Source organism: Agromyces hippuratus, from assembly GCF_013410355.1.
Taxonomy (GTDB): Bacteria; Actinomycetota; Actinomycetes; order Actinomycetales; family Microbacteriaceae; genus Agromyces; species Agromyces hippuratus.
The window spans coordinates 3,519,709-3,746,701 of record NZ_JACCFI010000001.1 but is presented as its reverse complement, the minus strand read 5'-3'; the positions used below and the strand labels follow the sequence as shown (position 1 = coordinate 3,746,701).

Annotated in this window: 211 protein-coding genes, 3 tRNA genes, 6 rRNA genes and 1 riboswitch (2 of these 221 running past the window's edge); of the genes, 96 read left to right on the top strand and 124 right to left on the bottom strand. The window is 70.2% G+C overall.

Annotation, left to right across the window (positions count from 1 at the left end):
- From hisS to BJY17_RS17510, 4 genes are all read right to left on the bottom strand, one after another.
- Positions 1-653, bottom strand: partial view of a histidine--tRNA ligase gene (gene hisS / locus BJY17_RS17525; RefSeq protein ID WP_179552502.1) — the 5' portion only. 616 nt of this gene lie to the left of the window's left edge; 653 of the gene's 1,269 nt are visible here — the first part of the coding sequence; it begins with the start codon at positions 651-653; its stop codon lies off the left edge, out of view.
- 99 nt (positions 654-752) lie between these two features.
- Complete coding sequence (locus tag BJY17_RS17520; protein WP_218889946.1) at positions 753-1,193, bottom strand: DUF6841 family protein; 441 nt, start codon at positions 1,191-1,193, stop codon at positions 753-755.
- 87 nt (positions 1,194-1,280) lie between these two features.
- Positions 1,281-1,934, bottom strand: coding sequence for a MazG family protein (locus tag BJY17_RS17515; protein ID WP_179552501.1), 654 nt, complete (start codon positions 1,932-1,934; stop codon positions 1,281-1,283).
- 74 nt (positions 1,935-2,008) lie between these two features.
- Entirely contained in the window at positions 2,009-2,695 is a 687-nt protein-coding gene (locus BJY17_RS17510; RefSeq protein ID WP_179552500.1) for a LysE family transporter, read from the bottom strand.
- A 168-nt stretch (positions 2,696-2,863) separates the two neighbouring features.
- On the opposite strand from BJY17_RS17510, the gene BJY17_RS17505 reads away from it, so the two are divergent.
- On the top strand, positions 2,864-4,063 hold the full coding sequence (locus tag BJY17_RS17505) for a Na+/H+ antiporter NhaA (RefSeq protein WP_179552499.1): 1,200 nt from the start codon (positions 2,864-2,866) through the stop codon (positions 4,061-4,063).
- Between the two features lie 20 nt (positions 4,064-4,083).
- Positions 4,084-4,380: a hypothetical protein gene (locus tag BJY17_RS17500; protein WP_179552498.1), complete on the top strand. Its 297-nt coding sequence runs from the start codon at positions 4,084-4,086 to the stop codon at positions 4,378-4,380.
- Here BJY17_RS17500 and mfd read toward each other — a convergent pair.
- On the bottom strand, positions 4,377-8,090 hold the full coding sequence (mfd, locus tag BJY17_RS17495) for a transcription-repair coupling factor (protein ID WP_179552497.1): 3,714 nt from the start codon (positions 8,088-8,090) through the stop codon (positions 4,377-4,379). The two genes, BJY17_RS17500 and mfd, sit on opposite strands and share 4 nt — an antisense overlap.
- 129 nt (positions 8,091-8,219) lie before the next feature.
- Here mfd and BJY17_RS17490 point away from each other — a divergent pair, with 129 nt between their 5' ends.
- The gene (locus BJY17_RS17490; RefSeq protein WP_179552496.1) at positions 8,220-8,951 is read left to right on the top strand and encodes an RNase H family protein; all 732 of its coding nucleotides are present in this window, start codon (positions 8,220-8,222) and stop codon (positions 8,949-8,951) included.
- A gap of 17 nt (positions 8,952-8,968) precedes the next feature.
- On the opposite strand, the gene pth is transcribed toward BJY17_RS17490, so the two are convergent.
- Entirely contained in the window at positions 8,969-9,553 is a 585-nt protein-coding gene (gene pth, locus BJY17_RS17485) for an aminoacyl-tRNA hydrolase (protein WP_179552945.1), read from the bottom strand.
- A gap of 147 nt (positions 9,554-9,700) precedes the next feature.
- On the bottom strand, positions 9,701-10,333 hold the full coding sequence (locus BJY17_RS17480; protein ID WP_179552495.1) for a 50S ribosomal protein L25/general stress protein Ctc: 633 nt from the start codon (positions 10,331-10,333) through the stop codon (positions 9,701-9,703).
- A gap of 336 nt (positions 10,334-10,669) precedes the next feature.
- Between BJY17_RS17480 and gndA the strand changes: the two genes are divergently transcribed.
- The 5 genes from gndA (at position 10,670) to BJY17_RS17455 (ending at position 13,657) form a co-directional block, all read left to right on the top strand.
- Positions 10,670-12,130 (top strand): NADP-dependent phosphogluconate dehydrogenase, encoded by a 1,461-nt coding sequence (gndA, locus tag BJY17_RS17475; protein WP_322789885.1) that lies wholly within the window; start codon positions 10,670-10,672, stop codon positions 12,128-12,130.
- A gap of 11 nt (positions 12,131-12,141) precedes the next feature.
- Positions 12,142-12,495, top strand: a complete 354-nt coding sequence (locus BJY17_RS17470) for a YidH family protein (RefSeq protein WP_179552493.1) — start codon at positions 12,142-12,144, stop codon at positions 12,493-12,495.
- 18 nt (positions 12,496-12,513) lie between these two features.
- Positions 12,514-12,852, top strand: a complete 339-nt coding sequence (locus tag BJY17_RS17465; RefSeq protein ID WP_179552492.1) for a DUF202 domain-containing protein — start codon at positions 12,514-12,516, stop codon at positions 12,850-12,852.
- Positions 12,849-13,217: a hypothetical protein gene (locus BJY17_RS17460; protein WP_179552491.1), complete on the top strand. Its 369-nt coding sequence runs from the start codon at positions 12,849-12,851 to the stop codon at positions 13,215-13,217. Before BJY17_RS17465 ends, BJY17_RS17460 begins: the two co-directional genes overlap by 4 nt.
- 86 nt (positions 13,218-13,303) lie before the next feature.
- Entirely contained in the window at positions 13,304-13,657 is a 354-nt protein-coding gene (locus BJY17_RS17455; RefSeq protein WP_179552490.1) for a VOC family protein, read from the top strand.
- A gap of 22 nt (positions 13,658-13,679) precedes the next feature.
- On the opposite strand, the gene BJY17_RS17450 is transcribed toward BJY17_RS17455, so the two are convergent.
- The 5 genes from BJY17_RS17450 to BJY17_RS17430 form a co-directional block, all read right to left on the bottom strand.
- A complete protein-coding gene (locus BJY17_RS17450) occupies positions 13,680-14,174 on the bottom strand; it encodes a hypothetical protein (RefSeq protein ID WP_179552489.1) in 495 nt (164 codons plus the stop codon).
- A 10-nt stretch (positions 14,175-14,184) separates the two neighbouring features.
- A complete protein-coding gene (locus BJY17_RS17445; RefSeq protein ID WP_376866778.1) occupies positions 14,185-15,888 on the bottom strand; it encodes a long-chain-fatty-acid--CoA ligase in 1,704 nt (567 codons plus the stop codon).
- Positions 15,889-15,894: 6 nt separating this feature from the next.
- A complete protein-coding gene (locus BJY17_RS17440; protein WP_179552487.1) occupies positions 15,895-16,872 on the bottom strand; it encodes a ribose-phosphate diphosphokinase in 978 nt (325 codons plus the stop codon).
- Positions 16,873-16,910: 38 nt separating this feature from the next.
- Positions 16,911-18,353, bottom strand: a complete 1,443-nt coding sequence (gene glmU / locus BJY17_RS17435; protein ID WP_179552486.1) for a bifunctional UDP-N-acetylglucosamine diphosphorylase/glucosamine-1-phosphate N-acetyltransferase GlmU — start codon at positions 18,351-18,353, stop codon at positions 16,911-16,913.
- A gap of 54 nt (positions 18,354-18,407) precedes the next feature.
- Positions 18,408-18,479 (bottom strand) — tRNA-Gln (locus BJY17_RS17430).
- A gap of 130 nt (positions 18,480-18,609) precedes the next feature.
- Here BJY17_RS17430 and BJY17_RS17425 point away from each other — a divergent pair.
- Entirely contained in the window at positions 18,610-19,101 is a 492-nt protein-coding gene (locus BJY17_RS17425; protein WP_179552485.1) for a MarR family winged helix-turn-helix transcriptional regulator, read from the top strand.
- Positions 19,102-19,127: 26 nt separating this feature from the next.
- Here the strand turns inward: BJY17_RS17425 and BJY17_RS17420 are convergent, their stop codons facing one another.
- The 12 genes from BJY17_RS17420 to rsmI form a co-directional block, all read right to left on the bottom strand.
- On the bottom strand, positions 19,128-20,093 hold the full coding sequence (locus BJY17_RS17420; RefSeq protein WP_179551414.1) for an IS481 family transposase: 966 nt from the start codon (positions 20,091-20,093) through the stop codon (positions 19,128-19,130).
- Positions 20,094-20,197: 104 nt separating this feature from the next.
- Complete coding sequence (locus tag BJY17_RS17415; RefSeq protein WP_179552484.1) at positions 20,198-20,857, bottom strand: methionine ABC transporter permease; 660 nt, start codon at positions 20,855-20,857, stop codon at positions 20,198-20,200.
- Positions 20,857-21,885 carry a methionine ABC transporter ATP-binding protein gene (locus BJY17_RS17410; protein WP_179552483.1) on the bottom strand — a complete coding sequence of 343 codons (1,029 nt, stop codon included), beginning with the start codon at positions 21,883-21,885 and terminating at the stop codon, positions 20,857-20,859. The genes BJY17_RS17415 and BJY17_RS17410 overlap by 1 nt, the downstream gene beginning before the upstream one ends.
- A gap of 99 nt (positions 21,886-21,984) precedes the next feature.
- On the bottom strand, positions 21,985-22,881 hold the full coding sequence (locus BJY17_RS17405) for a MetQ/NlpA family ABC transporter substrate-binding protein (protein WP_179552482.1): 897 nt from the start codon (positions 22,879-22,881) through the stop codon (positions 21,985-21,987).
- 184 nt (positions 22,882-23,065) lie between these two features.
- Complete coding sequence (locus tag BJY17_RS17400) at positions 23,066-24,916, bottom strand: ABC-F family ATP-binding cassette domain-containing protein (protein ID WP_179552481.1); 1,851 nt, start codon at positions 24,914-24,916, stop codon at positions 23,066-23,068.
- A 26-nt stretch (positions 24,917-24,942) separates the two neighbouring features.
- Positions 24,943-25,872 carry a 4-(cytidine 5'-diphospho)-2-C-methyl-D-erythritol kinase gene (locus BJY17_RS17395; RefSeq protein ID WP_179552480.1) on the bottom strand — a complete coding sequence of 310 codons (930 nt, stop codon included), beginning with the start codon at positions 25,870-25,872 and terminating at the stop codon, positions 24,943-24,945.
- Positions 25,873-25,881: 9 nt separating this feature from the next.
- Positions 25,882-26,469 (bottom strand): DUF4287 domain-containing protein, encoded by a 588-nt coding sequence (locus tag BJY17_RS17390; protein WP_179552479.1) that lies wholly within the window; start codon positions 26,467-26,469, stop codon positions 25,882-25,884.
- 21 nt (positions 26,470-26,490) lie between these two features.
- Positions 26,491-27,363, bottom strand: coding sequence for a 16S rRNA (adenine(1518)-N(6)/adenine(1519)-N(6))-dimethyltransferase RsmA (gene rsmA, locus BJY17_RS17385; RefSeq protein ID WP_179552478.1), 873 nt, complete (start codon positions 27,361-27,363; stop codon positions 26,491-26,493).
- On the bottom strand, positions 27,360-28,268 hold the full coding sequence (locus BJY17_RS17380) for a TatD family hydrolase (RefSeq protein WP_179552477.1): 909 nt from the start codon (positions 28,266-28,268) through the stop codon (positions 27,360-27,362). The genes rsmA and BJY17_RS17380 overlap by 4 nt, the downstream gene beginning before the upstream one ends.
- Before the next feature lie 22 nt (positions 28,269-28,290).
- Positions 28,291-29,850, bottom strand: coding sequence for a methionine--tRNA ligase (gene metG, locus BJY17_RS17375; protein ID WP_179552476.1), 1,560 nt, complete (start codon positions 29,848-29,850; stop codon positions 28,291-28,293).
- A gap of 9 nt (positions 29,851-29,859) precedes the next feature.
- The gene (locus tag BJY17_RS17370) at positions 29,860-30,972 is read right to left on the bottom strand and encodes an NADP-dependent oxidoreductase (RefSeq protein ID WP_179552475.1); all 1,113 of its coding nucleotides are present in this window, start codon (positions 30,970-30,972) and stop codon (positions 29,860-29,862) included.
- A 115-nt stretch (positions 30,973-31,087) separates the two neighbouring features.
- On the bottom strand, positions 31,088-31,912 hold the full coding sequence (rsmI, locus tag BJY17_RS17365) for a 16S rRNA (cytidine(1402)-2'-O)-methyltransferase (protein WP_179552944.1): 825 nt from the start codon (positions 31,910-31,912) through the stop codon (positions 31,088-31,090).
- 52 nt (positions 31,913-31,964) lie between these two features.
- Between rsmI and BJY17_RS17360 the strand changes: the two genes are divergently transcribed.
- Positions 31,965-33,557 (top strand): dolichyl-phosphate-mannose--protein mannosyltransferase, encoded by a 1,593-nt coding sequence (locus tag BJY17_RS17360; protein WP_179552474.1) that lies wholly within the window; start codon positions 31,965-31,967, stop codon positions 33,555-33,557.
- Between the two features lie 33 nt (positions 33,558-33,590).
- Here the strand turns inward: BJY17_RS17360 and BJY17_RS17355 are convergent, their stop codons facing one another.
- A complete protein-coding gene (locus BJY17_RS17355; RefSeq protein ID WP_179552473.1) occupies positions 33,591-34,727 on the bottom strand; it encodes an epoxide hydrolase family protein in 1,137 nt (378 codons plus the stop codon).
- 96 nt (positions 34,728-34,823) lie between these two features.
- Here BJY17_RS17355 and BJY17_RS17350 point away from each other — a divergent pair, with 96 nt between their 5' ends.
- Positions 34,824-35,804 carry a YeiH family protein gene (locus BJY17_RS17350; RefSeq protein ID WP_179552472.1) on the top strand — a complete coding sequence of 327 codons (981 nt, stop codon included), beginning with the start codon at positions 34,824-34,826 and terminating at the stop codon, positions 35,802-35,804.
- On the opposite strand, the gene BJY17_RS17345 is transcribed toward BJY17_RS17350, so the two are convergent.
- Genes BJY17_RS17345 through BJY17_RS17330 form a run of 4 tightly spaced genes read right to left on the bottom strand, consistent with a single transcriptional unit; the run spans position 35,780 to position 38,482 of the window.
- The gene (locus BJY17_RS17345; RefSeq protein WP_179552471.1) at positions 35,780-36,784 is read right to left on the bottom strand and encodes an NAD(P)-dependent alcohol dehydrogenase; all 1,005 of its coding nucleotides are present in this window, start codon (positions 36,782-36,784) and stop codon (positions 35,780-35,782) included. The genes BJY17_RS17350 and BJY17_RS17345 overlap by 25 nt on opposite strands.
- Positions 36,781-37,809, bottom strand: coding sequence for an NAD(P)-dependent alcohol dehydrogenase (locus BJY17_RS17340; protein ID WP_179552470.1), 1,029 nt, complete (start codon positions 37,807-37,809; stop codon positions 36,781-36,783). Before BJY17_RS17340 ends, BJY17_RS17345 begins: the two co-directional genes overlap by 4 nt.
- Positions 37,806-38,057: a helix-turn-helix transcriptional regulator gene (locus tag BJY17_RS18675; RefSeq protein ID WP_159441005.1), complete on the bottom strand. Its 252-nt coding sequence runs from the start codon at positions 38,055-38,057 to the stop codon at positions 37,806-37,808. Before BJY17_RS18675 ends, BJY17_RS17340 begins: the two co-directional genes overlap by 4 nt.
- Positions 38,051-38,482, bottom strand: a complete 432-nt coding sequence (locus tag BJY17_RS17330; protein WP_179552469.1) for a hypothetical protein — start codon at positions 38,480-38,482, stop codon at positions 38,051-38,053. Before BJY17_RS17330 ends, BJY17_RS18675 begins: the two co-directional genes overlap by 7 nt.
- Before the next feature lie 207 nt (positions 38,483-38,689).
- Here BJY17_RS17330 and BJY17_RS17325 point away from each other — a divergent pair, with 207 nt between their 5' ends.
- Genes BJY17_RS17325 through BJY17_RS17310 form a run of 4 tightly spaced genes read left to right on the top strand, consistent with a single transcriptional unit; the run spans position 38,690 to position 44,067 of the window.
- Positions 38,690-40,069 carry an MFS transporter gene (locus tag BJY17_RS17325; RefSeq protein ID WP_179552468.1) on the top strand — a complete coding sequence of 460 codons (1,380 nt, stop codon included), beginning with the start codon at positions 38,690-38,692 and terminating at the stop codon, positions 40,067-40,069.
- Entirely contained in the window at positions 40,066-41,988 is a 1,923-nt protein-coding gene (locus tag BJY17_RS17320) for a glycoside hydrolase family 2 protein (protein WP_179552467.1), read from the top strand. The genes BJY17_RS17325 and BJY17_RS17320 overlap by 4 nt, the downstream gene beginning before the upstream one ends.
- Complete coding sequence (locus BJY17_RS17315) at positions 41,963-42,988, top strand: DUF2804 domain-containing protein (RefSeq protein ID WP_179552466.1); 1,026 nt, start codon at positions 41,963-41,965, stop codon at positions 42,986-42,988. The genes BJY17_RS17320 and BJY17_RS17315 overlap by 26 nt, the downstream gene beginning before the upstream one ends.
- Positions 42,985-44,067 (top strand): LacI family DNA-binding transcriptional regulator, encoded by a 1,083-nt coding sequence (locus tag BJY17_RS17310; protein ID WP_204460482.1) that lies wholly within the window; start codon positions 42,985-42,987, stop codon positions 44,065-44,067. Before BJY17_RS17315 ends, BJY17_RS17310 begins: the two co-directional genes overlap by 4 nt.
- A gap of 51 nt (positions 44,068-44,118) precedes the next feature.
- On the opposite strand, the gene BJY17_RS17305 is transcribed toward BJY17_RS17310, so the two are convergent.
- On the bottom strand, positions 44,119-44,445 hold the full coding sequence (locus BJY17_RS17305; RefSeq protein ID WP_179552465.1) for a DMT family transporter: 327 nt from the start codon (positions 44,443-44,445) through the stop codon (positions 44,119-44,121).
- Between the two features lie 12 nt (positions 44,446-44,457).
- Positions 44,458-44,522: riboswitch (guanidine-III (ykkC-III) riboswitch) on the bottom strand.
- Positions 44,523-44,607: 85 nt separating this feature from the next.
- Positions 44,608-44,907, bottom strand: coding sequence for an antibiotic biosynthesis monooxygenase family protein (locus BJY17_RS17300; protein ID WP_179552464.1), 300 nt, complete (start codon positions 44,905-44,907; stop codon positions 44,608-44,610).
- Between the two features lie 102 nt (positions 44,908-45,009).
- On the opposite strand from BJY17_RS17300, the gene BJY17_RS17295 reads away from it, so the two are divergent.
- Positions 45,010-46,305 carry an O-acetylhomoserine aminocarboxypropyltransferase/cysteine synthase family protein gene (locus BJY17_RS17295; protein WP_179552463.1) on the top strand — a complete coding sequence of 432 codons (1,296 nt, stop codon included), beginning with the start codon at positions 45,010-45,012 and terminating at the stop codon, positions 46,303-46,305.
- A gap of 158 nt (positions 46,306-46,463) precedes the next feature.
- A complete protein-coding gene (locus BJY17_RS17290; protein WP_374191138.1) occupies positions 46,464-46,955 on the top strand; it encodes a CoA-binding protein in 492 nt (163 codons plus the stop codon).
- Positions 46,956-46,972: 17 nt separating this feature from the next.
- Here BJY17_RS17290 and BJY17_RS17285 read toward each other — a convergent pair whose 3' ends face one another.
- From BJY17_RS17285 to BJY17_RS17265, 5 genes are all read right to left on the bottom strand, one after another.
- Positions 46,973-47,818, bottom strand: a complete 846-nt coding sequence (locus BJY17_RS17285) for an ABC transporter permease (RefSeq protein ID WP_179552461.1) — start codon at positions 47,816-47,818, stop codon at positions 46,973-46,975.
- Entirely contained in the window at positions 47,815-48,747 is a 933-nt protein-coding gene (locus tag BJY17_RS17280; RefSeq protein WP_322789884.1) for an ABC transporter ATP-binding protein, read from the bottom strand. The genes BJY17_RS17285 and BJY17_RS17280 overlap by 4 nt, the downstream gene beginning before the upstream one ends.
- A gap of 49 nt (positions 48,748-48,796) precedes the next feature.
- Positions 48,797-49,288, bottom strand: a complete 492-nt coding sequence (locus BJY17_RS17275; protein WP_179552459.1) for a Clp protease N-terminal domain-containing protein — start codon at positions 49,286-49,288, stop codon at positions 48,797-48,799.
- The gene (locus BJY17_RS17270) at positions 49,281-49,517 is read right to left on the bottom strand and encodes a hypothetical protein (protein ID WP_179552458.1); all 237 of its coding nucleotides are present in this window, start codon (positions 49,515-49,517) and stop codon (positions 49,281-49,283) included. The genes BJY17_RS17275 and BJY17_RS17270 overlap by 8 nt, the downstream gene beginning before the upstream one ends.
- A 121-nt stretch (positions 49,518-49,638) precedes the next feature.
- Positions 49,639-50,406 (bottom strand): alpha/beta hydrolase, encoded by a 768-nt coding sequence (locus tag BJY17_RS17265; RefSeq protein WP_179552457.1) that lies wholly within the window; start codon positions 50,404-50,406, stop codon positions 49,639-49,641.
- A 101-nt stretch (positions 50,407-50,507) separates the two neighbouring features.
- Between BJY17_RS17265 and BJY17_RS17260 the strand changes: the two genes are divergently transcribed.
- Positions 50,508-50,948: a GNAT family N-acetyltransferase gene (locus BJY17_RS17260; protein ID WP_179552456.1), complete on the top strand. Its 441-nt coding sequence runs from the start codon at positions 50,508-50,510 to the stop codon at positions 50,946-50,948.
- Positions 50,949-50,974: 26 nt separating this feature from the next.
- Positions 50,975-54,181: an ATP-binding protein gene (locus BJY17_RS17255; protein ID WP_179552455.1), complete on the top strand. Its 3,207-nt coding sequence runs from the start codon at positions 50,975-50,977 to the stop codon at positions 54,179-54,181.
- A gap of 27 nt (positions 54,182-54,208) precedes the next feature.
- Here BJY17_RS17255 and BJY17_RS17250 read toward each other — a convergent pair whose 3' ends face one another.
- The 3 genes from BJY17_RS17250 to BJY17_RS17240 form a co-directional block, all read right to left on the bottom strand.
- Positions 54,209-55,069: an ABC transporter permease gene (locus BJY17_RS17250; protein WP_218889944.1), complete on the bottom strand. Its 861-nt coding sequence runs from the start codon at positions 55,067-55,069 to the stop codon at positions 54,209-54,211.
- Positions 55,066-56,097, bottom strand: a complete 1,032-nt coding sequence (locus BJY17_RS17245) for an ATP-binding cassette domain-containing protein (protein ID WP_179552454.1) — start codon at positions 56,095-56,097, stop codon at positions 55,066-55,068. Before BJY17_RS17245 ends, BJY17_RS17250 begins: the two co-directional genes overlap by 4 nt.
- A gap of 90 nt (positions 56,098-56,187) precedes the next feature.
- Entirely contained in the window at positions 56,188-57,240 is a 1,053-nt protein-coding gene (locus tag BJY17_RS17240) for a GNAT family N-acetyltransferase (protein ID WP_179552453.1), read from the bottom strand.
- 175 nt (positions 57,241-57,415) lie between these two features.
- On the opposite strand from BJY17_RS17240, the gene BJY17_RS17235 reads away from it, so the two are divergent.
- Positions 57,416-58,789 carry an L-serine ammonia-lyase gene (locus BJY17_RS17235; protein WP_179552452.1) on the top strand — a complete coding sequence of 458 codons (1,374 nt, stop codon included), beginning with the start codon at positions 57,416-57,418 and terminating at the stop codon, positions 58,787-58,789.
- 76 nt (positions 58,790-58,865) lie between these two features.
- Positions 58,866-59,063 (top strand): hypothetical protein, encoded by a 198-nt coding sequence (locus BJY17_RS17230; protein WP_179552451.1) that lies wholly within the window; start codon positions 58,866-58,868, stop codon positions 59,061-59,063.
- A gap of 83 nt (positions 59,064-59,146) precedes the next feature.
- On the opposite strand, the gene BJY17_RS17225 is transcribed toward BJY17_RS17230, so the two are convergent.
- The 3 genes from BJY17_RS17225 to BJY17_RS17215 all read right to left on the bottom strand — a co-directional run bounded on the left by BJY17_RS17225 (position 59,147) and on the right by BJY17_RS17215 (position 62,053).
- Positions 59,147-59,677, bottom strand: a complete 531-nt coding sequence (locus BJY17_RS17225) for a rhodanese-like domain-containing protein (protein WP_179552450.1) — start codon at positions 59,675-59,677, stop codon at positions 59,147-59,149.
- Between the two features lie 122 nt (positions 59,678-59,799).
- Positions 59,800-61,068 (bottom strand): M18 family aminopeptidase, encoded by a 1,269-nt coding sequence (locus tag BJY17_RS17220; RefSeq protein WP_179552449.1) that lies wholly within the window; start codon positions 61,066-61,068, stop codon positions 59,800-59,802.
- A 52-nt stretch (positions 61,069-61,120) separates the two neighbouring features.
- Positions 61,121-62,053, bottom strand: a complete 933-nt coding sequence (locus BJY17_RS17215) for a DnaJ domain-containing protein (RefSeq protein ID WP_179552448.1) — start codon at positions 62,051-62,053, stop codon at positions 61,121-61,123.
- Between the two features lie 162 nt (positions 62,054-62,215).
- Between BJY17_RS17215 and BJY17_RS17210 the strand changes: the two genes are divergently transcribed.
- Complete coding sequence (locus BJY17_RS17210) at positions 62,216-62,644, top strand: DUF1761 domain-containing protein (protein WP_179552447.1); 429 nt, start codon at positions 62,216-62,218, stop codon at positions 62,642-62,644.
- A gap of 21 nt (positions 62,645-62,665) precedes the next feature.
- Here BJY17_RS17210 and BJY17_RS17205 read toward each other — a convergent pair whose 3' ends face one another.
- Both BJY17_RS17205 and BJY17_RS17200 read right to left on the bottom strand, forming a co-directional pair.
- Entirely contained in the window at positions 62,666-64,324 is a 1,659-nt protein-coding gene (locus BJY17_RS17205; RefSeq protein WP_179552446.1) for a DUF7059 domain-containing protein, read from the bottom strand.
- Positions 64,325-64,361: 37 nt separating this feature from the next.
- Positions 64,362-64,922 carry an RBBP9/YdeN family alpha/beta hydrolase gene (locus tag BJY17_RS17200; protein ID WP_179552445.1) on the bottom strand — a complete coding sequence of 187 codons (561 nt, stop codon included), beginning with the start codon at positions 64,920-64,922 and terminating at the stop codon, positions 64,362-64,364.
- Between the two features lie 195 nt (positions 64,923-65,117).
- Here BJY17_RS17200 and BJY17_RS17195 point away from each other — a divergent pair, with 195 nt between their 5' ends.
- Positions 65,118-65,450, top strand: a complete 333-nt coding sequence (locus BJY17_RS17195; protein ID WP_179552444.1) for a hypothetical protein — start codon at positions 65,118-65,120, stop codon at positions 65,448-65,450.
- On the opposite strand, the gene pnuC is transcribed toward BJY17_RS17195, so the two are convergent.
- The 12 genes from pnuC to BJY17_RS17135 all read right to left on the bottom strand — a co-directional run bounded on the left by pnuC (position 65,401) and on the right by BJY17_RS17135 (position 83,572).
- Entirely contained in the window at positions 65,401-66,084 is a 684-nt protein-coding gene (pnuC, locus tag BJY17_RS17190; protein ID WP_179552443.1) for a nicotinamide riboside transporter PnuC, read from the bottom strand. The two genes, BJY17_RS17195 and pnuC, sit on opposite strands and share 50 nt — an antisense overlap.
- Positions 66,081-66,560: a DUF3054 domain-containing protein gene (locus BJY17_RS17185; RefSeq protein ID WP_179552442.1), complete on the bottom strand. Its 480-nt coding sequence runs from the start codon at positions 66,558-66,560 to the stop codon at positions 66,081-66,083. Before BJY17_RS17185 ends, pnuC begins: the two co-directional genes overlap by 4 nt.
- Positions 66,561-66,564: 4 nt before the next feature.
- A complete protein-coding gene (locus BJY17_RS17180; RefSeq protein WP_179552441.1) occupies positions 66,565-68,493 on the bottom strand; it encodes a thioredoxin domain-containing protein in 1,929 nt (642 codons plus the stop codon).
- A 173-nt stretch (positions 68,494-68,666) separates the two neighbouring features.
- Positions 68,667-68,783, bottom strand: a 5S ribosomal RNA gene (gene rrf / locus BJY17_RS17175).
- A gap of 222 nt (positions 68,784-69,005) precedes the next feature.
- A 23S ribosomal RNA gene (locus tag BJY17_RS17170) occupies positions 69,006-72,112 on the bottom strand.
- Positions 72,113-72,583: 471 nt separating this feature from the next.
- Positions 72,584-74,111: ribosomal RNA gene (locus tag BJY17_RS17165) — 16S ribosomal RNA — on the bottom strand.
- Between the two features lie 914 nt (positions 74,112-75,025).
- Positions 75,026-75,142: ribosomal RNA gene (gene rrf / locus BJY17_RS17160) — 5S ribosomal RNA — on the bottom strand.
- Positions 75,143-75,364: 222 nt separating this feature from the next.
- A 23S ribosomal RNA gene (locus BJY17_RS17155) occupies positions 75,365-78,471 on the bottom strand.
- 471 nt (positions 78,472-78,942) lie between these two features.
- Positions 78,943-80,470: ribosomal RNA gene (locus BJY17_RS17150) — 16S ribosomal RNA — on the bottom strand.
- Together the 16S, 23S and 5S rRNA genes form the textbook arrangement of a ribosomal RNA operon.
- Positions 80,471-81,042: 572 nt before the next feature.
- Positions 81,043-81,873: an aldo/keto reductase gene (locus tag BJY17_RS17145; RefSeq protein ID WP_179552440.1), complete on the bottom strand. Its 831-nt coding sequence runs from the start codon at positions 81,871-81,873 to the stop codon at positions 81,043-81,045.
- Positions 81,874-81,929: 56 nt separating this feature from the next.
- Positions 81,930-82,712, bottom strand: coding sequence for a DUF1684 domain-containing protein (locus BJY17_RS17140; RefSeq protein ID WP_179552439.1), 783 nt, complete (start codon positions 82,710-82,712; stop codon positions 81,930-81,932).
- Positions 82,713-82,759: 47 nt separating this feature from the next.
- Entirely contained in the window at positions 82,760-83,572 is an 813-nt protein-coding gene (locus BJY17_RS17135) for a CPBP family intramembrane glutamic endopeptidase (RefSeq protein ID WP_179552438.1), read from the bottom strand.
- A 283-nt stretch (positions 83,573-83,855) separates the two neighbouring features.
- On the opposite strand from BJY17_RS17135, the gene hrpA reads away from it, so the two are divergent.
- The gene (gene hrpA / locus BJY17_RS17130) at positions 83,856-87,839 is read left to right on the top strand and encodes an ATP-dependent RNA helicase HrpA (RefSeq protein ID WP_322789883.1); all 3,984 of its coding nucleotides are present in this window, start codon (positions 83,856-83,858) and stop codon (positions 87,837-87,839) included.
- 51 nt (positions 87,840-87,890) lie between these two features.
- On the opposite strand, the gene BJY17_RS17125 is transcribed toward hrpA, so the two are convergent.
- Genes BJY17_RS17125 through BJY17_RS17115 form a run of 3 tightly spaced genes read right to left on the bottom strand, consistent with a single transcriptional unit; the run spans position 87,891 to position 90,561 of the window.
- Positions 87,891-88,673: an amino acid ABC transporter ATP-binding protein gene (locus tag BJY17_RS17125; RefSeq protein ID WP_281371186.1), complete on the bottom strand. Its 783-nt coding sequence runs from the start codon at positions 88,671-88,673 to the stop codon at positions 87,891-87,893.
- Positions 88,670-89,665, bottom strand: a complete 996-nt coding sequence (locus BJY17_RS17120; RefSeq protein ID WP_179552436.1) for an amino acid ABC transporter permease — start codon at positions 89,663-89,665, stop codon at positions 88,670-88,672. Before BJY17_RS17120 ends, BJY17_RS17125 begins: the two co-directional genes overlap by 4 nt.
- Before the next feature lie 2 nt (positions 89,666-89,667).
- Positions 89,668-90,561 carry an ABC transporter substrate-binding protein gene (locus BJY17_RS17115; RefSeq protein WP_179552435.1) on the bottom strand — a complete coding sequence of 298 codons (894 nt, stop codon included), beginning with the start codon at positions 90,559-90,561 and terminating at the stop codon, positions 89,668-89,670.
- A gap of 143 nt (positions 90,562-90,704) precedes the next feature.
- Here BJY17_RS17115 and BJY17_RS17110 point away from each other — a divergent pair, with 143 nt between their 5' ends.
- The 8 genes from BJY17_RS17110 to BJY17_RS17075 all read left to right on the top strand — a co-directional run bounded on the left by BJY17_RS17110 (position 90,705) and on the right by BJY17_RS17075 (position 97,882).
- Complete coding sequence (locus BJY17_RS17110) at positions 90,705-91,913, top strand: MFS transporter (protein ID WP_179552434.1); 1,209 nt, start codon at positions 90,705-90,707, stop codon at positions 91,911-91,913.
- 37 nt (positions 91,914-91,950) lie between these two features.
- Positions 91,951-92,784, top strand: coding sequence for an aldo/keto reductase (locus tag BJY17_RS17105; RefSeq protein ID WP_179552433.1), 834 nt, complete (start codon positions 91,951-91,953; stop codon positions 92,782-92,784).
- A gap of 88 nt (positions 92,785-92,872) precedes the next feature.
- The gene (locus tag BJY17_RS17100) at positions 92,873-93,814 is read left to right on the top strand and encodes a DUF4349 domain-containing protein (protein ID WP_179552432.1); all 942 of its coding nucleotides are present in this window, start codon (positions 92,873-92,875) and stop codon (positions 93,812-93,814) included.
- 9 nt (positions 93,815-93,823) lie between these two features.
- Positions 93,824-94,987 (top strand): acyl-CoA dehydrogenase family protein, encoded by a 1,164-nt coding sequence (locus BJY17_RS17095; protein WP_179552431.1) that lies wholly within the window; start codon positions 93,824-93,826, stop codon positions 94,985-94,987.
- A gap of 75 nt (positions 94,988-95,062) precedes the next feature.
- The gene (locus tag BJY17_RS17090) at positions 95,063-95,239 is read left to right on the top strand and encodes a hypothetical protein (RefSeq protein ID WP_179552430.1); all 177 of its coding nucleotides are present in this window, start codon (positions 95,063-95,065) and stop codon (positions 95,237-95,239) included.
- Positions 95,240-95,247: 8 nt separating this feature from the next.
- Positions 95,248-96,126, top strand: coding sequence for a metal-dependent hydrolase (locus tag BJY17_RS17085; RefSeq protein ID WP_179552429.1), 879 nt, complete (start codon positions 95,248-95,250; stop codon positions 96,124-96,126).
- Between the two features lie 45 nt (positions 96,127-96,171).
- Positions 96,172-96,666 carry a cation:proton antiporter regulatory subunit gene (locus BJY17_RS19000; protein ID WP_022894277.1) on the top strand — a complete coding sequence of 165 codons (495 nt, stop codon included), beginning with the start codon at positions 96,172-96,174 and terminating at the stop codon, positions 96,664-96,666.
- A 10-nt stretch (positions 96,667-96,676) separates the two neighbouring features.
- Positions 96,677-97,882, top strand: a complete 1,206-nt coding sequence (locus BJY17_RS17075) for a cation:proton antiporter (RefSeq protein ID WP_179552428.1) — start codon at positions 96,677-96,679, stop codon at positions 97,880-97,882.
- A 16-nt stretch (positions 97,883-97,898) separates the two neighbouring features.
- Here BJY17_RS17075 and BJY17_RS17070 read toward each other — a convergent pair whose 3' ends face one another.
- Positions 97,899-99,059, bottom strand: coding sequence for an LLM class flavin-dependent oxidoreductase (locus BJY17_RS17070; RefSeq protein ID WP_179552427.1), 1,161 nt, complete (start codon positions 99,057-99,059; stop codon positions 97,899-97,901).
- Between the two features lie 189 nt (positions 99,060-99,248).
- On the opposite strand from BJY17_RS17070, the gene BJY17_RS17065 reads away from it, so the two are divergent.
- From BJY17_RS17065 to BJY17_RS17050, 4 genes are read left to right on the top strand one after another with little or no spacing between them, the layout of a single operon-like run.
- Entirely contained in the window at positions 99,249-99,902 is a 654-nt protein-coding gene (locus BJY17_RS17065) for an NADPH-dependent F420 reductase (RefSeq protein WP_179552426.1), read from the top strand.
- 42 nt (positions 99,903-99,944) lie between these two features.
- On the top strand, positions 99,945-101,285 hold the full coding sequence (locus BJY17_RS17060) for a M20/M25/M40 family metallo-hydrolase (RefSeq protein ID WP_179552425.1): 1,341 nt from the start codon (positions 99,945-99,947) through the stop codon (positions 101,283-101,285).
- A gap of 48 nt (positions 101,286-101,333) precedes the next feature.
- The gene (locus BJY17_RS17055) at positions 101,334-102,782 is read left to right on the top strand and encodes an MFS transporter (RefSeq protein ID WP_179552424.1); all 1,449 of its coding nucleotides are present in this window, start codon (positions 101,334-101,336) and stop codon (positions 102,780-102,782) included.
- A 23-nt stretch (positions 102,783-102,805) separates the two neighbouring features.
- On the top strand, positions 102,806-103,498 hold the full coding sequence (locus BJY17_RS17050; protein ID WP_179552423.1) for a DNA alkylation repair protein: 693 nt from the start codon (positions 102,806-102,808) through the stop codon (positions 103,496-103,498).
- Between the two features lie 55 nt (positions 103,499-103,553).
- Here BJY17_RS17050 and BJY17_RS17045 read toward each other — a convergent pair whose 3' ends face one another.
- The 6 genes from BJY17_RS17045 to galU form a co-directional block, all read right to left on the bottom strand.
- Positions 103,554-105,047, bottom strand: coding sequence for an MFS transporter (locus BJY17_RS17045; protein WP_179552422.1), 1,494 nt, complete (start codon positions 105,045-105,047; stop codon positions 103,554-103,556).
- A gap of 26 nt (positions 105,048-105,073) precedes the next feature.
- A complete protein-coding gene (locus BJY17_RS18830) occupies positions 105,074-105,208 on the bottom strand; it encodes a hypothetical protein (protein ID WP_281371185.1) in 135 nt (44 codons plus the stop codon).
- A gap of 91 nt (positions 105,209-105,299) precedes the next feature.
- A tRNA-Ala gene (locus BJY17_RS17040) sits at positions 105,300-105,372 on the bottom strand.
- Between the two features lie 63 nt (positions 105,373-105,435).
- Positions 105,436-106,482 carry a hypothetical protein gene (locus tag BJY17_RS17035; protein WP_179552421.1) on the bottom strand — a complete coding sequence of 349 codons (1,047 nt, stop codon included), beginning with the start codon at positions 106,480-106,482 and terminating at the stop codon, positions 105,436-105,438.
- A 52-nt stretch (positions 106,483-106,534) separates the two neighbouring features.
- The gene (locus BJY17_RS17030) at positions 106,535-107,197 is read right to left on the bottom strand and encodes a GNAT family N-acetyltransferase (RefSeq protein ID WP_179552420.1); all 663 of its coding nucleotides are present in this window, start codon (positions 107,195-107,197) and stop codon (positions 106,535-106,537) included.
- A gap of 2 nt (positions 107,198-107,199) precedes the next feature.
- Positions 107,200-108,099: a UTP--glucose-1-phosphate uridylyltransferase GalU gene (galU, locus tag BJY17_RS17025; RefSeq protein ID WP_179552419.1), complete on the bottom strand. Its 900-nt coding sequence runs from the start codon at positions 108,097-108,099 to the stop codon at positions 107,200-107,202.
- 63 nt (positions 108,100-108,162) lie between these two features.
- Here galU and BJY17_RS17020 point away from each other — a divergent pair, with 63 nt between their 5' ends.
- The 3 genes from BJY17_RS17020 to mscL all read left to right on the top strand — a co-directional run bounded on the left by BJY17_RS17020 (position 108,163) and on the right by mscL (position 109,588).
- On the top strand, positions 108,163-108,741 hold the full coding sequence (locus BJY17_RS17020; protein ID WP_179552418.1) for a 5-formyltetrahydrofolate cyclo-ligase: 579 nt from the start codon (positions 108,163-108,165) through the stop codon (positions 108,739-108,741).
- Between the two features lie 43 nt (positions 108,742-108,784).
- A complete protein-coding gene (locus BJY17_RS17015; RefSeq protein WP_179552417.1) occupies positions 108,785-109,090 on the top strand; it encodes an FmdB family zinc ribbon protein in 306 nt (101 codons plus the stop codon).
- Positions 109,091-109,174: 84 nt separating this feature from the next.
- Positions 109,175-109,588, top strand: coding sequence for a large conductance mechanosensitive channel protein MscL (gene mscL, locus BJY17_RS17010; protein WP_179552416.1), 414 nt, complete (start codon positions 109,175-109,177; stop codon positions 109,586-109,588).
- On the opposite strand, the gene BJY17_RS17005 is transcribed toward mscL, so the two are convergent.
- The gene (locus BJY17_RS17005) at positions 109,589-109,801 is read right to left on the bottom strand and encodes a hypothetical protein (protein ID WP_179552415.1); all 213 of its coding nucleotides are present in this window, start codon (positions 109,799-109,801) and stop codon (positions 109,589-109,591) included.
- Positions 109,798-113,571 carry an ATP-binding protein gene (locus BJY17_RS17000; RefSeq protein WP_179552414.1) on the bottom strand — a complete coding sequence of 1,258 codons (3,774 nt, stop codon included), beginning with the start codon at positions 113,569-113,571 and terminating at the stop codon, positions 109,798-109,800. The genes BJY17_RS17005 and BJY17_RS17000 overlap by 4 nt, the downstream gene beginning before the upstream one ends.
- Positions 113,572-113,751: 180 nt before the next feature.
- Here BJY17_RS17000 and BJY17_RS16995 point away from each other — a divergent pair, with 180 nt between their 5' ends.
- From BJY17_RS16995 to BJY17_RS16985, 3 genes are read left to right on the top strand one after another with little or no spacing between them, the layout of a single operon-like run.
- Positions 113,752-115,401 (top strand): FAD-dependent oxidoreductase, encoded by a 1,650-nt coding sequence (locus BJY17_RS16995; RefSeq protein ID WP_322789912.1) that lies wholly within the window; start codon positions 113,752-113,754, stop codon positions 115,399-115,401.
- Positions 115,402-115,457: 56 nt separating this feature from the next.
- Positions 115,458-115,766 (top strand): rhodanese-like domain-containing protein, encoded by a 309-nt coding sequence (locus BJY17_RS16990; RefSeq protein WP_179552413.1) that lies wholly within the window; start codon positions 115,458-115,460, stop codon positions 115,764-115,766.
- A complete protein-coding gene (locus BJY17_RS16985) occupies positions 115,763-116,056 on the top strand; it encodes a metal-sensitive transcriptional regulator (protein ID WP_179552412.1) in 294 nt (97 codons plus the stop codon). The genes BJY17_RS16990 and BJY17_RS16985 overlap by 4 nt, the downstream gene beginning before the upstream one ends.
- A 64-nt stretch (positions 116,057-116,120) precedes the next feature.
- Here the strand turns inward: BJY17_RS16985 and ald are convergent, their stop codons facing one another.
- Positions 116,121-117,218, bottom strand: a complete 1,098-nt coding sequence (gene ald, locus BJY17_RS16980; protein WP_179552411.1) for an alanine dehydrogenase — start codon at positions 117,216-117,218, stop codon at positions 116,121-116,123.
- A 144-nt stretch (positions 117,219-117,362) separates the two neighbouring features.
- Between ald and BJY17_RS16975 the strand changes: the two genes are divergently transcribed.
- From BJY17_RS16975 to BJY17_RS16960, 4 genes are all read left to right on the top strand, one after another.
- Entirely contained in the window at positions 117,363-117,878 is a 516-nt protein-coding gene (locus BJY17_RS16975; protein ID WP_179552410.1) for an Lrp/AsnC family transcriptional regulator, read from the top strand.
- A 97-nt stretch (positions 117,879-117,975) separates the two neighbouring features.
- Positions 117,976-119,022 carry an ATP-dependent DNA ligase gene (locus BJY17_RS16970; protein WP_246303762.1) on the top strand — a complete coding sequence of 349 codons (1,047 nt, stop codon included), beginning with the start codon at positions 117,976-117,978 and terminating at the stop codon, positions 119,020-119,022.
- A gap of 18 nt (positions 119,023-119,040) precedes the next feature.
- Entirely contained in the window at positions 119,041-119,736 is a 696-nt protein-coding gene (locus tag BJY17_RS16965) for a TMEM175 family protein (protein WP_179552409.1), read from the top strand.
- Positions 119,737-119,815: 79 nt separating this feature from the next.
- On the top strand, positions 119,816-123,247 hold the full coding sequence (locus BJY17_RS16960; RefSeq protein ID WP_179552408.1) for a DEAD/DEAH box helicase: 3,432 nt from the start codon (positions 119,816-119,818) through the stop codon (positions 123,245-123,247).
- Between the two features lie 7 nt (positions 123,248-123,254).
- On the opposite strand, the gene BJY17_RS16955 is transcribed toward BJY17_RS16960, so the two are convergent.
- Positions 123,255-123,329 (bottom strand) — tRNA-Arg (locus BJY17_RS16955).
- Between the two features lie 91 nt (positions 123,330-123,420).
- Between BJY17_RS16955 and BJY17_RS16950 the strand changes: the two genes are divergently transcribed.
- A complete protein-coding gene (locus BJY17_RS16950) occupies positions 123,421-124,461 on the top strand; it encodes a lactonase family protein (protein WP_179552407.1) in 1,041 nt (346 codons plus the stop codon).
- Between the two features lie 65 nt (positions 124,462-124,526).
- Here the strand turns inward: BJY17_RS16950 and BJY17_RS16945 are convergent, their stop codons facing one another.
- The 5 genes from BJY17_RS16945 to BJY17_RS16925 all read right to left on the bottom strand — a co-directional run bounded on the left by BJY17_RS16945 (position 124,527) and on the right by BJY17_RS16925 (position 129,414).
- On the bottom strand, positions 124,527-125,477 hold the full coding sequence (locus BJY17_RS16945; RefSeq protein WP_246303760.1) for a CHAP domain-containing protein: 951 nt from the start codon (positions 125,475-125,477) through the stop codon (positions 124,527-124,529).
- 102 nt (positions 125,478-125,579) lie between these two features.
- Positions 125,580-126,692, bottom strand: a complete 1,113-nt coding sequence (locus tag BJY17_RS16940) for a hypothetical protein (RefSeq protein ID WP_179552406.1) — start codon at positions 126,690-126,692, stop codon at positions 125,580-125,582.
- A 105-nt stretch (positions 126,693-126,797) separates the two neighbouring features.
- Positions 126,798-127,295: an HNH endonuclease gene (locus BJY17_RS16935; protein WP_179552405.1), complete on the bottom strand. Its 498-nt coding sequence runs from the start codon at positions 127,293-127,295 to the stop codon at positions 126,798-126,800.
- Positions 127,296-127,659: 364 nt separating this feature from the next.
- Positions 127,660-128,517 (bottom strand): C40 family peptidase, encoded by an 858-nt coding sequence (locus BJY17_RS18390; protein ID WP_246303758.1) that lies wholly within the window; start codon positions 128,515-128,517, stop codon positions 127,660-127,662.
- A gap of 204 nt (positions 128,518-128,721) precedes the next feature.
- On the bottom strand, positions 128,722-129,414 hold the full coding sequence (locus tag BJY17_RS16925; protein ID WP_179552404.1) for a metal-dependent transcriptional regulator: 693 nt from the start codon (positions 129,412-129,414) through the stop codon (positions 128,722-128,724).
- Between the two features lie 71 nt (positions 129,415-129,485).
- Between BJY17_RS16925 and serC the strand changes: the two genes are divergently transcribed.
- Positions 129,486-130,601, top strand: coding sequence for a phosphoserine transaminase (gene serC / locus BJY17_RS16920; RefSeq protein ID WP_179552403.1), 1,116 nt, complete (start codon positions 129,486-129,488; stop codon positions 130,599-130,601).
- Between the two features lie 5 nt (positions 130,602-130,606).
- Positions 130,607-130,873, top strand: coding sequence for a DUF2530 domain-containing protein (locus BJY17_RS16915; RefSeq protein ID WP_179552402.1), 267 nt, complete (start codon positions 130,607-130,609; stop codon positions 130,871-130,873).
- On the opposite strand, the gene BJY17_RS16910 is transcribed toward BJY17_RS16915, so the two are convergent.
- Together BJY17_RS16910 and BJY17_RS16905 are read right to left on the bottom strand one after the other, a co-directional pair.
- A complete protein-coding gene (locus BJY17_RS16910; RefSeq protein ID WP_179552401.1) occupies positions 130,846-131,595 on the bottom strand; it encodes a DUF3027 domain-containing protein in 750 nt (249 codons plus the stop codon). The genes BJY17_RS16915 and BJY17_RS16910 overlap by 28 nt on opposite strands.
- A complete protein-coding gene (locus tag BJY17_RS16905; RefSeq protein ID WP_056656630.1) occupies positions 131,588-131,968 on the bottom strand; it encodes a cold-shock protein in 381 nt (126 codons plus the stop codon). Before BJY17_RS16905 ends, BJY17_RS16910 begins: the two co-directional genes overlap by 8 nt.
- Positions 131,969-132,077: 109 nt before the next feature.
- On the opposite strand from BJY17_RS16905, the gene BJY17_RS16900 reads away from it, so the two are divergent.
- From BJY17_RS16900 to BJY17_RS16890, 3 genes are all read left to right on the top strand, one after another.
- Positions 132,078-132,350 (top strand): multidrug ABC transporter ATPase, encoded by a 273-nt coding sequence (locus BJY17_RS16900; RefSeq protein ID WP_179552400.1) that lies wholly within the window; start codon positions 132,078-132,080, stop codon positions 132,348-132,350.
- Positions 132,351-132,359: 9 nt separating this feature from the next.
- Positions 132,360-134,222 carry a helicase-associated domain-containing protein gene (locus BJY17_RS16895; protein WP_179552399.1) on the top strand — a complete coding sequence of 621 codons (1,863 nt, stop codon included), beginning with the start codon at positions 132,360-132,362 and terminating at the stop codon, positions 134,220-134,222.
- Between the two features lie 129 nt (positions 134,223-134,351).
- Complete coding sequence (locus BJY17_RS16890; protein WP_179552398.1) at positions 134,352-135,995, top strand: DNA repair helicase XPB; 1,644 nt, start codon at positions 134,352-134,354, stop codon at positions 135,993-135,995.
- A 24-nt stretch (positions 135,996-136,019) separates the two neighbouring features.
- Here BJY17_RS16890 and BJY17_RS16885 read toward each other — a convergent pair whose 3' ends face one another.
- Complete coding sequence (locus BJY17_RS16885; protein ID WP_322789882.1) at positions 136,020-136,742, bottom strand: pyrimidine reductase family protein; 723 nt, start codon at positions 136,740-136,742, stop codon at positions 136,020-136,022.
- Positions 136,739-137,611, bottom strand: a complete 873-nt coding sequence (folP, locus tag BJY17_RS16880; RefSeq protein WP_179552396.1) for a dihydropteroate synthase — start codon at positions 137,609-137,611, stop codon at positions 136,739-136,741. The genes BJY17_RS16885 and folP overlap by 4 nt, the downstream gene beginning before the upstream one ends.
- Before the next feature lie 119 nt (positions 137,612-137,730).
- Here folP and BJY17_RS16875 point away from each other — a divergent pair, with 119 nt between their 5' ends.
- The 4 genes from BJY17_RS16875 (at position 137,731) to BJY17_RS16860 (ending at position 141,194) form a co-directional block, all read left to right on the top strand.
- A complete protein-coding gene (locus BJY17_RS16875) occupies positions 137,731-138,423 on the top strand; it encodes a response regulator transcription factor (protein ID WP_022894322.1) in 693 nt (230 codons plus the stop codon).
- A 31-nt stretch (positions 138,424-138,454) separates the two neighbouring features.
- Positions 138,455-140,305: a sensor histidine kinase gene (locus tag BJY17_RS16870; RefSeq protein ID WP_246303756.1), complete on the top strand. Its 1,851-nt coding sequence runs from the start codon at positions 138,455-138,457 to the stop codon at positions 140,303-140,305.
- 184 nt (positions 140,306-140,489) lie between these two features.
- Positions 140,490-140,780 (top strand): WXG100 family type VII secretion target, encoded by a 291-nt coding sequence (locus tag BJY17_RS16865; RefSeq protein WP_074261717.1) that lies wholly within the window; start codon positions 140,490-140,492, stop codon positions 140,778-140,780.
- 111 nt (positions 140,781-140,891) lie between these two features.
- Entirely contained in the window at positions 140,892-141,194 is a 303-nt protein-coding gene (locus tag BJY17_RS16860) for a hypothetical protein (protein ID WP_179552395.1), read from the top strand.
- A gap of 18 nt (positions 141,195-141,212) precedes the next feature.
- Here the strand turns inward: BJY17_RS16860 and BJY17_RS16855 are convergent, their stop codons facing one another.
- From BJY17_RS16855 to BJY17_RS16845, 3 genes are all read right to left on the bottom strand, one after another.
- Positions 141,213-142,316 carry a glycerate kinase gene (locus BJY17_RS16855; protein ID WP_179552394.1) on the bottom strand — a complete coding sequence of 368 codons (1,104 nt, stop codon included), beginning with the start codon at positions 142,314-142,316 and terminating at the stop codon, positions 141,213-141,215.
- Complete coding sequence (locus BJY17_RS16850; protein WP_179552393.1) at positions 142,313-143,017, bottom strand: ThuA domain-containing protein; 705 nt, start codon at positions 143,015-143,017, stop codon at positions 142,313-142,315. The genes BJY17_RS16855 and BJY17_RS16850 overlap by 4 nt, the downstream gene beginning before the upstream one ends.
- Positions 143,018-143,081: 64 nt before the next feature.
- Positions 143,082-143,813, bottom strand: a complete 732-nt coding sequence (locus tag BJY17_RS16845) for a TetR/AcrR family transcriptional regulator (RefSeq protein WP_218889941.1) — start codon at positions 143,811-143,813, stop codon at positions 143,082-143,084.
- 87 nt (positions 143,814-143,900) lie between these two features.
- Between BJY17_RS16845 and BJY17_RS16840 the strand changes: the two genes are divergently transcribed.
- Both BJY17_RS16840 and BJY17_RS16835 read left to right on the top strand, forming a co-directional pair.
- Positions 143,901-145,082 carry an FAD-dependent monooxygenase gene (locus BJY17_RS16840; protein WP_179552391.1) on the top strand — a complete coding sequence of 394 codons (1,182 nt, stop codon included), beginning with the start codon at positions 143,901-143,903 and terminating at the stop codon, positions 145,080-145,082.
- A gap of 61 nt (positions 145,083-145,143) precedes the next feature.
- Positions 145,144-146,475, top strand: coding sequence for a GNAT family N-acetyltransferase (locus tag BJY17_RS16835; RefSeq protein ID WP_179552390.1), 1,332 nt, complete (start codon positions 145,144-145,146; stop codon positions 146,473-146,475).
- A gap of 13 nt (positions 146,476-146,488) precedes the next feature.
- Here BJY17_RS16835 and BJY17_RS16830 read toward each other — a convergent pair whose 3' ends face one another.
- Together BJY17_RS16830 and BJY17_RS16825 are read right to left on the bottom strand one after the other, a co-directional pair.
- Complete coding sequence (locus tag BJY17_RS16830) at positions 146,489-146,896, bottom strand: RidA family protein (RefSeq protein ID WP_179552389.1); 408 nt, start codon at positions 146,894-146,896, stop codon at positions 146,489-146,491.
- 58 nt (positions 146,897-146,954) lie between these two features.
- The gene (locus BJY17_RS16825; protein ID WP_179552388.1) at positions 146,955-148,085 is read right to left on the bottom strand and encodes an AI-2E family transporter; all 1,131 of its coding nucleotides are present in this window, start codon (positions 148,083-148,085) and stop codon (positions 146,955-146,957) included.
- A gap of 109 nt (positions 148,086-148,194) precedes the next feature.
- Between BJY17_RS16825 and BJY17_RS16820 the strand changes: the two genes are divergently transcribed.
- Both BJY17_RS16820 and BJY17_RS16815 read left to right on the top strand, forming a co-directional pair.
- Complete coding sequence (locus tag BJY17_RS16820; RefSeq protein WP_179552387.1) at positions 148,195-149,676, top strand: MDR family MFS transporter; 1,482 nt, start codon at positions 148,195-148,197, stop codon at positions 149,674-149,676.
- 49 nt (positions 149,677-149,725) lie between these two features.
- On the top strand, positions 149,726-151,690 hold the full coding sequence (locus tag BJY17_RS16815) for an ABC1 kinase family protein (protein ID WP_179552386.1): 1,965 nt from the start codon (positions 149,726-149,728) through the stop codon (positions 151,688-151,690).
- On the opposite strand, the gene BJY17_RS16810 is transcribed toward BJY17_RS16815, so the two are convergent.
- Genes BJY17_RS16810 through BJY17_RS16800 form a run of 3 tightly spaced genes read right to left on the bottom strand, consistent with a single transcriptional unit; the run spans position 151,687 to position 155,394 of the window.
- Complete coding sequence (locus BJY17_RS16810) at positions 151,687-153,159, bottom strand: lipase maturation factor family protein (RefSeq protein ID WP_179552385.1); 1,473 nt, start codon at positions 153,157-153,159, stop codon at positions 151,687-151,689. The two genes, BJY17_RS16815 and BJY17_RS16810, sit on opposite strands and share 4 nt — an antisense overlap.
- Before the next feature lie 53 nt (positions 153,160-153,212).
- On the bottom strand, positions 153,213-154,649 hold the full coding sequence (locus BJY17_RS16805; protein WP_179552384.1) for a phytoene desaturase family protein: 1,437 nt from the start codon (positions 154,647-154,649) through the stop codon (positions 153,213-153,215).
- Between the two features lie 4 nt (positions 154,650-154,653).
- The gene (locus tag BJY17_RS16800) at positions 154,654-155,394 is read right to left on the bottom strand and encodes an NUDIX hydrolase (protein WP_179552383.1); all 741 of its coding nucleotides are present in this window, start codon (positions 155,392-155,394) and stop codon (positions 154,654-154,656) included.
- Positions 155,395-155,450: 56 nt separating this feature from the next.
- On the opposite strand from BJY17_RS16800, the gene BJY17_RS16795 reads away from it, so the two are divergent.
- On the top strand, positions 155,451-156,272 hold the full coding sequence (locus BJY17_RS16795) for an MBL fold metallo-hydrolase (protein WP_179552382.1): 822 nt from the start codon (positions 155,451-155,453) through the stop codon (positions 156,270-156,272).
- A gap of 22 nt (positions 156,273-156,294) precedes the next feature.
- On the opposite strand, the gene BJY17_RS16790 is transcribed toward BJY17_RS16795, so the two are convergent.
- Positions 156,295-156,867 (bottom strand): NADPH-dependent F420 reductase, encoded by a 573-nt coding sequence (locus BJY17_RS16790; protein WP_179552381.1) that lies wholly within the window; start codon positions 156,865-156,867, stop codon positions 156,295-156,297.
- A gap of 101 nt (positions 156,868-156,968) precedes the next feature.
- Here BJY17_RS16790 and BJY17_RS16785 point away from each other — a divergent pair, with 101 nt between their 5' ends.
- Both BJY17_RS16785 and BJY17_RS16780 read left to right on the top strand, forming a co-directional pair.
- Positions 156,969-157,490, top strand: a complete 522-nt coding sequence (locus BJY17_RS16785) for a MarR family winged helix-turn-helix transcriptional regulator (protein ID WP_179552380.1) — start codon at positions 156,969-156,971, stop codon at positions 157,488-157,490.
- Between the two features lie 158 nt (positions 157,491-157,648).
- Entirely contained in the window at positions 157,649-158,386 is a 738-nt protein-coding gene (locus tag BJY17_RS16780) for an SDR family NAD(P)-dependent oxidoreductase (protein WP_179552379.1), read from the top strand.
- A 3-nt stretch (positions 158,387-158,389) separates the two neighbouring features.
- Here the strand turns inward: BJY17_RS16780 and BJY17_RS16775 are convergent, their stop codons facing one another.
- Positions 158,390-158,695 (bottom strand): DUF1540 domain-containing protein, encoded by a 306-nt coding sequence (locus BJY17_RS16775; protein WP_179552378.1) that lies wholly within the window; start codon positions 158,693-158,695, stop codon positions 158,390-158,392.
- A gap of 155 nt (positions 158,696-158,850) precedes the next feature.
- Positions 158,851-159,795, bottom strand: coding sequence for a cytochrome b/b6 domain-containing protein (locus tag BJY17_RS16770; protein WP_376866493.1), 945 nt, complete (start codon positions 159,793-159,795; stop codon positions 158,851-158,853).
- A gap of 113 nt (positions 159,796-159,908) precedes the next feature.
- Between BJY17_RS16770 and BJY17_RS16765 the strand changes: the two genes are divergently transcribed.
- The 3 genes from BJY17_RS16765 (at position 159,909) to BJY17_RS16755 (ending at position 161,924) form a co-directional block, all read left to right on the top strand.
- Entirely contained in the window at positions 159,909-160,580 is a 672-nt protein-coding gene (locus BJY17_RS16765; protein ID WP_179552376.1) for a hypothetical protein, read from the top strand.
- A gap of 73 nt (positions 160,581-160,653) precedes the next feature.
- Positions 160,654-161,295, top strand: a complete 642-nt coding sequence (locus tag BJY17_RS16760; RefSeq protein WP_179552375.1) for a ClpP family protease — start codon at positions 160,654-160,656, stop codon at positions 161,293-161,295.
- Entirely contained in the window at positions 161,292-161,924 is a 633-nt protein-coding gene (locus tag BJY17_RS16755; protein ID WP_179552374.1) for a ClpP family protease, read from the top strand. The genes BJY17_RS16760 and BJY17_RS16755 overlap by 4 nt, the downstream gene beginning before the upstream one ends.
- On the opposite strand, the gene BJY17_RS16750 is transcribed toward BJY17_RS16755, so the two are convergent.
- From BJY17_RS16750 to BJY17_RS16740, 3 genes are all read right to left on the bottom strand, one after another.
- On the bottom strand, positions 161,906-162,391 hold the full coding sequence (locus BJY17_RS16750) for a helix-turn-helix domain-containing protein (RefSeq protein WP_179552373.1): 486 nt from the start codon (positions 162,389-162,391) through the stop codon (positions 161,906-161,908). The genes BJY17_RS16755 and BJY17_RS16750 overlap by 19 nt on opposite strands.
- Before the next feature lie 67 nt (positions 162,392-162,458).
- Positions 162,459-162,650 (bottom strand): hypothetical protein, encoded by a 192-nt coding sequence (locus BJY17_RS16745; protein WP_179552372.1) that lies wholly within the window; start codon positions 162,648-162,650, stop codon positions 162,459-162,461.
- A gap of 292 nt (positions 162,651-162,942) precedes the next feature.
- A complete protein-coding gene (locus BJY17_RS16740) occupies positions 162,943-163,581 on the bottom strand; it encodes an NAD(P)H-binding protein (protein ID WP_179552371.1) in 639 nt (212 codons plus the stop codon).
- A 74-nt stretch (positions 163,582-163,655) separates the two neighbouring features.
- Between BJY17_RS16740 and BJY17_RS16735 the strand changes: the two genes are divergently transcribed.
- Together BJY17_RS16735 and BJY17_RS16730 are read left to right on the top strand one after the other, a co-directional pair.
- Entirely contained in the window at positions 163,656-164,135 is a 480-nt protein-coding gene (locus tag BJY17_RS16735; protein ID WP_179552370.1) for an NUDIX domain-containing protein, read from the top strand.
- 120 nt (positions 164,136-164,255) lie between these two features.
- On the top strand, positions 164,256-165,221 hold the full coding sequence (locus BJY17_RS16730; RefSeq protein WP_179551414.1) for an IS481 family transposase: 966 nt from the start codon (positions 164,256-164,258) through the stop codon (positions 165,219-165,221).
- Between the two features lie 13 nt (positions 165,222-165,234).
- On the opposite strand, the gene BJY17_RS16725 is transcribed toward BJY17_RS16730, so the two are convergent.
- Positions 165,235-166,734, bottom strand: coding sequence for a flavin monoamine oxidase family protein (locus BJY17_RS16725; RefSeq protein ID WP_179552369.1), 1,500 nt, complete (start codon positions 166,732-166,734; stop codon positions 165,235-165,237).
- A 334-nt stretch (positions 166,735-167,068) separates the two neighbouring features.
- Between BJY17_RS16725 and BJY17_RS16720 the strand changes: the two genes are divergently transcribed.
- Both BJY17_RS16720 and BJY17_RS16715 read left to right on the top strand, forming a co-directional pair.
- Entirely contained in the window at positions 167,069-167,566 is a 498-nt protein-coding gene (locus BJY17_RS16720) for an Lrp/AsnC family transcriptional regulator (protein ID WP_179552368.1), read from the top strand.
- 3 nt (positions 167,567-167,569) lie between these two features.
- Entirely contained in the window at positions 167,570-168,469 is a 900-nt protein-coding gene (locus tag BJY17_RS16715; protein ID WP_179552367.1) for a transposase, read from the top strand.
- A 28-nt stretch (positions 168,470-168,497) separates the two neighbouring features.
- Here the strand turns inward: BJY17_RS16715 and BJY17_RS16710 are convergent, their stop codons facing one another.
- A complete protein-coding gene (locus BJY17_RS16710; protein WP_179552366.1) occupies positions 168,498-169,331 on the bottom strand; it encodes an alpha/beta fold hydrolase in 834 nt (277 codons plus the stop codon).
- Positions 169,332-169,338: 7 nt separating this feature from the next.
- A complete protein-coding gene (locus tag BJY17_RS16705; RefSeq protein WP_179552365.1) occupies positions 169,339-169,920 on the bottom strand; it encodes a TetR/AcrR family transcriptional regulator in 582 nt (193 codons plus the stop codon).
- A 125-nt stretch (positions 169,921-170,045) separates the two neighbouring features.
- Between BJY17_RS16705 and BJY17_RS16700 the strand changes: the two genes are divergently transcribed.
- Positions 170,046-170,879 carry an alpha/beta hydrolase gene (locus BJY17_RS16700; protein ID WP_179552364.1) on the top strand — a complete coding sequence of 278 codons (834 nt, stop codon included), beginning with the start codon at positions 170,046-170,048 and terminating at the stop codon, positions 170,877-170,879.
- A 106-nt stretch (positions 170,880-170,985) separates the two neighbouring features.
- On the opposite strand, the gene BJY17_RS16695 is transcribed toward BJY17_RS16700, so the two are convergent.
- Positions 170,986-171,180 carry a hypothetical protein gene (locus BJY17_RS16695; RefSeq protein ID WP_179552363.1) on the bottom strand — a complete coding sequence of 65 codons (195 nt, stop codon included), beginning with the start codon at positions 171,178-171,180 and terminating at the stop codon, positions 170,986-170,988.
- Positions 171,181-171,240: 60 nt separating this feature from the next.
- Positions 171,241-171,843, bottom strand: coding sequence for a class I SAM-dependent methyltransferase (locus BJY17_RS16690; protein ID WP_179552362.1), 603 nt, complete (start codon positions 171,841-171,843; stop codon positions 171,241-171,243).
- Between the two features lie 80 nt (positions 171,844-171,923).
- Here BJY17_RS16690 and BJY17_RS16685 point away from each other — a divergent pair, with 80 nt between their 5' ends.
- Positions 171,924-172,694: an EI24 domain-containing protein gene (locus BJY17_RS16685; protein ID WP_179552361.1), complete on the top strand. Its 771-nt coding sequence runs from the start codon at positions 171,924-171,926 to the stop codon at positions 172,692-172,694.
- A gap of 173 nt (positions 172,695-172,867) precedes the next feature.
- A complete protein-coding gene (gene yiaA, locus BJY17_RS16680) occupies positions 172,868-173,347 on the top strand; it encodes an inner membrane protein YiaA (RefSeq protein WP_179552360.1) in 480 nt (159 codons plus the stop codon).
- Positions 173,348-173,522: 175 nt separating this feature from the next.
- Here yiaA and BJY17_RS16675 read toward each other — a convergent pair whose 3' ends face one another.
- Positions 173,523-174,659, bottom strand: coding sequence for an epoxide hydrolase family protein (locus BJY17_RS16675; RefSeq protein ID WP_179552359.1), 1,137 nt, complete (start codon positions 174,657-174,659; stop codon positions 173,523-173,525).
- Positions 174,660-174,721: 62 nt separating this feature from the next.
- Here BJY17_RS16675 and BJY17_RS16670 point away from each other — a divergent pair, with 62 nt between their 5' ends.
- Entirely contained in the window at positions 174,722-175,690 is a 969-nt protein-coding gene (locus BJY17_RS16670; RefSeq protein WP_179552358.1) for a helix-turn-helix transcriptional regulator, read from the top strand.
- A 91-nt stretch (positions 175,691-175,781) separates the two neighbouring features.
- The gene (locus tag BJY17_RS16665) at positions 175,782-179,027 is read left to right on the top strand and encodes a glycosyl hydrolase family 95 catalytic domain-containing protein (protein ID WP_179552357.1); all 3,246 of its coding nucleotides are present in this window, start codon (positions 175,782-175,784) and stop codon (positions 179,025-179,027) included.
- Between the two features lie 78 nt (positions 179,028-179,105).
- Here BJY17_RS16665 and BJY17_RS16660 read toward each other — a convergent pair whose 3' ends face one another.
- Positions 179,106-180,299: a hypothetical protein gene (locus BJY17_RS16660; protein ID WP_179552356.1), complete on the bottom strand. Its 1,194-nt coding sequence runs from the start codon at positions 180,297-180,299 to the stop codon at positions 179,106-179,108.
- 205 nt (positions 180,300-180,504) lie between these two features.
- Here BJY17_RS16660 and BJY17_RS16655 point away from each other — a divergent pair, with 205 nt between their 5' ends.
- A complete protein-coding gene (locus BJY17_RS16655) occupies positions 180,505-182,640 on the top strand; it encodes a galactose-binding domain-containing protein (protein WP_179552355.1) in 2,136 nt (711 codons plus the stop codon).
- Between the two features lie 70 nt (positions 182,641-182,710).
- Here the strand turns inward: BJY17_RS16655 and BJY17_RS16650 are convergent, their stop codons facing one another.
- Positions 182,711-183,691: an ArsR/SmtB family transcription factor gene (locus BJY17_RS16650; protein ID WP_179552935.1), complete on the bottom strand. Its 981-nt coding sequence runs from the start codon at positions 183,689-183,691 to the stop codon at positions 182,711-182,713.
- A 110-nt stretch (positions 183,692-183,801) separates the two neighbouring features.
- Between BJY17_RS16650 and BJY17_RS16645 the strand changes: the two genes are divergently transcribed.
- The 5 genes from BJY17_RS16645 (at position 183,802) to BJY17_RS16625 (ending at position 188,407) form a co-directional block, all read left to right on the top strand.
- The gene (locus BJY17_RS16645) at positions 183,802-184,158 is read left to right on the top strand and encodes a cupin domain-containing protein (RefSeq protein ID WP_179552354.1); all 357 of its coding nucleotides are present in this window, start codon (positions 183,802-183,804) and stop codon (positions 184,156-184,158) included.
- 407 nt (positions 184,159-184,565) lie between these two features.
- Positions 184,566-185,342 carry a class I SAM-dependent methyltransferase gene (locus BJY17_RS16640; RefSeq protein ID WP_246304110.1) on the top strand — a complete coding sequence of 259 codons (777 nt, stop codon included), beginning with the start codon at positions 184,566-184,568 and terminating at the stop codon, positions 185,340-185,342.
- A 31-nt stretch (positions 185,343-185,373) separates the two neighbouring features.
- Entirely contained in the window at positions 185,374-185,613 is a 240-nt protein-coding gene (locus tag BJY17_RS16635) for a hypothetical protein (RefSeq protein WP_179552352.1), read from the top strand.
- Between the two features lie 65 nt (positions 185,614-185,678).
- Positions 185,679-187,844 carry an ATP-binding protein gene (locus BJY17_RS16630; protein ID WP_179552351.1) on the top strand — a complete coding sequence of 722 codons (2,166 nt, stop codon included), beginning with the start codon at positions 185,679-185,681 and terminating at the stop codon, positions 187,842-187,844.
- 44 nt (positions 187,845-187,888) lie between these two features.
- A complete protein-coding gene (locus BJY17_RS16625) occupies positions 187,889-188,407 on the top strand; it encodes a gluconokinase (protein ID WP_179552350.1) in 519 nt (172 codons plus the stop codon).
- Here the strand turns inward: BJY17_RS16625 and BJY17_RS16620 are convergent.
- A complete protein-coding gene (locus BJY17_RS16620; protein ID WP_179552349.1) occupies positions 188,391-189,278 on the bottom strand; it encodes an intradiol ring-cleavage dioxygenase in 888 nt (295 codons plus the stop codon). The genes BJY17_RS16625 and BJY17_RS16620 overlap by 17 nt on opposite strands.
- Before the next feature lie 89 nt (positions 189,279-189,367).
- The gene (locus BJY17_RS16615; RefSeq protein WP_179552348.1) at positions 189,368-189,943 is read right to left on the bottom strand and encodes a helix-turn-helix domain-containing protein; all 576 of its coding nucleotides are present in this window, start codon (positions 189,941-189,943) and stop codon (positions 189,368-189,370) included.
- A gap of 65 nt (positions 189,944-190,008) precedes the next feature.
- On the opposite strand from BJY17_RS16615, the gene BJY17_RS16610 reads away from it, so the two are divergent.
- The 3 genes from BJY17_RS16610 (at position 190,009) to BJY17_RS16600 (ending at position 191,966) form a co-directional block, all read left to right on the top strand.
- The gene (locus BJY17_RS16610) at positions 190,009-190,959 is read left to right on the top strand and encodes an NAD(P)/FAD-dependent oxidoreductase (RefSeq protein ID WP_179552347.1); all 951 of its coding nucleotides are present in this window, start codon (positions 190,009-190,011) and stop codon (positions 190,957-190,959) included.
- A gap of 66 nt (positions 190,960-191,025) precedes the next feature.
- Complete coding sequence (locus tag BJY17_RS16605) at positions 191,026-191,649, top strand: dihydrofolate reductase family protein (RefSeq protein WP_179552346.1); 624 nt, start codon at positions 191,026-191,028, stop codon at positions 191,647-191,649.
- The gene (locus tag BJY17_RS16600; RefSeq protein WP_218889940.1) at positions 191,646-191,966 is read left to right on the top strand and encodes a TfoX/Sxy family protein; all 321 of its coding nucleotides are present in this window, start codon (positions 191,646-191,648) and stop codon (positions 191,964-191,966) included. The genes BJY17_RS16605 and BJY17_RS16600 overlap by 4 nt, the downstream gene beginning before the upstream one ends.
- Before the next feature lie 14 nt (positions 191,967-191,980).
- Here BJY17_RS16600 and BJY17_RS16595 read toward each other — a convergent pair whose 3' ends face one another.
- Positions 191,981-193,504, bottom strand: coding sequence for an ATP-dependent DNA ligase (locus BJY17_RS16595; RefSeq protein ID WP_179552345.1), 1,524 nt, complete (start codon positions 193,502-193,504; stop codon positions 191,981-191,983).
- Positions 193,505-193,555: 51 nt separating this feature from the next.
- Positions 193,556-194,194, bottom strand: a complete 639-nt coding sequence (locus BJY17_RS16590; protein ID WP_179552344.1) for a TetR/AcrR family transcriptional regulator — start codon at positions 194,192-194,194, stop codon at positions 193,556-193,558.
- 112 nt (positions 194,195-194,306) lie between these two features.
- Here BJY17_RS16590 and BJY17_RS16585 point away from each other — a divergent pair, with 112 nt between their 5' ends.
- Entirely contained in the window at positions 194,307-195,116 is an 810-nt protein-coding gene (locus tag BJY17_RS16585; protein ID WP_179552343.1) for an alpha/beta fold hydrolase, read from the top strand.
- Positions 195,117-195,177: 61 nt separating this feature from the next.
- On the opposite strand, the gene BJY17_RS16580 is transcribed toward BJY17_RS16585, so the two are convergent.
- Positions 195,178-197,778 carry a purple acid phosphatase family protein gene (locus tag BJY17_RS16580; RefSeq protein ID WP_179552342.1) on the bottom strand — a complete coding sequence of 867 codons (2,601 nt, stop codon included), beginning with the start codon at positions 197,776-197,778 and terminating at the stop codon, positions 195,178-195,180.
- A 197-nt stretch (positions 197,779-197,975) separates the two neighbouring features.
- On the opposite strand from BJY17_RS16580, the gene BJY17_RS16575 reads away from it, so the two are divergent.
- Positions 197,976-198,263, top strand: coding sequence for a DUF1905 domain-containing protein (locus BJY17_RS16575; protein ID WP_179552341.1), 288 nt, complete (start codon positions 197,976-197,978; stop codon positions 198,261-198,263).
- A gap of 3 nt (positions 198,264-198,266) precedes the next feature.
- Here the strand turns inward: BJY17_RS16575 and BJY17_RS16570 are convergent, their stop codons facing one another.
- Both BJY17_RS16570 and BJY17_RS16565 read right to left on the bottom strand, forming a co-directional pair.
- Positions 198,267-199,187 carry an alpha/beta fold hydrolase gene (locus tag BJY17_RS16570; protein ID WP_179552340.1) on the bottom strand — a complete coding sequence of 307 codons (921 nt, stop codon included), beginning with the start codon at positions 199,185-199,187 and terminating at the stop codon, positions 198,267-198,269.
- A 104-nt stretch (positions 199,188-199,291) separates the two neighbouring features.
- Positions 199,292-199,504 carry a hypothetical protein gene (locus tag BJY17_RS16565; RefSeq protein WP_179552339.1) on the bottom strand — a complete coding sequence of 71 codons (213 nt, stop codon included), beginning with the start codon at positions 199,502-199,504 and terminating at the stop codon, positions 199,292-199,294.
- Positions 199,505-199,635: 131 nt separating this feature from the next.
- Between BJY17_RS16565 and BJY17_RS16560 the strand changes: the two genes are divergently transcribed.
- Positions 199,636-201,498: a choice-of-anchor A family protein gene (locus BJY17_RS16560; RefSeq protein ID WP_179552338.1), complete on the top strand. Its 1,863-nt coding sequence runs from the start codon at positions 199,636-199,638 to the stop codon at positions 201,496-201,498.
- Positions 201,499-201,581: 83 nt separating this feature from the next.
- Here the strand turns inward: BJY17_RS16560 and BJY17_RS16555 are convergent, their stop codons facing one another.
- Complete coding sequence (locus BJY17_RS16555; RefSeq protein WP_179552337.1) at positions 201,582-202,457, bottom strand: LLM class flavin-dependent oxidoreductase; 876 nt, start codon at positions 202,455-202,457, stop codon at positions 201,582-201,584.
- A gap of 63 nt (positions 202,458-202,520) precedes the next feature.
- Here BJY17_RS16555 and BJY17_RS16550 point away from each other — a divergent pair, with 63 nt between their 5' ends.
- Positions 202,521-202,880 (top strand): hypothetical protein, encoded by a 360-nt coding sequence (locus BJY17_RS16550; RefSeq protein WP_179552336.1) that lies wholly within the window; start codon positions 202,521-202,523, stop codon positions 202,878-202,880.
- A 111-nt stretch (positions 202,881-202,991) separates the two neighbouring features.
- Positions 202,992-203,282, top strand: coding sequence for a DUF4287 domain-containing protein (locus BJY17_RS16545; protein ID WP_179552335.1), 291 nt, complete (start codon positions 202,992-202,994; stop codon positions 203,280-203,282).
- Positions 203,283-203,309: 27 nt separating this feature from the next.
- On the opposite strand, the gene BJY17_RS16540 is transcribed toward BJY17_RS16545, so the two are convergent.
- From BJY17_RS16540 to BJY17_RS16505, 8 genes are all read right to left on the bottom strand, one after another.
- A complete protein-coding gene (locus BJY17_RS16540; RefSeq protein ID WP_179552334.1) occupies positions 203,310-203,987 on the bottom strand; it encodes an NUDIX hydrolase in 678 nt (225 codons plus the stop codon).
- Between the two features lie 25 nt (positions 203,988-204,012).
- Positions 204,013-204,423, bottom strand: a complete 411-nt coding sequence (locus tag BJY17_RS16535; RefSeq protein ID WP_179552333.1) for a DoxX family protein — start codon at positions 204,421-204,423, stop codon at positions 204,013-204,015.
- Between the two features lie 62 nt (positions 204,424-204,485).
- The gene (locus tag BJY17_RS16530; RefSeq protein ID WP_179552332.1) at positions 204,486-205,292 is read right to left on the bottom strand and encodes a CPBP family intramembrane glutamic endopeptidase; all 807 of its coding nucleotides are present in this window, start codon (positions 205,290-205,292) and stop codon (positions 204,486-204,488) included.
- A 109-nt stretch (positions 205,293-205,401) separates the two neighbouring features.
- Positions 205,402-208,476 carry a sugar-binding protein gene (locus tag BJY17_RS16525; protein WP_179552331.1) on the bottom strand — a complete coding sequence of 1,025 codons (3,075 nt, stop codon included), beginning with the start codon at positions 208,474-208,476 and terminating at the stop codon, positions 205,402-205,404.
- A 135-nt stretch (positions 208,477-208,611) separates the two neighbouring features.
- Positions 208,612-209,430, bottom strand: a complete 819-nt coding sequence (locus BJY17_RS16520) for a carbohydrate ABC transporter permease (protein ID WP_179552330.1) — start codon at positions 209,428-209,430, stop codon at positions 208,612-208,614.
- The gene (locus BJY17_RS16515) at positions 209,427-210,332 is read right to left on the bottom strand and encodes a carbohydrate ABC transporter permease (protein ID WP_179552329.1); all 906 of its coding nucleotides are present in this window, start codon (positions 210,330-210,332) and stop codon (positions 209,427-209,429) included. Before BJY17_RS16515 ends, BJY17_RS16520 begins: the two co-directional genes overlap by 4 nt.
- Entirely contained in the window at positions 210,325-211,680 is a 1,356-nt protein-coding gene (locus BJY17_RS16510; RefSeq protein WP_179552328.1) for an ABC transporter substrate-binding protein, read from the bottom strand. Before BJY17_RS16510 ends, BJY17_RS16515 begins: the two co-directional genes overlap by 8 nt.
- Positions 211,677-212,777, bottom strand: coding sequence for a carbohydrate kinase family protein (locus BJY17_RS16505; RefSeq protein ID WP_179552327.1), 1,101 nt, complete (start codon positions 212,775-212,777; stop codon positions 211,677-211,679). The genes BJY17_RS16510 and BJY17_RS16505 overlap by 4 nt, the downstream gene beginning before the upstream one ends.
- A 117-nt stretch (positions 212,778-212,894) precedes the next feature.
- Between BJY17_RS16505 and BJY17_RS16500 the strand changes: the two genes are divergently transcribed.
- A complete protein-coding gene (locus tag BJY17_RS16500; protein ID WP_074261783.1) occupies positions 212,895-213,644 on the top strand; it encodes a DeoR/GlpR family DNA-binding transcription regulator in 750 nt (249 codons plus the stop codon).
- Positions 213,641-214,969: a 6-phospho-beta-glucosidase gene (locus tag BJY17_RS16495; protein ID WP_179552326.1), complete on the top strand. Its 1,329-nt coding sequence runs from the start codon at positions 213,641-213,643 to the stop codon at positions 214,967-214,969. Before BJY17_RS16500 ends, BJY17_RS16495 begins: the two co-directional genes overlap by 4 nt.
- Before the next feature lie 59 nt (positions 214,970-215,028).
- Here the strand turns inward: BJY17_RS16495 and BJY17_RS16490 are convergent, their stop codons facing one another.
- Positions 215,029-216,429, bottom strand: coding sequence for an amidase (locus BJY17_RS16490; RefSeq protein WP_179552325.1), 1,401 nt, complete (start codon positions 216,427-216,429; stop codon positions 215,029-215,031).
- Positions 216,430-216,482: 53 nt separating this feature from the next.
- Between BJY17_RS16490 and BJY17_RS16485 the strand changes: the two genes are divergently transcribed.
- The gene (locus tag BJY17_RS16485; protein ID WP_179552324.1) at positions 216,483-217,109 is read left to right on the top strand and encodes a TetR/AcrR family transcriptional regulator; all 627 of its coding nucleotides are present in this window, start codon (positions 216,483-216,485) and stop codon (positions 217,107-217,109) included.
- A gap of 63 nt (positions 217,110-217,172) precedes the next feature.
- On the opposite strand, the gene BJY17_RS16480 is transcribed toward BJY17_RS16485, so the two are convergent.
- From BJY17_RS16480 to BJY17_RS16470, 3 genes are all read right to left on the bottom strand, one after another.
- Positions 217,173-217,757, bottom strand: coding sequence for a zeta toxin family protein (locus BJY17_RS16480; RefSeq protein ID WP_179552323.1), 585 nt, complete (start codon positions 217,755-217,757; stop codon positions 217,173-217,175).
- Between the two features lie 49 nt (positions 217,758-217,806).
- Positions 217,807-218,439: a VOC family protein gene (locus tag BJY17_RS16475; RefSeq protein WP_179552322.1), complete on the bottom strand. Its 633-nt coding sequence runs from the start codon at positions 218,437-218,439 to the stop codon at positions 217,807-217,809.
- A gap of 85 nt (positions 218,440-218,524) precedes the next feature.
- Entirely contained in the window at positions 218,525-219,886 is a 1,362-nt protein-coding gene (locus BJY17_RS16470; protein WP_179552321.1) for a serine hydrolase domain-containing protein, read from the bottom strand.
- A 184-nt stretch (positions 219,887-220,070) separates the two neighbouring features.
- Between BJY17_RS16470 and BJY17_RS16465 the strand changes: the two genes are divergently transcribed.
- Both BJY17_RS16465 and BJY17_RS16460 read left to right on the top strand, forming a co-directional pair.
- On the top strand, positions 220,071-220,598 hold the full coding sequence (locus tag BJY17_RS16465; protein ID WP_179552320.1) for a DUF4190 domain-containing protein: 528 nt from the start codon (positions 220,071-220,073) through the stop codon (positions 220,596-220,598).
- A 150-nt stretch (positions 220,599-220,748) separates the two neighbouring features.
- On the top strand, positions 220,749-221,144 hold the full coding sequence (locus BJY17_RS16460; RefSeq protein WP_179552319.1) for a nuclear transport factor 2 family protein: 396 nt from the start codon (positions 220,749-220,751) through the stop codon (positions 221,142-221,144).
- Between the two features lie 4 nt (positions 221,145-221,148).
- Here BJY17_RS16460 and BJY17_RS16455 read toward each other — a convergent pair whose 3' ends face one another.
- On the bottom strand, positions 221,149-221,823 hold the full coding sequence (locus BJY17_RS16455) for a hypothetical protein (RefSeq protein WP_239560225.1): 675 nt from the start codon (positions 221,821-221,823) through the stop codon (positions 221,149-221,151).
- 167 nt (positions 221,824-221,990) lie between these two features.
- Between BJY17_RS16455 and BJY17_RS16450 the strand changes: the two genes are divergently transcribed.
- Complete coding sequence (locus BJY17_RS16450) at positions 221,991-222,560, top strand: hypothetical protein (protein ID WP_179552318.1); 570 nt, start codon at positions 221,991-221,993, stop codon at positions 222,558-222,560.
- Between the two features lie 170 nt (positions 222,561-222,730).
- Positions 222,731-223,279, top strand: a complete 549-nt coding sequence (locus BJY17_RS16445) for a hypothetical protein (protein ID WP_179552317.1) — start codon at positions 222,731-222,733, stop codon at positions 223,277-223,279.
- A gap of 12 nt (positions 223,280-223,291) precedes the next feature.
- Here the strand turns inward: BJY17_RS16445 and BJY17_RS16440 are convergent, their stop codons facing one another.
- Both BJY17_RS16440 and BJY17_RS16435 read right to left on the bottom strand, forming a co-directional pair.
- Positions 223,292-224,323 carry a hypothetical protein gene (locus tag BJY17_RS16440; protein WP_179552316.1) on the bottom strand — a complete coding sequence of 344 codons (1,032 nt, stop codon included), beginning with the start codon at positions 224,321-224,323 and terminating at the stop codon, positions 223,292-223,294.
- 113 nt (positions 224,324-224,436) lie between these two features.
- On the bottom strand, positions 224,437-226,993 hold the 3' portion of the coding sequence (locus BJY17_RS16435; RefSeq protein WP_179552315.1) for a beta strand repeat-containing protein. Its footprint extends 1,964 nt past the window's final position; the window shows 2,557 of its 4,521 coding nt (coding positions 1,965-4,521); its start codon lies off the right edge, out of view — the gene reads right to left on this strand; the stop codon is at positions 224,437-224,439.

Here is a 226,993-nt window from a genome sequence, read left to right as displayed (position 1 = left end):
GCCGCCACTCCCCCGGTACCGATCTTGTCGAGCTTGTCGATCGTGATGAGCGCGCGCTCGCGCAGCTCGTCGGGCACGCCCCACGAGCCGAGGATGCCCGCGAGGATGCGCCGGTCGTTCAGGCGGATCGTGCAGCCCGAGAGGCCGAGCGCGTCGAGCGTCGCGACCGTCGCCGTGAGCAGCTCGAGCTCGGCGAGCGCGCCCGCCTCGCCGATGATGTCGATGTCGCACTGCACGAACTGCCGGTAGCGGCCCTTCTGCGGGCGCTCGGCGCGCCACACCGGCGCGATCTGGATCGAGCGGAACACGGGGGGCAGCGCCGCCCGGTGCGTCGCGTAGAAGCGGGCGAGCGGCACCGTGAGGTCGTAGCGCAGTCCGAGGTCGGCGAGCGAGAGCGCGTCACCGGATGCCGCGGCGCGCGCGAGGTCGTCGGCCCCGAGTGCGCGCTTCATGACGGCGAAGGCGAGCTTCTCGTTGTCGCCGCCGAGCCCGGCGTGCAGGCGCGACGAGTCCTCCATCACGGGCGTCTCGATCTCGTCGAAGCCGTGCGCCGCGTACACCCCGCGGATCACGCCGAGTGCGTGCTCGCGACGGGCCTTCTCGGCCGGGAGGAAGTCGCGCATGCCGCGCGGAGGAGTGACGGATGCAGCCATGCCGACCATTCTTCCAGCACGCGGGCGCCGATCGTTGCGCTGTCCGGCCGGTGCGGCCCGTCCGAGGCAAGCGCAGGTGGCCGGTCCGAGGCGGCCGCCTCAGTCCGCGTCGAGCTCGATCCCCTTCGCCGCCGCGGCGCGCCGCAGCGCATCGGCTTCGTCGATGCCGACGGCGACGTAGATGCGCAGTCCGTCGGCGTCGTCCCGCACGAGGTACTCGACGTCGCTCGTCACGATCAGCTCATCGTTCGCGTCGAGGTAGCTCCAGCGCACGCGCACCAGTGAGAGGACGTCGGTGAGCGAGCTCACCGCCCGCAGCTCGGGCACGATCCCCGCGAAGCCGAGCCGGCGGTAGAGCGGGTACGACGACGAGAGACCGGTCGCCATGTCGGCGCGACTCTCGAGCGCGCCCGCGAAGTCGTCGGTGATCACCATGCCCGGCAATCCCCAGAGGCGCGCGGTGGCGTCGGCGTCGAAGTCGCGCTGCGCCTCGCCGTACACGTCGAAGAACTCCTCGAGCCGCCAGTCCTCGATGCCCATGCGTCCCCCTCCGGCGAGCCGTCTCGACCGACGGTACGCCCGCTCCGAGGCATCCGCGACCCCCGAGACGGCGCGTCAGCCGGCGCGTCAGCCGGCGCGCGACTCCTCGGCGCTGCGCACCTCGTCTTCGAGGGCGCGCACTGCGGAGCGCAGCGCCCGCTCGGCGTCGAGTCCCTGCGATCGAGCGGATGCCACGAGCCCGAGCAGCTGCCGGCCCAGCTCGTCCTCCGTTGCGGGCGAGGCTTCCGCCGAGGCATCCGTCACGCCCACCTTCTCGGCCTTGCCGAGCACCTTCTGCGCGAGCGAGAGCGCCGGCATGCCGCGCGGGATGCCGTCGAGCACGCTCGTGCGGTGCGGCTTCTCGTCGGCCTTCAGGTCGTCCCAGAAGGCGACGACGTCGGCTGCGGTCTCAGCCTCGCGATCGCCGAAGACATGCGGATGCCGCGACACCATCTTGGCCGTCATGTGGCGGGCGACATCGTCGATGTCGAAGCGCTCGCCGTCGGTGTGGGCCGCGAGATCGGCGTGGAAGAGCACCTGGTAGAGCACGTCGCCGAGCTCCTCGATCATCTCCTCGCGACTGCCGGACTCGATCGCGTCGATGAGCTCCCAGCTCTCCTCGACGAGGTACTGCACGAGGCTCTCGTGGGTCTGATCCGCGTCCCACGGGCAGCCGCCCGGAGCCCGGAGCAGGGCCACGGTGTCGATGAGTTCGTCGAGTCCGGGGTGCGCTGCGCTCATACCGGCAGCCTAGGTGCAGCCCGCCGCGGACGCGCCGCCCGCGCCCCTCGCCCGAGCGCCTCGCCCGAACGCGCTCAGTGCACGACGGCGAGCAGCACCCCAACGGCGATGAACAGCGTGCCGAAGACGACGTTCAGCACGCGCTGGCCGCGCACCGAACGGGTGAACCTCCGCAGGCTGTGCGCAGCCACCGCGAAGAAGCCCCACATCACGATCACGTCGACGACCACGACGGTCAGGCCGACGATCAGGTACTGCGGCAGGAGCGGCAGCTCGGGGCGGATGAACTGCGGCAGGAATGCGAGGAAGAAGACGATCGCCTTGGGGTTCAGGAGGTTCACCCAGAGTCCCCTGCGGAACATCGACCAGCGCGACTCGGCGCCCGCGTTCGGCGCCGGCCGCGCGTCATCCGTCTCGCCGTCGCCCTCGTCTGTGCTCGCCTCGGTGCCGTCGCCCCCGTCGGCCGCCGGTTGCTGCGGCTTCGCGAGCAGCTGCCGGATGCCGAGGTAGACGAGGTAGGCGGCGCCCGAGTAGCGGATGATCTCGAACGCGACGGGCGAACCTGCGACGAGCACCCCGAGGCCCGCGGCGACGACCAGGATGTGCACGATGAGCGCGGCCTGCTGGCCGAGGATGCCCCAGATCGAGCGGCGGAACCCCTCGTTGAGGGAGTTGCCCATCGTGTTGATCGCGCCGGCGCCCGGGGTGAAGCTGATGACGAAGCAGGCGGCGAGGAGCGTCACCCAGAGCGAGAGTTGCACCGCACCAGCGTAGGCGCGGCGACCGGCCCCGAACGTCCGTCGCCCGTAGACTGCCCTGAGGAGCGCCGGGAAGTCTGGTCGGCCGACGGGAGACCGTCGTGACCGTGCCGCCGACCTCGCACGCGCTTCTCACGCAGCTCGTGCACGCGACTTCCTGGAGTCCCACACATGAACTTCCTCCGTTCCGAGCGCTGGGCCGCCGCCCTCCTCCTGATCGCCGCCGTCCTCGGCCTCCTGGTCGCGAACCTCTCGTTCGGGCCGGCACTCATCGAGCTCAGGAACGCGCACATCGACCTGCCGTGGCTCGGCCTCGACCTGTCGGCCGGCCACTGGATCAGCGACGGCCTGCTCGCGATCTTCTTCTTCATCGTCGCGGTCGAGCTGAAGCGCGAGCTCGTCATCGGCGAGCTCAACAGCCTGTCGAAGGCGCTGCTGCCGGCGATCGCCGCGGTCGGCGGGGTCGTCGTGCCGGCCCTCATCTTCCTCGCGTTCACGGCGGGCACCGAGACGGTCGACGGATGGCCCATCCCCACGGCGACCGACATCGCCTTCGCCCTCGGGGTGCTCGCCATGTTCGGCACCTGGATCCCGACGCGCGTGCGAGTGTTCCTGCTCGCACTCGCGGTGCTCGACGACCTCATCGCGATCCTCATCATCGCGTTCTTCTTCACCGCCGACGCGAACCTCGCCTCGATCGGCTTCGCGGGCATCGCGATCGCGCTGTTCGGCGCGGTGAGCCGCGTGATGAAGCCGCGCTCGGCGTGGATCCTGTCGCGGAAGCCCCAGTGGCCGATCGTGCTCGTGCTGATCGTGCTCGGGGCGCTCGCGTGGTACTTCGTCTACCAGTCGGGAGTGCACGCGACGATCGCCGGCGTCGCCCTCGGCCTCGTCATGGCACGCCGCCCCGGCGGTCGCGCGGTGCACGCGCTCGAGCCGTGGTCGAACGGCGTGATCCTGCCGCTGTTCGCCTTCTCGGCGGCGATGGTCGCCGTGCCGCAGGTGCAGCCGAGCGAGCTCGACCCGGCGTTCTGGGGCATCCTCATCGGGCTGCCGGTCGGCAAGATCATCGGCATCATGGTGGTCGGCGGACTCGGCGCGCTCGTCGTGCGGCGCCGCGCCGGGATCCCCCTCACCCTCGGCGACCTCTTCGTCGTCGGCGCGCTCGGCGGCATCGGCTTCACCGTCTCGCTGCTCATGAACGAACTCGCGTTCGTCGGGCTGCCCGAGGTCGCCGACGAGGGCACCCTCGCGGTGCTGCTCGGCTCGGGCGTCGCGATCGTCGTCTCGGCGGTCGTCGTGACGCTGCGCTCGCGCCACTACAAGCGGCACGGCGGTCACGCCGGAGTCGGCGGCGCGTTCTCGCGCTGACCCCGTGCCAGACTCGGACGATGAGCGACAGCACGCCCGCCGCCCGGTTCCTTCGCGCCGAACTCCAGGAGACCCGCCGTCGGGGGCTCGGCAAGGCCTGGCACGCCGCGCTGCTCATCGCAGGAGAGGCGACGGGTCTCGGCGGGCCGTCGGTCGCCGATCTCGTCGTGCTGCGCACGAGCACCGAGGCGCCGGTGATCCGCACGCGCGCCGGTTCGCTCGATGAGGCCGATGCCCTGCTGCGTGCGATCAACGCCGATCTCGAGCGGATGTCGGTCGAGGAGTTCCTCGCCGAGTGGGGTCACCTGAAGGTCTAGCCGGCGGCCCCGTCGACGACCGAGGCGCTGGCGCCCGCGGCATCCGTCGCCGGCGCCTCGGGAATCGGGAAGATCGCCGTGATGAGTCGTGACACCCACTCGATGAGGTCGCCGTCGCTCGGCAGTTCGCCGTTCGTGACGGGGAACGGCACGAGGATCACGTCGTTCTGCGCGAAGTGCTTGGCGCCCGGGTACATGCGCTCGAGGCGCACGCGCCGCGAGTCGGGGATGTTCGCGGGCGCGATGCGCAGCTTCGAGCCGGTCGCGATGACGTCGGAGAGCCCGGCCCGCTGCGCCTCGCGGCGGAGCCTCGAGATCGCCACGAGGTGCTTGACCTGCTCGGGCGGCTCGCCGTAGCGGTCGACGAGCTCGTCGACGACCTGGTCGATCTGACCGTCTTTCGCGGCCGGCCCGCTCGCGGCCGAGAGCTTCTGGTACGCCTCGAGGCGCAGCCGCTCGGAGTCGACGTAGTCCTCGGGGATGTGTGCGTCGACGGGCAGTTCGAGACGCAGCTCGGTCTGGCCGGTCGCCACGTCGCCGCGGAACGCCGAGACGGCCTCGCCAATCATGCGCAGATACAGGTCGAAGCCGACGCCCGCGATGTGACCGGCCTGCTCGGCGCCGAGCAGGTTGCCCGCGCCACGGATCTCGAGGTCTTTCAGGGCGACCTGCATGCCGCTGCCGAGCTCGTTGTTCGCCGCGATCGTCGAGAGGCGGTCGTGCGCGGTCTCGGAGAGCGGCTTCGCCGGGTCGTAGAGGAAGTACGCGTAGGCCCGCTCGCGGCCACGGCCCACGCGACCGCGCAGCTGGTGCAGCTGCGAGAGGCCGTACTTGTCGGCCCGGTCGATGATGATCGTGTTGGCGTTGGAGATGTCGAGCCCGGTCTCGATGATCGTCGTCGAGACGAGCACGTCGAACTTGCGCTCCCAGAAGTCGACGACGATCTGCTCGAGCACGTGCTCGTTGAGCTGCCCGTGGGCGACCGCGATGCGCGCTTCGGGCACGAGCTCGGCGAGCTGCGCCGCGACCCGGTTGATCGACGACACCCGGTTGTGCACGAAGAAGACCTGCCCCTCACGGAGCATCTCGCGCCGGATCGCGGCGGCGACCTGCTGGTCGGAGTAGGGCCCCACGAACGTGAGGATCGGATGCCGGTCTTCGGGCGGTGTCGCGAGCGTCGACATCTCGCGGATGCCGGTGACCGCCATCTCGAGCGAGCGCGGGATCGGCGTGGCGCTCATCGCGAGGATGTCGACGTTGGTCTTCAGCTTCTTCAGCGCGTCCTTGTGCTCGACGCCGAATCGCTGCTCCTCATCGATGATGACGAGGCCGACGTCTTTGAACTTCACCTTCTCGGTGAGGATGCGGTGCGTGCCGATCACCATGTCGACGGTGCCGTCGGCGAGACCGGCGATCGTGTCGCGCGCCTCCTTGTCGGTCTGGAACCGGCTGAGGGCGCGCACGTGCACGGGGAAGCCCGCATACCGCTCGTTGAACGTCTCGAGGTGCTGCTTGACGAGGAGCGTCGTCGGCACGAGCATCGCGACCTGCTTGCCCTCTTGGATCGCCTTGAACGCGGCGCGCACGGCGACCTCGGTCTTGCCGAAGCCGACGTCGCCGGCGAGCAGCCGGTCCATGGGGATCGACCGCTCCATGTCGGCCTTGACCTCGTCGATCGTCTGCATCTGATCGGGGGTCTCGGTGAACGGGAACGCCTCTTCGAGCTCGTGCTGCCACGGGGTGTCGGGCCCGAACGCGTGCCCCTTCGACGCCATGCGCGCCGAGTAGAGCTTCACGAGCGAGACGGCGATGTCGCGCACGGCCTTGCGGGCCTTGCCCTTGGCCTGCGCCCAGTCGCTGCCGCCCATCTTCGAGAGCGACGGTGCCTCGCCGCCGACGTAGCGCGAGAGCAGGTCGAGCTGGTCGGTCGGCACGAAGAGCCGATCGCCCGCATGCCCGCGCTTCGAGGGCGCGTACTCGATGACGAGGTACTCGCGCACCGCCGTGGGCTGCTGCTGGATGCCCGCGGTGCGGCTCGGGCCGGTGGGTCGGGCACCGGTGGCGACCTCGCGCTGCACCATCTCGATGAACTTGCCGATGCCGTGCGTCTGGTGCACGACGAAGTCGCCGGCCTTCAGCTGCAGCGGGTCGACGACGTTGCGGCGACGGCTCGCGAGCTTCTTGCCCTGGCGGGCGTCGTAGCCTGCAGCGCGGCCGTAGAACTCGGACTCGGCGAGGAGGCCGAGCTTGACCTCGGGCACCTCGTAGCCGTGCGCGGCATCGGCCTGCACGAGGTAGGCGACACCCGCCTCGAGTTCTGCCGGCACGTCGTCGACGAGCCGGGCGGCGAGCCCGGCCTCTGCAAGCACGTCGCGTGCGCGCTCGACGAGACCGTGACCGGCGGATGCCACGACGAGCGCCCACCCGTCACGAAGGCGCTCTGCGGCGTGGTCGACGGCGCCGGCGACGTTGCCCTGGAAGCTCGGCATCGCGTTCGCCGCGAGGCGCACGGTCGCGGAGGAGCTGGCCAGGTGCGACTCGGCCGCTCCACCGGCCGCGGCGACGACCTCGGCGGCATCGCCCATGTCGAAGCCGGAGAAGTTCCACCACACGCGCTGGGGGTCGGGCTCGCCGGGGGCGCTGAACAGTGCGGCATCCCGCAGTTGGCGAACGGTGAGGAAATCGCCGGCAGCGAGGTCGATCGGCGCGGCGGCGCCGACCGTCGCGGCATTCCACGCCGCGGCGAGGAACTCGCGGTTCGTCTCGCCGAGGTTGACCGCGCGACCTGCCACGCGCTCGGGCTCGAGCACGGCGACCGCGGCACCGAGGGGCAGGTAGTGCGCGAGCGGAACGAGCCGTTCGAGGAGCGCCGGTGCGAGCGACTCCATGCCCTCGACCGGGATGCCCTCGGACACCTTCTCGAGCAGGCCGGCGAGGCTCGGGAACTCGTGCACCATCTCGCGGGCGCGCTGCCGCACCGGCTCGGTGAGCAGCAGCTCGCGGCTCGGCGGAAGCGACACGCGCTCGATGACGTCGGGCAGCGAGCGCTGGTCTGCGACCGAGAACGCGCGCAGTTCCTCGACCTCGTCGCCGAAGAACTCGACGCGCACGGGGTGGTCGGCCGTGGGCGGGAACACGTCGAGGATGCCGCCGCGCACCGCGAACTCGCCGCGGCGGGCGACCATGTCGACTCGCGCATACGCGAGGTCGACGAGTCGTAGGGCGAGCTCGGCGAGGTTGTATCCGCGCCCGCCGGCGACGAGCTCGACCGGGTCGAGCGACGCGAGGTTGTCAGCGAGCGGCTGCAGCGCGGCCCGCACCGAGGCGACGACGACGAGCGGATGCCGCGAGCGGGCCTCGGCCCAGTCGTGCATGCGCCGCAGGGCATGGAGCCGGCGGCCGACCGTCTCGGCAGAGGGGCTCAGCCGCTCGTGCGGCAGCGTCTCCCATGCCGGGAACTCGATGAGCTCGGCGTCGGGCAGGTAGGGGGCGAGCGAGGCGCGCAGCGACTCGCCCTCACGGCTGGTGGCGGTGATGGCGAGCAGCGCGGGCGGCAGGCCGGCGTCGGCTCGGCGCTGCAGCAGGCCGGCGAGCAGCGGGGCGTCGAGGCCTGCGGGTGCCGAGAAGTCTGCGTTCCGCTGGGCTTCGGCGAGCGCCGCTTCGATGGTTTCGGCGCGCGAGAGCGCCGTGAGAAAGCCCTGGAGGTTCACCCGTCGAGTCTACGCGGCGCATCCGACAGCGCCGCAGGAGCCGCCCGCCGGCTGATCCGCGGAGCGCCGTGCGTCGGTGCCGGCCGATACGATGGGCGCCGCACACGAAACGCCAGGAGGCCCTCCGCCATGATCACCGCCGCCGCCGACGGATCGGCCCTCGGAAACCCCGGCCCCGCGGGCTGGGCCTGGTACGTCGACGACTCGTGCTGGGCGGCCGGCGGCTGGAAGCACGCGACCAACAACCAGGGCGAGCTGAAGGCGGTGCTCGAGCTCTTCCGTGCCACGGCGCACCTCGACGACGAGCTGCTCGTGCAGTGCGACAGCCAGTACGTGATCAACTCGGTGACGAAGTGGATGCCCGGCTGGAAGCGCAAGGGCTGGCGCAAGGCCGACGGCAAGGCCGTCATGAACGTCGAACTGCTGCAGGAGATCGACGAGGCGATCTCCGGCCGCCGATACCGCTTCGAGTGGGTCAAGGGCCACATCGGCCACCCGCTCAACGAGGCGGCCGACACTCGTGCCCGCGCCGTCGCCGAGGCGTACCAGCGCGGCCGCGAGATTCCGACCGGCCCGGGGTGGAGCACCGATTGCGAAGACGGCGAGGCCACGACGGCTCCCGTCGCGCGCACCACGGACGCGGTCGAGCCCGAAGCCCTGCCCGACCCGATCGACCTCGGAGCACCCGAACTCGCACTCGGCGAGCCCGACCTCGACGACGCGCTGTTCAGCCTCGACGAAGCGCCCGAGGCCTGGCACAGCGTCACCCTCGAACTGTCCACCGAGGAGATCGATCGGCTGCGCGTCCGCGCTCAGGCCGAGGGCCTCTCGCCCGAGGAGTTCCTCCGCCGGCTGATCTGATCAGCACCGCGCCGAGCTCAGCTCGGCGCGTGGAACCTCTGCTGCGCCGCAACGAGACCGTCGCTCGCGACCGCCTCGACGGCGTCGGCGGCATCCGACAGCAGGTTCGGCAGGTTCTGGCGCTCGGCGCCCGAGAAGTCCTTGAGCACGAAATCGGCCGGGTCCTGGCGCCCGGGCGGGCGACCGATGCCCACGCGCACCCGCAGGAACGGCGCGGCATCCGTCGCCTTCTGGATGTCGCGGAGCCCGTTGTGCCCGCCGTGGCCGCCGCCCTGCTTCAACCGAACGGTGTCGAACGGCAGGTCGAGCTCGTCGTGCACGACGATGAGCTGCTCGGGGCCCAGCGAGTAGAACTTCAGGAGCGCCGCGACCGGCCCGCCCGAGGTGTTCATGTAGCTGTTGGGCTTGGCGATCACGAGCTTCGGGCCGCCGGGGCGCAGGAAGCCCTCGGCCACGCGCGACGGCGTCTTGTGGCTCTTGAAGGGCGCGCCGATGCGCTCGGCGAGCTCGTCGGCGACCATCTGGCCGACGTTGTGGCGATTGCCGGCGTACTGGGCGCCGGGGTTGCCGAGGCCGACCACCAGCCAGGTGTTCTGGGGCATGGCGTCGTCGTCCTTCCGGCGCGCGCGCAGCAGGTCGAGGATTCCCATCGGACCTCCATGCGTGAGTGGAACGGGCGAGGCCCCGCGCCCCGCATTCCGAGCGTACCCGGATGCGGGAGGCGGGGCCTCGTCGCGGTGGTTCGAGTGCTACTCGGCGGCCTCTTCGGCAGCGGCTTCGGCTGCTTCCTCGGTCGCTTCGCCCTCGGCTGCGGCCTCTGCGGCCTCCTCGCCGAGGTCGACCTTCTGCGGCGTGTGCACGTTGATGACGAGCGCCTCGGGGTCGGTCAGCAGCGTCGCGCCCTTGGGCAGGGTGACGGCGCCCGCGTGGATCTGGGTGCCCTCTTCGAGGCCCTCGACGCTCACGACGACGGTCTCGGGGATGTGCGTGGCCTCGACCTCGAGCGACAGCGTGTGCTGGTCGACATCGGCGATCGTGCCGGGGGCGGTCTCGCCCTCGACGTGCACGGGAACCTCGACCTGGACCTTCTCGCCCTTCTTGATGACGATGAGGTCGAGGTGCTCGATGACCTGGTGCACCGGGTCCTTCTGCACGTCCTTGACGAGGGCGAGCTGGCTCTTGCCCTCGATCTGCAGGTCGAGCACGGCGTTGGCCTTGCGCAGGATCAGGCCGATCTGGTGCGCGGGCAGCGCGATGTGGCGCGGCTCGGTGCCGTGGCCGTACACGACGGCGGGGATCTTGCCGGTGGCGCGCAGCTTGCGGGCAGCGCCCTTGCCGAACGACTCGCGGGTGTCTGCGACGACCTTGTTGTCTTCGTCCATGATGTCTCTCCTTGCAGGGCTCGCGGCCCAGATCGTGGTCTGTTGTTTTCGACTCGAACGCGCGCAGTCGGACTGCGCAGAAGCGTGAGGAAAAGCCGTGGAGCCTGCTCCTACCGCGTCGATCACGGACACCCGTCGCGCCCGCTCACGCGGACGAACCCGGGCCTCCCTCGCCGAAGTTCACGGCCAGTGCACCAGAGGCGCAGTTGACCGACCATGAAGTCTACCAGCCCTGCCGGCGCGCGTCGCCCGGACCTCTCAGCAACGTCGCGCAACGGTGAGCCTCGCTCACAGTACGCTGGAGTCGATCCCAGAAAACTCACGAGGAGAGTGTTCGTGCCCGCATCAGCATCAGCAAACATCGGCGTCGTCGGACTCGCGGTCATGGGGTCGAACCTCGCGCGCAATCTCGCGAGCCGTGAGGGAAACACCGTCGCGGTGTTCAACCGCTCCCCCGAGCGCACCCGCACGCTGACGACCGAGCACCCCGAGGCCGGATTCGTCGCCTCCGAGAGCTACGACGACTTCGTCGCCTCCCTCGCCAAGCCCCGCACGGCGATCATCATGGTGCAGGCGGGCAAGGGCACCGACGCGGTCATCTCCGAGCTCGTCGCCCGCTTCGAGCCGGGCGACATCATCGTCGACGGCGGCAACGCGAACTTCCACGACACGATCCGCCGCGAGGGCGAGATCGCCCCCACCGGCATCCACTTCGTCGGCACCGGCATCTCGGGCGGCGAGGAGGGCGCGCTCAACGGCCCCTCGATCATGCCCGGCGGCTCCGCCGAGTCCTACGAGACCCTCGGCCCGATCCTCGCGTCGATCGCGGCGGTCGCCGAGGGCGAGCCGTGCGTCACCCACGTCGGCACCGACGGCGCGGGCCACTTCGTCAAGATGGTGCACAACGGCATCGAGTACGCCGACATGCAGCTCATCGCCGAGGCCTACGACCTCATCCGCCAGGGCACGGGCAAGTCCCCCGCCGAGATCGCAGACATCTTCGCCGAGTGGAACACGGGCGAGCTCGAGAGCTACCTCATCGAGATCACCGCAGAGGTGCTGCGCCAGACGGATGCCGCGACCGGCCTGCCGCTCGTCGACGTCATCCTCGACGAGGCGGGCGCCAAGGGCACCGGCGCATGGACCGTGCAGAACGCCCTCGACCTCGGCGTGCCGACCTCGGGCATCGCCGAGGCGGTCTTCGCCCGCAGCCTCTCCTCGAAGCGCGCGCAGCGCGAAGCGGCTTCCGACCTGCCCGGCCCGGCCGAGGCGTGGACGGTCGCCGACGGCGATGCCGACGCATTCATCGAAGACGTGCGCCTCGCGCTCTACGCGTCGAAGATCATCGCCTACTCGCAGGGCTTCGACGAGATCATCGCCGGCGCCGAGCAGTACGGCTGGGATGTGAAGAAGGGCGACATCGCGAAGATCTGGCGCGCCGGATGCATCATCCGCGCCCGCTTCCTGAACCGCATCGCCGACGCCTACGCCGACGACCCCGCCCTCGTCGCGCTCGTCGTCGCCCCGTACTTCCGCGACGCCGTCGCGGGTGCGCAGGAGTCGTGGCGCCGGGTGGTCGCGATCGCGGCGCAGTCCGGCATCCCGACGCCCGCGTTCTCGTCGTCGCTCGCGTACTACGACGGCCTGCGCGCACAACGCCTGCCGGCTGCGCTCATCCAGGGCCAGCGCGACTTCTTCGGCGCGCACACCTACAAGCGCGTCGACAAGCCCGGCGTCTTCCACACGCTCTGGTCGGGCGACCGCTCCGAGATCGAGACCACGCCCTCCTCGCACTGAGGCGGCCGGCCATGCGCGACCCGAAATGGCGTGACGAGGGCGAGGAACCCGACTACCGGTTCACTCTCGCCAACGAACGCACCTTCCTCGCGTGGATCCGCACGGCGCTCGCGCTGCTCGCGGGCGGCGTGCTGCTGCACCAGTTCGCGACGGAGCTCGATCCGCGCCTCGTCGTGACGCTGCTCTCGACGGGCCTCGGCGTCGTCGCCGCGGTGCTCAGCGTCGTGTCGTACACGCGGTGGCGCGCCAATGAGATCGCCATCCGCAATGGCCGTCCGCTCCCGTTCAGCTGGGTGCTGCCCGCGCTCGCTGCGGTCTGCCTCATGACGAGCGCCGTGCTCGTGGTGCTGCTCCTCGTGGCCTGATGGCGGTGGACGACTGACATGGCCGCGTACAGCGTTCCCGCGACGGGTGACCCCGGGCTCCAGCCCGAGCGCACCGCGCTCGCGTGGAGTCGCACGGCGCTCGCCCTCGCGGTCAACGCGCTGCTCTCGATGCGCGCGGGGTTCGTGACCGGGCAGCCGGTGCTCGTCGCCGTCGGGGCACTGCTGTTCGCGGCATCCGGTGCCGCCGTCGCGATCGGCACGGTGCGACGCCGCCAGCTGGTCGGGAACCGGCTCGTGATCACTCCCCCGCGCGGCGCGCTCGTGGGCGTCGCGGCCGCGACGATGCTCGCGGCCATCGGCGGCATCGCCTCGATCTTCGCGGAGGGTGCCGCGTGAGCGAGCCGCATCCCGAACTGCAGGGCGCCGACGACGACGACTCGCGCGGCCCCGTGTTCGGTGAACGGCGGCGGCGAGCCATCCGCATCACGGTGCTCGTCGCGCTCTGCGCCATGCTGCTGCCGATCGTGCTCTCGGTCTTCGGCACCGCCCAGTCGGCCGCGCAGCGCTCCTGCGAGGTCTACGCCGCCCAGTTCGACACGGAGGCCGCGGGCGCCCGCGTCTCGTTCGACCTCTTCGCCAGCGGCGGACCGGGCTGGCAGTGCTTCGCGGTCGGCGAGAACGGCGCCGAGACGCTCATCGCCGAGCTGGGGCTGCTGCCCGGAGCTCCGCGCCCGATCGACCCCGACGAACGCGACGCCTGAGGTCCGGCGCACCGCGCCGACAGCGGCCGCGATGGCGCCGCTCCTGACATCGAGGTATCTTGATATCGAGATACTTTGGAGGCCGCATGCTGCATCACGTCCAACTCGCATGTCCCCCGGGCCGCGAGGCCGAGCTGCGCGACTTCTACGTCGGAGTGCTCGGGTTCGGCGAGCTCGAGAAGCCCCGGGTGCTCGCCGGTCGGGGCGGGTGCTGGTTCCGCGGCCACGGCATCGAGCTGCACCTGGGCGTCGACCCCGACTTCCGCCCGGCGACGAAGGCCCATCCCGGGCTCCTCGTCACCGACCTCGACGGCTGGGCCGGCCGGCTCCGCGGCGCGGGGTACCCCGTGCGGTTCGACGACGACTTCCCGGGGATGCGCCGCTTCTACAGCGAGGACTGCCACGGCAACCGGCTCGAGTTCCTCGAACCGATCGGCTGAGGTTCGCGGCGTCTCGCGCGGCTCACTCCTCGGGCAGGAACACCCGCTTGTACTTTCGGCCGTCGGCGAGTTCGACCGTCTCGGCGCGCAGCAGTCCGCGCGTGACCCGCTGGTAGATCGCCTGCGGCGTCACGCCGAGCTTCGCCGCGGCATCGGACACCGAGAGACCCGGCAGCTCGGTCGGCACGCTCGACGGGCGCTCGCGCTTCCGCTTGCGGCTCGCCTCGTGCCTCGCCGCGATCTCGTCGTCGTCGCCCGCCCAGCGGTACTTCGCCGCCGATGCGCTGAGGCCCGCGGCATCCGCGATCTCCTCCCACGTGCGCCCGGCTCCGAGCGCCTCGCGCACCGCGGCCAGCGACGCCGGGTCGGCCTCGAGGGCTGCGACGAGCGAGCGGATGCCCCGGAGCCGCTCGAGCGGCGAGGCATCCGTCTCATCGTCGGAGACGTCGCCGTGCAGCGCGTCGAGGCCCACGAGCTCGGCGAGCGCGCGGGCGGTCTCGGCGGAGAGGAACGACACGGCGGCCCGCTCAGCCGTTCAGCAGGCCGTTGCGCACCTCGCGGCGCAGCACCTTGCCGATGAGCGACTTCGGGAGCTCATCGGCCTGCACGACCCGCTTCGGCACCTTGTACGGCGTGAGACCGTCGCGGGCGAAGTCGCGCAGCGCCGCCTCGTCGAGGGTCGCTCCGTCGCGCAGCACCACCACCGCGACCACCTGCTCGCCCGAGTGCTCGTCGGGCAGGCCGACGACCGCGGCCTCCTCGATGTCGGGGTGGGCGCGCAGCGCCTCCTCGACCTCGCTCGGCGCGACGTTGAAGCCGCCCGTGATGATGAGCTCCTTGATGCGGTCGACGATGCGCACGAAGCCCTCGTCGTCGATCGCGACGATGTCTCCGGTGCGGTACCAGTCGGCGCCGCCGTCGGTCGCGGGCACGAAGACGGCCTCGGTCTCCTCGGGCTTCATCCAGTAGCCCGAGAACACCTGCGGGCCGCGCACGATGAGTTCGCCCTCTGCGCCCGTCGCCACGTCGGTGCCGGGCGACTCGGGGTCGACGACGCGCACCTCGGTCGAGGGCAGCGGCAGGCCGACCGTGCCGGCCTTGCGGTTCGGTGCGACCGGGTTCGCCATGAGCACGGGCGAGCACTCCGAGAGGCCGTAGCCCTCGACGAGGTACCCGCCGGTCTCGGCCTCCCACGGCTCGACGACCGCGGCCGAGAGCGGCATGGCGCCCGAGATCGCGATGCGGATGCCGTCGAGCGAGACGCCCTCGGCGACCGCCGCCTTGGTGAGCCGGTCGTAGATCGGCGGCACGGCGGGCAGGAACGTCGGCGGATGCCGCTTCACGACCTTCAGCACGAGATCGGGATCGAACTTCGGGAAGAGCACGAGACGGGCGCCCATGCTCATCGCGAACGTGAGGCAGAGCGTGAGCCCGTATGCGTGGAACATTGGCAGCACCGCGTAGACGACCGAGGTGCCGCGTTCGATCTCGGGCACCCACGCGCGCGCCTGCGCCGCGTTCGCGCCGAGGTTGCCGTGCGTGAGCGTCGCGCCCTTCGGGCTGCCGGTCGTGCCGCTCGTGTACTGGATGACCGCGACGTCGGAGACCTCGGGGCCGATGATGTGCCCGTCGATCGGCGCGGCGTCGACGATCTTCTCCCACGGCGTCGTGCCGCGCACGGCCGTGGTGAGGGCGGCGCGGGACTCGCGGGCCTTCGCGACCGGCAGGCGCAGCATCGCCCGCATCGTGAAGGGCATCGCCCGGGTCACGTCGACCGAGATGATCGTCTGCACCGCGACATCCGGCGGGAACGCCTGAATCGTCTCGACAACGTTGTTCCAGGCGATGACGACGCGTGCGCCGTGGTCTTCGAACTGGTGCCGGAGCTCGCGCGGGGTGTAGAGCGGGTTGTGCTCGACCACGATGGCGCCGAGCCGCAGCACCGCGTAGAACGCGACGATGTGCTGGGGGCAGTTCGGCAGCACGAGTGCGACCGGGTCGCCCTTCTGCACGCCGAGCAGCCGCAGCCCCTCGGCCGCGCGCTCGATCTGCTCGCCGAGCTCGGAGTAGCTCGTGGTGCGGCCGAAGAACTCGAGCGCGACGTTGTCGGGGTAGGTCTCGACCGACGTGCGGATCAGGTCGGCGAGCGAGCCCGTCTCGGCCGGGAGATCGGTCGGCACCCCCGCGGCGTAGCTCGAGAGCCAGGGGCGAGGCGTCGTGATCGCCACGATCGTGCCCTACGCCGCGCCGTCGAACATGCTCGTGACCGAGCCGTCTTCGAAGACCTCGTGGATGGCCCGGGCGAGCAGCGGTGCGATGTGCAGCACCGTCAGGCGGTCCCAGCGCTTCTCTTCGGGGATCGGGAGCGTGTCGGTGACGACGACGCGGTCGATGACGTCGGACTGGAGGATCTCGGTGGCCGGGTCGGAGAACACCGCGTGCGTCGCAGCGACGACGACGCCGGTGGCGCCGGCCGCCTTCAGCGCTTCTGCGGCCTTCACGATCGTGCGGCCGGTGTCGATGAGGTCGTCGACGAGCAGGCAGACGCGACCTTCGACGGCTCCGACGATCTCGTGCACCGAGACCTGGTTCGGCACGAGGGGGTCGCGGCGCTTGTGGATGATGGCGAGCGGCACGCCGAGCTTGTCGCTCCAGATGTCGGCGACGCGCACGCGGCCCATGTCGGGCGAGACGACGGTGAGCGTCGAGGGGTCGAGCGAGTTCTTGAACTCCTCGAGCAGCACGGGCATCGCGAACAGGTGGTCGACAGGGCCGTCGAAGAAGCCCTGGATCTGCGCGGCGTGCAGGTCGATCGACATGATGCGGTCGGCGCCGGCGGCCTTGAAGAGGTCGGCGACGAGGCGAGCCGAGATCGGCTCGCGGCCGCGGCCCTTCTTGTCTTGACGTGCGTAGGGGTAGAACGGCGCGACCACGGTGATGCGCTTGGCCGAGGCGCGCTTCAGCGCATCGATCATGATGAGCTGCTCCATGAGCCACTCGTTGATCGGCGAGGTGTGCGACTGGATCACGAACGCGTCGCACCCGCGCACGCTCTCGTCGTACCGGGCGTAGATCTCGCCGTTGGCGAAGGTGCGCGCGTCGGTCGGCACGAGGTCGGCGCCGAGTTCGGCGGCGATCTCGTTGGCCAGCGACGGGTGCGCCCGCCCCGACACGAGTACGAGGCGTTTCGAACCGGTGGTCTCGATTCCCGACATGTCTCGGTGTGTCCTCTCCACCCGCCTCAGCCGGTGCGTCAGTCGGCAGCGGGGCCCGTCGTCTCGGCGGCGGCGGCTGCCTCAGCAGCCGCGGAGCCGGCTCGATGCGTCTGGACCCATCCCTCGATATTGCGTTGCGGCGCCACGTTCACGGCGAGTGCGCCGGCGGGAACGTCTTTGCGGACGACCGTGCCGGCGCCCGTGTAGACGCCGTCACCAATCCTAACGGGCGCGACGAAGACGCCGTGCGAGCCGGTGCGCACGTGCGAGCCGATCTCGGTGCGGTGCTTGTTCACGCCGTCGTAGTTCGCGGTGATCGAGCCGGCGCCGACGTTCGAGTGCTCGCCGATCGTGGTGTCGCCGATGTAGCTGAGGTGGGGCACCTTGCTGCCCTCGCCGATGTTCGCGTTCTTCGTCTCGACGAAGGCGCCGATCTTGCCGTCGGCACCGAGCACGGTGCCGGGTCGCAGGAACGAGAAGGGCCCGACGGCGGCCCCGGCGCCGACGACCGCCAGAGTGGCGTCGGTGCGCTTGACCTCGGCGTTCTCGCCGATCTCGCAGTCGACGAGTGTCGTGTCGGGGCCGACGATCGCGCCGGTGGCGATGAGCGTCGCCCCCTTCAGCTGCGTGCCGGGGCGGATCGTGACGTCGGGCTCGATGCGCACGGCGAGGTCGATCCAGGTCGTCGCGGGGTCTTCGACCGTGACGCCGGCGAGCTGCCAGCCGCGCACGATGAGCGCGTTCAGGCGGGCCGCGGTCTCGGAGAGCTGCGCGCGGTCGTTGATGCCGGCGACGAGCCAGGGCTGGGACACCGGTACGGCCTCGACCTCGGAGCCGGCGGCGCGAAGCAGGCCGATCACGTCGGTGAGGTACTTCTCGCCCTGCGCGTTGTCGGTCGTGAGGTTCGCGAGCTGGTCGCGCAGCGCCGCCGCACCGAACGCGTAGATGCCCGCGTTGATCTCGGCGATGGCGCGCTCGTCGTCGCTCGCGTCCTTCTGCTCGACGATTCGGTCGAAGCGTCCGGCCGGGTCGCGCACGACGCGGCCGTAGCCGGTGGGGTCCTCGTAGAGGGCCGAGAGCACGGATGCCTCGGCGGCATCCGCCCGGTGCTGCTCGAGGAAGGCCGCGAGCGTATCGGCGTTCAGCAGCGGCACGTCGCCGTTCAGCACGAGCACCTCGCCGTCGAAGTCGGCGGGGAGGGCGGCGATCGCCTGCTCGACCGCACGGCCGGTGCCCGGGATGTCGTCTTGATCGACGATGATCGTGCCCGGCAGCTCGCGTTCGACCACCGTGGCGACGAGGTCGCGCTCGTGCCGCACGACGGCGACGATGTGCACGGCGTCGAGCGCCCGCGCGGTGGCGAGCACGTGTGCGACGATCGGCGCACCGGCGAGCGGGTGCAGCAGCTTGGGCACCACCGACTTCATGCGCGTGCCCTGGCCTGCGGCGAGGACGATGATGGCGAGCTTCTGGTCGGTCATTCGCGCGTATTCCTAACGGTGCGGTCTGTGGGATCGATCGGGCGGCCGTTCCGGCTCCGCCACCAGGATTCGAACCTGGACCGAACAGCTCCAAAGGCTGCCGTGCTGCCGTTACACTATGGCGGATCGCTCGGGCCGAGCCCGTGCGCGACAACCAGTCTGCCATGACCCGGCCGGCACCCATGAGCGGCCGGCACCCCGCGGCATCCGTCGACATCTGCGGTCTCGCCCCGTCCGCGCGCGGGATAATGACGTCATGACCGATGCTGACGAGGTCGACCGGATCGTCGACGACTGGGAACGCGAGCGCCCCGACCTCGATTTCGCACCCCTGCAGGTGCTCTCGCGCGTCGCGCGCCTCGCGAAGCACCTGGATCGTGCGCGGCGGCAGGCCTTCGCCCGGTCGGAGCTGGAGTCGTCGGAGTTCGACGTGCTCTCCGCCCTCCGCCGCGCAGGCGCGCCCTACCGGCTCTCGCCCAAGCAACTGCTGCAGCAGACGCTCGTCTCGAGCGGCACCATGACCAACCGCATCGACCGGCTCGTCGAACGCGGACTCGTGACGCGCCAGACCGACCCGAACGACGGCCGCGGCATCCTCGTCGAGATGAGCGGCGCCGGGCTCACCCGGGTCGATGCGGCGATCACGCGACTCGTCGACGCCGAGGCCGAGCTGCTGCGCAGCCTCCCGGCCGCGGAGCAGAAGCGGCTCGCCGGGCTGCTGCGGAAGCTGAGCCTCGGCTTCGACTGAGCGACGCGACTAGCTGTACCCGGCCATCAGGTTGGTAGCAGGCGGCTGATTGGCGGGTGGCCTCCGAGCGCGCTGTGGCGTCGTTCAGTGTTGTAGTGCTCGATCCACGGCGCAAGTGCCGCGGCGCGTTCTGCGTTGCTTGTGAAGGCCTGCCGGTAGGCCCACTCGGTCGCCAGGGTCCGGTTCAGTCGCTCAACTTTGCCGTTCTGCCAGGGGCAGTGGGGCTTGATGAACTTCTGCCGGATTCCGTGGGTCGCACAGACCTCGCGGAGCGAGTACCTGTAGGCCCACGCGTTGTCGGTGATCAACCGCTCGATGCGGGTGATGCCGCTGGCCGCGAAGTAGACGATCGCACGCTCGAGGAACGCAGCGCATGTCGACCCCTTCTCGTCGGTGAGGACCTCGCTGTAGGCCAGCCGGGAATGGTCATCGACGAGGGAGTGGACGTAGTCGAAGCCGACCTTGGTGTTGCGGTCGCGTTGGATCGACCCACTGGCTCGGCCGTGGGCCCGCCAGCCGCCACCGTCAGGGATCCGGCCGAGCTTCTTCACATCCATGTGCACCAGCTCGCCCGGCCGGTCGCGTTCGTAACGTACGGCGGTCTGCTTTGATGAACGGATCACCTCGCCGGTGATCGGGTCGCACTCACGCAGGTAGGGCACGTTGTGGCGGCGCAGGATCCGAGACACCGTCCGTGCGGGCACCCCGACCATCGGGCCGAGGACGTCGGGGCCGCATCGCTCGCTGGCCCGTGCAGCGAGGACCTGCTGTTCGATCTCGTCGCTGGTCCTCGTGGGCATCGTGTGAGGCCGTGAGGACCGCGTCGCGAGTCCGGCATCGCCTTCGGCGGTATGGCGGTCGATCCAGGTCTTCACGCACTTGCGGGAGACCCCCATCGCGGCGGCGATATGGGCTTGGGGCCAACCGGCTTGGTGGCGTTGGATGATCAGTCGGCGACCGTGAACGGTCAACCGCGCACTACCGTGGGACACGAGAACCTCCGGTGGGTCGTGGGCCTTAGACAAGCCACATCCCACTCGGAGGTTCTCGTTCGTTCAACCAGGCTCGCCGCTACCAACGTCCTGGCCGGGTACAACTAGCGCCGCATGACCTTTCGCGCGAGCCAGTTGCCGAAGAACTGCGCGCACTGCACGAACACGACGATGATGATGACCGCGGCCCAGGTGATCGCCGGCTCGAACTGGCGATACCCGTAGACGAGTGCGAAATTGCCGAGGCCGCCGCCGCCGATGAAGCCGGCCATCGCCGTCATGTCGACGATCGCGACGAGCACGAAGGTGTAGCCGAGGATGAGCGGGCCGAGCGCCTCGGGGATGACGACGGTGCGGAGGATTCGGAGTGGACCGGCTCCCATCGCGCGCGCCGCCTCGATCGCGCCGGGTGACACCGTGAGCAGGTTCTGCTCGACGATCCGGGCGATCGCGAACGACGCGGCGATCGAGAGCGCGAAGATGAGCGCGTCGTTGCCGATGCCCGTGCCGATCACGAGCCGCGAGAGCGGTTGCACGGCGGCGATGAAGATGATGAACGGGATCGGCCGGAAGAAGTTGATGACGACGTTCACGATGTTGAACACCGCACGATTCGAGAGCAGGCTCCCTGGTCGAGTCGTGTAGAGCACCGTGCCGAGCAGCAGTCCGCCGAGCCCGCCGATGAGGAGGGTGAGCGCCGCCATGTACAAGGTCTCGGCCGCGGCGACCCAGAACTCGGAGCCGAGTTCGAACAGGCGATCCATCACGACACCTCCGTCACGTCGACGCGGGAGGATATCTCGGCGAGCACCGCGTCGACCGCGGCATCCGCGCCCCTGATCGCGAGGGTGAGGTGGCCGAACGCGCGGCCCTGGATGTCGTTGATGCCGCCGTAGACGAGCTCGAACTCGACGCCGGCGGTCGCGAGGGCGACGAAGACCGCGGCCTGCGAGGCGTCGCCGTCGCGGAACGAGATCGTGACGATGCGTCCCTCGTGGCGCTCGCGCAGCACGGCGAGCTCGGCCGGCGACGGGATGCCCTTGACCACGGTGCCGACGAAGCGCTGCGACGACGGGTTCTGCGGGTTCGAGAACACGTCGAAGACGTCGCCGTGCTCGATCACGCGGCCGCCGTCCATGACCGCGACCTTCGTGGCGATCGACTGGATGACCTCCATCTCGTGGGTGATCACGATGATCGTGACCCCGAACTCGCGGTTCACCCGCTTCAGGAGCGCCAGTACCTCCTGCGTCGTCTCGGGGTCGAGCGCGCTCGTCGCCTCGTCGGCGAGCAGCAGCCGCGGCGAGGTCGCGAGCGCACGCGCGATGCCGACGCGCTGCTTCTGCCCGCCCGAGAGCTGGTCGGGGTAGTTCTTCGCCTTTCCGGCGAGGCCGACGAACTCGAGCAGCTCGGCGACGCGGGCAGCGATCTCGCTCTTCGACGCCCCTGCGACCTGCAGCGGGTAGGCGATGTTCGCCCAGACGGTCTTCGAGTTGAAGAGGTTGAACTGCTGGAAGATCATGCCGATGCCGAGGCGGATGCCGCGGAGCTCGCGTTCGGGCATGGTCGTGATCTCGCGGCCGTCGACCTCGATCGAGCCCGAGGTCGCGGGCTCGAGCGCGTTCACGAGCCGCACGAGCGTGGACTTGCCGGCGCCCGAGTAGCCGATGATGCCGTACACGTCACCGGGTTCGACCTCGAGGGTCACGCCGTCGATCGCGACGACGGGCGGGGCGCCCTTCTCGGGTGCCGGGTACGTCTTGGTGACGTTTCGCAGGGCGACGAGCGCCATGGTGTTCTCCTCTGCAACGCCGAACGGGGCGGCGAACACCGGTGTCGGTGCTCGCCGCCCGTCGGCGGGTGGTCGATCGCTGAGTCGGGACTCGGTCGATCAGCCGTTGAAGTCCTCGGTGTCTGCCTGGACCTTGGCGAGCGACTCCTCGAGATCGGGGACGGAGGTCTGCACCGGGACGCCGGTGCCGCCGGACGCCTCGAGGAGGCCGGCCTGCACCTCGGGGTCGGTCTGGAAGATCTCGACGAGCTTCAGGTAGGTCGCGTTGTCCTTGTCCTCGGCGCGGGTCGCGAAGATGTTGACGTAGGGCAGCGCGTTCGGGTCGGCCGGGTCGTCCTGGGCGATCGCGTCTTCGAAGCTGAGGCCCGCGTCGGCGACGTAGTCGTTGTTGATGACGGCCGCGGCCACGTCGGGGAGGGACGTGGGCGTGAGCGACGCCTCGAGCGCAGTGACCTTGACCTTCGACGCCGACTCGTCGATGTCGGCGAGGTCGGAGAAGATCGTGCCGCCGCTCTTCAGTTCGATGAGGCCGGCCGACTGCAGCACGAGCAGCGCCCGCGCCTGGTTCGAGGCGTCGTTCGGCACGGCGACGGTCTCGCCCTTGGCGATGTCCTTCACCGAGTCGTACTTCGTCGAGTAGAGGCCGAGCGGGTAGATCGCGGTCGACCCGATCGGCGCGAGGTCCTCACCGGCCGACACGTTGTAGTCGGCGAGGTAGACGATGTGCTGGAACTGGTTCAGGTCGAGCTCGCCCTCGGTGGTCGCCGGGTTCGGCTGGGTGTAGTCCGAGAAGTCGACGAGCTCGACCTCGATGCCCTCGTCGGCTGCGGCCTCTTCGAAGGCGGTCCACTGCGCGTCGCCCTTGCCGACGACGCCGATCTTGACGACCTCGTTCGCGCCGCCGCCCTCGCCCGCAGCCGGGGTGGCGCAGGAGGCGAGACCGAAGACGAGCGGCACTGCGGCGAGTGCGGCGATGAACTTGTGCTGACGTGACATGGAGGTTCCCTTTCGCGGTGATGCACGCGATCGGGTGCTGTTGGCGTGGAGCAGGCATGGCTCCGCCACACGTGGTTGACGGTGGGGGCTTCGATGCCGCGATCGCGGGTGCAGGAACAACGCTAGGCGAAGATTCTTTGCCTGCTTGACGCCACGGTCACAGTCCGTCACAGCATCTGCGAAGCTATGCCTCCAGCGACTCAGAAACTTCGAGCCAGCGAGTCTCGAGGTCGGCGACGGATGCCTCGAGCTCGCGCAGCGTGTCGCCGAGCGCCCCCAGACCGACGTAGTCGCCCTGGTCGTGCACCGCGAGCTTCTCGTGCTGTGCCGCGATCTGCGCCGACAGCTTCTCGAGCTTGCGGTCGATCGAGGCGAGCTCCTTCTCGGCGTTGCGCTTGTCGGCGCCCGCGAGCGAGCTCGCCGCTCCCCCGGTCGCCGCCGTCGCGGCTGCAGCGGCCTGGGGCGTCGTCGACGCGCCCGGAGACGCGGTGGCCGCGGCATCCGATGCCCTGCGCAGTTCGAGGTACTGCTCGACGCCGCGAGGCAGGTCGCGCAGGTGTCCGTCGAGGATCGCGAACTGGCGATCGGTGACGCGCTCGATCAGGTAGCGGTCGTGCGAGACGACGAGCAGCGTGCCGGGCCATGAGTCGAGGAGGTCTTCGATGGCGGCGAGCATGTCGGTGTCGAGGTCGTTGGTCGGCTCGTCGAGGATGAGCACGTTCGGCTCCTGCAGCAGGATGAGCAGCAGCTGCAGTCGACGCTTCTGCCCGCCCGACAGGTTCTTGACCGGCGTCGACAGCTGCGCCGTCGTGAAGCCGAGCCGCTCGAGCAACTGCCCGGGCGTCATCTCCTTGTCGCCGACCTGGTAGCTCGACCGCTGCTCGGCGACGACCGCGGAGACCCGCGAATCGGCCCACTCGGTGAGCTCGTTGAGCTCCTGGCTGAGGGTCGCGATGCGCACCGTCTTACCGCGCTTGACGCGCCCGCTCGTCGGTTCGACGGCGCCGGTCACGAGCCCGAGCAGCGTCGACTTGCCGGCGCCGTTGACGCCGAGGATGCCCGTGCGCTCACCGGGCGCGATGCGCCACTCGACGTCGTGCAGCACCGTGCGCGTCGCCGGCTCGCCGGTCACCGGGTCGACCATCGGGAACTGCACCGACACGTCGATGAGGTCGACGACGTCTTTACCGAGGCGCGAGACCGCGAGCCGGTCGAGCTCGACCTTGTTGCGGATGGGCGGCTCGTTCGCGATGAGCTCGTTCGCCGCGTCGATGCGGAACTTGGGCTTCGACGTACGTGCGGGCGCTCCGCGGCGCAGCCAGGCGAGCTCCTTGCGCATGAGGTTCTGGCGCTTCGCCTCGGATGCCGCGGCGGAGCGGTCGCGCTCGACGCGCTGCAGCACGTAGGCCGCGTAGCCGCCCTCGAAGGGCTCGACGATGCCGTCGTGCACCTCCCACGTGGCGGTGCAGACCTCGTCGAGGAACCAGCGGTCGTGGGTCACGACGACGAGCGCGCCGGAGTCGGCGGGCCAGCGGCGCTTGAGGTGTCCGGCGAGCCAGGCGATGCCCTCGACGTCGAGGTGGTTCGTGGGCTCGTCGAGGAAGACGACGTCCCAGTCGCCGACGAGCAGGGCCGCGAGGCCGACGCGGCGCCGCTGGCCACCCGAGAGACTCGCGATCTGGCCGTGCCACGGCACGTCGCCGAGGAGTCCGGCGATGACGTCGCGCACCTTCGCGTCCCCCGCCCAGACGTGCTCCTCGATGCCGCCCACGACGAACTCGGCCACCGTCTTGCCCGGGTCGACGACATCGGACTGGTCGAGCGTGCCGATGCGGATGCCGCGGCGATGCGTGACCCGCCCGCCATCGGCCGTGAGCCGACCGTCGAGGAGCTTCAGGAGCGTGGACTTGCCGTCGCCGTTGCGGCCGACGACGCCGATGCGGTCGCCCTCGTCGATGCCGAGGGTCACCTCGTCGAAGACGACGCGCGTCGGGAATTCGAGGTGCAGGCGCTCGGCGCCGAGAAGGTGTGCCATGTCCCTCCGAGCCTACTTGCAGTTGCTCAGCCCGAGACGATGCGCGCCCCGTGCACGGCACCATGCACGTGCACGGCGTGCAGGCGCGCCGCCGACAGGGCCACCTGCAGTTCGAGCGCCGAGTCGGTGTCGTCGACGAGGAACGCGACCGTCGGCCCCGACCCCGAGACGATGCCGGCGAGCGCGCCGTGCGAGGTGCCGAGTTCGAGGATGCCGCCGAGCCCGGGGGCGAGGCTGAGCGCCGCCGCCTCGAGGTCGTTGTGCAGCGACTCCGCGAGCCGACGGGCGTCGCCGGCCCGGAGCGCCTGCAGCACCGCGGCGTCGACGACCGGCGCCTCGTTGGAGACGAGTCCGAGTCGCGACGCCCGCTGCCGGTCGAGTTCCTGGTAGACGGCGGGCGTCGACAGCCCGAACTCCGCGACCGCGAGCACCCAGTGGAACGAACCGGTCGCGAGTGCCGCGCTGAGCTGGTCGCCGCGGCCCGTACCGATCGCCGTACCGCCCGAGAGCGCGAAGGGCACATCGGCGCCGAGCTGGGCGGCGAGGGCGTGCAGTTCCTCCTTCGCGAGGCCGGTGCCCCACAGGGCGTCGCACGCGACGAGCGTCGCCGCGGCATCGGCGGAGCCGCCGCCCATGCCGCCCGCGATCGGCACGTGCTTCTCGATCTCGAGGTGCACGCCGCCGGGCACGCCCGCGCTGCGCGCGAGCAGCTTCGCGGCCTTGATCGCGAGGTTCGAGCGGTCGGTCGGCAGCCCCGAGGTGTCGATGCTGCCGCCGAACGCCACGCTGAACTCGTCGGAGGGCCAGGCCCGAACGTCTTCGTAGAGCGAGACCGCCTGGTACGCCGTGGCGACGTCGTGATAGCCGTCGGCCTGCACGCCGCCGACCCGCATGAAGAGGTTGATCTTGCCGGGTGCCCGAACGTGCACTGCCTCTTCGGTCGCCGCGATCGTCATGGTTCCACGCTAACCGACCTCGTCGACGGTCACTGCGGCCAGCCAGCTGCGCAGCGTCTGCTTGGCATCCGCGAGGTCGTCGCCGTTCGCCATGCGCCCGTGCACCAGGCCGATCGAGGTCTTGCCTGCACCACGGACCGACGCCGAGGCGAGCAGGAACTCGCCGCCGCCGAGCGGGAAGCGGGCGGTCGGGTACTTCGCCGCGAGGTTCAGGGCGAGCGGCTCGACACCCGTCTGTGCGGTGACGACCGCGGCGAGTGCGCGCAGCGCCGGCTCCACATCGCCCGAGATGGTGCGCGTGACGCTCACCTCGAACGTGCCGTCCTGACGCTGGCCGGGCAGTCGGATGCCGCGTGCCTGCTCGAACCCGACGGTGACGGCCTGCGCCCACCACGAGTCGACCCCGTGCTCGGTCACGAGCCAGTTCGCGATCGCCTGGTGCTTCCACCCCGTGGCGCCGGCCTCGTCGAGCAGCGCGAACCACTCGTCGCGCGGCCTGCCGGTCGCGCCGAGCACCGCGTCGTCGCCGATGCCGGCGGCGTTGCCGCCGACACCTCGGTCGCCGTCGGCCCGGGCCCCCGTGTCCTGCTTCCCCACGGCACCCACGCTAGCGCGTGATCAGGCCGCGCGGGCGATGCGGAGGAAGTCGGCGACGGTGAGTTGCTCGCCGCGCTGCTGCGGGTCGACGCCCGCGGCCTCGAGCACGGCCGAGGCCTGCGCCGACCCGCCGCCGAGCACCGTCGAGAGCGACTGGCGCAGCATCTTGCGTCGCTGCTGGAATGCGGCGTCGACGAGCGCGAACGTCGCGATGCGCTCGGCCTCGGTGCCGGGGGGATCCGCTCGCTCGAAGCCGACGAGCACGGAGTCGACGTTCGGCACCGGCCAGAAGACCATGCGCGAGACCTGGCCGGCGGTGCGCCAGTCGCCGTACCAGGCGGCCTTGACGCTCGGGGCTCCGTAGACCTTCGAGCCGGGCTCGGCGGCGAGCCGGTAGCCGACCTCGGCCTGCACCATCACGATGCCCGACTGCAGGGAGCCGAAGTGCTCGAGCAGGTGCAGCAGCACCGGCACCGAGATGTTGTACGGCAGGTTCGCGACGAGCCGCACGGGTTCGCCGGGCAGTTCGGTGACGCGCAGCGCGTCTTCGGTGACCACCGTGAGCGAGGTGCCGGGCTGCATGATGCCGGCGGTGTGCGGCAGCTGGGCGGCGAGGCGCTTGTCGATCTCGACGGCGATGACGGATGCGCCGGCCTCGAGCAGCCCGAGGGTCAACGACCCGAGTCCCGGCCCGATCTCGAGCACCGTCTCGCCCGACTGCACGCCCGCCGTCTGCACGATACGGCGTACGGTGTTCGCGTCGTGCACGAAGTTCTGGCCGAGCTTCTTCGTCGGCGTGACGTCGAGGAGTTCGGCCAGATCGCGGATCTCGGCCGGCCCGAGCAGGCGCGGCGCCGTCTCGGCACCCTCGGCCGCATGCCGATGCGCGTTCACGCTCTCGCCCCCGTCACGGGCTCATCCTGCCACGAGCCGTACACCGCCACGGTGTTCGCCGCGAGCTGTTCGCAGAACTCGCCGAGGTCGGCGCCGAGCACCTCGGCCATGAATCGCACCGTGTGCGGCACGAGGTACGGCGCGTTCGGGCGGCCGCGGAGCGGCACGGGCGTGAGGTACGGGGCGTCCGTCTCGACGAGGATGCGGTCGCGCGGCGCGACCCGCAGCGCCTCGCGGAGGTTCTCGGCGTTCTTGAACGTCACGTTGCCGGCGAACGAGAGGTACCAGCCCTCGTCGGCGGCCAGCCGGGCGAGCTCCTCGCCGCCCGAGAAGCAGTGGAAGACGGTGCGGTCGGGCGCGCCGACCCGGCGCAGCGTCGACACGACGTCGTCGTGCGCGTCGCGGTCGTGGATCTGCAGGGCGAGCCCGTGCCGCTTCGCGATGTCGATGTGGGCCTCGAAGGAGCGGAACTGCGCGCCGCGTCCGTCTTCGCCGGTGCGGAAGAAATCGAGCCCGGTCTCGCCGATCGCACGCACGCGCGGGCGTGCGGCGAGCTCGTCGATCACGGCGAGGGCGTCGTCGAGCGCTCCGGATGCCTCGAGCTCGGGGGCCTCGTTCGGGTGCAGCGCCACTGCGGCGATGAGCCGCGGTTCGAGCGCGGCGACCTCGGCCGACCAGCGCGAGGTCGCGACATCCGTGCCGACCTGCACGGCCCCGGCGATGCCGACGGATGCCGCTCGCTCGAGGTGCTCGTGCACGTCGAGCGGCAGCGCGCCGTCGGCGATCTCGAGGTGCGTGTGGTTGTCGTAGACGGCGACGGGCAGCGGCTCGGGCGCCGGCGGATACTCGGCGGCGCGGCCGCCGTCGGAGCGGGTGCGGAGGTGCGCGGGCGAGGGGTCGCTCACGCCGCTGCTGCTCCGAGCCGCGTCATTCGGCCACCTCGACGCGCGGGAAGAGCCCTTCGAGCGGCGTGACCTGCGTGCCGGTCGTCCACTCGTGCGCGCGGTCGATGCGCTGCTCCTGCACGGTGCCGGGCGCGCCGAGCGCGGTCCAGAGCTTCGCCGTCGCGACCGGCAGCACCGGCGAGAGCAGCACGGCGAGCGTGCCGAGTCCGTGGTACGCCGTGGCGAGCACCGTCTCGAGCCGGTCGCGCTGCTCCGGGTCCTTCGCGAGGCTCCACGGCTCCTCGATCGTGAGGTAGCCGTTGAGTGCGTCGACGAGCTCCCACGCGGCGCCGATGGCCTCGTGGATCGCGAGGCGGTCGATGGCCTCCCATGAGGCATCCGTCGCCCTGCGCTCGATGGCCGCGATCTCGATGTCGGCCGCCGTCAGCGTGCCCGCGGCGGGCACGGTGCCGTCGCAGTAGCGGTTGATCATGGCCACGACGCGCGAGGCGAGGTTGCCGAAGCCGTTCGCGAGCTCGGCCTGGTAGCGCGCCGCGAGGTCCTCCCACGAGAACGAGCCGTCTTGGCCGAACGCGATCGCGCGCAGGAAGTAGTAGCGGAACGCGTCGGAGCCGAAGGTCTCGGTGATCTGCTCGGGGGCGATGCCCGTGAGCTTCGACTTCGACATCTTCTCGCCGCCGACGAGCAGCCAACCGTGGCCGAACACGCCCTTCGGCACCTCGAGTCCGGCGGCCATGAGCATGGCCGGCCAGATCACGGCGTGGAAGCGGAGGATGTCCTTTCCGATGACGTGCTGAGCAGGCCAGCGACGCGCGAACTCCTCGTCGTCCTGCCCGTAGCCGACCGCGGTGATGTAGTTCAGCAGCGCGTCGAACCACACGTAGACGACGTGCGACTCGTCCCACGGGACCTTCACGCCCCAGTCGAACGTCGACCGCGAGATCGAGAGGTCGGCGAGGCCCGACTTCACGAACGAGACGGCCTCGTTGCGCGCGGACTCGGGCTGCACGAAGTCGGGGCGCTCCTCGTAGAGCGCGAGCAGCTTGTCGGCGAACGCCGACATGCGGAAGAAGTAGTTCTTCTCGTGCAGCAGCTCGACGGGCTTCGAGTGGATCGCGCAGACCTGCTGGCCCTCGTACTCCCCCGTGCCCGCGACGAGGTCGGACGGCTGCTTGTACTCCTCGCAGCCGACGCAGTAGTAGCCCTCGTACTCGCCGGTGTAGATGTGGCCGTCGTCGTAGAGCTTCTGCAGGAACTTCTGCACGTTCTGCTCGTGCCGCTCCTCAGTGGTGCGGATGAAGTCGTCGTTGGCGATGTCGACCGTCTCGAGCAGCGGGATCCACGCCTCGGCGACGAGCTTGTCGGCCCACTGCTTCGGCGTCACGCCGTTGGCGGTTGCGGTGCGCAGGATCTTCTGGCCGTGCTCGTCGGTGCCGGTGAGCATCCAGGTGTCGTCGCCCGCCTGGCGGTGCCAGCGCGCCAGCACGTCGGCAGCGACCTCCGTGTAGGCGTGCCCGATGTGGGGCACGTCATTCACGTAGAAAATGGGCGTGGTGATATAGAACGAGGAGCCGTCGGCCATTCCCCAATCCTACGGGCGAGCGGATGTCCCGGAGTCCCGGTTACGCCGTCGGCGGCGAACGCTCCCGTCGAGGATGGCAGGCGGCACCGCCTCCTCCACCTCCATGTGCTGGTGCGGGGTCGGCACGCCGAGCGTCACGTCCTGCTCCTTGATCGCCGGCTCGTGCACCTTCTGCCCCGGGTAGTCGACGATCCGCATGCCGAGCACGATCTTGCCGGGCGCCTCGCGCCGGTCGAGCGCCCGATAGGCGTCGGCGACGGATTCGAGCGGGAAGACGTCGGCGATCGGCAGCCGTGCGCGTCGCGCGGCCACGAGCGCCGCCACGCGGCCGAGCGCCACGACGTCACCGGCGTAGAGCTTGACCGCCTCCTCCTCCTGCACGGCGTCCCAGTCGAGCACCGTGAGGATCCGCGATCGCGGCACTCCCAGCGCGATCGCCGCATCGGTCTCGCCGCCGAGGAAGTCGAGGAAGCCGGTGATGGGCCCGGGCGCGACCGGCCGCACCCGCTCGGCCAGGTCGGGTCCGTACTCGACGGGCAGCACGCCGAACTGGCGGAGGAAGTCGAACCGGGTCTCGATGCTCGTGCCGATCACGGTGGCGCCGCGCATGCGGGCGAACTGGGCGGCGAGGCATCCGACGCCGCCCGCTGCCGCCGTGATGACGACCGTGTCGGATGGCGTCAGCGCGAGCCCCTCGACGGCCGTCCACGCGGTGGTGCCCGCAACGTAGAGCGAGCCCGCAACCTCCCAGGTGAGCTCGGGCGGCTTCGTCAGCAACTGCGCCTCGGGCACGAGGACATGGGTCGCGTGTGCGCCCCGATCGACGAACCCCATGACCTCGTCGCCGTGCGAGAACGATGAGACACCGGGGCCCGTCGCGGCGACGACGCCCGCGAGGTCCCGGCCCTGCAGCGAGGGGAAGCTCACGGGCCAGCGTTCGGGGTGGTCACCGCGCCGGATCGCGCTCTCGACGGGGTTCAGCCCGGTCGCGAACACCTCGACGAGCACCTCGCCCTCCCCGGGCACCGGCATCGGCTCTGCGACGACCTCGAGCACCTCGGGTCCGCCGTGCTCGGAGAACCGGACGACGTGAGCCAGGTCGTGGGTCGGATCGTGAGTCATCTCTCGCACCTCCACCGCTCTACGGATAGTGCCATTCTCCGCCTGCCGGGAGGAATCCGACAGGGCTGGACAGGGGCGCCCGCTCCCGGTAGGCGCGGCCGCCGCACTGCCCGCGTCAGCCCCGCTTGCGCGCCTGCAGTGCCGCCTCGTAGAGGTCGCGCGTGCTCAGCCCGCTCTCCGCGGCGACGAGGGCCGCGGCATCCTTCAACCGGGTGCCGGATGCCGCGAGCTCGAGCACCCGCGCGAGCGCGTTCTCGGGATTCGCCTCCTGCTCGGCTGCGCCGCCGACCACGATCACGATCTCGCCCCGCACGCCGTTCTCCGCCCACGTCGCGAGTTCGCCGAGCGGGCCGCGGCGCACCTCTTCGTACATCTTGGTGAGTTCGCGGCAGACGGCTGCGGGCCGGTCGGCGCCGAACGCCTCGGCGAGCGCGGCGAGGCTCGCGGCGAGCCGTGACGGCCCCTCGAAGAACAGCAGCGTGCGGCGGTCGCCCGCGAGCTCGGAGAGGCGACGGCTGCGCTCCCCCGCCTTGCGCGGCAGGAACCCCTCGAAGGCGAACCGGTCGGTCGGCAGCCCTGACACGGCGAGCGCGGTGATCACGGCCGACGGCCCGGGAAGCGCGGTGACCTCGACACCCGCGTCGGCCGCCGCCGCCACGAGCGGGAATCCGGGATCGGACACGGTCGGCATGCCGGCGTCGCTGAGCACGAGCAGGTCGGTGTCGCGGGCGAGTTCGACGAGCTCGGCCGCCTTCTGCCGCTCGTTGTGCTCGTGCAGGGCGATGAGCTTCGGACGGTTCTCGATGCCGAGGCCGGCGAGGAGCCGCTGCGTCACCCGGGTGTCCTCCGAGGCGATGACGGTCGCCGTCTCGAGGGCGTCGCGAAGACGGGCGGAAGCGTCGCCGAGATTGCCGATGGGCGTCGCCGCGAGGATGATCATGGTCTCAAGCATGACACTCGCCCGTCGGCCGGACTCGTTTAGGGTTGGGCGCATGGGAGTGGAGCCGGATCCGGTCGAGGAACGCCGGGGCACCCGGCTCGACGACTGGTGGGCCCGGGTGCTGTCGACGCCGCGCCGGCGAACGCTCTGGTACTGGGGCGGCCCGATCCTCGTCACGCTCATCGCCGCGGTGCTGCGGTTCTGGAACCTCGGTCATCCGCAGGCGATCGTCTTCGACGAGACGTACTACGTGAAGGACGCGTGGACCCTCCTCCACAACGGCTACGAATCGACGTGGCCGAAGGACGCCGATGCCGACTTCGCGGCGGGCGACACCGACATCTTCAACGACGCCGCCTCGTACGTCGTGCACCCGCCGCTCGGCAAGTGGATGATCTCCCTCGGCATGGCCGCGTTCGGCGCCGGCGACGCGTGCTGGTGGCGCGCCTCGACCGCGCTCGCGGGCACGATCGCGGTCTTCCTGATCACGGTGATCGCCCGCCGCCTCTTCGCTTCGACGATCCTCGCGGTCATCGCCGGCCTGCTGTTCGCGGTCGACGGCAATGCGATCGTGATGTCGCGCGTCGCACTGCTCGACAACTGGGTGATGTTCTTCACCCTGCTCGGGTTCTGGTTCGTGCTGCTCGACCGGGCGCGGTCGACCCGCCTGCTCGAGGAACGGCTGGCGGCGGCGCGCGACTGGGGACTCGAACCGCACTACGGGCCGGCGCTCTGGGCCCGTCCGTGGGTGGTCGCCGCCGGCGTCGCCTTCGGCGCGGCGACCGCGGTGAAGTGGTCGGGCCTCTGGTTCCTCGCCGCGTTCGGCATCTACCTCGTCGTCGTCGACGCCGTCGCCCGCCGCCGCGCCGGGGTGCCGTTCTGGCTGTCGGCGTCGATCCTCAAGCAGGGCCCGGTCACCTTCCTCCTCCTCGTGCCCGTCGCCGCGGTCGTCTACCTCGCGTCGTGGACGGGATGGCTCGTGACCGACGGCGGGTACTACCGGCACTGGGCCGAAGAGGCGGGCAACGCCGCGACCGGCACGTTCTCGTGGGTTCCGCTCGCCCTGCAGAGTCTCTGGCACTACCACGAGGCGGCCTACGGCTACCACGTCGGCGTGCACAGCCCGCATCCGTGGCAGTCGAATCCGCTCACCTGGCTCTTCATGATCCGCCCGACGAACATGTACTTCTCCTCGAGCGAAGACGGATCGGCCGGATGCGGCGCCGACACCTGCTGGTCGTCGATCATCGAGATCGCCAATCCGCTCATCTGGTGGGCCGCAGCGGCGGCGTGCCTCTACCTGGTCTACCGGCTGGTGCGGTACCGCGAGTGGCAGGTCGGACTGATCCTCGTGGGGCTCGCGGCGGGCTACCTGCCGTGGCTCGGCTACCTGAACCGCACGGTGTTCCAGTTCTACTCGATCGCGTTCGAACCGTACATGCTGCTCGCGCTCGTCTTCGTGATCGGGCTCGTGCTCGGACGCCGCGACGATCCGCACTGGCGACGCGAACGCGGCATCGCCGTCGTGGTCATCTTCCTCGCCTTCGTGCTGGCCGTCTCGGCGTTCTTCTTCCCGATCTGGTCGGGCATGCCCGTCACGCCGACGTTCCGGCAGCTGCACTTCTGGCTGCCGAGCTGGGGCTGAGCGCCCGGACTCACCCGCGCGCGACGACCCGCCTCATTCGCGGAGCGGCCTGAAGAACTCCCGCATGGCCCCGGCCACGAGCTCGGGCGACTGCTTGACCGTGAAGTGCCCGCCGCTCGGCAGCTGCTGCCAGGCGCGGATGTCCCGGTACGTGCGTGCGGCCCAGCTCTGCGGGAACCCGCGTTCGCCGTACTGCACGGCCACACCCACCGGCACCTCGACGAGCGGCATCGGCACCGTGTCGAACCGGTCGTCGAAGTACGCGCGGAACGACGTGCCGATGCTCTGCGTCGCCCAGTACAGCGTGACTGTCGTCAGCACGTCGTCGTCGCTCCATGCCGCGCGGTACGCCTCGTCGCCGCCGCTCCACGTGCGGAACTTCTCGACGAGCCAGGCTGCGAGGCCGGCAGGCGAATCGTTCAGCGCCGCGGCGAGCGTGTCGGGCTTCGTCGACTGCAGTTCGCTGTAGGCCGACTCGCCGAGCCACTTCGCGTCGAGCCACGCGCGGAACCCGATCTCCTCCTCGGTGAGGTCGTCGCGCCGTTCGGCCGAGGGGAACGCGGCGTGGGTCGTGAAGAGGCCGAGCACCGACTCGGGGTGCAGCGCCGCCGTCCAGTCGCTGATCCAGGTGCCGACGTCTTCGCCGTAGCTCGCGTAGCGCTCGTAGCCGAGCACGTCGTGCATGAGCGCATGCCACCGCTCGGCGATCTCGTTCGCCACGAAGCGCGCCTCGCCCGGCGCATCGGAGAACCCGAAACCGGGCAATGACGGGATGACCACGTCGAAGGTGTCGCCGGGCCTGCCGCCGTGACGCGCCGGGTCGACGAGGTGGGGAACGATCGGCAGCATCTCGGCGAAGGTGTACGGCCAGCCGTGGGTGAGGATGATCGGCACCGGTGCGGGAACGCGCTGCTCCGCGCGGATCCAGGCGAAGTGCACGCGACCACCGCCGACGTCGGCGGTGAACTGCGGCACGGCGTTCAGCCGTCGCTCGATCGAGCGCCAGTCGAACGCACCGCCCCAGTAGGCGAGCAGGCGCTCGAGTTCGGCCGGATCGGTGCCGGCCGACCACGGGGCTCCCGGCGTCGGCGCCGGCAGGCGGCGCCGGGCGATGCGATCGCGCAGATCGACGAGCACATCGTCGGCGAGGTCGACCGTGAACGGCTCCATGCGGCGACGCTACCGCGGACCGCCGACGACGGACCGCCTCGAACGGCGGCCGACCGCCGCCGATGGAGACCGGCGACCGTCGGCTAGCGTTGTGAGGTGCGTCGTTTGCTGCCGGGACTCGTCGTCGCGGCATCCGCGGCCCTCATCGCATGGCTCTGCCACCTCGCGCTCCCCGCGGTGCCGCTGCTGACGGCCTCGGTCGCGCTCGGCATCGTCGTCGGCCAGGTCCCGGCGCTCCGCCCCGCGCTCACCGGCCCGCTCGCGCCCGGGCTGCGGATCTCCGCCCGCCGGCTGCTCCGCATCGGCATCGTGCTGCTCGGCCTCAAGCTCAGCCTCGTCGACATCGCATCGCTCGGCTGGGTCACGATCGCGACGACGGTCGCGGTCGTCGTGCTCACCTTCGTCGGCACGATCGGCCTCGGCCGGGCGTTCGGCCTGCCCGGTCACCAGCCGCTCCTCGTCGCGAGCGGGTTCTCGATCTGCGGCGCGTCGGCGATCGGCGCGATGGGCGCCGCCGTGCGCGCCCGCGATGAGGAGCAGGCCGTGCCGGTCGCCCTCGTGACCCTGTGCGGCACCCTCGCGATCGCGGTGCTGCCGGCGCTGTGGCATCCGCTCGGCCTCTCGAACGTGCAGTTCGGGCACTGGGTCGGGGCGGGCGTGCACGACGTCGGCCAGGTGGTCGCGACCGCGCAGATCGCCGGCACCGCCGCCCTGGCGGTCGCCGTCGTCGTCAAGCTCACCCGGGTGCTCATGCTCGCCCCCATGGTCGCGATCACCGCCGCCGTCGAGCGGCGACGGGCGGTCGAGGTCGAGGGCCCGCGCCCGGCGATCGTGCCGCTCTTCGTCGCCGGGTTCCTCGCCGCCGTGCTGCTGAACACCTTCGTGCCGCTGCCCGAGTGGCTGCTGTCGGGCGCCGACACCCTGCAGACCGCACTGCTGGCGATGGCGCTCTTCGCGCTCGGCGCCTCGATCCGGCTCGGCGAGCTCGCGAGCACCGGATGGCGGGCGCTCGTCGTCGGCCTCACCTCGTGGGTGCTCGTCGCGGGCCTCGCCTACGGCGCCGTGCTGCTCGGCTGAGCGCCTGCACCGGCGCTCACGGCGATGACGACCTTGCCGCGCACCCCGCCCGACTCGAGCATGGCGACCGCGGCGGCCGCCTGTTCGAGCGGGAACACCCGGTCGACGACGGGGCGCAGCTCGCCGGCGTCGATGCGCCGCGCCAGTTCGGCGAGGTCGTCGCCGCTGCGCACGGCTGCCAGCGGGCGGAGCCGCTGCGACACGAACGGCGAGGTGAGGGATGCCGCGGCCATCCGCAGCATCGGACCGAGCACCGTGCCACCCCGACCCGACGACAGCACGAGGGTGCCCCGAGGCGTGAGCGAACGGCGCACCCGGCCGAGCGGGTGGTCGGCGACGAGGTCGAAGACGACGTCGTAGCGACCGGCGTGCTCGGTGAAGTCCTCGCCCGTGTAGTCGATCACGTGGTCGGCGCCGATCGCCCGCACGTGCTCGGCCTTCGCACCGCGGCAGACTCCGGTCACCTCGGCGCCCTCGGCCTTCGCGAGCTGCACGGCGAACCCGCCGACGCCGCCGGAGGCGCCGTTGACGAGCACGTGCTGCCCGGCCGCCACGCCCGCGAGACGCAGGCCCTGCAGCGCCGTCGTGCCCGAGACGACGACCGCCGCGGCGTGCACCGCGTCGACGGAGGCCGGCCGTGCGGCGATGAACCGCTCGGGGACCGCGACGAACTCGGCGAAGCCACCTTGGTCGGACTCCGCGAAGACGGGGTCGCCGACCGTGAACCGCGTGACGGCGGAGCCGACCGCGACGACCTCGCCCGCGACATCCCGGCCGATGATCGGCCGCTTCGGTCGCCGGAGGCCGTACGCGAGGCGCACCGCTCTCGGCTCGCCGCGCATGAGCAGCACGTCGCCCATGCTGACGGCGACCGCCGCGACGCGGATGAGCACCTCGTCGGCGGCGGGCTCCGGCGCGTCGACCTCGGCGAGCGCGAGCTCGTCGGGGCCGCCGTAGCGGTGCTGCACGATCGCCCTCATGCCGCGACCGGCTTCGGAGACGGAGCGGGCGACGACGCAGACGCCGCGTGCGCCATCTCGACCACGACGCTGCCGGCCTTGCGTCCGGTGTCGACGCGGCGATGCGCATCGGCGATGTCGGCGAAGGCGACGACCCGATCGACGACCGGCACGAACGCACCCGCCTCGATGAGCTCGACCAGCAGGGCGAGTTCCGCCGACTTGAGCCGGATGTCTCGGAGCCCCGTGAAGGCGATCGCCGCCCGCCGCCCGTGGCTGAACCAGCGCGTGAGCGGCCACTGCACCATGATCGCGGCCGACGGCACCGTCGTGAGGTAGATGCCGTGCGGTGCGAGCGCGCGGCGGGCGGCGCCGAACGAGCGCTTGCCGACCGTGTCGAAGATCACGTCGTATGCCCCGCGGGCCTCGGTGAAGTCCTCGCGCGTGTAGTCGATCACCCGATCGGCCCCGAGCGAGGTGACGAGCGGTGCGTTCGCGGCGCTGCACACGCCGACGACCGTCGCACCGAAGTGCTTCGCGAGCTGCACCGCCGCCGAGCCCACCGTGCCGGACGCCCCGTTGACGAGCACGACCTGGCCGGGCGCCACCCCGGCGAGATCGCGGAGGAAGGGCAGTGCGGTGAGGAACCCGTCGACCGTCGCGACCGCCCCTGCGGCGTCGAGCCCTGCGGGGAGGTGCGCGATCGGTGCGTCCTCGGCGATCACGACCAGTTCGGCGTGCGCGCCCATCGACGGCGCCAACGTGCCGAAGACCCGGTCGCCCGGCGCGAACCGGGTCACGTCGTCGCCGACGCGTTCGACCACGCCGGCGAAGTCGGAGCCGAGCACCGGGTGCTTCGGCTTCGTGAGTCCGAAGAAGAGGCGGGCGAAGCGCGGGGTGCCGCTGCGCCCGGCGCTGTCGGAGGGGCCGACGGTGCTCGCCTCGACCCGCACGAGCACCTCGCTCGCATCGATCGTGGGTTCGGCTGCCTCCTGCAGGTGCAGCACCTCGGGCGGACCGTATCGTTCGTACACTGCGATTCTCATGATGCCGACTCCTCCGAGTCCGTCGCCGCGTCGTGATCGGGGTACTGGAAGACGTCGTCGAGCGGCACCCCGAAGATCCGCGCGAGTTGGAATGCCATCTCGAGCGACGGCGAGTAGCGCCCCTGTTCGATGGCGATGACGGTCTGCCGGGTCACGCCGAGACGCTTCGCGAGCTCGGCCTGGGTCATCTCGCCGGCCCGGAACCGCAGCGAGCGGATGTCGTTCGTGACCCTCGTCGGCTTCACCACGTCGGCACTCCCCTGCGGTAGGCGACGAGTTTCGTGATGCTCGAGACGACGGCGGAGAGCACGAAGCAGAGGTAGACGGTGTTCGCGATCCAGAAGCCGTCGACGTCGAACATCGCGAGCACGAGCGCGCCGAGGGCGCCGATCACCACGAACGAGCTGCCGACGCGCTCGCCCAGCCGGTCGATCTCCTTGTCGCGCACATCGCCGCGCGTGCTCTCGCTCGGCGAGAGGATCTCGACGAGGATGCGCCCGATGATCGAAGCCACGATCGCGCCGCCGATGACCCAGAGCATGGCCGGCACGTAGTCGATCTGCTCGGCCGCGGTGCCGTTCAGCAGCTGCGGCAGCATGAGCGAGAGGTACACGGTGCTGCCCACGACGGCGACCACGAGGTAGACCCACGTGCCCTTCTCCTCGTACGACATGTGGTCCTCCTCGAAATGTCAGAAATGTTTGACATTGCCAATGTAGAGAATTCTCGACATCGTGTCAAGCATTCTTGACACCTGAGGCATCGCGACGGCCTCCTTGCGTCGGCGACCTGGCCTCTCAGGACGACGGTCGTGGGGTCGTGCCGGTGCTATCGTGGTCGCGGTTTCAACGTTGAAACCGGCGAGGAGCAACCACCGCACATGCCCACCCCGGACACCATCGGCACTCGGCGCATCGACGCGCTCCGCGCCCCGCATCTCGGCGGCCGCACGTGGACGGCCATCCTCGCCGTCGGACTCGTCGGGCAGCTCGCCTGGGTCATCGAGAACATGTACCTCAACCTGTTCGTCTACGACACGATCTCGACCGACCCCGCCATCATCGCGATCATGGTCGCAGCGAGCGCCGTCGCCGCGACGGCGGCCACGCTGCTCTTCGGCGCCTGGTCGGACCGACTCGCCCGTCGACGCGAGTTCGTCGCCATCGGCTACATCGTCTGGGGTCTCGTCACGGCCGCATTCGGCCTCGTCGGCGGAGGCGCGTCCGGGGCGCTCTCGGACGGGGCATCCGGTGCATCGACGGCCGCCGCGGCGACCGCGACCGCCGTGATCGCCGTGATCGCGCTGGACTGCGTCATGAGCTTCATCGGCTCCGGCGCGAACGATGCGGCCTTCGCCGCGTGGGTCACCGATTCGACGGTGCCCGCCAACCGCGGGCGCGTCGACGGATGGCTCGCCATCATGCCGCTCATCGGCATGCTGCTCGTCTTCGTGCTCCTCGACCCGCTCACGCAGTCGGGTCAGTGGGGGCTGTTCTTCGGCATCGTCGGCGGGATCACCGTGATCACCGGCATCGCCGCCTGGTTCCTGGTCCGCGACCGCGGCGTGGCGAAGCACCCGCACGGCGTGCTGCGCGCGATCTTCGAGGGGCTTCGTCCGCAGACCGTCCGACGCGAACCCGCCCTGTTCCTGACGCTCGCGATCTGGACGGTCGTCGGGATCAGCTCGCAGGTCTTCCTGCCGTACGTGCTCATCTACCTGCGCTACTCGCTCGCGCTCGACGGATACGCGATCGTGCTCGGCGTCGTGCTGCTGCTCGCCTCGGCGCTGAGCGTGGCCGGCGGGCGCCTCATGGACCGGATCGGCAAGCCCCGGTTCCTCCCGTACGCCGTCGGAGCGTTCGCCGCCGGCCTCATCGCCATGACCTTCGTGCGCGAGATGACCGGCGTCATCGCCGCCGCGACGGTGATGATGGCCGGCATGATGGCCTCCGTGGCCGCGGTCTCCGCGATGACGCGCGACCGCACCCCCGAAGACCGGGCGGGTGGCGTGCAGGGCGCTCGCATGATCATGGCGATCCTGATTCCGATGCTGATCGGCCCGGCGATCGGCGCCGCCGTGATCTCGGGCGCGGACCACACCTACGTCGACCTCGGCGTCTCGCACCCGGTGCCCGGCCCCGAGATCTTCCTGGCGGCGGCCGTCGTGCTCGTCGTCGTGCCACCGCTCGCGATGCTGCGTGCACGGATGCTGCGGCGCGGCGAGAAGGCCCTGGCCGCAACCCCGGCGGACCGCGCATGAGCCGGCGCACGCCCTGGGCCGGCGACCTCGACCGCGAGCGCCCGCTGCCCGAATACCCCCGGCCGCAGCTCGTGCGGGAGCACTGGCTGAACCTGAACGGCGTGTGGTCGTACGCGTTCACCGCGGGCGCCGACATCGCGGCGCCGCCGATCCCCGAGACGTGGCAGGGCGGGATCGTCGTCCCGTTCTCCCCCGAGGCCGAGCTGTCCGGCGTGGGGCGTCAGCTGCAGCCCGACGAGCGTCTCTGGTACCGGCGGACGGTCCAGGTCCCGGGCGGGTCCGACGGAGGCCGGCTGCTGCTCCACTTCGGTGCCGTCGACCAGCGATGCCGGGTCATCGTGGACGGCGAGGTCGTCGGCGAGCACTCGGGCGGCTACCTCCCGTTCACGATCGACGTGACGGCCCCGCTCGGCGACGGCGCCGAGCACGAACTCGTCGTCGACGTGGTCGATCCGAGCGACACGTCCTACCACTCCCGCGGCAAGCAGGCGCTTCGCCGGGGCGGCATCTGGTACACCGCTCAATCCGGCATCTGGCAGACGGTGTGGCTCGAGCGGGTGCCGGTGGTGCACGTGCGGGAGCTCCGCGTTCGGCCGCTGCTCGACGAGGAGCAGGTCGAAGTGCTGGTCGAGGTCGGCGCGGGCGGGTCCGAGCCCGAGCCCGTGGCATCCGACCGCCCTCGCCCGGCCGACGCACCCCAGGCGACGGTGGTCGTCCTCGACGCCGGCCGGGAGGTCGCGCGAGCGACCGGGCCGGCCGGCCGGCCGATGCGCCTGCCGCTGCCCGGCCCCCACCGTTGGCACCCCGACGACCCGTTCCTCTACGACCTCGAAGTCAGGCTCGGCGAAGACCGCGTCGAGAGCTACTTCGGCATGCGCTCGGTCGGCGTCGCGGCCGACGCGCACGGCCGCCCCCGGCTGATGCTGAACGGCGAGCCGATCCTGCACGCGGCGGTGCTCGACCAGGGCTATTGGCCCGAAGGCCTGTACACGCCGCCATCCGACGCGGCGCTCGTGCACGACATCGAGCAGATGAAGTCGCTCGGCTTCAACGCCCTGCGCAAGCACATCAAGGTCGAGTCGCTGCGCTGGTACCACCACTGCGACCGTCTCGGCATGCTGGTCTGGCAGGATCTCGTGAACGGCGGCCGCCGATACCACCCCGCTGTCGTGACCGTGCCGGTGAAGCTGCCGCTGCGCCTGGACGACCGACGGCACCGACTGTTCGGCCGGCAGGACGCCGTGGGCCGGGCCGACTTCCGCACCGAGCTCGACGAGACCGTGCGCCTCCTCGGCAACGCGCCGAGCGTCGTCGTCTGGGTGCCGTTCAACGAAGGCTGGGGCCAGTTCGACGCGCTCGACGCGGTCGACCGGCTGCGCGCGCTCGACCCCGATCGGGTGATCGATCACGCGAGCGGATGGCACGACCAGGGCGGCGGCGACCTGCGGAGCCTCCACGTGTACTTCCGCCGGATCAGGCCCGAGCGGGCGTGGCGGACCGAGCGGCGGGCGATCGTCGTCTCGGAGTACGGCGGCTACAGCCTGCGACTGCCCGGCCACGAGTTCGGTCCGCGGGAGTTCGGCTACCGCCGCTACCGCACGATCGACGATCTCACCGACGCCTTCGTCGCGCTGCATCGCATCGAGGTCGGACCCGCCGTCGACGCCGGGCTGAGCGGTTACGTCTACACGCAGCTCAGCGACGTCGAGGACGAGCTCAACGGCCTCGTCACCGCCGACCGGACCGTGCTGAAGCTTCGCGCCGACCGGGTGCGCGAGGTGAACGCCGAGCTCGCGGCGCGCTTCGCCACCGCCGTCGCCCCCGCTTCCACCGCCTCACCGACCGCATCGCCCGTTGCCCCCACCGAGTCTCCATTCGAACCAGAGGTCCAGGATGCCCCGCACCATCGTCGAGCGTGAGCTCACCACCCCCGTCGCCCTGTGCCTGCCCGACGGCAGCCTGAACCCCGCCGCAGTCGGCTGGAGCCGCACGCCGCTGCACGACACCTCCGGCATCGACGGACGCCGGGTCTGGGGACGCAACAAGCGCTGGGAGTACTGGGCTGTGACCACGCCCACGCACCTCATCGCGCTCACGGTCTCGTCGATCGACTACGCCGCGGTGCACGCGGTCCTCGTGCACGACCGGCGAACCGGGGCGACACTCGATCGCTCGGCGATCGTGCCCTTCGGCGGCGGGGCGACGCTGCCCGCATCGCTCGGCGACGGACCTGCGCGGGCGCGGGCGAAGGGCATCTCGATCGATGTGGAGGAGGTCGAGGGCGGCACCCTGCTCCGCGCCGAGGTCGACGGCGCGCGCCTCGAGATCCTGGCCGAGCTGCCCGAGGGGCACGAGCGTCTCGGCGTCGTCGTTCCGTGGTCGACGAGGCGATTCCAGTACACGGTGAAGGACGTCGCTCGCCCCGCGACCGGCTGGCTCGAGCTGGACTCCGCCGAGGCCCGCCGTGAGCGAATCGAACTGCCTGCCGGCGAGAGCTGGGCAGTGCTCGACCACGGCAGAGGCCGCTGGCCCTATCGCATGGTGTGGAACTGGGGTGCCGCCTCGGGCACCGTCGACGGCCGCACGATCGGCCTGCAGCTCGGCGGAAAGTGGACCGACCGCACGGGTTCGACCGAGAACGCGGTCGTCGTCGACGGACGACTCTCGAAGATCGAGGAGGAGCTCGACTGGGAGTACGACGAGCGCGACTGGTTGGCGCCGTGGCGCATCCACGGGGTATCCGCCGACCTGCGCTTCGAGCCGTTCTGGGACCGCGTGAGCGCGACCGAGCTCATCGTCTTCGGCTCGCACGGGCATCAGTGCTTCGGGCACTACTCGGGGTGGGTGCTGGCCGACGGCGAACGCGTGGAGGTCTCCGGGCTCCTGGGCTGGGCCGAGGACGTGAGGAACCGCTGGTGAGCGGCGCAGAGGGGCGCGGGTCCGCGCGGCGTGCGGCGGCGCCGACGCTGAAGGATGTCGCGGCGATCGCCGGCGTCTCCTATCGCACCGTCTCGAACGTGATCAGCGGCAAGGTCCCGGTGAGCGAGGCGACGAAGTCCCGTGTCGAGGCCGCGATCGCGGAGCTCGGCTACCGGCCGCAGCTCGCGGCGCGGCAGCTGCGTGTCGGGCGCACCAACCTGCTCACGCTGTCGGTGCCGTTCCTGTCGTTGCCGTACTTCGCGCAGCTCGCGCACGCGGTGGTCGGCGCGGCCGAACAGGCAGGGTACGACGTCGTCGTCGACGAGACGCACGGCGATCCCGAGCGCGAACTCCGCGCGGTAGCGGGGTACCGCACGCTGCTCACGGACGGCGTCATCCTGAGCGCGATGTCGATCGGCGACGACCAGCTCGCCGCGGCGCGCGGCAGCACTCCGCTCGTCGTGCTGGGAGAGCGGATCCGAACGGCGCGCGTCGACCGGGTCGTCGTCGACAGCGTCACCAGCTCGCGCGATGCGACCGCGCACCTCATCGCGTCAGGTCGGCGCCGCCTCGGCTTCCTGGGCGCGGTGCCGGATGCCGCGAGCGGCGCCGCGGCCGCCGACCTCCGTCTCGAGGGGTTCCGCTGGGCGCTCCGGCGGGCAGGCCTCGAGCCCGACCCGGCTGACGTGCTGGAGATCTCGCCGTGGAACCGCGACTCCCCCGAAGGCGACTACTCGCGCGAGGAGGGCTACGCCCGCACCCGTGCTCTGCTCACCCGCCCACGAGGACTCGATGGGCTGGACGGACTGGTCTGCGCGAACGACCTGCTCGCGATCGGCGCGCTCCGCGCCCTCCGGGAGGCCGGGATCGACGTACCGTCCCAGCTGGCCGTCGCCGGCTGGGACGACGCACCCGAGTCGGCGTTCGCGACGCCACCGCTCACGACCATCGCGCCCGACCTCCGCGAACTCGCGCGTCTCGCGGTGGCGTCCGTGCTGCGCCTCGTCGACGACCCCGCCTCGCCGACGCGGGTGGAGCAGGCGCCGTACCGGCTGGTGCGTCGGGCGTCGGCGCCGTAGCAGGCGGCGTCCAGGTCGACCCGCTCGCCGCGTTGTCGGCGCCCTTCGCGCCTAGTGGCTGCCGCCGTCGACGAACTTGAGGCCGACGACGCAGCCGACGAGCCCGACCAGCAGGGCGATCTTGATCCACGAGACATCCGCCTCGCCCGTCACCATCGCCCAGACGACCGTGAGCGCCGCACCGATGCCGACCCAGACGGCGTAGGCGGTGCCGGTCGGGATGTCGCGCATGGCCCAGGCGAGTCCGCCCATCGAGAGGGCGAGTGCGCCGAAGAAGATGACCGACGGCCAGAGCTTCGTGAAGCCCTCGGACTTGCCGAGCGCGGTGGCCCAGACGGCTTCGAGCACGCCGGACACGATGAGGATGACCCAGGCCATTTTGTTCACTCCTGTGGCCAGTCTTGTCGCGTTCCGGGTACTGATCCCTCGTCCGGGGCCGCAGTCGGCGACCTGGTCACGATGCTAGCAACGCAGCCTGTGCAGGCCATGTGCAGCAGGTCGAGCGGAAGCCGCGGCTCACGACCGCTCGCACCAGCCCGCTCAGCCCGCGCGCGCGACCTCGGCGAAGTGCTCGACGACCGGGAACGGCTCGTAGAACCGATGCAGCAGCTCGCGCCAGCGACCGTACTCGGCCGACCCGCGGAACCCCACCTCGTGGGCCTCGACGCTCTCCCACTGCACGAGCAGCAGGTACTCGTTCGGCGTCTCGATCGAGCGCGAGAGGCGCAGGTCGATGAAGCCGGGCATGCCGGCGATGATCGACTTCGCCTCGGCGAATGCCGTCTCGAAGTCGTCCTCCCGGCCGGGGACGACGGGCAGCAGCGCGTGTTCGAGGATCACGAGCCCCACGGTATCGCGTGCGGCACGCGTCCTCCGCGACATCCGTTGCCCTGCGTTACGCCGTCGAACCGCGCCCGCAGCGGCCCGCAGTAGCGTTGCCGCATGGCAGACCGCGAATACGGCTTCAAGACCCGCGCCATCCACGCGGGCAACATCCCCGACCAGGTGACGGGCGCTCGCGCGCTGCCGATCTACCAGTCGAGCGCGTTCGTCTTCGACGACACCGCCGATGCTGCGGCGCGGTTCGCCCTGCAGAAGTACGGCAACATCTACTCGCGCCTCGCGAACCCGACCGTCGCGAGCTTCGAGGAGCGCGTCGCGAGCCTCGAGGGCGGCCTCGGCGCCGTCGCCACCGCCTCCGGACTCAGCGCGCAGTACATCACCTTCGCGAGCCTCGCGGGAACCGGTGACCACATCGTCGCCTCGGCGAACCTCTACGGCGGTTCGATCACCCAGCTCGACGTCACGCTCCGCCGCTTCGGCATCGAGACGACGTTCGTGCAATCGGCCGACGCCGCCGACTATGCCGCGGCGATCACCGACACGACGAAGGCGCTCTTCGTCGAGACGATCGCGAACCCCTCGGGTGAGATCGCCGACCTCGAGGCGCTCGCCGACGTCGCGCACGCCCACGGCATCCCGTTCATCGTGGACTCGACGATCGCGACCCCCTACCTGAACCGCCCGATCGAGTGGGGCGCCGACATCGTCACCCACTCCGCCACGAAGTTCCTCGGCGGGCACGGCACGACGCTCGGCGGCGTCGTCGTCGAGTCCGGTCGCTTCGACTGGCACTCCGAGAAGTTCCCGCTGTTCGGCCAGCCGGTGCCGAGCTACGGCGGCCTCCAGTGGTCGGGCAACTTCGGCGAGTACGCGTTCCTCACGCGGCTCCGCGCCGAGCAGCTCCGTGACATCGGCCCCGCCCTCGCACCGCACTCGGCGTTCCTGCTCGCGCAGGGCGTCGAGACGCTGCCGTACCGCATCCAGGCGCACATCGACAATGCCCGCGCCGTCGCCGAGTGGCTCGACGCCGACCCGCGCATCGAACGCGTGCTCTGGGCCGGCCTGCCCGGCCACCCGCACCACGACCGGGCACTGAAGTACCTGCCGAAGGGCCCGGGCTCGGTGTTCAGCTTCGAGGTGAAGGGCGGCCGAGCCGTCGGTCAGGCGCTCATCGAGAACGTCAACCTCGCCAGCCACCTCGCCAACATCGGCGACGCCAAGACGCTCATCATCCACCCCGCATCCACCACGCACGCGCAGCTCACCGAGCAGCAGCTCGTCGACGCCGGCGTCCTGCCCGGGGTTGTGCGACTGTCGGTGGGCATCGAGGATGTGGAGGACATCATCGACGACCTCGACCAGGCCCTCACGATCGCGACGGGAGCAGCACGATGACCGCAGAAGCCACGAGCACGGCGGTGCTGAGTCAGACGACGGCGCTGAACGAGACGGATGGCGCGGCATCCGCTGCCCTCGAAGGCGACGACCTCGAGACCGTTCGCCTCGTCAACGGGCTCTCGTGCGAGCTGCCGGCGAGCTCGCCGCTCGCGAAGCTGCTGAAGTCGCAGCGCACTTGGACCGGCCCCGATGCGAAGCAGCGGCTCAAGATCCTGAACGCGGCGAAGTCGGTCGCGATCGTGGGCGCCTCGCCGAAGCCGCAGCGCTCGAGCTTCTTCGTCGGCACGTACCTGCAGCAGTCGAGCGACTACCGGCTGTACTTCGTGAACCCGATGGAGACCGAGATCCTCGGCCAGCCCGCCTACGCGAGCCTCGCCGACCTGCCCGAGGTGCCCGACATCGTCGTGGTGTTCCGCCGCGGCTCCGACATCCCGCAGGTCGTCGACGAGGTGCTCGCCTCGGGCGCGAAGACCATCTGGGTGCAGCTCGGCATCTGGAACCAGGAGGCCGCCTATTACGGCGAAGAGCAGGGGCTCACCGTCGTCATGGACCGTTGCATCAAGGTCGAGCACGCCCGCTTCCACGGCGGCCTGCACCTGCTCGGCTTCGACACCGGCCAGATCACTGCGCGCAAGACCGTTCGCTGACGAGTGCGGGTCGAGCGCTAGCCGACCCGCCGCAGCGCCTGCTCGCGGCGCTCGGCCACGCGCGATCCCGACTCCCGACGTGTCATGCGCCGCAGCACCATCGGCGCGAGCACGAGCCCGACGATCGCCCAGGCGCCGAGCACGGCCGCGGTCTCGAGCTGCCGCCACGATTCGCCGATCTCGACGACCACCGCGTCGTCGGGCAGGAACGACGCGCGCATGCCGAGACCGAGCCAGTAGATCGGGAACACCTGCGCGATCCACTGCAACCACTCGGGCAGGCCGGTGATCGGGGCGAAGATGCCCGAGATCGCGATCAGCCCGAGGATCGGGAGCGAGAGGTACCCGGCGCCGCGCGGCGTCGCGATCATGGATCCGAGGAGCACCCCGATGGCCTGGGTCGCGACGAGACCGAGCGCCAGCACCCACGCGAAGGTGATCCACGAGCTCGGATCGGCGATCTCGAGGCCCTCGACGAGGAAGACACCGGGGATCAGGATGATCGCGAGATACGCGAGGATCGTCGCCGAGATCTGCACGAGCTTGCCCACGAGATAGGCGCGGATCCCGTTCGGGGTGGCCTTGGCGCGCAGGAGCGTGCCGTCTTCACGGTCGGCCGCGAGCTGTTGCACGACGAGCAGCATGCCCAGGGCGACGAACATGCCGAGCGCACCCGGCAGGATCATCGTGCCGAGCGTGGCGCCGGAGCCGCCGATGGCGACGTCGCGGAGGAAGGTCACCGCTGCCAGCGTGGCCACCGGCCAGAGCAACTGGCCGACGAGCTCCATGCCGGTGAACGCCTGCCGGAGCTCGATGAGGCCGCGCCCGACGCCGGCGCGGAGGGCAGGCACGACGGCGGTCATCGCGATGCCCCGTTCGGTTCCGGCATGACCGCGACCGATTCGACCGCGGCCGATTCGGAGTTCCGTACGAGCGCCAGATAGGCGTCTTCGAGTGTTGCCCGGCGGATCTCGAGTTCGCGGATCTCCGCCCCGCCGCGCGCGAACAGTTCACGCGCGAACGCGGTCGAGTCGGGAACCTCGCGCACGAGGTGCTCGTCTCCCTCGACCCACCGGACCTCGTCGTGCCCGGCGATCTGCCGTGTCAGGTCTGCGGACGCGCCGTCGGCGACGATGCGCCCGGCCGCGAGGATGACGATCCGGTCGGCGAGCTTCTCCGCCTCGTCGAGGTCGTGCGTCGTGATGAGCACCGTGGTCTCGTACTCGTCGCGAATGCGCCGCACCAGCTCGTGGAAGTCGCGTCGTGCCTTCGGATCGAGGCCCGTCGTCGGTTCGTCGAGGAAGATCAGCTCGGGGCGCCCCACGAGACCGATCGCGACATCGAGCCGGCGGCGCTGGCCGCCCGAGAGCACCTTGATCGGCCGGTCGGCCTGCTCGGTCAGGCCGACGGCGGCGAGGAGGTCGTCGACCTCCCACGGCCGGCGGATCGACTCCGTCGAATAGGGCTCGTAGAGCGAGCCCTGGAACGCGAGGAGTTCGCGCACGCGCCACTTGGGGTGGTCGCGCCACGACTGCAGCACGATGCCCATGCGGGCACGCCACTGCTCGGTGCCTCGCGCAGGGTCGGTTCCCAGCACGTCGACGCGACCGGCGGATCGCATGCGGAACCCCTCGAGGATCTCGATCGTCGACGTCTTGCCCGCTCCGTTCGGGCCGAGCAGGGCCAGCACCTCGCCTCGGTGCACCCGGAACGACACGTCGTGCAGCACGTCGGTCGCGCCGTACCGCAGTCGGAGTCCTTCGACCTCGATCGCGAGCTCATCGATGTTCACCGTCGTCTCCTCGTCTGCCATCAGCTCTGCCCCTGCCATCAGCGCGGCATCAGGCTCGACCGAGGGCGGCGATGAGCGCCACTCGATCGACGCCGGCGTAGGCGAGTGCACGGGGAACGGTGCCGAGATCGGCGCGCAGGATGCCGACGAGCGCGTCGGCGACCGCGAGTCGTTCGCGCTCGGCTCGTCCGCGGTTCCGATGGGCTCTGAAGTCGGCCCGCCGCAGCGCCTCGCGCACCGTCGCCCCCCAGGTCGGCCTCGACTTCCGCGTTGCGGCGAGTCGCCCCTCGGCGACGGGCTCGATGCCGGCGGCGCGCAACGACCGTTCGCGTTCACCGCGGAGCGCGGCGTCCACGCCGTCGTGGTCGAGACCGAACTCGGCGAGCGTGCGACCGGCGAAGTCGTGGCCGGCCGAGATCGCGAGCAGCAGGTGCTCGGCCTCGACGCTCGACGCGCCGCGGTCGATCGCCTCGTCGATGGCGTTGATGATGACCTGCTTCAGCGTCGGATCGAGTGCGTCGTCGTCCAGGCGGTCAGGCATTGCGCCTCCTCAGCTCGATGCCGGCCAGTTCGAGCCGGCGGTGGTGCTTCTTGTGCACGGCCTGACGGGTGACGCCGAGCGCCTCGGCGACCTGCGTCCAACTCCAACCGGAGCGCATCGCACGCTCGACGGCCGCGTCCTCGAGTCGGTCGGCGAGCTCGCGCAGGGCGACGACGGCGGCCAGGTCGTCGGCTTCGGCACCGGTCGGGTCCGGAATGTGCGGGGTCATGCAAGCAACTTAGGTTGCTTATCTCAGTTTGTCAACTGAAGTTGCTTGAATCGCCGAACGGAACGGCGTTGCACTCCCGCGTCGGCTGTAGCGACGCCCGGTTCGCCCGGCGCTCCTCCCCCTACTCGCCCCAGAATTCCGCGAGCGCACGCGTGATCTCGTCGCGCACCTCGCGGTCGGAGGCCGTCGCCACGCCGTCGCCGGGCTGCACTCCGTAGTCGCCGAAGCTCCCGTGATTGGCGCCGGCGATCTCGACGAAGGTCGCGTCGGCGGGCAGCAGGTGCGCCGCGCCCTCGATCTTGTCGGGAGTGCTGAGCCCGTCGTCGCTGCCGGAGATGCTGAGCACGGCGAGTCCGGATCCGCTCAGGTCGTTCGCACAGTACGAGCCGAAGAACACGACGCCGGCGACCTCCTCGTCGGCCGCCATCATGCACGCGCGCACTCCACCGAGCGAGTGGCCGCCCACGTACCACTCGGACACCTCGGGCGCGTGGCGGATGAACGTCTCGAGCGGCCGCTGGTCGAAGAACGCGAGGTTCAGGATCGGCTTGGTGATGACCACCGTCGTGCCGGTCTCGGCCACCGCGTCGACGAGTTTGGCCATGTACGCATAGGGATCGACCTTGGCGCCGGGAATGAAGACGAGCCCGCGATCGGATGCGTCGTCGACCGGCGTCATGACGATCGAGTCGTCGAACGATTCGATGCTCACGCGCTCATCGGTCCATGCCTCGAGCGAGGCCGGTCGCTCGCCCTGCATCACGGTCTTCGCCCAGACCAGGAACCCGACGACGACGAGGGTCAGCACGACGAGCACCGCGAGCAGCACGCGAACCGCGCGCCTGCCCCATGATGAGCGTTCGGGCCGGTGCGATGCAGTCGTCGACATCGCACCATTCTCCCAGAGCGGCGCAGGCTCCCGGAGCGGCGCGGGCCACCGACCGCGAATTGGCCGTTGCCCCACGTGCCCCGCTGCGATTGCATCGGGGAATGCACGACTCCGCCGACTTCGAATTCTCCGCCGACCCCGCACGAATCGACCTCGATCGGGTGCACACCTGGCTCGCCGACGAGTCGTACTGGGCTGCGGGCCGCTCGCGTGCGGCACTCGAGACGGCGGTCGCGGCTTCGCGCAACTACGGCATCTACGACGGTGCGAGCGGCGCGCAGCTCGCCTACGCGCGCGTCATCACCGACGGCGTCACCTTCGCCTGGCTGTGCGACGTGTTCGTCGACAGCGAGGCCCGCGGTCGAGGCATCGGCGTGGCGCTCATCGAGCAGGTCATGGCGACGCTCGAACCGCTCGGGCTCCGACGCATCGGCTTGACGACCGCCGACGCGCACGGCCTCTACGAACGGTTCGGGTTCCGTCCGCTCGACCAGCCCGAGCAGTGGATGGCGCGCACCGCCGCCCCGGCGCAGCCTTCGTGACCGGGAGTGGCGGCTAGGCTCGTGCCGTGTTCAACGCCCTCGCCGAACGGCCACGCGTCTGCGTGCTGGGGCCAGTGCGCATCGAAGGTCGCGACGGGACGCTCGTCGAACCCCCGGGCAGTCTCGCGAAGGCGCTCGTCGCAGTGCTCGCCGTCGGTCCGCGGGAGCCGGGCGGAACGGTCGGCGTCGAGACGATCATCGACGAACTCTGGGGCGAAGCACCGCCACGCAACGCGAAGGCGGCGCTCCAGACCCTCGTGAGCCGCCTGCGCGCGGTCGCGGCCGATGGACTCGTCCGCTTCCGGCCCGGGGGGTACGCCCTCGACGTCACGCCCGCCCGACTCGATCTCAGCGCAGCGGCGCAGCTCGCCGCCGAAGCCGGCAGCGACCCCGCTGACGCCGCCACGCTGGACGGGGCGCTCTCACTCTGGCGTGGAGAGCCCGGCACCGACCTCGGCGGCGCACCGATCGCGGAGCTGCTCGCCGAACGATCGGCGGCGGTGCGGTCGGCCCTCCTCGAGCGACGCGCCACGCTCCGATCGGCCGACGGCGACCACGACGGGGCCGCCGCTGACCTTCGCGTGCTGCTCGATGCGGCCCCTCTCGACGAGCACCTCGTCGCCGCACACCTGCGAGAGCTCGCGGCATCCGGTCGTCGAGCCGACGCCCTCGCCGGGTTCGCAGCCTTCCGCACGGCGCTCGCCGACGAGCTCGGCGCCTCGCCCTCGGCGGAGCTCGTCGCGCTCAACGCCGAGCTCCTGCGCACCGAGGGGCCGGCGAGCCGGACTCCCCGGCTGCGCATCGGGGTCCGCGCCGCGCCCAATGAGCTCATCGGGCGCGACGACGACCTCGACGCCATCGAACAGGCGCTCTCGGCTCACCGCCTCGTCACGATCCTCGGCCCCGGGGGGCTCGGCAAGACGCGGCTCGCGCACGAGATCGCGGCGCGCTCCGCGGCCCCGACGGTCGTCGTGGTGGAACTCGCGAGCGTGCGCACCGACGACGACGTGACCCTCGCACTTGCCTCCACGCTCGGCGTCCGCGAGGCGAGTTCCAGCCAGCGGATCGCCGACACGGCGATCCGACCCGACGTTCGCGCTCGCATCACGCAGCAGCTCGCCGAGCGGCCCGCACTCCTCGTGCTCGACAACTGCGAACAGGTCGTCGAGGGTGCCGCGACGTGGACCGCCGACCTCCTGGCGGCCGTTCCCGCGCTTCGCGTGCTGGCGACGAGTCGCAGCCCGCTCGCGATCGGCGCCGAGCAGGTGTACCCGCTCGCGACGCTCGCGGCAGGCGAACCGGATGCCGAGCCCGGCCCGGCCGCCCGCCTGTTCATCGAACGTGCGAGAGCCGCCCGCCCCGCGGCATCCCTCCCCCACGAGGTCGTGCAGCGTCTCTGCGACCGGCTCGATGGGCTGCCGCTCGCCATCGAACTCGCTGCAGCCCGCGTGCGTTCGATGAGCGTCGAGCAGATCGAGGCGCGGCTCGCCGATCGCTTCACGCTGCTCGCGGGCGGCGACCGTTCGGCGCCCGCACGCCAGCGCACGCTTGCCGCCGTGATCGAGTGGAGCTGGGCGCTGCTGACCCCGGCAGAGCAGGCCGCGTTGCCGCGACTCGCCTGGTTCGTCGACGGGTTCGGCACGGATGCCGCCGACACCGTGCTCGACACCGCCGACGCGGCGTGGGTGCTCGACGGACTCATCACCCAGTCGCTGCTCGCCGTCGCCGACGACGCGCTCGGCCTGCCGCGGTACCGCATGCTCGAGACCGTGCGCGAGTTCGGGCAGCTGCGGCTCGACGCCGACGAGCGCTCGGAGGTCGTCGCGGCGATGGCCGGCTGGGCCTCGGAGTTCTCGCGGCGTTCACTCGGCCACGTGCGCGGCCCTGCCCAGTTGCCGACCTTCGCCGCGATCGCGATCGAGCAGGACAACCTCGTCGCGGTGCTGCGAACGGCCATCGAGCAGCGCGACGCGCCGACGGTGACCTCGGTGTTCGCCGCGCTCGGCTACTTCTGGACCGTCAGGAGCGCCCACTCCGAGATCCTGGGCCTCAGCGATGCCGTGCTCGAGGCCACGCGGGGCACGCGACCGGATACCACCCACAACGGGGCGGCGATGCTCGGCCTCATCCTCATCGCCGGCACGAACTTCGCCGCGGACACGCCCGTCGGCCTGCGCGCCCTCGCCCGGCTGCGCGCCGTCGCGAAGCTCGGACTCCCGCGAGCGCCGTGGATCGACGCGATCACGCAGTTCCTGCTCGCCATGCCCGACCTCGAGCGGGCCGGCAGCCTGATCAGCTCGATGACCGAGTCCGACGACCCCGAGACCGCCCTGCTCGCGAACATCCTGCAGTCGCAGTTCACCGAGAACGAGGGCGAGACCGGGCTGGCCGCCGAGTACGCCCTGCGCACGCATCGCCTCGCCGAGCAGGTCGGCGACGCTTGGGCATCCGCGATGTCCGCGCTCATGCTCGCTGAGCTCGCCGGGCAGCGCGGAGCCTCCGACGAGGCCCTCGAGTGGGCGACCGAGGCGCGTGCGGGCATGGTGCGACTTGAGGCGACCCAGGACCTGCTCCAGATCGACTGGATGGTCACGAGCCACCTGATCTCGGCCGGACGCCTCGACGAGGCCGAGGAGCGACTCGTCCTCCAGGCCGCGGACGACCGTGTCACCGGCGACGGAATCCCCCAGGCGATGACGGCCATGCTCGGACTCGTGGAGGTCGCCCGGCTCCGAGGCGACACCGCGCTCGCCCTCGAGCGAGCGCCGGCGGTGCTCTCGAAGTTCACGCAGCCGCGCCAGCGATCGTCACCCTGGTACCAGATCGCGCTCGCCGCGCTCGTCTCGGGCGGCGTGCAGTCGGACTGGCCCGAGGCAAGGGTCGCCGAGTGGGCCGAGCTGATGCGCCGGCGCACGGTCGCGGCGTTGCGTGGTCGAGGCGACGTTTTCACGGATCGCCCGGTGCTCGGCACGGTCACCGCCGGGTGGAGCGCGTGGGCGGTGCGGCATCCGTCGCTGTCCGATCGGGCCGTCGAGTCCTTCGCGATCGCCGAGGTGCTGCACTCGCGCCAGGACCTGCCCGCACTGCGCCTCGAGAACATCGCCGCGGTCATCACCGACCATGCAGGCGCCGAGCCCCTCGCCGCCGCGCGCGCCGCGGCATCCGTGCTCTCGAACACCGAACGCACGGAACGGGCTCGCGCGCTGATCGCGGAGCCCGTTCCCCGGGTGTGACGGCGCCGACCGCGGCCGTCGCTCGCGTCATGCCTTGCGCATGTACGCCCTCACCGTGAGCGGTGCGAAGACCGCGACGATCACGGCGGCGCCGACGAGCGACCAGCCGAAGTCGGCGCCGATGCCCACGCCGTTCACGAGGTCCCGTACTGCGGTGACGAGGTGCGAGACGGGGTTGATATTCGCGAACCACTCGAGCGGCGCGGGCATCGTCTCGGGCTTCACGAAGGCGTTCGAGAGGAACGTCAACGGGAACAGCACGAGCATCGAGATGCCCTGAACGCTCGAGGCGCTGCGGGCGATGACTCCGAAGAACGCGAAGATCCACGAGAGGCTCCAGGCGCAGACGATGACGAGCAGGCCCGCCGCCACGACGCCGCCGACGCCAGCTTCCGGCCGGAGGCCCATGATGTAGCCCATCACGAAGGTCAGCGTCGTGGCGATGAGATAGCGCACGGTGTCGGCGAGCAATGCACCGGAGAGCGGTGCGATGCGCGCGATCGGCAGCGAGCGGAAGCGGTCGAACACGCCCTTGGCCATGTCCTCGCGCAACTGCACGCCGGTGACGACCGACGTCGAGATGACGGTCTGCACGAGGATGCCGGGGATGATGATCGGCAGGTAATTCTGCACGTCGCCCGCGATCGCTCCGCCGAAGATGTAGGTGAACATCAGCGTGAAGATGATCGGCTGCAGGGTGACGTCGATGAGCTGCTCGGGCGTGCGCTTGATCTTCAGGAGGCCCCGATGGGCCATGGTGAACGTGTGCGAGATGGTCTCGCGCAGGCTCACGCTGTTCGTCAGCGTCCGCTCGGCGCCGGGGGTGATGGTGGTCGCGCCGATGGTGCTCGGCGCGCCGACGGCCTGGTCGGGTGCGATGGTGGTCATGCGCGGCTCCCTTCGAGTTCGGCGTCGCTCTCGAAGCTCGCCTCGGTGGTCTCCTCTTCGACGCCGTGGCCGGTGAGGGTGAGGAACACCTCGTCGAGCGTCGGCTTCTGCACGCTCATCTCGGCCAGGTGGATGCCCTCGTCGCGGAGGGTGATGAGCAGATCGGCGACGAGGTCGGGGTCGTGCATCGGTGCCGTGATGCGGCCGGCCTCGGGCGACAGCGTGGGCGCGACGCCCAGCACCCGCTCGATGGCCACCCGCGCGTCATCGCGGTCGTTCTCGTTCACGAGGCGCAGTTCGAGGCTCGATTCGCCGACGGATGCCTTGAGCTCGTCGCCCGTGCCTTCTGCGACGACGCGGCCCTTGTCGATGACCGCGATGCGGTCGGCGAGCTGGTCGGCCTCGTCGAGGTACTGGGTCGTGAGCAGCACGGTCGAGCCGGTCGCGACGAGGCGACGGATCGTCTCCCACATCTGCGCGCGGGTGCGGGGGTCGAGGCCGGTCGTCGGCTCGTCGAGGAAGATGAGCGGCGGCTGCGCGATGAGGCTCGCAGCGAGGTCGAGGCGACGGCGCATGCCCCCCGAGAAGTTCTTCAGCGGGCGCTTCGCCGCTTCGGTGAGCCCGAACTCCTCGAGGAGTTCCGCGGTCTTCCGCTTGGCGGCGGAGTGGCCGAGCCCGAGCAACCGGGAGAAGAGGATGAGGTTCTCGTTTGCCGAGAGCGTCTCGTCGACCGAGGCGTACTGGCCGGTGACGCCGATGAGCTGGCGCACGGCCTGGCTCTCGCGCTGCACGTCGTGCCCGAAGATCCGTGCGCTGCCGCCGTCGGGCCGCAGGAGGGTCGCGAGCATGGAGATCGTCGTGGTCTTGCCGGCGCCGTTCGGGCCGAGCACGCCGTAGACGGTGCCCGTCGCGACGCGGAGGTCGACGCCGTCGACGGCGCGATTGGTGCCGAAGGTCTTCACGAGGCCCTCGGCCTCGACGGCCCAGCCGCGATCGGCGTGGGTGTCGTGCGATGTGAATGTGGTCATGACGACCATGCTCCGCGGGCGCGCTCACACGACGCTCACACGACGCTGACAGTCGCTGCGGTCCGACTGCAAGCGACTGCCAGCGACGGTTCAGGCCGCGGATGCCTCGAGGTCGCGCCCGTAGGCGATCATGAGGAAGCTCGTGCCGTCGGGGCGCTCGAACGTGAACTCGCGCTCGTGCATCCGCTGGAATCCGAGACGGTCGTAGAGCCGCTGCGCCGCGAGCATGTCGGGCCCGGTGTTCAGCACGACTCGCTCGAGGCCGCGGATTCGCGCGAGCCGGATCACGTGCGCCACGAGCACCTCGCCGACACCGCGGCGACGGGCGTCGGCGGCGACGCCGAGGAAGCGGAAGTCGAGCTCGCCGTCTCGCGCGAGCGGCGAGATCGCCGCGCCCGCCACGGGGGTGGATGCCGTGCCGAGCAGCGCGCCGGTCGCGGCATCCGTCGCCACCCAGACCTGGTGGTCGCGCGCGCGCTCGGCCACCGCGACGATGTCGGCGCGATACGCGTCATTCAGTTCGAAGTCGCTCGCGTACGCCGATTCGACGAGCTCGGTGACCGCCTCGACCTCGTCGGGACGCATGAGTCGTACGCGGATGTCGGCCCGGTCCTGCAGGGCGAAGCGGTAGGCGAACGCCAGGACGTCGCCGAAATGCTCGTCGCGATCGGGCTGCCGGTCGAAGCCGAGCCGCGCGTAGAGGGCCTGCGCGCGGAGGTTGCGCTCACCGGTGTCGAGCAGCAACGCATCGGCACCCCAGCCCAGGGCGGTCTCGATGCTCGCCCTCATGAGGGCCTCGCCCATGCCGGCGCCCTGCGCTGCGGGGTCGACGGCGACGAGCCGCACCTCGGCCTCCTCGCCGACTGCCACCCGCGAGTACGGCGTGCCCGCACGCAGCACGCTCGCCGTGCCGAGCAGTTGCGCGCCGTCGCCGCTTTCGTCGCCGCCGTCGGCGACGGCCACGAGCACGGCACCGGATGCCGCGCGCCCCGCCACGTCTCGTTGAAGCGCACGTCGCTCCTCGCTCACCGGCAGGTGCCCGTACGGACCCGCCCCGAAGGCCCGAGCGATGAGGGCGGGTTCGATCGTGGTTTCGGCGTCGCCGATCGGGCGGATGACGAAGGGAGGAGTGAGGTTCTGCATCGTCATCCAGCCTACGAGCCGCGCGCAGGCCGACGGGCAGCGCTGCGACGTCCGAAACGTGGGCCTGCGCGAACGTCCCCGATAGCGCGGCGAACGAGCGCGTCGGTCGCCGCATGCGCATGATTCTGCGAATTCCCGGCACAACGCTGCGCGGCGCCCGGCGTAGCCTTGAGGGGTGACAGCGTTCGTCTCAGCCCTCGATCTCTTCTCGATCGGGATCGGCCCCTCGAGTTCCCACACCGTCGGCCCGATGCGCGCCGCACGGGCCTTCGCCGAGCGACTCGCGGGCGACGGCGTGCTCGACCGGGTCACCCGCATCACGTGTTCGCTCTACGGCTCGCTCGGCGCCACCGGCCTCGGTCACGGCACCCCCGATGCGGTCATCGCCGGCCTGGCCGGCCTCGAACCGCACGACTGCGACCCCGACGCGGTGCGCGGCGCCTGGTCGGCGCTCGGCGACGACGGCGCCGAGGTGCGCATCGCCGGCACGCACCCGATCCGGATGCTCCGCAGCGACGTCGCGCTCGTCCCCCGCACCCGCCTGCCCGGCCATCCCAACGCGATGACGCTGCAGGCATGGGGCGACGACCCGCTGCCGCTCGCCGAAGACACCTACTACTCGGTCGGCGGCGGGTTCATCCGCAGCGAGGGCGAGACCGCCTCCGAGGCCGAGGCGCTGCGGCATCCGCTGCCCTACTCGACCGCCGACGAGCTGCTCGCGCTCTGCGAGGAGCACGGCGTCTCGTTCTGCGACGTGGCCCGCTTCAACGAGGTCGCCGTCCACGGCGAGCAGGGTATCGACGACGGCCTCGACGCGATCTGGGCGGCGATGGCCGAGTGCGTCGCGAACGGCCTGTCGGCAGACGGCACGCTGCCCGGCGGCCTCCGCGTGAGGCGGCGCGCATCGCAGGTGCGGCAGCGTCTCGAGGAGTACGACCGCGACGAGCACCTGCGCGACACCTCGACCGAGTGGCTGCAGGCGTTCGCGCTCGCGGTCAACGAGGAGAACGCCTCAGGCGGTCGGGTGGTCACCGCCCCGACGAACGGCGCGGCGGGCATCATCCCGGCGGTCGGTCACTACTACCTGAAGTTCGTCCCGGGCGCGGATGCCGCCGGCATCCGCCGCTACCTGCTGACCGCCGCGGCGATCGCCTCCCTCGTCAAGAAGAACGCGTCGATCTCGGGCGCTGAGGGAGGCTGCCAGGCCGAGGTCGGCTCCGCGTGTGCGATGGCCGCCGGCGCGCTGTGCGCCGTGCTCGGCGGCACTCCTCGGCAGATCGAGAACGCCGCCGAGATCGCGATGGAGCACCACCTCGGCCTCACCTGCGACCCCGTGGGCGGCCTCGTGCAGGTGCCCTGCATCGAACGGAACGCGATCGCCTCGTCGACCGCCGTCTCCGCCGCGCGGCTCTCGCTGCACGGCGACGGCACCCATGTGGTCTCCCTCGACACCGTCATCGAGACCATGCGGCAGACGGGCATCGACATGATGACGAAGTACAAGGAGACGAGCGAAGGCGGCCTCGCGGTCAACGTCATCGAGTGCTGACCGCCGCGCGGTTCGCACGTCGTGTCCCCCGATCGGGACTCTCGCGCGACTCGCGAGCGTCTGCCACGCTGTGCAGATGGACACCCCCGACCCGAATATGCCCGAACTGTTCTGGGGCGCCGGCCTCATCGGCCTCGTCATCGGCCTCCTGATCTATCTCGCCGTGCTCGGGCTCATGCTCTGGATCGGCTACCTGATCATCAAGGCGGCCGTGCGCAACGGCCTGCGCGAACACACGATGTGGCTCGAGAGCCGGCGCGGCCCGCTGCGGTGAGGCGAGCAGCCACGGCCGCATGATGACTGCCGGGTGGGCGCCGGTGTCCCGGCCGGCGCCCGCCCGTGCTCGATGCGCCCGCGTCAGCAGGCGCAGCTGATGGCGCCATCGACGACGGCGCGCCCGCCGAGCCCCGCCTCGGCGATGTTCGTGAGCGGGTCGGCGTCGAGCTGCGCCGGCCCGTCGACGGAGTCGTAGGCGAAGCCCTCGCGCACCCAGTACTCGAATCCGCCGAGCATCTCCTTGACGGGGTGGCCGAGCAGCGCGAACTCGAGTGCAGCACGCGTCGCCCCGTTGCAGCCCGGACCCCAGCAGTAGACGACGATCGGCGTGCCCGCGGGGATCAGCTCGGCCGCGTCGGCCGCGATGCGGCGCCCGGGCAGGTGCACGGCGCCGGGCACGTGACCCTGAGCCCAGGAGGCATCGTTGCGCGTGTCGACGAGCACGAAGCCTGGGTCGCCGCCGGCGAGCGCGGCGGCGACATCCGAGACGTCGGATTCGAACTCGAGGCGACCACGGAAGTGCGCGATCGCCGCGTCGCTCGTGGCGACGTGGGCGAAGAGGGCGGATGCGGTCGGTGCGGCGGGCGTTGCGGCCGTGATCGTCTCGGTCATGCTGTTCACCCTGTCATCCGTCGACGGTCGAGGGCAGGGGAAATCGCGCCGTCGTGGCGCGACTTCCCGCCACTCCCGGCCACCCGGCCCTGCGCAGGGGTGCGAGCCCGCGGAGCTCCGGTTCAGCCCGCGAAGAAGGCGGTCACCGCGGCGCCGAGGGCGACGAGGTCGTCGACGTGTGCGAGCTCGCGCGACGAGTGCATCGAGAGCAGCGGCACGCCGACGTCGACCGTGCGGATGCCGAGTCGGGTCGCCGAGAGCGGGCCGATGGTCGTGCCGCAGGGAATCGAGTTGTTCGAGACGAACGGCTGCGTCGCGACGCCCGCCTGCCGGCAGACCGATGCCCAGAAGCCGGTGCCCTCGGCGTCGCTCGCGTAGCGCTGGTTCGCGTTCAGCTTCAGCAGCGGTCCGCCGCCGAGCACCGGGCGATTCGCCGGGTCGTGCCGGTCGGGGTAGTTCGGGTGCACGGCATGGCCCGCGTCGGAGGAGACGATCCAGGATGCCGCGTAGGCCCGCCGCCGCTCGATGTCGCCGGCCCCGAGCCCGGCGCCGATGCGCACGAGCACGTCGTCGAGGAACGGGCCGCTCGCCCCCGAACGCGACTCGGAACCGAGCTCCTCGTGGTCGAACGCGGCGAGCACGCTGACGTGCGCGGCATCGCTCGGAGCGGCGAGCAAGGCGACGAGTCCGGCGTAGACGGAGCTCAGGTTGTCCATGCGGCCCGACGCGAACAGCGCGTCGTCGAGGCCGAACCGGGCGGGCGGCTGGGTGTCGGCGACGAGCACGTCGTGGCCGACGACCCGAACGGCCGCCACACCGGCGGAGGCCGCGAGCACGCCCATGATGTCGCCCTCGGCGCCGGCGCCCCAGATGGGCTGCATGTGCCGCTGCTTGTCGAGGGCGAGTCCCTTGTTGACCTCGCGGTCGAGGTGGATCGCGAGCTGCGGGATGCGCAGCATCGGCCCGGTGCGCACGAGGTGCGTGGCGCCGTCGTCGGTGACGACGCGCCCTGCGAGCTCGAGTTCGCGGTCGAGCCAGGAGTTCAGGAGCGGCCCCCCGTACACCTCGACGCCCGCCTGCAGCAGGCCTTCCGAGCTGGTCGTCGGGCGCGGCTTCAGCTTGAACGAGGGCGAATCGGTGTGGGCGCCGAGCACCCGGAACGGCGTCGCGGCCTCGGCGGATGCCGGTGCCACCCAGGCGATGACGGCGCCGTCGCGCACGACCACGTGGCGGCCGCCGCCGGCCGGCCACTCGTCGCGCTCGTCGAGTCGGTCGAAGCCGGCCGCCTCGAGTCGCCGGGCGACCTCGGCTGCGGCGTGGTACGACGACGGCGAGGCGCGGACGAACTCGGCGAAGTCGGCGATGTAGGCGTCGGTGCGTGATGCGGGCATCCCCCCATCCAACACCGCCTGCGCCCCGGGGTCGAGTTCGCCGCTCGGCAGGTCAGGCGAAGCGCACGACGACCTGCAGGCGCGAACGCACCTCCATGACCTCGGTGCCGCCGAGGTGGGCCGATCCCGGCAGGCCCTCGCGCACCGCGCTCGAGAGGCGCGAGCGGCGCACGAGCGCGACCACGGCACCGCGATTCGTGCCGCCGAGTTCGAGGGACTCCTCGGCGTGCTCGTCGGGCACGACGATGACGAGGGCGGTCGGCTTCACCTTGGCGGCCCGCCCGATGGCCTTCGCACGGGCGGCGAGCGCGCGCATCGGGCGTTCGCCGTCGAGCGCCGCACCGACGAGTTCGCCGCGCTTCATGGCAACCGGTCCACCCCAGTCCTCGGACTGGATCGCGAAGAGCCCCGTGGGGCCGAGCACGAGGTGATCGAGTTTCGGCGGCAGGCCGTGGCCGGCGGCATCCGTCGCGACGTCGTGCCAGACCGTGTAGGCGATGCCGAGCGTCGAGAGCGCGCGGGCGCTCGCCTCCTCGGCGAGGGCGTCGGCGAGCACGTGGCGGATGTCGCGGGGCGCGCTCCGCACGAGCGCGGGGTCGTAGGGGTCGGCGACGGTCACGCCGCGGCCTGCCCATTCCCGGATCAGGCCGAGGTAGCGCTCGCGCGACAGCCCGCCGGGGTGGCCGTAGGTTCGTGCGAGCGGACGCGAGTCGCGGCGCGGTTTCGGTGCGGCCGGGGCCCACGCCTCGCGGCTCGGAGCGGGGGCGCCGCCGCGGGCACCGCGATCGAAGAGCGCCCTCGCGTCGGGAGTGCCGACGAGCTCCCAGGCCAGTTGCACGGCATGGAAGCGCACGACATCGCCGCCCGTGTCGGGGTGGGCGCTTCGGAGCGCACGACGATAGGCGAGCCGCAGCGTCGCGTCGTCGGCATCGGACGCGACACCGAGCACCTCGTACGGTGAGGCGGAGAGCGGACTGTCGGGCATGGGCTCGCTTTCGGATGTGCGACCACGAGAATACCGCGGCGCGGCTGCACGCGGGTCTAGACTGCCGACCACAGGGGCCCGAGCGGGTCGCGGGAGAGGCTGAAATGCTGATCGACGTGAAGTTTGCAGTGACCGAGCCCGTGACTCGCAGGAGAAGCTGAGATGCTCGTCGACGTGAATTACTGGGCCGTGATCGTCGCCACGCTGTCGACGATGCTCGTGGGGTCGATCTGGTACACGCCGAAGGTCTTCGGCAACTACTGGATGCGGGTCGCGAAGGTCGACGACTCCGGCGAGCGCGGCGCGGTCGGGCCGATCCTCACGACGCTCATCGTGAGCTTCATCTCCGCATGGGTGCTCGCGATCGCGACCCAGGTCGCGTGGCAGACGCTCGGCGGCAACTACCTGCTGATGGCGATCACGACCGGCCTCATGCTGTGGGCGGGCTTCACCGCCGCACGATTCATCACGCACGACGTGTTCGAAGGCAGGCCGCCCGGCCTCACGATCCTGAACATCGGCCACGAGTTCGTGACCGTGGTCGTCATGGCCCTCATCATCGGCGGCTGGCCGCCCGCAGGCACCGTCTGACGCCGCGCAGCCCCGCTCGACTCAGTCGGCGAAACGCAGCATGCCGTCGTCGACGAGCGTGCGCACCGCCGGAAGCAGATCGGCCGCGAGCGCCGTCTCGTCGACCTCGAGCAATTGGGCGAGGGCGGCCACGATCGCACCGACCGAGAGATCCCCGTCGCTCGCCCCGACCAGGGCGGCGAGTCCCGTGTCGAGGCTGATCGCGCGCCCGAAGCCGCCGCCCTGCCGCAGCAGCATCGCGGTCGGGTCGTCATCGCCCGGCCAGTAGTGGCGCTCCTCGGTGACGTCGCCGGCGGTCGTGAACCGGGCTGCGGCGAGCGCGGCGTCGTCGAGGGCGGCCTGGCGGTCGTGTTCGACGAGGCAGTCGGCCAGATGCGCGCCGAGTCCGGCCTCGTTCGAGCCGAGGGGGCCGTGCAGCCGTTCGAGCCGCGCGAGCCGCGCGAGCCGGCCGGCACCGGCCGTCGAGTCAGCGGATGCCGCGGCATCCGCTCGTCGCAGCAGCACGTATCCGAAGCCGACGTGCGAGACCCCGCGCGCGGCGAAGTCGTCGAGCCAGGCGTCGTAGAGCCGGTCGAACTCGGCGGTGCCGGGCCTCGTTCCCCCGTCGCGGATCCACGTCTCGGCGTACTCGGTGACGTGCTGCACCTCGCGCTCGATGACCCAATGCTCGAGCGCGGCGGCCCAGTCGCCGACGCGCTCGAGTCCGTCGGAGGCGCCGCCCGCGTCGCCGTCTGGGGCCCCGCCGTCGCGATACTCCCAGTTGCCGAGCAACTGGGCGACGCCGCCGGGTTCGAGGTGGTCTTGGGCCCCGCGGATCACCGCTTCGACGAGGGCGTCACCCACCATGCCGCCGTCGCGGTAGTCGTACTCGGGCACGCCCTCGATGCGCGGGGTGATGACGAACGGCGGATTCGAGACGATGCGGTCGAACCGCTCGCCCGCAACGGGCTCGAAGAGGCTGCCGAGCCGGAGTTCGACGCCGTCGATGCCATTCAGCACGAGGTTCAGCCGCGCGATCTCGAGCGCCCGTTCGGAGATGTCGGTCGCGACGATGCGGTCGGCGAACCGGGAGGCGTGCATCGCCTGGATCCCGCAACCGGTGCCGAGGTCGAGCACGCGTCGGGCGGGCGTCGGCAGCATGAGGCCCGAGAGCGTCATCGACGCACCCCCGACACCGAGCACGTGGTGCTCGCCGAGCGCGTGCCCGAGGGCGAGTTCGCCGAGGTCGGAGATGACCCACCATTCGCCGCGTCCGTGCGCGTCGGTGAAGGCATACGGGCGCAGGTCGAGCCGGGCGCGAACGGATGCCTCGCCGCCCGGGCCGGCCGCTTCGCCGACCTCGCTCACGAGGCCGAGTTCGATGGCCCCGTCGACTCCGAGCCCGTCGAGCGCTTCGCCGAGCTCGCCGCGCGGCACGGCGACGCCCAGCACGAAGAGCTCGGCGAGCGTCGCGAGACCGGCGGATGCTCCGTGCTCCCGCCTGCGGGCGTCGAGCACCCGCCGCGCCGGCACGCGCTCGCCCCGGTGCAGGGCCGCTGCGGCATCGTCTCCCCAGAGCGCCTCGAGCGCCTCGACCGTGAAGTCCGCAGCGACGAGGTCGGCGCGGAGGAGGCCCAGGAGTTCGTCGACTCGAGCCGCATCGGCGAGGGTGAGGGGCGACGGTTTCGGCTCGGTGCTCATCCGACCATTCAAGCGCACCCGCGCCGCGGCGGTTCGGTCAGCGGGCCGCGAGCTCGAACACGAGCGGGAACGGGCCGAAGCCGTCGTCGATCGTGAGGTGCCCGCCGCCATGCACGGTGACGTGCTCGGCCCCGAGCGGCTCGGCGAACACCCGCCCCGCCCCCTCGGGGCAGTACGGGTCGGCGTCGCCCGCGACCACGATCACGTGGTCCGCGGCTGCGTGCGACGGGTCGCCGCCGAGGGCGAATCCTGCGACCTGGGGGATGCCCCGGAGCACCGGGTCCGAGACCGGGGCGACGAGCAGCAGACGATGCGCCGCGGCATCCGTTCGCCCCGCCGCCGCACGCCGGGCGGCGAAGACGAGCCAGGCCGCGCAGGCGAGACTGTGGCAGACGACGGTCAGCGAGGCGGGCTCCGTGCCGACCAGTTGGGCCTCGATCGCGGCGATCCAGTCGTCGAGCACCGGGTCGTCGGGCTCGGGCAGCTGCGGGTAGCGAACGGATGCCCCGCTCCCCTCGAGCTCGGCGGCGAGCCAGCGTTCCCAGTGCCCGTCGGGGCGCCGGTTCTCATAGCCGTGCAGGATCAGGTACTGCGTCAACTCGTGCCCCTCGGGTTCGGCCGGAACGGCAGCTCCCGGCAGTGCGCACCATTCAAGCAGGTGGATCGCGCGACGCCGCTGCCGACCGTCATCGATTCGTCATCTGGCGTACACGTCGGGTTGCGCTCTGTAACCCGCCCGTCACACGGTGCGTTTAGCGTTGATTACGATCAGTTGAGGCGAGGGGAGGCGCGCATGGCAGAGTCGACGACACTCGAGCGGCTGCGTCAAGATGCACGCGACGAGCTGTCGGCGCTCATCGAGCTCCGATGCCGACTCGGTGAAGACCCGTGGGTGTTCCTGCCCGACCTGCCTTCGGTCGACGAACAGGTCGTCGCGACCCTGCGCGAAGACCGACTCCATTCCGAGCGCTGGCGCAACGTGCGGGCCCGGGCATACCACCCCGCTGCTCGCGAGGGCGAAGTTCAGAGATTCGAGTACGAGCTGCTGCGCGAGATCGCCCTCGAGCATCCCGAACTCAGCTCGGCGGTGTGGTTGGTGCTCGACCGGGTGCCGTCGCGCTGGTGACCCGCTGCACGCGCATCCAGGTGATGAAGCCGAAGATCGTGAAGAGCCCGTAGAAGACGTAGAGCAGCGCCGACGCGTAGTAGCCGGCGCTGATGAGCAGCGGCACCCCGACGATGTCGACGGCGACCCAGATCAGCCAGAACTCGGTCCACCCCTTCGCCATGCCCCAGGTGGCGAGCAGGGAACCCATGAAGATCCAGGCATCGGCCCAGACCGGTTCGAAGGAGCCGAGGGCGCGGAAGATCGGAGTGAGCACCAGCGTGCCGCCGACGAGCGCGACCCCGAGCAGGATCCGCGCTCTCGCGCTCGCCCACCTCGGCTCGACCGCTGCGTCGCTCACCTGCCGGTGCTGCGACCAGCGCACCCAGCCGTAGATCGAGACGGCGATGAACATGAGCTGACGCCCGGCCTGGCCGAGCAGGTTCACGGGGTTCGGCGTCTCGAAGAGGGCGCCCATGAAGACCGTGAAGAGCAGCGCATTGCCGACGATGCCGACCGGCCACGCCCAGACCTTGCGCCGCAGCCCGCCGAGGGCGCTCGCGAGTCCGAACCCGTTGCCGACGATCTCGCGCCAGAGGATGACCTGGTCGCCGATCACGAGCTGGGCGTCGAAGAGCCACTCGATCGGGTTCATGCCGGATCGGCTCGTGGTGCGTCGATGGAGTCTGCGCCGGCCTCGGCGGGTGCGCCGGCAGCGGCAACCCCACCGGCATCGACGCCGGCATCGACCCCGCGCCGGCGGGTCGCGAGCATCGCGATCAGCCGCCAGCCCAGCAGGAACGCGGCGAGCGTCAGCGTCGCGACGATGATGAACGCGAGCTGCGTGCCCTGGCCGCTGACCGCCCGCAGCACCATGCCACCGGCGACGGTCACCGCCCAGACGATGACGCCCGTCGGCCAGACGGCGAGCGGATGCCGCCACGCTCTCGCCACGAGCCAGCCTGCGGCGAGTGCCACGATGAACGGCCACGCGGTGCCCGCGATGCCCGCGAGATCCAGCCCCTCGGCGTGGCTGCTCCGGCCGATCGAGACGAAGACGACGACGAGCACCGCGTCGAGCACCGCCGCGATCGCGATCGTGCCGGTGCGGTGATTCGAGGGCTGCGTCATGCTCTCATCGTACGGATCCCGGAGTTCCCGTGCGCGGCCCGAGCGAACCGAGCATCGACGGATCCTCGACCGGCAGCGCGCAGACGAACGCCTCGCAGCGGTAGGCGACCGGCGCACCGTTCCGTGCCGTGCGCTCCTCGAACAACGAGAATCCCGCCTCCGCGAACTCCCGCGCCTGGCTCTCGTCGACGATCACGGCGACGGATGCCTCGTGCGCCCGGGTCGCGGCGAGGAGTGCGGGTTCCTCGGATGCCTCGCCGTCGTCCGCGCTCACGCGCTCGGGCACGACCGTCACGAGCTGCACGACCGGGGCGGCGAGCCTCGCCATGAGCTCGAGCGACCCCCCGAACGCGAGCGGCCGCTCGAGCGCGATGCCCGCGACCGAGGCCATCGCGCGCTCGGCCGACGCGAGGTACGCATCCCCCGCTCCCAGCAGGTAGAGCCGCCATGCGGCATCCGCACATGCCGTGCGCCCCGACGGCGTGGCACCTTCTGCCGGGTCGTCGGGCAGCGCGAGTCCGCGTGCCAGCAGCACGGGGTCTCCCCCGCCGGGCGTCGCGAACGGAAGCCGAGCCTCCCCGTCGCCGTCGGCGCTCGCGGCGGCGACCGCCGCATCGACCAGCGCCCGCGCCGACACGGCGTAACCCGGTTCACCGGTCACCGCGGCGAGCTCGAGCAGCCCGCCGGCGAACATGCCCGTGTCCTCGAGGGTGGCGACGGCCGTCGAGGGCCGCCCGTCGAGGGAGGCTCGTACCAGGCTGCCGTCGGCCCGCACATGCGTGGCGAGCAGCAGCTCTGCGCTGCGCCTCGCCGCCGCCACCGACCGTTCGTCGCGGCGCACGAAGCCGTGACGAGCGAGCGCACCGATCGCGAGCCCGTTCCATCCGGTGAGCACCTTCTCGTCGAGCGGCGGTGGAGCGAGCCGCGTGCGGCCCTCGGCATCCTGGCGGTAGTACCCGCCCTCGCTCCGTTCGTCGTCGATCACGCTCTCGGAGTCCTGTGCGCTCGCGAAGCCGCCGCCGGGCAACTGCAACCGGTCGATCAGGAATCGCGCGACGCCGTCGGCGATCGACACCGTGTGCTCGTCGTTCGGCCATGCCCGCCCGAGGTCGGCCGCGACGCGGAGCAGCAGCGCGTTGTCGGTGAGCATCCGCTCGTAGTGCGGTTCGCTCCAGTCCCCCTGCGTCGAGTACCGGAAGAAGCCGCCATCGACCGGATCGTGCAGCGGCGACGCACCCATGAGCCGCACCGTTCGCTCCGCGAGCGCCCGCCCGGGTCCGCCTGCCGTGGTCAGGAACGCGAGCACCGGAGCGATCGGGAACTTCGGCGCGCTGCCGAACCCGCCGTGCACCCGATCCTCATCGGCTGCCAGCGCTGCGACGGCACCTGCGAGTTCGGCCGGGCCGGGCAGCGCACCTTCCGGACGAACAGCGGATGCCGCCGCCAACGCCTCGGCCACGGCGGACGCCGTCGCGTCGAGCTCGGCGCGGCGCTCACGCCAGGCGGCGCCGACCGCAGCGAGCACTGCGCTGAAGGAGGGCACCCCGCGGGTCTCGCGCGGCGGGAAGTAGGTGCCGGCGTAGAACGCGTGCCCTTCCGGGGAGGCGAAGACGGTGAGCGGCCAGCCCAACTCCCGGGTGAAGGCGGAGGCGGCGGCCAGATAGCTCGCGTCGACGTCGGGATGCTCCTCGCGATCGACCTTGATCGCGACGAATCCGTCGTTGAGCACCGCGGCGACCTCGGGGTCGCTGAAGCTCTCCCGTGCCATCACGTGGCACCAATGGCAGGTGGCGTAACCGATGGAGACCAGCACCGGCACATCCCGCTGTCTGGCGGCCTCGAAGGCTGCCTCTCCCCATGGATACCAGTCGACCGGGTTCGACGCGTGAGCGCGCAGATAAGGGCTCATCGCATCGCCGAGTCGGCTGCCCATGCCCTCAGGATACCGAGGCGCCTCGGCATCCCACCGAAACGAAGAAAGGCCGCCCGTTCGGGCGGCCTTTCGTGGTTCGTTCGTCCACGCGTGCGATGCAGTTCGGGTGTGCTGCTTGTGCGTGTTAAACCAAAGAGAGCCGCCCAACCTTGGGCGGCTCTCTTCGAAATAATGTCCGGCGGTGTCCTACTCTCCCACAGGGTCCCCCCTGCAGTACCATCGGCGCTGCGAGTCTTAGCTTCCGGGTTCGGAATGTGTCCGGGCGTTTCCCTCGCGCTATGGCCGCCGAAACTCTTGCCACACCTCGCCCGCCAACCAGGGTTGGGGTGGGTGTGTGGTCTCGGTGACCGCACCATCCTGCACCCGCGTGCGGGTGTGGTGGTGCGGGTTCAACAATGTTGAATTATGTGTTGGGTTTCCGTCTGAAGGGAACCACAGAGTGGACGCGAGCGTATCTTTGGCCACTCACACGGCCTTTTCATGAACATGTTCAAACGTGTGTGAGTGTAGTGATTATCAAGTTATCAGCTTATTAGTACCGGTCAGCTCCGACAGTCGTTAGTCCTGTCTTCCACATCCGGCCTATCAACCCAGTCGTCTGGCTGGGAGCCTCTCACCCCGAAGGGTATGGAAATCTCATCTCGAGGCCGGCTTCCCGCTTAGATGCTTTCAGCGGTTATCCATCCCGAACGTAGCTAACCAGCGGTGCTCCTGGCGGAACAACTGGCACACCAGAGGTTCGTCCAACCCGGTCCTCTCGTACTAGGGTCAGATCCTCTCAAATTTCCTACGCGCGCAGCGGATAGGGACCGAACTGTCTCACGACGTTCTAAACCCAGCTCGCGTACCGCTTTAATGGGCGAACAGCCCAACCCTTGGGACCTACTCCAGCCCCAGGATGCGACGAGCCGACATCGAGGTGCCAAACCATGCCGTCGATATGGACTCTTGGGCAAGATCAGCCTGTTATCCCCGAGGTACCTTTTATCCGTTGAGCGACAGCGCTTCCACAAGCCACTGCCGGATCACTAGTCCCGACTTTCGTCCCTGCTCGACCTGTCAGTCTCACAGTCAAGCTCCCTTGTGCACTTACACTCGCCACCTGATTGCCAACCAGGTTGAGGGAACCTTTGGGCGCCTCCGTTACTTTTTGGGAGGCAACCGCCCCAGTTAAACTACCCACCAGGCACTGTCCCTGAACCGGATCACGGTTCGAAGTTAGATATCCAGAGTGACCAGAGTGGTATTTCAACAATGACTCCACCGACACTAGCGTGCCAGCTTCAAAGTCTCCCACCTATCCTACACAAGCCACACCGAACACCAATACCAAGCTGTAGTAAAGGTCACGGGGTCTTTCCGTCCTGCTGCGCGTAACGAGCATCTTTACTCGTAATGCAATTTCGCCGAGTTCGCGGTTGAGACAGCTGGGAAGTCGTTACGCCATTCGTGCAGGTCGGAACTTACCCGACAAGGAATTTCGCTACCTTAGGATGGTTATAGTTACCACCGCCGTTTACTGGGGCTTAAATTCTCAGCTTCGCCTTGCGGCTAACCGGTCCTCTTAACCTTCCAGCACCGGGCAGGCGTCAGTCCGTATACATCGTCTTGCGACTTAGCACGGACCTGTGTTTTTAGTAAACAGTCGCTTCCCACTGGTCTCTGCGGCCCTGCAGCGCTTCCTGGAGCAAGTCCATTCACGCCTTAGGCCCCCCTTCTCCCGAAGTTACGGGGGCATTTTGCCGAGTTCCTTAACCACGATTCTCTCGATCTCCTTAGTATTCTCTACCTGACCACCTGAGTCGGTTTGGGGTACGGGCGGCTGGAACCTCGCGTCGATGCTTTTCTTGGCAGCATAGGATCACCCACTTTTTATCCGCATCGCGTCTCAGCCATCATGAGCGACGGATTTGCCTATCGCTCGGCCTACACGCTTGCCCCGGGTCAACCATCGCCCGGGTTGGGCTACCTTCCTGCGTCACACCTGTTAATACGCTCACTCCACCAGATGGGGTCGCATGCCGCCTCACGATCGTCCCCGAAGGGATCCACGCGTCTTGGGATGCTTAGCACTCCTGATTTCATGTGGGCGGTTCTTCGCCGGTACGGGAATATCAACCCGTTGTCCATCGACTACGCCTGTCGGCCTCGCCTTAGGTCCCGACTTACCCAGGGCAGATTAGCTTGACCCTGGAACCCTTGGTCTTCCGGAGGACGGGTTTCTCACCCGTCTTTCGCTACTCATGCCTGCATTCTCACTCGTGTGGCCTCCACGGCTGGTTCACACCGCCGCTTCACTGCCCACACGACGCTCTCCTACCCATCAACACGGCTGGACCACGAAGGCCTACCATTAATGTCAATGCCACAACTTCGGTGGCGTGCTTGAGCCCCGTTACATTGTCGGCGCGGAATCACTTGACCAGTGAGCTATTACGCACTCTTTCAAGGGTGGCTGCTTCTAAGCCAACCTCCTGGTTGTCTGTGCAACTCCACATCCTTTCCCACTTAGCACGCGCTTAGGGACCTTAGTTGGTGGTCTGGGTTGTTTCCCTCTCGACGATGAAGCTTATCCCCCACCGTCTCACTGCTGCGCTCTCACTTACCGGCATTCGGAGTTTGGCTGACGTCAGTAACCTTTTGGGGCCCATCGGCCATCCAGTAGCTCTACCTCCGGCAAGAAACACGCAACGCTGCACCTAAATGCATTTCGGAGAGAACCAGCTATCACGAAGTTTGATTGGCCTTTCACCCCTATCCACAGCTCATCCCCTCCATTTTCAACTGAAGTGGGTTCGGTCCTCCACGACGTCTTACCGTCGCTTCAACCTGGCCATGGATAGATCACTTCGCTTCGGGTCTAGGACATGCGACTGAATCGCCCTATTCAGACTCGCTTTCGCTACGGCTGCCCCTCACGGGTTAACCTCGCCACATATCACTAACTCGCAGGCTCATTCTTCAAAAGGCACGCTGTCACCCCTACAAGGAGGCTCCAACGGTTTGTAAGCAAACGGTTTCAGGTACTATTTCACTCCCCTCCCGGGGTACTTTTCACCTTTCCCTCACGGTACTTGTCCGCTATCGGTCATCTGGGAGTATTTAGGCTTATCAGGTGGTCCTGACAGATTCACGCGGGATTTCTCGGGCCCCGCGCTACTTGGGATACCTCTCCGGGCCGCCAGGCATTTCGACTACGGGACTCACACCCACTCCGGTCCGGCTTTCAATCCGGTTCGTCTATACCTGACGCGTCACCGTGACTGCACGGCAGTACAGTCCGAAAGGTCCCACAACCCCGACCATGCAACCCCTGCCGGGTATCACACATGGCTCGGTTTAGCCTCTTCCGCGTTCGCTCGCCACTACTAACGGAATCACGGTTGTTTTCTCTTCCTGTGGGTACTGAGATGTTTCACTTCCCCACGTTCCCTCTACCCGCCCTATATATTCAGGCGGGAGTCACCAGGTCACCCAAAGGGCCTGGCGGGGTTTCCCCATTCGGAAATCCTCGGATCACAGCTCGTTTATCAGCTCCCCGAGGCTTATCGCAGATTACGACGTCCTTCTTCGGCTCCAGATGCCAAGGCATCCACCGTTTGCTCTTAAAAACTTGAAAATCACATGAGATCGAATCGTGCGACACCACCCGAAGGCAATGCCGCGAAATTGACCAGTGAATACGCCAACAAGATCCCCCCGAAGGGCGACCTCTTGGCGACTCACCTATTGTGAAACAGGACCGAAGTCCCGTTTCTAAGATGCTCGCGTCCACTATGTAGTTCTCAACAGACGGCCAGAACCCCCACACCCACCGAATCAGAACCCATCGGCTTCGTGAAGGTCTGTAAGAAACCATCACCCCCACGCCGAAGCGCGGGAAGTTGTCCGGCCCCTCAGGACCCAACAGCGTGCATGCACCCGACCGGCCGGCCCCCACCGTTCCAACCACCCCCCGAAGGAAGCGGCGTACTAGGTCTGAACCATTCAGACGAGCACCTATGTCAATGTTCCACCCATGAGCTGCCAGCAGACACGTTCGGTCTGATCTGGCATGCCTGGACCACCAAAAGTGGCCAGTGCTCCTTAGAAAGGAGGTGATCCAGCCGCACCTTCCGGTACGGCTACCTTGTTACGACTTAGTCCTAATCACCGATCCCACCTTCGACGGCTCCCTCCACAAGGGTTAGGCCACCGGCTTCGGGTGTTACCGACTTTCATGACTTGACGGGCGGTGTGTACAAGGCCCGGGAACGTATTCACCGCAGCGTTGCTGATCTGCGATTACTAGCGACTCCGACTTCATGAGGTCGAGTTGCAGACCTCAATCCGAACTGAGACCGGCTTTTTGGGATTCGCTCCGCCTTACGACATCGCAGCCCTTTGTACCGGCCATTGTAGCATGCGTGAAGCCCAAGACATAAGGGGCATGATGATTTGACGTCATCCCCACCTTCCTCCGAGTTGACCCCGGCAGTCTCATATGAGTTCCCACCATTACGTGCTGGCAACATACGACGAGGGTTGCGCTCGTTGCGGGACTTAACCCAACATCTCACGACACGAGCTGACGACAACCATGCACCACCTGTATACGAGTGTCCAAAGAGTTCCACATTTCTGCGGCGTTCTCGTATATGTCAAGCCTTGGTAAGGTTCTTCGCGTTGCATCGAATTAATCCGCATGCTCCGCCGCTTGTGCGGGCCCCCGTCAATTCCTTTGAGTTTTAGCCTTGCGGCCGTACTCCCCAGGCGGGGCGCTTAATGCGTTAGCTACGACACGGAAACCGTGGAATGGTCCCCACATCTAGCGCCCAACGTTTACGGCGTGGACTACCAGGGTATCTAATCCTGTTCGCTCCCCACGCTTTCGCTCCTCAGCGTCAGTTACGGCCCAGAGATCTGCCTTCGCCATCGGTGTTCCTCCTGATATCTGCGCATTCCACCGCTACACCAGGAATTCCAATCTCCCCTACCGCACTCCAGTCTGCCCGTACCCACTGCAGGCCCGAGGTTGAGCCTCGGGATTTCACAGCAGACGTGACAAACCGCCTACGAGCTCTTTACGCCCAATAATTCCGGACAACGCTCGCACCCTACGTATTACCGCGGCTGCTGGCACGTAGTTAGCCGGTGCTTTTTCTGCAGGTACCGTCAAGCCGAAGCCCTTCTTCCCTACTAAAAGAGGTTTACAACCCGAAGGCCGTCATCCCTCACGCGGCGTTGCTGCATCAGGCTTTCGCCCATTGTGCAATATTCCCCACTGCTGCCTCCCGTAGGAGTCTGGGCCGTGTCTCAGTCCCAGTGTGGCCGGTCACCCTCTCAGGCCGGCTACCCGTCGACGCCTTGGTGAGCCATTACCTCACCAACAAGCTGATAGGCCGCGAGTCCATCCCAGACCGAAAAAACTTTCCACCCAAAACCATGCGGTTCCAGGTCCTATCCGGTATTAGCTCCGATTTCTCGGGGTTATCCCAGAGTCCAGGGCAGGTTACTCACGTGTTACTCACCCGTTCGCCACTAATCCCCCAGAGCAAGCTCCAGGTTCATCGTTCGACTTGCATGTGTTAAGCACGCCGCCAGCGTTCGTCCTGAGCCAGGATCAAACTCTCCAAAAAAAATGGTTCCAACACCCCCGAAGAGGCATTGAGAGTTTCAATCTCTGACTGAAAGAACAATCAAACTGACTGTCCATCAATCCAAAGGAATCCTCCCCCCACCAAACGGTGAGGTCGGGGTTCAATAATTTGGCATTGAACATAGTGCACGCTGTTGAGTTCTCAAGGAACGGACGCACCCGACAACCGAACCACAACAGATTCGAACCACCGGAGCTTTTCGTTCTCATCCGGCCATCCAAAGGACGCATCCGAACGCTTCAAACACAAGAAGAAGAAACAACTTGGTTTGGGATCTTCGTGCCACTTGAGGAGGAGAACCAGACGCTTACTCAGCAGTCCCGCTCATCCGCTCCTGTGGGGCAACGAGTGATTACATTACGGGGAATCCCCACCCCACGCAAACTCCACACACATCCCGGGCGTGTCGCGCCTAGAACCGCCCGAACACACCGCACACGCACGCGAACGCACGAAGCCCCGATCACTCACCGAAGCGAACAACCAGGGCGCCGAACACCACCACCACTTGTCGACGAACACCACCCTCGAGCGTCGCGGCGTCATCGTCGATGCGCACGTCATCGAGCGACACTCCTCCTCGAGCGACACTCCTCCTCGAGCGACACTCCCCTCGAGCGACTGCGCGCCGGCCGCGCACTCCGACGCGAGACCTGACCAGCGTCGTTGAGGAACCGCGCGGGACATGTTCGCCGGCCGGCTGCTCGAGCTCGCCGCAGTGACCGGTGGCCGGTGACCCGTGAACGGGTGCCTCATCAACGAAGAAAGGCCGCCCGTTCGGGCGGCCTTTCGTGGTTCGTTCGTCCACGCGTGCGATGCAGTTCGGGTGTGCTGCTTGTGCGTGTTAAACCAAAGAGAGCCGCCCAACCTTGGGCGGCTCTCTTCGAAATAATGTCCGGCGGTGTCCTACTCTCCCACAGGGTCCCCCCTGCAGTACCATCGGCGCTGCGAGTCTTAGCTTCCGGGTTCGGAATGTGTCCGGGCGTTTCCCTCGCGCTATGGCCGCCGAAACTCTTGCCACACCTCGCCCGCCAACCAGGGTTGGGGTGGGTGTGTGGTCTCGGTGACCGCACCATCCTGCACCCGCGTGCGGGTGTGGTGGTGCGGGTTCAACAATGTTGAATTATGTGTTGGGTTTCCGTCTGAAGGGAACCACAGAGTGGACGCGAGCGTATCTTTGGCCACTCACACGGCCTTTTCATGAACATGTTCAAACGTGTGTGAGTGTAGTGATTATCAAGTTATCGGCTTATTAGTACCGGTCAGCTCCGACAGTCGTTAGTCCTGTCTTCCACATCCGGCCTATCAACCCAGTCGTCTGGCTGGGAGCCTCTCACCCCGAAGGGTATGGAAATCTCATCTCGAGGCCGGCTTCCCGCTTAGATGCTTTCAGCGGTTATCCATCCCGAACGTAGCTAACCAGCGGTGCTCCTGGCGGAACAACTGGCACACCAGAGGTTCGTCCAACCCGGTCCTCTCGTACTAGGGTCAGATCCTCTCAAATTTCCTACGCGCGCAGCGGATAGGGACCGAACTGTCTCACGACGTTCTAAACCCAGCTCGCGTACCGCTTTAATGGGCGAACAGCCCAACCCTTGGGACCTACTCCAGCCCCAGGATGCGACGAGCCGACATCGAGGTGCCAAACCATGCCGTCGATATGGACTCTTGGGCAAGATCAGCCTGTTATCCCCGAGGTACCTTTTATCCGTTGAGCGACAGCGCTTCCACAAGCCACTGCCGGATCACTAGTCCCGACTTTCGTCCCTGCTCGACCTGTCAGTCTCACAGTCAAGCTCCCTTGTGCACTTACACTCGCCACCTGATTGCCAACCAGGTTGAGGGAACCTTTGGGCGCCTCCGTTACTTTTTGGGAGGCAACCGCCCCAGTTAAACTACCCACCAGGCACTGTCCCTGAACCGGATCACGGTTCGAAGTTAGATATCCAGAGTGACCAGAGTGGTATTTCAACAATGACTCCACCGACACTAGCGTGCCAGCTTCAAAGTCTCCCACCTATCCTACACAAGCCACACCGAACACCAATACCAAGCTGTAGTAAAGGTCACGGGGTCTTTCCGTCCTGCTGCGCGTAACGAGCATCTTTACTCGTAATGCAATTTCGCCGAGTTCGCGGTTGAGACAGCTGGGAAGTCGTTACGCCATTCGTGCAGGTCGGAACTTACCCGACAAGGAATTTCGCTACCTTAGGATGGTTATAGTTACCACCGCCGTTTACTGGGGCTTAAATTCTCAGCTTCGCCTTGCGGCTAACCGGTCCTCTTAACCTTCCAGCACCGGGCAGGCGTCAGTCCGTATACATCGTCTTGCGACTTAGCACGGACCTGTGTTTTTAGTAAACAGTCGCTTCCCACTGGTCTCTGCGGCCCTGCAGCGCTTCCTGGAGCAAGTCCATTCACGCCTTAGGCCCCCCTTCTCCCGAAGTTACGGGGGCATTTTGCCGAGTTCCTTAACCACGATTCTCTCGATCTCCTTAGTATTCTCTACCTGACCACCTGAGTCGGTTTGGGGTACGGGCGGCTGGAACCTCGCGTCGATGCTTTTCTTGGCAGCATAGGATCACCCACTTTTTATCCGCATCGCGTCTCAGCCATCATGAGCGACGGATTTGCCTATCGCTCGGCCTACACGCTTGCCCCGGGTCAACCATCGCCCGGGTTGGGCTACCTTCCTGCGTCACACCTGTTAATACGCTCACTCCACCAGATGGGGTCGCATGCCGCCTCACGATCGTCCCCGAAGGGATCCACGCGTCTTGGGATGCTTAGCACTCCTGATTTCATGTGGGCGGTTCTTCGCCGGTACGGGAATATCAACCCGTTGTCCATCGACTACGCCTGTCGGCCTCGCCTTAGGTCCCGACTTACCCAGGGCAGATTAGCTTGACCCTGGAACCCTTGGTCTTCCGGAGGACGGGTTTCTCACCCGTCTTTCGCTACTCATGCCTGCATTCTCACTCGTGTGGCCTCCACGGCTGGTTCACACCGCCGCTTCACTGCCCACACGACGCTCTCCTACCCATCAACACGGCTGGACCACGAAGGCCTACCATTAATGTCAATGCCACAACTTCGGTGGCGTGCTTGAGCCCCGTTACATTGTCGGCGCGGAATCACTTGACCAGTGAGCTATTACGCACTCTTTCAAGGGTGGCTGCTTCTAAGCCAACCTCCTGGTTGTCTGTGCAACTCCACATCCTTTCCCACTTAGCACGCGCTTAGGGACCTTAGTTGGTGGTCTGGGTTGTTTCCCTCTCGACGATGAAGCTTATCCCCCACCGTCTCACTGCTGCGCTCTCACTTACCGGCATTCGGAGTTTGGCTGACGTCAGTAACCTTTTGGGGCCCATCGGCCATCCAGTAGCTCTACCTCCGGCAAGAAACACGCAACGCTGCACCTAAATGCATTTCGGAGAGAACCAGCTATCACGAAGTTTGATTGGCCTTTCACCCCTATCCACAGCTCATCCCCTCCATTTTCAACTGAAGTGGGTTCGGTCCTCCACGACGTCTTACCGTCGCTTCAACCTGGCCATGGATAGATCACTTCGCTTCGGGTCTAGGACATGCGACTGAATCGCCCTATTCAGACTCGCTTTCGCTACGGCTGCCCCTCACGGGTTAACCTCGCCACATATCACTAACTCGCAGGCTCATTCTTCAAAAGGCACGCTGTCACCCCTACAAGGAGGCTCCAACGGTTTGTAAGCAAACGGTTTCAGGTACTATTTCACTCCCCTCCCGGGGTACTTTTCACCTTTCCCTCACGGTACTTGTCCGCTATCGGTCATCTGGGAGTATTTAGGCTTATCAGGTGGTCCTGACAGATTCACGCGGGATTTCTCGGGCCCCGCGCTACTTGGGATACCTCTCCGGGCCGCCAGGCATTTCGACTACGGGACTCACACCCACTCCGGTCCGGCTTTCAATCCGGTTCGTCTATACCTGACGCGTCACCGTGACTGCACGGCAGTACAGTCCGAAAGGTCCCACAACCCCGACCATGCAACCCCTGCCGGGTATCACACATGGCTCGGTTTAGCCTCTTCCGCGTTCGCTCGCCACTACTAACGGAATCACGGTTGTTTTCTCTTCCTGTGGGTACTGAGATGTTTCACTTCCCCACGTTCCCTCTACCCGCCCTATATATTCAGGCGGGAGTCACCAGGTCACCCAAAGGGCCTGGCGGGGTTTCCCCATTCGGAAATCCTCGGATCACAGCTCGTTTATCAGCTCCCCGAGGCTTATCGCAGATTACGACGTCCTTCTTCGGCTCCAGATGCCAAGGCATCCACCGTTTGCTCTTAAAAACTTGAAAATCACATGAGATCGAATCGTGCGACACCACCCGAAGGCAATGCCGCGAAATTGACCAGTGAATACGCCAACAAGATCCCCCCGAAGGGCGACCTCTTGGCGACTCACCTATTGTGAAACAGGACCGAAGTCCCGTTTCTAAGATGCTCGCGTCCACTATGTAGTTCTCAACAGACGGCCAGAACCCCCACACCCACCGAATCAGAACCCATCGGCTTCGTGAAGGTCTGTAAGAAACCATCACCCCCACGCCGAAGCGCGGGAAGTTGTCCGGCCCCTCAGGACCCAACAGCGTGCATGCACCCGACCGGCCGGCCCCCACCGTTCCAACCACCCCCCGAAGGAAGCGGCGTACTAGGTCTGAACCATTCAGACGAGCACCTATGTCAATGTTCCACCCATGAGCTGCCAGCAGACACGTTCGGTCTGATCTGGCATGCCTGGACCACCAAAAGTGGCCAGTGCTCCTTAGAAAGGAGGTGATCCAGCCGCACCTTCCGGTACGGCTACCTTGTTACGACTTAGTCCTAATCACCGATCCCACCTTCGACGGCTCCCTCCACAAGGGTTAGGCCACCGGCTTCGGGTGTTACCGACTTTCATGACTTGACGGGCGGTGTGTACAAGGCCCGGGAACGTATTCACCGCAGCGTTGCTGATCTGCGATTACTAGCGACTCCGACTTCATGAGGTCGAGTTGCAGACCTCAATCCGAACTGAGACCGGCTTTTTGGGATTCGCTCCGCCTTACGACATCGCAGCCCTTTGTACCGGCCATTGTAGCATGCGTGAAGCCCAAGACATAAGGGGCATGATGATTTGACGTCATCCCCACCTTCCTCCGAGTTGACCCCGGCAGTCTCATATGAGTTCCCACCATTACGTGCTGGCAACATACGACGAGGGTTGCGCTCGTTGCGGGACTTAACCCAACATCTCACGACACGAGCTGACGACAACCATGCACCACCTGTATACGAGTGTCCAAAGAGTTCCACATTTCTGCGGCGTTCTCGTATATGTCAAGCCTTGGTAAGGTTCTTCGCGTTGCATCGAATTAATCCGCATGCTCCGCCGCTTGTGCGGGCCCCCGTCAATTCCTTTGAGTTTTAGCCTTGCGGCCGTACTCCCCAGGCGGGGCGCTTAATGCGTTAGCTACGACACGGAAACCGTGGAATGGTCCCCACATCTAGCGCCCAACGTTTACGGCGTGGACTACCAGGGTATCTAATCCTGTTCGCTCCCCACGCTTTCGCTCCTCAGCGTCAGTTACGGCCCAGAGATCTGCCTTCGCCATCGGTGTTCCTCCTGATATCTGCGCATTCCACCGCTACACCAGGAATTCCAATCTCCCCTACCGCACTCCAGTCTGCCCGTACCCACTGCAGGCCCGAGGTTGAGCCTCGGGATTTCACAGCAGACGTGACAAACCGCCTACGAGCTCTTTACGCCCAATAATTCCGGACAACGCTCGCACCCTACGTATTACCGCGGCTGCTGGCACGTAGTTAGCCGGTGCTTTTTCTGCAGGTACCGTCAAGCCGAAGCCCTTCTTCCCTACTAAAAGAGGTTTACAACCCGAAGGCCGTCATCCCTCACGCGGCGTTGCTGCATCAGGCTTTCGCCCATTGTGCAATATTCCCCACTGCTGCCTCCCGTAGGAGTCTGGGCCGTGTCTCAGTCCCAGTGTGGCCGGTCACCCTCTCAGGCCGGCTACCCGTCGACGCCTTGGTGAGCCATTACCTCACCAACAAGCTGATAGGCCGCGAGTCCATCCCAGACCGAAAAAACTTTCCACCCAAAACCATGCGGTTCCAGGTCCTATCCGGTATTAGCTCCGATTTCTCGGGGTTATCCCAGAGTCCAGGGCAGGTTACTCACGTGTTACTCACCCGTTCGCCACTAATCCCCCAGAGCAAGCTCCAGGTTCATCGTTCGACTTGCATGTGTTAAGCACGCCGCCAGCGTTCGTCCTGAGCCAGGATCAAACTCTCCAAAAAAAATGGTTCCAACACCCCCGAAGAGGCATTGAGAGTTTCAATCTCTGACTGAAAGAACAATCAAACTGACTGTCCATCAATCCAAAGGAATCCTCCCCCCACCAAACGGTGAGGTCGGGGTTCAATAATTTGGCATTGAACATAGTGCACGCTGTTGAGTTCTCAAGGAACGGACGCACCCGAGTTTCAGTCTCAAGACCTGCCCTCAGGGCAACCTACCTACCGTACCACTTCATTTGCCGGAATCGATCGCTCGATGTCACTCAGCCACTCGGATCTGACGATCACTCGGACTGAAACAGCAGTTGTTCACACAACAAGAACACGACCCGGAGATCATGTTCGTTCTGAAGTGGGGGTTTCATCTTAGGCTTGAAATCACCGAGTCGCAATGCGACTACGAGGCTATTTGGCTAAGAATCTCGCCGTCTCGGCCGGGAAGTCCTGATCTCTCAGCCGCTTCCCGCACCGCCGTGGCGATGAGTAAGAATTTACGCGGATCCCCGCACTCGGACAAATCAGGGGCGCATCCCGGGCGTGTCGCGCTGAAGTGCGGGGATCCGAGGCATCCGTCAGTCGACGTCGTCGGGGTGCGAACCGACCCGGCCCTCGCGCTCGAGCGCGGTGATCGACGCCACCTCCGCGTCGCTCAGCTCGAAGTCGAAGACGTCGAAGTTCTCAGCCATGCGTTCGCGGCGGTTCGACTTCGGGAAGACGACGTGGCCGCGCTGCAGGTGCCAGCGGATGACGACCTGTGCCGGGGTCTTGCGATGCGCCTCGGCGGCATCCGCGATCTCGGGCACGTCGAAGAGCGGGTACTTGCCCTGGCCGAGCGGGCCCCAGGCCTCGATCGCGATGCCGTGCTCCTCGGCGAACGCAGCGGTGGCCGGCTGCTGATGAGCAGGGTGCAGCTCGATCTGGTCGACGGCCGGCACCACGTCGGTCTCGGCGAGCAGCCGCTCGAGGTGCGGCACGAGGAAGTTCGAGACGCCGATCGATCGCGCCCGCCCGCTCTCGCGGATCTGCTCGAGCGCCTTCCATGCCTCGACGTACCGCCCGCCCTTCGGCGACGGCCAGTGGATCAGGTAGAGGTCGACGTAGTCGAGGCCCAGCCGATCGAGGCTCGCGTCGAACGCGTCGAACGCCGACTGCGTGCCGTGGTCGGTGTTCCAGAGCTTCGTGGTGATGAAGAGCTCGTCACGCGCGATGCCCGATTCGGCGAGCGCGGTGCCGACCCCTGCCTCGTTGCCGTAGATGCGCGCGGTGTCGATGTGGCGGTATCCCACCTCGAGCGCATCGCTGACGATGCGTACCGTCTCGACGGGGTCGACCTTGAAGACGCCGAAGCCGAGCTGCGGGATCGAGTGGCCGTCGTTGAGCTGGATGCGTGGAACGGAAGTCATGCTTCATCCCACCACGGGTGCACCGCCCGTCGACAGTGCGGTTCGCTGCCCGCGAATCAGGCGGCGTCGGCCTCGCCGTCGACGATCGCGTCGACTTCGGGCTTCGGATGCCGCGTGGCGAGCCGCTCCCCCGCGCGAAGTGCGACCGGCCAGCGGTTGCCGAGCGGCGGCAGCGGGCAGACGTACTCGTCGGAGAACGCGCACGGCGGCAGGTAGGCGCGGTTGAAGTCGACGGCGACCGTGCCGTCGGCGGCGGGCTCGGGCACCCGGAGGAATCTGAAGCGGTAGCTCTCGCCGCCGCTCGTGGCATCGGCGAACACCGCCGAGAGTCCGTGATCGTCGCGTGTGACGGTGAGCTCGACGGCAACGCCGTCGAGCTCGAGCTCGATCACGCCGCCGAGGCGGTCGTTCGACTCATGACCGTCGACCGAGGTGACGTCGAGGGTCGCGTCGTCGCCTGCCGGGATGAACGTGCCGGTCACGACGCGTTCCGGCGTCGGCGGGTACGCCTCGATCGCGACGAGCGAGGTGCGGCTCGGGGCATCCGGATCGATGACGCGCAGCGCGAGCGCGCCGTCGCGCTCGAAGGCGCGCAGCCGCACACCGTCGAGGTCGAGCTCCTCGCCGGGCGCGAGCCGCACCGCGGCGCCGCTCGGCAGTGCCCCGACGACGCTCGCCGGTTCGGCGTGCCATCTGCCCGGCGCACCGGTGAAGTCTCCCGGCTCGGTCGTGAGCCAGTGGGTGTGGAGCAGCGCCGCCGTGCCGTGGGGCGCCGAGACCGCCTGCCAGCGCGACTGCTGCCACTCGCGGAACGCCGCCTCGAACTCGTGCTCACCCATGCGGACACCGTAACCGGCCGAGCGGGTCGGATCCGAATCGCGCGACCTCAGGAGGCCAGCGCCGAGTCGGGCAGGAACAGCAGCACGAGCGCCGGCGCGCTCGTCATGAGGTTGACCAGCACATGGGCGACGATGATCGGCATCAGCCGCCGCTGGGAGTGCACGATGATGCCCGAGCCGAGTCCCCAGACGAAGAACGCCGCGAGGTAGACGAGCACGGCATCGGCGGTCGCCGCGTAGAAGACGTGCTGCAGCGCGAAGATCGCGGATGGCACGACGATCGCCCAGAACGAAGGCCACCGCTTCTCGAGCCCCCACTGCGAATAGCCGCGGAAGATGAGTTCTTCAGCGGGCGCGTTCAGCGGGGCGAAGGTCACGACCGACACGGCCGCGAGCACGGTGAGCCAGGCGCGGTTCAGCGGCGGAGCGGCATCCGCGTCGTAGAAGACCGTCTCGAAGTGCTCGAGCGCGGCGCCGCCGTGGAGGGCGAACATCACGCCGAAGACCGCGAGGATGAACGGCAGCCACAGCACCGCGAGCCAGAGCAGCCCCCACAGCACGTCGCGGCCGAGTCGTCGCCACGAGAAGTCGATGAGGTCTCGTGCTCGCTGCCCCGAGCGGTGCAGCGCCCGGCGCACGAGCACGATCGACAGCACGTTCACCGGCAGCATCGTGGCCGCGGCGAAGAGCATGCCGGGCGGGAAGGGCCCGGGCTCGGCTGTCAGCGCCACGGCGATCCAGGTGGCGACGGCCGCGAGGCCGACGAGCGCGACCCTCAGGAGCGGCAGTCCGACGAGCGCCGCGACGCTGGGAACGCGCGACGCGGCAGGGCTCGCAGCCGTCTCGACCTCGGTCGACATGAGGGAGTTTCTACCACGACTCCGTTCCCGCCGCATGCGGATACGGCAGGGCTCAGACGCGCCCGACCTCGGTCGACATGAGGGAGTTCTCCCACGACTCCGTTCCCGCCGCATGCGGATACGGCAGGGCTCAGACGCGCCCGACCTCGGTCGACATGAGGGAGTTCTCCCACGACCACGTTCCCGCCGCATGCGGATACGGCAGGGCTCAGACGCGCCCGACCTCGGTCGACATGAGGGAGTTCTCCCACGACCACGTTCCCGCCGCATACGATGGAGGGCTGTGCTTGCCGCGATCACCTACCCCGCCGAGCTGCCCGTCTCCCGGCAGCGTGAGGAGATCGCGCGCGCCATCCGCGAGAACCAGGTCGTCATCGTCGCCGGCGCGACCGGCTCGGGCAAGACCACGCAGCTGCCGAAGATCTGCCTCGAACTCGGCCGGGAGTCGATCGGCCACACCCAGCCGAGGCGGCTCGCCGCCCGTACGATCGCCGAGCGCATCGCCGAGGAGCTCGGCGAGGAGGTCGGCGGGGTCGTCGGCTACCAGGTGCGGTTCACCGACAAGGCGAGCGCCTCGACCCGCATCAAGCTGATGACCGACGGCATCCTGCTGAACGAGATGCACCACGACCGGATGCTGCGCCGGTACGACACGATCATCATCGACGAGGCCCACGAGCGCAGCCTCAACATCGACTTCCTGCTCGGCTACCTCAAGCAGTTGCTGCCGAAGCGCCCCGACCTGAAGGTCATCGTCACGAGCGCGACGATCGACCCCGAGAGCTTCGCCAGGCACTTCGCGGATGCTTCCGGCGAGCCGGCGCCCATCATCGAGGTGTCGGGCCGCACCTACCCGGTCGAGATCCGCTATCGGCCGCTCGTGGCGGAGGACTCGGCGAGCGATGACCCCGACGAATCGCCGTCGGCGGGCGGGCGAGCCCCAGCCGACGACAAGGACTACCTGCAGGGCATCATCGAGGCGCTCGACGAACTCGACCGCGAATCGCGCGGCGACGTGCTGGTGTTCCTCTCGGGCGAGAACGAGATCCGCGACGCCGAGGAGGCCGTGCGCGGCCACTACTCCAGCCGCGGGGCATCCGTCACCGAGGTGCTGCCGCTCTACGGTCGCCTGTCGGCGGCCGACCAGCACCGCGTGTTCCAGCCCTCGACCGTCGCCGGCGTGCGCCGCCGCGTCGTGCTCGCGACGAACGTCGCCGAGACGAGCCTCACGGTGCCCGGCATCAAGTACGTGATCGACGCCGGCACCGCGCGCATCAGCCGCTACTCGGTGCGCTCGAAGGTGCAGCGGCTGCCGATCGAGGCGATCTCGCAGGCCTCGGCGAACCAGCGCTCGGGCCGGTCGGGTCGCACGAGCGACGGCATCGCGATCCGCCTGTACTCCGAAGAGGACTTCGCACGGCGTCCGGAGTTCACCGAGCCCGAGGTGCTGCGCACGAATCTCGCGGCGGTCATCCTGCAGATGATCTCACTCGGCCTCGGCGACATCGAGGCGTTCCCGTTCCTCACCCCGCCCGACGCACGCGGCATCAAAGACGGTGTGGAGCTGTTGCGCGAACTCGGCGCCGTCGACGCCGCTTCGGGCGCAGCGGCGGGCAACCGCCTCACGAAGGTCGGCCGCGCCCTCGCGAAACTGCCGATCGAGCCCCGATTCGGTCGCATGGTCGTGGAGTCGAAGCAGCACGGCGTGAGCCGCGAGGTGCTCGCGATCGTCGCCGGACTCACGATCCAGGACCCGCGCGAACGCCCCCTCGAACGGCGCCAGCAGGCCGACGAGCAGCACGCCCGCTTCGCCGACCCGACGAGCGACTTCATCACCCTGCTGAACCTCTGGAACCACCTCGAGACGCAGCAGCGCGAGCTCGGTTCGAGCGCGTTCCGGCGCATGTGCAAGAACGAGTTCCTGAACTACCTGCGCGTGCGCGAGTGGAACGACGTCTACCGCCAGCTCCGCCAGATGAGCCGGCCACTCGGACTCGAGATCGACGACAAGACCCCCGGTGGCGGCGCAGCCCCCGACGCCGACCTGATCCACAAGTCGCTGCTCGCCGGCCTCCTCAGCCACATCGGCCTGAAGGACTCCCCCGCGAGCACGACCCAGTCGGGCACGCGCGGCGGCGCGGCATCCGGAGGGCGCAAGCCCAAGGGCGAGTACCTCGGCGCCCGGCAGTCGCGCTTCCTGATCTTCCCGGGCTCCGCGCTCGCGAAGAAGCAGCCCGACGCGATCATGAGCGCCGAGCTCGTCGAGACGAGCCGGCTCTTCGCACGCATGAACGCGGCGATCGACCCGGCGTGGGCGGAGCCGCTCGCGGGATCGCTCCTCAAGCGCAGCTACAGCGAGCCGCACTGGGAGAAGCGGCAGGGCTCGGCCGTCGCCTACGAGAAGGTCACGCTCTACGGGGTGCCGATCATCGCCCGCCGGCGCATCCAGCTCTCCCGCGTCGACCAGGCGTACGCCCGCGAACTCTTCATCAGGCACGCGCTCGTCGAGGGCGACTGGCCGAACGACATCCGCCGCGACCGGCTCTTCGACTTCGACCGGAAGAACCGCAAGCTGCGCGCCGAGCTCGAGGCCGTCGAGGAGCGCAGCCGTCGCCGCGACATCCTCTTCGACGACGAGGCGGTCTTCGAGTTCTACGAGTCGCGCATCCCCACCGACGTCACCTCGACCCGTCTCTTCGAGACCTGGTGGCGCGCCGCGAAGCAGGAGTCGCCCGAGCTGCTGACGATGACGGCCGAAGCGCTCGCCCCCGAGGACGCGCCCGCGATCGACGAGCACGCGTTCCCGCCGAGCTGGCAGCAGGACGACCAGTCGCTCTCGCTGCGATATCGCTTCGAGCCCGGCGCATCCGACGACGGCGTCACCGTGCAGGTGCCGCTCGTGCTGCTCGCGCGGCTGCGCCCCGAGGGGTTCGACCGGCAGGTGCCCGGCCTCCGCACCGAACTCGTCACCGCGATGATCAAGGCGCTGCCGAAGGTGATCCGCCGCAACGTCGTGCCGGCGAACGACTGGGCGGCGAAGATCGTCGCCGAGCTCGGCGAAGCGGATGCCCCGGCGGGCATGTCGTTCGCCGACGAGGTCGCCGCCGTGATCAAGCGCCTCACGCACACCCCGGTCACCGGCGCCGACTTCGCGATCGACCGGATTCCGCCGCACCTGCAGATGTCGTTCCGGGTCGTCGACGGCCGCGGAAAGCAGCTCGCCGTCGGCAAGGACCTCCGCGCGCTCCAGGTGCAGCTCGCCGACCGGGCCCGCGACGCCGTGGCCGACACCTTCTCGGCGCCCGCCCGCGGCGAGCGCGCGCCTCGAGGGCCGCGCCAGGTCGACGGGCCGGTCACGCCGGGCTCGATCGCCGCAGCAGGCGAGGCGCCGGGCGCCGGCATCGAGCGCACCGGTCTCACCAGCTGGGACTTCGCCGAGCTGCCCCGGTTCGTCGACACCACCGTCGGCGGCAACCGCGTGCGCGCCTACCCGGCGCTCATCGACGACGGCGCCGCCGTGAACATCAGGCTGCTCGCGACTCCCGAGGAGCAGGCGCGGGCGATGCCCGGCGGCATCCGTCGTCTGCTCATGCTCGCGACGCCCTCACCCGTCAACTACGTGCAGCAGCACCTCACGGGCAACGAGAAGCTCGTCCTCGCGACGAGCCCGTACCCGAGCACCACCGCGCTCTTCGCCGACTGCCTCGTGGCCTGCGTCAACGACGTGCTCTACCGCGTGAAGGACGACGGCATGCTCTTCACGAAGCTCGAGTTCGACACCGTGCGCGACCGTGTCTCGGGCGTCGTCATGGACACGATGTTCGAGACCGTCGGTCTCGTCGCGCGCACGCTCACCGCCCTCCGCACGGCGGAGAAGGCGGTGAAGTCGGCGACGAGCATGGCGCTGCTGCCCGCGCTCGGCGACGCCAAGGAGCAGCTCGCCGGTCTCGTCTTCCCCGGCTTCGTCTCGCGCACCGGCCTCGAGCGCCTGCGGCACGTGCCGCGCTACCTCGAGGGCGTCACGATGCGCGTCGGCAAGCTCGTCGACAACCCCGGCCGTGACCGGGTGTGGATGAACGAGGTGCAGACGGCGCTCACCCGCTTCGCCGACGCGGGCGGCACGATTCCGCTGGCACCGGATGCCCCGGCGAACGTGGTGCGTGCACGCTGGCTCATCGAGGAGCTGCGCATCAGCCTCTTCGCGCAGGAGCTGCGGGCAGCAGAGAGCGTGTCGCTCCAGCGCATCACGAAGGTGCTGCAGGGCTGAGCCGGGCCGGTCGGGCAGCGGAGCGCTTCGCTCGCTGCCCGACCGACCGGATCACAGCACCTTCGAGAGGAACGCCTGCGTGCGCGCGTGCTTCGGGTTCGCGAGCACCTCGCGCGGGTCGCCGGTCTCGACGACGACGCCGCCGTCCATGAACACGAGCGTGTCGGCCACCTCGCGGGCGAAGCCCATCTCGTGCGTGACGACGATCATGGTCATGCCGGTCTTCGCGAGCTCCTTCATGACGTCGAGCACCTCGCCGACGAGCTCGGGGTCGAGCGCCGACGTCGGCTCGTCGAAGAGCATGAGCTTCGGATCCATCGCGAGCGCCCGGGCGATCGCGACCCGCTGCTGCTGCCCCCCGGAGAGGTGAGCCGGGTAGTAGTCGGCGCGCTCGGCGAGGCCGACGCGCGCGAGCAGCTCGTGAGCACGGGCCTTGGCCTGCGCCTTCGAGACGCCCTTGACCTGGGTCGGGGCCTCCATGACGTTCTCGAGGGCCGTCATGTGGGGGAACAGGTTGAACCGCTGGAACACCATGCCGATGTCGCGACGCTGCTTCGCGGCATCCTTCGGGTGCATCTCGTACAGCTTGTCGCCGACCTCGCGGTAGCCGACGAGCGAGCCGTCGACCGAGAGCCGCCCCGCCGAGACCTGCTCGAGGTGGTTGATGCAGCGCAGGAACGTCGACTTGCCCGATCCCGACGGGCCGACGAGGCAGAGCACCTCGCCGCGCTTGACCTCGAGCGAGATGTCCTTCAGCACCTCGTTGGAGCCGAAGCTCTTCGAGACGTGCTCGGCGAGCACCATCGGCTTCTCAGCCGTCGTCTGGTCGCTCATCGAGCGTCTCCTCCCTGCTTTGCGGCGATCGCCGTGGCGGCGATCTCGGCGTCGACGGCGTCCATCGCGCCGGTGACCGCGCCCGGGCCCGTGTCGGGCCGAGCGCCGACCCCGCGCGCGAAGCGCTTCTCGAGGAAGTACTGGCCGACCATGAGCACCGAGGTGATCGCGAGGTACCAGATCGACGCGACGATCAGGAGCGGAACCGGTGCGAAGATCGCGGCCGCGATGTCGCGCTGGCGCATGTACAGCTCGAGCGTGAACGGGATCGCCGAGACGAGCGAGGTCGTCTTCAGCATCGAGATCACCTCGTTGCCGGTCGGCGGGATGATCACGCGCATCGCCTGCGGCAGCACGATGCGACGCATCGTCGTGCCCCAGCCCATGCCGAGTGCCGTCGCCGCCTCGTGCTGCCCGGAGTCGACCGAGAGGAGGCCGGCACGGACGATCTCGGCCATGTACGCCGATTCGTTCAGCGCGAGCCCGATGACAGCCAGCCAGAAGGCGTTGAACAGCACGTCCGTCGGGAAGGAGACCCACGCCTCCATGAACGGCACGCCGAGGTCGATCGTGGTGTAGACCGTCGACAGCAGGCCCCAGAAGACCAGCTGCACGTACACCGGAGTGCCGCGGAAGATCCAGAGCCAGACCCACGCGATCGACTTCAGCACGGGGTTCGGCGACTGCCGCATGACCGCGAGGATGATGCCGAGCACGACGCCGATGATCATCGAGAGCGCGGTGAGGAGCAGGGTGTACCCCGCTGCCTGCGAGATGCGCTGATCGAACAGGTACTTGCCGACGGTCGGCCAGTCGAAGGCCTCACGCTGGGCGGCATCGATGACGAAGACGGCGAAGGCGGCGAGCAGCAGGACCGCGAAGACGATGCGCCACGGATGACGCAACCGCACGATCTTCGTCGGCACCGGGGCGGCCCCGGGGCCGCCCGCCGGCACGGGCGTCGCCGCCCGGCCGGAGGACTGATCGCTCATGATCAGGTGCCCGCGTTGATCTCGATCGTGTCGACGGCGCCGGACTCGACGCCCCACTCGGCGAGGATGTCGCCGTAGGTGCCGTCGTCGACGAGCGACTGCATCGCGGCCTGGACGGCTGCGGCGAGTTCGGAGCCCTTCTCAACCGGGAAGCCGTAGGGCGCCGCGTCGAAGACGTCACCGGCGGCTTCGAGCTTGCCGTCGGTCTGGGCGATCGCGTAGCCCGTGACGGGCGAGTCGGCGCTCATCGCGTCGGCCTGGCCGAGCACCACGGCGTTCGCCGCGGCATCCTGCGTGTCGAACGGCGTGATCTGGATCGCGGGCTTGCCGGCGTCGACGCAGGCCTGGCTCTTCGCGGGCAGCTCGTCGGTGTGCTCGTAGGTCGTGGCCTGCACGGCGACCTTCAGGCCGCACGCGTCGTCGGGGTCGACGGTCTTGCCGGCCGGGGCTGCCCAGAGGATGCCCGCGTTGTAGTAGTCGACGAAGTCGACCTGCTTCTGGCGCTCGGCGTTGTCGGTGAAGCTCGACATCCCCATGTCCATGGTGCCGCCGGTGATCGACGGGATGATCTTGTCGAAGCTGGCGATCTCGTACTCGACCTCGAGGCCGAGCTTGGCGCCGAGGGCCTCGACGAGGTCGACGTCCCACCCGATCGGGTTGCCGGCGTCGTCCTTGTACTCGTTGGGCGGGTAGGCGGCATCGGTGCCGACGACGAGCTTGCCGGAGTCGACGATCTCTGCGGGCAGCAGTGCTGCGGCGGCCTCGTCGACCGCGATCGTGGGGGCCGAGGAGTCGGTGTTCGGCTCGTCGCCACCGGTCGTGTTGTCGACACAGCCGGAGAGGAGGAGGACCGCGGCCGCGGCCACGGTCGGAATGAGCAGGCGTCGGGAGTGCATGGGAGAACCTCTGTCGTTGCGATGATCGGCGACGCCGCAAGACTCTGGCCACGGCGCCGTTACAGACCGAGCATATGTCACCTGCGGCACGCTGGATCCGGCTCCGAGATCACGATCCGGCCCTCGATAGAGTTGGTCGCATCGTGGGAAGCTACTCCGAACTGCTCAGAACCTCGGGCGTCGCTCGTATCATCGCCGCCCAGCTGACCGCGCGCTTCCCGTCGGGCATGCTGTCGCTCGCGTTCCTGCTCCACGTCGAACAGCAGACGGGCTCCTACGGAGCCGCCGGGCTCGTGCTCGCGGCGACCTCGATCGGCCAGGCCGTCGCCGGCCCGCTCACGAGCCGGCTCATGGGCCGGCTCGGCATGCGACCCGTGCTCATCGCGACCCTCGCCGTCTGCGTCACGGCGATCGTCGCGATCGCGCTGCTGCCGCTCACGGTGCCCCTGTACATGGCGGTGGGACTCATCGCGGGATTGGCCAACCCGCCGGTGCAGCCCGCCGTGCGCACGATCTACCCGAAGATGGTGAACTCCCGCCAGCTCACGCCGCTCTTCTCGCTCGACGCCTCGGCGCAGGAGATCATCTGGGTCGTCGGCCCCGTGGTCACGACGTTCGTGGCCACCCAGATCGGCACGGTCTGGGCGATCCTGCTCGCCGCCGTGCTCATGGTCATCGGCGGCATCTGGTTCATCTCCTCGCCCGAGCTCGGCCGGGTGCGCATCCCTCGTTCGAAACGGCGCTTCGGCACCGTGCTCGGCCGCCCCGCAGTGCTCCTCGCGACCATCGTGGGCTTCCTGCTGATCGGCGCCACCGCGGCGATCGAGGCCGGCGTCGTCGCGGTGTTCGGTCACGGCGGCGCCGAGGCGGGCATCGTGCTCGCGATCTTCGCTGTGGGCTCCCTCGCCGGCGGCCTCTTCCTCGGCCATGTGCCGATCGGGCCGTGGGCGACCGCCCGCCGCATGTTCATCGTGTTCGCGGGCACGGCGCTCGCAGCCGGCCTCATGGACTTCTGGTGGCTCTCGATCACCCTCTTCATCGCCGGCATCGGCATCGCACCGGCACTCGCCGTGCTCTTCGCGATCGTCTCGGCGAGCGTGAAGTTCTCGGACACCGCCGAGGCCTACGGATGGGTCGGCACCGGGCAGCTCATCGGCGCCGCCCTCGGCTCGGCGCTCGCGGGCTTCCTCATCGACAGCAGCGGCCCGCAGGGCGCCTTCTGGGCCGCAGCGGTGCTCGCCTTCCTCGGCTTCCTCGTGGGACTGCTCGGGCGGCGCTGGCATCCCGACCTCCGCGGGCGCGACGCCAGCCCGATCCCCGACACCGAGCCGGTGCCGGCGCAGCCGAGCTGACCCTCCCGCCCTGCAGCCCCATCGAGAGAAGCACCGGATGTCACGACCTCTTCCCGCAGCACCGCGACTGCCGCTCGCCGACGGCTCGAGCATCCCGCAGCTCGGCTACGGCCTCTACAAGGTGCCGGCAGCGGATGCCGCGGGCCTCTGCCTCGACGCGATCGATGCGGGCTACCGGCACCTCGACACCGCGGCGTTCTACGGCAATGAACGCGAGGTCGGCGAGGCGGTGCGAGCGTCGGGTCTCGCCCGCGACGAGCTCTTCGTGACGAGCAAGGTGTGGAAGGACGACAACGGCTACGACCGGGCGCTGCGCGCCTTCGACGAATCGATGCGGCGGTTCGCGCTCGATCGGCTCGACCTCTTCCTCATCCACTGGCCCGTGCCGTCGACCGACCGGTACGTCGACACCTGGCGTGCGCTCATCCGCATCCGCGACGAGGGTCGCGTGCGCTCGATCGGCGTCTCCAACTTCCACGCCCACCACATCGAACGACTCGTCGCCGAGACCGGTGAGGCCCCCGTCGTGAACCAGGTCGAGCTGCATCCGTGGCTGCCGCAGACGGCGCTGCGCGAGTTCGATGCGACCCGCGGCATCCGCACCGAGGCGTGGTCGCCGCTCGCACGCGGCCGCGTGCTCGGCACGCCACTGCTCGACGAGCTGGCTGCCAAGCACGGGCGGAGCCCTGCGCAGATCGTGCTGCGCTGGCACGTGCAGCTCGGCAACATCGTGATCCCGAAGGCAAGTCGCCCGGAACGAATCCGCGAGAACCTCGACGTCTTCGGCTTCGAGCTCGACATCGACGACCTCGCGGCGATCGCCTCGCTCGACACCGGCGAGCGCACCGGCCGCGACCCCGACGACGACTGAGACGGGGCTCCGGAGCGACATCCGATCGTGACCCGACTCCCAGCCGGCATCCAGACATCGCATTCCGGGCCGGCCGTACAGTGAGCGCATGAGACGACGACTCGCACCGACGGCCGCCGTTGCGGCCGCGCTCATCGTGCTCCTCCTCGCCGGCTGCTCAGCCGACCAGGGCGCGTCCACGGGCGAGCCCGGCGGCATGGTCGAGGAGGTCGCGCCCGATGCGCCGCAGTCGGTCGAGGGCGGCGACGCCGCGGTCGACGCCGACCGCAGCGTCATCACGACCGGCCGGATCTGGATCACCGTCGACGACCCGATCGCCGAGGCGCAGACCGCCGCCGACATCGCCGAGGCATCGGGCGGCCGGGTCGACCGTCGCAACGAGACGCCCGGCACCGACACCCAGACGCCGAGCGCCAGCCTCACGCTGCGCATTCCCGCCGACGAGCTCGACGACGTGGTCGCGGAACTCCGCGAGCTCGGCACCGTCAATTCGGTCTCGATGGACGCCTCCGATGTGACCGCGCAGCGCCAGGACCTCGACGCGCGCATCGAAGCGCTGACCGCCTCGGTCGACCGCCTGCGCGACCTCCTCGGCACCGCGACCTCGATCCCCGACCTCATCTCGATCGAGTCCGAGCTCACGACCCGGCAGGCCGAACTCGACAGCCTGACCCAGCAACGCGACGCGCTCGTCGACCAGGTCGACTACTCGACCCTCGACGTCGCACTCGGCACCGAGGCCCAGGCGCCCGCCGCCGTGCCCGGCGACTTCTGGAGCGGCCTCGCCGCAGGCTGGGGAGCACTCGTCGTCTTCGGGTCATGGCTGAGCGTCGCGATCGGCGTGCTGCTGCCGTGGCTCCTCGCCGCGGCCGTGATCGCCGCGATCATCGTCGGCATCGTCGTGCTGTCGTCACGGCAGCGACGGGCCCGGCGAGCGGATGCCGCGGCATCCGTCGCCCCGCAGGCCTCGCCGCCGGCGGAAGCTGCGCCGCCGGTCGTGCCCGGGCATGACCGGGCGCCCGAGGCGTAGTCTGGCGGCGTGAGCACGACGCCTGAGACCCTGCTGCACGACGAGCTGCTCGAACGCTTCCGCGAGCGGGCCGCCCGGTACGACCGCGACAACGCGTTCTTCGACGAGGACCTCGCCGAACTCCGCGAGGTCGGTTATCTGACGGCCCTCGTGCCCGTCGAGCTGGGCGGCCTCGGCTGGACGTTCGCCGACGCCGTGCGCGGCCAGATGCGCCTCGCCGGTGCCGCGCCCGCGACGGCGCTCGCGGTCAACATGCACCTCGTCTGGACCGGCGTCGCCAAGGTGCTGCGCGATCGCGGCGACGACTCGCTCGACTTCGTGCTGCGCGAGGCGGGTGCCGGCGAGATCTTCGGGTTCGGCATCAGCGAGGCCGGAAACGACCTCATGCTCTTCGGCTCGCGCACGATCGCCGAGCCCCAGGCCGGCGGCGGCTACCGGTACACGGGCCGCAAGATCTTCACCTCGCTCTCACCCGCCTGGACCCGACTCGGCACGATGGGCCTCGACACGGTCTCGGCAGATGCGCCGAAGCTCGTCTACGGCTTCATCGACCGCGAAGACCCCGACGTGCGCATCCTCGACGACTGGGACACGATGGGCATGCGGGCGAGCCAGAGCCGCACGACCGTGCTCGACGGGGCGTTCGCGGCATCCGACCGCATCGTGCGCCGGCTCGACCCCGGGCCGAACGCCGACCCGCTCATCTTCGGCATCTTCGCGAACTTCGAGCTGCTGCTCGCCTCGGTGTACGCCGGCATCGGCGACCGTGCGCTCGACCTCGCCGTGGTGGCGGCTCGCCGGCGCACCTCGATGAAGAACGGCGGCGCGCCGCTCTCGCAGGACCCCGACATCCGCTGGCGCATCGCCGACGCAGCGCTCGCCCAGGAGGCCATCGCCCCGCAGCTCCTCGCGATCGCGCACGACCTCGACGAGCTCGTCGACCACGGCGCGTTCTGGTTCGCGAAGCTCGTGGGGGTCAAGGTGCGGGCGACCGAGACGGCCAAGCACGTCGTCGACCAGGCCGTGCGCGTCTCGGGAGGCTCGACGTACTTCGCGGGCTCAGAGCTCGGCCGCCTCTACCGCGATGTGCTCGCCGGCATCTTCCATCCGTCCGACGACGAGTCGGCCCATTCGACGGTCGCGAACGCGTGGCTCGGTCCGATCGAAGCGTGAGCCCGCCCCCGGGCGCGTCCGCCCGGTAGACTCGACCGGGCGGCGCGGACCGCCCCCGCAACTCTGGAGGTCGTTGTGAACGTCGTCACTTTCCTCATCTCGATGGGACTCTTCGTCTTCGGCATGTGGCTCATGGGCACCGCGCCGGTGATGACCGAGTTCCAGGCGCCCGTGTTCTTCGGCGGCATCGTCGCCGTGGCGGTCTCCCTCGCGATCCCGTTCCACCTCCTCGGCCGCAGCGACGGCGTCTGAGCCGCGAGGTGCTGCCCTCACGCGACACGCTCGTCACCTATCCCGACGGCGCGCTCGACGCAGACACCGTGGTGCTGCACGTCGCGCCAACGGCTGACGGCCGAATCGCCGTCGTCACCGAGGCGACGAGCTTCCACCCGGTCGACGCGGCCTGGCCCGATCAGCCGGCCGACACCGGCACGCTGACCGCGGGCGACCTCGAGGTGCCGATCGACGACGCCGTCGTCGCGGCCACCGACGGCACCGAGCTCTTCCTCGGCGCCGACATCCCCGTGCGCAAGGGCACCGAGGGCTGGTCGTTCCTCGTCGCCCACCTCGTCGCAGGCGATGCCGCGATCACCGAGGGCGATGCGGTCGCAGTGCGAGCGGATGCCTCGGCGCGCCGCGCCCTCTCGACCGGTCACACCGCCTGCCACGCGGCGGCGCTCGCCCTGAACGCCGCACTCGCCGGCAACTGGTCGAAGACCGCGCGCGAGGACGCGCTCGGGGCACCCGATTTCGACGGCATCGCGATCGCATCGAGCCGCATCGTGCCGGGCGGCTCCGTCGACGTGTACCGCCTCAACAAGTCGCTGCGCCGCGCCGGGTTCGACACGGCATCGGTCGCCGCCGACGAGCTCGACGAGCTCGCGGCATCCGTCACCGCGACCATCGCCGACTGGGCCGCCGCCGGCGCCGCCGTGCGCATCGACCGCGAGGGCGACGGGCTCACCGACCGCCGGTACTGGGTCGCCGAGCTTCCCGCCGGCACCGCCCGCATCGCGTGCGGCGGCACGCACGTCGCCTCACTCGCCGAACTCGGCGACGTACGCGTCGAGTTCGAGGCGGGCGACGATGGCGGCACCCCCGTGCTGACGATGCGCACGCACGCCGCACCGGCGCGCTGAGCGCCACCGGCCGCGACACCTCCGCGCGGGGTTACGATTGCGGATGTGGGTATACGCATCGAGAAGGTCGACCTCCCGGGGATCGGCATTCGGCACGACCTCGTCACCGAGAGCGGCCGGCGCATCAGCGTCGTGTCGCACCGTGACGGCGAGCGCGACCTCGGGCTCTTCGACCAGGACGACCCCGACGCCTGTCGCGACTCCATTCCGCTGAACGACGACGAGGCCGCGGCGCTCGCCGACGTGCTCGGCGCCTCCGTCATGCTCAGCCGGCTCACGAGCCTCAGCGACGAGACAGCCGGCCTCTACACCGAGCAGATCGCCCTGCCGACGGACTCGCCGTACCTGAACCGCACCCTCGGGGCGACGAAGGCCCGCACGCGCACGCACGCCTCGATCGTGGCGATCGTGCGCGACGGCGCGATCATCCCCTCGCCAACGCCTGCAGAGACGCTGCGCGCTGGAGACGTCATCGTCGTCGTCGGAACACGTGAAGGACTCGACGGAGTAGCCCGGCTGCTCGCCAACGGCCCCGACTGAGGGCCGGCGTATGCACGAGACCACGCTGCTCCTCATCGAAGTCGGCGCGCTGCTTCTCGGCATGAGTCTGCTCGGGCGCCTCGCGCTCGCGTTCGGCATCTCGCCGATCCCGTTCTACCTCGTGCTCGGCCTCGCATTCGGCGAGGGCGGGCTCATCGCCCTCGACGCGAGCGAGGAGTTCTTCCAGACGGGCGCCGAGATCGGCGTCATCCTGCTGCTCGCCCTACTCGGCCTCGAGTACACCGCATCCGAGCTGTTCGGCAGCCTCAAGTCGGCGCGCACCGCGGGCCTCGTCGACGCGGCGCTCAACGCCCTGCCCGGGGCCGCGCTCGCGCTCCTGCTCGGTTGGGGTCCGGTGGCCGCGGTCGCCATGGCCGGCGTGACCTGGGTGTCGTCGTCGGGCGTCATCGCCAAGCTGCTGCGCGACCTCGGCCGGCTCTCGAACCGCGAGACGCCTGCGATCCTCGCGGTGCTCGTCATCGAAGACCTCGCGATGGCGTTCTACCTGCCGGTGCTCTCGGCCCTCGTGGTCGGCATGAGCCTGATGCAGGGCGCCGTCTCCGTCGCGATCGCGGTGAGCGTGGTCGCGGTGATCCTCTACGTCGCCCTGCGGCACGGGCACCTCGTCTCGCGCCTCTTCCCGGCCGACCACTTCGAGCCGCTCCTGCTCGGCGTGCTCGGCCTCACGATGCTCGTCGCGGGCTTCGCCGCCGAGGTGAGCGTGTCGGCCGCCGTCGGCGCGTTCCTCGTGGGCATCGCGCTGTCGGGGCGCGTCGCGGCGAACGCGAGCCAGGTGCTGACGCCGCTCCGCGACCTCTTCGCCGCGATCTTCTTCGTCTTCTTCGGCCTCACGACCGACTCGTCGGCGCTGCTGACGATGCTGCCCGCGGCGCTCGCACTCGCCCTCGTGACGATCATCACGAAGCTCATCACGGGTTCGTACGCCGCACGGCGTGCCGGTGTCGGCACCCTCGGCCAGTGGCGCGCCGGGCTCTCGCTGGCACCTCGAGGCGAGTTCTCGATCGTCATCGCCGGGCTCGCCGTGGGGTCGGGCGTCGTCGCGCCCGAACTCGCGCCGCTCGCGACGGCCTACGTGCTCATCACGATCGTCGCCGGCACGTTCCTCGCGCGCGTACCCGACGCCCTCTGGTTCCGGGCGGCCGTGCGCCGACGGCGGGCGGGCGCCGGCGCGAGTCCGGTGCCGCCCGCCGCCTGAGTGCAGCGAACCGAGTTCAGTCGGCCGGCTGGTCGGCGGATGCAGCGGCATCCGCTCGATCGGCCGCGGCGAGATCTGCCGCGGCGACCTCGGACGCACCGAGGTCGGCGACGGCGCTCAGCTCGGCGTCGGCGGCATCGGCTGCCGCGAGCAGCTCCTTCACCCGCGGCACGACCTCGGTGGCGTAGAGCTCGATGCTGCGCATCATGGCCTCGTGCGGCAGGGCGCCGTTGGAGTACTTCATGTCGAAGCGGGTCGCCCCGACGGCGCGCATGGCCGCGGCGATCTTGGCGGCGACCTTCTCGGGCGACCCCGCGTAGAGCGCTCCGTTCGGCCCGGCCTCGTCTTCGAAGTGGTCGCGATCGACCGCGCCCCAGCCGCGCTCGCGACCGATGCGGTCGATGCTGACCTTGTAGTGCGGCCAGAGCGTGTCGAGCGCCTCCGCGTCGGAGTCCGCGATGAATCCCGGGGAGTGGATCGCGATCGGCTGCAGCGGGTTGCCGAACTGCTCGAGCGCACGGCGGTAGAGGTCGGCGAGGGGCGCGAATCGGGCCGGGCTGCCGCCGATGATCGCGAGCACGAGCGGCAGGCCGTAGTGGGCCGCGCGCACGACGGACTCGGGGCTGCCGCCGACCCCGACCCAGGTCTTCAGCCGGCCGTGCTCGACGGGCGGGAAGACGAGCTGATCGGTCAGCGAGGAGCGCAGCTGGCCGCTCCATGTGACGGGCTCCTGCGGCAGCAGGGCGGAGAACAGGTTGAGCTTCTCCTCGAAGAGCTCCTGGTACTGGTTCAGCTCGAAGCCGAACAGCGGGAACGACTCGATGAAGGAGCCGCGGCCGAGGATGACCTCTGCCCGGCCGTTCGAGAGCCCGTCGAGCGTCGCGAAGCGCTCGAAGACGCGCACGGGGTCGTCGGAGCTCAGCACCGTGACCGCCGAACCGAGGTGGATGCGCTCGGTGCGACCGGCGATCGCGCCGAGCACGACCTCGGGCGCCGAGACCGCGAAGTCCACGCGGTGGTGCTCGCCGACGCCGAAGAAGTCGAGACCGAGACGATCGGCCAGCACGGCCTCCTCCACGACGTTGCGCAGCACCTGGGCGTGCGACAGCAGGCTGCCGTCGGCCCTGCTCGTCACGTCGCCGAAGGTGTCGACTCCGAATTCGTACCGCTCAGACATCGCGATCCCTCTCCACATTTCCATACGCCTGCATGCAACCTGCACGCGTCACTGGGAACCACCGTCGGGACGAGACTATTCCCCGTCACCGGCTCGCGCACCGCCCGCGGGAATGCCGGCTGCGGCCGGCGTGTTCATTTCCATGAGGACGCATCGATCTGGTGGGTCGAGGGATGGGAGAATCGAAACGTGACGGATCGGCCGGTCATCGGAATCTACGGCGCGGGCAAGGTGGGCACAGCCCTCGCCCGCCTCCTCGTGGCATCCGGGCACCGCGTGCTCATCGCAGGTTCGCCGCGTCAGACCGCACTCGACCTGCTCGTCGGCGTCGTCGCCCCGGGCGCCGAGGTGACCACCCCCGAGATCCTCGCCGCGACGGCAGACGTGATCATCGTCGCCGTGCCGTTCGGCAAGGCCGGCACGGTGCCCTGGGACGCGTTCGACGGCCGGATCGTCGTCGACGCCATGAACTACTGGCCGCCGGTCGACGGCAACATCGCCGAGATCGACGACGACCCCCGCACGACGAGCGAGATCAACGCCGCACGCAACCCGCGCGCCCGCGTCGTGAAGTCGCTGAACCACCTCGGCTACCACGAGATGGAGGACGACAGCATGGCCGCCGGCTCTCCTCTCCGACGCGCCCTCGCCGTCGTCGGCGACGACGCCGAGGCCCGCGCAGTGGTCGCCGAGATCATCGACGAGCTCGGGTTCGACCCGGTCGACGGCGGCGAACTCCGACACGGCGTCGCCCTCGAGCCCGGACACCCCGCTTTCGGACGCGAACTCTCGGCGGCCGAGCTCGCCGCGCTCCTCACGCCCGCCGTGCACCTCGCCGCCTGAGACCCGCGCGGGCCGCGGCATCCGCTCATTTAGGGTGGGTGGATGCCCGAACCCGTGACCGTTCGCGACGGCTCAGCCGAACGCCTCTCCCGCATGGTGCAGCTGCCGACGGTGTCGGCCGAACTCGCCGAACGCGGCCTCGCCGACTTCGACCGCTTCCGCGGGCTCATCGCCGAGCTCTACCCCCTCGTGCACGCACACCTCGCCTTCGAGCAGGTCACCGAACTCGGGCTGCTCTTCCACTGGCGCGGACGCGGCGACGGCGACCCAGTCGTGCTGATGGCGCACTTCGACGTCGTGCCGGTCGACGAGCGCGACGGATGGCGCTTCCCGCCGTTCGAGGGACGCATCGCCGACGGCTCGGTGTGGGGTCGCGGCACGCTCGACGACAAGGGTCCGCTGCTCGTGGTGCTCGAGGCGGTCGAGAACCTCCTCGCCGACGGATTCACGCCCGCCCGTGACCTCTATCTCTCGTTCGGGGGCAACGAGGAGAGCCACGGCGCCGCGGCCGTGGCGATCGCCGCGCTCTTCCAGGAGCGCGGCATCACGCCGTGGCTCGTACTCGACGAGGGCGGCGCCGTGGTCGACGCGCCCCTGCCGTTCGTGCAGGTTCCCGCCGCGATGGTCGGGGTCGGCGAGAAGGGCGTGCTGACCGTTCGGTTGACCGCCCGCGGCGACGGGGGCCATGCCTCAGCTCCGCCGAAGACGACGCCGACCGCGCGCATCGCCCGCGCCGTCGACCGGCTCGCGCCGAACCCGTTCCCGAAGCGCATGCCGCGGTCGATGCGGGCCATGCTCGCGAGCTTCGTGCCGCACACGCGCGGTGCATCCCGACTGCTGCTCCGCCTCCTCATCGCCCTGCCCTGGGTGACGGCCCGCGTGTTCTCACGTCTCGGCGGCGAGCCCGCCGCCCTCGTGCACACGACCGTCGCCGCCACGATGCTCGAGGCCGGTACGGCCGACAACGTGCTGCCGTCGCAGGCGACCGCCACGCTGAACCTGCGCATCGCCGTCGGCGAGACCGTCGAATCGGTCGTCGCGCGCCTGCGCCGCGTCATCCGCGACCCCGAGGTGGAGGTGACGGTCGTCGAGGGCGGCGAGCCATCGCCCGAGTCGCCGACCGACTCGGCGCAGTTCGCGGCGATCGTAGCGGCAGTCGCGGCCTCGTATCCCGAGGCGACGACGGCGCCGTACCTCATGATGGCGGCCACCGACTCGCGGTACTTCCACCGCTTCTCCCCCGCCGTCTACCGCTTCGCGCCCATCGCCATGACCGCCGCGCAGCGCGCCTCGATCCACGGGGTCGACGAGTGGGTGACGATCGACAGCCTCGAGCGCGGCGAGCGATTCCACCGCGCACTCATCACGGCGATTCCCGAGTGAGACGGATGACCCACTAGGGTGAATCCACCCCATCCCGAAGGAGCCCCGATGAAGCGCGCTGCCAGACTCGGCCCCGTCGCCGCGATCGTCGGATTCCTCGCGTTCGTCGAGTTCACCAGCGGCATCCTGCAGGGCTACTACACGCCGCTGCTCACCGACATCGCCCGGCACCTCGGCATCCACGACGCCGACGTCAATTGGCTCGAAGGCACGCAGCTCATGCTCTCGGCGCTCGTCGTGCCGGCGTTCGCGAAGCTCGGCGACATGGTCGGCCACAAGCGCATGCTCGTGTGGTCGACGGCGGTCACCGCCGTCGCCTCGATCGCGCTCGCCTTCACCGACCAGTTCTGGGTGTTCCTCGTCGCGTGGGCGCTGCAGGGGTTCTACGTCGTCTGGCTGCCTCTCGAGATCGCCCTCATCTGGTCGCGCAGCCGCTCGGCCGACCGCCCGGCGGCGATGACCCGCAAGGCGGCGGGCCTGCTCGTCGCGGCCCTCGAGCTCGGCGCGATCGCCGGTGCGCTCTCGGCGGGCGCCCTCGCCGAACTGCTCCCCATGCAGGTGCTGCTCCTCGTGCCGGCCGTAGCCGTGGTCGCCTGCCTCTTCGTCGTGCTGTTCGGCGTGAAGGAGTCGCCCGACCTCACCGGCGGCACGCTCGACACCGGTGGGCTCATCCTCATCTCGCTCGCTCTGCTCTCGCTCACGGGCGGGCTCAGCTTCATGCGCCTGAACGGCCCGGCCGACCTGCTCTCGTGGGCGCTCGTGGCGCTCGGCGCCCTGCTCGTGATCCCGTTCGCGCGGTACGAGCTGAAGCACCCCGACCCGCTCATCGACGTGCGCATGTTCCGCGAGCCCACCCTGTGGCCGATCTTCCTCACTGCCGGGCTCTTCGGCGTCAGCGTGCTCGGCGCGCAGGCGCCCCTCTCGACCTTCGCCCGCACGGACGCCTCGGCGTACGGCTTCGGGCTCAGCGCGACGACCGGGCAGACGTCGATCCTGGTCGGCGCGTACGTGCTCTCGCTCGTGGTCGGCGCGATGCTCTTCCCGCTCGCGACCCGCTGGGTCACGCCGCGCGTCGCCCTCATCGGCGCGAGCTCGCTCGTCGCGATCGGCTACCTGCTCTTCCTGCCGTTCCACGACGGGTACGCGCAGGTGCTCGCGAACATGGTGATCGCCGGCATCGGCTCGGGCGCGCTCGTCGCGGCACTCCCGGCCGCAGCCGCGGCAGCCGCCCCTGCCCATCAGACCGGTGTCGCGACCGGCCTCACGAACTCCGTGAAGACCGTCGGCGGCGCCATCGCCTCGTGCGTCTTCGGCATCGCGCTGCTCGGCGCCGCAGGCGAGGCGGCGACGGGCACTGCCGGCGCCTTCGGCGGGTACGTCACCGTCTGGCTCGTGTGCGGACTCACGGCGGCGCTGGCGGCCGTGCTGCTCGCCTTCGTGCCGAAGCTCGCGTTCTCCGACGCCCCTGTCGTGGAGGCCGCCGCCGCCGTACGCTGATCCCGACGACGGGAGGGCGCGACGTGGATGCCACGGAGCTCATCGACGCACTCGAGGCGCTCGCGAGCGAGGAGGAGCGCGAGAAGTACACGCGCTACTTCCCACTCGACCCGGATGCCCCGTTCATCGGGGTGCGCATGGGTGCCGTGTTCGAGCTCGCGAAGACGGCACTCGACCTGCCGGCAGGCGAGCTCGAGACGCTGCTCGAGCAGTCGACGCACGAGGTGCGCGCCCTCGCCTGCAGCATCATGGGCAAATGCGCGGCACGACCGAAGACGGGGGCCGAGCGGCGCGACGAGCTGTACGAGCTCTACCTGCGCCGACACGACCGCATCGACCAGTGGGACCTCGTCGACCTCGCCGCCCGCGACGTCATCGGCGCGTACCTGATCGAACGCGATCGCTCGCCGCTCGCCCGGCTCGCGGCATCCGCGTTCTGGCCCGAACGCCGCACCGCACTCGTGTCGACGTTCGCGTTCCTCCGCCGCGGTGAGCTCGACGACGCGTTCGAGCTCTCCGAGACCCTCGCGGACGATCCCGAGCCGCTCGTGCAGAAGGCGCTCGGCTGGGTGCTCCGGGCCGCCGGCGACCTCGATCGCGAGCGGCTCACGACGTTCGTCGAGCGCCACGCCGCGACGATGCCACGGGTCGCGCTGCGCTCCGCGATCGAGCACTACGACAAGCCCGAGCGCTCCCGGCTGCTCGCGATCCGCTGAGCCGGTCGCGACGCAGGCGCCCCCGCGGCCGACGCGGCTGCCGGGCGCGGCCTCGTCAGGCGGCCTCCGGCTCCGTTCCACCGAGCGCGCTGCGCTGCCGCCGCCGTGCCCCGAGGTCGGCGACGCCGATCGCGAAGGCGATCGCAATGAAGATCGCGACCGCGAGCATGCCGATGCCGTAGGCGTGGTGGTAGACGGTGAGGTCGGGCTCGCCGGCGGACTCGCGGAAGATCGTCGAGTAGAAGAGCGAGAGCGTGACCGCCGTGCCGATCGCCGTGCCGATGCGCTGGCCGAGCTGGCCGACCGAGCCGGCGAGACCACCCTGCTTGACCGGGATGTCCATGAGGGTGAGGGTCTGGTTCGGGGAGACGACGAGGCCGCCGCCCGCACCGCCGATCACCATGGCACCCGCCATCGCCCACGGCGTGACCGCGGGCGGCGTCGTGAGCGCGAAGAGCACGAGCAGCCCGATGCCGACCAGGAGCAGCGCGAGCCCCCACACGACGAGCGGCCGGCCCAGGCGGTTCACGAGCGTGCCGCCGACCCACGAGCCGACGGCGCTCATGAGTGCGAAGCCGATGCCGACCATGCCCGCGAAGACGGCCTCGAGCCCGAGGCCGTGCTGCAGGTACAACGTCGTCAGCAGGAACATCGACGGCATCGCCGCGAAGTACACGCTCGCGAGCGCCGTTCCGTTGCGGAAGGAGCTCACGCCGAAGAGGGCGAGCGGTACGAGCGGATGCCTGCCGGATGCCGCGTAGTGCCGTTCCCAGGCGATGAAGGCCGTGATCGCGAAGACGAACAGCACGAGCACCCACCAGCGCGCCGGGTTGTCGCTCGGCGAGCCCGTCGTGAAGAGGAACGGCCACATGAGGGAGATCACTGTGACGGCGAAGAGCACGAGCCCGACCGGGTCGAGCGAGAGCGGCTTCGACGACGGATGCCTCGTCACCGGCAGCAGCCAGATCGCGAGTGCGATCGCGGCGAGGGCGAGGGGCACGTTCATCCAGAAGATGCCCCGCCAGCCGTCTTCAGGGCCGCCGATCGCGATCATCAGCCCGCCGAGGGTCGGCCCGAACGCCGTTGCGAGGCCGATCGTCGCACCGAAGAGGCCGAACGCCTTGCCGCGCTCCTTGCCGGTGAAGAGCTCCTGGATGATGCCGAGCACCTGCGGCATCTGAATGCCGGCGGCGACGCCCTGCAGGAGGCGCGCGATGAGCAGCACCTCGACGTTGGGCGCGAGCGCGGCGACGAGGCTCGTGAGCGTGAAGAGGCTGAGGCCCACGATGAAGAGCGTCTTGCGCGAGCGCTGGTCGCCGATGCGACCGGCCGGCACGAGCGTCAGGCCGAAGGTGAGCACGTAACCGGCGACGATGAGCTGGAGTTCCGTCGAGCCGGCACCGAAGGCGTCCTCGATGGCCGGGAGCCCCACGTTGACTTTCGACAGGTCGAGGATCGTGAGCGCGGCGACGGCGACGCACACCCAGTAGGCGCGCCAACGGTGGCCTTCGGGGAGGGTGATCGACCGGGTCTCTGGCGCTTGCGACATCCGTTCAACCCTATGTCCCCGGCGGCTCAGGCGCGGAGCGGACCGCCGCGTTCCTGCCGGCGTGCGATCAGTGCGGTGCCGACGAACGCGCCGACGTAGCGCGTCGCCGCGACGGGATCGGCGAACGCCGTCACGAGCACGAGGGCCGCGACCGCGGCCACCCAGCGCAGCGCCGGGTTCGTGGTGCCGCATGATCCAGGTGCGGCCGAAATGCACGAAGGGCTCCCGCATGGCGGGAGCCCTTCGACTCGGTGGACCCTAGGAGATTCGAACTCCTGACCTCCTCGATGCGAACGAGGCGCGCTACCAGCTGCGCCAAGGGCCCGAGCGAGAAAAAGCCTATCATCCCGCAGTCGGTGGTTCAGACCATCCGGGTCGCTCGGCCCGGTCAACCGGCCTGGCGGCGACGACGCAGCACGGCGTCGAGGTCGTCGAATCCGGGCTGCGCCTCGTCGATGATGCCCATGCGCGAATACGGGCTGACCGGCGCGTCGGCCGGCACCGAGGTCGCGGGCCGCGCACGCGCCGCCGCTGCCGAGGCGGCCGCTGCCGGCGTGATGACGGGCAGTTCGGGCTCCAGCTCCGCCGCACGACGCGCGATGTCGTCGCCGGTCTCCGCTCGCTTCAGCTCCGCCGCCGCGTCGATGGAGGCCATCGCCATCGCGGCGATCGTGCCCCTCGAGAGGTGCAGCGGTCGCGGCAGCGGCTGCGGCACCCAGCCGTCGGCGGGTGATTCGGGCTCGACGAGATCGATGGGCTCGAACGGCCGCGCCTCGACGACGGTCGCCGGCCGAGCTGCGACCTGAGCCGCCGGGCGTACCCGTGCGAGCCTGACGAGGCCCGCGAACGCGAGCGCCATGCCCGCCGCGCCGATCACCGGTGTGATGAGCGAGGCGCCGAGCGCGGCGGCGATGCCACCGCCGATGACGGTGAGGAGCGAGGCGAGCAGCAGGAGCGAGCACAGCGCCCGTCCGCGACGAAGCCGCTTGCGGGCGAGGACGCTCTGCGGCGACCGGGGGCTCTGCACCGGAGCCGCCGGCACCTCTGCGGGCGCGATGATGGCGATCGGCTCCGTCGCTGCGGCGGCAGCGGCGAGCACCACGCCGACACGAAGGCGCGCGGCATCCACGGCGCCTTCGGCGGCCCAGCGCTCGGCGAGCGCCTCGCGCTCCTCGGCCTCCGCCGTGAGTCGGGCCGTCGCCTCGCGCTGCTGCAGGATGCGCTGCTGCGCCGCGACCTCGCGCGCCGTCGCCTCGACTCGCACAGGCTCGGGCGTCTCGGCGGTCTCGGCGAGGATGCGCAGCGTCTGCTGGAGCCGCACCGCGTTGCGCTCGGTGGCCATGTACTGGCGACGCCGCAGCCAGTTCGGCAGGAGGTACGCGATCCACAGCGCGGCTGCAACAGCCACGAGCAGCCCCCCACCGATCACGTCCATGGGACAACGCTAGGTCACTGCATGCCTTCGGACGTACTCGACGCCCGCGTGTTCACCGATCGGGCAGCTGCAAGGGGTGCGCGGATGCCGCGCGATCCTCGTCGCTCACCCGCGCGAGCCCCTCGGGCACGAGCCCCGCGCGCCAACGCCGGAGCACGCCGCGCGGCACCTCCTCGGCCACGAGCGCGAACGCGAAGTGGTCGCTCCAGACCCCGTTGATGTGGATGAACCGCCGCCGGAGCCCCTCGTAGCGGAAGCCGAGCTTCTCGACCACCCTGAGCGACGGCCCGTTCTCGGGCCGGATGCAGATCTCCATGCGATGCAGCCGCAGCACGCTGAAGCAGTAGTCGGTGGCGAGCGCCACCGCCGTCGGCGTGATGCCGCGCCCGGCGACCTCCTGGGCGACCCAATAACCGATCGTCGCCGACGACAGCGAGCCGTACGTGATCGAGGAGACGTTCAACTGCCCGACCAGCACGCCGTCGACCTCGATGACGAACGGCAGCGCGTGGCCGCTGCGCGCGTGGGCCAGCAGGTTGCGGATGCTGCCTCGGGTGTCGATCACCGAGCCGCCGCCCGGATACGTCGCCTCCCACTGTCGGAGCCACCCTCGGTTGGCGAGCAGCACGCGCTCGAGGGGTTTCGCGTCACGGACGCGGATGGGTCGCAGCGTGACGTCGCCGTCTCGCAGGGTGGGCACGGCGACTGCGGGCATGCTCAGACTGTATCGAGTCCTGCCACGTATTCGACGAGCCACGGGCGGAGATCGGGTCCGAGGTCGTCACGATCCGCTGCGAGCTGGATGACCGCCTTGATGTAGTCGAGCTTGTCGCCGGTGTCGTAGCGACGACCGCGGAAGACGACGCCGTACACGCCGCCGGTGCCCTCGACATCGCCCGCCATGGTCATGAGCGCGTCGGTCAGCTGGATCTCGCCGCCCTTTCCCGGCGGAGTGTGCTCGAGGATGCCGAACACCTCGGGCTTCAGCACGTAGCGGCCGATGACCGCGTAGTTCGAGGGCGCGACCTCCTTGGCCGGCTTCTCGACGAGGCCCGTGACGCGCACGACGTCGGGGTCGTCGGTCGCTTCGACCGCTGCGGCGCCGTAGAGGTGGATCGAGTCGGGGTCGACCTCGAGGAGCGCGACGATCGAGGCGTTGCGCGCACCCTGCTCCTCGAGCATGCGCGTCAGCAGGGTGTCGCGGGCGTCGATGATGTCGTCGCCGAGCAGCACGGCGAACGGCTCGTTGCCGACGTGCATGCGGGCGCGGAGCACCGCGTGCCCGAGCCCGAGGGGGTCGCCCTGGCGCACGTAGTGGATGTCGGCGAGGTCGGTCGACTCGTTGACCTTCGCGAGCTTCGCGGTGTCGCCCTTGGCCTCGAGGGTCGCCTCGAGTTCGGCGACGCGGTCGAAGTGATTCTCGAGCGCGTTCTTGTTGCGCCCCGTCACCATCAGCACGTCGGTGAGGCCGGCGCTGACCGCCTCTTCGACGACGTACTGGATGGCGGGCCGATCGACGACCGGGAGCATCTCCTTGGGCATCGCCTTCGTCGCAGGCAGGAAGCGAGTGCCGAGTCCAGCCGCCGGGATGACGGCCTTCGTGATCCGTTGAGTCATGCGACTCAGCGTACCCGCCGCCCTTCTGAGGCGTTCCAGCCGCTTCGTCCTAGGATGTGTGCCATGCCCGACGAACCGGATGTGGACAAGCGCATCCTCCGCGCCGAACTGCGCGAGCGACGCCGGAACATGCCCGCGCACGAGCGCGAGCTCGCGACCGAGGGCTTCACCGCGCGCCTCGAGGAGCTGATCGGCTCGACCGAGGCGGAGTCGATCTCCTGCTACCTGTCGATGCCGACGGAGCCGAACACGCGCCCGTTCGTGAACTGGGCGGAGGCCCGCGGCATCCGCGTGCTGTTCCCCGTCACGCGCGAAGACGGCCTGCTCGACTGGACCGTCGGCGAGGAGGAGACCGAGACGCTCGGCCTCCACGGCACGCCCGAGCCCGTCGGCGAACTGCTCGGTCCGATGGCCATCAACGACGTCGATCTCATCATCGTTCCGGCCGCCGCGATCGACGCGACGGGCATGCGGCTCGGCTGGGGCAGGGGCTATTTCGACAAGACCCTCGGATCAATGGGAAAATGTCCCCCGGTGTACGCCGTGGTCTTCGACAGCGAGTTCGTCGAGACCGTGCCGCGTGAGGTGCACGATCAAGGCGTCAACGGCGTCGTGACGCCCACGCGCATCATCGCGTTCTGACCGGCTGCGGGCCGGCGCGTCACCCGAGATCGGAAGAAGCTCCATGCCCACGTATTCCTACCGTTGCACCGAGTGCGACAACGCCTTCGACATCCACCAGGCGTTCACCGACGACACGCTGACGGTCTGCGAGGTCTGCGGCGGCAAGCTGCGCAAGCTCTTCAACACGATCGGCGTGACCTTCAACGGCTCGGGCTTCTACCGCACCGACTCCCGCAGCGGCGCAGCGGGGTCGTCCGGTTCCGGTTCGTCGTCGGGCTCCGGTGGATCATCGTCGGGTTCCACCGCCTCGTCATCGGGTGGCGGAACGACCGGCGGCGGCTCCTCGTCGTCGTCCTCGTCGAAGTGACCTTCGGCTAGCGTGGTGCCCGTCGTTCCCACGACACCGGGATCCGCCGAACTCGGATCCACCGACGACCAAAGGGGGAGAGCCGTGATCAAGGGCTTCAAGGAATTCATCATGCGGGGCAACGTCATCGACCTCGCGGTCGCGGTCGTCATCGGCGCCGCGTTCACCTCGGTCGTGAACGCGATCGTCGAAGGGCTCATCAACCCGCTGATCAGTCTGCTGTTCAAGGCAGACAGCCTCAACGACCTGACGTTCAAGCTCGGCACTGCGACCTTCGCGTACGGCTCGATCATCGGCGCCGTGATCTCGTTCCTCGCCGTCGCCGCCGTCGTCTACTTCGTCTTCGTCATGCCGATGAATCACTTCAAGGAGCGCGCCGAGGCCAAGCGCAAGGCGGGCCAGCCCGACCCCGAAGAGCCCGAGACCGAGCTCACCGTGCTCGCCCAGATCCGCGATCTGCTCGCCGAACGGGGCGGCACGGGCGCGCATCGGGAGTGATCAGGTCTGCTTCCAGTGGGGAGGCCGGTCGCGGGTCAGGCGTTCGTCGTCGGGTGACCCGGGGCCGGCCTTCTGCTTGCGCGGCGTCGCCGGTTCGTCGGGCCGGTCGACCGGGGCCTCGGGCGAGGGATCGGAGCCCGGCGCAGGTGTGAGTCGTGCCCGGCGCGCCCGCCCGCCGGCGCGTTCGACGCGCTGACGCGGTTCCTCGGTCATCGGCGTTCGGCCGCGGCATCCGCCGTTCGCTCGGCATCGGGCCGCCCGAGCAGTGACGCGACCCGCGAGGCGACCGCCTCTGGGTTGCCGAAGAGTTCGAAGCTGTGCACCCGCAGGTAGTGCCACCCGAGACGGCGCAGCACGTCGGGGCGCAGCCGCAGCGACTCGCGCAGGCTGAGCCCGGCGAGCGCGTCGTCGGTCTCGACGACGACCGCCTTGCCCGCGTTCGCGGCTGCGAGGGCGAGCCGACCGCGATGGCCGACGCTGACCCGGATGCCGCGGCGTTCGAGCCGTGCGGCGAGGTCGTGCAGCATCGAGGGGGCCTCCCCGGTCGCACTCGGCCCCGCCGCGCGCTCCTCGGTCTGCGTGAGCACGTTCGCGAGCGCGAGCACGCCGTGACTCTGGCGGTCCTCGTCGATGTCTTCGGGGCGGAACGCCGAGACGACGTCCATCGAGCGCCGGGCCCGGGTCATGCCGACGGCGAGCAGCCGGTCGCCGCCGGGTTCGCCGAGCGAGCCGAAGTTCGAGAGCAGCCGGCCGTGCGGGGTGCGGCCGTAGCCGACGGAGAAGATCACCCGGTCGCGGCTCTGCGCGACGGCCTGTTCGAGGGTCAGCACGGTGAACGGCTCGGCGCGGTCCTTCAGGATGAAGTCCGAGAGGTCGGTGCGCTTGGCGAACGCCGCGAGCACCGCCTGGTGCACCCGGCCCGCGTGCTTCGTGCTCGCGGTGATGACCATGAGCGATTCACGCGGTCGCTTGACCGCGTGCTCCATGACGAGTTCGACGACCTTCGCAACCTCGGTGTCGATCGACTCGACGGTGCCGGTCACGGTGTCGGGCAGGCCGTTGCCCGCGACGTAGTGCAGGCCGAGGCTGCCATGGCCGAGGAAGCTGCCCGCCCAGGGCAGCGAGGCGATTCGCCCGGCGTAGAACCGGTTGTTGACGAGCTCGGCGAGGTCTTCGCCGCCGGCGCGGTAGCTGCGGGTCAGGGTGAGCGTCGGCAGCAGCTCGCCGAGCCGGGCGAGCGCGGAGTCGGCGTGCAGTGCGTCGACGCCGTGCTCGGTCGACGAGACCCCGGTCCGCTCCACGTCGTCGAGACCGGTCTCGAACAGCGTGGGCGTCTGGGTGACGGGGTCGCCGAACGCGACGACCTGCTTCGCCCGACGGATGGCGCCGAGGTTCTCCGCGATGCTCGTGGCGCCGGCGTCGACGAGGATCACGGTGTCGAAGCCGATCGAGTCGTCGATCGCGGCGACGTCGTAGGGCGAGGCCAGCCAGACGGGCGCGAGTGCACGGAAGAGGTGCGGCGTCTCCGCCTGGAGCACCTCGGGTCGCACCCGGTCGCCCCGCAGCATCCGCTTCAGTCGCCCGGCCTCGTCGGCGTGGTCGACGAGCGCGACCTTCCAGTTCTCGGCGAGGCGCCATGCGAGGAGCGGCCCGGCCGCGGAGGCGTGCGCCTCGTCGACGAGGCGGAAATCGCCCTCGAGACGGTCGAGCACCGAGGTGTTCGCACCGAGCAGGGCCTTCTCGTTCGCGAGCACCGACTCCAGCACCGACTGCCACCAGGCGAGCTCGAGCTCGGCCGCGACCGCCCGTTCGGGCACGTGGCGCTTGGCGAGGTCGAGCAGCAGCGGGTCGAGGCCGAGGTCGCGCAGGCGCGCGAGCACGGCCGTGCGCTCCTGCAGGTTCGTCAGTACCTCGGACTCGGCGGCGAGGCCCTCGAGCGCCGAGGTGAGCTCCCGGACCGGACGCGACGCGAGCTGGCGCTGCGTGCCGACGACGCCGAGCGGCGCATCGAGCACCGCGAGGTCGGCGACGACGTGCTGGTAGGCGACGTGCACGTCGTCGATGCCGACGGGCACGCCGGGGATCGCCCCGGCGTCGGAGTAGCGCTGCCAGAGCGTGCGCTGCTGCTGGATGCCGCGGAGGGCGGAGTTCAGGTCGGAGACGTGCACGCCGGGGCGCACGAATTCGAGCGCGTGCCGGCGCAGACGCCGACGGTTGGCTCCCGACATACCCGGGGAGTCGCGGCGCGAGGAGGTCGCGGCGATCAGCTCGCCGAGCGGACGGTCGAAGACCGACGGCTGGAAGCGATCGAGCGTCTCGCGCACGTCGAGGAGCAGCCGCAGGAAGACGCCGAGCTCGGCGACCGACTCGAACTCGCGCAGCCGGGTGTGCTCGATGAGGGCGCGGCCTCGGTCGAGCAGACGCGGCAGGTCGGTGCGGGAGAGGCGTTTCGCGAGCTCATGCGCACCGGTCGCCTCTTCCGACGACGTGAAGGACGCCCCGTACCAGGGCGAGTCTCCGGGGCCGTACCGGAACTCGCCGAGCGCGGCGGCGCGGGCGAGGTCGCCGGCGATCTCGTCGCGACGGCCGGCGACGGCCACGAGCGCGGCATGGTCGAGGCGCGCGGTCGTCGACGGCGGGCTCGGCACGAGCGCGAGGCTCGCGAGCTCGCCGAGCGCGTCGAGCACCGAGACGTGCAGCTCGGGGTCCTTGCGGGTGAGCGCCGAACGGTAGTCGAGCAGCACCTTGCGGAGGCGCACGAGGGCGTCGTCGACGTCGGCGACCCTCGGCCGTTCGGCCTTCTCGTTGCGCGAGATCGACTGGATGAGCTCTCGCCGGAGCCCCGCGGTCGTCACGGCGGCACCGCCGAGCCCGACCTGGCCGAGGCGGTGCGCGATGCCGTCGAGGCTCGCCCGCCGCGCCCCGACGACGAGCACGCGCTTGTCCTTCGCGACGAGTGCGCCGATCGCATTCACGATCGTCTGCGTGCCGCCGGTGCCGGGCAGCGTCTTCACGACGACGGAGGTGCCCGCCTCGATCTCGGCGATCGCCTGCTCCTGCTCGGGGTCGGCGTCGAGCAGGAGGGTGTCGGTCGAGGGCGGCCGCACGTCCTGCGAGACCGCGCGCACCCGTTCGCCGGTCGCGGCGACGACCGTCGCGCGGGCGGCGGGGTTGCCGGCGATCGCGTCGATGACGGGGTGGTCGAGCTTCGCGGCATCCGCTGCCATCTCGGGGCCGACCTCGGCGAACGACGAGACGACGAGGCGCGGCGCCACGTGGAACCACGGCAGGTGGCTCGTGAGGCCGCGGAGCCGGTCGATGACGGGCTGCGGCTTGAAGACGCCGTTGGTGATCGCGAGCGCGACGAAGGCGTCGGCGTCGAGTGTGATCTGGAACTGCTCGCGGAGTTCGCGGGCGAGCGCCGGGTTCAGGAACGGCTGCCCCTTGAGCTTCAGCTCGAAGTCGCGCCCGTAGCGACGGATGGCGAGCGGGCGCAGCAGCACCGGGGCGAGGAACTCCTCGCCGGCGTTGCGCCAGGAGGCGAGCCCGATCGCCAGGTGCACCGACTCGATGCCGCGCACGGAGCGCAGCTCGATGCCCTTCTGGGTGATCTCGGCCGCGGCGAGGCGCGCGTTCCGAAGGGCGAGCTCGTCGCGGATGAGGCTCGAGAGCAGGGTGGACTTGCCGGTGATGAACTGGGGCAGGCCGCCGGGGTGGGTGGTCGAGAGCTCGATGCGGGTGTGCGGGGTGTCGACGAAGCGAGCGAGCGGCGAGCGTCCGCCCACAGCCGCGAGTTCGGCGTTCCAGCGCCGCCATGAGGGTTCGGCGACGTTGCCTGCGACGAGGTCTGGGTCGCCGAGGCTCAATCCATCGGGGCTCGTGATGTCGTGTCGCATGTGCTCCGGGGTGAGGTTCTCGGCGGCAGCATCGACTTCGGGGTCGAGGATGTCCTCCTCGTCGTGATTCCGATCGAGCCGCCGCACACCGACACCATACGTGGAATCCTGCGGATTTCTCGGAGCATCGCCGCGCCCGAGGCTCTTTCGATACCCCCAGGGTATTGTGCTAGCGTCCCCCGGGTGAGTTCAGTTCCCTCCCGACGCCCTGCCGATCGATTCGAAGCGCACGCCGCCCCTGCACGCGACGGCGCCCGCACCACCGTCATCGTCGGCGGCGTCGCCGGTGGCATGTCCGCCGCGACGCGCCTGCGGCGACTCGACGAGCAGCGCGAGATCATCGTGCTCGAGCGCAGCAGCGAGGTGTCCTTCGCCAACTGCGGGCTGCCGTACCACGTGTCCGGCGTGATCGCCGATCGCGACGCCCTGTCGCTGCAGAGTCCCGAACGACTCGCCGCCCGGTTCCGCATCGATGCCCGGGTGCGGCACGAGGCCGTCGCGATCGACCGGGCCGCGAAGACCGTCACGGTGCGCCGACTCGACGACGACACGACCTCGGTGATCGCCTACGACGAGCTCGTGCTCTCCCCCGGCGCGGCACCGCGACGGCCCGCGGGCATCGCGACGGGTGCACCGGTGCACGCGCTCCGCACCCTCGACGACCTCGATCGGCTCATGGCGCGACTCGACCGCGTGCCCGCCGACGGCGCCGTCGTCGTCATCGGCGGCGGATACATCGGGGTGGAGATGGCCGACAACCTGCACCGGCGCGACCTCGGCGTCACCCTCGTGCAGCGCGGCACGCACCTGCTGGCCTCGCTCGACGAGGAGATGGCCGCCCCCGTGGCCGACCATCTCGCAGGCCTCGGCATCGACGTGCGACTCGGGCGGCACGCGACCTCGATCGGCGTCGACCACGTCGTGCTCGACGACGGCAGCAGGATCGCCGCCGACCTCGTCGTCGCGGCGATCGGCGTGACGCCCGAGTCCTCCCTCGCGGCCGCCGCCGGTCTCGCGATCGGCGCGAGCGGCGGCATCGCCGTCGACACCTTCCACCGCACGAGCGACGCCTCGATCTTCGCGATCGGCGACGCGGCCGAGAAACGCGACGCGATCGACGGCGAGGGCCGCCTCACCACCCTCGCCGGCCTCGCGAACCGGCACGGCCGCGCGGTCGCCGACACGATCGCCGGCGACGCGGCGCCGTCGCGGCCGGCGCTCGGCACGGCGATCGTCGACGCGGCGGGCCTCACCGCGGCGAGCGTCGGCTGGACCGAGCGCGTCGCCCGTGAGCGCGGCCGAGACGTGCGGGTCGTGCACACCCACCCCGCCTCGCACGCCGGGTACTACCCCGGCGCCTGCCCGCTCTCGATGAAGCTCGTGGTCGACGCCGTCGACGACCGCATCCTCGGCGCCCAGGCCGTCGGCACCGACGGCGTCGACAAGCGCATCGACGTCATCGCCACGGCGATGAGCGCCGGGCTCGCGGCATCCGCGCTCGCCGACCTCGAACTCGCGTACGCCCCGCAGTACGGTTCGGCGAAGGACCCGATCAACATGCTCGGCTACGTCGCCCGCAACCTCGCGAGCGGCGAGGACCGCGTCATCCAGTGGCACGAACTCGACGACGAGCTCGCCGCCGGCGCCGTGCTGCTCGACGTGCGCGCCGAGGCGCAGCTCGCCGAGGGGCTGATCCCCGGGGCACTGTGGGTTCCCGTCGAATCGCTGCGCGAGCGGCACGCCGAGTTCGCCGGCCGCCGCGTCGTCGTGCACTGCCGCGTCGGGCAGGGAGCCCACACCGCCGCGCGCCTGCTCGCCGAGCTCGGCCACGACGTCGTGAACCTCGACGGCGGCTACCTCACGTGGCGCGACGGCCAGCGGGCCAGGTCGCTCGCCGAACTGCCACTGGCGGCCTAGCGGCCGACCGCCGACCATCCCCGATACGATCCCGACCCACTCGAACAGGAGCCCCGATGCGATCCACCACCCCGAACGACGTCCACGCGGTCGCCGACGCCGTCATCCTCGATGTGCGCGAGCCGGGCGAACTCGCCCAGGCGCGCATCGAGGGCACCCTCGACATCCCCCTCGGCGAGCTCGTCGACCGGGTGGCCGAGGTGCCGAGCGACACCACCGTCTACGTGCTCTGCCACGCGGGCGGCCGGAGCGCCCAGGCCGCCCAGTACCTCGAGAGCCGCGGCATCGACGCGGTCAACATCGACGGCGGCATCGTGGCCTGGCACCGGGCGGGCCTGCCCGTCACGCTCGGCGGTGCGTCGTGACGACCGCAGTGGAGACCAAGGCCGAGGCGCAGCGCCGCATCGCCAACCGGCTGAAGCGCGCGCGGGGTCAGCTGAACGCGGTCATCGACGCCGTGGAGTCGGGCGCCGACTGCCGCACGGTCGTCACCCAGCTCTCCGCCGTCTCGAGCGCGCTCGACAAGGCCGGCTTCGCGGTCATCTCGACCGCGATGCGCGAATGCCTGGCAGAGCCCGACGAGTCGCAGGCGACGGATGCCTCGGAGCGCCTCAGCGTCGACGAACTCGAGAAGCTCTTCCTCACGCTCTCCTGAGCCGGCCGTGGCGGCCGAGCCGGCGGCGGCACCCGAGTGGGACGCCGCCGCCCGCCCGCTTCGATCAGATCGAGGCGAGTTCGAGGCCGTGCGCCGCGGCGACGCCTTCGTTCGTGAGCTTGCCGGCGGTCGCGTTCAGGCCCTTCGCGAGCGCGGGGTCCGCGGCGAGCGCGGCCTCCCAGCCGAGGTCGGCGATCTTCAGCGTGTAGGGCAGCGTCGCGTTCGTCAGCGCGGGCGTCGACGTCGCGGGTACGGCGCCGGGCATGTTGGCGACGCAGTAGTAGATGGCGTCGTGCACACGGAACGTCGGCTCGGCGTGGGTCGTCGGGCGCGAGCCCTCGAAGCATCCGCCCTGGTCGATCGCGATGTCGACGAGCACGGAGCCCGGCTTCATCGCGGCGACCATCGCATCGCTGACGACCTTCGGTGCTGCGGCGCCCGGTACCAGCACGGCGCCGACGACGAGGTCGGCGTCCTTCAGCTGGCGTGCGATCTCGTAGGGCGAGGATGCCAGGGTGTGGATGCGGTGGTCGTAGCGTGCGTCGATCTCGCGCAGCTTCGGCAGCGAGATGTCGAACACCGTGACGTCGGCGCCGAGGCCGAGCGCGGTCGCCGCGGCCTGCTCGCCCGCGACGCCGCCGCCGATGACGACGACCTTGGCGGGCGAGGTGCCCGGCACGCCCGCGAGCAGCACGCCGCGGCCGCCCTTCGAGGCGAGCAGTTCGGCCGCACCCACCTGCGGCGCCAGTCGACCGGCGACCTCGCTCATCGGGGTGAGGAGCGGCAACGAGCGATCGGCGAGCTGCACCGTCTCGTAGGCGATCGCCGTGACGCCCGAGTCGAGGATCGCGCGGGTCAGCGGCAGGTCGGCCGCGAGGTGGAGGTAGGTGAAGAGCGTGAGGTCTTCGCGGAGGAAGCCGTACTCGGCGGCGATCGGCTCCTTGACCTTCAGCACGAGCTCGGCCGACCACGCCTCGGCTGCGGTCGCGACGATCGTGGCGCCCGCCTCGGCGTACTCGGTGTCGAGGTAGCCGGCCCCGTTGCCTGCGCCGGCCTGGATCGCGACGTCGTGGCCGCGGCGGACGAGCGCGTCGACGCCCGCGGGCGTCATCGCGACGCGGAACTCGTTGTTCTTGATCTCTGCAGGCACGCCGATGCGCATGGGTTGCTCCGTTGCTGTGATTCGAATGTCGTGGTGACAAGTGGCTTCATTCTCGCCGCTTATTCGCTTGTCCGACAGATCAGTCGCACAGAATTCGGTAGGATCGCGACATCCGCTTCACTCATTCGAATCAAGGATGTCTCGATGCCCGACGCACCGCAGATCAGCGCACCCGGCGTCGAGCCCACGCCCGTCGTACTCGACGCGATCGATCGCCAGATCATCGCCCGACTGCATGAGAACGCGCGCATCTCCAACGTCGACCTCGCGCGCGCCGCCGGCATCTCGCCGTCGACCTGCCTCGCCCGAGTGCGCTCATTGCGTGAACGCGGCGTCATCGTGCGCTACACCGCGGAGATCGATCCCGCGGCGCTCGGCTACCACCTGCAGGCGCTCGTGAGCGTGCGCATCCGGCCGGGCGCCCGCCACCTCATGGAGCAGATCTCCGACGAGCTCCGCACCCAGCCCGAGGTCGCCCAGCTCTTCTTCCTCGGCGGCTCCGAGGACTTCCTGATCCATGTGCGCGTTCGCGACAGCGACCACGTGCGCCAGTTCGTGCTGAAGAACCTCTCGGCGAATCCGGCGGTCGCCCTGACCGAGACGAACCTCGTCTTCGAGCACCACACCGCCCTGTCGGCGGGGCTTCGCGCCGTGATCTGAGGCTCGCCAGCCGGGGTATCCGGTTCTCTCGTTGAGGCTCGGTGCCCCAGCCGCCCGCTCTCGCCAGCCGGGGGTATCGGGTCCTATCGTTGTCGGCATGGCGCCCAACGAGATCGTCGCCCCCATGCTCGCCAAGGCCGTGCCCGGCGTGCCCGACCCCGATTCGGTCGACGGGGGCCTCGCCTACGAACCGAAGTGGGACGGCTTCCGCGGCATCGTCTCGTTCGACGGCGAAGACGTCGAGATCGGCAGCCGCGGCGCGAAACCGCTCACCCGGTACTTCCCCGAGCTCGTCGAGGCGTTCACGCGCCTCCTCCCCGTGCCCTGCGTGCTCGACGGCGAGATCGTCATCTCGACGGCCCGCACCGGGCAGGCGCGCCTCGACTGGGAGGCGCTCTCGCAGCGCATCCACCCGGCGGCGAGCCGGGTCGAGCTGCTCGCACGCGAGACCCCGGCGATGTTCGTGGCGTTCGACCTGATCGAGGTCGACGACGTCTCGATGCTCGACCGCCCGTTCTCCGAGCGCCGTGCCGCGCTCGAGCGCCTCGTCGGCGAGATCGGCGACCCGATCCGGCTGACCCGCATCACGACGGACGTCGCGCTCGCCCGGCGCTGGCTCGAGGAGTTCGAGGGCGCCGGGCTCGACGGCGTCGTGGCCAAGCCGCTCGCGGCGCCCTACTCCCCCGGCAAGCGCGTGATGCTGAAGGCCAAGCACCACCGCACCGCCGACGTGGTCGCGCTCGGCTACCGCATCCACGCCTCCGGCAGCGGCGTCGGCTCGATCCTGCTCGGCCTCTACGACGACGAGGGCCGGCTCCGCAACGTCGGCGGCATGTCGGCGTTCTCGAACGCCAGGCGTCTCGAACTCATCGACGAGCTCGCGCCCTACGTCGTGCGGGGCGACGACGGCGCGGCGATCACCGGCGAGACGGAACGCAGCCGATTCTCGTCGGGCCGCGACGTGTCGTTCGTGCAGCTGCGCCCGGAGCTCGTCGCCGAGGTGCGCTACGACCAGCTCGAAGGCGATCGGTTCCGGCACACGGCGCAGTTCGAACGGTGGCGGCCCGACCGCGAACCGGGCTCGTGCACCTTCGAGCAGATCGAGCGGCCGGTCGCCTACGACCTCGACGACGTGCTCGGCTGAGACGGGGGGCAGCGACTCGTGAGCACGGCGACCGGCACGGCGCACCGCTACGAACGGGACAGCGTCGAGTTCGCGCGCACCTTCGCGTTCCTCGACGCCGTCTACGCGATCGCGCTCACGCTCCTCGTCGTGAACCTCGATCCGCCGGAGGCAGCCGCGTGGCAGAGCCTCTCGACCCTGCTCGCCAGCGGACTCGGCTGGCAGCTGCTCGGGTTCGGCATCAGCTTCGCGGTGATCGCCGTGTTCTGGCGTGCGAACCACCGCATCGTCGCAGGGTTCAACGCGATCACGCCCGCGACCATCACGGCGAACCTCGTGGCGATCGCCTTCGTCGTGCTCGTCCCCTTCTCGACGCAGGGGGTCAGCGATGCCGAGCTCGCCGACGAGCCGCTCACCGTGACGGTCTACGCACTGAACATCAGCATCGCCGTGCTCGCGCAGTCGGCGGTCTTCTTCGTCGCGCGCCGCGACGGCGTACTCCGGGATCCGCTCCCGCGGCGCGCCGACACGGTGAGGTTCATCGACACGCTCACGACGCCGATCGTCTTCCTCGCCTCGATCCCGGTCGCCTACCTCTTCGGCACCGACTGGGCGCGGTACACGTGGGCGCTCCTCATCGTCATCGGCCCGCTCAGCGGGCGCTGGGCGGCACGGCGCATCGCGGGCATCCGGGCATCGGCGGCGACGCATCCGGCTGGACGGGACGTCGACTGAGCGGTCGGGGCGTCTTCTCGCTCGTGCACGCGGACGCTCCATGTGCATTCGGATGCTCGCGGGGTGCGACGATTGAAGGATGCCCGTCGACACGTACCCGTTCGTGGAGGAGCTCGCGATCGCGAGGTTCGTCGGTCCGCTGAACCTGAGCCGCGGCCGCACCGCCGAACGCGCCGGGGCGGTCGTCTCGTTGAACTGGGATCCTGCCCACTTCCGGCTGAGCGCCGAGGTGCAGGGCACCGCACCCGAACCGTACCGCTCGACCGTGAAGCTCGACCTCGGAATGCCGGGGCGGGCGACGATCCTCGCGGGGGCGTGCACGTGCCCGATCGGGCGCAACTGCAAGCACGTCGCGGCGACCCTGATCGCCTCGGCCGCCCGCAACAGGCAGGAGCAGGCCGACGCCGCCGACCTCGGGGGCCGCGACGCGGAGAGCGCGGCGGCGACCGGATGGCGCGGAGAGCTGGCGGCGCTCGCCGGCACCGCGCACGCTTCCGGCGGGCCGGCGGATGACTCGGCGATCCGCCAGCCGCTCGCGCTCCAGTTCGAGCTGCGCGAGCGGGTCTCCCGAAAGGCGAGCGCCCGCCAGGCGGCCCGCGACGAACCCGCATCGTCCGCGGCATCCGTCGACCGCCTCGCCGTCCGCCCGGTGACCCGCGGCACCCGCGGCGGGTGGATCAAGGGCAGCCTCACGTGGCAGAACGTCGGCTTCCAGGGGCGCGCGGGCGGGTTCGACCCGGCGCAGGCGCGCTGGTTCGCCGAATTCTCGCTGCTGAAGGGCACCAGACACTCCGCGTTCGCCGAGTACGGCTCGGCGTGGATCTCGCTCGACGAGTACGAGAGCCGCACGCTGTGGGCGCTGCTCGACGCGGCACCGCGTCTCGGCATCGCCCTCGTCGGCGGCACGGCGCGCACGGTGATCGACGTCGCGCGGCCCGCGGTGATCGGGCTCGACGCACGGCACGCACCGACCGCACCCGGGGGCGATCCGGAGCCCGAGGCGCACACGGATGCCGCTCCGGATGCCTCGCCGGACACCGACCCCGCATCCGGCCCGGTGCCCGAGGCCGACCTCGTGCTCACCCCGTCGGTCACCGTCGGAGGCCGCAGTTACCCGACCGAGCTCGTGCGACTCATCGGCGACCACGGCGTCTACGCGTTCGACTTCGCGGAAGGCACGATCACCCTCGCACCGCTCGCCGCGCCGCTCACCGCTGCGGGCCGCGCCGCGGTGCGCCGGCGCTCGCCGATCATCGTGCCCGCCGCGGAGGTCGCGACGTTCGTCGAGGAGCAGTACGCGCCGCTGGCACGGTCGCTGCGCCTCGCGAGCGGCGACGGCAGCTTCGCGTTGCCCGAGTTGCCGCCCGCGACCCTCGTGGCGACGATGCACCACGAGCCGAACCACGTCGTGCGGCTCGAATGGCAGTGGGAGGCCGACGGCGGGCGCCGGTTCGTTCTCGATGCCCCAGACGCCGAGTTCCACGATCCCGAACGGGAGCGGCTCGTCGCGACATCCGCTGCCGCACTGCTCGCCGACGACCCCGCCGGGCTGCCGGCGGTCACGCCGGGCACCGAGCCGAGGCTCCGCCCCGAGGCCGAGCTGCGCGGGCTCGCGAGCGCCGAGTTCACGGCCAGGCTCGTGCCGCGGCTGCGGGAACTCGAACGACTGCGGATCGACGTCGTGGGCGATCCGCCCGCGTACCGCGAGCTGGTCGAGGCTCCGACGCTCACGGTCACCACCGTGGAGAGCGATCGCACCGACTGGTTCGACCTCGGCGTCGTCGTCACGGTCGAGGGCAAGAAGGTGCCGTTCGGGCCGCTGTTCAGCGCGCTCGCGAAGGGGCGGGCGAAGCTCCTCCTCGTCGACGGCAGCTACCTGTCGCTGAAGCAGCCGGTGTTCGATCCGCTCCGCGAACTCATCGAGGAGGCCGGGTCGCTCCGCGAGTGGGAGGCCGGCCTCACCATCAGCCGCTACCAGACGAGCCTCTGGGCGGAGTTCGAAGACCTCGCCGACCAGTCGGAGACGGCCGTGGCATGGCGCGACACCGTGGCGGGGCTGCGCGAGGCCGACGGCGTCGAGGAGATCGCCCCGCCGGCCGGGCTCGCGATGGAGCTGCGGCCGTATCAGCTCGCCGGGTTCCGCTGGCTCGCGTTCCTGCACCGGCACGGGCTCGGCGGCATCCTCGCCGACGACATGGGCCTCGGCAAGACTGCGCAGACGCTCGCGCTCATCGCGCACGCCCATGAGACCGCGGCCGAGGGCGAGCGACGCCCGTTCCTCGTCGTGGCACCGACCTCGGTCGTCTCGAACTGGGCGGCGGAGGCCACGCGCTTCGTGCCCGGCCTGCGCGTCGAGACGGTCACCGCCACGAGGGCGGCCAGCGGCGCACGACTCGCGGATGTCGCGGCGCGCGCCGACATCGTCGTGACGAGCTACGCGATCCTGCGTCTCGACGCCCCCGAGTTCGCCGGCCTCGACTGGGGCGGGCTCGTGCTCGACGAGGCGCAGTTCGTGAAGAACCACTCGTCGAAGGCGAATGCGGCGGCACGCGACATCCGCGCGCCGTTCCGCCTCGCCGTCACCGGCACGCCGGTCGAGAACAACCTGATGGAGCTCTGGGCGCTGCTGAAGCTCGTCGCACCCGGGCTGTTCCCCTCTGCCCGCGGCTTCGCCGAGCGCTTCGCCCGACCGATCGAGAACGACCACAACGGCGAGCGCCTGGCGACGCTGCGCCGGCGCATCAGGCCGTTCATGCTGCGCCGCACGAAGGACGTCGTCGCCCCCGAGCTGCCGCCGAAGCAGGAGCAGGTGCTGACCGTGCAGCTCGACCCCGAGCACCAGCGGGTCTACGACGCGTTCCTCCAGCTCGAACGGCAGAAGCTGCTCGGCCTCATCGACGACCTCGACCGCAACCGGTTCACGGTGTTCCGCTCGCTCACCCTGCTCCGCATGCTGAGCCTGCATGCCGCGCTCATCGACTCCGAGCAGTACGCCGACGTGCCGTCGGCGAAGCTCGACGCCCTGTTCGACCAGCTCGACGAGGTCGTCGCCGAGGGGCACCGGGCGCTCGTCTTCAGCCAGTTCACGTCGTTCCTGCAGATCGCCGCCGCCCGCCTCGAGGCTGCGGGCGTGCCGTACGCGTACCTCGACGGCGCGACGACGAAGCGCGCCGACGTCATCGCGAAGTTCCGCGACGGCGACGCGCCCGTGTTCCTGATCAGCCTCAAGGCCGGCGGCTTCGGCCTGAACCTCACCGAGGCCGACTACGTGTTCCTGCTCGACCCGTGGTGGAACCCCGCGAGCGAGGCGCAGGCCGTCGACCGCGCGCACCGCATCGGCCAGTCGAAGTCGGTGAACGTCTACCGCATGGTCGCCGAGGGCACGATCGAAGAGAAGGTGATGGCGCTGAAGGCCCGCAAGGCGAAGCTCGTCTCGTCGCTCATGGACGACGGCGAGCTCTTCAGCGAGACCCTCACCGCCGACGACATCAGGGGCCTGCTCGGCGGGTGACACGCACTGGTGCCCCTGGAGGGACTCGAACCCCCAACCTGCTCCTTAGGACGGAGTTGCTCTTCCATTGAGCTACAGAGGCTGGCCGCATCAGAGTCTACCCGCCGCGCGGTAGCGTGTTCTGCGGCGCGCGAGCGCCGGTCGATCGCGGCGCTGCCGCAGAACGGAGCGGCATGGACGAGTCGACGGGCACGAGGTTCTGGGTGGGCGCGTCGACGCTCGGTGCGATCGGCACGGCGGCGCGCGGCATCCGCTCGCTCGACATCGCGGTCGACGGCGGCGCGACGCTCGGCGAACCCGTCGATGTGGGCCCGAACCCCATGTTCCTCGCGGTCTCCCGCGCCGCCGGCGTGCTCGGCATCGTGCACGAGCTCGCCGAGGGCCGCGTCTCGACGTGGACCTTCGAGGGCGACGGCCTCTCCAGCTTCGGCCTGTCCGGCGCGACGGGGGCCGCCGATCCCTGCCACCTCGCCTTCGACGAGGCCGGCGGCCTGTTGTTCGCGGCGAACTACTCGGGTGCTCGGGTGTCGGTGCATCACGCGGCGCCGGACGCCCCGGCCGACGTCGCCCTGAGCGCGGACTTCGACGGCTCGGGCCCGAACCGGGAGCGCCAGGAGGCGTCGCACCCCCACCAGGCAGTCGTCGACTCCGCTCGCAACCAGCTGCTCGTGCCCGACCTCGGCTCCGACCGGGTGCGCGTGCTCGGGCTCGACACGCTCCCCGAGGCGCTCGGGCACGACGAGGAGCGCGACATCGTCGTGCACGCCGGCGCCGGCCCCAGGCACCTCGTCATCGCCGGCGACCTGGCCATCACCGCGAACGAACTCGATCGCACGGCGAGCGTCATCGACCTCGCAGCTGGCCGCGAGGTGGCGTGGTGCTCGATCGGCGACGACGTCGAGCCGCTCGGACTCGGCTGCTCGGCGATCCGTCTGACGCGCGGCGGCATCGTGCTCATCGGCGACCGCGACGCCGACGCGTTGCGTGCGCTTCGCTTCGATGCCGAGGCCCGAACGCTCGAACTCGTGGCGACGGTCGTGACGGGCGGGCGGCATCCCCGCGACCTGGAGCTGACGCACGACGAGCGGTTCGCGCTCGTCGCCGATCAGGGCTCGGACTCCATCGCCGTGGTCGCGCTCGACGGAGTCGGCGTGCCGACCGGCGTCGTCGGAGTCGTGGAGACGCCTGCGCCGGCGTGCCTGGCGCGGATGTAGGTCTCGAGACGCCCTGGCGGGCCTCTCGACCGACGGACGGATGCCCCGGCGGCTCGACCGGCGAGCTAGCCGGGCGGGTAGAGGTAGAGCGCCTCGCCCGCCGGAATGGTGCGCCGGTGGTAGGAGTGGTCGGAGTTCTGGTTGTACTCCTCGATGTTCACGCTGCCGTCGTCGTTGATCGACTGCACGTACGCCACGTGGTTGTAGGGGAACCAGGCGACCGCTCCGATGACCGGCTCGCTCGAGGTCGGCCAGCCTCGGCTCGCCCATTCGTCGGCCCACGCGTACGCGCTGCCCGAGGCGAGGTTCGACCAGTCCCACTTCCACGGGGCGCTCGTGACGCCGGCGTCGCGGTTCATGCGCCAGGCCACGAAGTCGACGCATTCGCGGTAGTAGTACCGCAGCGGCGACAACCCTCCGCCGTAGTCGTCCGGCGTCTGGTCCCACCAGGGGTAGTCGTCGCCCTCGGCCTTGACCGTGTAGATGGCGTAGCTGCCCGAACCGCGGGAGGCGAGGTTCGCGGCCCATGCCGCGGCGTCCTTCTCCTCCTGGTCGAGACGCGCGGCCTCGATCTCGGCCTTCGTCTCGACGGTGTAGCCCTCGGTCGACAGCGGCGCGCCGCTCGCGAGCGAGGAGACCTCGACGTCTTGCGCCTCCGCCTTCGAGAGGCTGAAGGTGCCGGATGCCTCGAACGACTCGCCGCCGGGCATGAACGCGTATGCCGGCAGCGCCACGGTGCCGACGATCGCCGGCACGACGAGCATCGTCGCGAAGACCCGAGCCGGGCCGTTGCGACGCGTGGTCGGTCGCTGGGCCTTGGCCACGGTCGCGGCGACGTCGGGGCGGGCACCGGTCACGGGCGGTGCGGCGACGGATGCCGCGGCATCCGCTGCGCCCTCGGCCCGTTTGGAGCGTCGCCGAGCTGACGAGGTGCTTCGCGGTGCGCGGCCTCGGTCGGCCGAGCGACGTGCGGAGCGCGGGCGCTTCGATGCGTCGTTCGTCTCGTCGGCGTTCAACAGTGGGACCTCCGGGCACCGTTCCGAGGCCGCGGTGCAGCCCGGGAACGGAGTGGCTTCTCGGGTGTCGACGACCTCACGTGCCGCCGGACTCGTATCACCTTAGGGCACAGCTCCTGCCTTTGTCACGGCCGGTTCGTCATCGCGGCGCGCGTCCTCCTCGCCGGCCCCCTGCTCGACCGCACCGGTGTTGCGCAGGAACACGATGACCCAGCTGAAGACCAGCACCGCCACGACCAGTTCGACCGCGGTGAGGTTGTAGTACCCGCTGATGAAGAAGCCCGCGAGCACCACGATGACACCCACGTAGACGTATCCGAGCATGACGAAGACCTTCGGCATGGAGGGCAGCAGCGCCGGCAGGCTCACCACCATCGCGACGTAGACGATCGCCATGCCGGTCGCCGCGAGGTTGTGCGCACCGAGGTACTCGTCGACCGGGAAGATGCCCACGCAGGCGAGCAGGATGCCGATCAGGACGAGCCCGAAGCGCACGAGGTTCCGGCCCCGCCGCGCGCCGGCGTCGTCGGCCGGCAGGAACGCCGTCGCGTAGTGGGCGATCGTCGTCACCATGACACCGGCGATGATGAGCGTGACGTTGAACGCCAGGGCGGAGATGTCGTCGCTGATGCCGAGCGTGCTGAGGTTCTTCGTCCACCAGAGCGGGTCGCTCGCGCTCAGCATGCTCGCGAGCGCGCCGACCGCGAGGAACAACGCCAGCACGAGCGAGAGCAGCATCGGCGTGAGGTTCACCGCCGACAGGTACGACATGTACGCGGCGACCGCCATCGCCACTCCGCCGAGCACCGCCGCGGGGAATCCGTAGACGAGGGCGCCGACGAAGCTCTGGCTCAACAGCGACGCGAGCCCGGTGAAGCCGAGGAGCGCGATCACGCCGAGCGCCAGGGCGAGCGCGGCGACATCGAACCAGTGCAGGCGGGGGCGATAGCCGGGAGTCGAGCGGGCGCGAGAGCGCCGCATCGTGCATCCGAACACGAATGCGCCGATCGCGGCGAGGGCGCCGCCGACGGCCGCGTAGATGCCGACGGAGCCGCGGCCGGAGATCGGCACGTCCTGATCCCAGAAGACGAAGAGGCCGATCAGCGTTCCGATGACGAGGGCCGCGGCACCCACGAGGAGTGCCGACGACTCCTTGGCCTCCGCGCTCCGCGCCGGATGCCGGATCACTCGCGTGAGGGTTGACGAATCAGACATTCCGGTCCTCCTGCACAGCCGCACCATCGGAGCCGAAACGTGCTCCCGATCGGCAGCGTAGACCCGCCGTGCCCCGGAGGGAAGGATTCACGTCCAGCGAGCCGGTCAGGCCGCCGTCGCAAGGTACTCGTCCCACTGCGGCAGCGGTCGCTCGAATCCGCGCGCGACCCAGTTGCGACCGTTCGGACGACCCGGCGTGAACCGCAGCTCCCAGCCCATCTCGGCGGGTGTGCGATCGCTCTTCGTGTTGTTGCAGCGAAGGCAGCAGGCGACCAGGTTCTCCCAGGTGTCCCGCCCGCCTCGCGAACGGGGAAGCACGTGGTCGATCGTGGCTGCGGGCCGGCCGCAGTAGGCGCACGCGTGGTCGTCGCGGCGGAGCACCCCGCGACGGCTCACCGGCGCCTGGTTCGCTCGTGGAGCACGGACGTACCGGGTGAGGAGGATGACGCTCGGCCGCTGCCATGATCCGCTCGCCGCGCAGACCGGGTTGCCGACCTCGTGCTGGATGACGGTCGCCTTGTGGTTCATGACGAGGAGCAGCGCCCGCTTGAAGGAGACGATGGCGAGGGGCTCATAGCCCGCGTTGAGCACGAGTGTGCGCATGGAATGCCTTTCGATCGGTGCTGGATGGCTTCCAGCCGCGTGAACGGAACGGCGGTCCGAGAGGGCGTCGGGCGATGGCGGGCAGCACCGGATCTCGGCGGCTCGAGGGGCCCGGAGAACAGAGAACGGGCACCGTCGTGAAGACAGTGCCCGTCGGAGTGATCGCCCGGATGGAGCTCGAATGACTGCTGCGCCGTTGGTCGAAGAGCGCGCGCGCATCCGTGGAATGGATGCTGCACGACTGGTCCATCGGCTTCCCCTGCCCGGATCTCTCGGATCGTCAGGGTCTCAGGTTAGAACACGAATGGCGCGCCGGGAATGTCCGGCGCGCCATTCACGCGTGGTGTCACGCGATGTTCATCGGTCAGATGCCGATGCGCACGATGTAGTAGTCGCTCGTCCAGATGGGCTGCACGCGAACGGATGCGCCCTCGTAGGGAGCGTGCAGGATCATGCCGTTGCCGGCGTAGAACCCATCGTGTCCGGGCATGATGACGAGGTCGCCCGGCTGTGCATCCGCCTCGGAGATCCGGGTGCCCATGTCGCCCTGGCCTGCCGAGGAATGGGGCATGCTGACGCCGAACTGCGCGTAGACGTACATCACGAAGCCCGAGCAGTCGAAGCCGGCGGGCGTTGCGCCGCCGTACACGTAGGGGACGCCGATGTACGACGTCGCGACGTCGTAGACGCTCGCGAGGTCGAAGTTCGGGTACGGCGGGTTGGCGAGGAAGTCGCCGACCGACGGGCCCGAGTACGACGCCGCGTACGAGGTCATCGCCTCTTCGGCCGCGACCCGCGCCGCCTCGGCCGCAGCCTCGGCCTCGGCCGCCGCTGCGATCTCGGCGCCGGTGACGGCGTCGTAGCTGTCCTTGGTCACCGGGGCGGCGATCACGTCGTCGGTCACCTCGACCGACTGCGCCTGAGCCTTGGTGAGCTTCGTCACGTCGGTCTCGCCGAACTGCGGGCCGGCCGAGCCCGGCGCGAATGCGTACGCGGGGATCGCGAGGGTGCCGACGATGCCGGCCGAGACCGCCATGACGAGCACGTTCGCGACCGGGCCACGGCGCAGTCGTCGCGTCGACGGCAACTTCGTCGCGACGCGTGCTGCGGCATCCGGTTGGGGGGAAGTGGGGGAAACGGGTGCTTTCGCGGCGATGATCGCCTTCGTCGCAGCCCCGCGGGCGGGGTTCCTAGTGAGCCGCCGCCGTGAGAATCGAGCCAAGATGTGTACCTCCGTCGCCCCACGACATCGGATGTCACCCCACCGGATGCGCACGAGGGCGCTTACGGGTACTTGATCGAGCGGTGGGCTTGGGAGGCGTCTCGACCCTGGTCCTCCGACTGGCTTCTCGCCGGCGGACTCGAATGAGACTACGCGAGGAGTCCCCGAATGTCACATTCCGATCACGGCGTGGCGCTGATCAGGCTATTTGGCGATGAAGAGGTGCCCGGCCACTTCGGTGGGCAGCTCGAGGCCGCCCTCGACGCCGTCGACGACGACGAGCACGTAGCCGCCCGCGCGGCTGAACGTCGCCACGGCTCCGGGCATGACCCCGGCCTGCCGCATCTGGGCGAGCAGCTCGGGATCGAACTGCACGGGCTCGCCCAGGCGACGCAGGACGCCGCGCACGGGCTCGTCGCTCGCCTCGACGGCCTCCACGACGTTGACGACGCCGTCCATGAACGCATCGGCGGGCGGGAGCCCGAGCTCTTCGAGCCCGGGGATCGGGTTGCCGTAGGGCGATTCGCGCGGACCGCCGAGGATCTCGATGAGGCGACGCTCGACCTGCTCGCTCATCACGTGCTCCCAGCGGCATGCCTCGTCGTGCACGAACTCCCACTCGAGCCCGATGACGTCGGAGAGCAGCCGTTCGGCGAGTCGGTGCTTGCGCATGACGTGCACGGCCTTCGAGCGCCCCTCGGAGGTGAGCTCGAGGTGCCGGTCGCCGGAGACCACGACGAGGCCGTCGCGCTCCATGCGGGCGACCGTCTGCGAGACGGTGGGGCCGGAATGCCCGAGGCGTTCGGAGATGCGCGCGCGCAGCGGCACGATGTTCTCCTCCTCGAGATCGAGGATCGTGCGGAGATACATCTCCGTCGTGTCGATCAGGTCGGTCACGTGCCATCCTCCCGTTGTCACAGCCCGTCGTCCAGCCTACCGGGCGGCACCCGATCGCTAGACTCGATGCCATGCCGAGCATCGTGATTCCCAGTGACCTGCTGCCCGCCGACGGACGCTTCGGATGCGGGCCGTCCAAGGTGCGTGCCGAGCAACTCGCGCACCTCGCAGCGGTCGGACCGTCGATCCTCGGCACGTCGCACCGGCAGGCACCCGTCAAGCAGCTCGTCGGCCGCGTGCGCACCGGCCTCTCGGACCTCTTCGACCTTCCCGACGGCTACGAGGTCGTGCTCGGCAACGGCGGTTCGACCGCGTTCTGGGATGCCGCGGCCTTCGGCCTGATCGAGGAACGCGCGCAGCTCGCCTCCTTCGGCGAGTTCGGCGCGAAGTTCGCCGCCGCCGCGGCCGCCCCGTGGCTCCAGGCTCCCGATGTGCGCAAGGCCGACGCGGGATCCCGGGCCGAGCCCGCCGCGCTCGCGGGCGTCGACGTCTACGCCTGGCCGCAGAACGAGACCTCGACGGGCGTGATGGCCCCCGTCACCCGCGTCGCAGGCGACGACGGCGCGCTCACGGTCATCGATGCCACGAGTGCGGCCGGCGGCATCATGGTCGATCCGCGGCAGTTCGACGTCTACTACTTCGCTCCGCAGAAGAACTTCGCCTCCGACGGCGGCATCTGGTTCGCGCTGCTCTCCCCCGCCGCGATCGAGCGCGTCGAGCGCGTCGCAGCAAGCGGCCGGTACATCCCCGAGTTCCTGTCGCTGAAGAACGCGGTCGACAACTCGCGCCTGAACCAGACGCTGAACACGCCCGCCCTCACGACCCTCCTGCTGCTCGAGAACCAGCTCGAGTGGATGAACGCCTCGGGCGGCCTCGCCTGGGCCGACGCCCGCACCCGCGAGTCGTCGTCCGTGCTGTACGACTGGGCCGAGCGCACCTCGATCGCGACCCCGTTCGTCGCCGATCCCGCGCACCGCTCGCAGGTGGTCGTCACGATCGACTTCGACGAGTCGACGGATGCCGCGGCGCTCGCCTCGGTGCTCCGCGAGAACGGCATCGTCGACACCGAGCCGTACCGCAAGCTCGGCCGCAACCAGCTGCGCGTCGCGACCTTCACCGCGATCGAGCCCGACGACGTGCGCGCACTCACGGCCTCGATCGACTACGTGCTCTCGCAGTTCGGCTGATCCCGATGCGACTCTGGCTCAGCGACGAGGAACGGCGCCCCGACCCGGCACCCGCGCGCGCCGACGGCCGCAAGGCTGTGGTCGCGGGCACGCTCGGCTGGGTCGTCGCGCTCGTGGTCTGCCTCGTGTTCCGGGTTCCGCTCGAGTCGGCGGGCCTCGGATGGTTCATCGGCGCCGCGATCACCGGCATCGCCATCGGCCTCATCGGCCTCGCGGTCGTGCAGGTGATCCGGCGACGGGCCGATCAGTCGTCGGAGCGCTCGGCCGACTGATCGCCCGAGTCCGCGCCCGCTTCGGAGTCCGCGTCCTCGTCGGACTCGTCGTCATCGTCTGACTCGTCCGACCCGTCGTCCTCGTCGGACTCGTCGTCATCGTCTGATTCGTCCGACCCGTCGTCCTCGTCGGACTCGTCGTCGTCTGCATCGTCGTCGTCGGCGGGGTCCGCGTCCTCGACCGCACCGAGCGCATCGATGTCGATGCCGTCGAACTCGTCGTCGTCGACGTCGTCGTCGAGTTCGTCGTGCTCATCGTCGTCGTGCTCATCGTCGTGCTCGTCGTCGGCTTCGCCGCCCTCGGCTGCGATCGCCTCCTGAGCCGCCCGGTAGTCGGCCAGCCGCTCCGACCACGGCACCCAGTCGGGTGCGAGCAGTGCCGTCTCGCCGGGCATGAGCTCGGTCTCGAGCACCGTCGGCTCCGCGTTGTCGTCGAACCGCGACAGCGTGACGCTCCAGTGCCAGCCCGGGTACCCGCGGAGGTCCGAGGCGAAGAGGAGGGTCAGCACGTGCTCCCCCTCGACGAGGTGCCCGACGACCGATCCGACCGTCTCGGGAGCGGTGACCTCGAGCAGTGCGCGTCGGGCGAGATCCACCGCCGACAGGAGCACCTCGTCGGCCACGACGACCGCAGCGCTCTCGGCGCTCTCGGCGCTCTCGGCGCTCTCGGCGCTCTCGGCGCTCTCGGCCACAGCCTGCTCGGGTTCCGTCGCCTCAGGCATCGAGATCGTCTGCCACCTTGCGCAGCACCGCCGCGACGGTGCGGGCCTTCGACTTCTCGGGGTAGCGGCCGCGACGGAGGTCGGCGCCGATGCCGTCGAGCACCTTCACGACGTCTTCGACGATGATCGCCATGTCGTCGGCGGGCTTGCGGTTGATCTTGGTGAGGCTCACCGGGGTGTCGAGCACGCGCACCGACAGCGCCTGGGCGCCGCGCTTGCCCTCGGCGACGCCGAACTCGAGTCGACTGCCCGCCTTCACGGTCGCGCCGGCGGGAAGTGCGGATGCGTGGAGGAAGACCTCCTGGCCGTCATCGGAGCTGATGAAGCCGAATCCCTTTTCCTCGTCGTAGAACTTGACCTTGCCGGTGGGCATCGTATGAACCTCGCTCATGTCTGCAGGCGCGCTGAACCACAGCGCCGTCCACAGCCCAGTCTATTGCTCGGGACACCCGTGAACGGGCCGCCTGGCCTATTCTGGGATGGTGAGCGATTCCGGCCCCATCACCGACAATCGCGCCGAGCGCGTCCTGGCGTACATGTTCGCCGCCATCGTCGGCCTGTCCATCATCTGCTTCTTCGCCGTGATGATCGGCACGATCTCCGGCGTCGCCGTCGACGAGATGAGCTCCGGCGTCTGGGCGGTCGTCACGATGCTGCCCTGGTTCGGACTGCCGATCGCCTTCGTGCTCCTCATCGTCCTGCTCATCGTCAACGGCGTCCGGCGGGGCCGAGCCGCGCGATCCGGATCGAGCTGATCGGAGACGATGCTCGAGCTCGCCGCACGACTCCGCGGGCTGTCGCGAGACTCCCTCGCGGCAGCACTGCACTCGCGCGAGTTCGAGCCGTCCGGGGTGCGCGACCTCTTCGACCTCGCAGAGGCGGTGCTCGCACCGGACTCGATCGACCACGCGGTCGGCCGGCTCGATCGCCGTCACCTCGCCGTGCTCGCCGCGGCCGTCGAACTGGTCGCCGACGGCGACACCACGGTCGAACGGGTACGTGCCGAACTCGTGGGGCAGGCGGCATCCGCTGAACTGTCCGACGCCACGAGCGAGCTGCTCGACGAATTGAGCGGCCTGCTGCTGCTGGTGCGCATCGACGACCGCGTGCACGTGCCCGCCGCCGTCATCGCACGGGTGGCACCGCGCCTCGGCGCCGAGCTGCCCACCGTGGCCGAGCTCGCGACGCCGGCACCGCCGGTGCCCGTCTCCGGCGCCGACGTCGACCGCACGCTCATCGACCGCCGCGCCGCCGAGACGGCCTACGCGACCGTCGCGGCCACGGCCGAGGTACTCGCGGCGCTCGGAACGCAGCCGGCCCGCGAGCTCGCGAAGGGCGGCCTCGCGCTCCCCGACTCGAAGCGCCTCGCCGAGGCGAGCGGCATCGCCCTCGACGCCCTGCCCCGCCTCTTCCACCGGGCCGACGAAGCCGGTCTCGTCGTGCGCGACGGAGCGTTCTGGCTCGAGTCGGAGCGCGGCGCCGAGTGGTCGCTCGAGACGACCGCCGGCCGCTGGCGGCGCCTCGCCGAGTGCTGGCGCGCCCGCATCCCCGAGGCGCTCCGCGAACTCGTGGCACGCCGCAGCGAGTCGCTCACGGCGAGCACGCTCGGCGAAGACGTGCGCTGGTTCTACCCCGCCGGCGGACGCTGGATCGACGAAGGGCTCGAACGCCTCATCGGCGAGGCCGAAGCGCTCGGGCTCGCCGTCTCGGGCGAGCCCGCACCGACGGCGCTCCTCGTGCTCGCCGGGGAGCTCGACCGGGCCTCCGATCGACTGGCGGCGCACTTCCCCGCACAGGTCGAGCAGGTCTACCTGCAGCACGACCTCTCGATCGTCTCGCCCGGCCCGCTCGAGCCGGCGCTCGACGCCCGCCTGCGCGGCTTCGCCGACGTCGAGGGCCGCGACCTCGCGTCGACGTATCGCGTCAGCGCGGCATCCGTCAATCGCGGACTCGCCGCCGGCGAGACGGCCGAGTCGATCCTCGAGTTCCTCGGCGGGCTCTCGCTCACCGGCATCCCGCAGCCCCTGTCGTACCTCGTCGCCGAGGCGGCGGCGCGGTTCGGGTCGCTCAGGGTCTCGCTCGCAGACCCGGCGGATGCCCCGGCGCGGGCGAGCGTGCGCTCCGACGACGAGCAGCTCGTGCGCACCCTCGCCGTCGACCAGTCGCTCGTCTCGATCGGCCTGCGCCAGACGGGCCCGCACCGACTGCTCTCGCGGTTCCCGCCCGAAGTCGTGTTCTGGGCGCTCGCCGACGCGCGGTACCCGGTCGCCGCCGAAGACGCCGCGGGCGAGATCATCCGGCTGAGCCGCCACCACCTGGCGGCGGTTCCCGAGCCGGTGTCGAAGCCCGACCCGATCGAGGCGCTCCTCGACGTCGTGCTCGCCGAGGGGGAAGCCGGGGCGAGCGAGCAGGCATGGCTGGCGCGCCAGCTCGAGGCCGCCGCCCGCTCGAAGGAGACGCTCACGGTCACCGTGCGCATGCCCGGCGGCGACACCGCCGACTACCTGCTGGCGCCGGCGAGCGTCGCCAACGGGCGGCTCCGCGCGCGCGACCGCAAGGCCGACATCGAACGCACGCTGCCGTTGTCGGCGATCGCGGCGGTCTCGCCGGCGCCCGCCGGGGCCTGACGCCCGTCGTCGGCTCGGAGATCTGCACGGTTCCGGACCGGATCCGCCCGGGGCATCCGATCGAGTGCGGATCTCCGATCCGGTGCCGAACGGCCGACCTCCCATGAACCGGGCGTAGACTCGACCGCTATGTCAGACGGCCCACTCATCGTGCAGAGCGACCGAACCGTCCTCCTCGAGGTCGCGCATCCGCTCGCCGAAGACGCGCGCCACGACCTCGCGGTGTTCGCCGAGCTCGAACGGGCCCCCGAGCACATGCACACCTACCGCATCACCCGGCTGGGTCTCTGGAACGCGCGAGCCGCCGGCCACGACGCCGACGACATGCTCTCGACGCTCGAGCGCTACGCGAAGTTCCCGGTGCCGCAGACCGTCGCCGTCGACATGCGCGAGACGGTCGGCCGCTACGGACGGCTCGTCGTCGACCGCACCGACGACGGGGCGCTGCGCCTGCACAGCGACGACATCGCCGTGCTCACCGAGGTCGCCTCGGCCAAGCGCATCGCACCGCTGCTCACCGAGCGCCTCGACGAGCGGAGCTTCCTCGTCGAAGCCTGGGCGCGCGGCGCCCTCAAGCAGGAGCTCGTCAAGCTCGGCTGGCCGGCTGAAGACCTCGCGGGATACACGCCGGGCACGCCGCACCGGATCGACCTCGAGGAGTCCGGCTGGCACCTGCGCGGCTACCAGCAGCAGGCGATCGACAACTTCTTCGACGGCGGCTCCGGCGTCGTCGTGCTGCCCTGCGGGGCCGGCAAGACCCTCGTCGGCGCCGGGGCGATGGCGACGGCCAAGACCACGACGCTGATCCTCGTGACCAACACGGTCTCGGCCCGCCAGTGGCGCGACGAACTGCTGCGCCGCACCACGCTCACCGCCGACGAGATCGGCGAGTACTCGGGGCAGGTCAAGGAGGTCAAGCCGGTCACGATCGCGACCTACCAGATCCTCACCGCGAAGCGGAAGGGCGAGTACGCCCATCTGGCCCTGCTCGACGCGCTCGACTGGGGCCTCGTGGTCTACGACGAGGTGCACCTGCTGCCGGCGCCCGTGTTCAAGCTCACCGCCGAGCTGCAGGCCCGTCGACGCCTCGGCCTCACCGCGACCCTCGTGCGCGAGGACGGCCGTGAGGGCGACGTCTTCAGCCTGATCGGCCCGAAGCGCTTCGACGCCCCGTGGAAGGAGATCGAGGCCCAGGGCTTCATCTCCCCCGCAGCCTGCTACGAAGTGCGCATCGACCTGCCGCAGTCCGAGCGGCTGACGTACGCGGCATCCGCCGACGACGAGCGCTACCGCCTCGCGGCGACCGCGCCGGCCAAGCTCGGGGTCGTCAAGGAGCTCGTGGCCAAGCACGCCGGCGAGCGCATCCTCGTGATCGGCCAGTACCTCGACCAGATCGACGAGCTCGCCGCGGCGCTCGGCGCCCCGCAGCTGACCGGCTCGACGCCCGTCGACGAGCGCGAGCGGCTGTTCCAGGAGTTCCGCGACGGCCGCACCCCCGTGCTCGTCGTCTCGAAGGTCGCGAACTTCTCGGTCGACCTGCCCGAGGCGACCGTGGCGATCCAGGTCTCGGGCTCGTTCGGTTCGCGCCAGGAGGAGGCGCAGCGACTCGGCCGGCTGCTGCGGCCGAAGGAGTCGGGACTCAGCGCGAACTTCTACACGCTCGTGTCGCGCGACACCGTCGACCAGGACTTCGCGCAGAATCGGCAGCGGTTCCTCGCCGAGCAGGGCTACAGCTACACGATCCTCGACGCGCATTCGCTCGAGGCCGCCTGACGCAGCCGTCGCACCGCGCCGACGTCAGCCGCGTGCATAGCGGAGCAGCAGCAGGTCCCCGGCCGGGATCGCGTGCACGAGCCGCATGCGGCGCTCGAGCTCGGGAGCACCGCGCACGATGCGCCCTGCATCGCCTGCGACGAGCATCGGGCTGAGCGAGAGGCAGAGCTCGTCGACGAGGTCGGCCTCGAGCAGCGACCCGAAGAGATGCGGCCCGCCCTCGCTGAGCACCTGCCGGAACCCGCGCTCGGCGAGCACGTCGAGCATGGCGCGCACGTCGACGGCCTGCTCCCCCACGACGATCACGTCGGCGACCGGCTCGAGCGCGGCCCGCTGCGCCGCGGGCGCCTGGGCATGGGTCACGACGATCGGGCGCGTCACCGCGGCCGTGAAGAACGCCGACTCGGGGTCGAGCGCGAGCGACGAGGAGACGACGGCGAGCCGGGGTTGCTCGGCCAGGCCGTGGGCGGCGCGCCAAGCGGCATCCGCTTCGCTCACGGCCACGCCGCCGTAGCCCTCGACCCGCACGGTGCCCGCACCGACCAGTACGACGTCGGCGAGCGTGCGCAGCACCTGCATGGCGAGGCGGTCGCTCGCGTCCCCGAGACCGCCGCTGCGTCCCTCGAGGGTGGCCGCGCCGTCGAGGCTCGCGACGAAGTTCATGCGCAGCCGCCGGGCGGAACGGTCGGGCAGGGCGTATGCCGCGATGAGCTCCTCGCGACCGGGCGTCGACGGCGCGGCGTTCACTGGTTGTGCTCCAGGAACACCGGCTCGCGCCATCCCTCGATCGCCTCGACCATGCGCATGGCGTCGACGGTCTCGCGCACGTTGTGCACGCGCACGATGCGGGCGCCCTGCATGACGCAGTAAACCGCGGCGGCGATCGAGCCCTCGATGCGCTGCTCGCGCGGCCGGCCGAGGCTCTCGCCCACGAAGTCCTTGTTCGAGAGCGCCACGAGGGTCGGGTAGCCGAGGCTCGTGATCTCGCCGAGACGGCGGGTCAGCTCGAGCGAGTGCAGCGTGTGCTTGTTGAGGTCGTGGCCCGGGTCGACGATGATGCGATCGGATGCCACACCTCGCGATTCGGCGAGCGCGACGCGCTCCGTGAGGAAGGCCGACACCTCGGCCACGACGTCGCCGTACCGCGGCGAGGGATACGGCGTACGGGGTTTCGCGAGGCTGTGCGTGACGACGATCGTCGCCCCCGTCTCTGCGACGACCTCGGCCATGGCCGGGTCGTGGATGCCGGTCGTGTCGTTGACGACGTGCGCGCCCGCCGAGATGGCCGCACGGGCGACCGCGGGGAGGAAGGTGTCGACCGAGATGACGGCGCCGGATCCGGCGAGCGCGGCGACGACGGGCACGACGCGCTCGATCTCCTCCTCGGCGGGGATCGCGGGCCCCGGCGCGAACTTCGCGCCGCCGACGTCGATCCAGTCGGCGCCCTGCTCGATCGCGAGGGTCGCGGCGGCGACGGCGGCGTCGAGCGCCTCGGTGCGCCCTCGGTCGTAGAAGGAATCCGGGGTGCGGTTGACGATCGCCATCACGGCGACCTCGCGCGAGAAGTCGAACTCACGGGGGCCGATGCGCCGGATGACCGGGGTTCGATTCGCCATGCTGCCGAGTCTTCCACGGCTGCTGCGGGGCTCCAATCCGCGCGTCATCCGACACACCGGATCGGCGACCCTCGAAGAATGTTCAGGAAAGTTCCAGCCGATGCGCAGAGAATCATCACATGAGCGACGGACCACGAATTCTCATCGTCGACGACGAGCCCAACATCCGCGACCTTCTCACGACGAGCCTCAGGTTCGCCGGTTTCGCGGTGCGCGCGGTCGGCAACGGCGCGCAGACCATCTCTGCGGTACTCGAGGAGGAGCCCGACCTCATCATCCTCGACGTGATGCTGCCCGACATGAACGGCTTCGGCGTCACCAAGCGCCTGCGTTCGGCCGGGTACACCGCGCCGATCCTCTTCCTCACCGCGAAGGACGACACGGAGGACAAGATCACCGGCCTCACCGTCGGCGGCGACGACTACGTCACGAAGCCCTTCAGCCTCGACGAGATCGTCGCCCGCATCAAGGCGATCCTGCGCCGCACGATGCACGCCGAAGAAGACGCGGTGATCCGCACCGGCGAGCTCACGATGGACCAGGACACGCATGAGGTGCTCGTCGGCGACGTGCCCGTCGAGCTCTCCCCCACCGAGTTCAAGCTGCTGCGCTACCTCATGCTGAACCCCAACCGCGTGCTGTCGAAGGCGCAGATCCTCGACCACGTGTGGGAGTACGACTTCAACGGCGACGCCGGCATCGTGGAGAGCTACATCTCCTACCTCCGCCGCAAGCTCGATCAGCACTCGGCGGAGCCGCTGATCCAGACCAAGCGCGGATTCGGCTACATGCTGAAGTCCTCCAAGCCCTGACTCAGGAAGGCCCACCTAGACTCGGCCCGCCATGAATCAGATCTCCGAGCGGTGGAACCGCATCTCGCTGCGTACCAAGATCACGGGCGTCACCGTGCTCATGCTCACGCTCGGGCTTCTGGTGTCCGGAATCGGCACCGCGGCGATGCTGCGCTCGTACGTCGAAGACCAGGTCAAGGTCAAGCTCGAGGCGATCGCATCGGGCGACCTGCGCAAGTACTTCACCGACCAGGGTGAGGAGCCGAGCGATCGCGCCCCGCTCGACGACCTCAGCTTCAAGCCCGACCTCGACGTGTTCGTCGCCGTGTACGACGCGAAGACGGGTCAGGTCGACAAGCACAACTGGCACGATCGCGACCGCGTGGAGCTGCCGCAGATCCCCGAGACGCTGACGGCGGCAGAGGTCAATGCACGGAACGAGGGCCAGTACTCGGTCTTCCCGATGCTCGACGGCGACGGCAACCCGACCTTCCGCGCCGTCACGGCGCTGACCCTCGCCGACAACCACGGCAACTACTCGCCGATCATCCTCGCGATCTCCTCGAAGGAGACCGAGCAGCTGCTCGCGATGTACCTCACGATCTTCTTCGGGTTCGGGTTCGGGGTCGTGCTCGTCGGCGCCCTGCTCACGCGCATGCTCGTGACGACGACCTTCATGCCCCTCCGCGAGGTCGAGCGCACCGCGGCGGCGATCGCCGACGGCGACTTCAGCCAGCGCCTCGGCGGCGCGACGCCGAACACCGAGGTCGGCCGGCTGAACCGTTCGCTCAACACGATGCTGAACCGCATCGACCGCGCCTTCCGCGACCGTGCGCGCACGATCGACCAGATGCGCCGCTTCGTCGGCGACGCCTCGCACGAACTGCGCACGCCGCTCGTGTCGGTGCGCGGCTACGCCGAGCTCTACCGCATGGGCGCGCTGCAGTCGCCCGACGAGGTCGGGCAGGCCATGGAGCGCATCGAGAAGGAGGCGATCCGCATGGGCCTCCTCGTCGAAGACCTGCTCGCGCTCGCCCGTCTCGATGAGGCGAAGCCGCTCGAGCTCGCCGAGGTCGACCTCGTGCCGCTCGCCCGCGACGCCGCCCTCGACACGATGGCCGCGCACCCTGCGCGCACGGTCACGGTCATCGCGCCCGAAGACCTCAGCACGGCGGATGCCTCGGGCGAGCCCGCTCCCGAACTCGAGGTCGAGCTCGACGTCGCGGGCGACCGCGCCGCGCCGCCGACCGGCCCGATCTCCTTCGCCGGCGCGACGCTCGCGCGTCTCCGCGGTCGTCGCCCGAAGGGCGAGGCCGCGACCACCACCGGCAGCCGCCGGGCGACGGCGAAGGCGGGCGGCTCGTCGGCCGCGTCGAAGCGCGCCGCACGCGCGTCGGCGGCGGCCTCCGCGGCCGCGGCTTCGACCTCGGCCTCGGCCTCGGATGCGATCGCCGCACCTTCGACGGCACGCGGCTCGGGTGCTCCCGGCCCGCAGATGCCGGTTCGCCGCACCGTGGTGCTCGCCGAGGAGAACAAGATCCGTCAGGTCATCACGAACCTGATGGGCAACGCGATCCGCTTCACCACGCCTGAGAGCCCGATCGAGATCCGCATCTCGGTCGACGACGCGACCGAGCGGGCGATGATCGAGGTCGTCGATCACGGCGAGGGCATCCCCCCGCAGATCCGCGAGAAGATCTTCCAGCGGTTCTGGCGCGCCGATACGTCTCGCACCCGCGAGACCGGCGGATCGGGCCTCGGCCTCGCGATCGTGTCGTCGATCGTGGCTGCGCACAACGGCACGGTCGACGTCGTCGAGACGCCCGGCGGCGGCGCCACCTTCCGGGTGTCGTTGCCCCTCGCCGGTTCGGCCGCTGCGCCGCAGTCGGTCACCGCCGACTGACGGCCGGCTCCGGCGTCGCTCCGCCGCGGGTCGACGCGCGACGACCGGCGCCTGTCGCCCAGTGCCCGGCACTCCGCCTCAACAGGCGACGAGCAGCGGATGTCGCACACCGTCGCTGCTCGACCGCGATTCGTTCACCTGCCGCGCCGTAGCGTGGCGCGCACACCGAACGAAAGGGGCCGAGATGGCCGTCTACCACGTCGATGCCGAACAGGTGTCAGCCGCCACCCAGACCGTGCAGGGCACGATCGGGCGAATCCAATCCGAGGTGGCATCGCTCCTCGGCCAGCTCTCGGGCCTGCAGTCGTCGTGGTCCGGTCAGGCCTCGACCGCGTTCCAGGGCGCCGTCGCCGATTGGCGGGCCACCCAGCTGCAGGTCGAAGAGAGCCTCGCCGGCCTGAACCGCGCGCTCGGGGTCGCAGCCGTGCAGTATTCCGACGCCGAACAGGCGAATGCGCGGCTGTTCCTGCGCTGACGTTTCACCCCGAGCTGCCGTGGCACCCCTTCCCTTCACGCCGTGGCGACATAACATGGGGGCGAGACGTCGCCCCATGACGGCGCCCCGATCGACGATGAGGGAGCGATGATGTCCGAATCGAACCGACCCGCTGAACCGCAGTCCTCCGAAGAGCCGAGCACACCCGCCGGCACGGTCGACGCCACCGATGACCTCGAGGGCAGCTACACCGAGGTCGACGGCGAGGGGCCCCACGAGCGCACGGTCTCCGGTGCGTACGTCCGCACCGACGGCGCCGAAGACGACGAATCGTCGGTCGGCGACTACACGTCCACCGACGGTCACCCCGACGGTCACGAACCCGAGCAACGCCACGGCAAGTTCGTCGGCGCCGAACCGCCGAAGCCGCACCCCGGCCTGCACCACATCTGACGACCGCACGCGAGCCGCTCAGCTCGTCGCGACGACCCCGATCTCGCCGGCGAGTCGAGCGCCTGCGGCCTCGAGCCAGCGCAGCGGATCCGCCATCGCGGGTTCCGCTCCGCCGGCGAGCCCGGTCAGCGCGACGGATGCCGCGAACCCACGGGGCTCCGCCGTGATCGCACCGGCGACGAGCGCGACCGGCACGCCGCGGGCGGCGGCCAGCCGGGCGACCTCGCTCGGCGCCTTGCCCGCCTCGGACTGCCCGTCGAATCGCCCCTCGCCGGTGATCACGACGGCGGCGCCGGCGAGGTCGTCGTCCAGGCCGAGTGCGTCGGCGACGAGCGCCGCTCCCCCGCCCATCGCAGCGCCCCACGCGAGCAGGCCGAACCCGGTGCCGCCGGCCGCGCCGGCTCCTGGGGTCTGCGGTGAGATGTCGGGAACGAGGCGAGCGAACCGGGCGAGGTTCGTCTCGAGCACGACGACGGTCGCGGCATCCGCGCCCTTCTGCGGACCGAAGACCGCCGCGGCGCCCTGCTCGCCGAGCAACGGGTTCGTGACGTCGCCGAGGATCAGCACCCCGCCGGGAGGCAGGGGGCGCAGTCCTGCGAGGTCGACTCGGGCGAGGGAGCCGAGCCCGCGGTTGCCGAGCGGCACCCGGCCCTGATCTCCGTCGAGGAACCGAGCGCCCAGTGCGGCGAGGGCCCCCGCACCGCCGTCGGTCGACGCGCTGCCTCCGAGCGCGAGCAGGAGCCGCTCGACCCCGGCGTCGAGCGCGTCGGCGATGGCCTCGCCGAAGCCCGCCGAGTGCGCGTCGAGGGGCGCGAGCGGGTCGAGCAGCGTGATCCCCGACGTCGCCGCGAGCTCGACGACGCCAGTGCCGTCGGGCAGCAGCAGCCAGTGCGTCGCCACGGGCTCGGAGACGGGACCCCGCACCGTGGCCGGCATCCGCCGCGCGCCCGGCACGGCGACCTCGAAGGCGTCGAGCGTGCCCTCGCCGCCGTCGGCCATCGGCCGGGTGATGACCTCGTCGTCGGCGCGCACCGAGCGCCATCCGCGCGCGACGGCGGCCGCCGCATCCGCTGCATTGGCCGTGCCCTTGAACGAATCAGGGGCGATGACGACCCGGCTCACCGCTCGTTCGCCGTCGGCGCCGGCACGCGCGCGAGCCAGGCGAGCGAAGCCGCGAGCAGTGCACGGTGGCCGGCCGAGTCGTAGGAGCGGGCATCATGGCCCAGGGCGTCGTAGACGAGACGCGAGCGACCGAACTCCCGCGCCCACACGAGAGGATGACGAATGCCGTCGTGCTCGTGTTCGGCGATCGGCTCGATCACGTCGTCGAGCCGGAAATCGGTGTAGCGCTCGTCGAACACGGTGAAGTCCTCGAGTCCCTCGGCGATCGCGTGGTTGCCCACGATGTGCACCGCGGCCTCGCCGATGGGCGGGTGCCACGAGCGGTCGCGCACCCAACGTGCGCCGAGCGCCCGCTCGAACGCGGGGTAGTCGTGCAGGCTCGCCGCCGCCGTGTGCACGGCGAGGATGCCGATGCCCCGATCGATGGCCGACCCGAGGACGGCGTTCGCCGATCCGAGCACGGAGGCCTCGGGCACGGCGACGGTCTCGCCCTCGGGGTTCGGCGCATGCGGGTCGCCGGCGTTCACGACGATGAGGGCGACGTCGTCCGGCAGGGACGCGAGCGCCCTGTCGACGTCGTCGGCGACCTCCACCGCGAACCCCGCCCCTGCGACGAGTTCGGCGAGCGCCGCGGTCGTCTCGGAGTGGCGGTGCCACGGGTCGGCGTACCGACCGGAACCGTTCAGCATCACGGCACGCATGGCGCCTCCTCGCATCCCCGCCATCGTATCGCCGCGCCGTGCTCGCCGTCGCCGCGCGCCGCGATCAGGAACGAGACGGCGGGGATCCCGCACGCTCGGCGACGAGCGCAGCGACACCGGCGAGCACGCGTTCGACGCCGAATCGCAGCGCGTCGTCGCGGGCACCGTCGTCGTCGGCTTCGGCGAACGCGCTCGCAGTCCGCGGGTAGCGCTCGGCGCGCGTGGCGAGGATGGACGAGAGCGCCGCCGCGAGCTGCTGTTCGGCCGCGCCTGCGGAAGCACGTTGGCGCACGAGCGACATCACGTGGCCGACGAGGAGGGTCAGCAGGTCGAGCTTCTCGCCGCCGCGAAGGGGCAGTTCCGCCATTGCGCCGAGACCGGCCTCGAACCACGCGAGCTCGCCGGGGCCGGGCGTGTGCGGCCGCTGCACGAGTTCGACGATCCACGGGTGCGCCAGGGCGCGATCGTGGACTCCGCCGGCCCACGCCGTCAGAGCCGTGCGCCACTGCGCCGCTTCCGCCTCGACGGGTGCGCCGAGTGCGGTGTCGAGCATGACCGCGTCGAGCTCGGCGCGTCCGGGAACGTAGCGATAGAGCGCCATCTTCGTCGTGCCGAGTCGCTCGGCGACACGCTGCATCGAGACCTCGTCGAGCCCGGACTCGTCCGCGATGGCGATCGCGGCGTCGGCGATGCCGTCGAGCGTGTACTTCGGCTTCGGCCCCGGTTTCCGCCCCGACGGCTGCGCCCAGAGGAACGCCGCCGCGACCGACGACGGGTTCGCTTCGTCCTTCGCCACGATGCCCCTCCGACCTGATTGCGTCCAGTGTACGCGATCAGTTATTGTGTCCATTAGACGCAATTAACTCCTCCGAAGGACGCGCACATGGCAACCACGAAGGTCCTGATCTCCGGCGCGAGCATCGCCGGCCCCGCACTGGCACGCTGGCTGGGCCGCAACGGCTTCGACGTGACGGTCATCGAGAAGGCCCCGACCGCACGTCCGGGCGGCCAGGCCGTCGACTTCAAGGGACGGACGCACCACGCCCTGCTGACCCGCATGGGAATCCTCGACGAGGTGCAGACGCACCAGACCGCGAAGACCGACTGGCGCATGGTCGACGCGAACGACCAGGTGAACGCCGTCGTGCCAGGCGAGTTCATCGGCGGCGACGTCGAGATCCTGCGCGGCGATCTCGCCGGCATCCTCCTCGCCCACTCCGCCGCAGATGCCGACTACGTGTACGACGACGAGATCACCTCGATCACCGAGTCGGCTGACGGGGTCGACGTCGCCTTCGCCGGTCGACCCGACGAGCGCTTCGACCTCCTGATCGGGGCGGATGGCGTGCACTCCGCGGTGCGACGTCTCGCATTCGGCCCGGAGGACCGGTTCGTCGAGACGCGCGGGTTCTACTACGCGGTCGCCAGCGGGCAGGCACCGCTCGGCGATCTCGAGACCCGGCTCCCCGATGGGCGCGGCATCGCCTACGGCTACAACGAACCCGGTCGCCTGGCCCTCCTCGGCGGTCAGAAGGCGCCGAACCTGTTCGTCTTCCGCGCGGAGCGGCCCGACTACGACCGGCGCGACCTCGCCTCGCAGCGCGCCTTCCTCGAATCGGCGTTCGCGGGCGCCGGATGGCGGGTTCCCGCCGCGCTCGAGGCCAGCCGCGGGGCATCCGACTTCTTCCTCGACGCCCTCGCGCGCACCCGGATGACCTCGTTCACGCAGGGGCGCGCGGCACTCGTCGGCGATGCGGGCTACGCGAACACGCTCGGCGGCTTCGGAACCGGGCTCGCGCTCATCGGCGCCTACATCCTCGCCGGCGAACTGATCGCCGCGGGCGGCGACCACACGGCGGCGTTCGGGGCCTACGACCGCCGCATGCGCAAGCCGACGAAGATCGCCCGCTCCGGCAACGCCGGGCCCTTCCTCGCTCCGCCGTCGACCGGGCGCATCCGGATGAGGGACTGGACCTTCGCGAACCCCCTGATGTATCGCACGATGATGTGGATGACCGACGCCTTCGCCACCGACGACCGCCTCCCCGACTATCGGATGCGCTGACAAGGACCGGGCAGGCGGCGGCCCGCGACCCACCGATGGGCGTCACCACTACGATGGATTGATGTCGTTCGACCTGCAGGGGTTCCCCGCCGATTCCGAGGCGCTCGCCTCGCTCGCCGCGAGGGGACTCGACTATCGCCTCGTCGACACGCGCGATGCAGCAGCGGCGGCAGCGTGGGTCGAGGCCGACTTCCGGGGCTTCCACCACGCCCGGCCGAAGCAGGTCGAACTCGACTACGACCTCGGCGTGATCGCCGATCGGCGGGTGCACGGTGTCTACGACTCCACGATCGTCGACCCGACGATTCCCGTCGCCACCGTCTCGAGCTGGCCCACGGGGCTCAGCGTGCCCGGCGGTCGCAGCGTCGACGCCTGGGCCGTGAGCTCGGTCACCGTCGCTCCGACGCATCGCCGGCGCGGCATCGCCAGGGCGCTCATGCTCGCCGAGCTCCAGAACGCGCGTGCCGCGGGTGCCGCCCTCGCGATGCTGACCGCCACGGAGGCGACGATCTACGGCCGCTACGGCTACGCTCCGGCAGCGCGCGCCGCGACGGTGTTCGTCGATCGACGGCGGGTGCACTGGACCGGTCCGGATGCCCCGGGCCGCGTGCAGTTCGTCGAGGCCGCGTCCATCCGCGAGGCGGCCCCCGCGATCGCACGTCGCGCGGTGGCACGCACCCCGGGTGAGATCGATCGCTGGCCCGGCCTGCTCGATCGGGTGCTCGGCCTGTACGACCCCGACAGCAGCCGTTCCCGCGCACGGCGGGTCGTGCGCTACGACGACGAACGCGGACAGGCGCAGGGCTTCGCCGTGTTCCACGTGAGCCGTGAGCCCAACGAGCCGGGCATCGCGGAGTTCGACTTCCTCGCCGCCGCGACCGACGACGCCGAACGCGCGCTCTGGCGATTCCTCGTCGAGCAGGACTTCGTGTCGGGCACGCGGGGGCTGCTCCGCTCGGTCGACGAACCGCTCCCCTGGCTCCTCGAAGACCCCCGGGCCGTCTCCTATTCCGAGGTCGTCGACCACCTGTGGCTGCGCGTGATCGACCCGGTCACCGCGCTCGCGGCACGGCGTTACAGCGCGCCGGGCCGGCTCGCGATCGAGGTCGACGACCCGATCGGCATCGCGGGCGGGCGCTTCGAGCTCGTCGTCGACGAGGCTGGTCGCGCAGAGGTCACGGCCATCGAGCCGTCGGATGCCGCGGCATCCGTGAAGGGCGCTCGCAGCATCCGGCTCGGGGTGCGCGAACTCGGCGCGATCTACCTCGGCGGGGTGCATCCCTCGGTGCTCGCACGCGCCGGTCGCGTCACCGAGCTCTCGCCCGGCTCGATCGCTGCCGCCGACGCCATGTTCGCGGCGCAGCGGGCGCCGCACCTCAGCATCTGGTTCTGAGGCCGCCGCTTCGTCAGTCGACGACGGCCGCGATCGCCTCGATCTCGACGAGCTGGTGCTCCCAGCCGAGCACCGTCACTCCGAGCAGCGTGCTCGGCACGTCGTGGGCTCCGAACGCGTCGCGCACGACCTGCCAGACCGCGCCGAGGTCGTCGCGTCGTGACGAGGCCACGAGCACGCGGGTGCTGATGACGTCGTCGATCGTGGCGCCAGCCGCGGCGAGCGCACGCGTCATGGTCTCGATGCACGCCGCCGCCTGACCGACGTAGTCGCCGACCGCGATGGTCGATCCGTCGTCGTCGAGCGGGCACGCGCCGGCGAGGAAGACCAGGCGCGCATCCTTCGGGGCGGTCGCGGCGTAGGCGTACTCGGCGACGTCGGAGAGCGTCGACGCTCGGATCAGTTGAACGGCGCTGGGCATCCGATCAGCATGGCAGAGCGCCGAGCCCGTCTGCGGCGCCCGGAGCTCAGGGTGCGGGCTAGATGGTGTCCTGTCTGGGGAAGATGACCTTCTCCACGATGATGATGAGCGATGCCGCGACGGGGATGGCGACGAGCGCGCCGAGCACTCCGCCGAGGGTGCCGCCTGCGACGGCCGCGATCACGACGAGCGCTCCGGGCACCGCCACCGCGCGGCTCATGATGCGCGGACTCAGCACGTAGGCCTCGACCTGCATGTAGATCAGGTAGTAGATCGCCGCGGCGAGCGCGGTCTCGGGCGATGCCGCGAACGACACGAGCGTGATGATGATCGCGCCCGTGAGCGTTCCGACGAGCGGGACGAGCGAGAAGAGGAACGCGATGAACGCCAGGAGGATGGGCACCGGCGCCCCGATGATCGACAGGTAGATGAGGCTCAGCACGCCGTTGATGGTGGCGAGGCCGACCTGGCCCATGACGTAGCGGCCGACGGATCCCGTGATCTCCTCCGACACGTCTCGGTAGCCGGGGCGCGAGCTCGCCGGCACGAAACGGGCCGCGTAGCGCTTCATCGAGTCGAGCGAGGCGAGGAAGTACAGGGTCAGGATCAGCACGATCGTCGCGCCGGTGAAGCCGCCGGCGATGCCCGCCCCCACGGCGAGGAGGCCGCCGCCGAGTGAGCCGAGGTTCGCGGGATCGGCGAGCCACTCGCCGGCGGACTCGATCGCGTCCTTGATCGCGTTGCCGCTGCCGGTGATGCCGTTGAGCCACGACACGAACGGGCTGTGCTGCACGTTCGCGACGATGTCGTCCCAGTTCTCGACGATGTTCGTCGTCTGCTCGATGACGATCGGCACGATCGTGGCGATGAGCCCGACGAAGATGCCGATCACGCCGGCGAACACGATGAGGATCGCGACCCAGCGCGCCATGCCGCGCCGCTGCAGCCAGCTCACGATCGGGTCGAGGCCGAGTGCCAGGAACAGGGCCAGCGCGACGTAGAGGATCACGGTGCCGAGCTCGCCCACGATGCCGCCGAGCAGCACCGCGAGCAGCACGCCGAGGGCGCCGACGAACCCGATGCGGAACGCGTTGATCCGCACCTCGGGCGCGCGGGAGTCGCCGTCGCTCGTGATCTCCGCCGCGGCGGGAGGCGGCGCGGGCACAGCGCGTTTCGTGCGGATCCTCATGAGTCCGAAGGTAGCGTGCGGCGCTCCGGCGGTCGCACGGCCCGCCCGGCGAGTTCGATCCGATCCAGCGCGAACCGGAATGAATCCGGAGCGAACGCGTTGCTGGTACATGGGCCGGTTCCAGCGCGCCCGAACACCGAGGGGGAACGTGACCGAGACGACTGCTGTGGGATTCCGTTCGGAGCGTGGACCGGTGCTCATCTCCGTGATGCTGGCCACGGGCCTCATCGCGATCGATTCGACGATCCTCGCGACCGCGGTGCCGTCGATCGTCGCCGACCTCGGCGGATTCACCCAGTTCCCCTGGCTGTTCTCGATCTACCTGCTCGCCCAGGCCGTCTCGGTGCCGATCTACTCGAAGCTCGCCGACACCGTCGGGCGCAAGCCGATCATGCTCATCGGCATCGGCATCTTCCTCGTCGGATCGGTGCTCTGCGGCTTCGCGTGGGACATGACCTCGCTCATCGTCTTCCGGGCGATCCAGGGTCTCGGCGCCGGCGCAGTGCTGCCCGTCTCCATCACGATCACCGGCGACATCTACACGGTGCGCGAGCGCGCCCGCGTGCAGGGCTACATCGCGAGCGTGTGGGCGATCTCCTCGGTCGTCGGTCCGACGCTCGGCGGGATCTTCGCCGAGTTCGCGTCGTGGCGCTGGATCTTCTTCGTGAACATCCCGCTGTGCCTCATCGCCGGGTGGATGCTCATTCGCTCGTACCACGAGTCCGTCACCCGTGAGAAGCACCGCATCGACTTCGCCGGTGCGAGCGTGCTCACGATCGCGTCGACCCTGGTGATCCTCGCGGTGCTCGAGGGCGGCCAGGCGTGGGAGTGGCTCTCGTGGCAGTCGATCGGCGCATTCACGATCGGCGCCCTGCTGCTCGTCGCGTTCGTGTTCATCGAGCGCCGGGCGTCCGAGCCGGTGCTGCCGCTCTGGGTCTTCTCCCGGCGGCTCATCGTCACCACGTCGCTCATCTCGCTCGGCGTCGGCGCCGTGCTCATCGGGTTGACGTCGTACGTGCCGACCTTCCTCGAAGCGACCGCCGGTGCCTCGCCACTCGTGTCCGGGCTCGCGGTCGCCGCCCTGACGCTCGGCTGGCCGATCGCGGCGAGCCAGGCGGGGCGGCTCTTCCTCCGCATCGGGTTCCGCGCCACCGCCCTCATCGGCCTGACGATCACCGTGCTCGGCTCCGCCGCGCTCGTGGCGGCCTCGCTCACGCCGAACGTCTGGACCACCGCGATCGCGTGTTTCATCGTCGGCCTCGGCCTCGGCCTCGTTGCCTCGCCGACGCTCATCGCCGCGCAGTCGTCGGTGCCGTGGTCGGAGCGCGGCGTCGTCACGGGCGCCAACATGTTCCTGCGCTCGATGGGCAGCGCGGTCGGCGTCGCGATCTTCGGGGCGGTGGCCAACGGCGTCATCGCCCGGTCGGGTCTCGGCGAGCACTCCCCCGTCGCGATCCACGGGGCCTCGACGGCCGTGTTCGTGGCGGTGCTCGTCGCTGCGGTCGTCACGATCGCGGGCGGCATCGCCATGCCGCGCGCCAGCGTCGACGACGTCGAGCACCGACCGGTGGGCGCGCCCGCGGGGGCCTGAGCAATACGCTTGGGGTGGGCCGCGGGCGACGCGCCCGGAGGGGGCTCCCATGTCGACCGGTTCCATCATCCTGGGCGTGATCGGCGTCACGGTCGTGACGATCCTGTTCATGATGCTGCTCGCCGGCATCTCGCGGCGCTTCCTCGGCGTGCAGGTCGGCACGGGCCGCATCATCATCGCCGGGCTCGTCGCCCTCGGCGCGGAGCTCGGCTTCGAGTCGCAGTTCGTCTGGCAGCGCGGCCCCGCAACGCTGGCCCTGGTGCCGATCCAGCTCGGCATCGTCGTGCTCGTGGCCATCGGGTTCCTCGTCATCGCCGAGCTCATCGTGCCGAGCGGCACGATGCCGCGACCCGACCGGTGGATCCCCGATCTCCGGCGCACCCTCGATCGCGGTCGCCGGTACTCCGAGGTGACCCGCATCGCGGTGCGCAACGGCCTCGTGCCGTTCAAGCCCGACCGCTCGCACACGCCGGCGGCGGACCAGGCCCGTCGCGCCCACGCGAAGGCCCTGCGCGTCTCGCTCGAAGAAGCGGGCCCGGTGTTCGTCAAGCTCGGGCAGATGCTCTCCACCCGCTCCGAGCTGCTGCCCCACGAGTACATCGCCGAGCTCGAACGGCTGCAGCAGGCGGTGCCGCCCGCCGCGTGGAACGAGATCGACGCGCTCATCCACGACGAACTCGGGGCGCGGGCCGACGAGGCCTTCGCCGAGTTCGATCCCGAGCCGTTCGCCGCGGCGTCGATCGGCCAGGTGCACCGGGCCCGTCTCGCTTCGGGCGAGGTCGTCGCGGTCAAGGTGCAGCGTCCGGGGATCATCCCGGGCGTCGAGCGGGATCTCGACATCGTGCAGCGACTCGCCCGCAAGCTCGAGAGCGAGACCGAGTGGGGTCGCTCGCTCGGGCTCCGCTCGGTGGCGACGGCGTTCGCCGAGTCGCTCCGCGCCGAGCTCGACTACCGCTCGGAGGCGGCGAACCTCGCCGCGATCGAAGCGACCCAGGCCCGGCATCCCGAGGGCGAGCGGCTCACGATCCCGCATTGCTTCCGAGACCTGTCGACGGCACGCGTGCTGGTCATGGAGTTCATCCCGGGCCGGGCGCTCAGCGACGACGACGGCACGCGCCCCGAGGCCGTGCGCAAGGCCCAGGCCGCACTGCTCTTCCACTCCCTCATCACCCAGGTGATCGACGACGGCGTCTTCCACGCCGACCTGCATCCCGGCAACGTGATGCTGCTTGCGAACGGCGGCCTCGGGCTCGTCGACTTCGGCTCGGTCGGGCGGCTCGACTCCGAGATGCGCGAGCGCATCGGCGAGATCCTGATGGCGTTCTACCGCGGAGACGCCCGGGCGATGAGCGATGCGCTGCTCGGCCTCGTCGAGCTGCCCGACGACGTCGACGAGTTCGTGCTGCGACGGGAGATCGGCTCGTTCATGGCCGCCAGGCTCGGTCCCGGCTCCGCGCTCGACTCGACGATCGTGGCCGACATGACCCGGCTGCTCTCCGCGAACCGGCTCGCGATCCCGCCCGAGCTCGCCGCCGCCTTCCGCGCGGTCGCCGTCGCTGAGGGCACGCTTCGGGTGCTCGACCCGGGGTTCGACCTGCTGACGGCGGCGAGCGGTCTCGCGAAGGCGCGCATCGCCGACGCGTTCAAGCCGAGCTCGCTGAAGGACGCGGTCGTCGACGAGGTGGGCACCATGCTGCCGATCCTGCGCCGCATGCCCCACCGCTTCGACCAGATCTCGGGCTCGCTGGCGAACGGCCGGCTCAGCGTCAACGTGCGCCTCTTCGCCGATCATCGCGATCGCTCGCTGCTGCGCTCGCTCGTCAACCAGGTCGTACTCGCATTCCTCGCGGGGGTGCTCGGCGTGATGGCCGCGATGCTGCTGATCAGCGATGCCGGCCCGCAGGTCACCGAGACGCTCAGCCTCTTCCAGATCTTCGGCTACCTGCTCGTGGTGGTGTCGGCGCTGTTCGTGCTCCGGGTGCTGTTCGACGTCTTCCGGCGACGGCGCGACTAGCCGCCGGGGCGGGCGCCGCCCCTCACCCCGAGCCCCGACGGCGGCACGACCTCACCCTCCAGCGTGCGTACCCAGCGGTCGCCGGTCGCCCGGAACTCGGCCCGCGTCGTGAACCGGTAGTGGTACGCCCGGGCGCGGATCCACCGCGGGGCGGCGCCGTCGAACGGGTCCGCGTCGAGCAGCGCGAGCGTCGCGGCATCCGCTTCGAGCAGTCGAAGCAGGAAGACCTCGAACCACGGCTCCCACATGCGCCCGAGCGGCAGGAACCACATGAGCCAGTCGAGACGCAGGTGGTACGGCGCCCACTGCCGCGGGATGCGGCGGAGCGCCCCGGGCTTGCCCTTGAACGCGTACTCGCGCCACTCGACGTCGGGCGACTCGTCGGGCAGTTCGGCGAGCGTGCCCTCGACGACGATCTCGATGCGCCGCTTCGTGACCGTGCCGAAGGCACCGTAGGCGTTCACGAGCATCCAGCGGTTGAACGCGGCATTCATGAGCTGACGCCGCGAGAGCAGGTTCCTGATCGGCCAGAAGCTCAGCACGACGAGCAGGGCGGATGCCGCGAGCACCACGACCGCCCACCAGATCGGCGTCGCCGCGGCATCCGTGCCCAGATCGCTCGGAATCGCGGGGATCAGCCGGTGCCAGGCGGAGTCGGTGAGCGCGGATGCCGCGAGCACGACGGTGATCCAGTTGAGCCACGCGAAGTTGCCGGTCACGATGAGCCAGAGCTGGGTGAGGATCACGACCGCCGCGGCCGACGACCCGACCGGCCCCGGCACGAAGAGCAGGAACGGCACGACGAGCTGGGCGAAGTGGTTGCCGAGCACCTCGCCGCGGTGGAACCACCTCGGCAGCAGGTGCGCCTGACGACTGACGGGGTTCGGCATCGGCTGGGTCTCGTGGTGGTACCTGAGCGCCGTGAGGTCGCGCCATTCGCGCCCGCCGCGGATCTTGATCATGCCCGCCCCGAACTCGAGCCGGAAGACGAGCCACCAGACGGCGACGATGATCGTGATCGGCGGGGGCTGGTCGTTCGAGCCGAGGAACGCGACCGTGAAGAGCGCCTCGCAGAGGAGCATCTCCCAGCCGAAGCCGTAGAACGTCTGGCCGACGTTCACGATCGAGAGGTACAGGAGCCAGAGCACGAGGAAGACGGCGAGCGGCAGCCACGGCGGGCCGAGCTGCGGCAGGCCGGCGACGACGGATGCCGCGAGCACGAGCCCCGAGACGGCGACGGCGACGAGCCCCCGATCGCTGTAGCCCCAGCGGAAGACGCTCGGGCCGCGCAGCCGCGACGCGCGCCGCAGCAGCTCGGGCACCGGCAGCAGGCCGTGCTCGCCGAGGAGCGGGCGGAACTGGTTCAGCGTCGAGAGGAAGGCGACGAAGGCGAGCGCGCCGACGCCGCGCTGCAGGATCTGCCGTGCGATCTCGTAGTCGTGCGCGTCGAACCAGGCGGTCCACTCCACGTGCCAACGCTACGCCGCGCCCGAGATCCGTTCCTGGTCGAGCCCGTCGAGACTCAGCGCAGGCCGAAGCGCTCCCGCAGGGCGAGCTTGGCGGCGAACCATCCGTTCATGCCGTGCACGGCGGGCCCCGGCGGCGTCGCGCTCGAGCAGAGGTAGATGCCGTCGACCGGCGTGCGCCACGGCTTCGGCGAGACGACCGGCCGCTTCAGCAGTTGCGCCATCGTGAGCGCCCCCGAGTAGATGTCGCCGCCGACGTAGTTCGCGTTGTACCGACCGAGGTCGGCCGCCGAGCTCGCGGCCGAGGCCAGCACGACATCGCGGAAGCCCGGCGCGAAGCGCTCGACCTCGGCGGTGACGAGTTCGGTGGGGTCGAGCGTCGAGCCGGCGGGCACGTGCGTGTAGGCCCACAGCACGTGCTTGCCCGCGGGCGCCCGGCTGGGGTCGGCGACCGTCGGCTGGGTCACGAGCACGTACGGATGCTCCGCGCCCCCGCCGCCCGCGACACCGGGCTGGTAGCCGCGGGCCACGGCGTTCTCGGCCGCCGCGATCTCGGCACGGCTGCCGCCGAGGTGCACGGTGGGCGCGAGGCGCACCTCGGCGTTGCGCCACGGCACCGGGCCGCTCAGCGCGAAGTCGACCTTCGCCACACCCGAGCCGTAGCGGTAGCGCCGCAGGGCGCGAGCGTAGCGCCCCGGCAGCTCGGCGGTGAAGAGCAGCTCGGGCGAGGTGTCGAGCAGCACCGCGCGCGACCCCGTGACCTCGGCGAGCGAGGTCACCGGTGCATCCGTCACGATCTCGCCGCCGCGCGCGCGGAGCTCGTCGGCGAGCGCATCCGCGAGCGACTGCGAGCCGCCGGTCGGCAGACCCCACCCGACGCCGTGCCCGTGCATGGCGATGAGGAGTCCGGCACCGGCCGAGGCGAGCGAGGGCATGCCGCCCGCCGCGTGCGCGACGACGCCGCTGAAGAGCGCCGGCGCGACATCGCCGACGAATCGGGTGTTCCACGCCACGGTGCCCTGCTCGAGCGCTCGCAGGCCGAACTTCAGGGCCGCGACGGGGTCGCGCGGCACGCGCAGCAGCTGGGACCCCGTGAAGTCGACGACCCCGCGGCTGCGGGCCAGGAGCGGGGCCAGGAGGCTCCGCCAGGCCGCACCGTCGGCCTCGAGGCCGTCGGCCGTGCGGTCGAGGTCGCGCCAGGCGATGCCGGCACGCCCGCCGTCGAGGGGGTGCGCGTACGAGACCTCGGGCACCACCCAGTCGACGCGGTCGAGGAGGCCGAGCTTGCGGAACACGGGCGAGGCGAGACCGGCGGGATGCACCGTCGAGCACACGTCGTGCCGGAATCCGGGCAGCGTGAGTTCGGCGGTGCGGAGCCCGCCGCCGATCGTGGGCGCCGCCTCGAGCACCCGCACCGAGAGCCCGGCGCGGGCCGCGACCACCGCCGCGACGAGCCCGTTGGGCCCGCTGCCCACGACCGTGACGTCGGTCACGAGCTCAGAATCCGGCGCCGAGGGTGTTGACGTAGATCCACGGCAGCCGGTCCATCATGAGGCGGTGGCGATTGCCGTCGGCATCGGGCCCGTCGTCGGGCACCGAGGGGTCGCGCGCCTCCCGCTTGTGCTCGGCGACGTACTCGTCGTCCTCCTGCCAGAGGATCATGTGGTCCTCGTCGACGACCTTCCCGACGAACGGCTTCACGTCGCCGCTGCGGAGGTCGGCGAGCGCCTCGTCGACGGATGCCGCGTGCGACAGCCCGTGCAAGGTCACCCACGTCGGCGGCCAGAGCGTCATGCTGCCGGCGGCGTGCCGGTCGAGCGCGTCCGCGGGGCGCAGCCATGCGGCCTCGGCGACCTCGTCGGGCGCGAGCCGCAAGTCGCCGTCGGGCACGCGCACGGCGAAGAACGTCGTGGTGAGCCGCTTCGGGGCGTTCTCGGGCGGGGTCCAGTGCGAGAAGGGCACGAGCTCGTCGCCGTCGAGCACGAGCCCGACCTCCTCGAAGGTCTCGCGCACGGCGGCACGGCGGGCGGCGTCGATGCCGTCGACGGGCTCGCCCGCGGCATCCGCCTCGTCGACCGCGCCGCCCGGGAAGACCCAGGCGCCGGGGAAGGACCCGCGATCGCGGGGTCGTTCGGCGAGGAGCACCTCGAGGCCGCGCTCGCCGTCGCGCAACAGCACGACGGTCGCGGCCGCCCCGGTGGTCGCCGGGTTCGTCAGTGACTCCAGCTCGCTGTTCATCACCTCAGACTATGACTCGGCGCGCCGTCGCGCATCGGCGCGGATACACTTCCGGCATGGATCAGGCTCCCCCCGTCGGCGATCGCGTGTCGGCGTTCGCCCGTCTCGTGCTGGCACCCAACGCGGGGCCGATGACCCTCGACGGCACGAACTCGTACGTGCTGCGGGCCCCGGACTCCGAGAGCATCGTGGTCGTCGACCCCGGGCCGTCCGACGCGACGCACCTCGCAGCGCTGGCCGGCGCGGGCCGGGTCGAGCTCGTGCTCATCACGCACCACCATCCCGATCACACCGAGTCGCTCGACGCGTTCCACGCCATGACGGATGCCCCGGTGCGCGCGATCGACCCCGCGTTCTGCCTGGCCGGGGCGCCGCTGGTCGACGGCGAGCGGATCCGAGCGGCCGGCCTCGAGATCGACGTGGTCGCGACCCCGGGGCACACGGCGGACTCGGTGTGCCTCTCGCTGCCCGGCGACCGGCTCGTCGGCGCGGACATCGGCGACGGCGCCCTCGGCACCGTGCTCACGGGTGACACGATCCTCGGGCGCGGCACGACGATCATCGCCGACCCCGACGGCGCCCTCGGCCCGTACCTCGACTCGCTCGAAGCGCTGCGGGCCCTCGGCACGCCCGGGCCGGTCGGCGTGCTGCCCGGCCACGGCCCGGTGCTGCCCGACCTCGCGGCGATCTGCCGCGCGTACCTCGCGCACCGCGCGGAGCGCCTCGACCAGGTGCGGGCGGCGTTGCGGGAGCTCGGTGCGGACGCGTCGACGGCTGCGGTCACCGACCTCGTCTACGCCGACACGGATGCCTCGGTGCGCAGTGCAGCCGAGGCATCCGTTCGAGCGCAATTGGCCTACCTGCGCAGCGAGGGCTGACGCAGGAGACCGTCACGCCGGGTTACGCGACGAGCGCGATGCCGGCGTCCCAGCCGACCTTCTCCTGCACCGCGAGGGTGAGCTGCAGGAAGCCGACGGCCTCGAGCTCACGGGCACGCGAGAGGCGGCCGGCGTCGACGGCGTTCACGCCGCCCGCGCGCACGACCTCCGCGAGGGCGAGCTTCGCGTCGTCGTCGTCACCGGCGATGAGCACGGTGGTGGGGTTCGCACCGACGGTCTTCGCGGCGAGCGTCGCGGCGAAGTTCGTGTTGAAGGCCTTCAGCACCTTCGCCTCGGGCAGCGCGGCGGCGAGCTCGCTCGCACGCGAGCCGTCGGCCGGCACGACGAGGGAGTCGAAGGTCGAGAAGTCGAGCGGGTTCGTGATGTCGACGACGACCTTCCCGGCGAGCTCGCTGCCGCGCGCGGCCACGATCTCGTCGATCGCGAAGTGCGGCACGGCGAGCACGACGATGTCGCCCGTGATCTGCTGGGCGGCGTCGCGCCCGATGTACTCGACGGTGTTGCCGCCTGCGGCCACGATGCCGCCGATCGCGGTGCCCATGTTGCCGTTTCCGATGATGCTGACGGTCGTCATGTCGTTCCTCCCCGCGCCGTTCGACGCGATTACTTGTATCAACAACCAACACTGTACGCGCATTCAGTTGTTGCGTCAACCAATGCGGTAGACTCTCAGGCATGACGGATGACACGCGGTGGCTGGCGCCCGAGGAATCGGCCGCCTGGGTGCGCCTCGTGGCGCTCGCCGAGCTGCTGCCCGGCGCCCTCGATGCGCAGCTGCTGCGCGACGCCGGGCTCACGCACTTCGAGTACGGCGCACTGATGGCGCTCGGCGCCGCACCGTCGCGCACCATGCGGATGACCGAGCTCGCCTCGCGCACGAACGCGACGCTCCCCCGCCTCTCGCACGTCGCCAGGCGCCTCGAGGAACGCGGGCTCATCGAGCGGTTCCCGTGCCCCGAGGATCGGCGCGCGACGAACGCCACGATCACCCCGGCCGGGCTCGCCCTGATCTCCGAAGCCGCACCCGGTCACGTCGAGACCGTGCGCGCCAACGTGCTCGACGCCCTCGAGCCCGAGCAGCTCGAACAGCTCTACGTGATCGCGGGCGCGGTGCTCGCACGGCTCGACCCCGAGGCACGCCTCTCAGCCACGTCGTGCCAGTTCAGCGAAGGCCCCGTCGACCACGTCGTGGCCTGACGGGCGATCGCCCGACGACCCGGCAAGCGCCCGCCAGCGGGAATCGGACCTCGTCACGCGAGGTCCGATTCACGCCGGAACGCCATCGTCGATGCGAGCAGGATCGGAAGCACGACTCGACCCGGCACCTCAGCCGGTCAGGAAGGACGTGCCCATCCATGAGCACCATCGCATTGGTCACCGGCGCGAATCGCGGACTCGGTTTCGCGACCGCGACCGCGCTTGCACGCACCGGCGCCACCGTCATCATCGCCGGTCGCGACCTCGAGGCGGTCAGCACGGCGGCCAACGACCTGATCGCACAGGGCCTCAGCGCAGAACCACTGGAGCTCGACGTCTCCTCATCAGCGAGCGCGAGCGCGGCCGCCGAGCAGATCGACGCCCGGCACGGGCGTCTCGACATCCTGGTGAACAACGCCGGCATCCTGCCCGAGGCAACCGTCCAGACGGAGCACGAGTTCGTCGACCTCGGGGCGTTCGCACGCACCTTCGAGACGAACGTGCTCGGCGTGGCGACCGTGACCGAGAAGTTCCTGCCGCTGCTTCGCCGCAGCCACGCCGGCCGCATCGTCAACGTCTCATCGACCATGGGGTCGTTGAGCGATCAGGCCGATGAGAGCTCGCCGTTCTATTCGAGCGTCGTACCCGCCTATCAGGCGTCGAAAGCTGCGGTGAACAGCATGACGATCGGACTGAGCAAGAAGTTCGCCGGCACGCCGCTCAAGGTGACGTCGGTGTGCCCGGGATGGGTGCAGACCGATCTCGCGCCCGGAAACCGCGAGCACGCGCCGACCACCGCCGAAGAGGCGGCGCGTGTCGTCGTCATCGCGGCGACGCTGCCGGAGCATGCCGCATCGGGCACGTTCATCGACCGCGCAGGGCCGGTCGCGTGGTGATGCTCAGCGCGGGTCGTAGGTGAGGCAGTCGGCGTCGTCGGTCGACCCCGCACCGATGCGCACCGAGGCCGCCGTGCACTCGAGCGACTCGTTGTGCACGCACTCCGCCCGCTGACACGCCCCGACGTGCGTGATCACCTTGTCGAGCCCGCCCTTCTTGCCGAGCGGGATGAAGGTCGCGCACTCCGCATCGCCGACCGAGCCGCCGATCGTGACCGCGGCGGCATGGCAATGCGAATGGTCGTTGTAGGAGCATCCGGCCACCGAGCATTCGGCGACGGCGGGCAGTTCGTCGAGCGTCATGCTCATGGTGACCTCCCAGTGCGGTGTACGACCGTTCGATAGGGCGATGGTACGCCCGAGAGGGTCGAAGACGCAGCAGCGAGCGGACGAATTTCCGCAGATCAACGGTGTTTTCTTCTGAGGCGAGCCTTACCTCATCGGTCACGCGACGGGTCGACTGCTCAGCGGGTGACGGTGCCCATGCGGCTCGCGAGGGGCTTCAGCACGGCCGGCCGCACGGCGAACCAGGCGCCGATCATGACCGCGAGCGACACCGCGAAGATCGCGAATCCGACCCACGACGCACTGTCGCGGCTCGCGAACATCGCGTCGAGGTTGCGCAGCGCACCGGTCGCGAACACGAGCGTGACGTGCACGACGACGAAGGCCACGAACACGAGCATCACCGGGTAGTGCACGGCCTTCGCGAGCTTCGCCGGATAGACGCGGTTCAGACGCTCGGCCCGCTGCGGCCAGACCGACGAGAGCCGCAGACCCGTGAGGACCGCGAGCGGGGCGACCACGAACACGATCGCGAAGTAGCTGAGCACCTGCAGGCTGTTGTAGTTCACCCAGGCGTGCTCGATCGGCCAGTCGAGCGAGGCGTACTGCAGTGCCGCGGAGACGGCGTTCGGCCAGATGTCGCCGCTCGTCGGCACGATGCGCATCCACTGCCCCGTGACGAAGAGCAGCACGATGAAGACGATGCCGTTCGCCACCCAGAGCGCGTCGACCGTGTAGTGCAGCCAGAGGTGGATGCTGACCTTCCACGGCGGGTTCTTCGTGCGGATGAGCCCCTCGTTGTTCCGCACCCACCGTGCCGGCGGGCGGCCGCCCTTGCGCAGCAACAGCCCCGAGCGCACCAGCAGCACGAGGAAGAAGGCGTTCAGGAAGTGCTGCCAGCCGAGCCAGGCGGGAATGCCGACCGGCGCCCCGTCGGGCAGGGGTGTCGTGCCGGGATACTGGGCGATGAACTCCTGCACCGCCGGCTGGGCACGCAACCAGATCGCGGCGAGCACGACCCCTGCGAGCAGGGCGACACCGGCGACGACGGCCAGTGCGACCGGCAGCCACCGGATGCGTCGACGAGTCGCGTGATGCGCGGTCGGGTCGCTGAGGCGGGTCACCGGGATATTTTGGCATGTCGACCCGGGCGCTCGCCGACGACGACGACCCGAAATGTCACGCACGCCCGGAGCGCATGCGAGCATTTCGGAGACCCGCCATCGAAAGTCGAGCCATGCCAGCCCTCACCCGAGTCATGTCCTATTCGAAGCTTCGCGACGCCGAATCGGTCGATGCGGTCGAGTCCTGGTGGGCCGCGGCATCCGCGACCTCGTACTGGATCGATCACGGCATGCACGACGTCTCGGTGTACACGCTCGACGCGCACGTCTGCCTCTACGCGGAGGTCATCGGCGCACCCCGGGCCGCGCCGCCCGCCCGCGCCTGGGATTGGCCCTCGGAGGTCTCCGAGCTGTTCGCGCCCTGGCCCTCCCCCGGTTCCGACGAGCTGCGCCGTTCGGTGCCGATGCTCGACGTCTTCCATGACGGCGTGCCGGTCGACGCCGAATCGTGGCGGGGTGACCGCGAGGTCGCCGACCGCGTCGGAAGCCTCGCGTTCCTCAGGCCCGAGATGTTCGCGAGCTACGTCTTCCACCACTTCCAGTTGCAGCAGGAGCGGCCAGAGGGCTTCAACAAGACGTACCTCATCGGTTCGCTCGGCACCCTGCTCTTCTCCTACAGCGAGTCGCCCGCGACGGCGGCCAACCTCGGCGTGCCGGCACGAGCGGGCCAGCGCACGCCCGCCGACTGGCACGGCGTGATGCAACCGCATTTCGACCTGCAGCTCGGTCGACCGGATGCGGCCGCCGACGAGCCGATCTGGCGGCGTATGCGTCGACTCGGGTAGCACTCCGCTCAGGGCAGCACTGCTGTCAGCGGCATCCGCCCCGCTCGGCGCCGGCCGCGCGCACGCTGGGTGCATGAGCGAACACGACTCCCCACCGATCCATCCGATCGACGCCGAGCTCACGAGGCGGCTCTTCCACGAGCGCATCATCGTGCTCGGCGACGAACTCGACCAGCAGGGCGGCAACCGGCTCTGCGCGCAGCTCGTGACCCTCGCGGCCGACGACCCGCGCCGCGACATCCGCTTCTGGATCAATTCGCCCGGCGGCTCCGTCTCGGCGATGCTCGCGATCGCCGACGTGATGCGGTCGATCCCGAACGACGTGTCGACGATCGCCGTGGGCATCGCGGCGAGCGCGGGCCAGTTCCTGCTCTCGGCGGGCACGCGGGGCAAGCGGTTCGCGCTGCCGCACTCGCGCATCCTCATGCACCAGGGCTCCGCCGGCATCGGCGGCACCGCGGTCGACATCGAACTGCAGGCCGACGACCTGCGGTACACCCGTGACACGGTGCTCGGCATCACGGCCGAGAACACCGGCCAGCCCATCGAGCGCATCGCCGAGGACTCGCTGCGCGACCGCTGGTACACCGCCGCCGAAGCCGTCGACTACGGCTTCATCGACCGCATCGCCGACGGCTTCGGCGAGATGTACCCCGGGGGCGATCGGCCCCTGGTGGGACTGCAGGCCCGCACCGGAACAGGAGCTCCCTCATGAGCAGTTACACGATCCCCTACGTCGTCGAGAAGCGCGGCAACAGCGAGCGCTCGCTCGACGTCTACAGCCGGCTGCTCTCGGAGCGCATCGTCTACCTCGGCACCGAGATCGACGACGGCGTGGCCAACGTGCTCATCGCGCAGTTCCTGCACCTCGCATCGGAGTCGAGCGAGACGCCGATCAGTCTGTACCTGAACTCGCCCGGCGGTTCGCCCGGCGCGGCGCTCGCGGTCTACGACACCATGCAGCACATCCGGCCGGATGTCGCGACGACGTGCGTCGGCCAGGCCGGCGGGCCTGCCGCGGTGCTCCTGGCCGGCGGCGCGAAGGGCATGCGGGCGATCCTGCCGCACGGCCGCGTCGTGCTGCACCAGCCGTCGACGCAGGGGCGCGGCACGATCCCCGACCTGATCCTGCACGCCGACGAGGTGGTGCGCGTGCGGGCCGAGCTCGAGGCGGCACTCGCCGCCGACACCGGGCGCGACGCGATGACGCTGCGGCACGACACCGATCGCGACCTCATCCTGCCGGCTGCCGCCGCCGTCGAGTACGGCCTCGCCGACCACGTGCTGACGGCGCAGGTCGAGGTGGCGGGGTCGTCGTCGGGCGCCTACGCCGCGAGCAGGTAGGAGTCCGAGACGGCCGGCGCGAAGTTCGCGCCGGCCGCGGCGGCGAGCGGATGCTCCGGACCGAGGTCGACGAGCGTGCCCGCATCGGCGCGGAACGCGAACGACGTCTCGACGCGCAGGAGCTCCCGCTGCTCGGCGGTGCGCCGCTCGGTCTCGCGACGCGCTCCGAGCAGGGTGCCGACGCGCTGGACGACGTCGACGAGGTCGAGCCCGAGCGCCTCCGCGACGGAGCCGAGCACTTCGGAGGAGGGCTCCTTGCGACCGCGCTCGATCTCGGAGAGGTACTGGGGCGAGACGCCCGCCGCGGCGGCGACCTCGGTCAGGATCCGTTCCTGCTCGAGCCGTTCACCGCGCAGCACCTCGCCGAGCGCGTGCCGCCAGAGCGGTTTCGCGGCGCCTCGGCCGGGCGCCCTCTGCTGCGATGTCTGCGAACCCGTGACCCGTGTGAACTCGACGACCTTGCCCATGCCGAGAGGCTAGCCGCGGCATCCGTGCGCCGACAGCTCGATCCGCTCAGAGCAGAACCGCCGACGACTACGCCGGAGGGTTCTCGGGGTCGATGGTCTCGATCGAGTCGGCCTCGACCGCGTTGTCGGCTTCGAGGTCGTTGGGGTCGTCTCCGCCCGTGGCCGCCTCCGGTTCGCGATCGTCTTCGACGGCCGGCCGGCCGTCGCGTGCGGCGCGTCGGCCTGCGCCGGCTGCGTCTGCGTCTCGTGCGTCGGTCATCATTCCTCCGAAGGTCGGTTCGCTCCAGCGTGCGCGGCGAACACGAGATCCGTCAACGGCTTGACTCGGCCGCATTCCACACCGAACGCTGGCGGCGGCGTGCGCCCGCGGGCAGAATGAAGCCACTGACACGGAGGTGGGCGATGTCGACGGAAAGCGTGATCTGGTCGATTCTCGGAATGATCATCGCGGTCGGAGGCCTGCTCGGCCTCGCCGCGATCTGGTCGCTGATCCGACGACCACGCGAGCACTGACCGTTCCGAAGCCCGTGCCTGCGCTCGAGCGGCGACGGTCAGCCGAGCGCTTCGGCGATCGGCGTGCTGCCGGCGTTGAAGCGGATGGTCCGGTGCACCGTCGAATCACGGTGCACCGCCTCGGCGGCGACGGCCGCGACATCCGCTCGATCGACCGTGCCGCTGTTGGGCACCCCGACGTCGATGTGTCCGGTGCCCTCGCCGTCGGTGAGCGTGCTCGGGCCGAGGATGGTCCAGTCGAGCGTCGTGCCCGCGAGGTGCTCGTCGGCGGCCGCCTTCGCCTCGGCGTAGGCACGGAAGGTGTTGCCCTCGGGCACGCTGTGGTCGGGCGAGCCGAAGTACGAGACCATCACGTAGCGGGAGACGCCCGAACTCTCGGCGGCCGCCATCGACCGGATCGCCGCGTCTCGGTCTACGGCGTAGGTGCGCGCGGGGTCGCCGCCGCCGGCTCCTGCCGACCAGACCACCGCGTCGTGGCCGTGCAGGATCTCGGCGAGGTCCTCGACGTCGAGCCGCTCGATATCGGCGACGACCGGGCGGGCGCCCGCCGCAGCGACGTCGGGGGCGTGGTCGGGGTTGCGGATGATCGCGTCGACCTCGTCGCCGCGATCGGCGAGCAGCCGTTCGAGCTTGAGGGCGATCTTGCCGTGGCCCCCGATGATCACGATGCGTGCCATGTGCTCCTCCTCCGACCGACTCGCCCCACGCTACTCCCGCATGCCGGGCGCGCGCTGTGGCAGGGCGGTGCGCCGTGCCGGTGACGAGCGCGGGCCTGCTGCTCTACCGCGAACTCCGCGAGCTGCGCGGGCTCGAGGTCTTCATCGCGCACATGGGCGGGCCGTTCTGGGCGCGAAAGCAGGCGGGCGCATGGTCGATCCCGAAGGGCGAGTTCACCGACGAGGAGCCGCTCGCCGCGGCCCGCCGCGAGTTCGCCGAGGAGATCGGCGTGCCGGCGCCCGATGCCGACGTGATCGATCTCGGCGCGTTCCGGTACTCCTCGGGCAAGACGGTGCGGGTCTTCGCGGCTCCGGCCCCCGATTTCGAGGTCGACGAGGTGCGTTCGAACACCTTCGAGATCGAGTGGCCGCCGCGGTCGGGGCGGCGCCGGGAGTTCCCCGAGGTCGACGAGGCTCGATGGACGCCCGTGTTCGAGGCCCGGGAACTGCTCACCGCGGGCCAGCGCCCGGCCCTCGACGCGCTGCTGGCCGCGTTCGACGGATCGCTCGGCTGAACTCGACCCGCCCTAGATGTACCCGGCCAGGACGTTGGTAGCGGCGAGCCTGGTTGAACGAACGAGAACCTCCGAGTGGGATGTGGCTTGTCTAAGGCCCACGACCCACCGGAGGTTCTCGTGTCCCACGGTAGTGCGCGGTTGACCGTTCACGGTCGCCGACTGATCATCCAACGCCACCAAGCCGGTTGGCCCCAAGCCCATATCGCCGCCGCGATGGGGGTCTCCCGCAAGTGCGTGAAGACCTGGATCGACCGCCATACCGCCGAAGGCGATGCCGGACTCGCGACGCGGTCCTCACGGCCTCACACGATGCCCACGAGGACCAGCGACGAGATCGAACAGCAGGTCCTCGCTGCACGGGCCAGCGAGCGATGCGGCCCCGACGTCCTCGGCCCGATGGTCGGGGTGCCCGCACGGACGGTGTCTCGGATCCTGCGCCGCCACAACGTGCCCTACCTGCGTGAGTGCGACCCGATCACCGGCGAGGTGATCCGTTCATCAAAGCAGACCGCCGTACGTTACGAACGCGACCGGCCGGGCGAGCTGGTGCACATGGATGTGAAGAAGCTCGGCCGGATCCCTGACGGTGGCGGCTGGCGGGCCCACGGCCGAGCCAGTGGGTCGATCCAACGCGACCGCAACACCAAGGTCGGCTTCGACTACGTCCACTCCCTCGTCGATGACCATTCCCGGCTGGCCTACAGCGAGGTCCTCACCGACGAGAAGGGGTCGACATGCGCTGCGTTCCTCGAGCGTGCGATCGTCTACTTCGCGGCCAGCGGCATCACCCGCATCGAGCGGTTGATCACCGACAACGCGTGGGCCTACAGGTACTCGCTCCGCGAGGTCTGTGCGACCCACGGAATCCGGCAGAAGTTCATCAAGCCCCACTGCCCCTGGCAGAACGGCAAAGTTGAGCGACTGAACCGGACCCTGGCGACCGAGTGGGCCTACCGGCAGGCCTTCACAAGCAACGCAGAACGCGCCGCGGCACTTGCGCCGTGGATCGAGCACTACAACACTGAACGACGCCACAGCGCGCTCGGAGGCCACCCGCCAATCAGCCGCCTGCTACCAACCTGATGGCCGGGTACACCTAGAGCGCCAGGAGGAGTTGATCCGCCTGCGCGACGCCCGACGAGTACGACGCCGACACGGTACTGGTGCGCATGCCGGCCCAGTACAGGACGCCGCCGACGGTTGCGGCCATGTCCCTCGAGTTGCCTCCGCTGCCGTATGGGCCCCACGAGTAGGGCTCGTTGGCCCAGTCGGTCATCACGGCCTTGTGGTACCGAAGGCCGGGGTCTCCCGCGGACTTCCGCACGACCTCGAGCACTGCTTGGTACTTCTGCTCGAGCGGAAGCGCGTGGAGTTCTCGTGCCGCTGCGCCGGTCTCCCATCCCACGATGGCCTGCCCCTTGTAGCCGGGGGAGGCGATCGAGGCGTTCCACAGCGTGGTCGGGAAGTGATCCATGGACTCGGCGTAGCCCCAGTTGTCGGTGCCGTTGGGTGTGAACACCTTCTCCTTGAACTCGAGCACGCACTTGAAGATGTCGTGGTATTCGAACGCGTCGAAGGCGGCCCACTTGGCGGCAGGCAGGCCGGGGGTGAATGCGATGTCGCGACGCTGCATGACCCCCGCGGGGACGGCGAAGACGACTCGGCGTCCGAACATCGCGCCCGCGGACGTGAGCAGCTCGACGCCGTTCGCGGTGTAGCTGACCTCTTCGACCACGGTCCGCAACATGACCGGGACGTCGCCCGCGATGAAGTGCAGCAGTTGGTCGTAGCCGCCGACGATCTTGTAGTCTCCGTCGTCGTACCGCGAGTCGTTCGGGTCCAGGATCTCCGGCTCCGGCGCCTGCTCGGGATGCAGCGTGTACCGGATGCAGTCCCGGAGCGGTGCGGCGACGCGAGAGGCGGCCGTGTCGTACAGCGGATCGCTGTCGTCGGTCAACTCGTAGGTGAGGCCCGTCGGCGTGTTCGCGGCGGTCACCCCGAGGCGCAGGAGGTACGCGTCGGCCATCTCGCCGGGAAGTGCGGCCGGCAGCGGGAGGTTCTGCCCTGCAGGGTCGTACGGGATGAGCGCCTCCGGCAGGCCCAGCGGGAACAGCCAGGAGGTCGGAGAGTCCCATTGATGCCATTGGGAGGACGGCGAGGACCTCGGTGCATCGGCCTGGCGGATGTAGTTGTTCTGGAACATCCGCATGTCGAACCCGGCCCGCTCGATCCACGGGTAGGTCGACGCATAGGGGCCGCCATGGACGAGTTCGCAGCCGCGCTCGACCGGGATGCCCATCGACGTCCGGTCGGTGTGCATGCGGCCGCCGATCCTGTCGCGGGCCTCGACGATCACGACACGCAGATCGGGGTGCTGATCCGTGAGGCGACGCGCCGCACCGATGCCCGCCGCACCGGCCCCGACCACGATCACGTCCCACGTGCTCTTGTCGCCCTTCGCGTGCCTCAGCGACGGCGTGCCGTTGCCGTGGCCGTTCCCAGGGCCGATCGGCTGGCCGCCGGCAGCGACATCGGCGAGACCTGCGGCGGCGGCGAGCCCGCCCATCAAGAGCCCGCGACGGCTGATGTTCTCCATGGTGCTACTCCTTCGTAGTCGAATCGGTGGAACCGCAACGGCCGCGATCGCGGCGATGGCCGCGCGTCCGCATGGCCGGAGACTCGGTGACGATGCTGGGTGTCCCACTCCCCGTTGAGTGCACGACGACGACTGCTCATGTCGATCTGAGAGTCATCCTCACCGGAATCTGCTGAACACGCAACAGTTGAGGGAATCTTTGTCGAATCAACAGTGAGATGTCAATGATCTTCACGGAACGCCACGCTCAGCAGCTCGCCTCATCACCGCACGAGGCGCGCTGCCCGTTGGGCGTGCCCGCCACCCGACGCCGTGCTGGCGCTAGGTTCGTTGCATGGCCGCACCATTCGAGATGGACGACATCGACCGTCGCATCATCGCCGCCCTCCAGGTCGACGGGCGCCGGTCGTTCCAGCGTCTCGCCGACGATCTCGGAGTGCCGGCTTCGTCAGTGCGCTACCGCACCAAGCGGCTCGAGGACGCCGGGATCCTGCAGATCGTCGGCATCGCCAACCCCCTCGCGATCGGCTTCGACCGGCTCGCGATGATCGGCATCCGCGTGACACCGGGCACCGCCCGCTCGGTCTGTGCGGCGCTCGCCGAGCTCCCCGAGACGAGCTACGTCATCCACACCACCGGCCGCTTCGACGTGATGGCCGAGGTGATCTGCGAAGACGTGCCGCACTTCATCGACATGTTGAACGGACGCATCGCGGCGATCTCGGGCGTGGTCTCGACGGAGTCGTTCTTCGTGCTCGAGGCGCACAAGCTCTCGTACGGGTGGGGTGTCGGCAGCGTTCGTCCCGCGATCGATGAGCCGGACGGAGTGTGACGCATGCCGCCGGCTGACCCGCTCGACGATGCCGCGACGGCGCTGTACGCGCTGCGCCCCGACGAGTTCACCGCGGCGCGCAACGCACGGGCGCAGACCGTCGCCGCCGACGATCGCGAGCTCGCGGCCCGCATCCGCGAGCTCCGACGACCCTCCCCTGCCGCCTGGCTCGTGAACCAGCTCGTGCGGCACCGGCCCGCCGAGGTCGCGGCGATCCTCGACCTCGGCTCCGAGGCGCGTGCGGCACAGGCCGGCTTCGACACGGCCGAGCTCGCCGAGCTCGGCCGGCAGCGTCGTCGCCTCGTCTCGGCGCTCGCCCGCGAGGCGGGTTCCCTCGCCGAGGACCTCGGCTCCCCGGTGCGCACTCCCGTGCTCGACGAGGTCGCGCAGACGCTGCAGGCCGCGATGTCGGATGCCGCTGCCGCCGACGCCGTGCGCACGGGACGCCTCGTGCGGGCGCTCGAGGCCGTCGGCGTCGAGGTCGACCTGGGCGACGCCGTCGCCGGCGGGCCGGCACCTCGCACCGAACCCGATCGAGCGGCGGGCACGGGGGACTCCGCCGGGCCGCTGAGCGCCGCGGCGGCGAAGCGAGCCGAGACGGCACGGGCCCGCGCCCAGCGCGCGGTCGCCGAGGCCGAGGAACGGGCGGCCGCGGCATCCGCTGCGCTCGACGCCCTCGACGCGCGGCTCGCCGAGGCCGACCGGGAGCACCGTGATCTCGCGTCTCGCCGCGACGAGCTCGACGCGGAACTGCGCACGGTCGAGGCGGAGATCGCCGAGGCCGATCGAGCGACGCGCACGCTCACCCGCGAACGTGATCGCGCGGCCCGCGACGCCGAGGCCGCGGAGGTCGACGCCGATGAGGCGCGCGAGGCGCGCGAGGCGCTGGAGGGGCTCGAGTAGCTGCCCGGCCGCCGCCTCGACGAATCGCTCAGCTGCGCTCGAGCAGCCAGTCCATGGCATCGGGCACGACGTCGAGCACCGACACGTGCCCGTCGTCGAGTCGCATCCAGAGCGAGGCACGGGGAATGTGCGCGAGCAGCCACGAGGCGTGTTTCGCGGGCACCACCCGATCGCCCTCGCCCTGCACGAGGAGCACGGGCGCGCCGATGGATCCGAGGTCGAAGTCCCAAGGGGCGGCGAATGCGACGTCGTCGTCGATGAGGCCGTCGGGCCCGGCCTCCCCGGCGCGCGCGGAGTCGGCGCCGAGCGTCGCCCATCGCTCGTCGAGCGCCGCCCAGTCGACGGGGAGGAACTGCGACGGGTCGGACTCCTCGGTTTCGGCGAACGCCGCCCGCGCTGCGCGCCCCTCGACGGCGGCCTGCAGGCCGCCCGGCGAGGCCATGCCGGCGAACCAGTCGTAGGCGGTGGTGCGCGGGGCGATGCCCGCGAGCGTGACCGCACCCGTGACACGCTCCGGCAGCAGAGCCGCACACGCGAGGGCGTGCGGACCACCGCCTGAGGCGCCCATCACGGCGAACCGCTCGAGGCCGAGCACATCGGCGATCGCCGCGACATCCGCTGCCGCCGACGCGACGTCGCGACCTGGCCGCGGCGTGGAGCCGCCGTACGACGGACGCCCATAGGAGACGAGCCGGATGCCCCTCGCCGACGCCGCCTCGAGCAGCGGCTCGAGTGGGGCGCCCGTCTGCGGGGAGCCGTGGTGCCAGACGAGGGTCAGCGGCGAGGAGGGATCCGCCCCCGTGTCGAAAGCGTGCAGGCTGCCGCCGTCGCGGAGCGGCACGTCGAGTTCGGTGAGCGCCACGGCTGGCTCAGCCCTCCACGCCGGCGGCGCGAACGGCCGCCGCGGTGAACGCGGGGCGCACCCGCTCCCACCCGTCGAGGTACCCGCCGACCATCGCGGCGTCGCGGAGCAGCACGAGCTGGCCCGCGGCGCCCACGGGGTCCTCCACCTCGGCCGCCGTCAGCACCGACTCCAGCTCGGAACGGAACCACTCGCGGTGCCCGGCGACGGCCCGGCGCACTCCGCTGGCGGCGTCCGGGTACTCGGCGGCGGCGTTGATGAACGGGCAGCCGCGGGTGTGGTGGCGGGCGACGTCGTCGGCGAGCCCCTCGATCACGAGGCCCACGAGCTGCTTCGGTTCGGCGCCGGATGCCTCGGCGGCCGCGAATGCGCCGCGGATGTTCGCATCCTCGACGCCGAGGTAGGCCTCGACCAGGTCCTCCTTGCCCGGGAAGTGCCGGTAGAAGGTCGCCCGGGTGACCCCGGCCTCGCCGATGATGCGGTCGACGCCGACCGAGTGGATGCCCTCGCGGTAGAAGAGCTCGGAGGCCGTGCGCAGCAGGCGTTCGCGCGCTTCGGACGTGCCGGTGGAGGTGCTTCGAGGTGCCATACCGAAAATGATAGAACGATCTTTCTCTTTTTGCTTGACATCCGATGCGACCGGGGGTAACTTCTCAGACATAGACAGAACGATCGTTCTACCAAAGGGTGGGACGCCACGAGAAGGAGAGAACCATGACCACCACCACCAAGACCCCCATCGTCCTCATCCACGGACTCTGGATGACCCCGAAGAGCTGGAACACCTGGGCCGAGTACTTCCGGGCCCGCGGCCACGAGGTCATCGTTCCGGGCTGGCCCGGCATCGACGACCGCGAGGTCGCCGACATCCGCTCGAACCCCGAGGCGCTGCAGGGCATCGGCCTGAAGCAGATCGCCGACCACTACGAGCGCATCATCCGGGCCCTGCCCGAGAAGCCGATCATCATGGGCCACTCGTTCGGCGGCCTGCTCACCCAGATGCTCGCCGACCGCGGGCTCGGCGTCGCCTACGTCGGCGTCACCCCCGGCCAGCCCGCCGGCATCACCACCCTCCCGGCGTCGACCCTCTGGACCGGCACGCCGATCCTCTCGAACCCGTTCGCGAAGAACGGCGCCAAGCCGCTCTCGAAGGGGCACTTCCACTTCACCTTCGGCAACGACCTCGATCGCGCGGCATCCGATCGCCTCTGGGAGGAGTTCGCGGTGAACTCGTACAACCGGGTGTTCTTCGAGGGCGTCGCCGGTGCGTTCAACGAGCAGGGCGGCGTCAGCCACGTCGACTTCGGACGCACCGACCGTGCGCCGCTGCTCGTCATCACGGGTGAGATCGACCACGTCGTGCCGCCGGCCATCGGCAGGGCCATCGTGAAGAAGTACCACTCGACCGGCAGCCCCGCCGTCGTCGAGTACCGCGAGTTCGCGGGCCGCACCCACCGCATCGTCAGCCAGGACGGCTGGGAGGAGGTCGCCGAGTACGCCCTCACCTGGGCGACCGAGCACGCCGAGGCGGCCACGCCCGCGGCCTGAGCACGGTGGCCCCATGACGGGACCACTCGTGTCGCACCGGACCACGGATATCCCGGGTCCGGTGCGACACGAGTGGTCCCGACGTGGTTGAGCGGCGCGGGCGGCGTCAGCGCTCGATCGAGCCCTGACCGTCGCCGCGACCGAAGACGCTCCGCAGCACGAAGTACACGACGACCGCGACCACGGCGACGATCACGAGCTTGCCGATGAACCAGAGCAGGCTGAACAGCACGTCGACGAGGAACCACGCGATCACGACGGCGACGATCACGCCGATGACGGTCCAGACGGTGCGGCTCATGATCCGAGGCTAGCCGACGGGCGCGGATGCCCCGGCACCGCGATCATCGCACGTCGCCCGTCACGGGGCATGGCCGTCGAAGAGCAGGGTCGGCACGGGGCCGAACGGCATCGACCGCACGCGGAGCGGCCGCACGTCGTCGCCGACGAAGCCCGCATCGGCGAGTGCCCGAGCGGGGTCCCGATCCCAGTGGCATCCGTGGCAGAACCTCGCCGAGAACGGAGTGGCGATGCGCTGCACCGCCCGCTTCACGGTGCGCGGAGGCGCGACGACGTGGTCGATGAACACGACCCGGCCGCCGGGCACGAGCACCCGGCGCACCTCGGCCAGCGCCGCCGCGGGGTCGGCGACCGAGCAGAGCACCCAGGTCGCCACGACCGCATCGACGGAGCGGTCGGGCAGAGGGATCGACTCGGCCATGGCGTCGAGCGGCTCGGCGCGATGACCCCACTCGCGAGCACGCGTCGCGAGCTCGGCACGTCGCTCGGCATCGGGCTCGAGTCCGATCCACTCGACGTCGACGTGCAGCGCCCCGAAGTTCTCACCCTCCCCCGCACCGATCTCGAGCACCCGGCCGCGCACCCGGCCGACGAACTCCCGCTCGAGGTCGTCGAGGTCGTCGTCGTCGATGAGCTCGGATGCCGCGGCCCTCGATTGCTCCATGCGGCCATGCGAACACGACTGCGGCCTCCCGTCAACCTGGCGCACACCGACCGGGCACGCCCGCGCCGTAGGCTGGTGCGATGGTCAGGCGATTCCTCTCCGGTGCCGGCCTGCTGCTGCGCGGCTTCGGGTTCTGGGCGCGACGGCCCGGCGTCATGATGCTCGGCCTGATTCCCGCGGCGATCGTCTTCGCGATCGTACTGGCCGCGCTCGTCGCGCTCGGCATCCAGCTGCCGGCGATCGTCGAGTGGGCCACGCCGTTCGCCGAGCGGTGGGACGCGTTCTGGACGGCGTCGCTGCGCATCGCCATCGCCGCGGTGACCTTCGCCGGTGCCGTGCTGCTCGCGGCGGTCACGTTCACCGCGGTGACGCTCGCCGTCGGCGATCCGTTCTACGAACGCATCTGGCGTGCCGTCGAGATCGAGCTCGGCGGCGAGGTGCCCGATCGCGGGGCCGGATTCTGGCGGGCGGCCGCCGATGCCGCCGCGCTCATCGCCCTCGGCGTCGTCGCAGCACTCGCCGTCGCACTGATCGGGTTGATTCCGGTCGTCGGAGCGGTCGTCGCACCGGTGCTGGGCGTCGTGCTGTCGGGATGGCTGCTCGCACGCGAGCTCACCGCCCGCGCCTTCGAGGCTCGCGGCATCACGTCGACCGACCGCAAGGCGGTGCTTCGCGGCCAGCGGGCCCGGATGCTCGGGTTCGGCGTCGCGACCCAGCTCTGCTTCATGGTGCCGCTCGGCGCCGTCATCGCGATGCCCGCAGCCGTCGCGGGTTCGACGATGCTCGCGCGCGCGGCGCTCGATGCGTCGCACCCTCCGGCAGGTTCGGGCCCGACGCCGCCTTCGGCCTGAGCATCAGGGCGCGGGCACCAGCTCACCCGGCAACGACGGATGGCCCGGCCGACCTCGAGCCCACGATCATCAGCTCTCGGACTTCGAGACGCGATGCGCGCCGATAGGGTAACGCTGAAGAACTCCGAGCTCCAGCCAGACATTCCGCGACCCGACCAGAAGGAACAGTCCTCATGTCTCAGAACCGCACCATCAAGCCCTCGCCTGCGTTCATCGGTGCGTCCTGGGCGGCTCTCGCCATCGGAATGGGCACCTACCTCATCTCGCTGTTGAACGCCGACATGGAGCTGAACGAGAAGGGGTACTACCTCTCGCTCCTCCTCCTGGGCCTGTTCGCCGCGATCTCCGTGCAGAAGTCGGTCCGTGACCGCGCCGAGGCGATCCCGGTCACGAACATCTACTACGGCATCGCTTGGCTGATGCTCGCCGCCGCACTCACACTCCTCATCGTCGGGCTCATCAACGCCCGCAGCATCTCCATCAGTGAGAAGCTGGTGTACGGAGTCTCCTTCGCGATGTCGCTCTACGCCGTGGTCGCGATCCAGAAGAACGTCCGCGACCTCGCGACCTCGGAGGATCCGGACGAGGTGCAGGCGGCTCGTCAGCCTCATCTCCTCGTCACGTCGCCGTCCAAAGACGGGGCGCTCGACTGAGGGCTGCCGCACGCCTGCCGCTGCCAGCGCACCCCGTCTCGCACGCGCTGAAGGATTCGGCGGCTCCGGTCCGCATCAAGCCGGTGGATCTCTCACGCCCTCCGGTGGGTGACCGCCGAACAGCAGAGCGGATGCCGCGGCGCGAGACCGCGGCATCCGCTCTGCCGTTTCGTCGTCAGCGCAACCCGGCGAAGAACGCGCGGATGTCGCCGGCCACGAGTTCGGGCACCTCGAGTGCGGCGTAGTGGCCACCCTGCTCGAAGCGGCTCCAGTGCACGATGTTCGAGTTGTCGCGCTCGGCGAAGACCTTGATCGTCTGGAAGTCGTCCTTGAAGACCGCCACGCCGGTGGGCGCGGCGTTGATCTGCGGCTCGGCCTCGGCGCGTGCGTTGTCGAGGTAGCTGCGGCTCATGCCGGCGGCGGCATTCGCGAACCAGTTGACGCTCACCTCGGTGATGATCTGCTCGAGGGTGACGAGCGAGGTGCCGTTGCCGAACGAGTTGAAGAGCTCGCTGTAGGCGAGCAGCGCGATCGGCGAGTCGCTGAGCCCGACCGCGACGGTCTGGGGCCGGCTCGCGTTCATGGTGTTGTAGCCCCCGACCGACTGGAACCACTGCATGTGCTCGAGTCCCGCGTAGTCCTGCGGCTCGAGGTGCTCGAACTCGGCCGGGTCGCCGCTCGGGAACGAGAAGAGCTGCAGCACGTGGAGGCCGAGGAAGCCCTCGGGGCTCGCGAGCCCCAGCTCGCGGGCGACGAGGGCCCCGTTGTCGGAGCCGTGGATGCCGTACTCGGCATATCCGAGCCGGTGCATGAGCTCGTCGTAGGCACGGGCGACGCGCGCGGTGGTCCAGCCGGGCTCGGCGACCGGGTTCGAGAAGCCGTAGCCCGGGGCATCCGGGATCACGACGTCGAACGCGTCCTCGGCGCGGCCCCCGTGCGCGACGGGGTCGACGAGCAGGTCGATGAGGTCGAGGTAGTCGACGGACGACCCGGGGTAGGTGTGCGCGAGCAGCAGCGGCGTCGCCCCGGGGTGCGCCGAACGCACGTGGATGAAGTGGATGGGCTGGCCGTCGACCTCGGTCGTGAAGTGCGGCACGGCGTTGATGCGCGCCTCGGCGGCACGCCAGTCGAACGCGCGCCATGCTGCGACGGCCTCGCGGAGGTAGGCGTTCGGCGTTCCCGTGTCCCAGTCGTCGGCGGGTGCCGGCTGGGGCAGCCGGGTGAGCGCGAGTCGCTCCATGAGGTCGTCGAGCTCGGCCTGGGCGACGTCGATCGTGAACGGGCGGATGTCGGTGGAGGTGGTGTTCGTCATGTCTTCGACGGTACGGTGCATATAGGAACATTCAGTTCCTAATGATGGATCGAGTTTTCAACATGTCAGACACCGCCGCCCGACTGCTCTCACTGCTCGCCCTGCTGCAGACCCGACCCGACTGGACGAGCACCGAACTCGGCGCTCGGCTCGGCGTGACCCCGCGCACCATCCGCAACGACATCGACCGCCTGCGCGAGCTCGACTACCCCGTCGACGCCACCCGCGGTGCCGCCGGCGGCTATCGCCTCGGCGCGGGCGCCAAGCTGCCGCCGCTGCTCCTCGACGACGAGGAGGCGGTCGCCGTGGCGATCGGCCTGCGCGCCGCGACCGGCATCGCCGGCGTCGAGGAGTCGAGCACGCGAGCACTCTCGAAGCTCGAGCAGGTGCTGCCGTCGCGACTCCGCCCCACGGTCGAGGCGCTCGCGACCGTGATCGAGCGCGCGCCCGAGAACAACGACACCGACGCGCCCGACCCCGAGGTCGATGCCGCCGTGCTCACCGCGGTGGCGAGCGCCATCCGCGGGGTCGAATGGATCCGGTTCGACTACCAGGGCTCGGCGCGCCTCATCGAGCCGTACCGGCTGCTGAGCTGGGCACGCCGTTGGTACCTGGTTGGCCGCGACCCGTCGACCGACGAGTGGGGCACCTTCCGCGCCGACTGGATCGAGCCGCGCATGCCGACGCGGCGCCGCTTCGAGCCGACGACGCTGCCGGGCGACGACTACACCGCCTTCGCGATGCGCTCCATCGCCGAGAGCGGCTGGAAGGTGCATGCTCGTCTGCGCATCGCTGCGCCGGCCGACGCCGTGCTCGCCCGCATCCACCACGCGGTGGGCGTCGTCGAAGCCGTCTCCGATACCGAGTCGGTGCTCGTCACCGGCGCCGACTCGCTCGACACCATCGCCGCCTACATCGGCATGCTGGGCATGGATTTCACGGTCGAGTCGCCCGACGAGCTGCGCTCACTGCTCCTGGCCTACAGCGAACGCTACGCCCGAGCCGCTCGCGCGCCCGCAGGAAATCTTTGATTCGACAGTATGGCAACAGCGGTCGCTTCTCCATGAAGCGAGCCGCATTTCCGTGTGAAACACCTGATCAATGATGCGCAGGAGACTCTCGATGAACTTCAGCTTCGACCCTCACCGCCGCCGGGTACTCCAGATCGGCGGCGTCGTCGCGATGACCCCCCTGTTCGGCGACCTGCTGACCGCCCGACCCGCTGCCGCAACGACGTTCGCGCCGGCAGGCGTGGCCGCTTCGACCCGCCGCGCCGCACTCGCCGCCCCGACGCTCTCCCGGAAGTCGCTCTGGTACGGCACCCCGGCGACCGACTGGCAGTCGCAGGCACTGCCGATCGGCAACGGCCGGCTCGGCGGCATGATCTTCGCGAACCCCGACGAGGAGGTCGTGCAGTTCAACGAGCAGAGCCTCTGGGGCGGCGTCAACGACTACGACAACGCGCTCATGGGCAAGCCCGACGGAGCGTACGACACGAGCGTGACGGGCTTCGGCTCCTACCGCGACTTCGGCACCATGCGCTTCACGTTCGCCGCCGGCCCGAAGGTCACCGCGCCGGGCGGCCCGTACCGCGTCTCCGGATCCGAAGGCGTCGACCGCACCTACGACGGCAATTCGCGCACCAAGTGGTGCATCGACGGCCCGCCGGCCACGGTGCTGTGGCAGGCGGAACTGCCCGACCCTGCGACGGTGACGAACTACAGCTTCACGAGCGCCAACGACGTGCCGGCCCGCGACCCGCAGGAGTGGACGCTCTCGGGTTCGCAGAACGGCGTCGACTGGAGCGTGCTCGACACTCGCACGGGCGCCCCCTTCGAAAGCCGTTTCCAGGCCAAGCAGTACACCTTCGACAACGCCACCGCCTATCGCTACTACCGCTTCACGTTCGTGCCGAAGTCCGGCGTCAGCCACTTCCAGGTCTCCGAGATCTCGCTCGGCGGCGTCAGCCTCTCGTCGGGGGCACTCGCCTACGTCTCGTCGCCGAGCGGCGCGTCCGCCGGCACGGACGCCTCGACCGACCTGGCCCGCAGCGTCGACGGCGACCCGGCGACGGCCTGGCGCGTCGCCGAACCCGGTGACGGAGTGCAGTGGCAGCTCGACCTGCCGGCCAAGGCGGTCGCGACGTCGTACGTGCTGACCGCGGCATCCGACGCGCCGGAGCAGGACCCGGTGCGCTGGCGGCTCGAGGCGTCCGTCGACGGCGTCGACTGGGTCACCCTCGACTCGCGCGAGCCCGGCGCCCCCTTCGCCGCCCGCGGCGAGGCGAAGACCTCCACGTTCGCGAACGCGACGGCCTACGCCTCATACCGATTCACATTCGCCACTGCATCGGCGACGACCCCGTTCGCGATCGGCGAGGTCGCCCTCGTCGGCCCGTCGTTCGACTCGCGCACGCTGCGCGCGGTCACCGACTACCGGCGCGGGCTCGACACCGCCGTCGGCGTGCACGTGACGCAGTTCGGCACCATCGCGGGCCAGGTGATCCGCGAGGCCTTCGCAAGCCGTACGGCCGACGTCATGGTGCTGCGCTACACGACCGACGCCGAGTCGGGCATCTCAGGGGTCGTCTCGCTCGCCTCGGCGCAGGAGCAGGCGCCGACCGCCGGCACTGGGGGCGGCATCGGCGCCGAGATCGGATTCCGCGGGGTGATGGCCAACGCGCTCAAGCACGCCTGCACCATCCGGGTCGTCGAGGCCGATGGCACGGTGACCGTCGAGGGTGCGACCCTCCGCGTCGCCGGCTGCCACACGCTCACCCTCGTGCTCGATGCCCGCACCGACTACAAGATGAGCGCGGTCGACGGATGGCGCGGCGACGCCCCCGAGCCGGGCATCGCCACCGCGCTCGACGCCGCTGCCGCACGCTCGTTCGACGAACTGCGCGACGAGCACACCGCCCAGGTGTCGGAGCTCATGTCGCGGGCGACCGTCGCGTGGGGCGAGACGGATGCCTCGGTGCTCGCGCTCTCGACGAGTCAGCGTCTCGCTCGGTACAAGAAGGGAAAGGCCGACCCCACGCTCGAGCAGGCGATGTACGACTACGGGCGGTACCTGCTGCTCAGCTCCTCGCGGCCCGGCGGTCTGCCCGCCAACCTGCAGGGGCTCTGGAACAACAGCAACCAGCCGCCGTGGGCGAGCGATTACCACACGAACATCAACGTGCAGATGAACTACTGGGGGGCCGAATCGACGAACCTCGCCGAGAGCCACACCGCACTCATCGACTTCGTCGAGCAGGTCGCGGTGCCGAGCCGGGTCGCGACGCGGAACGCGTTCGGCGAGGAGACGCGCGGCTGGACCGCACGCACCTCGCAGTCGATCTTCGGCGGCAACTCCTGGGAGTGGAACACGGTCGCGAGCGCCTGGTACGCCCAGCACATCTACGAGCACTGGGCCTTCACGCAGGACGAGCGCTATCTGCGCGAGACGGCGCACCCGATGATCAAGGAGATCTGCGAGTTCTGGGAGGACCGTCTCGAGGAGAACGCCGACGGGCAGCTCGTCGCCCCCGACGGCTGGTCGCCCGAGCACGGACCGCGCGAAGACGGCGTCATGTACGACCAGCAGATCATCTGGGACCTGTTCGAGAACTACCTCGACTGCGCCGAGGCGCTCGACGTGGACGAGACCTACCGCGAGAAGGTCGCCGACATGCAGGCGCGCCTGGCCCCGAACAGGATCGGGCGATGGGGCCAGCTGCAGGAGTGGCAACGCGACCTCGACGACCCGAACGACATCCACCGGCACACCTCGCATCTCTTCGCGGTGTACCCGGGTCGCCAGATCACCGACGCGACGCCCGAGCTCGCCGCCGCCGCACTCGTCTCCCTCAAGGCCCGCTGCGGCGAGAAGGAGGGCGTGCCGTTCACCGAGGCGACGGTCTCCGGCGACAGCCGGCGCTCGTGGACGTGGCCGTGGCGCACCGCGCTCTTCGCCCGTCTCGGCGACGCGGAGCGCGCGCGCATCATGCTGCGCGGCCTGCTCTCGTTCAACACCCTGCCGAACCTCTTCTGCGACCACCCGCCCTTCCAGATGGACGGCAACTTCGGCATCTCCGGCGCCGTCACCGAGATGCTGCTGCAGAGTCACCAGAGCGTCATCCACCTGCTGCCGGCACTGCCCGAGGAATGGCAGGCCGAAGGATCGTTCTCGGGGCTCCGCGCCCGCGGCGGCTACGAGGTCAGTTGCGAGTGGAAGAACGGCCGGGTGGTCTCGTTCGACATCGTGGCCGACCGCGCGCCCAACCAGGGCAACGTCATCGTGCGGGTCGACGGCGTCGACCACCGGGTGAAGCCGGCCAACCCGAAGAGCGGTCAGCCGATGCGCGACAAGGGCCCGGTCGGCTGATCAGCTCGCAACCGTGAAGACGCTGCCCGCGTCGACCGTCACTGGTCGACGCGGGCAGCGTCGCTCGTCGGATACGCCTCAGCGACACGCCTTCGAGCGCTCGATGAGCTCGTCGGAGGGGCGGCCGTAGAGCCACTCGCCGTTGCCGTTCGCATCGGTGTGCCCCATGCCGATCGCCCACGCGACGGCCCACGGCTCGTTGTCGTTCGCGTACTCGCCGACGATGTCGTAGCACTTCGAGGTGATCGCGTGGCCGACCTCGTGGGTGACGAGCGCGGCCATGACCGGGTCGCCCCACTGTTCCGCGATGCTGTTCGAGAGCGTGATCGTCGAGAGGCCGCCCTCCCAGGTGTCCCAGGTCGCAGTGCCTCCCGCGGAGCCGTTCTCGCCGTAGCCGATCACGATCGGGGCCCAGTCGAACTCGAGCAGCACGCCGCCCGCGATCGACCGGGCGTACGCCTCGACCTCGACACGGCGGTCGTAGAGCGGGCCCGCCTTCTCGGCCTCTTCGGCCGCGTGGGTCGACTGCAGGGCGGCGGCCGCAGCGACGTAGGCGTCGATGCGCGCTGCGGCGTCGTACCCCCACGTGCTGCCGGCGAGCTGCTCGACGCTGTTGCGGTACTCGATGCGCTCGACGTTGCGCGCGGATCCGTTGGCGGCCTCGACCGCGGCGGCGACCGGCGCGATGGCGTCGAGGTACGCGACGCCCGAGTCGGTGACGGCATCGTCGGCGACGGCGAGATCCGCGGCGTACGCGTCGGCCTCGGCGGCCTGGGCGGTGAGCCGTTCGGTCTCCGCGCCCAGCAGTTCGGAGGCGTGGTCGAGGTCGGCGAACCAGATCGGGCGCGAGAGCGGCCGGGTCGGTTCGGCGAACTCCGTCTCGGGCGCCGAGGCCATCAGCGAGTCGAAGTCGGCCGTGACCGCCGTCAGCGCGGCGTTCGCCTCGGCATCGACGAGCGGGTCGGGTGCGGCGAGCACCGACGCGGCGATCTCCGCGGTCGCCGCGGCATCCGTCTCGACGACTGCGACCGACTCGCCGACCGCCTCGGCCTCGGCGACGGCGTCGCGATGCGCCGCGACCGCCGCGTCGAAGCGGAGGTTCGCGATGGCGGTCGCGGCGAGCACGGCAGCGGAGAGGAGGAGGAACAGCGCCACGCCGAGCACCGTCCAGGCGACGGCCGCGCGCGATCGACGCGGGGCGGGAACACCGATCGCGGCCGGTGCCTGGCCGAGTGGATCGAGCGTCGCGCTCGGGGCGGATTCGAGGGTCACTCGTGAAGTATCCCCGGTCGTGAGCGGCCGGGCAATCCGAAGAACTCGGGGCGCGCATCGAGCCGGCATTCAGCCGACACACGGGCGGCGTTCGGATGGCTCCCGGCGGGCTCCCGACGACCGGCGGCATCGACCAGTTGAGTTGGACGCTTGACTGGGACGATCGACCCACAATACGCTGCCTCCAACGAGCAAGGAGGCTCAGATGGCGATCGATCATGCACGCCCGTACCGTGTCCGTTCCGAACGCACCACCGAGCAGGGAAAGCGCAGGTGGCGATCCAGAACCCTGGGTCTCGCCCTGGCAGCTGCACTCGCGACATCCGCACTCGCGGCGCTTCCCGCCGCAGTGAGCACCGCACCGGCCGAGGCGGCGACGTCCGACTGGTGGGAGGCGCCGAACCGCCCCGCCGAAGACGTCGAGCTGAACGTCACGGGCGCACCGTTCACCGGCACCGACGCCAACGGGGAGGTGCAGGGCTTCATCGACTCGCACACCCACCTGAACTCCAACGAGGGCTTCGGCGGACGCATGATCTGCGGCGCGCCGTTCTCGCCCGACGGGGTCGCAGCCGCCCTGAAGGACTGCCCCGACCACTACCCCGACGGCAGCGCCGCGCTCTTCGAGAACCTCGTCAGCGGCGACGCTGACGGCAAGCACGACCCGGTCGGCTGGCCGACCTTCACCGACTGGCCCAAGACCACCTCGATGAGCCACCAGGCCTCGTACTACGCCTGGGTCGAACGCTCGTGGCGCGGCGGCCAGCGCATCCTCGTCAACGACCTGGTCACCAACGGCGTGATCTGCTCGCTGCCGATCATGCCGAAGGACCGCTCGTGCGACGAGATGACGGCGATCCGTCTCGAGGCGCAGAAGGCGCGCGAGATGGAGGCCTACATCGACGACATCTACGGCGGCCCCGGCAAGGGCTTCTTCCGCATCGTCACGACACCGGCCGACGCACGAGCGGTGATCGAGCAGGGCAAGCTCGCGGTCGTGCTCGGCGTCGAGATGTCCGAGCCGTTCGGCTGCAAGATGATCCTCGACGTCGCGCAGTGCTCGACGGCCGACATCGACCGCGGACTCGACGAGTTCGAGCAACTCGGCATCTCGAGCATGTTCCTCTGCCACAAGTTCGACAACGCCCTCTGCGGCGTGCGATTCGACACCGGCACGCAGGGCACGATCATCAACGTCGGACAGTTCTACTCCACCGGAACGTTCTGGCAGACGGAGACCTGCCCGACCGCCCGTCACGACAACCCGATCGGCGACGCCACGGTGCCCGAGTTCGAGGAGCAGCTGCCCCCGGGCGTCGAGGTGCCCGAGTACTCGGCCGGCAAGAACTGCAACACGCGCGGCCTCACGAGCCTCGGCGCCTATGCGCTCAAGGCCATGATGGCCCGCAACATGATGGTCGAGCTCGACCACATGAGCGTGAAGGCGGCGGAACGCGCCCTCGACCTGCTCGAGGCCCAGGGCTACCCGGGCGTGCTCTCGAGCCACAGCTGGATGGACTCCGGCTGGACCGAGCGGCTCTACCGCCTCGGCGGGTTCAAGACCGGCTACCCGCACGACGCTGCGGGCTTCATCGGCGAGTGGCAGGAGGGCAGCGCGCTCCGCGCCCAGTACGACAAGGGCTACGGGTTCGGGCTCGACTTCAACGGCGTCGGCAGCCACCCGGCAGCCGACAGCGCGCCGGTCGACATCACCTACCCGTTCACGAGCGCCGACGGCGGCACGACCATCGACCGCCAGGTCAGTGGTCAGCGCACCTTCGACATCAACGTCGACGGCTTCGTGCACTCGGGCCTGGCGCCCGACTACGTCGAGCTGCTGCGCCAGTCGGGCGGCGGCGACACCCTCGTCTCCGACCTCATGCGGGGCGCGGAGTCGTACCTGCAGACGTGGGAGGCGACGAGCGACTACTCGAGCGCGTCGAACCTCGCGACCGGCAAGCCCGCATCGGCCAGCTCGAGCGAGTGGAACCCGTTCACGAGCTACGCTCCCGGGCGCGCCGTCGACGGCAAGGCCAACACGCGCTGGGCGAGCGGCAACTGGGGAGTGAACCCGCAGTGGCTGCGCGTCGACCTCGGCGCCTCCGAGCCGGTCAGCCGGGTCGTCGTCGAGTGGGAGTCCGCCGCGGCGAAGGCCTACGAGGTGCAGGTGTCGCAAGACGGTCAGACCTGGACCACCGTCTCGTCGGTGACGAACGGCAACGGCGGGCTCGACACCGCGTCGTTCGCCGCGACGAGCGCCCGGTACGTGCGCGTGCTCTGCACGGTGCGCACGACGGAGTACGGGTACTCGATCAAGGAGCTCGGAGTCTTCTCGAACTGAGCCCCTGACTCGAACCGACCACTGACGACACGGGCGGATGCCGCGGCGCGAGCCGCGGCATCCGCTCGTCTCAGTTCGTGGCGCCCACGAAGGCCTCGCCGAGCGGAGTGCGCACGTGCAGCACCCGCGCACCCCGGCGTTCGCTCGCGATGAGCCCGCTCTCGCGGAGCACGGTCAGGTGATGCGATGCGGTCGAGGGGGCGAGGCCGCTGTCGGCCGCGACCTGGGTCGTGGTGCGCGGGTCGTGCGCGCTGAGGAGGATTCCGGCGCGTGCCGGGCCGATGAGCGCGCCCAGCGATCGCGACGCGGCGGCCGGGTCCTTCGCCCACGTCTCGGTGACCCCTTGCGCCGGGTAGAAGAGCGTGGGCTGGGCCGGCGGTTCGGTGAGCACCGCGCACCCGAGGCCGCCCATGACCGACGGCACGAGCACGAGCCCGCTCCCCCGGCAGTCGACGAGTTCGCGGTGCCTGCGCAGGCGCACCCGCACGACGTCGCCCTGCCAGGCGACCGACTCGTGCAGGCCGGCGACCATCACGGCGATGCCCTGGGTCGTGATCCGCCGGGCTCGCACGGCGATGTCGGCGCGCAGCAACCGCTCGAGCTGCGGCCACACCGGTTCGAGCACGGCGTGCCACACCTCGCTCCACGCCGCGGCGATCATGGCGCGCGCGTGCAGCGGCTGCTCGATCATGCGGCCGATGGCAACTCGCCGAGCACCCGTCGATCGGGCCAGCATCTTCGCGAGGTCGGCGCGCAGCAGCTCGGGAGGTACCGCCGCGAGCCGCTCGGCCTCGTCGGCCGGGGTCAGATCCCAGGTCGGGGTCGCGGTGAGGAAGTCGGGGAAGTACCCGGCCTCGCCGATGATCACCGCCATGAGCTCGAACGCGTCCTGCGGCACGCGACTCCGCACGCTCCGCAGCCACCCCCACTGCAACGGCTGCTCCTCCGGGCGCTGCAGCACCCGCACGGCATGGCACAGTTCGTGGCCCGGCGAGATGCCGAACCGAATCGCCGAGATGTCGTCGGGTGCGAGCTGGAAGTCCGCGAACATTCGATCCACGTCGAAATGCTACCGAGGCGGATGCCGCGGGCGCAGCCTTGTTCCCATCGGAACCACCGCACATCGGAACCAGCGCACGCCCACCACGAGAGGACTCCCCCATGACCGCCACGACCTCGATTCCGCCGATCGTGCCCGCCGACGCGATTCGACTCGGCTCGGGCCGAACCCTCCGCTTCGAAGGGCGCGACCACGGCGCCGCCGTCTCGTACTTCCTCGTCGACAACGACCCCGGCCAGGGGCCCGACCTGCATCGCCACCCGTACCCCGAGACCTGGATCGTGCTCGAGGGCGAGGCGCTGCTCACGATCGGCGAGCAGGAGCTCGTCGCGACCCCGGGCGACACGGCGACCGCCCCCGCCGACACCTGGCACCGCTTCGTCGCGACGGGCACGAGCCGCCTGCGCATGGTCTGCATCCATGCGTCCGACGTCATCGTGCAGGAGTTCGCCGAGTAGCGCCGGGCACGCCGCACGAGGCAGCGTACGGTCGGCCTCGACCGGCCGGGTGGCCGCGGCAGCGTGAGGCACCGCAGACGGCCGGCCATGACATCGGTGCCCGAGAGGTCGTCGAACCTCGCGCCGTCGGCGCCGACCGCCCGGAATGCGCATCACCCTGAGATCCGCCCAGCGTGAGCACTGAGAAAACCTCAGTGTGCTGCACGGATGCGGCGGCGGTCCTCGGCGCGCACGCTTGGCGGATCATCCACATTCACGAGTGCGTCGAGGAGACGACCATGACCGAATCACCGGCCGCGCAGGCCGCATCAGCCCCCACCGCCACTGCCACCGCATCGCCCGAGTCCGGCCCGACCGCGACCGACCCGACCACGGCCGACCGAGCCCTCAAGACGAAGCACCGGGCGATGTGGGCTTCGGGCGACTACCCGACGCTCGCCGCCGATCTCATCTGGAGCCTCGGCCCGGTGCTCGTCGACGCGGTCGGCGTGCGACCGGGCGACCGGGTGCTCGATGTCGCGGCCGGTTCCGGCAACGCGGCGATCCCCGCCGCGCTCCGCGGCGGCGCCGTCGTCGCGAGCGACCTCGCTCCCGAGCTCTTCGACGCCGGCCGACGCCGCGCGCACGAGGCAGGAGCCGAGCTCGAGTGGCGCGAGGCCGACGCCGAGGCGCTGCCGTTCGACGACGCCGGGTTCGACGCGACCGTCTCGTGCGTCGGCGTCATGTTCGCACCGCATCACCGTCGCGCGGCCGGCGAACTGCTGCGCGTGACCCGTCCCGGCGGTCGCATCGGCGTACTGAGCTGGACGCCCGAGGGCTTCATCGGCCAGATGTTCAAGACCATGAAGCCGTTCGCGGCACCGCTGCCCGAGGGCGCCGAGCCCGCTCCGCTCTGGGGCGACGAGCAGCACGTCCGCGAGCTGTTCGGCGACGACGTCGACGACATCGAAGCTCGACGGCAGACCGTCACCGTCGATCAGTTCGCCTCACCAGAGGAGTTCCGCGACTACTTCAAGCGGAACTACGGACCGACGATCGCCGTCTACGGCCGCATCGCCGGCGACCCCGACCAGGTTCGCGCCCTCGACGATGCGCTCGTCGAGCTCGCCCGTTCCCACGGTCTCCGCACCACCGGCGATGCCCTGCAGTGGGAGTACCTGCTCGTCACCGCCCGCCGAGCCTGACCACGGTCGGCGCATTCCCGGAAGGAACATCATGTATCTCAGCGAGGACTACCTCGTGTTCGAACTGCACCACCGCGGCGAGGAGCGCCTGAACCGCGAGCTCGAGCAGCGTCGACGCATCGCCGATCGCGATGCCGAGAGCGCAGCGGCGCAGGTGACGGATGTCTCGCGCCCGCCGTTCCTCGTACGGTGGCGGCGACGCCTCGCGCTGTCGACGACCGCCGTGTTCGGAGCCGGCCACGGCGGAGGGCCCGCCCCAGTCGCGTCGTGACCCGAGCCCCCGACGACACCACCCGCCCAGTGCGGCGCGCGATCCCCGCGTCTACACTGGGCGTCGTGGCGGGCGAATCGCTCACGCCCCGCGAACGCGCGGTGCTCGCCGCCATCGAGCGGCGCCTCAGCAACCCCGAGATCGCAGCGGAGTTGTTCATCTCCGTGCGCACGGTCGAGAGCCACATCGCGAGCCTCCGACGCAAGCTCGGTGCCGACAGCCGGGCAGCACTCGTCGCGGCGGCGGGCGAGCGGCACGAGGCATCCGTTCGGCTGCCGCGCGACGCCTTCATCGGCCGCATCGCCGATCTCGACGCGGTCGCCGCCCTCGTCGACGAGAGCGGGTGGGTGACGATCGCGGGGCCCGGCGGCGTCGGCAAGACCCGACTCGCCCTCGAGTTCGCGAGCCGGCGGCACGGCGAGCGGGCACCGGTCGTCGTCGAACTCGAGCATGCCGAGTCGGGCGACGTGGTCGCCCGCGTCGCCCGCGCCTTCGACCTCGAGTCGAGCCAGGGCACCGACATCACGGCCGCCCTCGCGGTGGCGCTCGGCGCCCGCCCCTACCTGCTCGTGCTCGACAACGTCGACCGCGTCGGTCCGACGGTCGGCGAGGTCGTCGGCCGCCTGCTGGCCAGCACCCCGGACCTCGCGGTGCTCACCACGTCGCGCACCCCGATCGGCGATGCCGGCGAGCGCGTGCACAGCCTCGCGCCGCTGGACGCCTCGGGCACGGATGCCGCGGCGACCGAGATGCTCCTCGAGCGCCTCGGCGCCCGGGGCCTCGTCACCACCCCGGCCGAACGCGACCTCGCCGGCGAGATCGCCGCGCGGCTCGACGGGCTGCCGCTCGCGCTCGAGCTCGCCGCGGCGTGCGCCCGCCACCTGTCGCTCGCCGAACTCGCCTCCCGTCTCGAGCGCGACTTCGCGACCCTCGACCGCGCCGTGCCGACGGGCCGGCACCGCACCCTCGACACGGCGTTCGACTGGACGTGGGACCTGCTCACCGACGACGAGCAGCAGGTGCTCTGCCGCCTCGGCGCACTCCCCCGCACCTTCGACGTCGACCTGGCCGCCGCGGTCACGCACCCCGGCGCCGAGGGCGTCGTGCTCCGCCTGCTCGACCATTCGATGCTCGTGCCCGCGGGCGGGCATCCCCGCCGGTTCCGGCTGCTCGCGGTGATGCGCGAGTACGTGCTCGCGCGGAGCGACCCCGCCGACGTGCGCGACGTGCTCGCGCGGCACGCCGAGTACCACGCCGACCTCGCATCGAGATTCGTCGTGCACGCCCGCACCGATGACAGCCACGAGGCGATGAGCCTGTCGACCCACATGTGCCCCGAGGTGAACGCGGCATTGCGCTGGGCGCTGGCAGCGGGGCATCCGTGCGCCCTGCCGCTCGCCGCCGACCTCGCGATCGGCATCGAGCAGTACGGGTCGGATGTCGACAGCGTGCGCACGCTTGCCATGGCGGCACGCGACGATCGCCTGCTGTCGTCGGCGTCGGCCGATGACCTGCTCGCGATCGGCAACGCGCTCTCGTACTTCGACGTGCAACTCGTCGACGAGCTCGCCGAACGCGCCCTCGCCATCGCCGACGACGACCGGTCGCAGCTCGCGGCGCACCATCTGGCGGGCCTCGCCGCCGCGTATCGGCGCCGCACGGAAGACGCCGTCGGTCACCTCGCGATCGCGGAGCGGCTCGCCCTCGCCCTGCACGACGACTGGGAGCTCGCCGCCGTGCACCAGATGCGGGGCATCGCCGTGCGCGGCCCCGAGCTCGCCGATGCAGCAGCGGCCATCGCCGAGTTCGATGCCGCGATGCGCGCGTACGCCCGGGCGGGCGACGCCACCCACGTCAGCAACGCCCGGTACATGATGGCCCTCACGGCGGCGGAATCGGGCCAAGAGCCCGAGCAGGCGGTCGCGTGGGCGGCGGAGTGCGCCGACTACGCACGTGCGACGCACAACGACCACGAACTCGCGCATGCCGAACTCGTGCAGCAGATGCTCGAGGTTCCGGGCGTCTCGACCGGAATCGACGAACTCGTCGACGTGTTCCGACGCCTCGGCGATGTGCGGTGCACGACGCGCAGCCTGATCCTGCAGGCCGATCGGGCCGAGCCGTCGCGACGCACCGTCCTGCTCGAGCAGGCGCTCGGATTCGCCGACTCAGCGGGTGATCGCGCGAACCAGACCGCGATCCGAGAGCGCCTCGGTGCCGCAGTACGGTGAGGATCCGCGAGCGACGACCGATGCGCACCTGCTAGAACTGCGGGATGGGTGTTCGCATCATCGTCATGGGCGTGTCCGCAGTCGGCAAGTCGACCGTCGGCCGGTTGCTCGCCGAACGGCTCGGCGTGCCGTTCCGCGACGCCGACGACCTGCACCCGGCCGCGAACGTGGCGAAGATGGCATCGGGCGTCGCGCTCGACGACACCGACCGCGGACCATGGCTCGATCTGGTCGGCGCCGAGCTCCAGGATTCGACCACGGGCGTCGTGATCGCGTGCTCCGCACTGAAGCGCACGTACCGCGACCGGCTCCGCCACGCAGCGCCGTCGACCGTGTTCGTGCACCTCCACGGCTCCCACGAGCTGCTCGCCGCGCGGGCGGCGGCGCGCGCCGGCCACTTCATGCCGGCGAGCCTGCTCGATTCGCAGCTCGCCGCGCTCGAGCCGCTCTCGATCGACGAGACCGGCATCACGGTCGACGTCGCCGGCGCCCCCGCCGAGATCGTCGATCGCGCCGTCGCCGGCCTGGGCCCGTTCTTCGAGGCGATCACACCCCGATCGTGAGCGCCGCGGTGTACCCGCCGGCGACCGAGCCCGACATGCTCGCGATCTGGTGGATGCCGCCGTCGTCGCGGAAGACGTTGTCGCTCGAGAGACTCACCTGAGACACGTTCCGCACGCTCTGCTCGTAGCCGCTCGTCGCGTAGACGAGGTCGTTGACCTCTTCGGGCAGGGCGATCTGCGAGGTCTTCACGATCGGGCCCGACGCGACGGCGTTCGCCACGTCGGAGTACACCTCGAAGTGGATGTGCGGCCACCGGCCGGAGTAGCACGCGGGATAGATCGAGGTGAAGCGCACGGCGCCCATCGAGTCGGTCTCCTGCACGCCGCGCAGGTAGTTCTCGTGCTCGACGCCGGGCGAGTACAGCGAGTAGTCGCCGTCGCGGTCGCAGTGCCAGAGGTACACGCCGGCGCCGACGAGCGCACTGCCGGTCGCGGCATCCCGCACCGTCAGCTCGATCGTGAGCGGCACGCCCTGCGCGACCGTCGTCGACGAACCGAACGACGAGCGGATGTCGCCGCGCACGATGCCCGAATCATCGAGCACGTTGACGCCGTTCGAGCCGTCGGCCGGGTATGGCCCGCCGGTCTCGTCGGGCACCTCGTCGAGGGGGCCGGATGCCGCGGCCGACGCCGACGGGCTCGGCGTCGCACTCGGGGTGCCGCTCGCCGTGGCGCTCGCGCTCGGCGCCGGTTCGCCGCCCGAGCAGGCGGCGAGCAGCGTGGTCAGACCGATGCCGCCGAAGATACCGAGCATGCGGCGGCGGTCGACGAGCGTGCGGATGTCGTAGACGAGGCCGCGGTGGTCTTCATCGATCTCGTCGCCGTGCTCGTCGAGCCAGCGCTCGTCGGTCGTGGGCCGGTGGCTCGTCATGGGCTGCTCCTCAGGTCTCGTCAGAGCACCAGCATGTGCAGCCGCGCAATGGTCGTGCTGTGCGTCGTCGATGAGCCGCCTATGCCGAGTCACTCTCCGGTGCGCAGGTGCACCCGCTCCCCCTGCACGCTCATCAGGTTGAGGATCTCGGCGGGTTCGGTCGACGCGCTCGCGTGGCCGTGCGGAACCCGGGTGTCGAACTCGGCGGCCTCGCCGGGTTCGAGCACGATCTCGTCGTCGCCGAGCGCGAGCCGCACCCGGCCGCTGAGTACGTAGATCCAGTCGTAGCCGCCGTGCGCCTGCTGTTCGACGGGCTCGTCGGGCGGATGCCCCGGCAACACCATCTTGAAGGCGTGCAGGTCGGGGTTCTGCCGGGTGAGCGGGATGACGGCCGTGCCGTTCCGGTAGAACGGCTTCGGGTGCACGCGAGGGTCGGCGATCTGGGGCGCGCCGACCAGGTCGTCGAGGTTCGCCCGGTACGCCGCCGCGATGCGGATGAGCAGTTCGAGCGTCGGCCGCCGCAGTCCCGACTCGAGCCGTGAGAGGGTGCTCGTCGAGATGCCGGTCTCTGCGGCGAGTTCGGCGAGCGTGTACCCGCGGCGGAGGCGCAGCTCGCGCAGCCTCGGCGCGACGGCGCTCAGCATCGTCTCGAGATCGTCGGCCATCCGATCTCCTTGCCGTTTCAGCAACGAACGTTGCGCGTAGCTCAGGCTATCGCGAAGCTGAGGGCATGCAACAGGAACCGTGGGATGTCATCATCGTCGGCGGCGGCAGCGCCGGACTCAGCGCGGCGCTCATGCTCGTGCGCGCCCGGCGGCGCGTGCTCGTGCTCGACACGGGCGCGCCCCGCAACGGCGTCGCCGCGCACATGCACGGCGTGCTCGGCCGAGACGGCTGGTCGCCGCTCGAACTGCTCGAGCGCGGGCGCGAGGAGGTCGCGCGCTACGGAGGGGTGGTGCGCGCGGCGGAGGTCGCCGGCGCCGCACCGGAGGTCGCGGATTCGAACCGCGCGCTCTGCTTCACCGTGACCCTCGACTCCGGTGAACGGCTCAGCGCTCGCCGCCTGCTCGTGGCGACCGGCCTGCGCGATGAGCTGCCAGACCTCCCCGGCCTCGCGGAGCAGTGGGGAACCGGCGCGGTCGTCTGCCCGTTCTGCGATGGCTGGGAGGTGCGCGATCGACGCATCGGCGTGCTCGCGACCGGCCCGCGAAGCGTGCACCAGGTGCAGATGCTCCGGCAGTGGTCGCCGTCGGTCACGTTCTTCACGAACGGGGCCGAGCTCGACGGCGACGACTCGGCCGGCATGCTCGCGCGTGGCATCGCGGTCGAGACGCGAGCCTGGGCGAGTGTGACCGCCGACGAAGCGGCCCGGCTCAGCGGCATCCGGCTCGCCGACGACGCGGTCATCGCCATCGATGCGATCTTCCTCGGCCCCCGTCCCGTTCCCAACGACGCCCTGCTGACCGGTCTCGGTGCCGCGACCGCCCCGGCGTTCGGCGACGGCGACTGGGTCGGCGTCGACCCGACCGGCCGCACGAGCATTCCCGGCGTGTGGGCCGCCGGCAACGTCGTCAACCCGGGCGCGAGCGTGCCGATCGCCGCCGGCGCCGGCAGCCTCGCAGGCATGACGATCAATTCCGACCTCATCGAGGAGGAGATCCGCGAGGCGCTCGCCGGTTGACCTCGATGGGGGTTCCCCTCACCGGCCGTGCGGCGAACAATGGGGGCGGAGGGGAAGGAGCTCATCATGGGAGTCATCGTCGTCGACCTGTTCGTCACGCTCGACGGGGTGTACCAATCGCCGGGCAGCCGCGATGAGGACGCCGAGGGAGGGTTCCCGTTCGGCGGCTGGCAGGGCGCGTACTTCGACGCCGAGTCGGGTGCGGCGATCGGCGCCGACATCGAGCGCGTCGACGCCCTGCTGCTCGGCCGCAAGACCTACGACATCTGGGCCGCGTACTGGCCGTTCCAATCGGACGACATCGGAGCCAGGTTCAATGCCGTGCCGAAGTTCGTCGCCTCGCACTCGCTGACCGAGCCGTCGTGGGCCGGCACGACGGTCGTGACGGATGTCGCGGCCGAGGTGCGCGGCATCCGCGACCGCTTCGACGAGACCCACGTCTTCGGCAGCGGCGACCTCGTGCGCACGTTGCTTCGGGAGGAGCTCGTCGACCGCATCAACCTCTGGCTCTACCCGTTGGCGCTCGGCACCGGCAAGCGGCTCTTCGCCGAGGGCACCGTTCCCGCCGCCTTCTCGCTCGTCGAGCCTCCGGTCGCCTTCCCGAAGGGGTCGATCCAGCTCGTCTACGAGCGGGCGGGCGAGCCGGTCACGGGCGTCGACATGAGCACGATCGATGAGGCCGGGGCATGAGCGAACGAGAGACGGGCCGGGCACGGCTCGACGAGATCGCGCCCGCGCTGCTGGCGCTCCCGGATGTCGCGATCGGCCGGATGTTCGGCTCCGACGGCGTCTCGGTGCGCGGCAAGCTCTTCGCGTTCGTGGCGAACAGCGGCAGCCTCGTGGTGAAGCTGCCCGAGGCACGCATCGACGAGCTCCGACTCGACAACATGGTCATGCGCGGTCGCCCGATGCGCGAATGGGCGGTGGTGCCGTTCGACGACGGCGTCGACCGCTGGCGCGAGGTCGCGGGCGAAGCGCATGACTTCGTCGACTCGATCACGCCGTGATGCTCCGCTTCGCCTCAGCCGCGAAGCAGCCCTCGCAGTGTCTGGATCGTGTCGGCCTCGGCCGCCGTCTTGTCGTCGCGGTACCGCTTGACCCGGGCGAACCGCAGCGCGATGCCGCCGGGGTACCGGCTCGAGCGCTGCACGCCGTCGATCGCGATCTCGACGACGATGCTCGGCTCGACCCACACGGTGTGCTCGGTGCGCCGGGTCTCGATCTGGGGGAATCGCTCGGTCTGCCAGCGCAGCAGCTCGTCGGTGAGCCCCTTGAAGGTCTTGCCGACCATCACGAAGCCGCCGGGTTCGCCGAACTCGCCGACGGGGTCGAGTGCGCCGAGGTGCAGGTTCGAGAGCCACCCCGTGCGCCGGCCCGACCCCCACTCGCACGCGAGCACCACGAGATCGTAGGTGAACACGGGCTTGACCTTGATCCAGCTCGACCCGCGCCGGCCGGCCGCATACGGCGAGCCGATCGCCTTGACCACGACGCCCTCCTGCCCCGCGGCGAGCGCGTCGCGCGAGACCTGCTCGGCGACCTCGGGGTCGGCCGTGACCTCACCCGGAATGCGGTGCGCCGACGCGATGCGCTCGAGCTCGGCGAGCCTGATCGAGAGCGGCTCGTCGAGCAGGTCTCGCCCGTCGACGTGCAGCACGTCGAAGAACCACGGATGCAGCACCGTCTCGCTCGCGGACTCGGCGCCGAAGCTCGACATCGTGTCTTGGAACGGCCGGGGCGCGCCGTCTTCGTCGAGCGAGAGCGTCTCGCCGTCGAGGATGACGTCGTGCACCGGCAGCCGCCGCACGACGTCGACCACCTCGGGCAGTCTGCGGGTGACGTCGGCGAGGTTGCGGGTGAAGACGCGCACCTCGTCGCCGGCGCGATGCACCTGGATGCGCGCGCCGTCGAGCTTGTACTCGACCGACGCCTCACCCGTGGTCTCGAGCGCGGCCGCGGCGCTCGAGGCGGTGGCGGCGAGCATCGGCAGCACGGGCCGGCCTACGACGAGGCCGACGGCCGCGAGCTCGGCCTCGGTGCCGGTGAGGGCGAGCCGCGCGGTCTCGCCGAGGTCGCCCGAGAGCATCGCGGCACGGCGCACCACGCCGACCGGGCGATCGGCAGCACGGGCGATCGCATCGGTGACCACGCCCTCGAGCGCGCCCGTGCGCACCTCGCCGAGCAGCACCCGGCCGATGAAGCCCTGCTCGCGGTCGGTCGCTCCACCGATCAGCTCGGCGAGCTCACGCGCCCGCTCCCCCGATGACCCGGCACCGGATGCCGCGGCCAGCCGATCGAGCACGGCATCGAGATCGCCCACGGTGAGCGACGGCTCGGCGGCCGGCTCGCCGGTCGCGGCCGCGACCCCGCGCCATCCGACGCCCACGCGGCCCTGCCGCGGCTTGCCCACGAGGAATCCGACGGCCGGTGCGATCTCGTCGGGTTCGAGCCGGCGCAGCAGCTCGGCCAGCGCGCCGACCTTCGCGAGGCGCGAGCGGGTGGAGGCGACGGTGTCGGCGGTCAGCGCGAGTTCATCGAGCAGCACGGGGCCAGTCTCCCACCGGCGTCCGACACGCGGGCTGTGGCCGACGATCGATCAGCGCGTGCCGACTCCGTACGCCGAGACGAAGACGCGCGCGGCGTGCGCAGCGTGGCGCCGCAGGGCTGCGGCATCGGGGATCGCCCCGTCGCCGAGCAGCATCGCCTCGTTCATGGGAGCGCCCATGATGAGCCAGTTGAAGGTCGTCGCCGCCTCGACCGGGTCGTCGACCGAGAGCAGCCCCCGGTCGGCGAGCGCGGACATCGTGACGGCGAGCGAGCGGATGGCCCGCGCCGGACCGTGCTCGTAGAGCGCCCGAGCCAGGTCGGGAAAGCGCTCGACCTCGCCGATGACGAGCCGGCGGAGCTTCAGGAGGCGCGGCGTCATCACGACGGCGAGCTCGTCGGCGGCGTAGCGGGCGAGGTACCCCGCGACATCGCCGTCGGGTGCCGGGTGCTCGTCGAGGTCGTGCAGGCCGTCGCCCGCTCCGGCGGTCATCGACGAGACGAGTGCGACGAACAGGGACTCCTTGCTGCCGAAGTGCGCGTACACGGTCTGCTTCGAGACCGCCGATCGCTCGGCGAGCTCGTCCATGCTCGTGCCGAGGAACCCGTTTCGCAGGAAGAGCTCCTCCGCTGCGGCGAGGATGGCGCGGCGCTTCCGCTCCGAACGCGTCGGCTCGTTCGTGGTGGACATGCCTTCCTCCCTTGACGATCAGTACTAGACAGTCTAGTTTGATAAAATCACACTGGTCAGTCCAGTTCGACCGGGTCGCACGAGGATCACGTCTCAGGGAAAGAGGAACCACATGTCCGAGTTCGTCGTCTCCACTGCCGGCGATCGCATCGCCTTCGACCGTCACGGCACCGGGCCGGCGCTCGTGTTCGTCGCCGGCGCCGGCCCGTGGCGGGCCATCGATGCCGAGACCACGAGCACCGCAGAGCTCCTCGCCGGCCTCGGCGTCTCGGCGATCGTGTACGACCGCGTCGGCCGCGGCGAGAGCGCCGCCGAAGGCACGATCACCCTCGACCGCGAGCTCGCGGCGATCGAGGCGCTGATCGACGTCGCCGGCGGCAGCGCGGTGCTCTGCGGCCATTCCTCCGGCTGTTCGATCTCGCTGCGCGCCGCAGTCGCCGGTCTCGCCGTCGACGGCCTCGCCCTGTGGGAGGCGCCGCTCGCCCCGCCCGACAGCGGCGGGCGCGAATGGGCCGACGAGGTGAACCGCCTGATCGACGCGGGCGACGACAGCGGCGCACTCGACGCGTACATGCGCGACATGCCGCCCGAGATCCTCGAGATCGTCCGCAGCATCCCCGCCATGATCGATCAGGCGCCGAGCCTGCGACCCGACGGCGAGTCGCTCGCCTGGGCCGAGTCCGCGCCGCACTCCGAGCTCTTCGGCGACATCCGCGTGCCCGTGCTGGCGATGGTCGGCGAGCAGACCTACGACATCATGACCCCCGCCGCCGAGTCGATCGTCGCGGCGATCCCCGGGGCGGCGTGGAAGACGATGCCGGGCAGTGAGCACGGGTGGGAACCCGAGTCGATGGCCGCAGAACTCGCCGCATTCGTGCATGCTGCCGCCGGTCGGGCGAGCGCACGAACGCCCGGCCGGTGATTCCGGGCCGGGCGTTCGCGCTGCGGGCGAGCGGATGCCGCGGCATCCGTTCGCTCTGCGTCTATGCCTGCGGTGCTGTGCCTGCCGCCTGCCGACGACGTCGGACGGTCAGCACCGTCGCCACCGCGCCGAGCGCGAGCAGCACGCCGGCGGCCCACAACGCGGCGGATGCCTCGAAGCCCGTGCTCGCGAGGTCGCCGCTCGCGCCTCCGGCGCCTGCGGAACCGTCGCCATCCGTGCCGTCGCCGCCCCCGCCGGTCGCCGCGGCGCTCACCTGCACCGGCGCCCAGCCGATGAGCGTGCCGTCGGCGGCCTGCACCACGAGCCGGTGCTCGCCGGGTGCCGTGGCGGCCGGAACGACCGTCGTGAACTCGCCGCTCGCGTCCGCCGTGGCCGAGCCGAGCTGCGTGGGCTCCGAGTACAGCCAGGCCCAGACCTCGGTGCCCGACTGCTCCTCGCCGAGGCCGACGGTGAACGGAACACCGACGGTGACGTTCGCCGGAACGGTGACGCCGCCGCGGGTCTCGTCGGTCAGCTCGGCAGGGTCGACCGGCTCCGGAGCGGTGCCCGGCTCGGGGTCGACGGGTGCTTCGACGCCGGCCTCGGTGACCCACTTGCGCCCGTCGTCCTTCTTCGTCACCGTGAACTCGTCGTACACGGCGCCGACAGGCAGGTCGGTCGTCGCGGCCGAGGTCTTCTCGGCGAGGTACGAACGGTAGACGAGCGTGTCGGCCGAGACGTCGATGACCTGGTAGGTCGTGACGCCCGCACCTCGCAGCACCTGCGTGGCGTTGTTGTTGGTCCAGACGTTCTTCTCGTCGGACTCGAGGTCGTAGTGCTTGGCACCCGAGTTCGAGACGATGTAGACCGGCCCGTCGGTGATGCCCGGCGTCTCGGTGACGTCGTCGTTGTTGTACCCGCGGGCGTACGTGTGGTCGTGGCCCATCATGACGAGGTCGATGTCGTGCTTCTCGAAGATCGGCACCCAGAACTCGCGCAGCACGGGCTCGTCGCGCCCGGCCGAGGTCGAGTAGACGGGCTGGTGGAAGGTCACGACGTTCCACTTCGACGGGCTCGACTCGAGCACGTAGTCGAGCCAGGCCGCCTGGAACTCGGTCCAGAGCCGGGCGACCTTCGTCGACGGGCACTCAGCGCCGGCGCAGCCGGGCAGGGCGTCGGGCGTGAGGAAGGTCGTGTCGCGGGTCGCGTTCAGCGTGATGAACCGCATGTCCTGGTAGTCGGTGAAGTACACGGTCTCGGCCGCGAACTGCGTCCAGTGCTCGAAGTACGCGGCGTACTGCTTCGCGACATCCGTGTCGCCGACGGCGAGGTCGGCGAGGTCGCCCGTGGTCGCGGTGGTGGGGTTGTTGTGCGGGTACTCGAAGTTCGCCTTCCACGACTTCAGCAGCTTGTCTCCCGAGTACTCGTGATTGCCGGGCGCGGCCATGACGTTCGTGGTCGCCGCAGAGGTCTCCATGCCCGTGAACCAGTTGAGCCACTCGGTCTCGTTGCTGCCGGTGTTGATCAGGTCGCCGGCGTGCACCGAGCCGATCGAGTCGGGTGCGGTGGCCTCGGCCTGGCGCACGACCGACGGCCACGTGGTGTCGAGGCCGATCTGGGCGTCGCCGTAGTAGACGAACTGGAAGTCGCCGTCGTTCGGGTCGGCGGTCGTGAACTCGTGCCAGTCGCTCCAGGCCCCCTCGAGTCCGACGCGGTACGTGTAGGCGGTCGCCGGGGCCAGCGCGTCGACGGTCGCCGAGAAGTGCTGCTTCGGGTTACCGTTGACCGTGCCGGCCGCATACGCGTCGACGGTGCGGACGTCGCCGCCCGCCGCCTTCCGGATCTGCACCTGGCCGCTCGTGTGCGAGACGTCACCGGCGAGCCACGAGAACGATTGCGAGGTCTCGGGCGTCTCGGTCGGCGTCATGATGACCCGCGTCGGCGGCACCGCGACGGGCACCCCGGGCTCGCCCGCCGGCAGCAGCCGCAGCGAGGTCACGTCGAGGTAGATGTCCGAGCTCGTCGCGCGGTCCTGGTAGAGCGCGATCGCGACGGTGTTCGTGCCGTCGACGAGCACGTCGCCGTCGACCTCGAAGCGGCCGGGTGCCGGGTCGGAGGCGCCGGAACCCGCGTACTCCACGTTGGTCGTCTCGGTCACCCGGCCGTCGTCGAAGCCGGCGACCCGCTCGCCGTTGATCCACACCACGGCGCCGTCGTCGTAGATCAGGTCGCCGACGATCGATCCGACCTCGTCGGAGACGCCGGCCCCGAGGTCGAAGGTCGTGCGGAAGAAGAAGGTCGGAACGTCGGGCGCGGCCGTGCCGTCGAGGTACTGGTTCAGCAGCGTCTTCGGCGTCTGCGGGCCGACGGGGGCGAGCTTGCCGCCCTTGGCGCCGAAGCTGCCCTTCGCCGACTTCCAGGCGCTGTCGTCGAAGCCGGTCGTGGTCCAGACGCGCAGCGGGGTGGCGCCGCGCGCGGGGTCGCTGCCGTCGTCGAGGTACTTCCAGGTGGTCGTGCCGGTCGAGATCACCGGTTCGGTGGGCACCTCGGTCGCGGCGAGCGCCGGGAGGGGCGCCGCGAGCGCACCGGCGAGCATGGCGAGCAGCGCGGTCGACACCGCACCTCGCCTCCCCCAGCGCATCGCGTTCTTCGTCGTGGTCATGTGAGTCCTTCGTCGCAGGGTCGGGCGGGCATGCTCGCGCGCGGCCCTCGTTCGCCCGGCCGGCGGTCGAGGGTCGCGCGTCGATTCCCTCCGTCATGCAATCGGGTGCGGATGTCGCAGAGCTGGCCCCGAGGCGACCGCGAGGTGAACTGCGACTGCTGCCGGGCGTGTCGCACGTCGCGCCGTATCCTGAACCGGTGGAGCTGACGTTCGGCGGCGAGATCTGGTACTGGCGAGGTCCGGCGCCGTGGCACTTCGTCACCGTGCCCGACGACGAGAGCGCCGCCATCGAGTCGGTCGCGGCGCTCGTCACCTACGGCTGGGGCATGATCCCCGTCGCGGTGCGCATCGGCGGCAGCGAGTGGCAGAGCTCGCTGTGGCCGAAGGACGGCGGGTACATCGTGCCGATCAAGGCGTGGGTGCGTTCGGCCGAGCGGCTCGAGGTCGGCGACGCGATCGAAGTGCGGCTGACGCTGGGCGTCTGAGCCTCAGCGGACGGCCACGACCTGGTCGGATGCCGCGGAGCCCTCGGATGCCGCGGACGCCGCGGACGCCTCGGAGCCTTCGGAGCGCAGGAAGCCGTCGACCGCCGCGGTGAAGGCCGCCGCGTCGTCGAGCCACGGGAAGTGGGCCGCGCCGGCCTGCACCGTGAGTGTCGCCCCGGGCAGCAGGGCTGCCATCTCGGCGACCATCTCGGGCGGCGAGTTGAGGTCGGTCTCGCCCGCGACGAGCAGCACCGGGGCCACGAGTGCGGCGAGCGCCGCACGTGTCGCCTCGGGATCGAACGCGCCGTCGGCGGCGAAGACGGCCGCTGCCTCGTCGTTGCGATGACGTTCGTCGGCGGCCCGGTGCGCCTGCGCCGCGGCATCCCACCGCCCGTAGCTGAAGGGGTCGATCGCCTGCCAGTCGTCGCCCTCACCCGCCACGATGTGCTGCAGCGCGGCGTATGCCGGGGCGAACCACGGCTCGCCCGACCGGAGCTGCGCGACCGCGAGGCGCATCTCGGGCGTCACCGTCAGGCCGAGCGCCGCAGCGCTCGGGGTCACGAGCACGAGCCGGTCGATGCGCTGCGGGTACCTGGCCGCGTACATGACGGCGAGGTTCGTGCCGGCCGAGTGGGCGAGCACGTCGAGCCGGTCGACGTCGAGGTGCTCGCGCAGCGCCTCGAGATCGTCGACGAGTCGGTCGCAGCGGTACGACGAGAGGTCGGAGGGGACGCCGGAGGCTCCCGTGCCCCGGGGATCGAACATGATCAGCCCGCGGTGCGCCGCGAGGCCGCCGAGGTCACCCAGGTAGCGGGAGTCGTGCATGGGGCCGCCGGGCACGCAGACGAGCGGCCGCGCTGCCGCCCCGTCTGCATGCACGTGGTAGGCGAGTTCGGTTCCGTCGAACGCTGCGAAGGTGGGCATCCGACCGATACTCGCAGCTCCCGCCGGCAGCCGGGGAGGTTGTCCACAGGCGGGCTGCCATGAAGCCGGCCGTCACCGAACGGGCCTGCGCCGGCGGGCGGCGCCTACCGGGCGGCGTCGCCGTCGGCGTCGCGCTTCAGCCGTTCGAGCTCCGCACGGCGCTGGTAGTACTCGATCTCGCGATCGAGGTCGGCGAGCTGCTGCTCGGTCGTGCTGGGCTGCGGCGTCGGCGGCGCGAGGGGTACTCCTCCCCAGATGCGTGGCCTCGGCCTCGGGGAGCTCTCAGGCGAACCTGAGAGAATGCAAGGAGTCCTCACGAATGGCGTCATAGCCGCTGACGGCCACCGTCTCTCCAGTGAGACGGTTCCTGTCTCGAACGAAACCCGACATCCGATCCCCCCGGAGACCCGTGAATCACCGCTCTGCTGCGCGCCCGCGCACTCGTTCCATGCTGCGCTCCATCTTGGGCGCCACCACCGCGACCGCCCTGGCCCTCGCCGGTGCGGTCACGCTCGCCGCTGCCCCGGCCGCCGCCGCCCCGACCGCTGCCGCCCCGGTGCCGTTCTGCCCGCCGGCCGGCGAGATGCCGGGCATCGGCAACGTGCCCGCCTACACCGACTCGAACGTCGCGGTCTTCGCCGGCGGCGACTACCTCGCGACCGGCAGCTCCGCCGAGTCCGAGGGCCTGCTGCTCGTGCAGGGCGATGCCGTGTTCGACAAGACGAACGGCGGCGTGTTCAACGTGGGCGCCGTCGGCGTCGGTTCGGGCATCGTGCCTCCGGGCGGTTCGACGATGCTCGCGGTCGGCGGCGACCTCACCGTGGCTCCGACGACGAGCGTGCACGTGGGGGCGAACGTCGACGGGGGCGGCGCGGTCGCCGCGGGCGGCGCGGCCACGGGCGCCTTCGACCTGTACGGCGCCACCCTCACCGTCGACCTCGGCCGGGCCGCCGCGATGGCCCCGAACGAGGACTTCCAGTCGGTCGTCGATGACACCTCGACGACCCTCGGCGCGCTCCCGGCGACCGGCACGACGTCGATCGCCTTCGGGCGCGTGACCTTCACGGGCACCCCCGGCGACGCGATGCAGGTGTTCGACGTCGACGGCGCCGACCTCGCCTCGACGTTCGAGGTGTTCTTCGAGGCCATCCCCGCCGATGTGCCGATCCTGATCAACGTGACGGGTGACACGATGTTGTTCGCACCCAACTACTTCGGCCTGAACGGCGAGCGCGTCGACGCCTTCTCGAGCCCGAACTTCGGCAACGCCGCGTCGCGCATCCTCTGGAACTTCCCCGCTGCCTCATCCGTCGCCCTCCTCGGATCGAGCCAGTTCATGGGTTCGGTGCTCGCACCGAACGCGTCCATCGAGGTCACCGCGAGCACGAACGGCCGAATGCACGTCGGCGGCGACCTGACGTATTCGGGCGTCGGCAACGAGCACCACAACTACCCCTGGTCCGGCGGCGGCTCCCTCGGCTGCGGCGGCGGCTTCAGCGCCGCCAAGGTCGTGACCGGCGGCGGCGCGTCGCTCGTGCCGGACGACACGGTCTTCACCCTCGCCTACGGTTACGAACTCGACGGCCGGCAGGTCACCGGCACGCTGTCGCTGCGTGCCGACGGCACCGTCGCGAACGGCCCCCAGGGCCTGCCCGACGGCACCGTGGTGCACCTGACCGAAGTCGACCTGCCGGCCGTTCCGGGCGTGCAGTGGGGCCCCGCGACGATCAGTCCCGACGTCGTCACGATCGCCGCCGGCGAGGTCGCTCATGTCACGGTCACCAACACCGCGAACACGAACGCGCCGAGCGCCGTCGGCGGTTTCTCGGTCGCGAAGGCGCTCGGCGGCGAGGCAACTGCGCTCGTTCCCGGCGACACCGAGTACACCGTGCAGTACCGGTACGAGCTCGACGGGGAGACCGTCACCGGCACCCTGACCGTGCGCGCCGACGGCGTCGCGGTCGACGGACCGCAGGGCCTGCCCGTCGGCACGGTCGTCGAGTTCACCGAGATCGACCTGCCCGAGATCGACGGCGTCGAGTGGGGCACGCCCGTCTTCAGCCCCGAGACCGTGACGATCGCCGACGGCGCCTCGACCCTCGTGACGGTCACCAACACGGCGACGGATGCCCCGGTCGTGCCGACCCCGATCGACCCGACGCCCGAGACTCCGGGCGACGACGGCACTCCGGGTGACGGGTCGGGTCTCGCGAGCACGGGCGTGCAGGCCGTGCTGCCGGCGCTCCTCGCGGTGCTCCTCGTCGCAGCCGGCATCACGGCACTGGTCGTGCGCCGCCGACGCACCGCCTGACGCGGCGCCTGACGAAGGACAGATGCCTCGGGGCTCGCCGGCCCCGAGGCATCCGCCCTCGTCGTCGAACCCGGCCGGCGGCCTCAGCGCGCGACGATGCCGGCGACCTCGCCGACGCCGCGCATGAACCCCTCGAGGTCGGGCTCGTCGGAGGTCGGCTGCAGTACGACGGCGTCGACGCCCGCGGCGAAGTAGCGCTCGGCGACCTCGGCGACGGCCGAGGCATCGCCCACCGCGGCCGTGCGCTGGTCGTCGGGCATGTTCCATTGCGTGAGTTCGTGGGCGACCCGCGCTTCGGCGTCGTCGCCGCCGAATGCGGCCATCAGGTAGACGACGACCTCGCTGCGCCCGTCGCGACCGGCAGATGCGCGGCCGGCCGCGATCGCGGCGACCGCCTCGGCCGCCCGCTCGGCCGTGGTGCCTCCGGTGAGCACGGTGCCGTCGGCGACCTCGCCCGTGAGATGCAGCGTCTTCGGGCCCTCGCCCGCCGCGTACACGAGCGGCGTCTCGGCCGGCGGCCAATCGAGCTGCACGCGGTCGAGCTTCACGTAGCGGCCATCGGCGGTGACCTCCTCGCCGGCGAGGAGTCGCCGCAGTGCGGGCACGTACTCGCGCATGAGCGTGAGCGGCGACGCGACCCGGCTGCCGGTCTGCGCCATCCAGCGCTGCACGCCGTGGCCGACGCCCGGCGAGAACCGGCCCGGGAACATGCGCTCGATGGTCGCGATCTCCATGGCGGTCACGGCGACGTTGCGCAGCGGCATCGGCGCGACGCCGATGCCGACCCGCAGCCGCTCGGTCCACGCGAGCGCGGCGGCCGCGGTGGCGAACGCCGACTGCTGGAAGCAGTCCTCCCAGAGCCACAGTTCGGGCACTCCCCCTGCCTCGGCCGCCTCGACGACGGCGCGCAGCCGCTCGGGTGGGAATGCGGGTTGGAAGATGGCTCCGATTCGTCGCATGACCTCACTCTCGCAGCATCCGCAGACACCACGAGCCCGTTCGCGGTCGGGCATGATGGGCGCATGAGCGATTCCGCACCGACCACCGCCCAGAGCTCGACGACGAACTTCCGGCTGCTCGGAGTCATCGCATTCGTCATCGGCGCCGGCGCCGTCGTGATGACCCGGCTCCTCGGTCTCGTCTCGCCGTTGCTGATCAGCACGGGATTGTCGTCGGCGTACGAGCTCATCAGCGGATTGGGGCTCCTCGCCAACGGGCTCTCGCTCGTCTGCGGCATCGCGGCCCTGGTGCTCGGCATCATCGTGCTCCTGCGTCGTGACGCACCGAAGGGGTTCGCGGCTGCGGGCGCGGCCCTCGGCGGCGCCGAGGTGCTGAGCGCGTTCATGGGATTCGGCCAGGCCGCGTTCTACTCCTTCATCTGATCGCCCGGCGCGCCTGACCTTTCGACCCAGATCGAAACACTGGCGACGGATGCCGCGGCCCCCGAGTCTGTTCGAAGGGGGTGCCGCGGCGGCATCCGTGAAGGGAACCAGATGTCATTCCAGGCCTACCTCGACAACATCGAGAAGAAGACCGGGCTCACGCCACGGCAGTTCGTCGACCTCGCGACCGAGCAGGGCTTCGGGCCGGGCACGAAGTCGGCGCCCATCGTGGCCTGGCTGAAAGCGGACTACGGCCTCGGGCAGGGCCACGCGATGGCGCTCGTGCACGTCATCACCAAGGGCCCGAAGATCAGCACCAAGCATGTCGGCACCGACGGCGCGCACAGCGACGCCACCGACACCCTCTGGCTCGACGGTGCGGCGACGAACCCCAACGGGTAGCCCTGTCGGCCGATCGAGCGCGGCGGCTCAGAGGTCGTCGGGCTCGACGATGCGATCGTGGTTCCACGGCTCGGTCCAGCCGAGCTCGTCGAACATGCGCGAGAGCACGAGCGCGGTGAACCCCCAGACGACGCGACCGCCGACGCTGAAGGCGGGCGAGCGATACGCGCGGCCACTGAACACGTGCTCGGTGTTCGCACGGTTCGCGGGGTCGAGCATCTCGCCGACCGGCACCCGGAACACCTCGACCGACTCGTCGTGGTCGACGGCGGCGACCTCCGACGGGCGGGTCCACCAGGCCGGCACGGGCGTGACGAGGTGATTGCTCACGGGCACGGGCATCGGGGGCAGCGTGCCGAGCGGCTCGATGCCGTCGACGTCGACATCGGTCTCCTCTCGGGCCTCGCGCACGGCGGCGGCGACGGGCCCGGCATCGGATGCCTCGAGCCGCCCTCCGGGGAAGGCGATCTGCCCCGCATGGCTGCCGAGGGTCGCCGCGCGGCGCAGCAACAGCACGTCGAGGTCGCGCGGCACCGTTCCGCCGGTGCCGCTCGGCACCGAGTCGAGCACCCCGAAGAGCACGAGCACCGCGGCCGGACGGAGGCCCGAGACATCCGCTCGGTCCTTCGGCCGTTCGGGGTGCCACTCGAGGCCGCGCTCGCACAGGGCGATGAGCTCGGCACGTGCATCGGCGACTACGGTCATGGCCCCACCCTATGGGCCGCCCGTGTCAGCGCCGCGGCTCGGCGGTCGACCAGATCGCCAACGCCACGAGCAACGGCTGGAAGAGCAGGCGGATGCCCCGTGCACGATCGGAATCGAGGCCGAATGCGGCTCGCTTGTCGGTGAACTGCGCGATGTTGCCCGGGAACACGGCGACGAAGAACGCCGCGACGATCCAGCCGATGCGCCGGCGCTCCCTGGGCAGCGCGACGAGCGCCCCGCCCAGTCCGATCTCGACCGCGCCCGATGCCACGACGACGCCGTCGGCATCCATCGGCACCCACGACGGCACTTGCGAGCGGAACTCCTTGCGCGCCCAGAGGAGGTGGCTCACCCCGGCGAAGACCAGGCCCGCGGCGAGCGCGATCCGCGCGATCGTGCGGGGCGTGGTGCTCGTGGGAACGTCGCTGCGTGCCATGTCGACCTCCGGTCCGATGCGTACGCCCACCCTACGGCGTCGGCCTGCTCGTGGCGGGAGCCTCAGCTGCCCGCGACGGCTGCGGCCCCGATCACCGACACGGTGATGAACACCCAGTCGTTGATGATGTGCGCGCCCGCCGAGACCCAGAGGTTCTTCGTGCGGATGAATGCGAGCGTGAGCGCGATGCGCGCCGAGCCGATGACGACGATCGCCTGCACCCAGTTCCAGTCGTAGGTGGGCAGGTGCGCCGCACCGAACCAGACGGCGGAGATGATCCAGGCGAGGATGATCGCCGTCTTGCGCGAGAGACCGGCCTTCGCGAACAGGAAGTACATGAGCGCGAGGAACGGCAGCACGACGAAGAGCTCTTCACCGATGAGCTGGATGCCGCTGCCGACGTAGAGCGCGATCGTGTCGACCACCCCGCCCGATCCCGCACCCGCGATGACGGCGTTCGGCGCCACCGGGAAGAGCAGCGAGACGATGCCGCCGATCGCGAAGGTGAGCACGATGTTGAGCGCGGCGAAGAAGAACATGTTGCCGACGTCGACGAGGCGCACCCGGCGGAAGATCGCCGTCCAGGCACGACCGGCGACCAGGGCGAGCACCGCGAGTGGGATCACGACGAAGAGGGTGCGCGGCAGGAGCGCGCCGAGGTTGTTCGCCGACGGAATGAACATGATCGCCGCGATGCCGGCGGCGACCGAGAGCCAGACGATGATCCACTTGACCACCGAGAGCTCGACGGGCACCCCGTTGTAGTACGGGAAGTCGGCGCCGTCGCGACGCTCGATCAGACGGCCGAAGCGGTCCTTCTCCTCGAGCGGGCGCAGCGTTCCGGTGGAGGTGAAGCTCTCGATCGTCATTCGGCAAGTCTGACAGAGCGCGGGCGCAGAGTTGCGCCGCGGCAGGCGAACGCCCGACCCTCGAGACGAGGGCCGGGCGTTCGCGGTGCGACGCCTCGCGTGCCGGGGCTCAGCCCTTGCCCGGGCGCGTCGCCTCGATCGGGAAGCTCCACGCGTTCACGCCGTCACCGGCCGCCGCATCGCCCGAGGGCTGCTCGGCGTACGAGACGAGGATCTGCGCGTCATCGATGAGCGCCGAGCGGATGCCGGCATCGATCGGCACCGTCAGCGTGCCCTTGCCGGCGTCGACCTCCTGCTCGAACGACGCCAGGAGGCGGCCGCTCATGTCGGGCGCCCACGGCGGAGCCGCGCCATCCGTCGGCGAGCAGGCCTCGAAGCCGAAGACGTCGCCGACGCAGCTCGAGGTCCACACCGGGATGTACGACGTGTCGCCCTTCCAGAGGAACACGCGAACCGTTCCGGCCTCCTCCGACCGGTACGAGAGGCTGACCTTCTTCTGCTGGATCTTCACGTCGGAGACGGTCATCGCCTCACTCGGCTGCACCCCCGAGATCGTGCCGCCGCGCGTGGCCGACTGGGCGACCGTCTGCGGCGACTGCACACCCTGCAGCGCGGTGTCGGGGATGATCGGATCGGCCGACTCGGTCGACCGGTCCGCCGGCGGCGTGTAGCCGTCGAGGTAGGCGTGACCCCATCGGTACGGCTCCGACTGCTGGCTGCCGAACGCCGACCACGCGGTGCGGGTCTGCCCGATGAAGTTCTGCGTGTCGGAGTCGTACGGCGTGACGTTCAACCCGAGGTACTGCGGGTCGACGTCGTTCAGCGCGGCATCGCCCTGGGGCACCGCGCTCGTCGGCCCGACCGCTGCCGGGAGCGCCGAGAGCGGCACCTTCACCTCGATGTCGTATCCCCCGCCGGCGAACGTGCCGTCGGCCTGGCGTGCGACCTCGACGGCCACCTCGACGCCCTCGGCGTTCAGGCCTCCTTCGACCGTCTCGGCGAGCGGGCCGGTCGAGAAGCCCTGGTGGTTGTCGGCGTCGCGCGACCAGCACGGCCCGTCGGCCCCGTTGCCGTTGGCGCCTTCGGCGTCATCGGTGAACGGGAACATGCCGAGCTTGAACGTCGACGAGGTGTCGATCGAATCGCCGCGCGGGTCGAGCAGCAGCTCCACCGAGTCGACCAGCCAGTGGCCGAAGCAGCGGTCGGGCGTCGACGCGGCGCTGGCCACGTCGTCGGTCACCCTGATCTGCGCGTACAGCGCGTCGTCGTACCAGCCGAGCCGGGCGACGCTGCCGTCACCGCAGTCCACCCCGTCGGCGGCGCACTCGGCGCCCTCCCATCGGGTGCCCACGTCGATCGGCTGCCCGACGTAGAGCTCGTCGGCCGTTCCGTCGACCGTCGGCGCGGCATCGAGCTGCGGGATCACCACGCTCGGCACGAGGTACACCGTCTCGTTCTCGGACGCGACGCCGGCATCCGACATCGTCGTCGCCGTGAACGTGACCGTCCTGCTGCCGGGGTCGGCCGGATCGGTGTGGGTGACGATGAACGGGATCGTCGTCGTGTCGCCGGGAGCGAGATCGGCGAACGGCTTGCTCGCGGCATCGACGACGAAGCCCGCCGGCACTGCGAGTTCGACCGCGCCCGACTCGACGACGGCGGTGCGGTTGGTCACCTCGACCGGCACGGTCACCGTCTCGCCGGCGCCGACCTTGGCGACCGCTCGCGAGCGACCCCCGACGTAGGCGTCGTTGTCCTGGGTCCACTCCTCGTACTCGGCTGCGGTGCCCCAGCGCGCGAAGCGGCCCTCGACCGGTGCGACGAGTTCGATCCGCGTGTCGTTGTACGCGGTGACGCCGTCGCCGGCGAACTCCGCTGCGAGCTTGTAGACGGCCGGTGCCGCATCGCTCGCGGGCGTGACGGTGAACTCGGCCTGCGCGGCATCCGCGTCGCCGACGCCGTCGACCTCGACCGGCTCGGAGACCTGCCAGCCGGCGGGCACGACGAGGCTCACCGTGCCACCGCCCAGCTCGCCCTCACCGGAGCGGAGCGTGACAGTCGTGGTGAACGGCTCACCGGCGGCCTCGTAGTACTCCTCGGCCGCGAGCGAGAACTCCGAACCGAGGGGCATGCCGCCCGGGTCGGCGATGACGGCACCGTAGAGCACCGCGTCGTCGTTCGCCGCGGCGGGCGAGGAGTTCGGCTGCATCGGCACGATCGACTCCGAGACGCCGTAGCGCTGGCACGTCGGGTCGACGAGCGCGGTCTGCATCGTGCGCGCCTGGGTGGGGTGTGCACGGCCGCCCTCGCGACCGACCTGCGCCCAGGTCTTGGCAGACCCGGCGGCCTGGCCGGCGAGGTTGCCGTCGGCCCAGACGTAGGGCGACTCGTAGCCGGTCCAGGTGCCGACGACCGTGAACGGGTTCGTCGCGGCGGGCACGAAGCCCGCGTTGCAGTTGGGCGCGGCGGTGCCGCCGGTGCCGGTGGTCAGCCCGCCGGCGAGGATCTTCTTGACCTGCCACGGCTCCACGGCGCCGACCCCGGTGAGCTGCTCGGGGAACCTGCCCGGGTCGGCCGCGGCTGCCGCGGCCTCCCAGATCATGCGACCCTGCGCGTATTGGTGGTTGCCGTGCCCGGCCGCGAGCGACGGCGTGCTGCCGACCAGGATCTCGGGCCGCGTCTCGCGGATGATCCGCACGGTGCGGCTGAGGGTCTCTTCGGCGTCCCAGACCTTCGCGGTCAACGGCGCCGAGGTGTTGTAGAAGAAGTCGACGCGGTCGAGGTTGAAGATGTCGACGGTGCCGGATCGGATGTGCGAGGTGCGGTCCTCGTTCTCGCGGCGGAGGCCGAGGTCGGGGCCGGCCTCGGGGCCGACCGAGTTCGAGCCGCCCTCGCCGCGGGTGGCCATGATGATGCCGCACCGCACGCCGTAGAGGTCGTTCCAGACCCCGCACGGCGTGGTGAACCCGGCGTCGTCGTCGGGGTGGGCCCAGATGCCCATGATGTCAATCTTCTCGCGGTCGGTCTCCGTGGCGATCGCCGGGTCTCCGGCCTCGAGCTTGACGGCTGCATCCGGCGGCCCCGAATTGCCGTTGCCCATCGTGGCGGCGACGGCTGTGCCCTGGCCCATGAGTGCGGCGACGGCGATCAGCGACGTGAGCAGGATTCCGTGATGACGTTTCATGCGGTCCTCCGTTGGACGCTCGAGACGACGGACTGCCGCCCCGATCCCCCTCAAGCTAGGGCAGGTTCGGTCACGTTGCAAGCATCTTCACTCAGATTCGCGCAAATCACGTGCGCGCAATTGCGCGCTCGTCGATCACTCGCGCACTGCGCCCTCGATCATGCCCTTGATGAAGTGCCGCTGCAGGAACACGTAGAGCAGCACGACCGGCAGGGCGACCATGACCGCGCCCGCCGCGAGCAGGGCCGTGCCCTGCGTGTACTGCCCCTGGAAGAACGCGAGCCCGAGTGGCGCGGTGCGTACCGCGCCGTTGGGCGACATCACGAGCGGGATGAGGAACTCGTTCCAGGTCCACATGAAGACGAGCAGCACGAGGGTCAGGATCGCGGGCCGGCCGATCGGCACCAGCACCTGCCAGAGGATGCGCATGGAGCTGGCGCCGTCGAGGCGGGCGGCCTCGATCAGCGCCAGGCTCGAGGTGCGGAAGTACGTGCGCATCCAGTACGTGCCGAAGGCGATCGACATCGCGATCTGCGGCAGCGCGACCCCCCAGACCGTGTTGGTGAGCCCCAGCACGCGCAGGTCGAAGTAGAGCGGCACGATGAACGCCTCGGTCGGCACCATGATGCCGAGCAGGAAGATGTAGAAGACGAGCGTCGCACCGCGGAATCGCATCGTGCCGAGCGCGTAGCCGGCGAGGATCGAGGCGAGCACCGACACGACGACGACGATCGTCGCGACGACCACCGACGTGAGCATGTACTGGCCGAATCGGCCGATCTCCCATGCCTCGGGGAAGTTCTCGGGGTGGAACGCGCCGCCCTCCCGGGCGGCCGAGGCATCCTTCGGCCCGAACGCCATGGTGACGATGACGCCGATGGGGCCGAGCACCACGAGCGCGAAGCCGACGAGCACGAGGTAGTTCGCGCCCCGTTCGATCGGGGAGACCTTCATTTCCTGTCTCCGATCATGTTGACGACGCCGTTGATGGCGAAGACGATGATGGTCAGCACGATGCCGACGGCGGTGGCGACGCCGACATCCCCGAGTTGGAATGCGCGGCGGTAGATCTCGTAGCTCGGCACGGTGGTCGACGTGCCGGGGCCGCCGCTCGTCGTGACGTAGACGAGGTCGAAGGTCTTCAGCGCGGCCACGATCGTGAGCGTGAGCGCGACGGTGATCTCGCCGCGAACGGTCGGCAGGGTGATCGCGAAGAATTCGCGCACCGGACCGGAACCGTCGAGCCGCGCCGCCTCGTACAGCTCGCGCGGCACCCGGCTCATGCCGGCCATGAGCAGCACGGTGACGAGGCCGGTGCACACCCAGGTGCCGATGAGCCCGACGGCGGGCAGGGTGAAGGTGTAGTCGCCGAGCCACGGCCGCGTCAGCGAGTCGAGGCCGATGAGCCGGAGGAATCCGTTGAGGGGGCCGTCGGGGGCGTAGATCTGCCGCCAGGTCACGGCGACGACGACCATGGCGATCACCTGGGGCAGGAAGATGACGCTGCGGAAGAAGCCGAGTCCCCGCACCTGCGAGCGCGTGAGCAGCGCGGCGAGCACGAGGCCGATGGCGAGGGGCAGCACCGCATAGAAGAACACGAGCACGAGGGCGTGCCAGAACGCCTCGCGCAGGCGCTCGTCGTAGAGGATCTCGACGTAGTTGTCGAGGCCGACGAACGTCGACTCCCCCAGCCCGTCCCACTCGAAGAGGGAGTACTGAGCCGCCCTGCCGAGCGGGAAGAGCAGGAACGCGCCGTAGATGAGCAGGGCGGGTGCGAGGTACGCCCACGCGACCCAGCCCGATCGGGCGGGGCGCCGAGTGGCGCTCCGCCCGACCGTGGTGGTGCCGTCACTCATTGCTTGCGACGAACTCCGAGTAGTCGGCTTCCAGGGCCTCCGTGAACTGCTCGGGAGTCGCCTGTCCGGCCAGCAGGTCCTGCAGTGCCTGACCCATGGTGTCGCCGAACGTCGGCGTCGCGTAGTCGAGGTACGGCAGGAGGCTGCCGTCGCCGGTGACGTCGCCGAACACCGTGAACACGTCGGCCTGCACGCCCGAGTCGGGAGCGAGCTCAGCGGTGCGGTTCACCGGCAGGTTGCCCGTCTCGGCGAGCACCTCCATCGCCTCGTCGCTCGTGATGAAGTCGAGGTAGGCCGCGGCGACGTCGGTGTTGTCGGCCGCCGAGGTGATCGTGAAGGGCAGGCCGGTGCCGCCGGTGGTCGCCGGCGTTCCGGCGCTCGTGTTCGGGATGAAGAACCCGACGTCGTCGCCCATCGCGTCGCCGAGGTCGGCGGCGAGCCAGGAGCCGCCGATGAGGAACACGCCGTCGCCGCCCGCGAGGGCCTGCCATGCGGCGTCGTAGTCGGTGCCGTTCACGCCGTCGTTGAAGTATCCGGCGTCGACCCAGCCCTGCAGGGTCGCCGCGGCCTCGACGTTCTCGGGCGTGGTCCAGCTCTGACCGGCGTTGCCGAGTCCGAGGTCGGTGATCACCTCGGCGTCGACGTAGTCGCCCTGCAGCGGGCCGAACACGTGCAGCGCCGGCCACTTCTCGATGTTGCCGAGCTGCATCGGGGTCTCCCCTGCCGCCTTGGCCGCCTTCAGCGCGGCGTCGAACTCGGTCCAGTCGGCGGGCACCTCGAGACCGAGATCGGCGAGCTTGCTCTTGGAGTAGAAGATGCCGACGACCTCGCCGACCTGCGGGAGGCCGTAGAGGCTGCCGTCGCCGAAGACCTTGGCGTCGTCGCTGTAGGTCGAGTACTGCAGCACCGACTCCGAGAAGCGGTCGCCCCAGCCGTAGGCCTCGGCGTAGTCGTCGAGCGGGCGCAGCTGGTCGGCCGCGACGAACTGGCCCATCGTGTTGCGGCCGTTGTTGGCCTGCACGACATCGGGTGCGTCGGCATCGGTGAGTGCGAGGCGAAGCGTCGTCGCGAGGTCGTCGAACGACTGCGAGTTGCGGTCGATCGTCACGTTCGGGTACTTCTCCATGAACGCGGCGTTGAGCTGCTCCATCTGCTCGTTCTGGCCGCCGCGCACCTCCTGGTCCCACACGGTGAGGGTGACGTCGCCGACGCCCGAGATGTCGGTGCTGATCTCACCGGTGGTCTCGTTGCCGCCCGTGCTTCCGGTTCCCGGGGCGCAGCCGGCGAGGGCGAACACGAGCGCGGCACCTCCCAGGGCGACAGTGCTGAGTCGGATGTTTCGCTTCATGATGTACCTCTCTTGTCGGGGAACGATCGCCGGGCTGCTGTGGCTCGGTAGTCGGCGAAGGGGAACGTGGATTCGGACCGGCGGCGGCCGGGGGTCTCGGGCAGCACGTCGGCGAGGAACGAGAACCGCGCGACGAGCTCGCGATCGCCGTCACTGCGCGTGCGGTCCCACCAGTCGGCGAGGTCGCCCCACCCGGGCGCCGCGAGCGCACCGCCGGGGTGCTCCACGGCGAGGGCGGCGCACAGTGCGGCGAACGAGAGGCTCTGCTCGAGCGGCCAGTCGCGCAACGTGCCGAGCACGAGCGATGCGCCGAACACGTCGCCGGCCCCGGTCGCGTCGCGCCCCTTGGCGGGCACGGCCGGCACGATCACCTCTTCGCCGCGCGCCGAATCGATCGCGACGGCGCCCTCGTCGCCGCGCGTCACGACCACGAGCGGCACTCGGCCGGCGAGGGCGCGCGCGGCGGCGACGGCCGACTGCGTGCGGGTGTAGGCCATGGCCTCCGACTCGTTCGGCGTGAACGCGAAGCAGTCGGCGAGCGGCTGCAGGTCTGCGGTGTCCCAGCGCTCGGAGGAGTCCCACCCGATGTCGGCGAAGATCTTGGTGCCCGCGTGGGCCGCCGGCTGCCACCAGGCGTCATCGGCGCGCGCACCGCGTGACATCGCGCCCAGGTCGGCGAAGGTCGCGCGGGCCGCGAGCCGGTCGCCGACCAGTGCGCCGGCAGGAAGGGGCGACGCCTCCTCGCGCGTGATCATGCTGCGGTCGCCGCCCGACGCGATCGAGACGGTGACGGGCGTCGGCCAGTTCGGAACCAGCTGCGAGGAGCTGAGGTCGATGCCCTCGTGGTCGGCGAGGAACTCCCAGCACCAGCGCCCGTAGACGTCGTCGCCGACGGTCGTGGCGAGCGCGGTGCCGAGGCCGAGGCGGGCGGTGGCGACCGCGAGGTTGGCGACTCCGCCCGGGCTGCTGGCCAGCGCGCCGGCATGCACTTCCGTGCCCGGTCGCGGTGCCGCGTTCAGCTCGGTGAAGATGAGATCGAAGAAGACCGGCCCGGCCAGCAGCACATCGACGACATCGTCGGCAGCGCGTTCCGTCACGGATCCTCCTCGGGTGCGATCGCGTCAACGATCGTCGATGACCTTTGACTGAACATACTCTCGAATGAACGCTCTTGCGTCAATTCGTGCGCGAAGTTGACTGCTACGCTCTTCCACATGCTCACAGCAACGCGACAGGCGCACATCCTGAACTCCCTGCGCACTGACGGCGAAGTCACCGTCGAAGAGCTCGCCGAGCAGTTCGGCGTCTCGCTCTCGACCATCCGCCGTGATCTCAACACCCTCAGTGCCGAGGGCCTGCTCCGACGCGTGCGCGGCGGCGGCAGCATCGAGCCCGACCAGATCCCGTTCACCGATGTCGAACGCCAGCACCATCCCGAGAAGTCGCGCATCGCCGAGAAGGCCGCCGAGCTCGTGGCCGAGGGCGACGTCGTCATCATCGACATCGGCACGACGACGGCGCTCCTCGCCCGCCAGCTGCGGGGCCGGCGCATCACGGTCATCACCGCGAGCCTCGCCGTCATCGACGAGTTGCGCGACGACGACGTGGTCGAGCTCATCGTGCTCGGCGGCGCCGTGCGCAAGAACTACAACTCCATGATCGGCACCCTCACCGAGCAGGCGCTCGCGCAGATCCGGGCCACCACCTGCTTCCTCGGCACCAGCGGCATCCGGGCCAACGGCACCATCTCCGACACGACGGGCATGGAGGTGCCGATCAAGCTCGCGATGATCGAGTCCTCGCAGCGCACCGTCGTGCTGGCCGACGCCTCGAAGTTCCCGGGCGTCGGCGTGCTCAGCGTCTGCGGCCCCGAGCACATCTCGGCGATCGTGACGAACGACGACGCGGATGCCTCGACGCTCGAGGTGCTGCGCGAGGCCGGTGTCGAGGTGATGGTCGCATGAAGCTCGCCATCATCGGGGGCGGCGGCTTCCGCGTCCCACAGGTCTTCGAGGCCGTCTCGGCCGACCACGCACCGGTGCGCATCGACGAGCTGAGCCTCTACGACGTCTCCGAGTCCCGGCTGCAGACGATCGGTGCGATCCTCACGAGCCTCGCTCGCGAGAAGCGCCACGTGCCGACCATCACCTTGACGACCGACCTCGAAGAGGCGCTCCGCGGCGCCGATTTCGTCTTCAGCGCCGTGCGCATCGGCGGCACCCGCGGCCGCATCCTCGATGAGAAGACGGCGCTCGACCTCGGCGTGCTCGGCCAGGAGACGGTCGGCCCCGGCGGCCTCGCCTACGCGCTCCGCACGGTGCCGTTCATGACCCGGCTCGCCGAGACGATCCGCGATGTCGCGCCCGACGCCTGGGTGATCAACTTCACGAACCCCGCCGGCATCGTCACCGAGGCGATGCAGCGCGTGCTGGGCGACCGCGTCGTCGGCATCTGCGACACCCCCATCGGACTCATCCGTCGCGCGGCCACCGCCGTGAGCGGCACCGCCGACCGCGTCGACTTCGACTACGTGGGCCTGAACCACCTCGGGTGGCTCCGCTCGATGACCGCCGGCGGCGAAGACCTGCTGCCGAAGCTGCTCGATTCCGATGAGTCGCTCGAGAGCATCGAAGAGGCCCGCCTGATGGGCTTCGACTGGGTGCGGGCGCTCGGCGCCCTGCCGAACGAGTACCTCTACTACTATTACTTCACGCGTGAGGCGACCGAACGCATCCGCTCGGCGCCGTCGACCCGCGGCGAGTTCCTCGACCGCCAGCAGTCGGCGTTCTACGCCGCCCCCGGCGACGACCCGCTCGCGACGTGGATGCGCGCTCGCCACGAGCGCGAGTCGAGCTACATGGCCGAGAGCCGGCCCGACGACGAGGAACGCCTCGAGTCGGATGTCGACGGCGGCGGCTACCACGAGGTCGCACTCGATCTCATGGCCGCCCTCGCCACCGGCCGGTCGTCGACGATGATCCTGAACGTGCGCAACAACTCGCTCGTACCGCAGTTGCCCGCAGACGCGGTCGTCGAGGTGGGCTGCGTCGTCGACGGCGACGGGGTGCACCCCTGGCCGATCGCCCCGGTCTCGGGCGAGATGCTCGGCCTGATCACGCAGGTGAAGTCGGCCGAGCGGCTCATCATCAGCGCCGTGCATGAGGAGTCGCGCGAGCAGGCCTGGCGCGCGTTCGCGGCGCATCCGCTCGTCGATTCGGTCGGCGTCGCGCGCTCGCTGCTCGACCGGTACCGCGAGAACTTCCCCGAGATCGGCGCGCTGCTGCGCTGAGACGGTGCCGGCGTCGGGTTCGACGCCGGCACCGTCGGCGAGCGGATGCCTCGGCTCCCCTAGCCCTGCAGCGCCGGCCACCAGGCCGGGTCGGTCCAGAGCGCGAGCTCCTGCTCGAGCGCGGCGCCCACGCGGAAGACGCTGGCGTCGTCGTATGTTCGGCCGACGATCTGCACACCCGTCGGCACGCCGTTCGGGGCGATGCCCGACGGCACGGCGAGCACCGGCACCCGGCCGATGACGTTGAACGGCAGGGTCATGAGCTGCGAGAAGACCGTGTCGCTGTCGGTCGCGGGCTCGTCGGCGGCGAGGCCCGTGCTCGCGACCGTCGGGCAGATCATCACGTCGTACTCGGTCATGATCTCGGCGAACGGCAGGTAGAAGGCCGACTCCGCGACGAGTCCCTCGACGTAGTCGCCGCCCGCGGCGGCCTTCGCCGCGAAGGCGCGCGTGTACGGCATGAGCTGCGCGGCGCGGTCGGGGTCGCCCTCGACGATGCTCTCGATGAACGGCCCCATGACGGCGCCGAAGTGCGGCCACGCCGTCTGCTGCACCTGCTCGGGAGTCCACGGCAGCACGACCTCGTCGACGGTGGCGCCGGCGAAGGTCAGCGCCGCGGCGACGGCGCGGGTGTTGGCCTCGACCGCGGGGTCGACGTCGTAGCCGCCGAGGTTGATGCACAGGGCGATGCGGACGCCGCGGAGCGAGCCGACCGCGCCCGAGACCGCCGCCACCTCGCGCAGTGATGCCGCGTCGCCGACCCACGGGCCCGAGAGTACGTTCTGCAGCATGGCGACGTCGGCGACGCTGCGCCCCATCGGGCCGTCGGCGCAGTACGTGTCGGAGTTGAACGGCGCCATGCCCGGCACGCGGCCGAACGGCGGCTTGTATCCGACGACGCCGCAGAACGACGCGGGAATGCGGATGGACCCGCCGATGTCGGAGCCGGTGGCGAGCATCGTCGAGCCGGCGGCGAGCACCGCGCCCGAGCCGCCCGACGAACCGCCAGGCGTGTAGTCGGGGTTCCACGGGTTGCGGGTGATGCCCCACAGCTTCGAGTGGGTCACGGGCGAGCAGCAGTACTCGGGGGTCTTCGTGCGGCCGTGGATGACGGCGCCGGCGTCTTGGATGCGGTCCACGATCGGGTGCGTGACGTCGGCGATGTTGCCCTGTTCGAGCAGGCAGCCGTCTTCGAGGAGGCGCCCGGCGACGGACTGCTCGTCTTTCAGCATCAGCGGGATGCCCTCGAGCGCACGCACCTGCTCGCCGCCCGCGAAACGCGCCTCGGAGACGAGCGCGGCGGCCCGCGCCTCGTCGAGCCACTGCTCGGTCACGGCGTTGATCGCGGGCTCGGTCGCCTCGGTGCGGGCGATCACCGATTCGAGCAGCTCGACCGGGGAGAGCTCCCGCTTTCGGAACAGCTCGGATGCCTCGGTGGCGGTGAGCCGATACAGATCCATGGAGTGGTGCCTTTCGTGCGTCCGTACAATGTACGGACGATACTGTTGCACGCATGGCTCCACGTCAAGAGGTTGAGGAGATTCGACAGAATCTGACCCGACGCGACCTCAGCTCGGCCGCGATCACGCTGATCGAACGCGACGGGCTCGGCGCGTTGACGATGCGGCGACTCGCCGCCGAACTCGACTGCGCTCCGATGAGCCTCTACACGCACGTGCGCAATCGCGACGACCTGATCGACGCGATCGTCGACGAGCTGATCGAACGCCTCGACCTGCGCGAGCCGCGCGGCGAGGGCTGGCAGCAGATCGTGTTCCAGACCCTCTCGGCCTACCGCGACCTGGCCGTGCAGTTGCCGAACTCGTTCGAACTGCTCGCGCTGGCGCCGTACGACACCTCGCCGGTCGCACCGCACCTGGCCCGGTTCGTGGCGGGTCTCGAGGCCGCCGGCCTCACCACCGAGCAGGCGCAGCAGATCCTCGGCATCGCCGACGCCTACGCCTCGGGGTTCCTCGTCGTGTGGGCGCGCAGCCGAGCTCGCAGTGACGCAGACGAGCAGTCCTCTGTGACCGACGGCATCACGGGCCTCCGCGACCTCGGCATGTTCGACCAGGGCCTCGACGCGCTGCTCGCCGGCCTCGACGCGACGCTCGTGCGCGGCATCACGCCGGGCGAATAGGCGTCCGCGGACATCTCACCGGTCGAGGAGCCCCGGGCCGGCCCGAGGCCGACCCCGTGACCGTCACTCGCCGACGAGCGCCTCGTCCCACCGATCCATGATCCAGTCCACGGTCTGCTCAGGGCTCTGCGCGCTGGAGTCCACCCAGAGGCCGACGGGCGGCGTCTCGCCGACCCATCCGTCGAAGGTTCGTACGGCGTCGGCGACCGTGCCGTCGCCCACCCATCCGTCGTAGGCGCCGCTGCCCCGCTCGGTGTCGCGGTGCACGATCGCCTCGACGCTCGGCCGCAGCACGATGAGCGCCCGCCGACCGCCGCCCATGCGGTCGAGCTGCGCGCCGACTCCGTCGCCGAAGATGTTGTCGACGTGCACGGCGCTGATGCCCGCATCGACGAACGAACGGCTGAGCATCGCGCCGTGCCGGTAGCGCAGTTCGAGCTGCGCGAGCGCGGCGTCGCTGGGCGGATCGCTCATGTCTTCGCGGCCTCCCACGACCATCAGCCAGAGCGCGTCGCCCTCGATGAACGCACCGGGGCGGAGTCGTTCGGCGAGCAGTCGACCCACGGTCGACTTTCCCGACGCCGGGGCGCCGACGATCAGGATCGCGGTCGGCCGGGCATCGTCGGTTCGTTCGGCCTGCGCAGTCATGTCGGTCAGGCTATCGAACGGATGCCGCGGCTCGCCCTCCTCAGCGGCCTTACTCCCCGGCGCTCGCCCACTCGAAGCCGTCGGGGTCGGCGAACGCCCCGGCGTCGCCGTTGACGCGGAGGCGGTGCGACCCCGAGCCGTCGGCGGCGACGCCCACGGTCTTGGCGAGCGCGCGGCGCTTGTAGAGGCCGAGTCCGATCGGGCTGCCCGGGGTGGCGAAGTCGACGTAGCTGCCGAAGCTCTTCGCGACGGCGAGTCCGCGGTCGAGGTAGAAGCGCTTGCTCGCGCCCACGTCTTCGGCGCCGATGAGCAGCACGAGGTTGTCGATCGTGCGGGTCGCCGGCCCCGTGTCCTTCTTCGACGCGGTGGCGACCTGCCAGATCGCGCCGTCGGGCGCCTGCACGACGCCGCCGAAGCCCCACAGCGACTTCTCGGCGGGCTTCAGCACCGTGGCCCCGGCCGCGACGGCCGAGTCGAAGAGGGAGGTGACGTCGGCCGGCTGCGACACGATGACCGACATGGTGAATCCGCGGAACCCGGTCGACGGGGCATCCGCCGCCCTGGTGCGAACCTGCGGCCCGAGCCCGAAGGCGTCGGCGTAGAAGCGCGCGGCCGCGTCGGGGTCTGCCACGTCGAGCGTGATCGAGGCGATGGAGGTGAGCTTGGTGGTGTCGATGTTCATACCAGCGACGATATTCACCCTGATCGCCGGGCACTTCTTCGATACTGCTCGCTTCGAGTCCGAGCGCGCGTCAGCGGAGCGCGCGTCAGCCGAGCGCGGCGATCGCGTCGGCGACCAACTGCCGTTCCGAGGGCTCGTCGTCGGCGGCCGGGGTGAAGCCCATGCGCACCACGACGAGCTCCTCCGACGGCACCATGACGACCTTCTGCCCGTCGTGACCGCTCATGTAAAAGGTGTCGGCGGGCAGCTCGGGCCAGCGCAGGCTGCCGTCGGGCAGCATGTTGGTGCGGAAGCCCATCGCGTACCCGGCGTCGTCGGTCTGGTCGTGCTCGACGTTCGTGAGGGTCTGCGTCATCCAGCCTTCGGGCAGCAGTTGCTCGCCGTTCCACTCGCCCTCCTGCAGGGCGAACTGGCCGAGTGCGGCCCAGTCGCGAGGTGCCGCCCAGAGGTACGACGAGCACACGGGCGTGCCCGCGGCATCCGGTTCGAAGGTCGCCGTCGACAGGCCGAGCGCACCGAGGATCGTCTGCCGCGGCAGGTCGGCGCCGAGGCCGGTGCGCTCGGTCAGCACCGAGCACAGCAGGGTCGTGCTGCCGCTCGAGTACTCCTGCACCGAGCCGGGCTCGTGCTCGAGGGGCAGGCTCGCGACGTAGGCGCCCATGTCGGGCTCGAGGTAGAGCATGCGGGTGATCGGCGTGCCGAGGTCGTAGGTCTCGTCCCACTCGAGGCCGCTCTGCATGCGCAGCAGGTCTTCGACGGTGATGGCAGCGCGTTCGTCGGTCCACTCGGGCCGAAGGTGGTCGTCGCCCAGCGAGACGACGCCCTGCTCGACGAGCATTCCCGTCATGAGCTCGGTGACGCTCTTCGACATCGACCAGCCGAGCTGCGGGGTCTCGGCGTCGAAGCCGTCGGCGTAGCGTTCGGCGACGAGCTCGCCGTCTTTCACGACGACGACTGCGCGGGTGCCGAGCGCCTCAGTGTCGGATGCCGCGAGCTCGTCGCCGAACGCACGGCCCATCGCCTGCTCGAGCGCGGCACCCGCCTCGGGCGTCGGTGCGGTGGCCGCTGCGACGTCGGTGAACGGGTTGCCCTGCGCGTCGATCGCAGTGGCCTCGCCGAGCTCGGGCCGCTGGTCGGCCAGCGTGCAGCCGAAGCCCTCGGCGTACCAGGCGTTCTGGTACGCGATGGCGCCCAGGATCGAAGCCGTTGCCGTGCCGGCGTCCGCGTCGAGGTCGACCTGCAGGTAGGGCACGAGCGGGTTCGGCGGCAGGTCGGTGGCGGGGTCGTCGCGACCGGCGACCAAGGCGCCGGCGCACGCGTTGTGGGCGGCGTAGCCGGTGCCGGTCAGGAGGATCGGCTGCTGCCAGAGGTAGACCCCGGTGAACGCGGCGATGAGAACGAGGGCGGTGACGGCGACGATGACGATCACCCGGCGGAGGATGTGCACGAGCGGATGCTAGCAAGCGCGAAGTACGCCGCCGAATCCTGTTCGGTTTCCACAGTTGAACGGCCGATTCACCCTTCCGACGCGAGTCTCCTCCATAATGACGCTGCGACTGGCATCATCGTCCGGGAGCGATTGCGCACCACACAGCACCACGACCCGAGTAGCACCACGACAGAGGAGCATCATGACCGACCCGAACCAGCCGCAGGAACCCACCGTTCCGACGCCGCCCGCAGCGCCCGACCACATCGCAGCGCCGCCCGCAGCGCCCGCTGCACCCGAAGCTCCTGCTGCTCCCGCAGCGCCTGCTGCAGCCGAGGCGCCCGCCGCTCCGGCAGCCCCGGCCGCCCCGGCCTACACGCCGGCTCCTGCTGCCGCGCCGGCTCCGGCCGCCGCATACGGCGCACCCGCGGCCGCGCCGGTTCCCGGCAAGGGCCTCGGCATCGCCGGCCTCGTGCTGGCGATCGTGCTGCCCCTCGTCGGCCTCATCGTGAGCATCATCGCGAAGTCGCAGTCGAAGAAGGCCGGCGTGAAGAACACCCCCGCCACGGCAGGCATCATCGTCGGCGCGATCCTGACCGTGCTCGGCATCATCGCCACGATCGTCATCATCGCGGTCAGCGCGTCGCTCGTCGGCGGCGTCGTCGACATGTGCAGCGAGCTCGGCCCGGGCGTCTGGGAGCTCGACGGGGTCACCTACACCTGCGAGTGATCGCCACCCGCACCACCGCATGAAGCGCCGCCGGGCCGAGCCCGGCGGCGCTTCGTCGTTCTCACGGGTTCGCCCGTGCGAACTTCTCGTGCACGACCTCGAGGCAGCTCGATGATTGTGCACGGCGGCCGACCGGAGGATCCTGAGATCATGAGCGATCGCGAGGATTTCCTGATCTGGCTCCAGAGCGAGTTCGTGCGGGCCGAACGCGCCATGTTCGACGGCGACGACGGTCCGCGCCGCGCGATCTGGTCGGCGGATGAGCCGGTCAGCGTGCTCGGCGCCTGGCGCAACGCCTCGAATCGCGCCGAGCTGGTCGAGGCGTTCGAGGAGCTGTCGACGAGCTTCTCGCACTGCACCGACTACGCGTTCGACCTGATCGCCTTCGACGTGCTCGGCGAAGCGGCGTACACGGTCGGGTACGAGCGCGCCTCTGCCTCGATCGACGGCGAGCCGCGCACCTTCACCCTGCGCGCCACCCAGGTCTACCGCCGCGAGCCGGGCGGATGGCGCGTGGTGCACCGGCACGCCGACAAGCTCGGGTAGCCGCTCAGAAGCGCATCGGGAAGGTGAGCAGCACGACGAACCCGCTCACCGCGATGATCCCCGCCAGCCCCAGCATCATCCACGCCGCCACATGGTGCACGTCGCGCTGCGCCATCGCCGTCAGGAAGAGCACGAGGGCGAACAGCACGGTCAGCAGCGAGTAGTTGTCGCCGCGCTCGGTATCCTCGAGCGCTTGGGCGAATCGTTCATCGGCGACGGCCGTGAGCTCCGCGCTCTCCTCGGTGCCGGGCGGCACGTACTCGGCCATCGCGAACGGCCCTGGCTCGACCTCGCCGCCCGCCTGCCAGGCGTCGAAGGCGATCGTGAAGTGCGGCGTGAAGCGCGCCTCGATCTGATCGGCGAGCGCCGTGTCGCCCTGCGCGTTGGCGGTCACCCATTCCGCGTAGATGATCAGGTCGACGACCCGGGCCTCGCGTGCCTGGCCGTCGGCATCGCTCGCCTCCACACGGGCAGCGGATGCCTCGGCGAACGCGATCGCCCGCTCGCCGCTCCACTTGGCGGATTGGAAGCCGCACCAGGCGGTGAGGATGGCGGTCACCGACAGCATCGCCACGGCGACGATCTCGATGAACGGCCGATGGCGCCACCGCGAGACGGGTGCGCGCTCCGTCGACGCCGGGGGCGGGGCCTGGGCCGGCTCGATCGACGCCTCGCTCATGGTGCCCCCTTCGCCCCACCCGACACGGATTGCTGCTCACCATGGCACAGCCGTCGACCTCCGCGCCATCGACCCGCCGGGTCAGGTCATGGGCATCCCGCTCTGTCTCGACGCGTTCGGGGGTTTTCCCGATTCCCCGTGACGTCCGGGCTGCCTAGATTCGAGACATGCCGCTCGCCGTCTTCCTCCGAACCTGGCTCGTCTCCATCGTCGCGTGCCTTCCGCTCCTCGCGTTGCTGCTCGTTCCCGAGCTCATGCGCAGCCGGGCGGGCAGTGAGCAACTGCTCATGATCGGCACGTTCGCACTGCTCGCCCTCCTCGTGGCGGCGTTCGTCGCCGCCCCCGTGATGAGCGCGATCGCCGCCCCCGTCGCGGAACGATGGACGCCTCGGTCAGCGGTTCGGAAGACACGAGCCGTGTGGCGCTCACGCACCGGTCAGGCCTGGCTGACGCTCGGCGTGGCGGTGCTCATCTATGCGGCAGCACAGGTCGTCGGGTACTGGGTCGGTGCCGCGGTGCCGTCGGTGAGCGACAACCCGGCGTTCGGCACTGACGCGTCAGCGTCGCGCTGGCTCATCGACTACCCGGCCTATGCGTTGCAGGCTGTCACGATCTACGCGATCACGACGCTCGCCGTCGCCTGGTACGGATGGCGCATCCGCTCGCTCGCCCTCGCTCCGACTGGTGCCGACGCCGACGCACGGTCGCGAGACCTCGCCGCGACTCCGGTCGAGTAAGCGCGCCGACGCCCGCATCGAGACCGTGCGCAGTCGTGTCGTCCTCTGCCCACACTTCGGCACTTCGGCACTTCGGCACTTCGGCACTTCGGCACTTCGGCACTTCGGCACTTCGGCACCGCCGCGCCGGCGCTGACGCCCCCTGCCTTCGGGACTCGTAGGATCGGGTCATGGCGGCGCAGGAGTACCGGTACGACACCGAGGTCGTGCGGCTGTACTACGACTACGCCTCATCGGTGGTCTGGTTTCCCGACCCGATTCGATACGAGCAGAGCGGCCTCAGCTCAGCCCTGATCGCAGATCTGCAGGCGTGGAGGCGATTCCACGACGAGGGGCTCGACCACGAGCAGCAATGGCGGTCGCCCGATCTGCCCGCTCGAGCCCGTCAGGTCGGCCGAGAGCTGGCGCATCGGCTCGGCGACGAGCTCGGCTCGGCGTTCGAGGTCGAATACGACGTGTTCAGCCCGGCACCCGCGAGGTACAGCTCGCCGGAGCCGCCGACGAACACCGTCGCGGCCGCGGCGTTCACGGCACGGGCCGATGCCGCAAGAGTCGAGCGGGCCGAGCTTGCGAAGCTCGCCGCCGAACGAGACGCATCCGGCGGGAGCGGTGTCGGCTGGTTCGCAGTGATGCCGGGAACCGGGCAGCTGTTCGTGCCGCCCGAACAGCCTGAACCGCCCGAACGACCCGAACAGCCCGAACAGCCCGAACAGGACTGATGCGCGTGGTCGCTAAGCGGCGACCTTCGACGTCTTGCGCGCGACGCGCTGCGCCGCCACTCGTGCGGCGACGGTCTTGGGCGTCAGGTCCCCCGGCGACAGGGCGGCCCTGAGCGCATTGCTCTCGCGCACGGCGGCGTCGGCGTCGGAGACGGCGATGATCATCGCGACGATGAACGCCGCCGCCGCGAGCGGCAGGGCGATCGCGGCATCCGCCCAGTACACGTCGAACCAGATGTCGGCGAACGCCACCACGAGGGCGGCGGGGGCGACGGCTGCGACGAGGCCCTGCGCGAACAGCACGGCCGCGCGGCTGCCGATGAGGAACCGCTCGATGCGCTCGGCGCGCGTGCGACGCGGCTGCCCGTCGGCGATCCAGCGCGCGGCGGCGATCTCGCGCACGCGCAGCACGACGAGGTGAGCGATGAGCAGCGCTGCGAGCACCGCCATGACGACACCCGAGGTGGCGCTGAGCCAGTCGATGAATCGCTCACCCGGCTCGTCGTAGGAGAGCTCCTCGCACCTGCGGCACGGCTTGCGCATCACGAACGACACGAACCACGTGACGACCGCGAGGCCGAGGGCCGCACCGGTCGCGCCCGTGGCCCAGGTCAGCCACCAGGTGGTACGCGGAGCGAGGATCGCCGGGCCGGCATCGTCGACGGATGCCGCGCGGCGGCGCTCCTCGGCCTGTTCGACGAAGGTGTGACGGGACTCCCAGTTGGCGGTGAGCAGGTACGTGCGCCCGTCCCACCGGTCGGCTGCGGCGGTGAGCACGGGGGCCAGCCCGATCCAGGCGATCACGACGACGGCGCAGACGACGAGGCCGATCCACGGTGCGGGCTCAGCGCCTGCCTCGGGCTCCGTGACGAGCAGCATGACCAGCAGCCCGGCGCCCGCCAGAGTGACGAGGCCGGACCACAGCATGAGCTTGCGCACCACGTCGAGCGCCGCTCTCGCAACCCTCGATCTCCCACCGCCCACGTCGACGAATCGCGGCACGTACGCGGCGCGGTCATGCTCGGGGTGATCGTTCGGGCGCACCAAGGTCCTCTGAGTCAGGGCGATTCGGCTCGGCTCAGCGTACTGGGGTGGTCGCCCGCGTCACGTCTCCGATCGGCGGGTGCCGGCACCTCGGTGCTTCCGTACCCCGATGCTCACAGGCCGGTCGTGCACGAGCTGAACCCGCTCGTCGCCGTCGAGAGCACGGTGCCACCGACACCGACGCTGCCCGACGCGCTCGTGTTGAGCCCGTTGATGTAGTTCTCGACGGCGGGCGACGCCGTCTGGCCCTGCGGGAGCCCCTCGATGCCGAAGTCGTTGATCGTCGGGTCGGTCGAGAGTTTCGAGAGTTGGATGCCCGTCGCCTGGAACACACCGGTGCCGCCGGCGGTCGTGTTGCCCGTGATCGACACGCAGACGGGGGAATCCGGGCCGGCGATCGAGCCCGCTGCGACGATGATGCCCGCGTACCCCGCATACCCATCGCCGATAGGCGCGAGCACGTTGTTGCCCGTCACCCTCGCCGTGGTCATGCCCGCGCCTGACGCTCCGACGAAGATGCCGGGGCCGCCGGTCGCGCTGACCTTGTTGTTCGTCACGCGTGCCGCGAGGGTCGCACCGACCGTGTTGAGCGAGATCGCGTTCGCGTTGATTCCGGCACATCCCGGCCGGCTGCCCGCGGCGATGACGTTGGCATCGAACTTGGCCGTGACGTTCGCCGCGCCGCCCGTGAGCACCGAGATCGCCTGGCAGTCGAGGTGGCGGATCGGCTCGGCATCCGTGCCGTTCGTCGACACGTCGACGTTGGCGTCGGCAGCGCCGAGCACCTGCATGTCGACGAACGCTTCGGGCTGCTGCTCGATGCCGCCGCTGCCGCCGTCCATGCGGTTGCCGGTCACCGCGACGACGTTCGTGAGGTTGCCGGGAATCCCGAGCGTCGACTTCGCGGCTCCCGCCTGGTTGCCGCTGATGAGCCTGATTCCGTGCCCGGAGCGGAAATCGGTGATCACGTTCGACGAGATCGTCGCCTTCGTGATCGTCGCGGCGCCGCCGGTGGTGCCGGTGGCCTGTAGCAGCAGCGCCGCCCCCGGTGTGAGCAGGTCGCCGGCATCCGAGATGCGGTTGCCGGTGATTGTCGCCGACGAGATGGTGCCGCCCGCATTCGTGATCGAGATGCCGGATGCCTCGTTCGAGGTGAGCACGCTGTTCGAGATGTCGACCGCACCCGAGAGGTTGGCATTCGACCCGTCGAAGGCGATGCCGTCTTCGCCGTCGGCGTCACCCGCCCCCGTGACCGTGCCGCTGAGGAACGAGAACCCGATGACGCCGACGCCCCCGATGCCGTTGCCGGCGCTGTTCTCGACGCGCATGTTGCGGAGCGAGACATCCGCCGTGCTCAGCAGCGAGATGCCGTCACCTGTGGTGGCGGCGATCGTGCCGCCCGAGGCATCCCCGCCCTGAACCGTGCTGCCGTCGCCCGTGACGTGCAGGCCGCCCGCCGTGCCCGTGCCGAGCAGCACGATGCCCGAGGGCGCCCCGTTCGAGGAGATTCGCCGGAACGTGACGTCGTCGGCCCCGATTCCGGTCAGCACGATCGAGAGTCCGGTGCCGGTCGTGCTCGAGAGCGTGTTTCCCTCGCCGGTGACGACGATGGTGCCCGAGAGGGAGGCGGCGAGCGGCACCCCGCTCGTCGTCGTGACGTCGAGGCCGCCACCGGTGATCGAGAGGGTGTGCCCGTTGGACGACCCGAACGAGACGCCCGGATTCGCGCCCGTCTCGAGGTGCTTCGACTCTCCCGAGAACACGGTCGCGCCGCCGGTGTTGTTCGCGACGACGACGCCGCCGCCCGCGTCGCTGCCGTCGGTGATCGACCCCGAGAGCGTGACGGTGCCGCCGGTGCGGCTCTGGATGTCGACACTCGTGGTTGCGGGTCCGTCGGTGATCGAGCCGCCGTACGAGATGTCGCCGCTGCCGCCGCGCACCCTGAAGGGGGTGGATCCGAAGGGCCCCGCGGAGAGCTCGCCGGCTGCCGCCGAGAACGTGCCCGCGCCGATCTCGTCGATGTTGATGCCGTACACGCTGCTCTTCGTCGAGGTCACCTCGTCGAACGAGAGCGACGAGCCCGACGACGCGCCGACGTGGACCGCCGGGCCGTTGGTCGCGACGATCTTCGCGGTCGCGCTCGCCGGCACGGTCACCGGCCCGGTCAGGCTGAGCGAGAACGCCGCCTGGGTCGAGTTCAGCGTGCGGATGTCGAGGTCGCCGAAGGTGATGGCGCCGGTCGTCTGCTGCAGCCTGACGCCGCCGTCGAACGAATCGTCGACGACGATCCGGTCGATCTGGCTTCCCTCGAGGTTGCTGCGCTGCGCGAGGAACGCCCACCCGGTTCCGGAGGTGCGGATGCTCACGGTGGCCGCCGGATCGAACACGATCTTCGCGCTGTCGTTGACGACGACGCCGAGGCCGATGACGTCGACCTCGAGGTCGCCGATCGTGTTCGTACCTGTCGCGTCCTGCAACGCGAGCCCGATGCCGCCGGCGACCGTGTCGACGATGCGCACGTCGTCGATGGTCGCGTCGCCGCCAGGGCCGGAGACGCCGATGCCGCCGCCCGCGGTGACCGGGTGCACCTCGAGCCCGGCGACACGGTTGCCGACGCCGAGGCTGACGACATTCGCTCCGCTCGTCGCCGTGATCACTGGTCGCTTCGCC

Bases quoted from the DNA above. Each gene is read 5' to 3' on its own strand.
- BJY17_RS17135 (WP_179552438.1), bottom strand. From the start codon at position 83,572: ATGTCGACCGAGGTCGAGACGGCTGCGAGCCCTGCCGCGTCGCGCGTT.
- BJY17_RS17305 (WP_179552465.1), bottom strand. From the start codon at position 44,445: ATGGCCTGGGTCATCCTCATCGTGTCCGGCGTGCTCGAAGCCGTCTGG.
- BJY17_RS16475 (WP_179552322.1), bottom strand. From the start codon at position 218,439: ATGAACATCGACACCACCAAGCTCACCTCCATCGCCTCGATCACGCTC.
- BJY17_RS16510 (WP_179552328.1), bottom strand. From the start codon at position 211,680: ATGAAGCGAAACATCCGACTCAGCACTGTCGCCCTGGGAGGTGCCGCG.
- BJY17_RS16935 (WP_179552405.1), bottom strand. From the start codon at position 127,295: ATGCGCACACTCGTGCTCAACGCGGGCTATGAGCCCCTCGCCATCGTC.
- BJY17_RS17410 (WP_179552483.1), bottom strand. From the start codon at position 21,885: ATGGCGCTCGTCGCCCTGCGAAACGTCACCAAGACGTACCCGGCACCC.
- BJY17_RS17440 (WP_179552487.1), bottom strand. From the start codon at position 16,872: ATGTCGGGAATCGAGACCACCGGTTCGAAACGCCTCGTACTCGTGTCG.
- BJY17_RS16445 (WP_179552317.1), top strand. From the start codon at position 222,731: ATGGCGGCGCAGGAGTACCGGTACGACACCGAGGTCGTGCGGCTGTAC.
- BJY17_RS16840 (WP_179552391.1), top strand. From the start codon at position 143,901: ATGGCAACCACGAAGGTCCTGATCTCCGGCGCGAGCATCGCCGGCCCC.
- BJY17_RS17105 (WP_179552433.1), top strand. From the start codon at position 91,951: ATGTCACGACCTCTTCCCGCAGCACCGCGACTGCCGCTCGCCGACGGC.
- BJY17_RS16725 (WP_179552369.1), bottom strand. From the start codon at position 166,734: ATGGAGAACATCAGCCGTCGCGGGCTCTTGATGGGCGGGCTCGCCGCC.
- BJY17_RS16530 (WP_179552332.1), bottom strand. From the start codon at position 205,292: ATGACGATCGAGAGCTTCACCTCCACCGGAACGCTGCGCCCGCTCGAG.
- BJY17_RS16960 (WP_179552408.1), top strand. From the start codon at position 119,816: ATGCCCGTCGACACGTACCCGTTCGTGGAGGAGCTCGCGATCGCGAGG.
- BJY17_RS17060 (WP_179552425.1), top strand. From the start codon at position 99,945: ATGCCCGAACCCGTGACCGTTCGCGACGGCTCAGCCGAACGCCTCTCC.
- BJY17_RS17245 (WP_179552454.1), bottom strand. From the start codon at position 56,097: ATGACCACATTCACATCGCACGACACCCACGCCGATCGCGGCTGGGCC.
- BJY17_RS16825 (WP_179552388.1), bottom strand. From the start codon at position 148,085: ATGAGGATCCGCACGAAACGCGCTGTGCCCGCGCCGCCTCCCGCCGCG.
- BJY17_RS17120 (WP_179552436.1), bottom strand. From the start codon at position 89,665: ATGAGCGATCAGTCCTCCGGCCGGGCGGCGACGCCCGTGCCGGCGGGC.
- BJY17_RS17100 (WP_179552432.1), top strand. From the start codon at position 92,873: ATGAGACGACGACTCGCACCGACGGCCGCCGTTGCGGCCGCGCTCATC.
- pth (WP_179552945.1), bottom strand. From the start codon at position 9,553: ATGCCCCAGAACACCTGGCTGGTGGTCGGCCTCGGCAACCCCGGCGCC.
- BJY17_RS17270 (WP_179552458.1), bottom strand. From the start codon at position 49,517: ATGACCCCGCACATTCCGGACCCGACCGGTGCCGAAGCCGACGACCTG.
- BJY17_RS16485 (WP_179552324.1), top strand. From the start codon at position 216,483: ATGGCTCCACGTCAAGAGGTTGAGGAGATTCGACAGAATCTGACCCGA.
- BJY17_RS17145 (WP_179552440.1), bottom strand. From the start codon at position 81,873: ATGACTTCCGTTCCACGCATCCAGCTCAACGACGGCCACTCGATCCCG.
- BJY17_RS16635 (WP_179552352.1), top strand. From the start codon at position 185,374: ATGTATCTCAGCGAGGACTACCTCGTGTTCGAACTGCACCACCGCGGC.
- BJY17_RS16865 (WP_074261717.1), top strand. From the start codon at position 140,490: ATGGCCGTCTACCACGTCGATGCCGAACAGGTGTCAGCCGCCACCCAG.
- BJY17_RS17345 (WP_179552471.1), bottom strand. From the start codon at position 36,784: ATGAGGGCGATCGTGCAGCACCGCTACGGCGGCCCCGACGAGCTCGCG.
- rsmI (WP_179552944.1), bottom strand. From the start codon at position 31,912: ATGATCATCCTCGCGGCGACGCCCATCGGCAATCTCGGCGACGCTTCC.
- BJY17_RS16990 (WP_179552413.1), top strand. From the start codon at position 115,458: ATGCGATCCACCACCCCGAACGACGTCCACGCGGTCGCCGACGCCGTC.
- BJY17_RS16550 (WP_179552336.1), top strand. From the start codon at position 202,521: ATGAGCGATTCCGCACCGACCACCGCCCAGAGCTCGACGACGAACTTC.
- BJY17_RS17330 (WP_179552469.1), bottom strand. From the start codon at position 38,482: ATGTCGTACGAGGAGAAGGGCACGTGGGTCTACCTCGTGGTCGCCGTC.
- BJY17_RS16495 (WP_179552326.1), top strand. From the start codon at position 213,641: ATGAAGCTCGCCATCATCGGGGGCGGCGGCTTCCGCGTCCCACAGGTC.
- BJY17_RS16515 (WP_179552329.1), bottom strand. From the start codon at position 210,332: ATGAGTGACGGCACCACCACGGTCGGGCGGAGCGCCACTCGGCGCCCC.
- BJY17_RS17240 (WP_179552453.1), bottom strand. From the start codon at position 57,240: ATGCAGAACCTCACTCCTCCCTTCGTCATCCGCCCGATCGGCGACGCC.
- BJY17_RS17515 (WP_179552501.1), bottom strand. From the start codon at position 1,934: ATGAGCGCAGCGCACCCCGGACTCGACGAACTCATCGACACCGTGGCC.
- BJY17_RS16715 (WP_179552367.1), top strand. From the start codon at position 167,570: ATGCCGCCGGCTGACCCGCTCGACGATGCCGCGACGGCGCTGTACGCG.
- BJY17_RS16790 (WP_179552381.1), bottom strand. From the start codon at position 156,867: ATGACGACCGTCAGCATCATCGGAAACGGCAACATGGGCACCGCGATC.
- BJY17_RS16585 (WP_179552343.1), top strand. From the start codon at position 194,307: ATGTCCGAGTTCGTCGTCTCCACTGCCGGCGATCGCATCGCCTTCGAC.
- BJY17_RS16950 (WP_179552407.1), top strand. From the start codon at position 123,421: ATGGACGAGTCGACGGGCACGAGGTTCTGGGTGGGCGCGTCGACGCTC.
- BJY17_RS16785 (WP_179552380.1), top strand. From the start codon at position 156,969: ATGACGGATGACACGCGGTGGCTGGCGCCCGAGGAATCGGCCGCCTGG.
- BJY17_RS16910 (WP_179552401.1), bottom strand. From the start codon at position 131,595: ATGCCTGAGGCGACGGAACCCGAGCAGGCTGTGGCCGAGAGCGCCGAG.
- BJY17_RS17230 (WP_179552451.1), top strand. From the start codon at position 58,866: ATGGACACCCCCGACCCGAATATGCCCGAACTGTTCTGGGGCGCCGGC.
- BJY17_RS16675 (WP_179552359.1), bottom strand. From the start codon at position 174,659: ATGACGAACACCACCTCCACCGACATCCGCCCGTTCACGATCGACGTC.
- BJY17_RS17205 (WP_179552446.1), bottom strand. From the start codon at position 64,324: ATGAGCACCGAGCCGAAACCGTCGCCCCTCACCCTCGCCGATGCGGCT.
- BJY17_RS17520 (WP_218889946.1), bottom strand. From the start codon at position 1,193: ATGGGCATCGAGGACTGGCGGCTCGAGGAGTTCTTCGACGTGTACGGC.
- BJY17_RS17355 (WP_179552473.1), bottom strand. From the start codon at position 34,727: ATGGAGCCGTTCACGGTCGACCTCGCCGACGATGTGCTCGTCGATCTG.
- BJY17_RS16895 (WP_179552399.1), top strand. From the start codon at position 132,360: ATGCTCGAGCTCGCCGCACGACTCCGCGGGCTGTCGCGAGACTCCCTC.
- BJY17_RS16555 (WP_179552337.1), bottom strand. From the start codon at position 202,457: ATGCGACGAATCGGAGCCATCTTCCAACCCGCATTCCCACCCGAGCGG.
- BJY17_RS16830 (WP_179552389.1), bottom strand. From the start codon at position 146,896: ATGCCCAGCGCCGTTCAACTGATCCGAGCGTCGACGCTCTCCGACGTC.
- BJY17_RS17315 (WP_179552466.1), top strand. From the start codon at position 41,963: ATGCCCCGCACCATCGTCGAGCGTGAGCTCACCACCCCCGTCGCCCTG.
- BJY17_RS16665 (WP_179552357.1), top strand. From the start codon at position 175,782: ATGAACTTCAGCTTCGACCCTCACCGCCGCCGGGTACTCCAGATCGGC.
- BJY17_RS17215 (WP_179552448.1), bottom strand. From the start codon at position 62,053: ATGCCCGACAGTCCGCTCTCCGCCTCACCGTACGAGGTGCTCGGTGTC.
- BJY17_RS17455 (WP_179552490.1), top strand. From the start codon at position 13,304: ATGCTGCATCACGTCCAACTCGCATGTCCCCCGGGCCGCGAGGCCGAG.
- serC (WP_179552403.1), top strand. From the start codon at position 129,486: ATGCCGAGCATCGTGATTCCCAGTGACCTGCTGCCCGCCGACGGACGC.
- glmU (WP_179552486.1), bottom strand. From the start codon at position 18,353: ATGACCGACCAGAAGCTCGCCATCATCGTCCTCGCCGCAGGCCAGGGC.
- BJY17_RS17360 (WP_179552474.1), top strand. From the start codon at position 31,965: ATGGGAGTGGAGCCGGATCCGGTCGAGGAACGCCGGGGCACCCGGCTC.
- BJY17_RS16820 (WP_179552387.1), top strand. From the start codon at position 148,195: ATGGGCCGGTTCCAGCGCGCCCGAACACCGAGGGGGAACGTGACCGAG.
- BJY17_RS16940 (WP_179552406.1), bottom strand. From the start codon at position 126,692: ATGTCTGATTCGTCAACCCTCACGCGAGTGATCCGGCATCCGGCGCGG.
- BJY17_RS16795 (WP_179552382.1), top strand. From the start codon at position 155,451: ATGGATCAGGCTCCCCCCGTCGGCGATCGCGTGTCGGCGTTCGCCCGT.
- BJY17_RS17030 (WP_179552420.1), bottom strand. From the start codon at position 107,197: ATGCCCGCAGTCGCCGTGCCCACCCTGCGAGACGGCGACGTCACGCTG.
- BJY17_RS17250 (WP_218889944.1), bottom strand. From the start codon at position 55,069: ATGACCACCATCGCACCCGACCAGGCCGTCGGCGCGCCGAGCACCATC.
- BJY17_RS16605 (WP_179552346.1), top strand. From the start codon at position 191,026: ATGGGAGTCATCGTCGTCGACCTGTTCGTCACGCTCGACGGGGTGTAC.
- BJY17_RS17465 (WP_179552492.1), top strand. From the start codon at position 12,514: ATGGCCGCGTACAGCGTTCCCGCGACGGGTGACCCCGGGCTCCAGCCC.
- BJY17_RS16525 (WP_179552331.1), bottom strand. From the start codon at position 208,476: ATGAAACGTCATCACGGAATCCTGCTCACGTCGCTGATCGCCGTCGCC.
- BJY17_RS16610 (WP_179552347.1), top strand. From the start codon at position 190,009: ATGCAACAGGAACCGTGGGATGTCATCATCGTCGGCGGCGGCAGCGCC.
- BJY17_RS16460 (WP_179552319.1), top strand. From the start codon at position 220,749: ATGAGCGATCGCGAGGATTTCCTGATCTGGCTCCAGAGCGAGTTCGTG.
- BJY17_RS17075 (WP_179552428.1), top strand. From the start codon at position 96,677: ATGCACGAGACCACGCTGCTCCTCATCGAAGTCGGCGCGCTGCTTCTC.
- BJY17_RS16750 (WP_179552373.1), bottom strand. From the start codon at position 162,391: ATGGGCAAGGTCGTCGAGTTCACACGGGTCACGGGTTCGCAGACATCG.
- BJY17_RS17400 (WP_179552481.1), bottom strand. From the start codon at position 24,916: ATGGCACACCTTCTCGGCGCCGAGCGCCTGCACCTCGAATTCCCGACG.
- BJY17_RS16835 (WP_179552390.1), top strand. From the start codon at position 145,144: ATGTCGTTCGACCTGCAGGGGTTCCCCGCCGATTCCGAGGCGCTCGCC.
- BJY17_RS17370 (WP_179552475.1), bottom strand. From the start codon at position 30,972: ATGACTCACGATCCGACCCACGACCTGGCTCACGTCGTCCGGTTCTCC.
- BJY17_RS16705 (WP_179552365.1), bottom strand. From the start codon at position 169,920: ATGGCACCTCGAAGCACCTCCACCGGCACGTCCGAAGCGCGCGAACGC.
- BJY17_RS17005 (WP_179552415.1), bottom strand. From the start codon at position 109,801: ATGACCGAGGAACCGCGTCAGCGCGTCGAACGCGCCGGCGGGCGGGCG.
- galU (WP_179552419.1), bottom strand. From the start codon at position 108,099: ATGACTCAACGGATCACGAAGGCCGTCATCCCGGCGGCTGGACTCGGC.
- BJY17_RS17325 (WP_179552468.1), top strand. From the start codon at position 38,690: ATGCCCACCCCGGACACCATCGGCACTCGGCGCATCGACGCGCTCCGC.
- BJY17_RS17260 (WP_179552456.1), top strand. From the start codon at position 50,508: ATGCACGACTCCGCCGACTTCGAATTCTCCGCCGACCCCGCACGAATC.
- BJY17_RS16755 (WP_179552374.1), top strand. From the start codon at position 161,292: ATGAGCAGTTACACGATCCCCTACGTCGTCGAGAAGCGCGGCAACAGC.
- BJY17_RS17180 (WP_179552441.1), bottom strand. From the start codon at position 68,493: ATGGGCAGCCGACTCGGCGATGCGATGAGCCCTTATCTGCGCGCTCAC.
- BJY17_RS16765 (WP_179552376.1), top strand. From the start codon at position 159,909: ATGCCAGCCCTCACCCGAGTCATGTCCTATTCGAAGCTTCGCGACGCC.
- BJY17_RS16870 (WP_246303756.1), top strand. From the start codon at position 138,455: ATGAATCAGATCTCCGAGCGGTGGAACCGCATCTCGCTGCGTACCAAG.
- BJY17_RS16720 (WP_179552368.1), top strand. From the start codon at position 167,069: ATGGCCGCACCATTCGAGATGGACGACATCGACCGTCGCATCATCGCC.
- BJY17_RS16545 (WP_179552335.1), top strand. From the start codon at position 202,992: ATGTCATTCCAGGCCTACCTCGACAACATCGAGAAGAAGACCGGGCTC.
- BJY17_RS17265 (WP_179552457.1), bottom strand. From the start codon at position 50,406: ATGTCGACGACTGCATCGCACCGGCCCGAACGCTCATCATGGGGCAGG.
- BJY17_RS17035 (WP_179552421.1), bottom strand. From the start codon at position 106,482: ATGGACGTGATCGGTGGGGGGCTGCTCGTGGCTGTTGCAGCCGCGCTG.
- BJY17_RS17480 (WP_179552495.1), bottom strand. From the start codon at position 10,333: ATGGACGAAGACAACAAGGTCGTCGCAGACACCCGCGAGTCGTTCGGC.
- BJY17_RS16860 (WP_179552395.1), top strand. From the start codon at position 140,892: ATGTCCGAATCGAACCGACCCGCTGAACCGCAGTCCTCCGAAGAGCCG.
- folP (WP_179552396.1), bottom strand. From the start codon at position 137,611: ATGGCGAATCGAACCCCGGTCATCCGGCGCATCGGCCCCCGTGAGTTC.
- BJY17_RS16620 (WP_179552349.1), bottom strand. From the start codon at position 189,278: ATGACGAGCCACCGGCCCACGACCGACGAGCGCTGGCTCGACGAGCAC.
- pnuC (WP_179552443.1), bottom strand. From the start codon at position 66,084: ATGAACCCGATCGAGTGGCTCTTCGACGCCCAGCTCGTGATCGGCGAC.
- BJY17_RS16615 (WP_179552348.1), bottom strand. From the start codon at position 189,943: ATGGCCGACGATCTCGAGACGATGCTGAGCGCCGTCGCGCCGAGGCTG.
- BJY17_RS17415 (WP_179552484.1), bottom strand. From the start codon at position 20,857: ATGGATCGCCTGTTCGAACTCGGCTCCGAGTTCTGGGTCGCCGCGGCC.
- BJY17_RS16580 (WP_179552342.1), bottom strand. From the start codon at position 197,778: ATGACCACGACGAAGAACGCGATGCGCTGGGGGAGGCGAGGTGCGGTG.
- BJY17_RS16650 (WP_179552935.1), bottom strand. From the start codon at position 183,691: ATGTTCGCGGACTTCCAGCTCGCACCCGACGACATCTCGGCGATTCGG.
- BJY17_RS16670 (WP_179552358.1), top strand. From the start codon at position 174,722: ATGTCAGACACCGCCGCCCGACTGCTCTCACTGCTCGCCCTGCTGCAG.
- BJY17_RS17425 (WP_179552485.1), top strand. From the start codon at position 18,610: ATGACCGATGCTGACGAGGTCGACCGGATCGTCGACGACTGGGAACGC.
- BJY17_RS16875 (WP_022894322.1), top strand. From the start codon at position 137,731: ATGAGCGACGGACCACGAATTCTCATCGTCGACGACGAGCCCAACATC.
- BJY17_RS17185 (WP_179552442.1), bottom strand. From the start codon at position 66,560: ATGACGCAGCCCTCGAATCACCGCACCGGCACGATCGCGATCGCGGCG.
- BJY17_RS16455 (WP_239560225.1), bottom strand. From the start codon at position 221,823: ATGAGCGAGGCGTCGATCGAGCCGGCCCAGGCCCCGCCCCCGGCGTCG.
- BJY17_RS17210 (WP_179552447.1), top strand. From the start codon at position 62,216: ATGCTCGTCGACGTGAATTACTGGGCCGTGATCGTCGCCACGCTGTCG.
- BJY17_RS16655 (WP_179552355.1), top strand. From the start codon at position 180,505: ATGGCGATCGATCATGCACGCCCGTACCGTGTCCGTTCCGAACGCACC.
- BJY17_RS16975 (WP_179552410.1), top strand. From the start codon at position 117,363: ATGCCCGACGCACCGCAGATCAGCGCACCCGGCGTCGAGCCCACGCCC.
- BJY17_RS16775 (WP_179552378.1), bottom strand. From the start codon at position 158,695: ATGAGCATGACGCTCGACGAACTGCCCGCCGTCGCCGAATGCTCGGTG.
- BJY17_RS17045 (WP_179552422.1), bottom strand. From the start codon at position 105,047: ATGTCGCAAGCGCCAGAGACCCGGTCGATCACCCTCCCCGAAGGCCAC.
- BJY17_RS16915 (WP_179552402.1), top strand. From the start codon at position 130,607: ATGCGACTCTGGCTCAGCGACGAGGAACGGCGCCCCGACCCGGCACCC.
- BJY17_RS16640 (WP_246304110.1), top strand. From the start codon at position 184,566: ATGTGGGCTTCGGGCGACTACCCGACGCTCGCCGCCGATCTCATCTGG.
- BJY17_RS17225 (WP_179552450.1), bottom strand. From the start codon at position 59,677: ATGACCGAGACGATCACGGCCGCAACGCCCGCCGCACCGACCGCATCC.
- BJY17_RS16480 (WP_179552323.1), bottom strand. From the start codon at position 217,757: ATGACTGCGCAGGCCGAACGAACCGACGATGCCCGGCCGACCGCGATC.
- BJY17_RS17320 (WP_179552467.1), top strand. From the start codon at position 40,066: ATGAGCCGGCGCACGCCCTGGGCCGGCGACCTCGACCGCGAGCGCCCG.
- BJY17_RS17395 (WP_179552480.1), bottom strand. From the start codon at position 25,872: ATGACGATCGCGGCGACCGAAGAGGCAGTGCACGTTCGGGCACCCGGC.
- BJY17_RS16850 (WP_179552393.1), bottom strand. From the start codon at position 143,017: ATGCGTGCCGTGATGCTGAACGGTTCCGGTCGGTACGCCGACCCGTGG.
- BJY17_RS17195 (WP_179552444.1), top strand. From the start codon at position 65,118: ATGGCAGAGTCGACGACACTCGAGCGGCTGCGTCAAGATGCACGCGAC.
- BJY17_RS16695 (WP_179552363.1), bottom strand. From the start codon at position 171,180: ATGAGCCGCACCGTCTGGACCGTCATCGGCGTGATCGTCGCCGTCGTG.
- BJY17_RS16600 (WP_218889940.1), top strand. From the start codon at position 191,646: ATGAGCGAACGAGAGACGGGCCGGGCACGGCTCGACGAGATCGCGCCC.
- BJY17_RS16890 (WP_179552398.1), top strand. From the start codon at position 134,352: ATGTCAGACGGCCCACTCATCGTGCAGAGCGACCGAACCGTCCTCCTC.
- BJY17_RS17505 (WP_179552499.1), top strand. From the start codon at position 2,864: ATGAACTTCCTCCGTTCCGAGCGCTGGGCCGCCGCCCTCCTCCTGATC.
- metG (WP_179552476.1), bottom strand. From the start codon at position 29,850: ATGGCCGACGGCTCCTCGTTCTATATCACCACGCCCATTTTCTACGTG.
- BJY17_RS17020 (WP_179552418.1), top strand. From the start codon at position 108,163: ATGCCCGACGAACCGGATGTGGACAAGCGCATCCTCCGCGCCGAACTG.
- BJY17_RS16970 (WP_246303762.1), top strand. From the start codon at position 117,976: ATGGCGCCCAACGAGATCGTCGCCCCCATGCTCGCCAAGGCCGTGCCC.
- BJY17_RS16740 (WP_179552371.1), bottom strand. From the start codon at position 163,581: ATGGCACGCATCGTGATCATCGGGGGCCACGGCAAGATCGCCCTCAAG.
- BJY17_RS16905 (WP_056656630.1), bottom strand. From the start codon at position 131,968: ATGCCCACCGGCAAGGTCAAGTTCTACGACGAGGAAAAGGGATTCGGC.
- BJY17_RS16685 (WP_179552361.1), top strand. From the start codon at position 171,924: ATGGTCAGGCGATTCCTCTCCGGTGCCGGCCTGCTGCTGCGCGGCTTC.
- BJY17_RS17125 (WP_281371186.1), bottom strand. From the start codon at position 88,673: ATGAGCGACCAGACGACGGCTGAGAAGCCGATGGTGCTCGCCGAGCAC.
- BJY17_RS16690 (WP_179552362.1), bottom strand. From the start codon at position 171,843: ATGGAGCAATCGAGGGCCGCGGCATCCGAGCTCATCGACGACGACGAC.
- BJY17_RS17340 (WP_179552470.1), bottom strand. From the start codon at position 37,809: ATGAGAATCGCAGTGTACGAACGATACGGTCCGCCCGAGGTGCTGCAC.
- BJY17_RS17070 (WP_179552427.1), bottom strand. From the start codon at position 99,059: ATGTCTGAGCGGTACGAATTCGGAGTCGACACCTTCGGCGACGTGACG.
- BJY17_RS16815 (WP_179552386.1), top strand. From the start codon at position 149,726: ATGTCGACCGGTTCCATCATCCTGGGCGTGATCGGCGTCACGGTCGTG.
- BJY17_RS16520 (WP_179552330.1), bottom strand. From the start codon at position 209,430: ATGAAGGTCTCCCCGATCGAACGGGGCGCGAACTACCTCGTGCTCGTC.
- BJY17_RS16645 (WP_179552354.1), top strand. From the start codon at position 183,802: ATGACCGCCACGACCTCGATTCCGCCGATCGTGCCCGCCGACGCGATT.
- BJY17_RS16560 (WP_179552338.1), top strand. From the start codon at position 199,636: ATGCTGCGCTCCATCTTGGGCGCCACCACCGCGACCGCCCTGGCCCTC.
- BJY17_RS16760 (WP_179552375.1), top strand. From the start codon at position 160,654: ATGAGCGAACACGACTCCCCACCGATCCATCCGATCGACGCCGAGCTC.
- BJY17_RS17055 (WP_179552424.1), top strand. From the start codon at position 101,334: ATGAAGCGCGCTGCCAGACTCGGCCCCGTCGCCGCGATCGTCGGATTC.
- BJY17_RS17015 (WP_179552417.1), top strand. From the start codon at position 108,785: ATGCCCACGTATTCCTACCGTTGCACCGAGTGCGACAACGCCTTCGAC.
- BJY17_RS16535 (WP_179552333.1), bottom strand. From the start codon at position 204,423: ATGGCACGCAGCGACGTTCCCACGAGCACCACGCCCCGCACGATCGCG.
- BJY17_RS17220 (WP_179552449.1), bottom strand. From the start codon at position 61,068: ATGCCCGCATCACGCACCGACGCCTACATCGCCGACTTCGCCGAGTTC.
- BJY17_RS17500 (WP_179552498.1), top strand. From the start codon at position 4,084: ATGAGCGACAGCACGCCCGCCGCCCGGTTCCTTCGCGCCGAACTCCAG.
- ald (WP_179552411.1), bottom strand. From the start codon at position 117,218: ATGCGCATCGGCGTGCCTGCAGAGATCAAGAACAACGAGTTCCGCGTC.
- BJY17_RS16540 (WP_179552334.1), bottom strand. From the start codon at position 203,987: ATGACCGTAGTCGCCGATGCACGTGCCGAGCTCATCGCCCTGTGCGAG.
- BJY17_RS16500 (WP_074261783.1), top strand. From the start codon at position 212,895: ATGCTCACAGCAACGCGACAGGCGCACATCCTGAACTCCCTGCGCACT.
- BJY17_RS16590 (WP_179552344.1), bottom strand. From the start codon at position 194,194: ATGTCCACCACGAACGAGCCGACGCGTTCGGAGCGGAAGCGCCGCGCC.
- BJY17_RS16570 (WP_179552340.1), bottom strand. From the start codon at position 199,187: ATGCCCACCTTCGCAGCGTTCGACGGAACCGAACTCGCCTACCACGTG.
- BJY17_RS17405 (WP_179552482.1), bottom strand. From the start codon at position 22,881: ATGTCACGTCAGCACAAGTTCATCGCCGCACTCGCCGCAGTGCCGCTC.
- BJY17_RS17275 (WP_179552459.1), bottom strand. From the start codon at position 49,288: ATGCCTGACCGCCTGGACGACGACGCACTCGATCCGACGCTGAAGCAG.
- BJY17_RS16450 (WP_179552318.1), top strand. From the start codon at position 221,991: ATGCCGCTCGCCGTCTTCCTCCGAACCTGGCTCGTCTCCATCGTCGCG.
- BJY17_RS16490 (WP_179552325.1), bottom strand. From the start codon at position 216,429: ATGGATCTGTATCGGCTCACCGCCACCGAGGCATCCGAGCTGTTCCGA.
- BJY17_RS17490 (WP_179552496.1), top strand. From the start codon at position 8,220: ATGATCACCGCCGCCGCCGACGGATCGGCCCTCGGAAACCCCGGCCCC.
- BJY17_RS16800 (WP_179552383.1), bottom strand. From the start codon at position 155,394: ATGAACAGCGAGCTGGAGTCACTGACGAACCCGGCGACCACCGGGGCG.
- BJY17_RS17295 (WP_179552463.1), top strand. From the start codon at position 45,010: ATGGCAGACCGCGAATACGGCTTCAAGACCCGCGCCATCCACGCGGGC.
- BJY17_RS16700 (WP_179552364.1), top strand. From the start codon at position 170,046: ATGACCACCACCACCAAGACCCCCATCGTCCTCATCCACGGACTCTGG.
- BJY17_RS16780 (WP_179552379.1), top strand. From the start codon at position 157,649: ATGAGCACCATCGCATTGGTCACCGGCGCGAATCGCGGACTCGGTTTC.
- BJY17_RS17470 (WP_179552493.1), top strand. From the start codon at position 12,142: ATGCGCGACCCGAAATGGCGTGACGAGGGCGAGGAACCCGACTACCGG.
- BJY17_RS16745 (WP_179552372.1), bottom strand. From the start codon at position 162,650: ATGACCGACGCACGAGACGCAGACGCAGCCGGCGCAGGCCGACGCGCC.
- BJY17_RS16465 (WP_179552320.1), top strand. From the start codon at position 220,071: ATGACCGACCCGAACCAGCCGCAGGAACCCACCGTTCCGACGCCGCCC.
- BJY17_RS17140 (WP_179552439.1), bottom strand. From the start codon at position 82,712: ATGGGTGAGCACGAGTTCGAGGCGGCGTTCCGCGAGTGGCAGCAGTCG.
- BJY17_RS17285 (WP_179552461.1), bottom strand. From the start codon at position 47,818: ATGACCGCCGTCGTGCCTGCCCTCCGCGCCGGCGTCGGGCGCGGCCTC.
- BJY17_RS16625 (WP_179552350.1), top strand. From the start codon at position 187,889: ATGGGTGTTCGCATCATCGTCATGGGCGTGTCCGCAGTCGGCAAGTCG.
- BJY17_RS17115 (WP_179552435.1), bottom strand. From the start codon at position 90,561: ATGCACTCCCGACGCCTGCTCATTCCGACCGTGGCCGCGGCCGCGGTC.
- yiaA (WP_179552360.1), top strand. From the start codon at position 172,868: ATGTCTCAGAACCGCACCATCAAGCCCTCGCCTGCGTTCATCGGTGCG.